Here is a 199,753-nt window from a genome sequence, read left to right as displayed (position 1 = left end):
TAAACTCAATATTTGGACTGATTCCCAGGCTGCTAACCACAATCCAAATCAATGTTTAATTCAATTCTAATCTTATTAATAACTTCAAAACTGAAGGCAACCTATTTCAGGCAATGACATTTCACTTCTCCCCTCTCACTTCTCCCCCTTTACATTTCACTGCCATCCCTTCAAAACCCCCTCCTTATAATTCCTCCCGATTGGAATGTGGTTTGCGTTGATCAGGATTTGGTTTTTTTCAATGCGTTTGATTTTGTCTAATGCCACAATGAAGGATTTGTGCACTCGTATAAAATGACTTTCCGGGAAAATTTCGTGCATGGCTTTGATCGAACCTTTGATGACGATCTTCCCTTTTCCGGTGTGGATAATGGCGTAATCTTTTAAACCCTGGATATGTGTTACTTCATTGAAATCCAGTAAAATTCGCTGCACGCCGCTTTTCACCAACACGCTGCCTAGTTTTTGCTCGGCCGGGTTGTGCTCGATTTTTGCGTTTTGATCCTTTAATGCCAGAAAATCCTGAACTTTTTCCAATGCATGTAAAAACCGTTCATACGAAATGGGTTTCAATAAAAAATCGATCACACCCAGCTCAAAACCTTCGAATGCATAATCGCGGTATGCGGTGGTAAAAACGGTGACCGGCGGCTGGGATAATGCTTTCAGAAATTCAATGCCATTCATTTCGGGCATTTCGATGTCCAGAAATAGTACGTCCACGTCAGAGTTTCGCAAATGCACCAGCGCCTCTGCCGCCTTCCCGAACTGCATAACGGTGCGGGTTATACCTGACTGTCTCAGGTAACCTTCCAGAATCTCCCGGGCGAGTGGTTCGTCATCAATTAGAGCGCATTGGATCATACGTGTTTTTCCCGAACTTAATTGACTACCCGATTGAAAGTATAGCTCAGGTAATCGGTTCCTTTAATCAGATTTTTGTTGCTGTCGAGCATAAATAACACATTATCATCTCCTTTCAGCAAAAATACCGAATGTTCGGGCTTATCCGGGTTTAGCTGGACGAGGACCGCATCGGGGTTATCCGGCATCCCTTTCAAAAGCACACATTTCCCTTCAGCTGGCTTGTTGCGAAACAAAGAACCTTCCCATTTGTAGGCAGTGAGCTGCCGGGTGGCGGGATCCTGGTAAAAGGTGAATGCCCATTTGAGTTTTTCACAGCTACTTTCCACGGGCATTTTCAGTTCTTTCGCCATTTCCTGGCAGGGAACCCGGCCATGAAAAACACCCCAGACATTTGGGCCTTCCTCCACTGGAATGCGGGTCGTGGTTTTTGACGGGATATTCAGAAGATTTTCTGACTGTGCATACACATTTCCGAAAGTGATGGTCAGCATCATCACCATTAATTTTCTCATAGCTCTCATAGTTTGTTCATCGTATAGCTGAAACCTGCGTTGCCGATCATGAAGTTACCTTTCAGATCAAGTAAATGGAGCACATTTTCATCCAGTTTCAAGAAGGATATCGTGCCCGGCCTGGAATCCGGGATCAGTTGGTAAACATGCGATCCCGCGCGCTGGGAGGTACTTTTGGTGGCAGTCCATTTTCCCTTCAATTCTTTGGCAAAACCACCGTTCATAAATCCTTCAGTGCCCGGCTTCGTCATGCCGTACGTGTAGCTCAGCTCAAACCGTGTCGGAGACTGGTTCCGGGGATCTTTGTAAAGCGAAAGGCGCCACTTGATCATTTCGCAGTCGAAGTCCTTTGGTATATCAAGATAATGCCTGGCAACCGGGTCGCAAGGACTGGCAGAAACGAAAATCATTGGATCCGGAGAAGAGCTGGTTGCCATCACGGATGCAAAAGCCAACGTGATCAGTACTAAAAATCGGGTATGTTTCATGGCTGACAGATTTAAACTGGTTGTAATTGGATCTCCATAAATACTTTAAAGCTTTCATTGGAATCGTCGATCTGCAATAAATGGCGTGCGGGATAAAGCAATTCCAGACGTTTCCGAAGGTTTTCCAGGCCAATCCCGCCTTTGCCTTCCACTGTCAGGCCAGCCGATTTGTTGTTTTCAACCGTAACTTCCAGTGAAGACGGACTTACGTTGATTTTCCCATGCAGCCAACCGTTTTCCGCTTTTTTGCTGAGACCATGTTTAAATGCATTTTCAACCAGAGGTAAAATTAGCAGCGGGGCAATTTCTTTCCCGTCCGGGTCGCCATTTACCTGCAACGAAATGTCCGCATCGTGATCGTACCGGATTTTTTCGAGGGCGATGTAATTGTGCAGGTAGCTGATCTCCTTGCCGAGCGCCACTTTCGGATCGTCGCTATCGTAAAGCATGTATTCCATCATTTCCGAAAGTTTCAGAACAACGTCCGGCGCCAGGTCGGATTTCTTTAATGTCAATGCATACAGGTTGTTAAGGATGTTAAATAAAAAATGCGGATTCACCTGCGACCTCAGAAAATTGACTTCTGCATTCAGTTTTTCAACCAGTATTTTCTGAAAAATCCGCTGTTGCTCGTACCAGTCGATACTCAGTTTCAGGGCTAACATTAGTGCCAGATACCACATCGTACTGAAAAAATTGTATGACAACGTCTCGATCCAGTCCGTATTCCGCATAGGCCCGATCACGTAACCATAGAGATAGTAGTCAAACAGAGATTGTATGATCAGGTAGACGAGAATGGAAATCAGTACCAGGCTGAAATAGTTTGAATATTGCTTTTTGAGTAAATAACGTGGTAAAAAATAATGCATATTCAGGTAAGCAATTACGATCAGAAGCACCACCCGGCCTGTCACACAGATCGCAAAATAGTTGAGGCTTGCCTTCCGGATCAGGTAGCGTTTTTCGTAAAGGAAAAATCCGGTGATGAGGACCCAGTAGGCTGCATGTACTAGTGCATATTTAAGGACTACCGGCCGGTTTGAAAAAGGAAACTTTACTTGTCTGTCGAGGAAGCTCATATCATTTTCCGGCTGGTTTTTCTTGCAGTAAATGAATGTAAAAGAAGCCATTAAATGAAATTATATCGACCAACAGCTGGAAAAGTAGATGTCGGGCGAGGCGTTCATCTTTCACGAATGCGATTCGTCGATGAATGGGGTTTTTTGTCGACGGTCGGATATGCGATCTTTTATCCCAGCATGTTATCTTTTATTATTGTAAATCAAATCGCTGATAGGTAGGTAAGGTCTTGGAAAAGAACAATATAGAAACTAAAATGGCGTCCACGGAAAAGTGGCTGAGCATCTTTTTGCTGTTCTTGTGTCTTGCATTTAATCTGAAGTCAAGACTGGAAAACCGCAACCTGACAGAGCTGATACATGCGGAAAACAGCTTTGCGAAAAAAGCTTTTGAAACCAGCATTAAAACGGCGTTTCTGGAAAATCTGGACAGCAGCGGCGTTTTGTTCAATAATGCAAAACCGGTTAATGGAATTTTAGCATATACACAGACACCCGATCGCAGAGAGGAATTATTGAGCTGGTATCCCACTATGGCTCATGTTTCCTCTGCCGGGGACTTGGGTTTCACCTCCGGGCCATACCAGTTCTTTGCGGAGCGTGGCAAAGAGCCGGTTGGTTCGGGGTACTTTTTTTCGATCTGGAAAAGGAATGCAGCCGGCAAATTTAAAGTGATCCTGGACGCCGGTGTGCCTGGCTTGAAAGACCACGCAAATGCGTTTGAGCGAAGCCCCAGGCCGGACAGTACGGATTACGATTTTTTGCCAATGACTTATTCACCAAATACAAAAAAAGAAGAACCGTGGGAATCCGAGAAGACTTTCACGGAACTGGCGAAAACCGATCCTGATAAAGCTTATGATGCATTCCTGGCCGAAAACTCGCTGCTTTTATGGAACGATCGGCAGGCCGGTTTGTCTAAAAGTACCAATCTCGCGACCCTTGCGGCTGAAAAAATAGGATCTTGCGGGTTTGCGATCACCGACCGGGGAATGTCGCAAAGTGCTGACCTGGCTTATTGTTATGGCGAGGTAACGCTTGGAAAAGGAACGAATGCGAGACGTGGTTTTTTTGTGCGAGTCTGGCATTTTCAGGAAGCCGGCTGGAAAATTGTTACCGAAGAAATCAGTCTTACCCAAAGAAGAAATCCCTCCCACTAAGAAAAGTATACAGGCTACCGTTAGTGTCGTTTAGCCTTTACTTCAACATACAGCATTGCCCGGTCCGTAAATCCAGGCAATGCACGAAACCGGCGTGTATTACAAACCAAATCCATATAGCATGAAAAATATCTATTCATTATTGTGCGCGCTGCTGCTGCCCGCGATGTGCGCGCTCGCCCAGGAACGTACGGTGACCGGAACGATTACGGCGAAAGAAGACGGCACTGCGCTGGCCGGTGTGAACATCAAGATCCGCGGGGCGAATGCGGGAACGCAAACCAATTCGGAAGGATTATTTACACTCAAAATTCCGGGTGACAGTACCGTTTTGATCGTGAGCTACATTGGCTTCGAAACGCAGGAGGTGCCGGTTGGAAGCCGCACATCGTTCACGATTGCATTGTCAGCTGATACGCGTCAGCTTGGAGAAGTGGTAGTAACCGCATTGGGGATCAGGCGGGAGGAAAAATCGATCGGGTATTCGGCGCAGAAAATTAGCGGGGAGGAACTCAGCAGCGTTCGTGAAACCAACCTGGTGAATTCGCTTTCGGGTAAGCTGGCCGGGGTACAGGTGGCAGGCAACTCGGGTGCGATGGGAGGTTCGGCGAAAATCAACATTCGCGGGATCAATTCGCTTTTTGGTAACAATAATCCACTTTTTGTCGTCGATGGAATGCCGATGGAAAACCGGAATACCAACTCGCGCGATCAGCAGCGCGGGGCCGGCGGATATGATTACGGAAATTCCATTCAGGATCTTAATCCCAATGATGTCGAGAATGTTACGGTGCTCAAAGGTGCCGCAGCGACCGCATTATACGGAAGCCGCGGGGCGAATGGTGTGATCGTGGTCACCACCAAAAAAGGAAGCAAGGCAAAGAAACCAAACCTTACTTACTCATTTGGTTATAATGTGGATAAGGTTTATAAACTACCTGAATATCAGAACAAATACGGTGGCGGCAGACGCTTCGACAAGCTGTATTACAACGAAAATCCGGAGGCTTTTCCCGAAGACCGCAAGGGAAGTTACGACGACAATGACGGGAAAGGCAGGTATGATCTGCTCCCACAATATTCGAACGACGAATCGTGGGGGCCGAAGTTTGAAGGACAGCTTTACCGGCCATACTGGAGCTGGGATAAAGACCATGAAAATCCGGATTTTGGAAAGGTAGTACCCTGGGTGGCGCAGCCTGACAACATCAAAAGCTTTTTCCAAACCGGCGGGACGTTCAACCACAATGTGTCGCTGGATGGTGCCTATGATAAAGGTTCTTACAGGATCTCATATTCCAATCTCGATCAGAAATACATCTTGCCAAACTCAAAATACAACCGTCATAATGCGAGCATCAATGCTAGTTTTGAGGCTATAAAAAACCTCACCATTTCCGGCGCAGCCAACTTTTCGACCCATTCTGCAAAAGGAAGGCCGGGTACGGGATATGCCGACGACGGTTCCAATGTTATGGTGCAGTTTACGCAGTGGGGACAGCGCCAGGTCGATTTCAACAAACTAAAAGAATATCAGCTGGCCGACGGTACGCAGCTTACCTGGAACCGCATTGCGTGGGACGACCCGACGCCATTGTATTCCAATAATCCGTATTGGGTAAGACACAAAAACTATCAGAATGATGGCCGCACACGTGTTTTTGGAAACCTGGCTGCCAATTACAAGCTCCGTAACGGACTGAGCGCGGAAGTGAAATTTATGACCGATACCTATTTTGAAAACCAGGAAGAGCGCGTCGCGATCGGCTCTCAGATCACGCCGCTCTACTGGTTGAGTAAGTACAGTCATTTGGAAAATAATTTTCAGGGTTTGATTTCTTATAACAAATCGTTCGGCAACTTTTCTTTGAATGCAAACCTCGGTGCGAACCAGATGACGCGCACTTCCGGTAATCTTGTTTCCAAAACCATAGATGGTCTGAGTTCGGATGTTTTTAGTCTGGAAGCCTCGGTGGGACGTCCGGATATCACCGATTATAAAAGTAAAAAGCAGATCAATTCCGTTTTTGCGAGCTCGTCGCTCGGGTATAAAGACATGCTTTTCCTCGACCTCGGAGCACGGAACGACTGGTCTTCGACCTTGCCGGTGAAAAACAATTCTTATTTCTACCCGTCCGCATCACTTTCGTGGGTAGCATCTGGACTGGTCGATGCCGACTGGCTTAACTTCTTGAAATTCAGGGCTGCATTGGCGCAGGTTGGAAATGATACCGATCCCTATAACATCATGCTGGCCTACGAACTTAGCCAGCCTTTCGGCTCCGATTCCAAGCTTTCTTACCCCAACACATTACCGAATGCGAACCTGAAACCGGAGCTGACCTCGGAATATGAATTCGGGACGGAATTTAAGATTTTGAACAATCGGGTGGGAATAAATTTGTCTTACTACAATCGTCAGACGAAAAATCAGATCATTCCATTGAGCCAGTCTGCGGCTACCGGTGCTACTTTCAAATACATCAATGCAGGTTTGGTTGAGAATAAGGGCCTGGAAATCAGTTTAAATGCACGTCCGGTTGCGACTGAGAATTTCAGCTGGGACGTAACGCTGAACTGGGCGAAGAATAAGAACAGGATTATCCGGCTGATGCCGGATCAAAAGGTCATGCTGCTCACTGCCGCATCTTTTGCCGTGCAGCTGGAAGCCCGTGAAGGTGAATCGTTCGGCTCGATTGTGGGCTATGATTTTCAGTACGATAGTCAGGGCAGGAAGCTAGTCAACGAAAACGGGATCTACATGCGCACCGAGGAGCAGAAAGTGCTGGGGTCTGTATTGCCTTCATTTACAGGTGGTTTGATTAATGCATTCCGGTACAAAGGATTTACACTTTCGGCATTAATCGATTTCCAGAAAGGAGGCAGCTTCTTCTCAACTACCCAAATGTTTGGCCACGAGACAGGTATCCTGAAAGAAACAGCCGAGGGTGATGTTCGCGAAAAAGGCGTTATAGCTGAGGGAGTGAAAGAAGACGGAACGCCGAATGACGTAGTGATCCCGGCGCGGACGCATTTCAGCAGCAATGGGAACGGAGGTTATAATATCAACTCACTGGATGTCATCGACGCGAGTTTCATCTATTTACGGGAAATTAATTTTGGATATAACCTTCCCGCGGGTGTTGTTGAAAAAACGCCTTTCAGCCGGGTAAGACTTGCGTTCATAGGTAGGAATTTGTGGTTGATGAAGTCGAATTCGCAACACGTCGATCCCACCGCCATTACCAATTCGATTACAAACTGGCAGGGACTCGAAGGTGGCGCATTGCCCTCGATCCGGTCGATGGGTGTGAATGTAACTTTTGGATTTTAATCAATCAGACAGCTATGAAAGTTTTTAAAAATATTACGTCGACATTGTTCCTTCTCTCCGTGCTCGCCTGCACGGATGGTTTTGAAGAAATGAACAAAAACCCGAACGGCGCAGAATTCGCGACTGCGGCCCAGCTATTTACGAATGCACAATACAATTTCTCGTACAATATCGCCGATGAATGGAACAATGGGAGATTTGGGATGTATTATGCCCAGTACTGGTCTTCTACGTATTACTCCGAGGAAAGCCGCTACCAGATTCGCGAAAATATCAATCAGATCATGTGGGATACTTTTTACGCGGATGTGCTGAGTGAACTGAAGGAATCGCAAAGACTGGAACTACTGGAAAAGGAGGAAGGGTTCGAAAACCGGATCGCCATTTCCGAGATCATGAAAGCATATACCTATCATTTCCTGACGGACATTTACGGGGGCCCGATTCCGTACTCGGAATCGCTGGACGCGGAGGACGTAACCCCGAAATACGATTCGGGCGAGGAGGTTTATGCCGGATTGCTGACAACGCTGGAAGAGCAGATCAAAATTTTAGACCCGGCGAAACCGGGTCATCTAACCGGGGACATCGTGTTCCAGGGCAATGTTGCGAATTGGAAAAAGTTCGCTAACGCACTTCGGTTACGGATTGCTTTGAGGATGATCGATGCAAAACCGGCAGAGGCGTTGGCTGCCATCAAGAAATCGCTGGACCCGGCCAATGGCGGCATCATCAGCACGCAGGATCAAAGTGCTGCATTGACCTGGCTTCCCGCGACCCCGAACAACAATCCAATGAATGAGAGCTTCAAGATCCGTGTGGACTTTTCGATGTCGAAAACGTTCGTGGATTATCTGAAACAGTATGATGATCCGAGGTTACCGGTTTTTGCGCAACCTTTGTTAAATACAAATACATATGTGGGAGAAGTGTACGGGTTGGAAAACGGGAACGGAAGCTCAAATGGCAACCGGACGCTGGTGAGTCTGCCGGGTAACTATGCTATTGGCGCTCAGGCACCTACGATCTGGCTTGATTTGGCGGAGGTGAAATTTATGCTGGCCGAAATCGTCGCCCGCGGTTTAAATGTTGGTTTGACAGCAACGGCCGAGCAGTATTACAAAGAAGGTATCACCGCCAATATGCATTACGCCGGAGTAACCGATGCTGCAATCGCTGCTTACCTGAAAAAAGTCCCGTACAATGCGGCGAAATGGAAAGATAGCATCGGCTCTCAGAAATGGATCGCGATGTATACTCAGGGGATGCAGGGCTGGCTCGAACGTTTGCGCCTCGATTTTAAAGATCCGATCTCGGGCAAGGCCATTTTCGTTGCCCCGGCCGACGGCTCGCTCGATGCCGATGTGACGGATGTATCGACGAGAATGAGTTACCCGCTCACCGAGGCTTCGCTGAACGGCGCACATTACCGAACCGCTTTGGAGAAACTGGGTGGCGGAAATAGTAAGGCTGTAAAGAATTGGTGGGATAAGTTTTGAAAAAAAATCAATTGCCTGAGGCTTTAGCCCTAGGACAAATTGATTGGAAAAAGGGAGGCATTTTAAAATGTTTTCCTTTTTTCTAATTTCGGCCCCATGAAGAAACTATACACACTGAAATCAGCTTTAAAATCAAATACGTCGGGTCTTAAATGTGACGCATTTGCAGCCCCCGCAACCTTGAAGGAAATAAAACAGCACAAGGATCTGTTTCATTTTGATTTTCTTCGGTTACAGTCAGATTACATCATTTATAAGTTATGCGTTGACGGCCAAAGGGATAAACTTAAAGGTTTAGTCGGATTCCGGCCGACTCCCGGAATTCTGGAGTGTGCGAATATGGAGGCAGCCCATTCAAATAAGCGTGGAAATCCTCTATATAGTGGTGCCGGCAAAGCGCTTATTGCTTTATGCTGCAAGGTTTCATTTGATTTAGGCTTGGAAGGATATATTTATTTTGATGCTAAAAACAGGCTAATTCCCTACTATGAAAGATTCGGTGCCAAATTAATTTTCGGATTAAGAATGGTAATTGAACCTGATGCAGCAGAAGCATTGATTGATTTATACTTTTAAAATCACTAATTTTAGTATTATGGAAACAGCGATCAAAAAAAAATATTCCCTCAGCACTTCTTCTCATAATCCTTCTGAGGAAGAAGAAGTTGGGCCGTTAATGATTTGGAATGGTACACGATCCAATGAGGAGGTTGCTAAGATGAGCGAATGGGTTTCAAAAAGAAGCAGGGAAATTGCTGCGGGAAAAGCCAGCATGAAATAAGCCAAAACCTGACAGGAGACTACCACCCCCTAGTTCAAATTCAGCCCCACAGCCAGCCCCACGTACGGTTTTCCCTGATAGATCCAGAGCTGTTTGTTTTCATCCAGAAGATGATCGATGCCCCCAATCAGACCGAATGTGAATTTTTCCAGACCCATGATAACGGCGATGCCTTTTGACCATACCAAACCGTCATACTCGATGTTGATTCCATTGTTCGTCACCCAGGAGTTCATCGGTGTCAGACCAAAACCAGTCATAAATCCCCCAGACAATCCGTAATGCTTCACCTTTTCATGAATGCGGCCGATCGGATCTTTTTCAAATGATAATCGGTATAGATCCGTTCGATAGCCCAGATAGACGTCACCGTTCAAATGATTGCTGAATTGCTTCGGAAAGCTGGATGTTGATGGCCGGAATTTGATCGGGATCGTCATGATGTCGACGTCGAATCCCTTTTGCAATATTTGGTTGCGCCAAGGTTTTCGACCGATGCTGTTTTCGAAAGGTGTCGTTTGGTTAACGTCGATGGTTTTATCGGAGCATGCTGCCATCCCTTTTTCAAAGAATAGATCACAATGGAATCCTCCGTGTTCTCCACATACACAATTTGCTTTTGTCCTTTTACCTTGGTGTGATAAACACCATCTGCAAAGTTATATTTTGGGCTATCTTTCAGGCTTTTGCAGCCGACTAACGTTAAAATAAGCAGTAATAAAAAACCAGTAGATCTGAATGTCATTGTATCGGATTATGTAGTTTAGCCGGCTTTTAACGCCGGAAATGGTAATATAATAGCTCCTCAGGATATTTTATATAAGTATATTTGATAGCATCATTAGCCTAAAACATCATGCCCGGAATTCAATCTATTTCTGAAAAACCAGAAAATCCCACTGCTGCCGAATTTGCAGCAAAAATGGAAACCTACCGGTCACCAGCCGAGGCCATGAAACTGATGCGTTATTTCAAAACGGGCGAGGGGGAGTATGGGGAAGGCGATGTTTTTATGGGTGTGCGAATGGGCCAGATCTTTGCGCTGGCCAAAGCCTACATCAACATGCCGGTGGAAGAAATCGACAAGTTGCTGGATAACCCGATCCATGAAATACGGACGGGTGCATTGAGTATCATTAATCAGCAGGCGAGATTGAAAAAAACGCCCATGAGCCAGAGAAAGGTACTTTATGATCTTTACCTCCGGCGCACGGACCGCATTAATAACTGGGACCTGGTGGATATTTGTGCACCGTATGTCGTGGGCGGATATTTGTATTTGTCCGGTGAGCCGAGGAATGTTCTTTTTGATCTGGCCAAATCCGAAGATGTCTGGGAAAGACGAACTGCCATCGTTGCGACGGGCTACTTTATCAGGCAGGGGGACATTGCCGATACATTTAAAATCGCGGAATCGCTGCTGGAGGACAAACACGATCTGATCCATAAAGCGACCGGCTGGATGTTGCGCAGCGCGGGACAGATCAACCGCCCGCTGCTGCAGAACTTCCTGGAAAAATATGCCGCTACCATGCCCAGGACCATGCTTCGCTATTCAATCGAGCATTTTGACAAGCCATTGAAAAGCTATTATATGGGCCTGAAACAAGCTAAGTAACGTTGCTATTTGGCAGGGGTAATGATGATATTCTGATATTCTACCGGGCCGTGGTCACCCTGGATGTACAAGGGGCCAGGCTCACCTTCATTACTATCAAGAGCGCCACCGGTGATGCCCGGGATCTCCTGATTGCTGATCACCGTTTTGCCGTTTGCAACGAGTGTCAACATCCTGCCTACCAGGGTAATGTCAAATGTATTCCACTCACCGGGCTCTTTCGCCACCATTTCACTTGGGGTAATAAAACCGTAAACAGCGCCCATTTGATCGAGTGAAGGTTCCATTCCTTTGCTGTCGGTTACCTGCACTTCGTAACGGCCGCGAAGGTACACGCCGCTGTTACTGCCTTTCGGTATGCGGAATTCGATATGTAGTTTAAAATCACCGAACTTCTGGTCGGTAATGAGGTTTGCACCCGATTTTGGACTGCGGAGAATGCCGTTTTCGGCAACCCATTGATTGGTAGGAGATCCCATGGGATGCCAGCCTTTTATTTCGTTGCCTCCTGTCAATTTAATAGGCGTGCCCCAGGCAGGCAGAGTCGTTTTGCGCAATGCCGGTGCACGGACGCCTTTCCAGCTATGGGTTTTTCCTTCCGGGGTGGTGAGCGTACCTGAGATGGATTCGCCGGAAAGTGTTCCCTCGACGGTCAGGTCCTTGTCACCTCTTTCCCATTGTTTTGGAATGGCAAAACTGAATTTTCCATCTTTAAATTTTACTTCGGAGATCGGTCGCGCACTTCCCGAAAAGCCTGTAAACTGGCCCACCAATGTGCTGGTGCCCGAATGTCTTACTTCCAGCCACGAAGGCAGCGGCTTGCCATCAGCGTCAACCGTAATGTCCCAGCGGCCTTCTATCGGAGATGCTGCTGGTTTTGAGGGATTTGCCTGGATTTGAATGGAAGTAAAAGCCATTAACAAACTCAGGGCTGGTAAAAATGCTCGCCGTAGAATCTGGCGAAGATTGGTTTGGAGTCTAGTATTCATCGTTTTTTTATATTGAAGGGTCAATTTAGAGATAAAAATTAAAATAATCCCGAGATCAAAGAACCGGGTTAATTTAAAGTGATATCCGGCAATTCCTGTGTTTCTATTTACGCGGTGAGGATGACTTTTACAAAATAATGAACCCACAAAGTGATTCTGAGCCGAATGGAGCATTTATTCGGCTCAGAATTCATTGGAATTTAATGGGCAAGTCCCTTTTTAGGTACGTGGTTCTCCGTGGTACTGCCAGTTATGGCTGAATATGGGCTAATTGTTAAGTCCGCGGCCCGTTTTATGCTGTAATTCATCAATCCGTTTCGACGCTTCCGCTTTCGTGAGGTTGGCATCAAATTCAACGCCTGCTTCATCTGAAAGCGTTTTTAGATAGGATTGCTGCGCACCTGTCATTGGTTCCTCACCTGTGGTCCATTCATCCGGGTCTTTGATCGCATTCGTACCTTGTGGGATTACTTTGCTGTCGTTCGTCGGATTCTCCGTTTCTTCCGGCAATATGTTATCGTTCTCAGTCATCGTTTGTTGATTTGTTTTAAAAGACCAGGTAAAAAAACTGAGCCAGTAGGTTATTTTATCACCCGTGGTCAATCGCATATCTCGATTCTTAAACGATAAGCTGTATACGACCAGCGAATATTGTATGGTTTTTTGTTTACAAAATACTATGGTAACCTAATTTGCGATAGCTTTCAAACTGATCTTCGGTGAAGAATTGGTCGGATGTGGGTTGTTGCGGGAATTTTGGGTTTTGCATTTGATATTCCCGGATGTCGGCAGGTTCGTCGCCGGTGAGCGCGGTTTTAATGTAAATCAGTTTCCCGGGTTTCGCCGTTCCCGGATACCGGATCGTGCCTTCTACAACATGGGTTTTTCCCATCAATGTTTTAGCATCCTTTTCGGTGATGTCGTCGGTATCGATTTCTATTTCTACCCCGAAATCGATGCGGCAGCGGCGGACTGCATTGGCCAGCCCCTCGCATAGTGAACCGGAATCTTCTTCTGCATCGCCCACGATGATGAGACTGCAGCGTCGCCGGACCAGTTCGTAAATGCCCATATTATCAAAATGGCCGCCATCGGAAAGGCTCACATAGTTAGAATTGACGGTCGATTTGCCGATCAGGTCATAGGTAATGTAGCCGATACCCAGCTTCGGTTCGGGATCTTTCCAGCAATCGGTGCGCGGATTGCCGATCCACCAGCCCAGTTTTACATTAAAGACACTCAACAGGAACGCAGTAGCAGCCGAGGAGTGATAACCCATGTTCGGATTAACCGCCGCACCCGAAATCGCCATGGCTGTACCCAGTGTAGGGCCGCCTGCAAAGTCTTTCGTCGGTCGGTAACCGTAATTATATACGCCGTCTTTGGAGTAGGCAGCCGAGCGGGTAGCGCTGAAGTCGAACCCGCAGAAAAGGGGCGTGAACAAAAATGACTCCGCTTTACGGTCTTGCCGGTCCAGTTCGGAAACGATCGTTGCATTCAATGCGGTGTTAATGAGCGGGTAGGGACCGTAGTAATTGTTGTCTACGGATAAATCCTGCATTTTAATATCATCATTGTTGTCGAAACCAGTGAAATTGTTGGCCGTTTTAATGCGGTCTGTCCTTCTTCTGGTTGCTCCGAGATAAGCCCGGATCAAACGGTTACGGTAAAAATGGTGGAGTGTAAATTCGTTTACGCCGGCCCGCCAGCTTAGTAATAACGTCAGAGCGCCGACTACGGTCATATTCAGAATACCTCCCAGAAGCTCGGCCTGGGGCAGCGATTCGATGGTATCGATCGCTTTTTTCAGAATTGTATTGGATTCGGTTCCCCGGGTCAGACTGTCGAAAATACCGGTGATAATGGACCAGACATCCAGCCTTTTGAAAAAATCGAGGGTATACGAACCGACGAGTAAAAAGCCGATCATAAAAAGATAGGGAGCAGCCCGGATAAAAACTTCTTTCACACTGAATCCGGTTTTGTCTTTATTCTCGCCGGACGATGTGGACGTAAATGCCATCCGCACGCCGGCTCCCACAATCGCCGCCCAGCCGCCCAGCATACCTGCCAGCGTTTTGAGATCTTGCTCATTAATGACTTTCACGACTTTTGGCAAAATAAAAACACAAACCGTAATGACAACCCACAACAAAATCATGCGGTGGACAATGGCGCCCATTCGTCCCCACCATTCCCGGCGCTCGTCCGGGAAGTAGATTCCCATAATGAACATCCGGATCACGACACAGAGTGAAATGACTTCCAATACCAGTGGGATACCGATCACAAAAACGAGGATCTTCGTGTCGGCAAACTCACTCGCCTGACGGATCCATTGCGTAGAAGAAACTCCTCTGTAAAAACCCGGCAGGTCGGCAAGGTGAATTCCTTCGATGATTTTCCAAACCAGGGAAAGTAGCAAAAATGCAGCCGCAATGGCGATAGCAGAAGAAATCACAATTGAAATGTGCACTTTCCAGTTCTTTTTGAAGCGTTTATGCTTTTGATAATTTCCCCAGTAGGCGATGAGCAGAATCCCGCCCATGCCGACGATTGCTGGTAAAATAAATACTTTCAGCTTGTGCGGGAAGGTTTGTTCGTTGCCAGTAATGAAAAACAGCCAGGCGCTGACAAGAAATGCAGTAACAAAAGCCCAGCCGACCAGGAACGAGGCAAACCGGTTGTCGCGACCATATCGCAGCAAGCTTTTCGGAGATACATCCTGGTCGAATGTATGCATGCCGAGCCCGGCCAGGACAGAGCCGGAGGCGAGAATGAGTGTACTGCCGATTCCAAGTACCCAGTTGTTATATAAATCGGTGACTGCAAAATATTTCCAAAGCAGGTACACATTTTCGATCAATGCGAGTAAGGTGCAAAGCAAAAGCAACAGAATGCTTTGATTAATGAGCGTGTTCCGGATCCAGGTTACTCCGATCGTCCAGGAATCTGTGGACATGATACTGGCATTGGGTGCCAGGTAATTGCTGTACATCCGTAGCCAGCGCAACGGGCGTACCTCATCCGCCATCGGGTCAGTGGACTTTTTACTATCGAGCCGGTCTGTTACTTTCGAAATGGAGCCCGAGCGTTTGATCCAGGACAGAAACCAGGAGCCAATGTACCCGCCACCTGAAACCGTCGATAAGTAATCGATGTGTTGTAAAATACCATTTTCAGCCAGCTTTTGAAGTACACCGAGGTTAAATGTGGCGGACCTGATCCCCCCGCCGGAAAAAGCCAGTCCGGTAAGTTTCATTTCCTGTGCGAGCAGCAGCGGGTCTTTGGTGCCGCTTTCAGGAATGTTGGCGTCTTCATGATCCATGAGGTCGAAGTCACCTTTGTTGTTCGGGCCGTCGGATTTAAGCAGGCTGATGGTTTTTTGAACAAATCCCGAGGGATCTTTTCTTCGCTCTTTCCGGCTGCGGTCAATGTGAATCAGCTCCTTGGTAAATGCGGTTTCGAACGATACCGGATTGTCTTGTTCCACCCATTTCAAAAGCTCCTGGTCGTTTGTCAGGAGTTCATTTATGAATTCGGATTTCGGCTTGGCGGTGTAGGTATCTTGCCACCAGGTTTCTTCATTTAGGTATGGTTCTTCCCACCAGGTTTTAAGTATGGTATTTTCTTCCGTATCCAGCAATGCAACGTCCTTTCCTTTGGCATAAATCTGAAACAGCCTTTGATTATAGGCATCTTCTTTGCCGCCGCCAAGTGCCAGTATCACCTGGAATGGAACGTAATGGAGGATGTCGACGAGTGTCACCCGTTCCGCCGGATTTTCGTACAAAATCACCCTGAAACTTCTTCGCCACTGATCTGGCGTCATCAGCAAAGGTGCGTCGTCCCTATTTTCGAGGGCTTTTGAACCGGCCGAAATATTGGTATCCAGCCATTCAAGCAATCGTTTGCCCGAATCGAAAAAAGATTCCACCAATCGGGTTTCGACATTTTCTACGGTGTTACTGTAAAAAATAATCTCCTTCATCCGTTTGATCCGCCTTTTGATCAGATCTTTCGAAGCCTCTGTTTCTGAAGCTGCCGCATCGGTTTTGGCAGCAATATTGACATACCTGATCTCGATTTCCGGAATTGTGGCCCGGACGGAGATCACATACTCATTTCGTGAATTGTTGTCGTAAGGAATGTCCTGATCCTTACAAATATCCTGTAAAAGTGTAAGGTAAGAGACGGCTTGCGAGGTGAGGTCGGTTACGATGTCCATGAGAGGGGATCGGGCTTGTAAGATTTGGGTTTAGTTAAAAAGGCGTGGGTTATCTGATGGGGATGCAGGTGAAGTAAGTTAGAGAGAAATGCGTCCGATTCAATTTAGAGGGATTTTTATTGATTTAACGGTCAGGCTGTTACGCAGTTCTCGTCTTCAATCCGACTAACTAATACCGAAAATGGAATATTGACAATTCCAGCAATTAACAGTACATTTAAAGGTATCACCTGTACCTGTCAACTGTTCATTATATGCCCCACATCAAGCTTGAAGACGGAGTGCCCGGAATTTTGGGGCCGATGCTGTTTAGTCCGCAGACGGCCGGGCCGATGAATTTGCTGGCGAATGCATTAATGCAAACCGACGAAGGCATGAGCCGCGGGGAGCGGGAACTGATAGCCACATACGTTTCGTCTCTGAACGACTGCTTTTTTTGCCAAACCATTCACGGGGCAATCGCCAGTGCCTACCTGGAAGACGAGGATTGGTCTTTTATAAAAAGTGTGAAGAGTGATTATGCCGCGACTGGTCTTTCGGAAAAAATGAAAGCATTGCTTTCCATTGCCGGAAGTGTGCAAAAAGGCGGGAAGAATGTGACGACGAAACAAATTGAGAGGGCAAAAACAAACGGCGCCGACGACCGCGACATTCATGATACCGTGCTGATTGCGGCTGCATTCTGCATGTTCAATCGCTACGTAGATGGGCTGGCTACCACCGCGCCGACCGACCCGGACATTTACCGCAACCGGGCGAAAAAAGTGATTGCAAACGGTTACAGCGCCACCGTAATCAACGGTACGTATTAGCAAAAAGCGGCGCGAAGAAACCTTCGCGCCAGAATATCAGTGTCGCTGTGTTGGAAAATTAATCATCCACCCGATCCCGTATTTGTCCCAAAAGCTGCCGAAATAATCTCCCCAAAACGCATCCTCCATTGGCATTTCGATTTTTCCGCCTTCGGATAATCCATTGAAAAGACGGTCGGCTTCCTCGCGGCTTTCAGTAAAAATGGAAATGTAGGAGTAGTTCCCGGACGTCAGCGTGTGGCCCATGGAAGGTACAATGTCCGAGCCCATCAGGAGGTCTTCGCCGATCGGAAGTGATACGTGCATCACCCGGTTTTTCTCAGCGTCAGGAACTTGCTCGGCACCAGGCATATCGCCCATTTTGCTGAGCATCAGGAATTCTCCTCCGAAAACAGATTTGTAGAAGTTAAAGGCTTCTTCCGCGGTTCCGTCGAAATTGAGGTAGGAATTTAATTTGGGCATGGCGGTTGTTGTTAAGGTTCAATAATTTGTTACATAAATGAATATTCAAAATTAACAGAGTGTGCGACATGGTATCGTCCCCAAAAAAGACATTTGCGGGGGGCGTTCAGGACATTTATTCCAGGATTTTCAGGAAGTGATCTTCTTTCTAATCAATATGTTCGAATCAAAACCATATATTTCTACTTTCAAAACGCCACAACCTGAAACTCAAAATGATCGCAGCAAACTTACCTTGGATCGAGTCCCCGTTTTTTGAAGAAATTGTTAAAACAAAAAACCTGACCGCGGAGCAGGAACGATATGTACGGGAATATCATGAAAATGGTTTTGTCGTCATTTCCGGGATGTTGCCGGAGTCGCTGATTGACCAAACCCGGAAGGATGCGGACGAAAAAGCATTCAACCCGGATTTTCCGATTAAAACCCAGCGTGACGACAGAAGAATACAGGATTTCTGGAAAGTGTCGGACGCATGCAAGCAGTTAACAAGTCACCCCGAATTGCTCAAAACGCTGGAACTGTTGTATGGCCGGGAAGTGATCCCGTTTCAGACACTCAATTTCAAATTCGGTTCGCAGCAGCGTGCGCATTCGGATACGATCCATTTCAGCTCGCTTCCGGCCCGGTTCATGTGCGGGGTGTGGGTAGCGCTGGAAGATATCACGGAAGAGAATGGGCCGGTATTTTATTATCCCGGATCGCATCGTTTGCCTGAATACGATTTTTCACAGATTCGTACGGACGCAGCAACTTCTTCATATAGTGATTACGCTCAATATGAGGATTTTATAGAAAAGATTGTGGCGGCCAACAAGTTTGAGAAAAAGAAATTTCTCGCTAAAAAGGGCGATTTGCTGATCTGGTCATCTAATATCATACACGGTGGCTCGCTGGTAACAAGAGAAGGTGCGACGAGGTGGTCTCAGGTCACACATTACTTCTTCAAAGACTGCTACTACTACACGCCAATGCTCTCGAACATGGTTACTAAAGATCTGTTTTTGAGACGGAATCTTGAAAACATAAGAACGGGGGAACGGGTGGAGCAAAGTTACAATGGACAAAAGCTTCAGTATCTGGCGACAGAAAAGGATATCTATTCATTGCTTCCAAAAAAGCTGAGCCTTGTTTCTCAGGTGAAAGCGATAGCCAAATCTTTGCTGCGTAAATAAAATCGACATTTTTCCCTTCACTAATTTCAATGCGCATTCAGCGAAGTTGAGATTAGTGAAATTTTAGGAGAAGAAACGCTGATCGCCTGGCACATGCCGGCAGTTAAAACTCGAACCATAAGATGGAAAACTCGAAACTTACAGGATATGCTCCGGTAAACGGGCTGAACATGTACTATGAAATTCATGGAGAAGGAGAAATCCCATTGGTGCTGATACACGGCGGCGGCTCTACGATTGAAACCAGTTTCGGCGAATTTCTGCCATTGTTATCTCCCCACATGAAGGTAATTGCGGTGGAAATGCAGGCCCACGGACGTACCAGCGACCGCGACGCGCCTGAATCGTACAAGCAGGACGCCGCCGATGTGGCCGCGCTTATGAAATATCTTAACATTGAGAAAGCGAACATCCTGGGTTTCAGCGACGGAGGCTGCACCACCATGCAAATCGCGATGAGCTACCCGGCTATTCTCAGCAAAATCGTAGTCGTTTCTTCTAATTATAAAAACGAAGGAATGATACCCGAGTTTGCCGGTTTTATGAAAAATGCCAGTCTGGAAAATATGCCTGAACCTTTGAAAGTGGCTTATAACAACGTTGCGCCGGATAAAAGTAAGCTGATAGTCATGTTTAACAAAGACCGTGACCGCAGGCTGGGATACCAGGATTGGGAGGATGCCGATCTGAAATCCATTAAAACACCGGCCTTGCTGATGGTCGCCGACAAGGATGTGGTGACGGTGGAGCACGTCGTAAAAATGTCACATTTGATACCGAATGCGCAATTGACCGTGTTACCTGGGACGCACGGCTCGTTTATTGGTGAGATATGTACTGCGAAAAAGGGGAGTAGATTGCCGGAAATGGCGGCGGTGCTCGTGAGGGAGTTTTTGTGGGAGATGTGAAATCCGGGCCGCCGGTGCGGTGAAATGTGCTTTGCCCTGGGCTGCGCCTCGTTTGTTGGGCCCGATGTATTCCTCAGTGTGGTGTTACTTTTATATCAATCCGTATCGATTAGTAGAATCAAAAAACGTATATTGACATAAAAACCTCCCTGCATATGAAGTACAAAGCCTCCTGGGATAACCTCACTAAAATCATCACCGTAGGAGTTACCGTTTTGTTCCTCGGTATTTTCGGCAGCCTGTTCGTTACAGACGGAAAACCGGATGCGGGCTCGAGTGTCGTGATCGCGGTAATCCTGTTTGTCACGTATTTCGTTTCGTATATTTTCAGACCGGTTGGTTATGCTGTCAGCGATGGTAAACTGATTATTCAAAGGCCATTTAATGAGGTAGTGATTGAAAAAAGTAAGATCAGAAGTGTTGAAATACTGGACGATGAAAAGCTGAAATGGACGTTCCGGACCTTTGGTGTGGGCGGTTTGTTTGGCTATTATGGTAAATTTTACAACTCGAAAATCGGGCATATGACCTGGTACGCTACCCGAAGAAACAAAGCCGTGCTGGTGAAAACAGTTAATAATAAAAATATCATCCTGACACCCGACGAAGCAGCGGATTTTGTACGACAGTTCGATACTCCCCGGACCTGACATTCAGGTTACGGTACTTCTATAAACGCGGATCATTTAATATCTTTGTTTTTCTAGTTGCTACAATGATATGGAAGTAAGTCAGACAGTCCACCTTGCGGACGATGATGAGGATGACAGAATGCTTATAAGGGATGCTTTGGAGGAAGCAAATCCGGACCTGAAGGTGGTCGAAGCAGAAGATGGGAGGGAACTGGTGGAAAATATCAGAAATTCCGATGATCTGTCTGACACGGTTGTGCTTGTTGACATGAACATGCCCCGAATGAATGGGATTGAGGCTTTGAAGGAGATCAGGTCTGAGCCGGAACTTTCCGAACTACCTACGGTCATGATGTCCACTTCGAGCAATCCGGATCTCAGAAAGAAGGCGCTGGCTGCCGGCGCTAATGAGTTTATCGTAAAGCCAAACACATTCTCAGCGCTCCTCGATATTGCCAGAAGTATCGTTAATCGCTTTCTGGGTCGAAAATAATTTCATTTACGGAAAAAGATAAATTAGGATCAGATCCCTGGTTTATGAATGTTGCACCAATACTTTGTATTTCAAAGTACTTTTCATAAATTTGATTTTGTCAAAAGATTTAGAGAAGCCTACGTTTCACACGAACAGACACTATCTGATGCTGACATTATCCTGTTCGATATGGTTGTTTACAGGTGTGGGATTGCATTTGTTTTAATATTGGAAAAAAGAAAAGTACATTTTCACCGAGTATGAAATGGTTTGTAAGTGAAGGTTCTGTTGTGCGGGAGATCTGGGGGAAAGCAGATACGATTCTCTTCATTTTTGCCGGTGCTTCCGCGGAGTTCGCGGTTAATAAAGCAGTCGATTGGCTGTATTTTACAGGTAAGCTGCCCGCTGATCCGTTGGGCCGGCTATTTTCAACGGTCGGTTACGCTCGAAAAATCGTATTTGCCGAGTATGACGACGCGATGAATGCGATTGACCAGATTACGGCCATACACAAGCAAGTCGAAAACAAACGGGGAGCTCAAATCCCCGACTGGGCATACCGCGATGTGTTATTCATGCTCATCGATTATTCGATCCGATCTTTTGAATTATTGGAAAGGAAACTAACTACAGAAGAAAAGTCGGAGATGTTTCACGTTTTCAATCAGGTCGGTTTGCGAATGGGCATTGCCGGTTTACCGGAATCTCTGGCCGAATGGGAGAGAATGCGGGAGGAGCATCTTTCGGAAAATTTGACAAAAAGTAACTTCTCCGTTGATTTATACAAACAATACAAAAAACATCTCGGCCCGGGAAGGTATCATTTGCTCATGCAAGTACAGGCGCAACTCGCGCCGGGACAGGTGAATACGCTACTTAACTTAGGCAGGGGGCTGGCAATGGACTTCATTCTCCCGGTGTATAAGTTCATGCGAATAGTCGGGTTACATCATTTGTTGCGAAACTTGATCTTGCCGGGAAAATATAAATCTGAGATTTTAGGCCTGGATGAACGGCAAGCTATTTAGTCAGAAGTTTTCCCGAAAAGAACGGTAGCATCTTCTGCTCGATGCGCTCTCCGATGCGGTTGAGGTGGTCACCCTGATATTCTTCGTACGTATGCTCAATTTTATAATTTTCGAGCAGTTCATGAAGGGTTTTGATATTTGATGCAATCGGTTGGTCTTTGTCGCCGGCGTCAAATGCAATTCCTTTCAGCTTTTTAAGATTGGGAATATATTGATCAATCGTCGCCATGCCTGAATTAGCCGCCCATTTCGTTTCTGTCATTTTTTGAAACTGCCCGTTTTCGACGATTTGATCTGTGTAAAAAGGCGGTTTCGTCGGGTTGGGCGACCAGGCTGCTGCCGACGCGAGTGCGGCTTTTGTCCCAAAATCGGCCTTATTGAAATCAGCCGGATCTTTGATCGCTTCTATTTTTGCCAAAGATTCCGGTGATCTGTTTCCGCCGGGAGCCATGCAACATGGGCTCAATGCGTAAAGACTGGAAAAAACATCCGGGTACCGTTCGCCAATGCGCATCGTTCCATAACCACCCATTGAATGACCCGCAAGTCCGCGACTGGTTGGTTTTGCAATCGTGCGATATTGTTTGTCGATGTAGCTGACGAGTTCCTTCGCCACATATTCTTCCCAGTTTCCAACGGTTATGGAATTGGAATAAAAGCTTCCGCCACTTCGCGTATAGGCATTAGGCGTCACAATGATCATCTCATTGACTTTGCCAGCCGCAAATACTTTGTCGACGATCACCGGCATATTGATCCAATGCTTCACCAGTCCATACCATTGCGCATCGGTATCGGTGAAACCGTGCAGCAAATAGATAACCGGATAGCGGCGCTTTGAATCCTTTTTATAGCTGGGAGGTAGATAAATGGAAACTTCAGGATCGGCAGAATTTCCTTCCAAATTACCTTCAAGACATTTCCCATGGACTTTAATGCGCTCGACGGAGCCAAGGAGTTTTTCCTGAGCGGAGGCTAGAGTCGCCCCGAAAATGGAAAAGATGAGCGTAAATAGGAGTAGTTGTTTTTTCATTCTGTTGAATGGCTGACGTTTTTATAATAAAGATCTCATATCAGAAGCTCTACCGTCTTAGCAAATAAAATGCCGATTCCTGAAAACTGATGAACGATTTCGATTGTGCATTATCAATCCATCCTCTTTCCAAATGGCTTGCATCCACTAACGCGGAAGTCTGCATTTTCCCGTAAACTTCGCACACATCCTGCAAAGTTTTTAATTCGTTTTCGTTGAAACTGGATGCGTCGAATGCGTTTGCAGTGGAAATGACTTCCCCATAATTTCCGTTGCCAACTTCAATCTGCTCAATGGATAGTTTGGCATCGTCACAAAGCTTTACATATAATTTCTGGTATTGGGACGGTACCGGACCAAACTGGATTGCACGGTAAGAAATGCCTGAAATCGCATATCCGGTTCGTGAATACGAGAGAAAATCGGCATAGAAAAGCAACTTGTTCAACTTCGTTTTATAAAGCCCTTTAACCTTTGAATCAAAAAAAGCGATCATATTGGAAATCTTTTCCATATCCGGCCGCCGGTACCCATTAAATGCTGACGGTGCCTGATTCTCGAAGATCTGATCCAGAAATAGCAGATCCCAGATATGTTTCACATTTTCCGCAATGATCTGTTCTGCTTTCAAAACCAGCTTTTTTACTTCTTTTTCAGTCAAAATATGTGAGCTGGCTTGCACCTGACGGATAAATGCCGCCGGATCTTTCACCGACAAAATTAACCGTCCATTAGAAACTGACGGAATCTCGCCAGACTCGTACAGCCGGTACGCATTCGTGCCAAGCCCGAGTATCTCCGACATTTTATTCGCCGAGACATCATACATCTGCCTGATCTGCCTGATCTCCTCCGGAAAAGGAATCCGGTATTTCTCGCGGTATTGGTTGTGAACCTGGGAAATACCAAGCTCATCAAGCTCGTCGGTAGTGAATTTCTCCCCGGAATCCTCGCATAGGTAATAATGCCAATAATATTCAAACTTCTCTTTTCGGAATGTCAGGCTTGACAACTCGCAATGTAAGCTTGCCTCTTTTCCTGTAATCGGGCTCTTCATGGCAGTTTAATTAAATGGGTAAAACATGGGATGTTCCGCGATGTGAAATGAAATGCATGTCACACTCAGATTTAAGTGACCAAGAGATATCTTGATATAGATTTCGTGGCCATTATGCCGATATCCAAAAACCCACAGACTTGCAATCCCATAAAGAACATCATCAATTGGTCCCGCGACATAGTTCGCAACAGTTAGCGACTCAATAATTTGTCGCCGTTTGAGCGTAGATACTTCAAGGTTTACAAGTGTGTCGACATTTTTCGTACTCGTTCTCGATATGAACCTGATATCAAAGATGTTATACTTAACATAGAACTCAGCAAGAAACCGCTCCACTTCTAATCGTGATGCCAAAGCTAGGAAATAGTTTAATTAGCTGCATAAAAATTTTACAAACTCAACTTTTTCGTTGAATTATAATGCAAATTAAACCATCTAAAATTAGCGTAAGCACCTAGGAAAGCCACAGTTTTCAAACGGTGGAAAGGAATGATTTTAAGGTAAGACCGACTTTATTCCGTAACCAAAAGTCGCTGCGGGAAATCCATGCCGTTCAGTTGAATCCTGTAAGTTCCGGGTTCCAGACGGTGTTCAATGGGTGTACCGAGGGAAAACATCAGCTGGTTTGGATCAGCACTTTTACAGATGTTCAGGCAGGCGCCATCCGCACTGATCCGGGTGGCTATTCCGGTGGCAACATTGGTGAATACCAGACCGGTTATGGTGTGATTAGAATATAGGTTTTCGACCGGAAAACTCATTTCCAGCCGTTTTGATTTTTTAGAAAAAGTCAAGTCTTTATTGCTTTCAAGTGCTTTTAGCGGACCGCTGGCAACGATTTTTAGTTGGTATATCGTTGTCGTTTCCGCGTCTCCGATCCGCAGGGTCAGTCCATCGGGCGGAGTGGTGTTACACGAACAGTAGGCAGAAAGATCGATCGTGTTGTCGGGCAATATGCCATCGATTACCCGCGCCCCGTTACTCAATTCCAGCACCGGTTTCAGGCCGCCATCTAAAACGGCGGGCAGCTTGACAGTTATGCGCGAATTGGGCGCATCGAATATGACGTTTTCTGAGGGAATGCCCGCAAATGAGATCTTTTGAATGGAAGGTCCATCGTAAACCGGTTCCGTCGATTTTTGACAGGCGATTTGGAGGAACAGGAATGCCAGAAGGGAGGATAGGATTGCTTTCATTTTGATGTCACTTTAAAATTGCGAAAATGCCGTTATATAGGTTCAAGCCTTGCGCCACTCCATGCCGTTCAGCTCATCTAATACCAGCCATTGAGCGGCCCATTGCAGCTGTATGCCAATAAGTTGCCTGAACACTTTTTCTAACCATTCGGGGATTTCGGTATTTGAATAGTTGCAGTATTGGCAAGGAATTCCGGCATTCAGCCGCAGAGCGGCTCCCTGTTTCTAGCAAAAATAACCTACTGGGAATTATGGCCCCGGTGGGGCCTCCTGTTGCTAGAAAATGATCAATATTGATTATAAAGTGGCCCCAGCGAGCCTCTTAATCACTTGTCGGGTTTCAGGAGGCTCCGTAGGAGCCCAATCTTCGGTTAGTCGCCCTTTTTCTATAAACAGGAAGCTCCGCCGGAGCTGTTTTCAGTTTCCCGATGTACCCAAATATCTTCGGTTAGTCGCACTTTTCAAGAAACAGTAAGCTCCGCCGTAGCTGTTTTCTGTTTCCTTAAAGTGACCCAAACCTTATTTGACCCATGTCGTTTACCACGCCAACATCTCCCATTCAGCCGCAGAGCGCTCCCTGTTTCTAGCAAAAAATAACCTATTGGGAATTATGGCCCGAGCGGGGCCCCCTGTTTCTAGAAAATGATCAATATTGAGATTATAAAGTGGGCCCCAGCGGGGCCTCCTGATTATTTGTCGGCTTTCAGGAGGCTCCGATGGAGCCCAATCTTCGGTTAGTCGCACTTTTCTATAAACAGGAAGCTCCGCCGGAGCTGTTTTCAGTTTCCCGATGTACCCAAATATCTTCGGTTAGTCGCACTTTTCAAGAAACAGGGAGCTCCGCCGGAGCTTACTGTTTCCTTAAAGTGTGCCAAACCTCATTTGCCCCATGTCGTTTACCACGCCAACATCTCCCATTCAGCCGCAGAGCGCTCCCTGTTTCTAGCAAAAAATAACCTATTGGGAATTATGGCCCGAGCGGGGCCCCCTGTTTCTAGAAAATGATCAATATTGAGATTATAAAGTGGGCCCCAGCGGGGCCTCCTGATTATTTGTCGGCTTTCAGGAGGCTCCGATGGAGCCCAATCTTCGGTTAGTCGCCCTTTTTCTATAAACAAACAGCTCCGCCGGAGCTGTTTTCAGTTTCCCGATGTACCCAAATATCTTCGGTTAGTCGCACTTTTCAAGAAACAGGAAGCTCCGCCGGAGCTATTTTCTGTTTCCTTAAAGTGTCCCAAACCTTATTTGCCCCACGTCGTTTACCACGCCAACATCTCCCATTCGGCCGCAGAGCGGCTCTCTGTTTTTGGCAAAAAGACAGCTTTACTAGATGATGGCCTCAGAGCGGGTGTTCTGTTTGTCGCTAAATCTTGAACCTTAGTAACTAAACCGCTGCCCGGCCGGCAACTCGGATACGTGTCGGATTTTGCCATGTCGGAAATCGCGGTATAAGTCTTTGATTTCTTCTTCGCGATCTGCAATGAACGGACCGTATGATACGATCGGGTCATTTTGAGGTAGTCCGGCGTAAAGTATCACGCGTCCGCCCGATGAGCCAGCCGAGAGAATAAGATCACTTTCCACGTCTTCCGTATGCTTGTCCAGCCAGCCAATCTGCCCGTCATTCAACACCTGCCGATCTTCACCCACTTCTACGGTGCCTTCAATTACATACAAAAATGCATTGTATGCCGCGTGTAGCTTTTGTGTCGTTTTTGCGCCGGGCCGCAATTGAATGTCAGCGATCACAACCGGTGTATGGTTTTGAACCGGCGAGGTTGCTCCGGCAAATGTGCCGCTATAAACCCTGATTTCCAGCCCATTATCGTAGACTCTGGGTACATTCGCAAATGCGAGGTCCTGAACCCTCGGCGTTGTCCATCTATCTTTTTTAGGCAGATTGAGCCACATTTGTAGCAGCCGCATTTTAGACTCGCGATCAATCGTCTCCGTATGCACGATTCCGCTTCCGGCCGTCATCATCTGAAAATCACCCGCTTTCATCATGTGCGCCGAGTCGCCCACTTCACCTTCCAGTAAAAGAGAAACGGTTTCAAAGCCGGCATGAGGATGGGGACCTCCGACAGGGTCGCCGCCTTTTTTATCCAAAAAATCATCCATGAGGATAATGAAAGGATCACTGTTCACAAAGTCGTTCATCACCACGGCGCGGGCAATGTGGTCCGGCCCCAGAAATCCCTGTTCGCCACGAGGTGTTTTTATGTTAACCAGTTTTCGGTTCAACGTTTGATTTTCCATAACTGAAGGTTCCTTTTTGTTTGATATTACGATCTGCATATTGTTGGCAAACCGTACTACGTAAACAAAATAATGGCTCTGACAGTCCAAATGAAGTGCTATACATTTGGTTAGTGTAGCAGCAATATTTAAACTGAATACTGGCCAATCTTCAACAAACTGCCTAATTCGGATACTGAGTCAGATTTGGCATGATCGACAATTCTGTTGTGGGGACGGGCCAGTACTCGTGCGTGCCTTTTACAAAACCTTTCTTTTTGAGCTTTTCCTCTTGCAACCCCCAACGCGCCAGGTCATAAAAGCGGTGGCCTTCGTAAAGCAGCTCAACCCGGCGCTCATCGCGGATGATGTTTCTGAGCGCGGCCTGTGCGGTCTCTGTAACCGGCGCGATTTTCGCACGTTTGCGGATCATATTCAATGGAACCAGGGCCTCTGCCGATTTGCCGGATTCATTCAGGGCTTCTGCATAATTGAGCAACACTTCCCCGTAACGGATTACCGGATAGTTCACATCGAAAGCATCGACCTGCGCCATATCTTTTCCTTCCGGTAAAAATTTGCGGACCGAAGCATTGTTAAAATATTCCGTCCGCATCGGCACTGAAGGAAAAGGTTTTGCACCCTTACCGTCCGTATCGATCATATCTGCCGGAGTTGCACCTACGATCAGGACTGATTTACGCCGGATATCGCCAGGTTTAAAAAGCGTTTTCGATTCTTCGCTCGGAGTGTACCAGTTGGCCCAGCCAATGTTCGGGCTCCACATCGCGGCAATGGAATTTTCAGTCAGATCTGTCCAATAACCGGGTGCGAAAGAAACTGCCTGGAACTCGAAAAGTGCTTCCGGGCTGTTTTCATTTTTCCCATTGAACAAGGAAATAAAATCCTCCGCAAGCTGATAACGCCCCAGATCAACGACTTGTTTGCTCGTAGTGGCAGCCAGTTCCCATTTGTTTTGATATAAATAAATGCGGCCCAGAAATCCTATTGCGGCACCTTTGGTCACGTGTCCGACCGGATTGCTGTCTGCGACGGGCAGGTCCGGAATAGCGGCATTCAGGTCGTCTTCGATCTGTTTGTAAACAGCCGCTTTGTCGGTTCTGGCAAGCTGCACATATTCGTCTCTTGTGAGCACTTTCGTAAATAATGGAATATCGCCGAATGTGATCGTCAGATTCCAGTAGTACAACGCCCGCAGGAATTTCGCCTCGGCCGCATATTGCTTTTTCAACTGTTCGTCCATTGGTACCGCTCCGATTCTTTCCAGGAAAGTGTTCGCACGGGCCACGGCCTTATACGCGTCGAACCAGCGGGCGCGTGAAAAGGGATTGTCAGGAACCCACCTGAAATCGCTCGCATTCTTGAAATGGAAACCATAATCTCCCGTGTCTCCTGTTTTTTCATCAATATCATCAGAAGGACAGCTGCCTAAAACAAACACCGATTCACGGTAGACGCCTTTTTGACTGATGCCGTCATACACCGCTGTCAGCGCCTGCAATGCATCCACTTCGTCCTTGAAGAAGTTGCTCTCGGCCACACCGTTTCTGTATTCTTTTGTCAGGAAATCTTCGCTGCATCCCAATAAGAAGCATGCGGATAATATGGGAAGTAAATGTCTGTATTTCATTTTTGTTAAAATTTTTTGACCTAAAAATCAAGTTTTAAACCTGCTGAAATAGTCCGTGGCTGTGGATAAATATCATTGTAGATCCCGGCAGCGGCACTTTTGTTATCGTCCAGACCAACTTCCGGATCGATCCCTTTAAACTTGGTGAGCACAAATGCGTTTTGTACAGATATATAAACCCGGGCGCCTGAAAGTCGGATCTTCTTGAATGCTTCAGACCTTATGTTATAGCCCAGCTGCACGTTCCGCAGGCGCATGTAAGATCCGTTTTCGATCAGGTGAGTCGCTACCTGCGTATTCAGGTTAGGGTCGCTGAGGATCGGGCGGGGAATATCGTTGCTTGTTCCGGGGCCGCTCCACGCATTCACTGCGGTTACGCTTTTGTTCAAAGACCGGCCGGAAGCTTCCGTTGTCGTGCGGTTGAGGTTCATGATATCATTGCCGGCGAGACCAAAAAACTGCATACTGAAATCGAAATCTCCGAAAGTAAGCTCTCCGCCAAATCCGTAAGTAAATTTCGGCGTAGGGTTTCCAATGATCGTTTTATCACTATTATTAATCCTTCCATCGCCATTTAGATCCCGGTATTTGAAATCGCCCGGCGCAGTGTTGATATTTTGAAATGGAGATCCAATGGAGCCGTCGGCAGAATTGGCTGCATTTACCTCCTCCTGAGTCTGGTAAAGTCCGTCGGAGATGAGCCCGTAAAACACGCCAAGCGGCTGTCCTTCCCGGATCAATGTAATTCCTCCCGAACCCGAATAATCCAGCGGGTAGATATCGGCGCTGCCACCGAGTGATTTAACGATATTATTAAAGGTGGTTAAATTTCCAAAAACACTGTATTTCACCTTCGCGCCGCCACCACGATATCCTGCATTGAATTCAAAACCTTTGCTCGTCAGATTTCCTGCGTTCTGCACGATTTCCTTCAAGCCCGACACACCCGGAAGATTCTGGGTAAGCAGCATATTCGTGCGGGTACGGTTGAAATATTCGGCAGATAACGTCAGGCTATTGTTTAGCAAGCCGCCTTCCAATGCCACATTATATTCCGTAACCGTTTCCCATTGAATGTTCGGATTAGCCAGGTCGCTCAGCGCTGCCCCGAGTGTGGAGTTACCCGATTGGTTTCCAAAAGCATAATTGGATCCCGTCACAATGCGCGCCAGATACATAAAGTTACCGATCGCATCGGAACCTACCTGTCCCCAGCCCGTACGAAGCTTTAAATCTGTGAGGAAGTTGTTTTTTGGAAAAAATGTTTCCTCCGAAACCCGCCAGCCTGCGGATACGGCCGGGAATACCCCAAACTTCCTGTTGGTACCGAACTTGGAAGAACCGTCGCGGCGGACTGTGGCCGTAAGCAGATACTTATCAGCAAAATCATAATTGAACCGACCAAAAACGGAAGCTAACGACTCTTCTCCAAAGTTGGTTTCGGTGTTCAAAGCGGTCGCACCCTGGCTGTTGATTTCCTTGAATGGAGCTCACCGAGCAGGAGTTGCTCGACGAATGGGGCCGCGAATTTCTGGCTGAAAGCCGCCGGCGGACTGATCTTATCCGTTTTGATAAATTCACAAAAGGTACCTGGTGGGATAAGAAACCCGATGCGGATGACCACACCAACATCATGCCGATCGGACAGTCTGTTCTGCTGGTTTCGCCTCAGCTTGTCCAAAATCCCGGATATTAAACACAGTATTTTCTATTCCTAACCCTTTTTAGATATTTAAGTGAACTTGATAAAAGCAACCAGTAAGTAAAACATGGAAAAATCAAGAAGAAGGTTTATACGATCTGCCTCGGCGGTCGCGGCAGGCGCGAGTCTGAGTTCCCTAATCCCCTCGGTTGTATCTGCCTTTCCCAACCTTTCACCGGCCGCAGACGTGATTCGTGTCGGGGCGATCGGGGTTAATGGAATGGGATGGTCGGACCTTACCGCCATTTTAAAAAATCCCGGCGTTGAATGCGTGGCGCTTTGCGATGTGGATAAAAATGTCCTGGATAAGCGCGTCAAAGAACTCGACGCGAAAGGAATGAAAGTCAAAACTTACTCGGATTACCGCCAGTTACTGGCCGACAAATCCATAGACGCGGTCATTATCGGAGCTCCCGATCATTGGCATTGCCTGATGATGGTGGAAGCATGTCAGGCAGGAAAAGATGTGTATGTCGAAAAACCGATCGGCAATTCGATCGCTGAATGCCGTAGCATGGTAGCCGCCCAAAAACAGTCGGGCCGGGTGGTGCAGGTAGGGCAGTGGCAGAGAAGCCAGAAACATTTCCGCGATGCCATCGCGTTTGTGCATTCCGGCAAGTTGGGTAAAATGCGGCTTGTGAAAGTTTGGTCTTACTTCGCCTGGGTAAACCCGATCGTAAAACTTCCGGATGCCAATCCGCCCGCCGGTGTGGATTACGATATGTGGCTTGGACCGGCTCAAAAACGACCATTTAATCCAAACCGTTTTCATTTCAATTTCCGTTGGTTTTGGGATTATGCAGGCGGACTGATGACCGACTGGGGCGTGCATTTGCTGGATTATGCATTACTCGGCATGAAGGCTGATACGCCCAAAAGTGTGATGGCGGCCGGAGGCAAATTTGCTTCCCCGGATTCAGGAGCCGAAACGCCCGATACCCTCACAACGGTATACGAATTCGAAGACTTCAACATTCAATGGGAACATGCGATGGGAATTGATGACGGACCTTACGGAAGACAACATGGCATTGCATTTATTGGTACCAACGGCACGCTGGTCGTGGACCGCGACGGGTGGGAAGTGATTCCGGAAGGCAAGAGAATGGAGGCGGTGGCATTGCAGACGAAACAGGATAATGGACTGGATCTTCACGCCAAAAACTTTATAGAAGTAGTCAGGTCACGAAAGTTGGAAGATTTGAATGCACCCGTTAAAGTTGGCGCGGACATCGCCATCTTCGCACAAATGGGAAACATCGCTTACCGGACGGGCAAAAAATTGAATTGGGACAAAGAGAAAGGAAAGTTCGACGACAGCGAGGCTAATAAGCTCATTACCAAGGAATACTTTAATGGATACAAGCTGCCGGTCGTCTAATCTGTCGGCCGGACGGAAGTCTGATGAAACTTCTTTCTGTAAGCCAGCGGGGGCATGTGACTGAACTTGGTGAATTGCCTGTAAAAGAACGGGAGACTTTCGTAGCCGCAGGCATAGCTGATCTGGGCCACCTGCATATCGGTCTCGATCAGCAGCTTGCAGGCCATATTGACCCTGTATTCGTTGAGAAAAGTAAAAAACGGCTTGTGAATGATCCTGCTGAAGAACCGGGAAAAGGATTCTTCGTTCATATGGACGAGGCTGGCGATGGTGTTCAGGGTGATCTTCTTGTCATAATGTTTTCGGACGTAATTATAGACAAGGTTGATCCGCTGGTTGTCTTCGTAGTTGATGGGGTAAATAAAACCTTGTTCACAAAGCAGCTGTTTTTCCTCGGCCTCCGCGAGGAGATCGAGTATTTCCAGCAGCTGCATCAGTTTTTTGAAGGGGGACAGATCGAGCAACCGGAGCATCATTTCCTGTATCTGGTTTGATACCGGTTGTTTAAAACGGGTACCCTGGCTCGCCAGCTGCAACAACCGGCGGATATGGTTAAATTCCGGATTCGCCACCCAGCCTGCGCCCAGGAACTGTTCCTGCCATTGGATCACGATGGCACGTGCGACCTTGTGATCGTTATAATTGTTTTTCCAGCAATGGGGGAGGTTGGGGCCCAGTAATACCAGGTCGCCTTCGCCAAAGTTTTCAATGTTATTGCCAACATACCGGACCCCCTGGCTATTCAGAATTAAGGTCAGCTCAAACTCGGGATGATAATGCCACGGAGCATCAAATTCATCAACTTCATGAAGAAATACCTTGAATGAATTTTCAGGCAATGGTCTGACTTGTTCAAAATGGGCTTTCATGGTGAATTTATTTACCAATAACTTATTATGGCATAATGTACTCGAAAAGAATGAAATATAACACAAAATAGGTTACTAATTGATCAACTTAGGCAATTTACTGCGACGTATTTCAGCAGATATTTACACTGTTTTAACTGCATTAGATAATCCAATTATAGAATAATGAACGTACAAGCCAATGATCTGTCGCGGTATCACGAAATGATATCCGATCTTTTTAAACAACCTGCTACGGCACAGGAATGGGACCAGTACAAACTTTCTGAGCAACAGGTCCGCTTCTTTAATGAAAACGGCTACCTTTCCAACATCAAACTCCTGGAACCGTGGCAGGTGGATATCCTCAACGAGGAGCTGGCCGTGAGTACGGAGCCAGGATATCCGGGACACGAACTTTTTTATGAGTTTCATTCCAACGAATCTGCCGATCCCAATGCGGTATTATTACACGCGCTGGGTGCCTGGCGGGTTACCAGGGGCTTTCATGATGTATTATGGAACCCGGCATTTGTGATGGCAGCGAGCCAGTTGCTGGGCAACAGCCCCATCCGGTTCTGGCATGACCAGCTGTTTTGCAAGCCTGCCAAACATGGCGGCGTGGTGGCCTGGCACCAGGATTATTCGTACTGGACGCGCACGGTGGATATGGCACATCTTACCTGCTGGACAGGGCTGGACGATGCAAGTGTAGAAAACGGCTGCCTGTATTACGTACCGGGAAGCCATAACTGGGGGCTGCTTGAAAAGCCTGAAATTGCTGGTGAGATGGACGGCCTGATGGATTTCCTGACCGAAGAGCAGAAAGCGGAATTTAAGCCGGTACCGATAGAAATGAAACGGGGATATGCGACATTCCATCATCCGCTCATGGTGCATGGCTCCTATGAAAACAGATCCGAGCGATCCAGGAGAGCTTTTGTGCTGAACGTCTTCAAAGACGGGACCATATCGGATACCAATGACGAATTACTGGCGGGAGTGCCGGTCATTGCCAAAGGAGAAAAGATGCAGGGCCGGTTTTTTCCCTTATTGTATTCCGGCGATCACTAAAATCTAACATTCAAAAAAAGCTGTCCTATGTTTATACATTGTAAAGCGGCCGTGGCAGATGGCCTTGGAAATTTCAACATTGAAGAAATTGAAATCCAGGAACCGGACGACGATGAAGTGATCGTAAAAATGAAAGCGGCCGGGCTGTGCCATACCGACTTTGATTCATTAAGCTGGGGGAAGCCGATTGTGATGGGGCACGAGGGCGCCGGGATCGTTCATAAAACCGGGAAGGATGTAACTGGCGTTGCCGCCGGCGATCACGTGATCATGAACTGGGCCACTCCCTGCGGCCATTGTTTTCAGTGCCTGGAAGGGAATGAACATATCTGCGAGATCAATTCTCCGGTAGTTGCAGGAGGAAACGGATACACGCCCGGACATGCCCATCTCGCAGGTACCACCTGGAACGGTCAGCCGATCGAACGCTCATTTAATCTGGGCACCTTGTCTGAATATGTCCTGGTAAAAGCCCTGGCTGTTGTCAAAAATCCTTCCGCGAGTATGTCCTTTCCGGCTGCGAGTATCATCAGCTGCGGGGTCATGACGGGATATGGTTCGGTGGTAAATGCAGCAAAGGTAAAACCCGGTTCCTCTGTTGCCGTATTGGGTACAGGAGGTGTAGGGCTCAATGTGATTCAGGGTGCAAAAGTTGCGGGAGCATCGGTGATCATCGCAGTTGACGTGAATCCGCAAAGGCTGGAAGCAGCAGTAGCTTTCGGAGCGACCCATACAATTCTGGCAGATAGAGAGGACAAAGGCCTCATGCGGGCTGCAAAACGTGTAAAAGCACTTTGCAATGGCAGGGGCGCGGACTACGCTTTTGAGTGTACCGCCATTCCGGAGCTGGGTGCGGCGCCGCTGGCCATGGTGCGGAATGCAGGCACTGCGGTACAGGTAAGCGGTATCGAGCAGGAAATTACCATCGATATGAATCTTTTTGAATGGGATAAGATCTACATCAACCCATTATACGGAAAATGCCGCCCGCAAATTGATTTTCCCCAAATCGTTGCACACTATGAAAACGGTGCAATGCTGCTCGAAGAAATGGTAACCCGGACTTACCCGCTTTCCGGGCTGGGGCAAGCCTTTGATGATTTGTTAAACGGCAGAAATGCCAAAGGAGTGATTGTTTTTGAATAATCTATTTGTATGTCCCGATTCAGAACCGCAGAGATTTCCGACCCCAGATTTGAAAAAGACCATTTAAGGTTCATCACAGTAAAAAGCCCGCATTTGAAAGGGAGGGGCGATATTTGCGTGTTTGCTCCGCCCGATCTCGGGGATGCACAATCGGTGCCCGTCATTATTTTGCTGCATGGGGTATATGGAAGCGCCTGGTCCTGGGCTTATGGTACGGGCGTCCATATCCGCGCTATGGGAATGATTAAAGGCGGAGAGATCCCACCCGTGATCATCGCCATGCCTTCCGATGGGCTTTGGGGAGACGGTTCGGCGTATCTTCCTCACCACCAATGTGATTTTGAGAAATGGATCGCTGAGGATGTGTGTGATGTGCTGGCGGAAAAAATCGTAGGGGTGGATAACGACTCACCGTTTTTTCTGGGTGGCTTGTCGATGGGTGGTTTCGGTGCACTCCGGATCGGGGCCAAATACGGGAATCGTTTCAGCGGCATTGCGGCACATTCTTCCATTACCAGGCTGGAACAAATGGAGCTGTTCGTGGTAGAAAGCCTGGACAACTACCGCCAGGAAGATCAGGTCGATGAAGATGTGCTGAGCACATTTATCCGGTATCGTGAGAACCTGCCACCTATACGTTTCGACTGCGGCACCTCCGATCAGTTGATCGAACATAACCGGGCCCTGCACCGGGAAATGGAAAAGTTTGGTATCCCGCATGAGTATGCTGAGCATTCGGGCGGACACGAATGGAGCTACTGGGAAAAGCATGTGATCGAGAGTATCCGGTTTTTTGTCGCGCAGCTTCCGGCTTAATAGTGAGTTATCCCGCTCCGAATGCGAGAACGAGTCTGAGGAATATCCAACTCACCCATACTGCTGAAAAACTCGTGTTGACCTGCATAACCGAGTAATTTTTCAGCTTTCTCCACACTGATCACCGAATCCTCTGTAACATATTTCAAAGCTTGCTTGCTTAGCCTTCCCCCAACACCAAGGTAGGATCCAACAAAAACAAAAAACGCAACGATCGGCATCGGAATGAAAACAAATGCCTTACTCCCTGATTTTTGCTTCAAAATTTCGCCAAATACACTCTTTAAATCATAGGTGATTTTATCAGCCACATTAAAAATATGCGTCCCCGGGGCTGACTGGGCGAAACATTTCACAACCATTTCACTAAGATTTCCTATGTGCGTCATACTGGCTCTTGAACTTAGCTTGCGGGGTAAAATCATCTTTCCGTTTCTAACTAATCCAAGGATTCGGGGAAGCAACACCCGGTCACCGCGACCGTAAACAGCCCTGGGCCTTAAAATGTACACAGAATTAATCCCGGATGCTCGAACCACCTCTTCGGCCAGCAACTTGCTCTGCCCATATAAAGAAAGGTGGTTATTCATGTGAGCATCCTGTTCAAATTTCACTGTTCCGTCAGCAAAATCATAAACGGATGCCGACGATATGAAAATCAGTAAGTTACAATGGCGAACAGCACGTAAAAGATTTTCGGTTGCCTTTACATTGTGATTGTCGAATTGTTCTTTGGAGGCCTTGTCGTCGGCCAAGCCTGCACAGTGAATGCAAACATCACAATCTTGATCGGGAATGTCTGCGCTCAAATCCTGTTGAAAATATGTTACATTAATATACGGGTCAAATTTATTGGTAAATGACCTTCCGGTTGCCCAAATTTCACTGCGCCCGTCAGCTGCTAGCATTTCAACAAGATTGCCTCCAATAAATCCGGATGCTCCTGTAACGAGAATCTTCATCGGTTTTCAGCAGTCAATTGTTGCACCAGCTGCTTCCGATCTATTTTTGCTTGTCTGCCGGAATGCGGTATGGGCCTAAAAATGATCCTGTCGGGCAGTGCTTCTTTATCAATGGAATATTTGCCAGTAATGAGCTGCTTCATAACCATAGTTTCATTTAGCTTTTCTTCGCCATCGATCACGAGAATAATGTCTTCATCGGCCTTTTCATCATTATAAATCCCGACCATAACAGCCTCTTTGACCCCATCTATCTTATGTATCGTAGGCTCGTAAAGACCTGGGTAAATGTTGAAGTTGCCCCGAATCATCATGTATTTTTTTCGACCCAAAAGGATAAGCCGCCCAAGATCGTCGATTTTGCCTATATCACCGGTAAAATGAAGATCCTGTGTCTTTTCCATCTGCCAGTAATGCGAATAAATCTGATCCGATTGGATACAAATTTCACCGTCGTCTGCAATGGATAACTGTACGTTTGGTAATGGCTTGCCTACCAAATCACCCTCCGTCGTATCTGCCAGCTTCCGGCGCCCGTCCTGGATGGTAACCAGCAAATTCTCGGTCATGCCATACATGCAGGTAATTTTCAATGTATCAGATAAATGGACGAGTTTCGACAGAAATGGATTATATATCGGTGCAGAGCCTAGATAAATATTTCTGACACAATCCGGAAATTTAGACGCCTTTTGATTCAGGTAATTAATGATGGGTATAAAATCGCTGGGCGGACCAAACAAAGTAGTGATATTCCGCTCAATGATAAAGCGAATTTTTGACGCAGGATCCATTTTATTGTCCCACAGGTAAACCTTAATCCCGGCATTGATTCCCAAAAGTGCATAATGTGGCAAATGCGTCGCCAGTATCTCATCCTTGTTGTCAAGAAGTAATTTTGTCAGATGTTTAATGCTGTTGGACAAGCCAGAATAGTGGTGAACAACTCCTTTCGGCTCACTTAACGTTCCACTCGTATATGTAATCAAAAAATCACTTTTTTCCTCGATAGGTGTAAAATCTGGGGTAGGGGCTTGTCCTTTGATCAATCGGGCAACCTTCTTATGTTTTTGAAACAATGGCAGCCAGGTACCTGTGGTAAATAGCTGACAGTTTTTGATTCTCGGAAAGGACGGAACCGTTTTATTCAGTCTCAGCACTGCAAATTTGAGCACGGGATGCTCATTCAGCAGGATCAGCTTGCTATCGACAAATGCGTGATCGGGAGCGAATTGTTTTAATTTCTGCAAATAATTTTCACGACCCATTTCAGGATCTATGATGGAAATGATCGTTCCTACCATCATGTTGGCATACATCACCTGCAAAAACTCAATCCCCGGCTTTACGGCCATCACCACTTTATCACCTTTGTTCACGCCGCTGTCGTGTAATGCGGTTGCCAGCGAATAAGCAGAGTTCAGCAATAATCCGGCTGTGATCGACTTGCCTCCCTCATACAGTATAATGTCGGACTCAATGCGATTCCTTAATGCTTCTACAAAATAATTGGTATAATGTGTCATATTACCATTCCACTAATTGAACTGATAAACTTACTCCCGCTCCAAGACCCAGAAGCATTAATTTATCGCCTTTCGTTAATTTTCCTGCCTCAATGGCTTCATTTAACGCCAGTGGAATGGTTGCGGCAGCCGTGTTTCCATATTTGCCAAATGTATTAACAAACCTGGACGCCGGAATACCACTATATCTTGCGATCTGATCGGTGGTGGTCGAAGAAATCTGATGAGATACCACGCAATCTATATCGCCACGCCTCCAACCTGACTCATTCAGACATTCATTCACGAATTTCGGGCCCTCATCTTCAAATATCTTCTTTAATCCTCTGGAATCACTTTGGAAATAATATTTATCATAGTCACGGTAAGCCATTGAACCGCCGCCTTCCACCGTGCAAAGCTGCCAGTATTCACCCCAGGACCTGAATTTTTGATACACAATTTCACTGCCGTTTTTACCCAATAGCATGGCAGCCCCTGCATCTCCCAGGCTATATCCGGAAATACACTTTCTTAATTCCTCACTGGTCTGTGGCGAGTAATTGACTACCTCACCCAGTTTTTCCCCGCAAACGACCAGGATATTTTCGTACATACCTGCCTCTATAAACGCAGACGAAACTTGAATGGCAGACACAAAACTGTTGCAGGCATTTTTGATGTCCATAACCGGGCACGTGAGTCCAAGTTTGCCTTGAATAATGTTGGCTGTCGCAGGCTCAATAAGGTCGGAGGAGGCTGCGGCAAAGATCAAAAGATCAATCACAGTATCTCTGTTTGCATTAATAACCGACTGTGCGGCCTGGCTGGCCAGGTCACTCACCTGCATATCATCCGAAGCAATCCTGCGGGTACGGCTCCCGAAAAGCTTTTCTAAAAAACCCTGATCTATTTTTTTGCCTTCGAACCTGATCTTGTCCTCAATTTGCTGGTTATATACCACATTTTCAGGTAAATAGGCCGACACATATTTGATTGATGCCTTTTTCATGGCTTCACATTTAAGACCCAATTCCATAAAGGTTTTGTCAGCCAGTTAAAGCCGTTGAAACCTTTTACAAACTCAACAGTCGCCCCCAGTGCGTGTTCCACAAATTTGATGTTATAATTTTTCAATGCTTCCCGATAATATAACTTCGGATCGCTCACACCGATCTGCTCAAAAAATGTCTTTTGTACGTAAAGAGTGCGCATGAAGTAGACATTCAGCATGACCATAATGCTATATGAGCTGGCCTTAAAAAAACCGGCGTTTTGCGTAAACTTTTTTAGCCAGGTCTCCGTGTAAAAAATATGTCTGCCTTCCTCAATGTGATGCAGTTCCGACGATTTCCGCATCACGGAATATACCTTTTCGTCCTTTCTGATGTGTTTTGCATAGATATCGGCCATTAATTCAATGGACAATACAGACATAAAAACCAGTGAGGACGGAAGCCATTTGACTGTGAAATTTCCAAGAAATTGATGCAGCCGGGTTGGCATTACCGGCTTTCGGTCGAGTTTGCGGATCGCCATTCCAAACATCTCCTGATGCCTGAATTCTTCTATGATTTCCCGGATTAAAAAGCGGTATTCAACGGAATCCGGATTTAAAGTCAGGAGGTGACGGTTGAAAAAATAACAGGCAAGAGTTTCGGACCAGGCATAAGAATACATGACCTGCACCACTTCCAGCTTGCCTATTTCAATTTGCTGTGCTCTGGAAAGCGTGTTCCACAAGGTATGTCCTTCAAGGGAAACCAGCTTTTCAGGCATAAACAACGTGTCCTGATCCGGCTCGTCCTCCCAAGGAATATAGGTTTCCGGCAGTAAAGGTTTCTCTTTGCTAAGTTGAATCATGCGCTCAACATGCCCTTCAAAGGTGACAGAATCCATCTCGTTCATGTTTATCAGTTTATTCACCCGCTTTTTATGATTAACCTTAATGCGGGGGCCATTATCAATTTCATTCATGTTCTAACTTACAATCAAACTACACTTGTTTAAAATTGAATTTCAGACAATCGCAGCCCGGTCAATAATTTATTACTAAAATGAACCAACATCCATTGATGAAGTCCCATATTCCGCAAAATGTTTTGGAAGGGACAGGTTTTAGAAGTGCTTTTTAAGAAAATCTGCTTTTTGCTTTTTCTAAACTTACCGTTTCACGACCTCGCCCCGTACCTTCTGCTTCACCCGTCGAACGGAAATTTCCAAACACTTACATTAGTTAATTCCAAGGTGGTCTTTTTTTTGAGACCATTAACAGGCTGTAATTCCAGAGTTTTTTGGCGATAAAAACAAAAAGTCCCCTCAACTTTTGCGTTGAAGGGACTTTGTACCCAGAGCCGAACAAGTGTCGAACCGATTCCCAGATGACTATTTTAACCAGTTGTAAATTAGCCAGTTGTAATTAGAGTGTATACGGATGATAGTAAATGATTGGAGTACGCTAATACCGTGGTTAAAATGAAAAATGATTTAGCGAACATTCAAATGTCCGGTATCGGACATTAACCTAGAAGTATAGTAAATCTAAATATCACTCAATCAATGTGTTGTTATCCCTTTGCATTTCTGGCTCGACATTTTAATCAGCAAAAGTAGAAGTTTTAAAAACAAATTGCCGGCCTAAAAAAGCCCGCCGCGACTACTGGTGGGAAGTGCTGGGATTTTCAAACCCAGATATATCAGGCGAACACATGAAGCCAGCCAATGGGACAATGGCCATTCTTCTCATCCTTTATCCGGTATTGATATGCTAAAAAATTATCTAAAAATCGCGTTCAGGAACCTTACTAAAAATAGAGGTTATTCGGCCATAAACATTGGTGGCCTGGGTCTGGGGATGGCTGTGGCAATGCTGATCGGGTTGTGGATTCACGATGAATTTGCTTTCGACAGGTACCACAAGAATTATGATCGCATTGCCAAGGTCATGCAGAAAGGTGCTTTTAATAATGAGATCTTTTACGGCGAGTACATGCCTGCGCCGATGGGAAAAGAGCTTGGTTTAAAGTTTGCGGACGATTTTGAATACGTCATCATGTCGTCCTGGAACAGTGAGCATATCCTGGCTTACGGCGACAGGAAATTTACCAGAAAGGGCAATTACCTGAGCGCCGAAGCACCTCACATGTTTTCTCTGAACATGAAACAAGGCACACGAGCCGGGCTTAAAGATCAGAATTCCATTATGTTGTCAGCGTCTGTTGCGCAGGCATTGTTCGGGACAGAGAATCCGATGGACAAGATCGTGAAGCTGGATAATCGCATGAACCTCAGGGTTACAGGTGTTTACGAGGATCTTCCTAATAACACCGAGTTCAGGGATCTTTCATTTATCGCGCCATGGAGTTTGTATGTTGCGACGCAAAATTGGGTAAAAACGGCCGTTGAAAACGATGAATGGAATAACAATTCGTGGCAGACACTGGTACAGATCAGTCCCAACTCAAACGTTGAAACGGTTTCAGAAAAGATCCGGAATTTAAAGCTGGAACATGCTCCCGAGGCAGCATTTTATAAACCCGAGATCTTCCTCCAACCCATGCAAAAATGGCATTTGTATAGTGGCTGGGACAAAGCCGGGAACCTCGACGGACGGATCCAGTACGTGTGGCTGTTTGGCATCATCGGAGTCTTTGTGCTGCTTCTCGCGTCCATTAACTTCATGAACCTGAGTACGGCCCGCTCGGAGAAACGTGCCAAGGAAGTAGGCATTCGCAAAGCGGTCGGATCGTACCGCACGCAGCTCATCAACCAGTTTTTTACAGAATCACTGATGGTTGTGGCCCTGGCTTTCGTGCTTTCCATATTGCTGGTCATCGTCATTTTGCCTTTTTTCAATGAGGTAGCAGACAAAAAAATAGCTTTTCCGTTCGATAATGCCTGGTTTTGGTTGTCAGGGGTTGCATTTACGCTGATAACCGGCATTTTCTCCGGGATATATCCTGCCATTTACCTCTCGTCTTTTCAGCCCGTAAAAGTTTTGAAAGGAATCATCAATGTAGGCCGTTATGCCGCAGTTCCACGCAAGGTGCTTGTCGTGTTGCAATTCACCGTTTCGGTTACCCTTATCATTGGGACCATTATTGTTTTCAAGCAAATCCAGCATGCCAAAAACCGGCCTATTGGTTATGATCGTAGCGGGCTGATTACCGTTAACATGAATACGCCCGAACTGTATGGGCATTACAATGCATTAAGAAGTGATTTGCTCAAAACCGGCGCGGTAGTAAATATGTCCACTTCGTCAACGCCGACAACGGATATGAACTCTTCCAATGGCGGATTTGACTGGGAAGGAAAGGATCCGAATTTCAAGGAAAACTTCGGAACGATTGCAGTGAGCCATGATTTTGGTAAAACCGTCGGCTGGGAATTTATTGAGGGACGCGATTTGTCGAGAGAATTTGCCACGGACTCATCGGGAATGGTGCTTAATGAAAAGGCTGTGAAATACATGGGCCTGAAACATCCCTCTGAAATCGTCGGTAAGATCATGAAGTGGCAGGGGAAGCCATTTACCGTGGTAGGCGTAATTAAGGATATGGTAATGGGTTCGCCCTTTGAGCCGGTTTATCCTACGGTATTCATGCTCGACTACAACTGGGCCAATGTCATTAACATCAAGCTGAACCCGCACCAATCGGCCACCAGTTCACTGGCAAAAGTCGGGACCGTTTTCAGGAACTTCAACCCCGGAAGCCCTTTTGATTATAAGTTCACCGATCAGCAATATGCACTCAAATTTGCAACGGAAGAACGCATTGCCAGGCTTGCAGCCGCATTTGCAATCCTGGCTGTTTTAATCAGTTGCCTCGGATTATTCGGGTTAGCTTCCTTTACGGCTGAGCAGCGCACCAAGGAAATAGGGGTCCGGAAAGTATTGGGAGCGTCCGTGGCAAATCTCTGGGCATTACTCTCTGGCGATTTTGTGAAACTGGTGATTTTATCCTGCGTGATTTCGGCACCTGTTGCCTATTATTTCCTGAGTGCCTGGCTTTTAAAATACGAATACCGTACCGAAATGTCGTGGTGGGTTTTCGCCGCTGCGGCATCGGGTGCAATGCTGATTACCATGCTTACTGTGAGTTACCAGGCAATTAAGGCAGCGCTGCTGGACCCTGTGAAGAGTTTAAAAAGTGAGTAATTAATTGTATACGGATGATAGTAATTGATTGGAGTACGCTAATTCCGTGGTTAAAATGAAAAATGGTCAGTCTCTTCGTTAATTGCATACGTTATGTAGCATAGCAACTATGGAAGTTGAAATAGATTGCTTAACTAATCGATATTGCTTCATAGTCCGCAATAACGGTACGGTTTGTTGAAAATCATTTTGGAAACTTATATTTACGGATCGATCAACGGCATTACCACGTCCCAAGAAATAAATGTTACTCCATGAATGAGCAGGCTATTGAAGAAATTGAAAGTTCAGAAGGGTCAAAATACCATGTACCGAACCTGGAAAGGGCTTTGCAGCTGCTGGAACTCCTTGTTCAGTTTCCAACGGGCCTGGGCATCACGGAGATCAGTAACAAATTACAATTTCCTAAAAATAGTACGTTCCGGATCGCGACTACCCTGCTCAATTTCGGTTACCTCAACCGGGACGAAAGTTCTAAGGCATTTACTGTTTCCGGGAAATTACTTTCGCTTGGATACGCTGCCGTAAGTGATCAGAATTTGGTTGAAAAATCGCTCGACATATTAAGGGAATTGAGGGATGAAGTGAAAGAAACCGTTTTGATGGGCGTGCTGCTCAACCGGGAAGGCATTGTTTTGGAACAGATACCCGGACTGCACTCTTTCAAATTCTGGGTGGATATCGGCACCCGGTTCTGGATGCATACTGCTGCTCCGAGCAAAGCAATGATGGCTTTCTTGCCGGAGGCTACCCGAAACCAGATCTGCGCAGAGCTCGAATTTCGAAGGTTCACCAACCGCACGATTGTTACGCTGGCGGATTTCAACAATGTGCTGGACGTCGTAAAAGAAAAAGGTTTCTCCATTGATCTGGGCGAGGAAGTAGACGGAATGCATTGCGTCGGCGCCCCGGTTTTCGACAGAAATGGCTACCCGATTGCAGCAATCTGGATCACGGGCCCTGCCGACCGTTTACCTGCCGACTCCTTTGAACACACAGGTAATGTGATAAAGGAACATGCCCAACGAATCTCTCAAAGGCTCGGTTACTACGTAGCCTGATACACCTAGGACTACACAACGCATCATTATAATAATCAGGCGCATGCCCGTTACACCCGGCAAGCGTCTGATTATTTTTTTGGAAATCTCAACTGTTGAACGTTCAGGGGTTTTCTGGACCCGAGATCATCGATCAAGGATCTATTCGTGTTATATTTTTATTTTTTGATAAAAAAATTCAATACTCCTCTTGTCTTCTACTCTTACTGTTCTATATTTGGAATAGAAAACTAAATTTAGAATTGTATGAGGAAATTTCTTCAACTTTTTTTCCTGATCCTATCTGCAGGTCTGGTTGCAATTTCGGCTAAACAGGCACTTGCATCTTCAACGGAAGTTGCATTGCAGGTTGTTAAAGGTCAGGTCCTGGATGCGGAGACCAGCGATCCGCTGCCAGGCGTAAATGTTATTATCGAGGGCAGCACACAAGGCACAAGTACCAATGCTGACGGAAACTACGAGATCAGTGTACCCGATGGTAACGCCGTCTTGGTTTTCAGTTTTGTAGGTTACGAAAAACAGCAAGCCTCCGTAGGAAACCGGACGGTGATCGACATCAAGCTTGCAGTGGATAGGAAATCGCTGAATGAAGTAATCGTAGTTGGTTATGGTATTCAGAAAAAATCCGATCTGACGGGCTCGGTTGCGTTGGTGAGCAATGATGAGATCAAACAATTGCCGGTCGCCACATTGCAGGAAGGCCTCCAGGGCCGGGTAGCGGGCGTGCAGGTTTCGCAGGTAAGCGGAGCCCCGGGCGCCAATCTAACTGTAAGAATTCGCGGCAGCAATTCCATTCAATATGGCAATGATCCATTATATGTGATCGACGGTTTTCCGATCAATACCGGTTCCAGTACCGGTAATGTGGGTGCCGGAAGTAATTTTGGACAAAACCAGGGAACCAGTCCGCTGGCATTTATTAATCCGGATGACATCGAGTCGATGACGGTTTTGAAAGATGCGTCAGCCACGGCGATCTACGGAGCGAGGGGTGCCAATGGCGTAGTGATTGTGACAACCAAAAAAGGCAAGGCCGGAAAAACGCAGATCAACTACGATATGTATTACGGGGCTCAGCAGGTCCTTCGCAAGCTGCCAATGCTCAATGCGCCGGATTGGGCACGGTTGGACAGGGAATTCTGGGCCGTATTCCGAAAAGGAAGCTTGATTTCCCGGGCCTATACACCCGAGCAGATCGCCCAAATGGACGAAGGAACAGACTGGCAGGATGCCATCTTCCGCACCGCACCGATCCAGAACCATAACCTTTCCATCAGTGGAGGAAATGAGAAAACCCGGTTTTCGTTGTCAGGTAACTACTTTGACCAGCAGGGTATTGTGATCAATTCCAGGTTCAGGAAAGGCTCGTTGTCGCTGAATTTAGAGCACAATGCAAGCGAGCGGTTTAAGATAGGTACCTCCATTATCGCGAGTTACATTCAGGACAATGCAATTCCACATACCAACACCAGTCAGGACGAACCCAGTGTAATTTACGCCGCTCTTGCAATGGTACCCACGCTCCCGGTGCGCAATCCGGACGGTACCTATTCGTCGCAGGACAAAGTCTGGACTACCACAGGCATTTACGCAACACCCAGCACACAAAACCCCGTAGAAGTGGCAGAAAGAATGAAGTACCGGAAAACCAATAACCGGATACTGAGCAACTTTTATGCGCAATACAACCTGGCCAAAGGCCTTACAGCCAAGGTGACCCTGGGTGCGGATATTTCCAATGTCCGGCTCAACACATTTATCCCGTCGGATTTTGTGATTTCAAGAGGTACGGGTGGGGAGGCCTCCATGGGAACGAATCAGATTTTGAACTGGGTCAATGAAAATACCCTGAATTACACCACTTCATTGGGCGAAGACCATCATTTCAGCGCACTTGCCGGGTTTACCGTGCAGCGCGAAAAAGCGGAAAGTTTCTCCACTTCTTCCCAGGGCTTCTTTACCAACATTACCGGTTACGACAACATTGGTCTGGGTTCCGCACCGCAATTTCCATCTTCCAATACTTCACGCTGGTCGCTCGTATCTTTTCTGGGGAGAGTCAATTACGATTATCAGAGCAAGTACCTGGTCACCGCTTCGGCGCGTTACGACGGTTCCAGCCGCTTTGGGAGCAACCACCGTTTTGGATTTTTTCCTTCCATGGCACTCGCCTGGCGGGTTAGTCAGGAGGATTTCCTGAAAGACAACAACTGGATTACCGACCTGAAATTACGGACCAGCTACGGCCGTACCGGTAACCAGGACATCCCGTTATACCGCAATGTGCAGACGTATGGACAGACCAGTCAGTACAATTTCGGAAGCAGTTTCGTGACGAGCATTGCGCCCGGCTCCATCGTGAACCAGGACATGAAATGGGAAAGTACGGATCAGGTGGACGCAGGGATTGATATCAGCCTTTTTGGAAACCGTCTGACCATTGTAGCAGATTATTACTATAAGGTAACCAAAGACTTACTTTTTAACGTGGCCATTCCAAGGCAGGGTGGCTTTACATCTGCTTTGATGAACATCGGAAGCGTACGGAACAAAGGACTGGAACTGGGGGCCAGCTGGAAAGTGCTTGACAAAGCCGTTAAATGGGATCTGTCCGGAAACATTTCCTTCAACCGCAACAAAGTCCTGCGTCTGGCCGACGCCGACCGGTTTTTCGGCCCGGTGGTGAGCAGCTACTTACTTAGGAATAACGGCGGTGCAGCCACCATTGTCAAAAAGGGTGAACCGCTCGGGGTTTTCTGGGGAAATATATTCGACGGTCTCTGGCAAACACAGGAAGATTACAACGCAGGCCACATGGCTAAAAACCTGAACTCAGGCCCGGGCTTTGAAAATTACCGCGACGTAGATGGAAACGGCGTTTTTGAAGAAGGCCTGGACGAAACCGTTGTAGGCGATCCAAATCCGGATTATGAATTCGGAGTAAACAGCCTTTTGACTTACAAAGGATTGGAGCTGAGCCTGTTTGTGAACGGCGTACAAGGAAATGACATTCTAAACCTGAACCTGATCGACCTTACCACGCAGGTAAATGGTAAAAACGGATTGGATGTTTACAGAAATGCGTGGACCGGGCCGGGAACCAGCAATACCATCGCCAAAATCGATCGCCCCGACGGCAGGAATGGCGGGTTTCCGAACCGGGTAAGTTCCAACTACATTGAAGACGGTTCCTTTGTGAGTCTGCGCAATGTGACCCTGGCCTACAACATTCCGCTGGCAAAGCTTAAAGCGTTCAACAAGTTGCGCGTTTATGTTGCCGGTGAAAACCTGGTGATGCTCACTAAATATTCCGGGTTCAGTCCGATACGTGGCATTGACCTCAATAACTACCCGCTTGCCAGGACTTACCGCGTCGGTCTTCAGCTTGGTTTTTAATACCCATATTCTTTTAAAATACTACGATCATGAAACGTTTGAAACATATACTGATCTTTTCAATAGCTATTTCGGGTTGCTTTTTCTCCTGTGAAAGTTTTCTCGACGAGCAGCCTTATTCTGAGATTAGCAGTGAAAATTTTTATAAGACACCGGCCGATGCCCAGGCCGGGATCAATGCCATTTATTCCAATCTGGGGGGCTATTACAGCAATAATGTCTGGTATGTCGGGGATGTATCTACCGAAACGGCAAACCGGGGCGAGCTGACGGGCGGGCTGGATGTGCTGGAATTTGTACCGACCGATCCTACCTTCCGCGATGTCTGGACAGTGATGTACCGGGGGATTAACTTTTCCAATGCCGCATTGAAATCCATCCCGGCCATTACCATGGACGAGGCATTAAAAAACCAGTATCTGGGGGAAGCCAAGTTTCTGAGGGCATTGTATTATTTCAATCTCGTCCGTTCGTTCGGGGATGTGCCGCTCATTACGGAACCTACGGTGGATGAATCCAATAACCTGCTTCCACGCACTTCAAAGGATGAGATTTACCAACTGATCGAAAAAGACCTGACTGAGGCAGAGGCTGTTTTACCAAAAAACTATGCAGCCGCCCAGACAGGCAGAGCTACAAAGGGAGCCGCACAGGCGCTGCTGGCAAAAGTATACTTAACCCGTCAGAACTGGCAAAAAGCACGCGAAACGGCGCAGCTTGTGATCAGCAGCGCTACTTACAGCCTGCTGCCCGATTTCAAAAGTGTTTTTGAGGTAACCAAAGAAAATAGTGCCGAACATATCTTCTCCGTTCAATTTAAAAGCGGAAATGTGCAGGGTGTGACCAGTGTGAATTCTTCTTCTTTCGCTTCCCGCAATCCGAATATCCTGCTCAACGGTGCGATCTCGGGATCGGCTGTGGCGGCTGAGCGAGGTTTTTACAGTTCCGTACCCGATCATTACCGCAAAAGAATTACCATGGTGGATTCATTCCCCAGCATCTATTACCCCGAAATCACCGCCAAAGGCAAGGCGCAGGCCGGGCCGGCCATTATGAAGTACTGGGATCCGAATTTCGGGAAGGCAACCGGCGGCGATGCAAACTGGATCGTGCTCCGGTACGCGGATGTGCTGCTCATTTTTGCCGAAGCAGAAAACGAGCTGAATGGACCCACGGCAGCAGCTTATGTAGCAATCAACAAAGTAAGGCAGCGCGCCCGGGATGCCAATGCAAACGGAACTCCCGAGCCGGCCGAACTGGCCGCTTTGCCGGACCTGGCCGGACTAACGAAAGCCACTTTCAAAGCGGCGGTGCTCGATGAGCGGAGAATGGAACTGGCCTTTGAAGGAGAGCGGCGCTGGGACCTGCTCAGGACGGGTACTTACATGGAGGTGCTCAAAAATAGTGGTAAAAACGCGGAGGAGCGGCATTTGCTTTTCCCGATACCTTTTCTTGAAATCCAGGCCAATCCTGCATTGACCCAGAATCCGGGTTATCCCCAATAGTCTGTTTTTTAAAAAAATATATACCGAAGCAATTATTACACTAGAAAAAAACGCAAATGGAATTAAGATTGAATGGAAAAGTTGCACTGGTAACGGGCGCGTCAACAGGTTACGGCGTGGGAATAGCGGAAGCGCTGGTCCGGGCGGGTGCGAAAGTTTATATCACGGCACGTTCGGGAGAAAAATTAAAGGCAGTCGGTGCGCAGATCGGCGCCGTGCCCATCGTCGCCGACGTGACTAAAAAGGAAGATTGGGACCGCGTTTTCGCACAGATCAAGGATGCTGAAAACAGGCTGGACATCTTAGTAAACAATGCAGGCGGGGGAGGAGAAATCCTCGAAATTGCCGACCAGCGTGACGAAATAGTCGAAGAAGTGATTGCACTCAACCTCACCGGTGCCATTTTCGGCTGCATGCGGGCTGCAGCAATCATGCGTGCGCAGAGCAGCGGTACCATTATCAATATTTCGTCCATTTGCTCGGTGCAGGCCTGGGGAGGATGGGGCGTTTATGGCGCAGCAAAAGCAGGATTGGATCAGCTGACCAAACATTTGTATGTTGAAATGCGGCCGTTTGGCGTGCGGGTAACTTCCCTCGTGCCTTCCTGGGGCGCTACCGATTTCAATACTGCCGCGAAGCTGGACGCTTTTTCCGAAGACATCGCGTCAAAATCCATTCAACCGATCGAAATCGGCAACATTGTAGTGGATGTATGTACATTACCCGCGCATCTTGTGATCCCTGAACTTCGCCTTTTGCCGCTGGTGCAGGAAATCCAGGCTTACTAGTTTTTTATGAAAGCATACGATCTGATTGTGGTGGGTGGAGGCAGCGGAGGAATTGGTGCCGCACTGGCTGCTGGGCGTCTGGGCTTGCGGGTGCTCCTGCTGGAAAAGCAGAATTACCTGGGCGGGAATGCGGCCCAAAGCGGCGTGTCCGTCTGGGAAATGGGCGTAGGCGGGACCGGTATTCCGTTTGACATTTATAAAAGGCTGAAACAAAAAGATAAGGCAGTCGGCATTTATAGTTTCGCAAAACACCGGAAATGGCAGCTGCAAAGCGGTGAAAGCCCATTACATCCTGGTGCCGAGTTGTTACTGGACCCTTCTAAAAAATACCGGGATACCCTGCTCAGGCACGGCTCAGAAACCGGCATTTTGAACGAAGCTTTTGTAAGAGAATATTGGCACGGTGTTCCATTTGAACCCGCCATTTACCAGCAGGTTGTAGAAGAAATGCTGCTCGAAACCGGGAATGTTACTGTTCTGAAAAATACCGCATTCCAAGCCGTCGAAAGCAGCAATGGTGTGGTAGCATCGGTTACGCTCAGCAATGGGGAAACGGTTTCGGCACCTTTGTTTATCGATGCCACGGATTCCGGTCATTTGTGCAGGTACCTTGGCTGTGAAACCATGTTCGGGCAGGAAGCAAACGATGTTTTTAACGAACCCGGCGCGCCGGAAAATGCCAGTTCAAGGATTAATGGCGTTTCGCTGATCTACCGGATCGGGCTTAGAGAAAAAGATGAGGCAAATAGTTTGGATCAGGAATTGGAAAGTAACGTGCCTTGCTGGTGGGCGGAAAGTTATCCGGTAGCAAGCATTGTTCAGTATCCAAATGGTGATCTGAATGTAAATATGTTGCCGACCATGGAAGGTGTGGATTTTGTGCAGTATGCTGATTATCAGGCATCTTATGAAGAATGCAAGCGACGGGTTCTCGCCCATTTTCGGCATCTAAAATCAACCTATGCCCCTTATGCTGATTACAAACTGTTGTGGATGGCGCCTGCATTGGGCGTCCGGGAAGGGCATCGGGTAGTAACGCAGCAGATTTTAACAGAGCAAGATATCCGGGGTGGCCTTGTCCAACAACTTGGTGAGCCAATCGTAACCATTGCCGACCACGCGCTGGATACCCACGGAAAAAGTACCGGACGTGCGGGCTGTGCGGAGCTGGATATGCCTTACGGGGTTCCCTATCCCTGCCTTGTCCCGAAAGGTTTTTCGAACTTACTAATTGCCTCCCGGGCGGCAGGTTTCAGTTCGCTGGCGGCATCGAGTTGCCGGCTTTCGCGGACGATGATGCAACTTGGGCAGGCGGCCGGAACAGCGGCTTACATTGCTTTGCGGGATTCCGTCGATTTCCCGAATGTAGGTTATGCGGATCTGAGCGCTTCGCTGGTTGCCCACCACGTGCAGCTGGAATATCCTGCTCCGGCAGAATTGGAAGCTTATCTTGAAATGGAGTAAAAAAAGTATCGCATGATGAGTACCATTGATATTACGGTCATCCTGGTTTATATGCTTGCCCTGCTCGGTTTGGGTTTGTGGGTGAGCTTTACCAATCAGCAAAAGAAGAGCAGCGACTTGTTTTTAGCCGGAAGGTCGCTGAACTGGCCGACGATCGGGTTATCGATTTTTGGTACCAACATTAGTCCGCTTAACATTATCAGCGCCTGCGGATTAAGCTATTCTTATGGGATGATCGCCTGCAATTTCCAGTGGTTTGCATGGCTGTACCTGATCCTTCTGAGTGTCGTTTTTTTGCCTTATTATTTAAAACACGACATCCAGACCATGCCTCAATTTATGCTGCGGCGTTACAACGAATCGTGCCGGAAAGCGCTTTCCTGGATTGTATTTTTGCAAATTTCCATTGGCGCGGGTTCGGTCGTGTATGCGGGGTCCATGCTGGTTAGCAAGCTGGTTTCACTGCCCGTCTGGCAATGCGTGATCATGCTTACGCTCTTTTCGGTAAGCTTTACCATTACCGGCGGTTTAAAAGCCGTCGCATTAACCGACTCATTTCAGTCCATTGTTATGATCCTGGTTTGCAGCGTCATCGGTTTTCTGGCGTTAACCCAGATCAAGGATTGGAGTGTTTTCGAAACGGCGCTCCATGCCAATTACTGGAAACTGCTCCGGCCGTCTGATGACCCGGATTATCCCTGGCAGGCGATCATTGTCGGGTATCCCATTATGTCGATCTGGTACTGGTGCGCCAATCAGAATATTGTTCAGACGACCTTGGGAAGCAAAAGTTTAAATGAGGGCAGAAAAGGCGTATTGTTTTTGAGTTATCTGAAACTCCTTGTGCCGTTGCTGTTTATACTTCCCGGCATTATCGCCAGGGTAGTGATGCCCGACCTGGAAAAGCCCGACGATGCTTTTCTGATGATGATTTACAAATACCTGCCACACGGACTGATCGGACTTGCCATCGCCGTTTTGATTGCGGCGCTGGTAGGGACGGTTACGGCGATGTTCAATTCCGGCAGCGCGGTTTTTACATTGGATATCCTTCCCAATTTCCGCAGATCGTCTGCGCCGCCTTCCATTGGCATGAGCCGGTGGGTGATTGCCGGGCTGGCTGGCTTGTCCATGCTCATTGCAGTAGGATTGGACCGGGTCGAAGGTTTTAATTTATTCGAAAAAATCAATGCGATCTTCTCATTCCTGTGCCCCTCGCTGGTAGCGGTGTTTATCTGGGGTGTTTTCTGGAAAAGGATCTCTTCGAAAGCCGCATTCTATACATTGATCATTGGTAACATTCCCTGCGTGATTATCAGCATCTTATACCTGTCGCAATATCCCAGCAAAGGATTTTACCCGAATTTTTTCCTGATCTCCTTTTATCTCTTTGTAGCAATGAGCGTGCTGCTGATCGGATTCTCCTATCTGTTTCCGGATACCGACGGGGCGGAGCGTCCTGTTTTCAGCCGGAAAGAATATAAGGCGCACGAACTCTCACCTTCGTTGCGATGGGGCTGGTCGGTGCTGGCGGTGATCATGGTGAGCCTGTATATTTATTTCAATTGACTGTTCCTAAATCCTGAAAATATGAATAAGTGCTTTTATATTATGCTGTTTGGGTTTCTCCTGTTTCTTAATGCGATAATCTGCGCACAAACGACCTGGTACATTGCCCCGTCCGGAAATGACCAGAACCCCGGAACACTTGCGAAACCATTTAAAACGGTTGGAAAAGCATTGGAAGTTTTAAAGTCACAGCCAAAAAGTGCTCCGGCAGTTTACCGGATTGTATTAAGAGGTGGATCTTATCCGATAGCAAGTCCGATCAAAGTAGACGAGTCGCTGAAACTGGATCCCGAGAGCAGCCTTTTGATTGAAGCTTACAAAGGAGAAGAACCCATTTTATCAGGCAATAAAAAAATAGAAAGCAGCTGGCAAAAAGCAGGCGATAATCTCTGGAAAACAATGGTGTCAGATGATTTTACCCAGCTTTTTATCAATAAAAAAAGAGCTGTCAGAGGACGGTATCCCAATGATGGAAAATGGCTGGAACCGGATTCGGTACTCCTGAAATCCAACCGGCTTGTATTTGCAGGAAAGATCCCGGAAGATTTTGGAAAAATCAAAACCGCCGAGTTGCACATCACGGGTGTCTGGCATTATGTGCGCCAATCTATCAAGGAATTTAATATTAAAACCCAGTCGGTGCTCACCAATCAATATCCCGGTCCGGAATGCAGTTCCACCATGATCAACACCCGCGACCGTGCGCATTTTGAAAACGCATTGCGTTTCGTGGATGCGGAAAATGAATGGTTTCTCGACAAACAAACAAAGGAGCTTTTCCTTTTCAGTAAGACCAATCCTGCCACAAAGCGAATCGAATACCCAGTAGCTGAGCAGCTTGTGCAGGTTACCGGAAAGCGGGGAGCAACAATGGGCATCATCTTTATTCAGGGTATCACATTTACAGGAACGCGATGGGAAATGGGCGTAGCCGAGCGGAAAGGGATACAGGCAGGTTTTTGGGGTACCGAAAAAGGCAAGCCGGTATACGCACCAGACGCAGCGCTGATGCTGGAATGGACGCATAATAGTATTATCAGCGACTGTAAGTTTGTAGGATTGGGCGAAGGCGCGATTACGCTTGGGTTGGGCTGCTTTCAGAACCAAATCGTCGAAAACCGGTTTGAAGATGTGGGGAGTAATGTGATACAGGTCGGGTACCGGGCCAGTTATGTGGGCGAGGGGCACCCGCTGCACAAGGATTTTACTGATCCGCAGGAGGTATCGCATCATAACCTGATCCGCAATAACCATTTGAGAAACTTCTCCACTACCGACAAAGGCTCGGTGGGCATTTGGGTCGGTTATTCTCACCATAATCAGATCGACCATAACCTGATCGAGGATTTTCCCTACTCGGGAATGAGCGTAGGCTGGTACTGGAGTGACGAGACCAATATGGTCAGCACCAACTGCCATAGCAATATCATTGAATGGAATGAAGTAAGGAACGGGATGAAGTATTTGTCCGACGGCTCGGGTATTTATCTGGTTGGAAGTCAGCCCGGTACCAAGGTGAATGATAACTGGGTTTATGAGATCGGCGGGGGATATCTGCAGGCAAACGGGATCTACATCGACGAAGGCGGGGCTAAGATGGAACTTGCCCGCAACTACATTCATGATCTGCGGAATTCCGACAAAAGTACTTCATCCATTCACCTGCATAAGAACAATGTAGCCAGTATGCAGATCCACGATAATGGCGGGGATGCGCATTTCAAAATAGAGGTAAATCCTACCAATCCGCACAGCAAGCGCATTCATGTAAGCCCGGTCAAACCTGAAAATCCTGCATTGTTCGGTTTGCAAAGTAAATCAGGAACTGCGGAACCGATTAAAACGATCAAACAAAAATGACAAGAAGCGAAACGATACAACGGTTCCGGGATAATCCCAGGGTTCCGGTGCTCATTGTGGGTGCGGGCATCAATGGGGCTGGACTTTTCCGTGAACTGGCGCTCAACGGGATCGACGCATTGCTGATTGACAAATCGGACATTGCGGCCGGGGCGAGTTCTGCACCTTCGAGGATGATCCATGGCGGGCTTAGGTATCTGGAAAACAGGGAAGTACGACTGGTGAAAGAAAGTTTGAAAGAGCGCAACCTGTTATTGAAAAACGCGCCGCATTACGTGAAGCCGCTGCCGACCGTTATCCCGATTTTCCAATGGTTTTCGGGGTTGTTGAATGCGATACCGGTGTTTTTGGGATTCAAAGGGAAATCGGTGAACCGGGGCGGATTCCTGGTGAAAATCGGGTTGAGCGCCTATGATTTCTACACCCGAAAACAGCGCGTCATGCCAACGCACCGTTTTCAGGATAAAAAAACCGCACTGCAATTCAGGCCGGCACTGAACCCCGCCATCGTCTGTACCGCCATGTATTACGATGCTTGGATCTCTTATCCCGAGCGCCTTTGCCTTGAATTGTGCCAGGATGCATTGGCTTCCAATGCAGGTTCGGGGCTACTGAATTATTGTTCACTGGCGGGGAGCAATGCGGAAACTGGCGAGGTTTATTTGAAAAGTGAACTTACCGGCGGCACTTTAACCATTCGGCCGGATGTCGTCGTCAATGCAACCGGCGCGTGGATCGATTTTACGAATGCATCTTTACAAGCCAAAAGCACTTTTATCGGCGGCACGAAGGGTTCTCATTTGATGATCAACAATGCGGAGCTCATGAAGGCGACGCAGGGACAAATGTTGTATTACGAAAATTCGGAGGGCCGGATCTGCATCCTTTTTCCTTTGCATGGAAATGTGCTGGTGGGTTCGACAGATATTAAAATAACCAACCCCGAGGAGGCCGTGTGCACGGACGCAGAAGTAGCTTATATGCTCGAATCGATCCGGCAGGTTTTTCCCGACATTAAAATAGACCCTTCGGAGATCGTTTTCCGGTTTTCGGGCGTGCGGCCTTTGCCTCACAGCGGCGCTGATATTACGGCGCAGATCAGCCGGGACCATAGTCTTCCTATCTTACCCGCCACGGAGCGGCAGAAATTTCCGGTATATTCTATGATCGGAGGCAAATGGACCACTTTTCGTGCTTTTGCATCGCATACAACGGAAGAGATCGCGAAGTTTTTGAACCTGGAAACAAAAGCTTCTTCGGAAGATGAAGTCATCGGCGGAGGCAGGGACTTTCCGGCTCAGCCTGAGGAAAGGGAGAAATGGATCAGAGAACGGCTACGGCCTGCATTGTCGGCTGGCCGCCTGGAACAATTGCTGGAACGATACGGAACAAATGCCGATCATGTCATCTCTTATCTTCTTCAACCGGATAACAAGCCTTTGAGAAATCACCCGCAATACAGTACTGGTGAAATGCAATACCTTATTGAAAATGAGTTTGTTGAGCACCTGGACGACCTTGTTTTACGGCGTACTTCATTGGGTTTACGGGGCGAATTGTCCCGGGCTTTGCTTCAAGAATTGGGTGAAATATTAATGCAATCAAAACCCGGACTGGCTGGAAATCCAGACGGCGAAATCGAAAGAACCTTAGGGATTTTAAATAAAAAACACGGAGTTAACCTTTAATCAAATGATGTTTTTATCATCCAAAGTACGGCTGAACCGGATGTTCAATGCGTCCGGCAAATGCCTCGACGTGGCTGTTGATCACGGGGTATTCAACGAATACGGCTTTTTAGACGGTCTCGAAAATATGGACGAGGTCATCGGCCAGCTGGTAGAGGCAGGGCCAGATGCCATTCAAACCAACTACGGACAAAGTGACATTTTGCAGCGTATCCCTGGGAAAAGCAAACCGGCGCTTGTGATGCGGGTGGATGTAGGTAACCCTTACAATGCGCAAACGCATAAAGTCATGTTCAGTGCATTGCAAAATGAGGAAGAACCGATCCTGGAAGCGTTGCGCATGGATGCATCCTGCATTGTCGTGAACCTGCTGTTATTGCCAGGCGAACCCGATTTGCTCAGGCTGAGCATCAAAAATATCAGCCGTCTTCGCGGGGTATGTGAAAAATACGGGATGCCGATGATGATCGAGCCGTTGGTAATGAAGGGAAATGATGCGCGGGGAGGTTATCAGGTAGACGGAAATAAAAGCCTGATCGTGCCCCTGGTAAGGCAGGCAAGGGAGCTAGGCGCCGATATCATCAAAGCAGACCCGACCGACCATGTGGAGGATTACCATGAAGTAATCGCCGCGGCGCGCTGCCCGGTACTGGTCCGCGGGGGTGGAAAATCGGACTTGCCCGAGCTTTTTCGCAAGAGTCATGGCCTGCTGCAACAAGGTGCAATGGGGCTGGTATATGGAAGAAATGTGTACCAGCATCCCAATCCGGCACAAATCGTCAAAGCCTTTATGGCCATGATCCATGAGGACGCGACGCCGGAACAGGCATTGGCTATTTATCAAAATGAAAATTAACGTGTCGCATGGATTTGACTGCAGATTATGAAACAGTCCCAATGCTGATCGGCGGTAAGTGGATCAGCAAAACGGATGGCAGTTTCGGTAACGTATATAACCCATCGACAGGCGAGATCATTGCCCGGACGCCTATGGGAACGGCGCTGGATCTTGACCAGGCCGTGCAGGCAGCGAGTGCCGCATTTCCGGCCTGGTCGCAATTGCCTGCGCCAAAAAGAGCGGATGTGCTGTTCCGGTACCGGTATCTTCTTGAAAAAGAAATGGAAGCCATTGCCCGACTGATCACCATTGAAAACGGCAAGACGATTGAAGAGGCGCGCGGAGACATCCGGAGGGGATTTGAAGTCGTGGAATTTGCCTGTGGCATTGCACAGTTGCTGAAAGGCGAGAACCTTAGTCAGCTGGCATCGCAGATCGATGGGATCACCATGCGAGAACCGCTCGGGGTTTGCGCCGGCATCAGTCCGTTTAATTTTCCGGCGATGGTACCCATGTGGATGTTCCCGCTCGCGATTGCCTGCGGCAATACATTTATCTTGAAACCCAGCGAAAAAGTACCGCTCACAGCCGTGCGGCTGGCCGAAATGTTCCAGGAAGCAGGACTTCCCGACGGCGTTTTTAATATCGTTCACGGAGGAAAAGAGGTAGTCGATGCAATTTGCACACATCCCGGTATTTCGGCGATCAGCTTTGTAGGTTCTTCACATATAGCCAAATACGTGTACAGTCTGGGTACTGCGCACGGAAAACGGGTGCAGGCAGGTGGCGGTGCAAAAAATGTGCAGCTGGTTATGCCCGACGCAGACCCGGAATCTGCAATCAGGGCGATCACCGGGGCCGCTTTCGGATGTGCCGGACAGCGTTGTATGGCCGGATCGCTGTTAATGGGGATCGGCGAGATCGCGGTACCGTTGAAAGAGCGACTTTCCATTGTGATGAATTCGCTGAAAATGGGCGATACATCTGCCAGTGATAATATTGATATGGGACCGGTAATCGACGATTTGGCCCAGAATAGAATATTAAAATGCATTGACCAGGCCATTGAAAAAGGCGTGGGTGTGGTTTGCGACGGACGTAACAATATCCCGGAGAAAGGTTTTTTCGTAGGCCCCACATTGATCGAGCAAGTTTTGCCAGAAATGCCGGTTTTTCAGGAGGAAATATTCGGCCCCGTTTTGTCGATGCTTTCGCCAAAAAGTCTGGAAGAAGCGATTGACTGGCTGAACCGGCTTCCGTTTGGAAATGGCGCGACGATTTACACCACAAATGGAGCGGCTGCCCGACAATTTAGTCAGGGTGTCAAATGTGGAATGATCGGGGTGAATGTGGGCGTACCTGCTCCTATGGCACTTTTCCCATTTTCGGGATGGAATGATTCGTTTTACGGCGACCTGCATCTTCAGGGAACGGAAGGTGTGATGTTTTTTACCCGTCAAAAAGTGGTGCTCTCCCGCTGGGATAACAACTATCAACGCTCACAGGGATGGTAGCAGCAACATTTCATGAATTCAATGCACCTGCTTCGGTGGTGACCGGGGCGGGTGTTATCACCCAGCTCGCCGTTTACGCGCAGCGGTTTCACGCAAAGAAAGTTCTCTTGGTAACAGATGCTTATCTGGTCCGTACAGGCCTTATTGCCAATGTTTCGGAAGCGTTAAGTGCCGAAAATATTGAGTCGTTCATTTTTAGCGGCGTGCAGCCGGATCCGACTGTCCGCAATGTTGAAGCAGGCCTGCGCATTTTCCGCGACAGCCAAGCCGACCTGATCGTTGCAATCGGCGGAGGAAGCCCCATTGACGCGTCCAAGGCAATTGCTGTTCTGGCCAATAATGATGCGCCGCTCAGCGAGTATGCGGGTTATCACAAGATCCCAAATACCGGGGTGCCGCTGATCGTCATACCAACCACAGCCGGAACAGGCAGCGAGGCGACCAAGGTAGCGGTGATCACAGACGAGGAGCGACATGTGAAAATGATGATCCTGGACCGGCACCTCATGCCGACAATCGCCCTGATCGACTTTGAACTTACCCTGTCCATGCCGCCGGCACTCACTGCCTATGTGGGTGTGGATACGCTGACGCACGGGATCGAAGCCTATGTTTCCCGCAAGGCAAATAGAATGACCGATCCGATTGCATTGTCTTGCATTGGCTTGGTGAGCAGGCATTTGGTTTCAGCCTGGGAAAATCCGGGTGACCGGGAAGCCCGGGAGGGAATGTCTGTTGCAGCCTGCCAGGGCGGAATGGCTTTTACCAACAGCAGCGTTTGCCTGGTCCATGGCATGAGCCGGCCGCTGGGTGCACTGTTCCATCTGGCACATGGATTGTCGAACGCGGTTTTGCTGCCAGCCGTAACGCGCTTCTCATTACCGGGTTCGCTATCGAGATATGCCAATGTTTCGCGCACAATGGGTCTCGCAGATAGTAAGGATTCCGACCAAAACGCTGCTGAAAAGTTGATAGCTGGTCTGGAAAGCTTAAATGAAAAGTTGAAAATTCCGCGACTCAGGCACTGTCTTGAAATGGACGAAAAGGAATTTTGGAATGTCTTGGATAAAATGGCCAAGGACGCGCTGGCTTCGGGTAGTCCTCAGAATAACCCGGTTGTTCCTTCTCATGATGAGATTGTAAAACTGTATCGCGAGGCCTGGTAAAAATCCCGGATCTTGCATTAAACTGACTTTGACCAATGGGCAAGTACCTGCTAGGACTAGACAGCGGCAACACGATCTGCAAAGCGACGATTTTTGACACCGAGGGAAATGTGGTCGCAACCAGTTCCGCCAGAATACCTTCGTACCATCCTGCCCAGGGACATCACGAGAGAAATCTAACGGAACTTTGGGAGTATGCCGCAAAAACAATCCGTAATGTAATTGCCAAAGCAGATATTTGGCCGGGAGAAATTGCGGCTGTCGGGATTTGCGGTCACGGAAACGGACTGTACCTTTTGGATAAACAGAAAAAAGTGCTGCGCGGAATCCAATCTGTTGATACGCGTGCCGCCGGAATTTGCGCGGAATGGGAGGCGGCCGGGCTAGCGGACAAAGTATACCCGTACACCCGTCAAAAGCTTTGGCCTGCTCAGACCAATTCCTTGCTGGCATGGCTTAAAAAAGAGGAACCAGTTACCTACGAAAAAATAGGTACCGTATTTCTCTCAAAAGACTATCTCAATTTCTGCCTCACCGGCGAAATTGCCTCCGATTACTCGGATATGAGCGCAACTAATTTGTTGGATATCGAGAGAAAAAACTATAATCCTGCATTGCTGGATATGTATGGTCTCGGGGATCTGCTCCCCGATTTGCCCATGCTCAAAAAAAGCTACGAAGTGATAGGAAAGGTCACCGCGAATGCAGCCATTGAAACCGGCCTCATGCCGGGTACGAAAGTGGTAGCCGGGATGATCGATGTTTGTGCCAACCTGATTGGAAGCGGTATTTGCAGCCCGGGACAAATTGGTGTGATTGCGGGAACTTGGAGTGTGAATGCGACGCTCACTGACAAGCCTTTGGTAAATAATGATCTGGCTATGAGTGCATTGTTTGCAAGTCCACAATACCATATCAGCATTGAAGCGGATGCCAGTTCCATGACAAACCTGGAATGGTTTGTCGACCAGTTTTGCCCGACAGAAAAGCGGCGTGCGAAGAAGGCTGGCATTTCAGTGTTCCAGATTTGCGATCAGATGGTAGCTGCGCAGGTACCCAGGCAGGATGCGCCGTTTTATTTGCCGTACCTATATGGAGGTAATATCCATAAGAATGCCAAGGGCGGTTTTTTTGGGCTCTCTGGCTGGCATACGAAGGCTGATATGTTATGGTCACTGTACGAAGGAATTGTTTTCGGGCATAAATATCACATAGAAAAGCTGCAGAACGCGGGCATTCAGAATCGTAGTGTGAGGCTGACCGGCGGAGCATCGGGGAGCGGGATCTTCGGACAACTCTTTGCCGATGTTTTGGGTATGGAGGTAGAAATATGCAGTTGCAGAGAGACAGGTACCTGGGGCGCCGCTTTTAGTACAGGCATTGGTGCAGGGCTTTATAGTAGCTTTCAGGAATTAACACCGGACATAAAAGTCGTTTTCGAGCCGAATTTGCAAAATCAGGCATTATATCAGCTGCGGTATGAACTTTACAAGGTACTTGCAACAACGATTCCGGAGGCGATCAAAAAAGGATGGCACAAGTCATTCTAATTTCTGAATAAGTGAACTTTGAATCAGATGAAAAACATATTTTTCTTAGTACTCATCACTTTTACCGCCTTTGGCCAGCAAAAAACAAGCCTGGTTATTAATCGAGAGGCGATCAAAATCGATTCATTGTTGTGGGATCTTGGCCAGCTGAGCAAGGCGCCGGAAGTGGAGTGGCTGGATAAAAAAAGTCCGGTCCATACCTTGCTTTACAAAAGTGTTGCTTACGATGGCCACCCGACTCAGGTGTTTGCTTATTATTCTAACCCGAATTTGTTGAACGGAATAACCAACCGTAAAAATAAATTTCCGGGCATAGTACTGATCCACGGAGGCGGAGGAAAGGCTTTTAAAGAATGGGTGGAAAAATGGGCATCAGAAGGTTATGCGGCTATAGCGATGGATTTGTCGGGAAACGGTGCGGATGGTAAAAAACTGGCGCAGCCCGGGCCGGACCAGTCCCAGGAACAAAAATTCGATAAAATGGGAAAGTCGAACCCGAAAGATATGTGGAGCTATCACGCGGTTGCAGCATCTATTCAGGCACATTCGCTGCTGCTTAATTTTCCCGAAGTCGACCAGGCTAAAACGGGTGTGACCGGCATCAGCTGGGGCGGTTACCTGACTTGCATTGTTGCTTCGCTCGACAATCGTTTCAAAGCCGCAGTGCCGGTTTACGGATGTGGATATTATGACGAATCGGATGTATTCAAAGTGCCGCTTAACCATCTTTCGGAGGATGTCCGGCATAAATGGATGCGCTATTTCGATCCGTCTGTATACCTGCCGTTTGCGAGTCCGCAGTTTTGTTTTGTCAACGGGAACAAGGATAAATTTTACAATGTGGTTACTTACAGTAAAACGTACAATTTGGTAGCTAAAAATAAGCGTCAGGTCCTTTTACTGCCCGAGATGAAACATAGCCATGAATGGGGCTGGGAACCACATGAGATCAGGTATTTTATGGAAAATATTCTGGAAAATAAGGCGCCGCTGACCATGGTAACCGACATGCCGAAAGGAACTGATGAAGTCAAGGCATCGTACCAGGGACCCGTTTCTTTGTGGTATGCAGATTTTTATTATTCAAATGACACGACTTCGACCAATGAGGAAAGAGTCTGGCTGAAAAAAAAGGTAAAGATTGACCCGGAAACGCGCACATTATCGACTGATATGCGGACAGAAAACTTTAAGTACGGTTTTTTTTATACCAAAGATCACCGGAATATTTCCGCATCAAGCGAGTTTATTTTCAACTGAAAAATTTCATCTGCCTTCGTGATTTCCGGCACTTTGTTTTAAAATACTCCCTGTTCACTGGACAGCCAACAACATGGAACCATGCGCTGCTGATCATCAATGCAGATAAGCTTTACTTCTTTGTAGATGTGACGCTGTTATTGATGGCATCAAGACCTGTAACGTGGTCTCCGACGTGGTACAGATTCGCTGCGGAATCGTAAATTTTCTCGATAGCCTTCAACCTGGCGCCCGGATCTCTTTCATTCCAAACCTGGCTGAGATTATTTTCCATCATTATGGCTGCTTCCTCGCTCATGTTTTTTTGATTTTTATGGTTAAAAATGTAAAAAGCAACATCCTGAATGGATCAAGATGTTGCTTTCCAATTGTCACTGATTTTCTTGTACGGGAGTCGCTAGAAGCTGCAATTCCCAGGCAAGCGATACTCCGCTTCCTCCGCCATGTTCCAATAGTACACCGGATAATGGACGTGCTGTTTCCATCCGGGCCCAGTTACGTTGCCATTCAGCAGCAACGGCCATCCAGTTAATCGGCACCACTCCGGCCTGAACCATTCGGCGCACAGCCATATCGTGTGCTTCTGCTGTGACGCTTCCACAAGCATCTGTAACCACAAATACATCGTAGCCTTCGCTAAGTGCCTGGATCGCTGGCATAGCAACGCACACCTCTGTCCACAAGCCGCACATAATCAGCTGTTTGCGGCCGCTTTCTTTTACAATATCGGTAACATTAGGGTCCTGCCAGGTATTGATAAAAGTACGGTTGATCGGTTTTTGTTCAGGGAAAACATCCTGGATCTGTTTGATGATGTAGCCGCCGCGTTCTTCAATAACCGTAGTCAGAATGGTGGGTACATTAAACACTTTTGCTGCCTTAGAAAGACCCGTAACATTGTTAATAATGATGGTAGGCTCGTGGCTGTTCAGGTTGGTGAACTGGTAAGGCTGGTGATCGATTAAGACGAGAATGCTGTCCTCAGGACGAAGAAGGGCTTCAAGGCCTGTTTTTACATTTTGCATGGAACTTTGTTTATGTTTTATAAAGGCAAAGTTCCGATACCGCGTAGAAGCAAAAGATGATGTAAGTCGAAAAAAAAGGTAGACTAATGTCTACTGATGGCTAATCTCCTGTTGAAGCTGACTGGATTTTACTGTTGTAAAAGCTGACGTCTGACGCGGCTTAGCGTATCTTTTGTGATACCCAGGTATGACGCGATGATGTGCTGCGGAAATCGTTGTTGTAGTTCGGGATAACAGTCGATAAATTCAGTATAGCGTTTTTGCGCAGTAGAACTTATGGTTGAGGTCAGCCTGCGTTGATTGGCAATATTATTTTTTTCGTCAAGCTGCTGTATCATATCACGAAATGCAGGTATCGTTTTTATCAGCTCTAAGGTGTTAGCTCTGTTAATCAAAAGCATTTCGGTATCCTCCCAGGCATCGATATTGTAAATGCTTGCAGTGAGCATAACCCAGCTTTCGCGGTCTCCCATCCACCAGTCTTCAACTCCTAACCTGACCATATATTCAGTGCCTTTATCATCCACCGAATATTGTCGCATTGCTCCTTTTACTATAAATGCAAAGTTTTTGCACTGGTCGCCAGCTTGTAGGAAATATTGCCTCTTTCGTAACTTGGCTGGAATCAATGCTTTTTCAAGCAAAACCTTATCATCTTCTGAAACCGGCTCAGAACTAAATTTTTCCAGATAGTTAAAAAAAGCCTCGTACATCGTAAAAAGTATTTCAATACGACAAAATAGATACAATGTTACGATATAATCAAATCTTGAAAACGGGACATAGCGGTAGGTTTCCTCAATTTTGTTATAAGAACCGTTGATTCTGTTAGATCTGCTTTTTGAAGGTTGCACAACTTTGCAATACAAAAAAACAGAACAGAATGAAAATTGTAATAACCGGTTCGCTAGGAAATATTGGTAAACCCTTAGCAGAAGAATTAATCCGTAAAAAACATGACCTGACCATCATAAGCAGTAAATCGGCGCGGCGCGAGGCCATTGAAGCTCTGGGTGCAAAAGCAGCCATTGGTACTATACAAGATCCTGATTTTTTGACAGCTACTTTCAAAGAAGCCGACATTGTTTATCTGATGGAAGCTTGGGAAGGTATCGGCAACATCTTTGACAAAGACGCAGATTTCGTTGCTCCTCGCAAGCTGCGATCATTCAAACCTATGGAGGCGACCAGAAAGAGCCGTGGGTGTCTCCCCTGGACATTGCGGCAGTCATTGCAGAAGAAATGGAAAAACCTTTTGAGGGAAGGTCAGTTCATTATCTGGCAAGTGACGAAGTTTCTCCCAATGAAATTGCAACAGTGTTAGGGGAAGCCATTGGTATGCCCAATTTGAAATGGCAGGCGATCCCGCGTGAACAGATGCTGCAACAAATGCTGGATGCAGGTATGAATAAATGGATCGCAAATGGCCTGGTTGAAATGCAGGCTGCGCAACAAAACGGAAGTCTTTACGAAGATTATTATCGCAACAAACCGGCTCTCGGTAAAGTAAAGCTGGCTGATTTTGCAAAAGAATTTGCATTGACTTATCACAATAAATCTAATCAATCATGAAAAAAGTACTGATTACCGGAGCTAACAAAGGTGTTGGCTTTGAAACCGCACGCCAACTTCTCCTGCAAGGATATTATGTATATCTTGGAAGCCGCAGTTTAGAGAATGGCTTGGAAGCAGTCGAAAAGTTGAAAGCAGAAGGCCTTGATAACGTTGAAGCCATACCTTTGGATGTAACAGATGCAGCCTCAGTGCGGGCCGCGCGTGCCACAATTGGTGAGAAAACCCAGGCACTGGATGCTTTGATCAACAACGCAGGGATTAATGGCGGGATGCCGCAATCATCTCTGGAAGCGGATGTCGATCAATACAAAAAGGTTTTTGACACTAATCTGTATGGAGTAGTCCGGGTAACGCAGGCATTTATTGACCTGCTGCGCAAGGCGCCAGAGCCCCGTATTGTGAATGTGTCATCGAGTGGATGCTCTTTGACGCTGCACAGTGACCCATCCTGGAAATATTACGATCACAAAGCTGCGGTGTACACTTCCTCCAAAGCTGCAATGAATATGTACACCATTGATCTGGCCTACCAGTTGCGGGATACGCCATTCAAAGTCAATGCAGTTTGCCCAGGCTTTGTGGCTACTGACTTTAACGGCCACCGGGGAACCGGAACAGTTCAGCAGGGAGGAGCGCGTGTTGCCAAGTACGCAATGATCGATAGCGATGGCCCGACCGGGCAGTTTTTTAGCGAAGAATATAATCCTCAAACAGGTGTAACGCCTTGGTAAGGCATATTTGGTTAAAGTTCAATATCTTTAAGTTATGAAAACAGAAGCTCCTGCTTTGTACAAATTTGAATCATTAACCGACTTTCATCGGGTGTTCGGGCTTCCAAAGCCGTTGCACCCGATGGTAAGTTTTATTGACATCAAAGACATGACGATTAGTCCCGGGGCCTTGCCGCCCTCGATGGTTATGCCTTTTTACAAAATTGCCTATAAGATGAACCTGTGCGGGAAAGCCAAATACGGGCAAAGCTTTTATGACTTTGGTGAAGGCGGCCTGGTATTTACTGCGCCGGGTCAAATTTTTGAAAGCCCGAACGGCACTGCAAGCTCTGGCTACCTGCTTCTTGTTCACCCTGACTTTCTACTTTCTTACCCGCTGGCGGGTACAATCAAGCAATATGGTTTTTTTACCTACGCTGCCAACGAGGCTTTACATCTTTCGGACAAGGAACGCACTGCTATTTTTGCTGTATTCAATATCATCCAGGAAGAGCTTGATGGCAGGATCGATCGTTTCAGTCAGGATGTACTGATTTCCCAGATTGAGCTGCTGCTTAATTATAGCAACCGGTTTTACGGGCGCCAGTTTATTACCAGAAAAGCAGCCAATAATCACCTGCTGCAAATAATAGAGGAAATCTTAGACGACTATTTTAAAAACGGAGCCGCCGCTGAAACCGGCGTTCCAACCGTTCAAATGCTTGCCGACAAACTGAGCATGTCGGCCAGCTACCTTAGCGATATGCTGCGCTCGTTGACAGGGGAAAATGCCCAGCACCATATTCAGGAAAAACTTGTGGAGAAAGCGAAGGAAAGACTTTCAACTTCCAATTTGTCCGTTTCTGAAATCGCCTATGAACTGGGATTTGAGTACCCTCAGTCTTTCAGCCGCCTGTTCAAAACAAAAACAAACCTCTCTCCACTTGCTTTCAGGCAATCTTTTAATTGATTTCTAAATTTTATTGACTGGTCCAGGCTTTTCGTAGTGAAAGTTGACGCTTTGAAGGGTTTTTAATAATAGTAGTCTTTGGTACTTATCTCAGTCATGGAAAGATCATTGTCGAAGTGTTAAGATCGGGATAGCATTCAACAAATTCAGCATAACGCGTTTCAGCAGTGAAACTTATGTTGGTATCTAAAAAGGGCGACCATTTCCCAATTGGTAAAAAGCGATTTTAACGGATGTTTTTTCTGATTCTGCTTAATGATTGTTGTGTAATTCCCAGGTAGGAAGCGATATGAGAAAGAGGTATACGATTGACAAAAAAAGCAGTAGCCGTACTGGAAGATAATTTATGAAGCATGTTAGCCAGCCTCTATCTTACCACAGTAGCATCCAGTTCTATATTCAGCGTGTCGTTCAGGGCAACGACTTGCAGCAGCGTAACGGCCTGTTTCATTTCATGCTTTGCCACGAATTCACGAAATAGGTCAAAACAGTTATTTATAAAATCTTCAAAGTAATGCGCCAAGCAATCTTTAAAGAAATCTATTATCTGAACAGGCGTTTTGTACATGCGAAAGAGAGAAATACTGAGTCGAACACAAATGTTGGGATACTACGGCAGGAATTTGTTTCCGAATCATCGTTGTTGTATCCAAACCGCGGGATAGAAAGTCTAGTCACTTCCTGCTCCTGTGTCGGTATTTGTGATCACCTGTGTTCTGTGAACCATCCCCCAATCTATCATTAAATCAATCACATTTGCAATGTCTTTTCCAGACTTTGTTAACCTGTACTCAATCAGCACGGGTGTCTGATTGTACACCTTGCGCTCGACAATGCTGATCATTTCAAGCTCCTTCAATTCCTTTGACAACATGTTGATAGCGAAATTATCTCCCGGGTTTAGCAGATACTAATAAAAAAACAGCCCGAATGTAAAAAGCGTATATAGCAGACCGACTTGTTACGGTCGGCTATATACGCTACTTGTTTAGTCTTCGATAGTTAGAAAATAGCAAGCCCCAGTGTAGCCTGGAAAAGGTTGCTCTTTTTACCAAATTGTGAAGCGGTTGTAGTATTAGCGAACTGAATCTTCATAATGTCAGTGAAGTTACCTTCATAACGCACATCCAGACTCAATCTGCCAAGGTCAAGGGCAACGCCCGCCTGATAACCGAATGCTAACCGGTTTTTGAATTCAGCTCCTGAATTTCCACCTGTTACGTCATCAAATGAATCACCGATTTTACCATTTTTATTTAATCTGAGCGATGCCATCGGACCCACATTGACGCGGAAGAATTTAGCAATGCGCACCCCGAACAGAACGGGGACATCGAAGTTTGAAAAACGAACATCCACTTTTCCATCGTTCAGCACACCGTCCTCATATACATTGAACTTTCCGCCTTTTTGGGACAACAAAAGCTCTGGCTGGAAATAAAATGTTTTACCAAAGCGGAAGAAAACACCACCTGCGAACCCAAGTGAACGGTTATCGTTGTCCTTGAAATCAAATGCATTACCGCCTGGTGAGAGGCTTAGATCGTTGCTGCCATTGATATTGGATAAGTTAGCGCCTGCTTTAATCCCGAATCGGAAAGCCGGGTCGTACTGGGCATTGCGGCGTAGCTGATTGTGAGCATACACAGGGCAATCATCATGTTTTTCATGTGGATATTGGTTTTAAGTTAATTGTAATTGATAAAAATTTTTAAGGAACGGTGCGAATGGAGCAATTTATCTTATCGGTTCTTAGACCCGAAAGGAGTGCGCTTGATGAGGTAATCCAATGTACTTACATATGAATCTATCTGGCTGCCAAAAGAGCTTCTGGACTTATTGTAATAGGTGCTGCCCTGGTCAGTATAGATATCCAGTGAAACCTTTGTGGCGTAATTGGTGGTGGTGGTTGCGTTATTACTTGTTATGGCCGTTCCGGACGCTAGTTGATGATTATGGCGACGCTGGTTAATTTCAATCACATTTTTCAAATGCTCCAATTCATCCATAATGTTGACGGTGCCATCAATGCGGGTGCTTTTTCCCAAAGCATACCGCATAATGTTGGCCAGCATCAGGATTGAATCCGCAGTTTCTTTATCGAGCTTGATCACCTTTCCATAAATAAAGCTCAATGAGTTAAACAGGAAATGAGGGTTAATCTGGTGCTTTAAGGCTTTCAGTTCCGCTTCTGTCTTATCCTTTTCAAGCATAATGCGCTCTCTGTCTTTGTGGACCCATTCAATTAATAGTGCTACTGAAAAACTTGCAATCAGGACAAATACGTAAGACATGATCAACACCCATCTCATACTATCTTCGGGCAAAGCAGCCGGGGAAGCAGCAGCCATGTCGCGCGCTCGTTCTGCTCTCTCTATCAAAAAGGAAATGTAATCATACGCAAACTTGGCTAGAAAGAACAGTAGCCCGATAATCACAGCGTTGCGAAAAGTACGTTGCTTTCGCATTACCGGGAGTATTAATCCAAAGATCAGAATGTAATGCGTAATGACAGACTCAATTACGAATATCAGGGTGTTGAAAAAAAAGCCCGTCCGGCCAGCAAAAACGCGTGAAGTCTGCGCCGGATTTGTCACGTATGAAAGCAAAAGAAACGAACAGTAAATCACCAAAGAGAATAAGGCTAATAGCGCTAATCGCTTGTAACTTGCTCTTAAAAAGTTTAAAGTCGCTTTTAGCATTGTACTGTCTTTGAGCTTATTTAATCATCCCGAAAGATGTGTTACTTTCCTCTTTCCTAAGAGGTGATACAAAAGTAGGTCAGCAGTCAACGGTGAAAAAATATATTATTTGAACAGGTGTTTTGTAGATGCCAACAGCGAAAACATCTATGGGATTTCGATGACGAATGCTTTTAATTCGGCCATCTTGCCATCCTGAAAACGCCAGACATCGCAATAGGAGTAGTCAATTTTTTTCCCACTTTCGTCCTTCATGCTGATCTTTCCAATAGCTGTAACAAAATCACCTTCGGCGATCAAATGTTCAACGTCGAATTCTGGCGGTTCCACATATGCTATTTTCATATATGCCCGAACGGCATCCTTTCCCTGCAATGTCTGCTCACCGACAAATTCATACTTTAAATCTTCGGTGCAGAAAGACAGAAATCCTTCATTATCTCCTTCTGCCACAGCAGCATTTGCTTTTGATAATATGGCCTTGTTATCTGAATTCATAATGAAATAGAGTTTATATAAAACTTGTTACGACGCTTTTAAATTGGCAGTGTTTCCATAAATTCAAGTATACCGGCCCCGATCAGTTCCGAGTGTGTCTCAAGAGCGAAGTGACCAGTTTCGTAAAATTTCAAAGTCGCATCGGGTAAATCCTTCTTATATGCCTCCGCTCCGGCTGGCAAAAAATATGGATCTCTGTTTCCTCAAACTAACAACAATTTTGGCTGGTATTCCCGGAAGTATTGATGAAATCTTGGATACAGCGCAACATTGGTCCTGTAATCTTTGACCAAATCCAGCTGGATCTCAATATTGCCCGGTCTGTCCAGGAAGTGTTGATCAAGCGAAGCAGATCAGTAATCTGAGTCAGAAACGACAGTTCCGCTTAAAGAAGCCAAGTCAGCCGACAAGCGTGGCAACCTTAAACTATAACCCCATTTTTAACCCAACCGATGCGTAAGGGGAAACAGAGAAGTAGTAGTCATTATTAGAGGCAAACATCCCTTTTAAAGTCCGGTCGCTGTAAGAGGCAGGGCGATACAGATTCAGCCCGACCATAGCAGACATCGACAGACCCGTTTTACCCAATATGATTTCCGGACGAAGCCCCGTCACAATATATTGGTGAGAGAATATCACATCGCGGCCGTCTTTTTCAAGCAACGCCATTTGCCCGTTCATTTCAAAAGCGAGCGCCAGCTTAACCTGCTTACTGAATCCATAAGTCGCCGAAACATCCAGCCCATCAATCAGCTCGGCTTTGAGGTTGAAGTTGCCCTCGCGTTTCCAGTTCAGGTAAACGGCAGGAAATAGCATTGGGTAGCCTAACGAGCTGTTTACGGCTAATCCACCCCCAATGGCCAGGTTGGGTTTCAAGTGGCGGATAAAGACAACACCTGCACTGCCAAGCACATTTTTAAACCTTATTTTGGACAGGTTCGCAGACGGGGTAAATACGCCCACACCCACACTGGCCCGCATAGACCATCTGTCATTCAGTGGCCGCAAATGGTAAATGCCTACTTGAAGATTCATGATTTTTGAAACCATTTCGTCCTCGAAGCTTTTGTTGTTTAGCGATGCATATGCCCCGCTAAGGCCAACTCCCCAGACGGTGGGGCGGTTATTTTCATTCATTTTCGAGGAGAGCGGCATATTAAATGCTCCCTGATAAATGATGGCCGAACCTGTGCCATCACCGATCCTTTCCTTCGGTTTATCGCCGTTGGGAAGAAACCAATAGCCCGAATTTCCAATGAATTCTGTTTTGAAAGTTGCTTGCTGCGCTTCTGCTTTTTTAGATAATAGTGCTACTAATAATGTAGCCACTAATAATGCTCGTTTCATGGTTTTGACCTTGTATTGACGTTTACATTCGTTTTGATTTCCTCAAAAGAACGGTGAATCGTCCAACACAAAAATCGATAAACCATGGAGTTTAGAATCGGCAGGTTAAAATGCAGCCGCAGGGGAATTGAATTATTCAAGGACCCCATCCATCCATTTCAAAAAGTCTGGAACCCGGACGCGGCTTACCAGCACTTCGTGTGGACAAGGGGGTGAAAAAGTAAGTTGCAAACGGGTATTGAAGTACTTTGCAACATTTTCAATGGCTTTTACATTGCCGATGCAATTGCGGGAAACCCTGAAAAACAAACCATTATCGAGTTGCTGTTCCAATTGGTCCAATGTGTAGTTGATGATATGCCGTTTATTGTCGAACGTGTGCAGGAAAACCACGCCGTCTTCGCTGTAAAAGTGGGCGATGTCCTGGGTTTCTATATAATGGTAATTTTCACCTTTGGATATCAGGAAGCGGTTTTTAAGCTTGGTAAATAGGATTTGCTCAAAATCTTTTGAAACAGGTTTATAGGAATTGTTATGGAAGATGTTTTCAAATTTAACGAGTGCCAAATCTAATTCTTTCTCGTCGAAAGGCTTTAAAAGATAATCTATGCTGTTAAACTTAAAGGCTTTAATCGCATGCTCGTCGTAAGCAGTGGTAAAAATAACGGGTGTGGAAACTTCAACATGATTGAATATTTCGAAGCAGTTTCCATCAGCAAGCCGAATGTCCATCAGTATTAAATCGACGGTGTTGGATTTCAGGAATGCAATGGTATCAATGACCGTTTTGGTCCGCTTTTCAAATTGGTAATGAGGGCGTAATTGCGTCATCATGCGTTTTAATTCTTCATACGCAAACCGCTCATCTTCAACTATCAGGTAATTCATGGCTCTATGTAGGGGATTTTGACAATAAATAGACTGCCCGTGTGCTGGACGGCCACTTTTTTGGCATACAATTCATATTGCTTGGAAAGGTATTTCAACCCGATCCCACCTTTGTCCGTATCGCTTGTAGGTTGTATGCTGTTTTCAACGGTAATGTATTCACTGCCAATGGTCAGGCGTATATCCAATGGCGATTCTTCCGTAGCAATATTATGCTTGAATGCATTCTCTAAAAGCAGCTGCAAGGTGAGCGGAATGATTTTACTTTCCTGACGAGAAGCTGTTTTTTCTAAGGTAAAATTGAAAGAGTCCTCAAACCGCATCCGCATCAGAAAAAGGTATGAATCCAATGCGTCCAGTTCTTCGGCAACGGTTACCTGAGGTTGGCGGTTGAGTGAAAGTACATACCGGTATGTTTTTGAAAGTGCCTTCGTGAATTTATTCGCATTTTCGGGATTGATATAAATTAATGACGAAAGAACATTTAATGAATTGAAAAGGAAATGCGGATTGATTTGGGACTTCAATGTTTCATGCTCAAATAACAGCGCTTCACGTTGTGCCTTTTCTGAATCAGCAATCGCTTTTTGCTCAGACTGAAAATAATGGATCAGTTCGAAAACAAGCAGAATAGGGGTGTTGGTAAGCATTGCCAATGCAAATTTTGTAAGGAAAGAAGGCATTCCTTCCTGCGGAACAAGCAATATATTGTAGATCAGGAAATTGAATACCGACAGCAGTATAAAGCAAATGGCGATCAGTCCTGTAAGCTCGGCAATGATCCGGTAAATGATATTTTTTGGGTAGGGTAAATGCTTATTTAGGACGAGCAACAACTGGTAGTCGGCCACACACATTGCGAAGACCACGATGTAATGGGCTGATAATTGAATATGAAAGTTTTTCCATAAATCATCTTCCATCACAATGTTGCTCAAAAGCATTTGGCACAATGCATAGAGTAGCGAGGAGAAGAAAAAGATTAGCGAACGCTTTACATTAGCTCTATCTGTGTGAACCATGATTGAAGGTTGGGCGATTAAGGCTAAAAAGTAGCGTTTTGTCGCCGGATTCATAGCAAATTATCCCTATATTCTGATGGAGTTCACTATTTGAAGCATGAATTGAATTTTCAGTTAAACGATTGCCTAAACTCTAAGGGCGACATTTCGGTTTTATTTATCGTTTACCGCTTTTCGGGTAATAAACTGTCTTTCGTAAAAGCGGTTGCTATATTGTAGCAACAGGTCAATTTGTGCTGTTATAAATGAACAAGATCACCTCTTTTCGAAGTATCGGCCTGTTATCGATGATGGGAATTCGTACTCAACTAGTAAAGAATAAACCATCACGTAAAATCAGGCGGGCCTTGGTTTAGGGTTAAACTACACTCGATCCAGAAGACCATTATGTAAAAAACGACTAGTCTGCACGTAATCTTTCAATTGGATATGCGGTGGCTGCACGGTAAACCTTTGAACCGATGATCATGCAGCAACAGATTACAACGGTCAGAAATGTTCCTATATATGGAGCAGGCCCAGCATCAGGATGATATTTGAAGATAAACTGGAAAATAAACTTGCTGGTAAACAGGTAACCGAGAATCGAACCAACCACAAATGCAATCAACAGGATATGCACGAATCGCCGATTAACTGCCGCAATTATTTGCAGCACCGAAGCACCAAGAACTTTCCTCATGCCAATTTCCTTACTGCGTTTATCGATGTTCAATGAAATTTGTGCAAACAAACCTGACGCTGAGAGGAGTAGTGTAACAATGGCTAGAAAAAATGCAATTGATTTAAAACCTTGCGTCATGCGGAGTTCTTTTTCAATTAAGTCTGATTGCAGGAAGCCCCGGTAAGGTAGGTTGGGAGCCACATTATGCCATTCTGTTTGTAAGAATGCCGCAACTTGCGGTAATTTATCTTTGCTTGTGCGCACCACCATATACTTATATTCATCGGGCTTTGCCATTCGCAACACGCATGGCGGTACCAGATCATGTAAGCCATATTCCTTATAGTCGCTCACAACGCCAACAATCGTATATTTTGTGCTGTCCAGGGTAATTTGCTGGCCCAGTGGCTGACTCAATCCCGACTGTTGCACAAAGGTCTGATTAACTAGTACCGAGGCATCTACATCGGCTTCACCGTCATGGAATTGACGGCCCTGAACCAAAGCTATTCCCATGGTATTAAGATAATCCTGACCACCGACACGTGCGACTTGTGTTTGCAGTTCACCACTCCGTGTTTTTGCTGTCAATGTGTACGTTCCATCTCCAATTTGCTGGGCAGATCCACCTACACTTTTAATCTCAGGATTAGATTGAACCGCCTGGCTTAGAACGCTATACTGCTGTGGGTCGTTGATTTCTACCACCGCTACTTCATTGATCGCATAACCAAAATCAGCTTTCTGTTGAAATTCTGCATTCTGGGTCATAACGACGCCAACTACCAGGGCAAAACAGGATAAACTAAATTGTGCAAGGAGCAGGAAGCGCGTAAAACGGTTCGAGGACCCAAGGGATGTTTTTCCTTTGAGAATACGGACTGGCTGGAACGAACTAACATACAGTGCCGGATATAAACCAGAACAGATAGCGCTGACAGCTGGAACCAGTATCAAAAACAGCCAAAAGCCATAATCTTTTGTCAGGTCCGGCGAAAGATCGATGCCGGTGAATCCAATCAGCGCCGGTGTTAATAAATTAACAAATAACAAACCCAACAAAGACGCAAGAAGGCATAGAATAATGTTCTCAGTTAGAAATTGCCCGATTAATTCGCTTCTCAGGCCTCCGATTACTTTGCGAACACCTATTTCCTTTAACCGGCCGCTGGCAAAAGCTATAGAAACATTTGTAAAATTAAAGCAAGTGATCATTAAGATAAAGATGGACATGATTGCAGGAACAATTACAAGAACGCCGCGGGGATTGGAATTTAGCTGACTTCCATGTACGTATCCTGACATGTCAATATCCGAGCTGATCGCCAACTCAGAAAATGGTTGAAGGGAAAAGCTTTTCAGCCGCCAGTGGGTGTGCTTACTATTATGAAGCGTCACGTAGGGCATTAGATTAGCCGTGATAAGACGAGCAGCTTGCGCATCTATTTCAATGATTCAAAAAACTTTCGATCTGCTGACATTATTGAAACAAAATACCCATTTACTGACGCCTAACTTTCATCTTGTATTTTTGTGCACTCACAAGCACAAAAAAAGCCCCTCAACTTGCGTTGAAGGGCTTTTTGTACCCGCAACGGAACAAATGTCGAACCGGTTGCTCGATGATTTGCAGAAAATCTATGAGCTAAGTTGCTGATAGTAAGTGATATCATATTGGAGCTTTTTTCGTGCGGGAGGCATGTTGACTGTAGAATCGAAGTTTTATTCTTGGACATTGTTTTTTGAGACAACTGCCGACGTCGTTAAAAGTTATCTGTTGAATTTATACAAAACCTGCACCCTGGCACCCCACAAAAGATCTTTGTTGGAAAATTCTGTTTTACGTAATTGAGGACTAACGTAAGGACTTACCCTAAACAGGAACCTGTTTGAGCGATGCTCCAGACCCAGGTATATTGTAATATCGTTAAAAGGCTTTCCGGCTAATTTTGCATTGTATTCTCCTTTATCAAAGGATTGACTGTCTCTCTTATAATTGAAATGGATGTCTTTTAGGGAGTAAACGGAAAGATCGGTTCCTATTCCGAAACGTAGGGCCCAATTCGGACGTATTTCATAATGATACGCAATTGCTAATGGAATTTGAACGAACTGGTAATTTTGTTCAATATTTAATAAATCAGCATTTTGAGCTACGTAGGGCGCATATAGAGTCCGAAAATCCTGGCCGGTATTTTGACCAAACTGCTCGGCAGTGTCATAACTCTTGCCGGTGATTTCTGTCCAGCGGGCGCCGGTTTGAAAACTCCATTTAGGGGTGATCCGCAGCTCCCCAAGAAGTGAGCCTTCCACCTGTCTGTTACCTGCGCCAAGGCTTGCACCCACATAATAATCCATCCGTTTAAGAACCGACTTCATTGATTCTGAGTAATATTTGGGTTTGTCTTTGCTAACAGAAGGTAATTTCTCCGGCGTCTTTAAAACCGGTAGTATTAACTCCGTAAATGAAAGATGAATGTTGCCAATACGGCTATATATTATTGTCTTACCAGCTTTGGGAAAATCGTCTTGATTTGTGTACGCTGCCTTGTAAGCCGGATTACTGTAGTTACCAGTTATTTCGGAAGATCCTTCCTTAACTACGGCATTGTCTGATCTGCTGGTATTTGATTCTGCGCCAGAAGCATTATTCTGAGCAATGGATTTGGCAACCGTACCACCCGTTGTATCCGGTACCATGCCGGATGAATTTGCTGGTCTGTAGTTTGAATTGTTTAATAATTCATCCGTAAGCGGATTATTAATTGGCTGCTGAATTTCGTTTTGAGTACTCTGCCTGGTGTAAAGCAATTCCTGAGAATTTTGAGCTGCAATGGTTTTTTCAATAAATCTGTCAATGTATATGGTGTCGACACGTAGACTTGTTTTTTGAGTAGAATTTAGTTCAATAGAAGTGATTCTGCTTTTTAAAGAATCCAGAGAGGATAAGAGTTTTTTATTGGTTAGATTTTGGACGTAATTGAAGCTTACAGAGCCGACTAATAAAGAAGCGGCCAACCCGTAAATCAAGATTTTGGTCCATGAAAACTGGGGCGTAATATTACCTTTCGAAGAGACATAATTATATATCCGATCGACTTCTTCATCGCTTGGCTCCAGACCCAATAGCTTTTTCCGGAATTCATCGTCAAATTGTTCAGTTTTCATTAAATCCCTTATTAGGCCAGTTATAAAGTTGGTACAAGTGCGGAAAGTTTAGTTTTATCATCGTCTGCAGCTTTCGTCTGGCATCTCTCAGGTTAGATTTTGATGTTCCTTCCTGGATAACAAGCATGCCAGCTATTTCTTTATGTGAATATCCATCAATTACAAACAGTGTGAAAACCATTCTATAAGCCGGTGGCAGGCGTTGAACCATTATCAATATTTCTTGGGCAGATATTTCGCTTAAAATGTCATCACTCCAGTCCGCAACTTCCAGATCATCCAGACTAAGCTGCCCCTGCCATTTAAGATTCTTCCGGTAATAGTCAATAGCCGTATTAATAGCAATTGTTCGAAACCATGCTTTGAAAGGTTGAGCGTTATCGTAGCTGTGTAAATGATTAAACACTTTTAAAAAGCAGTCATTGACAATTTCTTCCGCTTCCTCAAAGTTGGCTGCATATCGAAGCGAAATGCTTTTGGCATATCCTGCAAATTGCCGGATTAGACATCGTTGTGCCTGGGCATTGCCATCCTTACAGGCATCCAAAATGCTTGACAGATCTTTTTCATCAAATAGAGCTTTCCTTCTAAATAGCAATGGTAATCAGATTAGACATCATCTTCTCCTTACGGAAGGTAACATGAAAAGGTGGGGTGTGATTCTATATTTTTTGAGGGATGAAATATTTTCAGCATTCACCCCACCATTTTTCCGGACAACCCGTAATGGCTTTTGAAAACAGTAGTGCAGTCGAAACCAAACCTCATCTTAACGACAACTAGACTCTTACCAAGCGTATAGTTGATACCGTTTGCTTGTGTCTTACCTTCTTTTTTCAGAGGATCTACAAATTCATGAACCGTCTCGTATCTGAGAGGGGCGATTGCTTGTGAGGTAAAATGTAAGTAAAAGAATGCAAGGTATATCACATTCATAAAATAAGCATTAATGGAAGATTTTGAACAACACATAAATAATCTCTTTTGAAAACATTATGAAAAAAACAAGTCAATTAAAACCCCTTAGGTCAAGAAAAAGGCACGTCTTATTTGCGGTAATGATGTTCTGTCCAGTATTCCTTTTTGCACAAGCAAAATATACAATTAGTGGTGTAGTTAAGGATGTTGGCAATGGCGAAACACTCTTGGGCGCAACTGTCCTTTTAAAAGGTACTTCCATTGGAAGCACGACCAATGAATATGGTTTTTATTCTATCACAGCACCCGAAGGTAACTATACCTTAACCACCTCCTATTTAGGATTTACAGCGTCCGAAAGGGCAATAGACCTTCGCGCCAATCAAAAGCTCAACATTGAGCTCAAAGGGGATGACGCTCAATTAGATGAAGTAGTCATCACAGCTGATGAAGCAAAGCAAGTAGACATTGGGACACCACAAATGAGTGTGGCTAGACTCTCAACTAAGGATATCAAACAGATACCTGTAGTTTTGGGCGAGGTAGATTTAATCAAGTCCATTCAATTGCTGCCAGGTGTTACCAATGCCGGAGAAGGCGCATCGGGCTTCAATGTACGCGGTGGTGCAGAAGACCAAAACCTGATTCTTTTAGATGAAGCAATTATTTACAACGCCTCCCATTTGTTTGGCTTCTTCTCAGTATTTAACGCTGATGCCATTAAGGATGTCAAACTTTACAAGGGAGGCATTCCTGCACGTTTTGGAGGGCGAGCTTCTTCGGTACTGGATATACGTCAAAAAGACGGGAATAGTAAAGAATTTGAACTCACTGGCGGTATTGGGGCTATTTCCAGTCGTTTGGCGGCCGAGGGGCCCATGTTTAAAGACAAAGGTTCGTTTCTGATTGCTGGTCGAGCTTCTTATGTAAATATATTTTTAGCCTTGGCCAAGGAGAGCAGTAGGGCCGGATTTTATGATCTGAATCTGAAAACAAATTATGAAATTGATGAGAAGAATAAACTATATCTATCGGGTTATTTAGGGAATGATAACTTTAACCTGGCAGGATTGTTCACTAATTCATATGGAAACCTGTCAGGAAACCTGCGATGGAATCATATTTTCAGTAACAAGTTATTCTCCAATGTGTCCCTAATATACGGTCGATATAATTACAACCTGGAAATTCCCATTGAAGGAATTGATTGGACCTCAGATATAAGCAATTATAATGTGCGCTATGACTTTGGGTATTATGCAAGCGATAAATTGAAGTTTGATTTTGGAGTAAATGGCATTTATTACAACTTTAATCCAGGCAGACTCAACCCGTTAAATGCAACGTCGGGTGTTAATCCAGAGAAATTAGACGACAAATTTGCTTTTGAAGCTGGGGTATATGCAAGTTTAGAACATAAAATTTCCAGAAAACTCACCGCTGAATATGGGATGCGTTTGAGTTACTTTAATCGACTTGGAAAGCAGACCTTAAACAATTACACCAATAATTTACCGGTAATTTACAACAAAGAGCTAGGCATTTATGAGCGCGCCGAACCCATTTCAAGTACCAGTTACGGTCAGGGAAAAAGCATAGCTACATTTAACAATTTAGAGCCTCGGTTTGCGCTTTCATATCAGCTTAACGAGAACTCTTCTTTTAAAGCAAGTTATAACCGAGTTGCTCAATACCTGCACCTAATTTCTAACACCACATCAGCCACGCCAGTAGATGTTTGGGCACCTAGCGGAAAGTTTATCAAGCCGCAAATGGCAGACCAATATGCTGTGGGCTATTTCAGAAATTTAAACGAAAATATGTTTTCGGTCGAAACCGAAGCCTATTACAAAACCATCGACAACAGGATAGATTATATCAACGGTGCGGAACTTATAGCACAAAACACCATTGAAACCGAAATTTTAACCGGTGAAGCCCGAGCTTATGGATTAGAGTTTCTATTGCGGAAAAACCAAGGCGATTTTACAGGATGGGTGGCGTACACGTTGTCAAAATCGCAGCAACGCACACCAGGAGGAGCAGCTGGCGGAGCAGGTATTAACAACGGGAAATGGTATAACTCTAACTGGGACAGAACCCACGACTTTGAGCTTACCGGAAGCTACAAACTCAACGAAAAATGGCGATTTGGGGCAAACATGGTATTTCAGACAGGGCGACCTGTTACCTATCCCAACGGACAGTTTATATATAACGGCTTATCCGTGGCGACTTATTCCGAAAGGAATGCAGACCGATTGCCGGCCTACCACAGACTAGACCTTTCTGCAACCTTAACACCTCGAAAAAATAAAGATAGAAAATGGCAAGGAGAATGGGTATTTGGAATATACAACGCTTATAACCGAAGCAATGCGGCCTCTATTTCTTTTGGTCAAAATCACCAGACAGGTGTATCTGAAGCCACTCGTACTTCCATATTTGGCATTGTCCCATCAGTAACATACAATTTTAATTTTTAAAACAATGAAAAACATAAATATATACGGAATATTAGTGGCACTCCTTCTATTAATAGGGCTTTTAAACTCTTGTACCGATGTCATAGATGTTAATGTCCCAAATGGCGGTGCACGATTGGTGGTTGATGCGTCTATTAAGTGGCAAAAAGGTACTACGGGAAAAACACAAACCATTCATCTAAGACAATCAACTGCTTTTTTTGACAAGAATCCAGATGTCCCTGTTACGGGTGCTTCGGTAACAGTAACCAAAGAGAACGACAGATCGATATTTGTGTTTGCCGACCAGCATAATGGTAGTTACACTGCAACCGATTTTGTTCCGGAATTAAACGCATCGTACACTTTGAAAATCCTTTATAACGGCAACTCCTACACAGCAACCGAGACCTTAATTGCAGCACCTGTTATTAATCGGGTTGAGCAGGCCATTGAAGGTTCTGATGGTGACGAAGAAATTGTGCTTCAGGTATTTTTTGACGATCCCGGAGCTGTTAAAAATTATTATTTAGGCGAATTCACTCCGTCTAATCCACCACTACCGTCTCTTGCAGTTATTAGAGATGAATTTACCGATGGTAATGAAAATTATATAGAGAACGATAATGAAAACAATGTTGCCGGAGTAACAGTAGGAATTAATGTGTATGGTATTTCAAAACGATATTATGACTATTTAAACATATTGATTCAGCAATCCGGAAGTGATGAAGGCGGGCCTTTTCCAACTATCCCTGTACCTTTAAAAGGAAACTGTACTAATGTCAATAATTCCAACGAAGAAGTACTGGGATATTTTAGACTGGGTGAATTTGATACTACATCATATAAGATTAACTAGCAGGCATCCCGAACTGCACTTATTTTTCTAATCATTTTCCGCAGCGCAACCATTTTGGCTACAATAATCTCCACATCCGCTACATGCGCCAGCCTCACGCCGCAGAAATTTGTCTTCCGAAAAATAACAAACGAGACAAATGACAAAGACGATTTTTATTACCGGTGCTTCAACAGGCATCGGAAGGGCTACGGCCAAATTGTTTGCGGCCAAAGGCTGGAAGGTGATCGCAACCATGCGCAAGCCTGAAAATGAAACAGAACTGAATGTGCTGGATAACGTAACCGTGCTGCCGCTCGACGTGAATAGCCTGACGCAGATCCGGCAAACCACGCAGCAGGCGCTGGCTTTGGGCGATATTGATGTGGTATTTAACAATGCGGGTTATGGATTGTTCGGCGCATTGGAAGCGATGACCGACGAGCAGCTGGTACAGCAAATGGAAACAAACTTTTTCGGTGTCGTGCGGGTGACGCAGGCCTTTATTCCGTATTTCCGCGAGCGGAAAGCGGGACTTTTTATCACCACCGGCTCATCGGCCGGACTAATGGCTTTCCCGGTAAGCTCGATGTACGATGCCAGTAAATTTGCGCTGGAAGGCTGGGCGGAAAGCTTGTCTTATGAGCTGAATGAGTTTGGGATTGGCATTAAAACCATTGAACCCGGATTGGTGGCGACGGAAATCGGTGCGAAGTCGGTGTTTGCCATGCACCCGGCTTATGAAAGTTTGACCAACAAATTCACGACGATGCTGGCGCCTGACAAAGCCGCGACGACTTCCGAACAAATTGCCGAAGTGGTGTATGGCGCGGCTACCGATGGTACCGACACTTTAAGATACGTGTGTGGCGACGACGCCAAACAACTTTACGCCCAGCGCCTGGCTGCGGGCGACGAGGCTTTTCGGGATGGGATCAAACAAATGTTAGCCGCTGTTTAAAATCAAACGGTCTGCCGGCGCAGACTGGAACGATTTGCGCCGGCAGACCATTATGTGATTATGAAAAGGGAACATCTCAAACCGCGCGTATACCGCTCCATTGCGGAAATGCAGCGTGCATTCGGCCTGCCGCAACCTTCGCACCCGCTGATCAGCCTGCTCGATTTCAACAAGGTGCGGATCACGGCCGAAATGCTGGCCGATACTTTTGCCATGGATTTTTATAACATTACCTACAACGAATCGGCGGGCTGCCGGATGCGGTACGGGCAAACAACCTACGACTTTCAGGAAGGCGGGCTGTTCTTTTCCTCGCCGGGCCAGCCGCTGACGGGCATTCAAGTCAACGACGCGACGCTGGGTTTTACATTACTTGTTCATCCTGATTTTCTCAGAAACTATCCGCTCGACACTAAAATTAAGCATTATGGCTTTTTCTCTTATTCGGTGACCGAATCGCTGCATTTGTCGGCCAAAGAAAAGTCGATCATCGAGGGCATTGCCAGCAACATTGGCGACGAGCTCGAAACGGCGATCGACGACCTGAGCCAGGATGTGCTGATTTCGCAGCTGGAGCTGATGCTGAATTACAGTCAGCGGTTTTACAAACGCCAGTTTATTACCCGTAAGACGATTAATAATGCATTGCTGGAAAACCTGAACCAATTGCTGAACAATTATTTCGACGATGAAACTGCCCTGCTCAAAGGGCTGCCGAGCGTCCAGTACCTGTCGGACGAGCTGCACGTTTCGCCCCGCTACCTGGGCGACATGCTCCGCGCACTGACCGGCCAGAATACGCAGCAGCACATCCACAACAAGCTTATCGAAAGAGCAAAAGAAGTGCTGACATTCAGTGATCTGACAGTAGGGGAAATCGCCTACCAGCTCGGTTTCGAGCATCCGCAGTCTTTTAGTAAGTTATTTAAATCAAAGACAAACTTTTCCCCCCTCGAATTCAGGGCGAGCTTCAATTGACCCTGACCAGTCATGATTATTAGTACCTATATCACGGCAATTTAATTCTGAAATTATCGTGCAAAAGAGTCCTGAAGCTTATATCGGCGATCTGATTTCAGGCATATAAGGTATGTATTAAAACGAACGTCTTCGCGAACAAGCAGAATGTCCATTTCCGATGCATCTACCATCGTGCTCATAAATCAAAAGAAAGAATTAATAATGTTTTCAACTTTCGTTTTATGTTATTTAATTTGAGTTATTGCTTTCGCGATAACAATAACATTCTGATCGCGGGGGTAAGACATTCTCATCCAGACACCTTTTGAACGATACCAGCAACACATCTTATCAGGTTTCGCACGAGGTGTTGTGGGACAGGTTCCGGGCGGGCGACAAGCAGGCCTTTGGACAACTCGCACTCCATTACTACCAACTGCTATACAATTACGGCCTCAGGCTCAATACTGATGAGGATTTTATTTCTGACTGCATTCAGGAGCTGTTTCTCGAACTTTGGGAGCGGCGCGCTTTCCTGTCAAAAACTGATTTTGTAAAAACGTACCTGCTCCGGGCCCTGCGCAATAAAATCTTCAAAGAAAGCATTCGCCTGAAACGCTTCAAGGAGCCACTGGACGTGCCTTTTGCGGCAGAATCGGATGTTTCAATAGAATCTTACATTGTTTTAAAAGAAGAAGAAACAGCTCAGATCAGGCATTTGAATGCGGTTTTGGATACGCTTCCCAGGCGTCAGCAGGAAATCGTTTACCTGCGTTTTTACCAAAATCTTGAATTTGACGAAATCGCCCGGATCATGGGATTGGCGCGACAGAGCGTGGCCAATCTGCTTCACCGTACACTCAAAAAAATCAAGGATAGTTGGGTAGTCGCCCTGTTTGTGCCTGTTTTCTTATATTTTTTGAACAGGTAATACCTTGTAAACCAGTCAATTATTTTTCAATGTAATTATTTCAAAAAATAATTGAATCGTTGTGGGTATGTAGTGCAGCAAAACGGACTATAGGTTGACTCTAATCGTACAGACGCATTGGGTCATCCAAAAATTTGTCTATTAAAGCAGTTAACAGGCTGCTGCGCCCATGCACAATTACAACGATTATACTATTGAAGATTTAGCCAGGGACGATTATTTCCGGACCTCCATGCTTCATCCCGACAGGGAATCAACCGCATTCTGGCAAGCGTGGATTGCGGCCCGTCCGGACTATCGCGATCGTTACGAAAAGGCGCGTATTATTGTCCTTGCGCTCGACCAGCGTTATAATGCCCAGCTTCCAAAAGAGGAAGTAGCGCACAGGGTCGGACAGATCATTGGCAGGCTGGACGAAATCGGCTCGGCGCCTGCAACCAAAAAGCCTTTCCTTTTCCATTACTGGTGGCGGGTCGCGGCGGTTTTCGTTGCCTCCTTGGGCTTCCTTTTATGGAATTTTCAGGATTCGTCAAAACCACAACTCAGCCAAACTGTTCCCGAGCAAGCTACTCAGGTGTCGAATGCACTTGTTGCCCGGAAAAATGATACGCAGCATAGTCAGACGCTCATTCTCAGTGACAGTAGCATTGTAACCCTTTTTCCGGGAAGTACGCTGCAATTTCCGGAAACATTCGCCGGCGAAAGTCGGAAGGTAACCCTAAGCGGCGATGCTTTTTTTGAGGTATCCCATGGTGCCAAGCCATTCCTGGTGTATGCGGGCGAAACCGTCACGCAAGTATGGGGGACGCGTTTCCGGGTCACAGCATTTCCGAAAGACGATCTTGTTAAAGTCAGCGTAAAGAGCGGGAAGGTATCTGTTCATAAGTCAAGCGAATTTGAGCTTCCGGCGAGTTCAGCGAGTAAGCCCGCGCCCGGTATCATGCTCACCATGCATCAGCAAGCAGTTTTTGACAGAAATGACCTGCTACTAGAAAAATCCCAACTCAAAGACCTGGAAATCATTGCGCAGGATACCGATTCATCCGAGCAGGTTTTTGTAGATACGCCTGTGGCCGAGGTATTCAACAAGCTTGAAAATCTGTACGGAATTGAGATTGCATTCGACGAACACACGTTTGCCAACTGCCGGATCATCACATCATTCCGCGGAGAAACACTCACCGAAAGAATCAACAGCATCTGCGAAGCGATCGACGCGCATTACGAACCGTCGAATGGCGGGATTGTGATTGCGGGAAGCGGATGCCGTTGAGGGACAGCATAAATCTAAAAAACCTGCCTATGACCTAAACCTCTTCCACAAAAAAAGACTGATGGTGTTTGAGCCACCACCAGTCTGCTCCCGTCAACATTTGTACCCTCGTACGCATGCCAATCTTCCAGGAAGATGAACGGGATTACTTTGCCTTCAACCCTAATCAAGTCTATGACAAAACGATCAAAATTATGAAAAAACAAAGACAAGCGCTTTGGCTGGCACGTACAATTATGAAAATATCAATACATCAGCTTTTGTTGGTTTTTCTGTTTGCAGGAGTGAGCCTCGCCCGGCCTGCTGATGCGCAGGATGCATTGAACCAGAAAATATCCATTCGCGCAGAAAATGAAGGATTACGTGACGTCCTCAACCAGATCCAGAAGCTGGCGGATGTGCACTTTACCTATACCTCAAACCTGATTTCGCCCGATCAGAAGGTGACCGTGACTGCGCACCAGCAAGCATTGTCCAGCGTACTCGACGAGATGCTGCTTAAAGCCGGAATCCGGTACAAGTTGCAGGGAAAACAGATCATCCTGCAAAAGGTAGTCAATCAATCCAGCCGCGAAAGCGAAGAGCAGAATAATCTGCCGGAAAGCAATGCTCGTCAGGAAAGAAATATCCGGGGAACTGTCAAAGATGATCGCGGTGAAGTGCTTCCGGGCGTGAGCGTAATGCTGAAAGGCTCGCAACGCGGTACACTTACCAATACCGATGGCGCCTTCGAAATCAGCGTGCCCGACGAGAACGCGACGCTAATACTCTCCTACGTGGGCTACGTCAATAAGGAAATTCTCGTCGGAGACCAGACGACTTTTAACATTGTTTTGGAATCGGATATTAAAATGCTGGACGCGGTAGTGGTTACTGCGCTGGGGTTTAAAGAATCTGCCGATAAGCTCGGTTCTACGAGCTCGAAAATCACGGATAAGAGCATTGCAGCGTCCGGAGAAACGAGTCTGTTGAATAAAATGGCGGGTAAAGCTTCCGGCGTTTTCATTGGCAGGTCTTCCGGCAGCGATCCGGGCGGCGGCTCTTTTGTGCAGATCAGGGGTGCGAGTACCTTGTCGGGTTCGTCGCAGCCGCTGTATATTGTCGATGGTGTGCCTATTAACAGCTCGGTTCATGGTGGTACCAACATTCGCGGCGTTGTGCAGCAATCGCGCGTGAATGACATTAATCCCGACGATATCGCTTCCATTCAGGTTTTAAAAGGGGCTTCGGCGGCGGCGCTCTGGGGGTCGCGGGCTGCGAATGGGGTGATCGTGATCACGACCAAAAATGGCTCATTTAATGACAAAATGCGGATTTCATTCAAATCCAGCTATTCAATGGATGAAATCAACCGCTACCACCAGAGGCAAACTGCATTTGGCCAGGGTGACCAGGGCAAATTCAATCCTGCTTCGGGAAATGCCTGGGGCGACAAGATCGAAGCCAGGGCAGGCGGTGCGGACGAGGTGAATACGGCGGGTGAGTTTTTTGAAGGTTACCAGACTGGAAAAAAATACTACCCCATTATCAAGAAGAATTCGCGGGATGTTTTTGCCGATGATCAGTTCAATTCGATTTTCAGAAACGGATATGCTGTCGACAACAGCCTAAGTCTGAGTGGTGGCGGGGCAAACTCCAACTACCTGTTCAGCCTGAGCGATGTGTACCAGAAAGGTGTTTTCAGACAAAACAGCGATTACAGAAGGAGCACGATCAGGCTGAATATTGAAAGCAAGCTTAGTGAGATCATCAAACTTTCCACGCATGCATCTTATGCGATGATCCGGTCCGAGCGCGTGCAGCGGTCCAACAATACGGCTGGTATGCTGCTGGGTTATTACCGGATGACGCCCGATTTTGACATCACCGATTACAAAGGCAACTATTATAGCGGCCCCAATGCAGCGCCGGTTGTAAACAGACAGCGCTCGTACCGAAATTATTTGGGAAATAGCTCCAACCCGGTATATAACAATCCATTGTGGACGATGATCGAGCAGAAAAATCCGAATTCGGTGAACCGTTTTATCGGTAGCGCAGAGCTGACCATTACGCCAATAAAAGGATTGGATATCATCAACCGGTTTGGTATTGACAACTCTTCGGATGTGCGCCAGACGTATTTTCCTGTCAATTCCGCGCAGGCGGAAGCAGTGAATTTGAATGGGCGGTATGGTGAGGTGAATATTCTTGAAAATCAGCTCAATTACGATCTGATCGGTAGGTATAGCCACCAGTTTAACCCCAATTTTTCAGCAAACCTGATCGCCGGATTCAATTTAAACGACAGGAAATATGCTGACCTGGGTGGTGAAATGTCCGATTTTTTGATCGCTGACGGACCCTGGAATTTTTCCAATGCACTGACGGTCAACAAAAATCCTAATAACAGCAAAACCAATGTCCGCAGCGCGCGGGCATATTCGGTACTTGGCTTGTCGGTTTACGATGCATTGTTCTTCAATTTCTCTTTCGCCGGTGAAGCCGCGTCGACTTTTGGAGAAGCTTCTGATAACACTTTTTACTATCCTTCCGGCGATGTCGCCTGGCAATTCTCGAAGCTGAAACTGTTTGAGAAGGCCAACTGGCTGACTTTCGGGAAGCTGAGGGCATCTTATGGCGTGGTAGGTGTGCAGCCTGCGCCTTACCGCACACAGACTTTGTTCGTGCCCGGTAACTCGCTTTACGGAAACGGATCTTACCTGCAAAGCGCCAATTTCGGGAACGATCAACTGCGGCCGGAAAGGAAAACGGAATATGAAGTGGGTGCCGATCTGCGGTTTCTAGGGAACAGGCTCAGAACCGAGATTACCTATTACCAAAACAAAACACGGGACTTACTGCTGTCCGTGCCGGTACCTAACTCGACTGGTTTTTCAAGCGCATATCAGAATGCCGGAACGATGCAGAACAAGGGCGTGGATTTTGATCTGAACTATGATGTTTTCAGAAAAAAAGACCTGACACTTTCGCTCAATTTTAACCTCAACAGAAACCGCAGTCTGGTGACTGATCTTGCCGGCGCGACGGCCGTGCAGGTGGGCGGTATCAGCGGTTATATGACGATCAATGCGCTGGAAGGTCAGCCGGTGGGCGTATTTATGGGCGGACAATATGCCCGAGACGATCAGGGTAACAAGATTTTTGATGCAAACGGTTTTCCTACCGTCAATGCAGCCAATGCGAAAATAGGAGATCCGAACCCGGACTGGCGGGGCGGATTTGGAGCAAATCTTTCCTATAAGTCTTTCTCACTCGGATTGCTGTTTGAAACCTTCCAGGGTGGCGACTTTTTCGAAGGGACAAGAGGCGTGATGTACTCGCACGGAACGCACGAAGACGTAGGGAAAGAGGTGACTGTGACCAAAGACCTGAAAAATTTCAAAGGCACAGTGATCCCCGCCGGAACTACTGTGAGAGGCAATGTTGCCGACCTGGGAGCAGGGGAAGTGCTGCTGGATGAATCGTATTACACGACTTTGGGCGGTGGTTTCAGCGGCTTGAAAGAACAGTTCGTCGTCGACGGAAGCTGGACCAGGCTGCGGGAGCTTTCGCTGGGTTACACTTTGCAATCCGAAGCTTTCAGAAAGGCGACGAAGTTGCGGTCTGTTGAGTTCAGACTGTCGGGTCGCAACCTTTTTCTGTGGACGGGCGTGCGCGGGATAGATCCGGATTCCAATCATACACAGGTTTCGCTGGGAAGAGGTCTGGATTACTTTGATAACCCCGGCACCAGATCCTACCTGTTTTCTTTACTCATTAACTATTAATTAGTTATCCTCATGAAAAGACTATTTCATTTTGCTATAACGTCCATTTTTGTCTTCGCGACCTCGTGTTCCAATTTTGTAAAGGACATGAATGTGGACCCGAATAATGTGACCGATGCGCCGGCGGATATGATGCTCACAGGTGCGCAGGTGGCGTCCGTTAACTTCAATGGGTCACGGATCGCGATCATTTCCAATATGTGGTCGGGTTATATGACAGGGATCCAAAGGCAGTACCTGAATTATCAGAACTACCAGTACACGGCGGTGGAAACCGACGATGCCTGGACCTACATTTATAACCAAACCTACATTCAACTCGAAAAGGCGATCGGCAAATACAGGGAGGCGGACAACCAGCGCGGAATCGGCATTGCAAGAGTGGTTCAGGCTTATGTAACGGGCTCGGGGGCAGCGCTTTATGGTGATATCCCATTCTCGCAGTTTGGCAATCCGCAGCAATTTCCCAATCCGGTTTTCGATCCGCAGGCGAGTGTGTATGCGGGTGTTCAAAAGCTGCTCGATGAAGGAATTGTGGCCCTGGAATCGGGAAAGGGTGCGGTGACAAACAAGGCCGACATTTTCTTTAATGGCGATGCGGCCAAATGGATCGCAGTAGCGCGTACATTGAAAGCGAGGCTTTATATGGAAACCAGGGAGTACGATAAAGCTTACAATGAAGCATTGAAAGGCATTGCAAGTCCTTCCGGTTCTTTGCTGAGCCCGCACACGGCAACGGCCGGCACGCGCAACCGTTATTACCTGCATAATGTGGAAGAACGTGCGGGAGATGTGAGCGCCAGAAATGCCTATCTGACCACTATTCTTGATTCAGCTTCGAAAACGTACCGGGGTAACGCGAAAACGGATGAGAATGCGCGGTTTAATTATTACTATGTCAATCTGGGTACCAAAGGCATTACCGGCGAAATCGAACCAAACTATCTTTCCGTAGCCCGCGGCGACTCATTGAATGGGGTTATTGCAATGAATGCGTCTTCGCCGATGGTTACTTACGAAGAAAACCTGCTGACGCTGGCGGAGGCCGCAGCCAGAAAGCCTGACTTTACTTTGGCATTAACGCACCTGAACAAGTTTCGGGAGTTTATGAGGTCGGGCGGCTACATTGACTCTACTTACCGGTCAAGATACAGTCTTAAATATGACGCTTATGCAGACGCCGATTTTGCTGCCGGCGGAATGGCAAATCCAACCAATCTTGACAAAACGAAGGCGCTTTTGGAAGAGATACTGGAAGAACGGTACGTCACTTTTTTTGTCCGGCTGATCGGTTTCAATGATATCAGAAGAACGCGCAAAGAGGGAATCGGCATCAAGCTCACGCCTTCCACAGGCAACCGGCTGCCTGAAAGGTTCTTTTACGGACAAAATGAGATCAACTCAAATGCAAGCACCCCTAATCCTTTGCCTGACCTTTTTGAGCCTACGGCGGTCAATAAGTAAATCAATCCATTGATAGCGAGTAGTAAAGACCAAATAATGATGCACAAACAACGACAATATCCTTTGATACCAATGTTCCGATGTTATTTAGCAGCTATTCTTTTCTTGTTGATTTGCGGAAGCTCGGCTAGCGGCGAAACCATAATCCGCAAAGCCAAAGCTACGCTGACGCCGGTTGAAATGAACAAGGAGGATACGCTGAAATTTACCCTCCGGAATGGCGAAATCCGGACAATGGTATTGAAGGAAATTTCGTCGGATATCATTATTACTAACCTGGGAAAACTCAGGGAAGACCAGCCAGGAGGCGCCACGCTTTACCATTTTACCTGTCAGGTGCTTATGGACGGGCATCTGATGAAAATGGAACGTTATGTCGGGTCTCAGGAAAGTTTTTATGAGCCTTATGTGATCAACGGAATGCGGATATGGTTTGATGGGGTAAATTCGATCGGGCAGATTATCAAGGATGAGCACGGGGGGAAAAGCAGCGAATCGGTGCCGCACAAACACGCGCGTTTTGCGGTGACTGACATGACCATCCGCATTGCGCCATCGAAACTTTACCCGATGTTTCCCAGCAGCGAAAATTTTCTGCGCATCTCAAACAGCTACAACGGCGACGATTGCTGGATGGGCGCCTACAATGGGTTTGAACTGCACGGCGGCCTGGATCTGAACAATCCTGCTGGTACTCCACATTTCACGCCATTTCCAATCGATGATCATTACTTCCTTTTCAGTCTTGGAAAGGGCGATAACAACAACCGGTGGCGGGGCATTCATACCTGGGAAAACGGCGATCTATGGAGCATTCAGAATCACCACATGCTCAACCTGCGCATTCCGGAACATACGCCTATTGGCGCAGGCGTGTATTATTCCGACGGGTCGGGTGTGCATGTAGGGAATAACAACCACTCACATTTTGTATTTCGGGTCAAAACAAAGGAGGAGGAAACCGAGATTTTGCTCGATCCGTGGATTCTGTTTTGGCAGATTTTTGAAGATAACCGTGAGCGGGCCGGTGAAACCAAGGCGATCATCGGTCCGCTGCGTCCGGGGAAGACAGGGGTTAGGGTTTCCTTTACTGGTGAAAAATCAAGGAACGAATACAAAAGCGCTGGTCGCGAACTGCTGTACTACTGGACATTCGGCGACGGCGGCATTGCTATTGAGAAAAATCCAAACCACGTTTTTGTAAACCCGGGCATTTATCCGGTGACGCTTTTGGTCGACGACGGCGTTACCCGCAGCAGCTTTACGCAGCATATCACGATTGATGGCCCGAATGGAAATGCTGCGTCAAAACTAGCCTCCGCATTGGCATTGGTTTGCAGTGAAGAACCTTCGTTTCGGATCCGACCGGTGCATGTGATGGACGTTTATGCATTGGAGAGAAAGTTTATTCCAAATTCACTTCATTTTCTTGCAAGGCAAACGAGGCCGCAGCCTAATGCAAAAATGGTCGCGTTGGTGAATATTGGCAAAGGTGTATTCGGGAAAGTCAATGCGCCAAAAGTGGAATATCTAAGCGGGAAAGCCTGGCTGGATCTGCAAACGGAAGGGCAGGGCAATGCGCAAAATTTGAAGGTTTCTGTTAATGCAAGCGGTCTGCGTACCGGCGTTTACAGCGCGCGTATACGCGTGGAGGTTCCGGGCAGCGTGAATGCAGTGCAATATATAATGGTAAACCTGACGATCCCGACTTATCCTCCGGCGCACAATGAAACCGGAAACCTGAAACGCGAGATCGTCGACAATGCGGACGTGCGTGAAAACCGGTTTTACAGCACGCCTTACTTCTGGGTTGCGCCGCAGTTCAAAAGGTGGAAGGAAAAAGGAGTCGGTGATATATATCTGACCAATGGCGGCCGGGCTGCGGAAGGCGAATTTGTGAGGTTTAGGCCCGATCTGGCGGCAGGTACTTACGAGCTGTTGTTTTCAGAGCAAACCCCTTTTGACCCGCAACTCCGCGCAACGGCCAATGGAAAGAAGTACCCGGTCGATAGGAAACTGAATGCGGTGCCGAGGTTCAAAGTGAAGGTTTATTCAAAAAAAGGCGAGCAGGAAATCTGGGTAAAGCCAACAGAGTCCCTCTCCATCGGAAAATTTGATTTCCTGGAAGGAATGGACGGTTATGTTGATATTGTCAGCGAAGGATCGGAAGGACAGGTGCTGGTTGATGCAATGATTTTTAAGAAAGTACAGGATTAGATTAAACCTTATATTGATTGACATGAAAAAATATTTGATTTATATAGCTGCCCTGATTTTTATGTGCAGCAATGCAGGTTTTTCTCAAAAACAAAAAACACAATCCGCCGACGTGATTATCTACGGAGGAACTTCTGCGGCGATAACTGCTGCGGTGCAGGTTAGCAAGTCTGGAAAAACAGTGCTGGTCGTTTCACCCGACAATCACTTGGGCGGCCTTTCTGCAAGTGGTCTGGGTTTTACAGATACAGGTGACAAGTCGGTGATCGGCGGTTTGGCCAGGGAGTTTTACCACCGGTTATACCTGCATTACGACAAACCCGAGGCTTGGAAATGGCAGAAAAAGGAGGAGTATGGCAACAAAGGTCAGGGGACACCTGCAATGGACGGAACTGAGCATACGATGTGGATCTTTGAACCGCACGCGGCGGAGCAGGTTTTTGAGGATTTTGTTAAAGAAAATAACATTCAGATTTACCTCGACGAGTGGCTCGACCGGCAAAATGGTGTGGAGAAAAAAGATGGCAAAATAGTTGCGATCAAAACACTTTCAGGCAAAACTTCAAAGGCAAAATGTTTATTGATGCCACCTATGAAGGTGATTTGATGGCTGCCGCCGGTGTTACATACCACGTTGGACGCGTGGCAAATAGTGTTTACAATGAAAAATGGAATGGTGTACAGGCAGGCGTTTTTCACCACAAACATCATTTCCAGAAGAATATTAGTCCATATAAGGCGGAGGGCGACCCGAAAAGCGGCCTGCTGCCTTATGTAAGTGATGAAAAGATAGCGGAAAATGGCTCTGGGGATAATAAAATACAGGCTTACTGTTTCCGGATGTGTCTTTCTGCGAATCCCGATAACCGCATTCCATTCGCCAAACCGGAAGGCTATGATCCTGCCAACTATGCATTGCTGGGCAGGGTTTACAAGGCAGGCTGGACAGAGACATTTGATAAATACGACCCGATTCCAAACAAAAAAACAGATACCAACAACCACGGTACATTCAGCACCGATTTCATCGGTCAGAACTATGATTACCCGGAAGCCACTTACGAAAGGAGAAGGGAGATCATCAGGGCGCATGAATTGTATCAGAAGGGTCTGATGTATTTCTTGACCAATGACCCGCAAGTTCCAGCAGATGTCCGCAAAGAGATGAGCAAGTGGGGGTTACCCAAGGATGAATTCAAAGATAATGGCGGCTGTCCGCACCAGATCTACGTGCGTGAAGCCAGAAGAATGATCGGCGAAAGTGTAATGACCGAAAACCACACGCTTGGCCTGGAACCGGTTAGCCAACCGATTGGAATGGGTTCTTATGCGTTAGATTCGCACCATGCACAGCGTTATGTTAAAGAAGATGGATTTGTGCAGAATGAAGGTGATATCGGTGTGCATCCCAAGAAGCCTTACAGTATTTCCTATACTTCTATCATTCCCAAAAGGGCAGAGTGCCAAAACCTGTTGGTTCCAGTTTGCCTTTCCAGCTCGCACATTGCTTACGGATCCATTCGAATGGAGCCTGTTTTCATGATTTTAGGAGAGAGTGCAGCTTCCGCTGCGGTGCAGGCGATTGACGCCTTTTAACGAAAAAAGCCCCTCAACTTGCGTTGAAGGGCTTCCGTACCCAGAGCCGGAGTCGAACCGGCACGAGTGTAACCTCATTGGTGTTTGAGACCAACGCGTCTACCGATTCCGCCATCTGGGCATTCTCTTACTTGTTGGGAGTGCAAAAGTAGACAGAAAAAGAGATTAAGCAAGTTTCCGGCGAAAAAATACCTACAAAATTATTCGTACCGCAATGCTTCGATCGGATCCAGGCGGGATGCTTTGATTGCCGGGTAAATGCCGGATATCACCCCCACAAATACGCAAACCGCAATTCCCATTGCCATCCAAAGCCATGGAACAACAAATGTGGCCTCGCTGCTGATCGAATTGGAAATGACATTACCAATGATAATTCCGAGGAAAAGTCCGCCGATCCCACCCAAAATGCATACGACAATGGCTTCGATCAAAAACTGAAAACGAATGACCCTCGGAGTGGCGCCGAGCGATTTCCGGATGCCGATTTCTCGAGTACGTTCAGTCACAGACACCAGCATGATGTTCATTAATGCAATGGATGCACCTAAAAGAGTGATGATCCCGATTCCAAATCCGCCGATACGCAGGTAACTCGACACCTCTTCGAAATCTTTGGCCATGGCATCAGCCCGGTCAATTTCAAACGAATCTTCCTTTCCCAATGGATCGGCGCGGATGCGCCGCATGATGCCGCGGGCTTCTTCAACAATCATATCGCCGTCCGTAACGTTCGGTGCCGAGGCGGTAACGCTGTATGCGAGCGACCGGTTTGCCGCCAATGCACGGCCACTTTCGATCGGGACAACGATGATCCGGTCCGCGTCGTTATCGCCACCCAATGACCCTTTCTTTTGCAAAACGCCGATTACTTTATACCGACTGCCCATGAATGTGATTTCCTTGTTGATGGGGCTGACGCGCACGAAAAGTTTTCGCGCCACTTCCTGGCCCAGTACTGCCACGTTCAGGGAATTTTCCAGATCGTTTTTATCGATATTTCGTCCCTCGTCAATTTTATAGCCTTTTATTACTAAAAACTGTTCGTCCGTCGCCACCACACTGCAGTTCGGATTGGTTTTGGTGGATTGGTAGTTGACCTGCACTGCGCCGGCGATGTCGGTGGAGAGCGAAGAGATCGCCGTGTATGAAGCTTTGAATTTATCGGAGAATAAACGGGCCTGCCGGTAACTAATCGTCGGGTAAGTTTTACTTCGTCGTCCCCGGCTGAAAAAGTCGTCTTCGTAACGGTTCCTAACGGTAAATGTGTTGGCCCCGAGGTCGGCGAAACTGCTGTTTACGGAGCTTTGGATACCCTCGATGGCAGTCAGGATTCCGACGAGGGAGGTGATGCCGATGGCGATGATCAATCCGGTGAGAACGGTTCTTAAAAGATTGCTCTGGATCGATCGCAAACCTTCGTCTATATTTTCGCGTATGTTCATTGTGAATTATAGCTTAGGCACCATATTTTGTAAAATGTCGTTATCCTTTTCTATATTTAATATTTACATTTTGTAAAACTGCGCATGAAACCTGAAAGAATCAAACCAGTGATACGTCTGATTGTCCCGCTTATCATTTTTTTAACAATCTCGTTTAAAAGTGTTTCAAACCGGCTTTTGATCCCCATGGATGAGAGCCAGAAGAACCATTTGAAGGCTTATGGGATTTCTTTCTGGATTCTGAAAAATTATGAAATGGAAATGGACTGGCTGCTCAATTACCGGGGAGGAAGTTTTATGGTAGCGTATAATCAGCAGTTCGCAACGGAGATGACGGTGCGTGGTGTGAGTTTTGAGGTGATCTCCGAAGGTCAGGCCGGACAGATACTGAGCCAGATTAGTGCGCCGGACGTGAATATGGATGCGGTTAAATTGCAAAAAGCTCCTAAAATCGCGGTTTACTCACCTAAATCGAAATTGCCGTGGGATGATGCGGTTACCCTGGTTTTGACCTATGCCGAAATACCGTATGATGTCATTTACGATGATGAAGTGTTGAATACCAAGCTTCCCGAGTATGACTGGCTGCATCTGCATCACGAGGATTTCACGGGCCAGTTTGGTAAATTTTTTCAATACAAAGATTATCCCTGGTACCGCGAGCAAAAGCGCGAAGCAGAAGAAACCGCCGCGAAATATCAGTTTGGAAACGTGCCTCAAATGAAGCTGGCGGTCGCCAAACGGATTTCGGAATTTGTAAGTGGTGGCGGCTATATGTTTGCGATGTGTAATGCGACGGATACGTTCGATATCACACTTGCGGCCGATGGTCTCGACATTGTGGAAGCCATGTACGATGGTACACCCGCCGACCCGACTGCAAATGGCAAACTGAATTTCGATAACACATTTGCATTCAAAGACTTCAAAACCATTCCATATCCGTACGAAATCGAGTTTTCCGACATTGATAATCAGCCCGATGAACGTGGACTGATCGAGTCGAATGATTTCTTTTCGTTATTTCAATTTTCAGCGAAATGGGATCCGGTCCCGAGTATGCTGACTCAGAATCACCAGACGTTGATCAAAGGCTTTTTGGGACAGACTACTGCATTTAAAAACCGCGTAATTAAGCCTGAGGTAATTGTTTTGGCTGAAAATAAATCTGCAAAAGAGGCGCGTTACATTCACAGCACGCACGGAAAAGGTTTTTTTACATTCTATGGCGGGCACGATCCGGAAGATTACCAGCACCGGGTTGGCGAGGAGCCGACCGATCTCAACCTGCACCCAAACTCGGCAGGTTACCGGCTGATCCTGAACAATATTCTTTTCCCGGCAGCCAAGAAAAAGAAACTTAAAACCTAGCGAGCTTCTCCTTCTATAATACCTTGTTCCAAATCACACAAACCGTGCGTTAACGCACGGTTTTTTGTTTTTCAATTCAGTATAAAATCTTGTTTATCAGTCAATTATGTATTGGCACGAAAATGTAATTACAAGTTGCAGATTAGCCATGAAACAGTACCATAACCTCCTTTTAAAGTAATGGATCGGGAAATTGCACCGGATTACGTGAACACTACCAGAAATCGACGATGGCTGATGATCGTGGCCATCGTCGTCGCACTGGGCATCCTGGTATTCTTCTTCAGAAAATCGCTCGTCAGTTCACTGGCAAGTGATCGGATCCGCACCGGAACCGTGGGGACGGGCGATGTTGAGAATACCTTAACTGCATCCGGTGAGATTATCCCGGCTTATGAGCAGATCTTTACCAGCCCGATCCGTGCGAGCATTAAACGCATTCTCATCACGCCGGGAACCCGCGTTCAACCTGGTCAGGCGATCATCGAGCTGGATAAATCGCTGACACTCATTGAATTTGAACGGTATCAGGATCAATTGGAATTGAAGAAAAACGGCATTGACCAATTGCGGATGAAACTGGATAAGAATTTGTACGATGCCGAGATCAGTGATAAGATCAAGTCTTTGAATATCAATAAATTAAAAGCGGATTTTGAAGATGCGAAACGTTTGCAGAAAGTTGGCGGCGGAACGGCCGAGGACATTACCCGGGCGGAAAATGCATTAAAAGTGGCTGAATTAGAGAAACAGCAGCTTGAAAACGATCTTAAATACAATCGCGAATCGATGGGTGCGAGCCTGAAAGAAACGCAGTTGGGCGCGCAGATCGAAGGTAAAAATCTGCAGGAATTACAACATAAGTTAAGAATGGCGGATATCGTCGCCGACCGGAAAGGAGTTTTGACCTGGGTCAATGAGAACATCGGATCTTCGGTAAATGAAGGTGAGATGCTGGCAAAAGTGGCGGATCTCGGAAGTTTCCGTGTGGAAGGCAGTTGCTCCGACGTATATGCAGATCAGGTTAAAGCCGGACTTTCGGTGATTGTGAAAATAAATGAAGCCGAGCTGCGCGGGATGATTACCCAGGTTAAACCGGCAGTGAAAGACGGAGTGATCGGTTTTGTCGTGCAATTGGATAATGCGAACAACGAATCGCTGAGGCCCAATATGAAAGTGGAAGTATATGTGGTAACCAGCAAAAGTACCCGCACAATGCGGGTCCCGAACGGGCCGGCATTCACCGGGAAACGCAAACAATTTGTGTACGTATTGGAAAATGGAACGGCATACCGACGAGAAGTTGAAACCGGACTTTCCAATTTTGATTTTGTCGAGATCAAAAGCGGTTTAAAGCCAGGTGAGAAGGTTATTTTGACCAATATGAATGATTACGAGCACCTTGAAGAGATTTCAATCAACTAAATGCGATGAGAAAACTCTTCATTCTGATCTTTTCTTTTATTCTGACTTCCGCCGCTTTTGGGCAGGTCCGCCCGCTTTCATTGCAAGAAGTAGTGCAGCTTTCCCGCGAAAATTCCATCGCGTCGAAACAGGCAGCAACGCAGAAAAAGACGAATTTTTGGCAATACCGTTCATTTTTGGCCGACTACAAACCGCAGTTGAGTTTAACCGGAACATTACCCGGATTTACAAGGTCTTACATTGAGGTCGTGCAACCTGACGGTACCGTTTCATTTCAGCCGGTTTCCAACAATAATTCGCTTATAAACCTGTCGCTGAGCCAGGGAATTGCGCTCACGGGCGGGACGATTTATGTTCAGCAGCAATTGCAGCGGTTTGACGATTTCGCCCGTGACAATACCCGATATAATGGCATTCCGTTCGAAATTGGCATAAATCAGCCATTGTCGCGGTTCAATACATTGAAATGGGATAAGAAAATTCAGCCGTTGAAGTACCAGGAAGGGAATCAGCAGTTTGTACAGTCTTTGGAACAAGTTGCGCTGGACGCCACCGGTTTTTATTTTGAATTGCTCGTTGCGCAGGTAAATCTGCAGATCGCGGAAAAAAACCGGAGCAATAATGACACACTTTACAAAATAGCCCAACACAAACTGGAACTTGGAAAAATTTCGCAAAACGATCTTCTGCAACTTCAGATGGGATTACTGACTGCGCAGAAGGATCTTGCGTCGGCGCAACAGGCTGCGGCGGTGGCCTCTCTGAAACTAAAATTATATATGGGAACGCGCGACGAACGCGAACTGGAACTGGAAATTCCATTGGAGGCGGATGAATTTAAAATCAATACACAAACTGCATTGGATGAGGCTTTTGCAAACCGTTCCGCATCCATTGGTTTTCGCAGGAAACTGCTTGAAGCCGAGCGGGATGTGCAGTTTGCAAAAAAAGAAACGGGTTTAAATGCTTCATTGAATGCGAGATTTGGCCTTTCCAACCAGGGCAATAATCCGGGAGAAATATATGTAAATGCACAGGACCGTGAATTTGTGGAACTGCAGTTTGTATTGCCGATCATGACCTGGGGGCGGAATAAAGCGCGGACTGAAGTGGCGAAAGCAAACCAGGAATTTGCCCAGCAGTCTGTGGAGCAGGACAAACTTACTTTTGAGCAGGAGATTTTTACGCAGGTTACCCTTTTACAAATGCTGCAAAAACAAGTAAAACTCACTAAACTGGCCGATAACATCGCTGCGGATCGCTATCAGATCGCAAAAGAAAGGTTTATCCTGAGCGACCTGAGCGTAACCGATCTTGGCATCGCAACCCAGGAAAAAGACATCGCCCGCCGCGACTATATTTTAGCATTAAGAGATTACTGGCAATCGTATTACAGTCTAAGATTGCTGACATTATATGATTTTGAGCGTAAGCAGAAGATTAGCTATTAGCCGTTGGCCGTTAGCTTTCGGCAGTCAGGATAGATATTCACTCATTCAGTCAAAATTAAATTCACTCATTCATTCATTCATTCAAAATTAAAATCCGCCATGATAAAATTACAAAACGTCGAAAAAGTATATCGCACGAGTTCTATTGAAACGCTTGCTTTGAACAACATTAATCTGGATGTGAAAAAAGGGGAGTTCGTTTCCATTATGGGGCCTTCCGGGTGCGGGAAAAGTACATTGCTGAATATTATGGGCCTTTTGGACGCACCTTCCAAAGGTTATATCGAAATTGACGGGAGTAAAGTAGAGCGTTATCAGGACAAAGAATTGGCGCATTTGAGAAATCAAAAACTCGGTTTTATTTTTCAAAGCTTCCACCTGATCAATGATCTTTCGGTGATCGATAATGTGGAAATCCCGCTTTTGTACCGCAATAGTTCCGGAAAAGAACGCCGGGAGCTGGCTCAGGAGGCATTGGAAAAAGTGGGTTTGAGCAATCGGATGAAGCATTTTCCCAAACAATTATCAGGTGGTCAGAAACAACGGGTAGCGATAGCCCGGGCAATTGTAGGCAAACCAGAGATCATCCTCGCCGATGAGCCAACCGGTAACCTCGACAGCGCCATGGGTAACGAAATATTGAGCATTCTCCAAAAACTAAACGACGACGGCGCCACCATCGTAATGGTAACCCACGACGACGCCATGGCGAAAAAAACGCACAGATTGATCCGGCTGTTTGATGGGACGCAGGTGCTTTAAATTGTGAGATGTAAAAAGTGAAATGTAAGATGTGAGATGTGAGATGTGAGATGAATGTGAGAAGTTAGATCCGGGCTGCCGGGCGGTGAAATGGGAGAAAGGTAGTGCATCTTCGATCTAATTACCATTCAAGTCAGCTCAAACCATAATTTCAACCCGTCACATTTTACATTTCACCGCCCGGCGGCCCGAATCCCTCATTTCACCCCTCATCCACATCTCACCTCTCACATTTTACATCATCTCCTAAATCCCCACTTCTCCCATTTCCCATTTCACATCTCACATTTCACATTTCACATCTCACATCCATGATAACAAACTATATAAAAATCGCCTGGAAGGTTTTGCTGCGGCATCCTTTCTATACATTCATTACCTTGTTCGGTATCAGTCTGACTTTGACCGTCTTAATGGTCGTGACTTCGTTTCTGGATCATTTGTTCGGGACGCATTATCCGGAAGTGAACCGTGATCGCAGCCTTTACATTGGTACAGTTCTTCAGCAGGATTCCACGAGGACTTCTACATCATCCGGCCCGGCTACATTTGGGTTTTTGACCAAACATGCCAAATCTCTCAAATCGGCTGAACGTGTTACGATCCTGTCGAATTTCAGTTTTTCCAATACCTATGTAAATGGTAAAAAGATCAAGCTGAATACCAAATACACGGATGCTGATTTTTGGTATGTTACTGGTTTTCAGTTCCTGGAAGGAAAGCCATATAATGAGTCAAATATTAAAAACGGCGACCACGTTGCAGTGATCACGGATGCATTGCGCGACCAGTATTTTGAGAAAGATGCGGGTTCTGTGGTTGGTAAAAATATTGAAATCGAGAATATCCACTATCGTGTGATCGGGGTGGTAAAAGGCAGCCCGCCAACCCGGGTTTATACGTATTCAGACGTTTATTTTCCATATACCGCACCTAAAAGCAATTATGAAAGCAAGGGAATGCGTGGACGCTACACGGCAATCATTTTAGCAAAAAGCGCAGCTGATTTTCCGGAGATCCAGGCTGAATTTAACAATCATATCTCGTCGATCTCAAAAGAAGAAATTCAGGATGGACAGAAATTTTCCATTCTGATCGTACGTGCGGACAAGTATTTTGATCACTTTCTGAACACATTTGCCAGGGACGAAACGCAAATCATATTGTTCTATTCGGTGGTTGTACTGGTACTGGTGATGTTCATGGGTTTGCCGGCCATTAATCTGGTCAATGTGAATGTGAGCCGGATTTTGGAACGTGCCTCGGAGATTGGGGTGAGAAAGGCATTTGGTGCGCCGTCAAAGGCATTACTCTGGCAATTTATCATTGAGAACGTCTTTATTACGTTCATCGGCGGCGCGTTCGCACTCATACTATCCTACCTGGTTATCAAAATGATCAATTCGAGCGGCTGGATTGCCTATGCGGATCTGACGATCAACTTTTCTGTATTTGTAATCAGCATCGGCGTCTGCCTGTTATTCGGCCTGCTTTCCGGCGTTCTCCCGGCATTCAGGATGTCGAAACTAAAAATCGTAGACGCGTTGAAAGGGTAGTAGAAAACTTCGGCTGTCGGCGATCAAATTCAATCAATCACTCATTCAAAATCATTATGCTCCGTCATCTCTTCAAATTAATCTGGAATAAAAAGGGGACGCAATCTCTGCTCATTATTGAGATCTGGGCGTCGTTTATGGTGCTTTTCGGTGTACTTTCGCTCATCACCTACAATGGCAGGAATTACCTGCTGCCGATCGGGTTTGAGTATGAGCGGGTCTGGAATCTGGATCTCGCTGCTAATCAGGATACGGTGGAAGTCGCGGCCAAACTGAAACGTGCATTGCAGCGCGTAAAATCTTATAAAGAAGTGGAATCGGCGGCCAGAACGAGTAGTAATACGCCATTTTCGGCAAACCAAATCGGTAATTCGGTTACTTATAAAAAGGTAAAGGTGGGTGGTGATTTTTATTATACGGGCGCGGATTTTGGTAAAACTCTTGATATGCCGGTGATCGCAGGCAGATGGTACAAAGAAGGTGACCGCGTCGCCAAATTCATTCCCATTGTGATTAATAGAAAGATGCAGGACCAATTGTTCCTGGACGAATCCCCATTAAATAAAGTGATTAAGATTGATGATAAAAGTTCTTATAAAGTAATGGGGGTGGTGGAAAGATTTAAGGCAAAAGGTGATTTCATGTCCGATACGCCTGCACTTTTCGAGATGATCGCAACTGATGATAACGGGAATTCCAATATCCTTATCAAAACGAAGCAGGGTACAGATGCAAATTTCGAAGCCAGGCTGGTACGAGACCTGGCAACCATGCTGCCCGGCTGGGGTATCGAGGTTAGTTACCTGAGAGAATCGCGGGTAAACAGGCATAATCTGACCCTGTTTCCGGTCATTATCTTCCTCGTTATCAGTAGTTTTCTTCTGACGAATGTGGCACTCGGATTATTTGGAATATTAAACCTGAACATCGCGCGACGCAAAAATGAGATCGGTTTGAGACGGGCAATGGGGGCGACAGAAGGTAAAGTTACTTTGCAGTTTTTGGGTGAGATCTGGGTTTTAGCGACATTTAGTTTGATTTTAGGGCTGATTTTCGCTGTGCAATTTCCGCTTTTGAAGGTATTCGATATGGACAGCGCAGTTTACATCATGGCAATTTTGGCCTCCATTGTGGTTATTTATATCATTGTTACACTATGTGCCTGGTTTCCAAGCCGCCAAGCCTCCCGCATCCATCCGGCGGTGGCGTTGCATGAGGAGTGATTTTATGGTGGATGTGGGATGTGAGATGTGAGATGTGAGATGTGAGATGTGAGATGTGGGCCGCCGGGCGGTGAGATGTGAGATCCGGGCCGCCGGGCGGTGAGATGTGACGGAGTGACCGGGTTGCCGGTGCGATGATTGAATGATTTAATGACTGATTTTGAGTAAGTTACGTAGAAAGAAGTTTTTTTGGCTAAAAGCTAAAAGCTAAAAGCTAAAAGCTAAAAGCTAAAAGCTAAAAGCTAAAAGCTAAAAGCTAAAAGCTAAGTAAAATAAATTATGCTCCTCATAGTAGACGACGATTTAGCGATACGTACCTCACTGATTTTTCTTTTGAAAAAGGAAGGATTTAGTGTGAAAGGGGTGGGTTCGCCGGAAGAGACATTTGATGTTTTGAAATCGGTAACGCCCGAATTGATTTTACTGGATCTTAATTTTTCGATTGAAACGTCGGGCGAGGAAGGAATGCAGCTGCTGAAAAGGATTAAGAAGTTTAATGCAGCTATTCCGGTTATTCTGATCACCGGCTGGGGTACGATTGACCTCGCTGTAAATGGAATGAAAGATGGGGCGACTGATTTTATTACAAAACCCTGGCAGAATGATTATCTGATTCAATCTGTGCGGACGATTTTGAATCTTTCGCAGCAAACCCCGCAGTCGGCAAACCGTAAAAAACTGGAACAACAATACCATTTCGAAAACATTGTCGGGCAGGATCCGAAGCTGCTGGAAATCCTGGAAACGGTCGGCAGGGTAGCATCTACCGACGCGCCGGTACTGATCACCGGCGAGAGTGGTACCGGCAAAGAACTCATCGCGGAAGCAATCCATTCAAACAGCAAACGCAAAGGCCGGCCGTTTGTGAAAGTGAATTTGGGCGGTATTTCGTCCACGTTGTTTGAAAGTGAACTATTTGGCCACGTCCGGGGTGCATTTACGGATGCTAAGTCGGATCGGATTGGGCGGTTTGAAATGGCGCACAAAGGATCTATTTTTTTGGACGAGATCGGCGAACTGGATCTTTCAAGTCAGGTGAAATTGCTGCGGGTTTTACAGGAAAGGACTTTCGAGCCGCTCGGGAGCAGTAAAAGCCGGACTGTGGATGTCCGGGTGATTTGCGCAACCAATCGCAATCTGGAAGAAATGGTGGCACAAGGTACATTCCGGGAAGATCTTTATTACCGCATCAATCTGATCACCGTGAAGCTGCCCGCATTACGCGAGCGGCCCGATGATATTCCGCTGCTTTCCGAATTTTTTGTTAATAACCTCAAAACCATTTATCAGCGGCCAAATCTTCAATTGAATGCATCTGCGTATAAGTGGCTGCGGACATTGCCTTTGCAGGGAAACATTCGCCAGCTCAAAAACCTGGTCGAGCGAACAGTACTTTTGTCGGCAAACGATACGCTCGAAATCGCTGACTTTCAAAAGAATATGAGCACAAGCACTTCGGCAATGTCTCAAAAGGGCATTCCGGAGGTGGGCAGCATTACGCTCGAAGAAATGGAGTATCAAATGATCGCCAAAGCAATGCAGTTTCATCAGAACAAAGTAAGTAAAGTGGCACGATCGCTGGGCATTACACGGTTTGCGCTTTACCGCCGGCTAGAAAAGTATGGGATCTCGTACGATTTGGAGGAAGTATGAAGCTGTCGACCAAGGCTAAATATGTGCTGTATATCCTGGTGTTGCATTTGGTGCTGATCCTTCTCGTTTACAAAATTCTGTTTCAGGACAAGCTGCTATTTATTGCTTCTGAGGTGTTTTTGTTGCTTTCTGCCATTGCTTCCATTCAATTGTATCGAAATTTTATGCAACCTATCCAATTTGTGAGATCCGGAATTGAAGCCATTAAAGACAAGGATTTTTCGATCAAGTTCGTACCAACCGGCAAAGGTGAAGTTGATTCTTTGATCGAGGTCTATAACCTGATGATCGACCAGTTACGGGAGGAACGGACAAAGCTGCACGAGCAACATTATTTTTTGGAAAAGCTGATCGAGGCATCGCCCATTTCCATTATTATCCTCGATTTCGACGACCGGATCGAATCGCTGAATTTAAAAGCAAAAGAGCAATTCAAAAGTGCAGGAGAAGCTTTTGAGGGGAAAAAATTGTCGGAAACAGACTTGCCTGTTTTGCAGGAGCTGGCCGATATGACGGATGGTGATTCGCGGGTTGTGAAAACCAATGGCATTGTGACATTCAAAATCCAGCGTTCGCATTTCATGGATCAGGGTTTCCGCAGGTCGTTTTTAATGATCGAGGAGCTGACAAACGAAATCCTGGAATCGGAAAAAAATGCATATGGAAAAGTAATTCGTATGATGGCCCACGAGGTAAACAATACGCTCGGCGCAACCGATTCGATTTTGCAGACCACCAGCCAGGTTCTTTTGGGACAGGATTTTGAAGAGATCAGGGAGGCGTTGGATGTGGCTTCTGAACGAAATCGCCGCCTGACCGGCTTTATGCGGAACTTCGCCGACGTCGTGCGACTGCCGGTACCTGCGCTCACCAATACGGATGTGGGCAAGCTGCTCCGCGATGTTGCGGTGTTTATGACGCCGGCAGCTGCGAGTAAAGGCGCAACCCTTATCGCGATTTTACCAGACAAAGAATTGTATCAAAATCTGGATATGGGGCAAATGGAACAGGTTTTAGTGAATGTGGTTAAAAATGCCATTGAAGCGTGTGAAGCAGGAAATGAAATTAGAATGGAAATCCACGATAGTCACATTATCATAAAAAACAATGGAAAGCCGATTGATGCTGAGGTGAGTAGCAGGCTTTTTAATCCGTTTTTCAGTACAAAACGGGATGGGCAGGGAATTGGACTTACATTAACGAGAGAGATCCTGATCAATCACGGATTTGCTTTTTCGTTACAGACAGATCAGCAGGGTTGGACGGTTTTTACCATTGAAATGGGAAGCTGATAGTTGGGTCAAAGCTTGCGTACCCGGATCACAAAGGCATTTGCCGGGTTTAGTTCCATGAGCTGTTTGATATCGCTTTCCGCTAATCCTTTTTGTTTTAATGCAGGAAGTAATTTGTCAGAAATTGTTGTGTAACCTCTGAATTTTCCTCCATCGGGTTCACCGGGTTGGTACCAGCCGGCATCATGTGAAATCAGTATTTGGTTTAAAAAGCCTTTTGATTTCAGAAAAAGGATGGTTTCCGCATTTTTATCGATACTATCTTCACTAATGCCGTCCAGACTTACCCAGCAGCCACTTTTAGCAGTCACGGCCATTTCTTCCGGCGTTCCGTTTGCGTGAACCCACACGAAAGCTTTGGGATCAACCTTCATTTTTTTAAGTATCTCAATTTCCTGTTGCGCAGGAAGTGCCGGTCCGGTGTGAGAGCAAATGGTCAGGCCGGTTTTCAAATGCGTTAATGCAGCAGCAGTGATTAATTTTTTATGAAGTTCAGAAAGTGGCCCGGGATTCACACCTGTTTTGATAAAACCTGGTTTAATGGCGGTACCTTCAATCCCGTTTTGGAATTCACCTACCCATCTTTCGGCTAATTGTTCGGCCGTTTCCGTAAATGCCCATTTGGGAAGATATTTGTTATCGGAAGCACCATAGTAGCCGGTATTCGTGATCATATTCAGACCCGACTTATCCGAGAGTTTTTGGAGTAATAGTACATCACGTCCGATAAAGGCCGGCGTACATTCCATCACCGTTTGAATCCCCCGTGACTTGATCTCCATTAAATAGGGTAGTACTTTCCGGATCACTTCCTCGTGATTCCAACGATCGGACGTGATTTTATCAGCACCAATAAAATCCACCAGAACATGTTCATGAATCAGCGATCGGCCAAGGTCCGAGGTAGCAATTTTGCCTTTTACGGAGTAGGTGAAATTTGCAGGTTGCTGGTTTGAAATGGAGAGAAATGGCGCTAATGCACAGATTTGGAGGAATTCACGTCTGGGGAAATTGTGGGAAATCATATTCTAAGGTAGCTCTGAGCTTTTAAGTTCTTTCTCTAACGAACCAGAAACCTCGGACTTATGTGTATGTCTCCAGAACTGAAATAGTGCCTCATTATCAAGCATCATTTGTTTCAAACGCTCTTGGGGAGATTTCGCTAGCCACAATTGCAATTGAATCTGTTTGATATAATCAGCTGTATCAGTCATGATTTAAGCAAGTTAAATGTATGTAGCTTTAATAAATAAATCCATTGCTTTATGTAAACCCAATCTAAGTTACTGATTCCAGACAAGTTTTTAATATCCTCCATTTGAATTGCAGATTGCAAATCTTGTATCCAAATTAATTTAGAAAGGAGCAGATCCTCTGGTGTCACCACGTATACGGTTTTACTGCGTCGAGAATCGCATTTTCATTACAATAATACCCTTCTTTGAAATTATCGATAAAGGTTTTTACGTCTTCTGTTCGCAGATTTACTATAAAATCAAAATCTCTTGTCGCTCTCGGAACAATGTACAAACTCATTGCAACACTTCCTGACAACATGTAGGAGATACCGCATTTGTCTAAAACGTCTGTTATTTTGTTGAAAAACTGAATCATCTAATCAAGCGCTAAAACACTTATTTGCATTTAAAGAGCTATATAAAACGTACTCGATAGATATGAATATGATTGCCCGGGGTAATCGTTACTCAATAATAATAAAAGGATTTGGGCTGAATGAGATTACAAAAATGATCAATGCAAAGATGCCCAGAATAATGCGTGGGGTGTCGAGGGGCTCATTTTCTTCGGTTTCCGGATGATGGATCCCGAGGAAGCGGCCGAGAATGAATACGAAAGGCAAAAACCCGGTCGAACCTTCCCATTCGGGTCGGATGTATGAAACGGCAAACTGTCCGACCACAATAATCAGACTGATCATCAACGCCGTGGAAGGAATATCACTCACTCTTTTAAAGCAGATGTAAAGAAAGTAAATGTACATAGCCAGATAAAAGAGGCGCTCGTAGAAAACCGCGTCGGTACCTGATGCGAACGAGTCGGTGCGGAAAAGGCCTAATCCCGCATAAAAGGCGAAAATTCCGAACAGAATAGGGGCAATGAAGTTAAACTTCTTTTTGCCGATCAATCCATAAAGTATATGCCCGCCATCCAGCTGACCGATTGGAATGAGGTTTAAAGAGGTAAAAAACAAAGCCAGGTAGCCCGCGAAAATGTACGGATAATGGATCATTTCGTATGCATGCGGCAGTCTGGCTGGATCCGCAATGTAGGTTTTAAATAACCAAAACAGGATATTGTCTCCCAATGCAAGATTTCCGGTTGCCTCCTCATACACGTATTGCGCATAATCCAGCCCGTACCTTGCGTACTCCGGATGAACCGAGAAAATATATTCCGGCGGCGGCAAATGCGTAAATCCATACCAAAGCACAACCAAAGCAGCAATGAAACCGGCGAGCGGTCCGGCAATGCCGATATCGAAGAATTTCAGTCGCGACGTTACAACTGATTTAATGCGGATAAATGCCCCCATCGTCCCGATGCTTTGCGAAATCCCAAACCACAATGGAATGTAATAGGGTAGGGTCACTTTCACCTTGTGATACTTCGCGACGAAATAATGACCGAATTCGTGAATGGTCAGAATGGCGAGAAATGGGATGGAGAAATGAAATCCCTGCAAAAATTCCGGCCATCCCATCGGTTTGGCCAGTTCGGGAACCTGTTTTTCCACCTCACCGCCGGCAAGAAAAAGGACAAAATCGTAAATGAAAGAAAAGATATTGCCATACATCCATTCGGCACCGGCCATGGTCGTGGTAATGATTGTAACCACAAACAAAACCGTCTGAATGATGTACGTGCGTGTATTAGACTGCATAGTCTTTGAGATATTCCAGTATGGTAGTTGGCTTTTGTACGTGTATCGTATCGATTCCTATTTTGGCCGCACCCTGAATGTTGTCATAATTATCGTCCAGGAACAACGTTTCTTCTGCTTTCAGATCAGCTGCTTCAAGTACTTGCTCGTAAATGCGCACGTCCGGCTTCATTAACCCCATTTCGTACGATAGAAAGACTTTTTCAAATAAATCATCCAGCTTGTCAACACCAGTCGAAGCTTTCAGGATTTTATTTACCTGTGTAATGTGGATGGAGCTTGTATTGCTGAGGAGAAACAGCCGGTAATTTTTAGCGAGGTTTCTTAGTAATTCAACACGTTCCGGGGGCAGGTCAAGAAGTAAGCTATTCCAGGCGGTGTCGATGGCTTCGTCTGTCAGATCTGAGTAATCGAGCATTTCGCGGATCAGATTTCTGAATCCGGCCTCATCGAGCGTACCCGTTTCGAATTGCCGGAAAAGATCATTTTCTTTAAAAATCGTCAGAATTTCACTTTGTTCTCTTCCACTCAGTTCGGAGAATGATTTAGAAGCGACTGGGACGTCGATGTTCAGGATCACATCGCCCAGATCGAATATAATGTTCTTAATCTTTTCGTTTTTCATGAAAGGCAATTAGCTGCTAGCGATTAGCTGTTAGCTCTATTTATGTGTAATTCAGGATTCAATCACTACACCCATGGCGCAGAACTTTTCGATACGCTGGTCAATGCGGTCTTGCTCGGTAATGGCTGTCAACTCCGTGATATTTTCCAGAATAACCCTTTTGAGTTCTTCGGCCATCCAGTTGTGATCCAAATGCGCGCCACCCAGCGGTTCGGAAATGATGCCGTCGATCAGCTTGTTTTTCTTCATATCCTTGGCTGTAATCTTCATGGCCTCGGCAGCCTGTTCTTTAAAATCCCAGCTTCTCCAAAGGATCGCAGAACAGTTTTCAGGGGAAATAACGGAGTACCAGGTATTTTCCAGCATTAAAACCCTGTCGCCAATGGCGATCCCCAAAGCTCCGCCTGACGCACCTTCCCCAATCACAATGCAGATCACAGGCACTTTCAGCATGAACATTTCTTTCAGATTTCGTGCGATTGCTTCGCCCTGCCCACGTTCCTCCGCCTCCATACCCGGAAATGCGCCCGGTGTATCAATGAGGGTAACGATAGGTTTATTGAATTTTTCGGCCAGCTTCATCAATCGCAAAGCCTTGCGGTAACCCTCGGGATTTGGCATACCAAAATTCCGGTGCTGTCTTTGCTTTGTATTCCGGCCTTTTTGTTGCCCGATGAGCATAAACGACTGCCCGCCTACATTGGCAAGACCGCCAATAATAGCCGGATCGTCCCGCACCTGACGATCTCCGTGCAATTCAATAAACTCGTCACAGATCAGTTCGATGTAATCTAATGTGTAGGGACGGTCGGGGTGGCGTGAAAGCTGTACACGCTGCCAGCGTGTAAGGTTTTCAAAGATTTCTTTTCGAAGATTTGTTATATTGTTTTCCAACAATGAAATGGCGTCCGAAAAATCCACATTGTTTTCTTTCGCCAATGTTTTCATTTCTTCGAGCTTACGTTCGAGCTCGGACATAGGTTTCTCAAAATCCAGGTATGTTCTCATATTCAGGTACGTAGTTGGGTGGCTAAATGGGCTTTACAGTTCGTAAACATGCCCGCGTAATGGTATCTCTACCGATTTGTAGCCATTATCTAAAATTTTACTTCGGAAATCAGCCATACTTTGCTGTTCTCCATGGACCAGAAAAACGCCTTTCAGCTGCTCGGGGTCCTGTGTTTTTACAAAGTTCAACAGATCATTCTGGTCTCCGTGCCCGCTAAATACGTCAATTTTTTCAATATTAGCCAAGACAGGCAACTGCTTTCCCCGTATCGAAATCGTGTCCTGCCCATTCAGCAGGCGCCATCCCAGCGTACCTTCCGAAGCATAGCCGATCATCAGGATTGTTGCATACGGATTGCCGATATTAGCTTCCACATGCTGCTCCACACGACCCCCCTGGACCATACCCGACGACGAAATGATAATGCAGGGTTCATTGTAATTGGACACCGCGCGGCTCGCATCAGAACTTTCAAGGTAAATCAGATTTTCAAAGTCAAAAAGCATTTCGTTGTCTTCGTGAAAACTTCGTGCCTCCTTGTTCAGCAGCCGGATATGACGCTGGTAAACCTTTGTACTGCTATGAGCGAGCGGACTATCCGAAAATACTTTTATAACCGGAAATGACCGGTTCAGGTACAGTTGGTTCAGTGTATAAAGCAACGCTTGAGTGCGTCCCACGCTGAACGAAGGAATGATAAGCCGGCCGGGAATGTCAATGCAGGTGCGTTTGATCACATCTGCCAATGCCTCTACCGGCGCTCCCTGATCTTCATGCAGGCGATTTCCGTAGGTCGACTCGCAAATCAGGTAATCGACCTGTGGTATTTCCTGAGGATCAGTAAGTAATGGGTAATTTTTGCGGCCAATATCTCCAGAAAAACAAAGTTTTTTCTTTTGGCCATTTTCGTAAACCTCAACCACAATGTGAGCCGCACCGAGCAAATGGCCGGCAGGATAAAACACAATGGTAATGTTGTCGGCAATGCGGTAACGCTGTCCGAAAGCGACGGGAACAAAGTTTTCAATGGCCTCGATTACATGTTTTTCAACAAAATAATCCATCGGAACTTCTTTCGCTTTTCTTCCCCGTTTTTTATTGGAAGAACTGTTTCGGGCATTCAGGCGCTTTTGGTGCAGGTTAGCTGCATCTTTCAGCAGCAGGTTAGTCAATGCGAGAGTCGGTTCGGTACACACAACCCGGCCTTCAAATCCCTCTTTATATAAATTGGGAATGTTGCCGGAATGGTCAATATGGGCGTGTGTGAGAAGTACCGTGTTAATTAAGCTAGGTTCAAAAGGAAAGACACTTTTTTGTTCTTCGTATCTGGTTTTCCTGCCAATCTCATCTAAGTCAAAATCAGAGCCACAATCGATCAGAATTCGGTAATCGTCTGATTCCAGCAGAAACATACTACCTGTAACTTGCTGTGCAGCTCCCCAAAATGTCAATTTCATATATTAAAAATGGGGTGAAAGCTATATTGAGGGTCCTTTTACTCTGGAAACTCAATATTATTCTTGTGTGCAATCGTTATAACTCGGCAATCATTTGTCTAATATCTGACAAAAGTACCAAAAAACAGTCTGAGATTTGGGCATAACTTACTAGTTTAGATTTTGGCATACACCGGTTTCCCCGTCTTTTGAAGACTCCTGACGTTTATGAAAATAATCCTTCTTGCCTTTTTAACTGTTATTTATTCCACGGGTTTTACACAAACGATTGATAGCGTCGCGCTTAACAATTTACGTGATGCTGTCCTGGAACTTCAAAACAGTGAATTAATGCGGAGTGGCTCACTGGCACTGAGTGTAAAATCGGTGAAAGAAAAAAGCAGCATCTTCGGATTGAACCCGGAGCGATCGCTGCCTTCCGCCTCCACACTGAAACTCGTTTCTACGGCCACTGTACTTTCTGTTTTCGGAGGAGATTTTCGTTTTCAAACTTTCCTGGAACATGATGGAGCCATTAAAGGCGATACCTTAATCGGCAACCTGTACATCCGCGGAACGGGAGATCCGTCGCTGGGAAGTGACCGGTTCACAGGCTATCTCAAATCAACCGAATTGCTCAACCGCTGGACTGCCGCAGTAAAAAAAGCGGGTATCAAACACATCCGCGGAAAGGTTTTACCTGATGCTTCTTTTTTCGATAACAGCACTGTCGCGAGCACCTGGATCTGGGGCGATATCGGAAATTATTACGGTGCCGGTGTACAGGGACTTAATTTCAATGAAAATCTGTACAGAATTAAATTCAAACCCGGCGCCGACGTAGGCGATCCTGTCGCATTCCTGGGAATAGAGCCGGATATTCCATACCTAACCTTTGTAAATCAGGTAACTACGGGAGAACGCGGTTCGGGTGACAAAACCATTGTATATAGCAGCCCGCTCGGAAGTAGTGTGGTCCTGACAGGAACAGTACCCGCCGGGCAAGCAACTTTTACGGTAAAAGGTTCCATTCCCGACGCAGCTTATTACACCGCGTTTGCATTAAAAAGAAACCTGATTAATGCAGCCATTCTAGTCCAGGAGCAGCTTTTGCCGGCAAATACCATTGTCTCGCAAACGTCGAACGCAAAGAAGGTATTGGATGAATATAAATCGCCGCCTTTGCGTGAATTGTGCCAGCAAACCAACTTCTGGAGCATTAACCTTTTCGCCGATGCATTTTTCAAACAAGCTGGAAAACGTCTTTCCGGCAAGTCGGATTATGATGCGGCTGCGCTGGCTATTACCTCATACTGGTCTGGAAAAGGTGCGGATCTCAGAGGTTTTTATATTAAAGACGGCAGCGGTTTGTCACCTTCCGCATCCATTACCGCAAACAGTTTAACGGATATTCTCAACCTCGCGAATAAGGATGCCAGTTTCAGCGATTTTTACAAAAGCATTGCGGTAATGGGGCAGAATGGAACCGTACGCAACCTTGGAAAAGGTACCCGTGCTGCGGGGAATATTCATGTAAAAAGTGGCTCTATTGAAGGTACGCGGGCATTCGCTGGATATGTGACTTCCAAATCAGGCGCATTGCTAAGCTTTACCATGATTGCAAATAAGTATTTGCCCGGAAGCCAGCGCGTCGTTTCCGACGAGCTGGTCAGGCTGATGACTTTGATTGCGCGGTTATAATAAATGGGCATGTAGAGTTACGACAACGCGTCTACTCTGCTATTTTTTCAATAATGAAATTGTGGTTCGTGTAAATGCAGAGATCGGCAGCAACCGTCAAACCTTCCCGTACCATTTCCTCGGCGGACAGGTGACCCGCATGCTTTTTCAATGCCTGGGCCGCAGATAATGCATAGTTACCACCCGATCCGATTGCCGCGATACCGTTTTCAGGTTCAAGAACATCACCCGTTCCGGAAATGACCAGTATTTCATCTTTACTCGCAGTGATCATCATCGCTTCAAGTTTTCGCAGGTAACGATCTGTTCTCCAATCTTTTGCAAGCTCAATGGCGGCGCGTTTCATATTTCCACCGTATGCATTCAGCTTTTCTTCGAATTTCTCGATCAGCGTAAAAGCGTCGGCTGTGGAGCCCGCAAATCCGGCCAGGATTTTGCCGCCCATTAAAACACGGATCTTTCTGACATTTCCTTTGGCAACCGTATTTCCCATCGTCGCCTGACCGTCTGCACCCAACGAAACGGTGCCATTATGAAGTACGCCAAGTACGGTGGTCGCGTGTATTTTTTCCATTGATTCTCTTTTAATTTGGTAAAATGGCTGTAAAACAAAAGTGCCAGGTCGCGAAACCTGACACTTTGTACATGAATGCAATTTTTGAAGTTAGACAAGCATGCTCATCGGTTCTTCCAGTAACTTTTTAACTGTCAAAAGGAATTGAGCTCCCAATGCGCCATCCACCACGCGGTGATCTGCCGAAAGTGTCACTTTCATGATGTTGGTCGGGTAAACCGTTCCATCTTCCTTGAAAGCCGCTACTTTCTTGATCGCCCCAATCGCGAGGATACACGAATCCGGCGGGTTAATGATCGCGGTGAATTCATCCACGCCAAACATGCCAAGGTTTGAAATCGAGAATGTGTTTCCTTCCCAGTCTTTTGGCTGCAATTTTTTATCCTTCGCTTTTCCGGCAAGGTCTTTCACCTCACCTGAAATCGTCGAAAGAGTTTTCTTATCAGCATCGCGGATCACAGGTACCAGCAAACCTTCGTCTACTGCCACTGCCACACCGATGTTGACGTAGTTGTATTTTCTGATCTTATCACCCAGCCAGGCTGAATTCACAGCCGGATGTTGTTTCAATGCAACCGCACATGCTTTGATCACCATGTCGTTGAATGAGATTTTGGCCGGACTTACTTCATTCAGCTGCGGACGCAATGCCATGGCTTTGTCCATCACAATTTCCATGGTTACATAGAAATGCGGCGCGGTAAACAAGCTTTCGCTCAGGCGGCGCGCAATGGTTTTGCGCATTTGGGAGATTGGCGTATCCGTAAAGTCTCCCGACGCTGGTGCGGCAGAGGCTGGCGCTGCTGGGGCAGTTGCAGCTTCGGCTTTCGCAACAGGTGCGGGTGCGGCGGCAGCAGGTTGTGCAGCAGCTTTGAACTCATCCACATCACGTTTAATAATTCTTCCATTATCGCCGCTTCCTTCAACCTGGCTCAGGTTAATGCCTTTTTCATCGGCCAGGCGTTTCGCCAGCGGAGAAGCTTTCACGCGATCTCCTGAGTCGGCAACCGAAACGGTTTTCTCTGCACCATTAGAGGATGCGGCTGGTGCGGCACCTTCTTTCGCAGCGGGGGCGCTTTCCGTTTCCGCCACTTCCTCGCCATTTTCTCTCGCAAGTAATGCATCCACATTTGCACCTTCTTCTCCGATCACGGCGATAATTCCGTCTACTGGAACGGATTCACCTTCTTTAATGCCAACATAAAGCAAAGTTCCGTCTTCGTATGCTTCAAGCTCCATCGTGGCTTTGTCGGTTTCGACTTCCGCCAGTATATCTCCTGATTTTACTTTATCTCCCACTTTTTTCTGCCACGAAACCAAAGTCCCTTCCTCCATCGTATCGCTCATCTTCGGCATTCGCACCACCGTCGCATTAATTTTTTCGGTAGAAGCAGCTGGTTTTTTGGCAGGTTCAGGTGTTACAGTTTCGACTGCCGGCGCTGACGTTTCGGATTTCGGCTCCTCTACTGCAGGCGCAGCTTCCGGCGCGCCGTTTGAAGTAGCTCCGTTTCCACTACCTTCTTCCAAAAGAGATTTATAATCTTCACCTTGTGCGCCAACAATAGCCATAATGCCATTAATAGGAACCGCATCACCCTTATTTACACCGACATATAGAAGTGTTCCGTCGTAATAAGATTCCAGGTCCATCGTCGCTTTATCGGTTTCGACTTCCGCAATGATTTCACCGGATTTTATTGTATCACCAACTTTTTTGTGCCATTCTGCGATAACACCTTCTTCCATGGTGTCGCTCATTTTGGGCATACGAATTACTTCTGCCATATCGCTTGTTAAGGTATTTTAGTTTCTTGGTCTGAAAATTAGATTAAAGTCAAAATTACAACAAAAGGGTTATTTTGTACCCGCTTTTGTCAGAATTCTGCACCTCTACGCTTTTTTAATTGATCTTCAAAACAGCCATAAATGCTTCCTGCGGGATTTCCACATTCCCTACCTGACGCATTCTTTTCTTTCCTTTCTTCTGCTTTTCAAGTAGTTTCCGTTTACGGGAAATATCACCACCGTAGCATTTCGCCAAAACGTCTTTCCGCATCGCCTTCACCGTTTCCCGGGCAATAATCTTCTGGCCGATAGCCGCCTGGATCGCGATCTCGAACATTTGGCGAGGGATCAGTTCACGCAGCTTTTCGCACAGTTTTTTGCCCCATTCGTAGGATTTAGAGCGGTGTACGATCGCCGAAAGCGCATCCACCGGTTCGCCGTTCAGCATCACGTCCAGCTTCACCATGTCGGATTCCTGATAACCCGCCAGTTCGTAATCCAGCGAGGCGTACCCTCTCGAAATGGTTTTAAGTCTGTCAAAAAAGTCAAAAACGACTTCTGCGAGCGGCATTTGGAATTGCAGTTCTACACGCTCGGCAGTAAGGTAAACCTGGTTTTTAAGAATTCCACGTTTGTCCATACACAAATTCAGGATCGGGCCGATGTAGTCCGATTTCGTGATGATCTGCGCATTAATATAAGGTTCTTCAATGGTTTTGATAAAGTTTGGCTCCGGCATTTCCGACGGTGCGCTGATGTTCATCAAGGTATCTCTGGTATTCAATACTCGGAATTGCACCGAAGGTACCGTGGTGATTACGGTCATGTCAAACTCGCGTTCCAGCCTTTCCTGAACAATCTCCATGTGGAGCATTCCCAGGAAACCGCAGCGGAAACCAAAGCCCAGCGCAGCCGATGTTTCAGGTTCCCAAACGAGCGCCGCATCGTTCAATTGCAGCTTTTCCATCGCCTCCCGAAGTTCTTCAAACTCGCTCGTGTCAACTGGATATATCCCCGCAAAAACCATCGGTTTGACTTCTGAAAATCCTTTGATGCCTTCACTTGCCGGACGGTCGATATGAGTGAATGTATCACCTACCTTTACTTCCTTCGCAACTTTGATACCAGAGATCAGATACCCTACATCGCCGCATTCCACCACTTGTTTGGGGATTTGCGCCAGCCCGAGCGTGCCGATTTCGTCCGCAATGTATTCTTTGCCCGTCGCCATGAACTTCACGCGATCGCCTTTTCGGATCGTCCCGTTCTTCACGCGGAAAATAACTTCGATACCGCGGTAGGAGTTAAATACAGAATCAAAAATAAGTGCCTGCAATGGAGCTTTCGGATCGCCAACCGGCGCCGGGATACGTTCAATAATCGCAGTCAGAATTGCCTCAATACCAATTCCTTCTTTTCCGCTGGCCGGGATAATGTCTTCTCTGTTACAATCCAGCAGATCCACCATTTCATCCTTGATCTCCTCGGGCATGGCGCCGGGAAGGTCAATTTTGTTCAAAACAGGAATGATTACCAGATCGTGGTTGATTGCGAGGTAAAGATTTGAAATGGTCTGTGCCTCAGTACCTTGTGATGCATCAACCAAAAGTAATGCACCTTCACAAGCCGCAATGGAACGCGACACTTCATATGAAAAGTCAACGTGGCCGGGAGTATCGATCAGATTCAGAATGTATTCTTCTCCTTGATATATATAGTTCATCTGGATCGCATGACTCTTGATCGTGATGCCTCGCTCGCGTTCCAGATCCATATTATCCAGGAGTTGTGCCTGCATTTCACGCTTGGTCACTGTATTTGTGAATTCCAGCAAACGATCTGCTAATGTGCTCTTCCCGTGATCAATATGGGCAATAATGCAAAAATTACGGATTTTCTTCATGAAGTAGTTACCAATCAAATGCCTTGACGGATTAGTTCAGGTCAAAGCAACCACAAAATTACGAGGGTAATTAATATTTCAACAGGTTTTCAGCGGGAAGTTCAAACTAAAAGGATTTTGCTACTTTAAAACGAAGATTGAAATTTTTACACAAAATATTTAATCAAATGATTAAATATTTTGTGTAGTCTGAAATTCTCACTTACATTTGTCCCATTATTGTATTCTGGAATGGCGAAGCAAAAAAAGGCAGAACTGGATCTGACGACCGAGGAGAAAATTAAGGAAGCGGCGATTGTGGTATTCACTAAAAAAGGATACGGAAACGCGCGGACGAGGGACATTGCGGAGGAAGCGGGGATCAATCTGGCTTTGCTGAACTATTACTTTCGCAGCAAGGAAAAGCTTTTCGAAATTGTGATGGCCGAGCGCGTAGGCAAGCTTTTCAGCGTTCTCGGGCCGCTTTTGTATGACGAAACAACAAGTTTGGACGAAAAGCTGGACAGGATCGTGGACAATTACATTACCATGTTACTGGAACACCCCGAGCTGCCCATTTTCGTTTTGAGCGAAATCAGGAACAGTCCGGAGCAACTGGCAAACCGGCTGAACGCACGTCAGCATTTAACTGAATCGGTGTTTATCAAGCAGTTGGCTGAAAAAAGAAGCGACATTAGTCCCATTCATTTTTTAATGAGTTTGCTGGGAATGACGCTTTTTCCATTCATTGGAAAACCTGTTTTACAGCCGCTCACCGGTGGAGAAGATCATTATAAAGCGATGATGGAAGAACGCAAGAAGCTGATCCCCAAATGGATTAAATTGATTTTGGAAGAAGGATAAAATTTTTTGACTATACATTAATCAAATGATTAAATAAAACGAATAAATAAAATGATTAAACTGTTAAAAATTGGCGCTCTGCTTTTCTGTCTCTGCCTGATCTGCCAGCAGTTGCAGGCGCAGGAGAATGCGATAACTATCGAGGAAGCTTACAAGCTCGCCCGCCAAAACTATCCGATGATCCGACAACGCGACCTGATCGCCAAAACGCTGGATTACTCAGTCTCGAATGCCGCAAAAGGGTATTTACCTCAGATCAGCGTGCTCGGACAGGCTACGTATCAGTCGGCTGTAACGGAATTTAAACTGCCGGTTTCCTTGCCAGGAGTGGAGTTTCCGAGCATTTCAAAAGATCAGTATAAGGTATATGCGGATGTGAGTCAGACGATTTATGACGGTGGCCTGGTCCGGACGCAGGTTAAATCACACGAAATGAATGCGGGCATCGAGGGGCAAAAGCTGGAAGTGGAGCTTTATAAAATCAATGAGCGTGTCAACCAGATCTTTTTCGGGGTATTGATGATCGATGAGCAAATCAAGCAAAACCAGCTGCTAAAAAACGATATTCAGTTGGGGATCAGTAAGATACAGGCTCTCATTGCGAATGGAACTGCATTTAAAAGCAATGCGAATTCATTAAAAGCTGAGTTACTGAAAGCAGATCAGAGAATGATCGACCTGCAAGCCAGTAGACAAGCATACGTAGATATGCTCGCGCTGATGACGAACCAGCCACTCAGTGACTCGGTCATTTTTCAAAAACCTCAACCCGTAACAATTCCCGTTGAAATCAGCAGACCGGAATTGAAACTTTACGCCTTTCAAAATCAGGGACTTGACATTCAGGATCAGTTGATTAATGTAAAAAACCGTCCAAAGTTTAATTTCTTCTTTCAGGGAGGTTTCGGCAGACCGGCACTCAATATCCTGAGTAATAGTTTTGATCCTTATTATCTCACCGGAGTTCGTCTGAGTTGGTCATTATCAACCTTTTATACCGCAAAAAACGACCGCGGGCTGATCAAAAATAGCCGGGATGGCATTCAGCTACAAAGGGATACATTCCTATACAATACCAACCTGACATTAAAGCAGCAAAATGCGGAGACAACGCGATTTCAACAACTCCTGGCGACGGATAATGAGATCATCGAATTGAGAGAAAGCGTAAAAACGACTTCGGCAGCCCAGCTCGAAAACGGGATTATCAATACCAATGATTTTTTGCGTGAAGTCAATGCGGAAGATCAGGCGCGGCAAAGCAAAATCCTGCATGAGATCCAGCTTTTAGTGTCGGGATACAATTTGGTGAACACGATGGGAAAAGCAATTGAATAATACTTCTAAGTTTTAAATAATGACTTGTAAATCAGATATCTAATGAAAACATACGCATACCTTTTACTTATTACATCCCTGCTTTCCGCCTGCAATGGAAAGGAAATCGAGTACGACGCGTCGGGCACATTCGAAGCCGTTGAAACGATCGTTTCGTCGGAAGCCTCGGGCCGCATTATGCAACTGAACCTGGAAGAAGGTCAGGAACTGGATGCCGGGCAAATGGTCGGTTACATCGACACGATGCAGTTTTTCCTGAAAAAGAAGCAGCTGGAAGCACAGATTAAAGCGACGGGAAGCAAGCTGCCGGACATTGCCGCGCAAACCAATGTGTACAAGCAGCAAGTCGCCGTTTCGAACGTAAGGCTGGACAATCTGTTACACGAAAAAAACCGCATTCAAAACCTGCTGAAAGCCGACGCGGCCACGCCAAAACAGCTGGATGACATCAATGCGCAGATCGAAGAACTGCAAAAGCAACTGGAAGTAATCAGCAAACAGGATGCAGCGCAAACGTCGGTATTAAGAACGCAAACTTCGGGTCTTCGGGCTGATGTTCAGCCACTTGTTGTTCAGATCGAGCAGATCAACGACCAGCTTGCCAAATCAAAAATCATCAACGAAGTCAAAGGAACGGTACTGAGTAAGTACGCGGAGACGAACGAAATTACCGCCGCCGGAAAGCCAATCTATAAGGTAGCCGACCTCTCGACCATTATCCTGCGGGCTTACATTACGGGCGACCAGCTTTCCGGTGTGAAGGTGAATCAGCAGGTTAATGTATTGGTAGACAGCACCGAAGGCAGCTACAAACAATTGCCTGGAACGATTGAATGGATCAGTAACAAGGCGGAATTCACCCCAAAAACGATCCAGACCAAAGACGAACGCGCCAACCTGGTATATGCAGTCAAAATCCGCGTGAAGAATAACGGTTTCCTGAAAATCGGTATGTATGGCGAAGTAATCCTGCACTAATGGAAGCAGTCAGTGTAAAAAGTATCACAAAAACGTACGGCAAGGAAAAAACGCTTGCTGTTGACAATGTGTCGTTTAGCGTTGAAAAAGGGGAGTTGTTTGGGCTGATTGGTCCGGATGGTGCGGGTAAAACCAGCATTTTCAGGATACTTACCACGCTGCTGCTGGCGGACCAGGGAAGTTCGTCGGTGGATGGGTTTGATGTGGTGAAAGATTTTAAGGAAATCAGAAATACGGTGGGATACATGCCCGGCCGGTTTTCATTGTACCAGGATCTTACGATCGAGGAAAACCTCCATTTTTTCGCCACCATTTTCGGTACGACCATTGAAGCAAATTACCATCTGATCGAGGATATTTATGTTCAGATTGAGCCATTTAAAAAACGCCGGGCGGGAAAGTTATCGGGCGGAATGAAGCAAAAACTGGCATTATGCTGCGCGCTGATCCACAAACCGACCACGCTTTTTCTGGACGAACCTACCACGGGAGTCGATCCGGTTTCGAGAAAGGAATTCTGGGAAATGCTGCGCAGGTTGAAAGAACAGAACATCACGATCATCGTCTCGACACCCTATATGGATGAAGCTTCCAAATGCGATCGCATCGCATTGATACAGAATGGGAAAATCTTATCCATCGACACGCCTGAAAACATCATCCACGCCTATCCTGACCAATTATATGCGATTAAGGCGAATGAAATGTACCTGCTTTTAAAGTCGCTTGAATGCTATCCCGACCGGCTGAACAGTTATGCTTTTGGAGAATATGCGCATCTCACATTCAAAGATTATGGTGCTGATTTGACAAAATTAAAAGGTTATCTCCGCGAAAAAGGATTGTCGGGGGTTGAGCTAAATGCCATTGAAGCGACGATTGAAGATTCATTTATCAAACTCTTGAACTGATATGGTAAGTGAGGAAAAAGTGATCGTTTGCGACAAGTTGACCAAGCGTTTCGGTGATTTTATCGCGACGAATGAAATCACATTTGAAGTGAACAAAGGCGAAATTTTTGGCTTTTTGGGAGCAAATGGTGCCGGTAAAACCACAGCGATGCGGATGCTCTGCGGACTCTCGTCGCCGACTTCGGGAAATGCTACCATCGCGGGATTTGATGTGTACCGCCAAACGGAAGATATTAAACGGAATATCGGCTACATGAGCCAGAAATTTTCGCTTTATGAAAATCTTACGGTTCTCGAAAATATCGAGTTCTTCGGGGGCATTTATGGTTTGAGCGACCAGCAGCTTAAAACAAAAACGGCTGAACTGGTGGATCGACTGGGATTAAAATCCGAGGCGAAAAAACTGGTAGGATCGCTGCCGCTGGGCTGGAAACAAAAGTTATCGTTTTCCGTGGCGGTTTTGCACGAGCCTAAAATCGTGTTTCTCGACGAACCTACCGGCGGCGTTGATCCGGTCACGCGGCGACAATTCTGGGATATGATCTATGAAGCTGCGGAACGTGGGATCACCGTTTTCGTGACCACACATTATATGGATGAGGCCGAATATTGCAATCGCATTTCGATCATGGTCGATGGTAAAATGGAGGTTTTGGACACGCCTGCAAATCTGAAAAATACCTTCAACGTGGGTTCTATGGATGAAGTATTTTATCAACTCGCCCGGGGCGCAAAAAGAGCGGATTAGCCATGAAACAATTTATCGCATTTGTCAGAAAAGAATTTTACCACGTTCTGCGCGATCGCCGGACGCTGCTGATCTTGTTCGGAATGCCCATCGTCCAGATCTTACTATTCGGATTTGCATTAACCAATGAGGTCAAAGATTCCAAGATCCTGGTGGTGGATTATGCGAAAGATCATGCTTCGGGGCAGCTTATCGCAAAGATCGGGGCGAGCCGGTATTTCAAAATCCAGAAAGCTTCTTTGACGCGTCAGGAGATTTTATCGACATTTCAACAAGGCGAAATCAAGGCTGTAGTTGTGTTTCCTGGGAATTTTAATGAGAATTTACTTCATGCGAATAAAGCTCAGATTCAGGTCATTACAGACGCGACCGACATCAATACGGCGAATATGGTCACCAACTACCTGTCCAGCATCATTCTCGATTATCAGAATCAAATGAATGAAAACCTAGCGATTCCATATCAGATCATCCCGGAAACGCGGATGCTTTACAACCCGCAGCTGAAAGGTGCGCATGGTTTCGTACCGGGCGTGATGGCGCTGGTATTAATGCTCGTTTCGGTGATGATGACGGCCATTTCCATTGTGCGCGAAAAAGAAATGGGTACGATGGAAATCTTGCTGGTTTCGCCATTCAAGCCCGTTTTAGTCATTTTTGCGAAAGCAATTCCGTACCTGATCTTGTCGCTGATCAACGTGGTGGCAATCCTTTTACTCAGCGTTTTCGTACTGGACCTACCGGTGAAAGGAAGTGTTTTGCTGCTGTTTGCGGAAAGTACATTATTCATCATTACCTGTCTCACGCTCGGTATATTTATCTCCATTAAGACAGATTCTCAGCAAGTTGCGATGCTGATCTCATTGATGGGCATGTTGCTGCCGACGATGATGTTCAGCGGTTTTCTGTTCCCGATCGAGAACATGCCGGTACCGTTGCAGGTCATTTCCAATCTCATTCCCTCCAAATGGTTTTACATCATCGTTAAGTCGATCATGATCAAAGGATTAGGCATTGCGGCACTCTGGAAAGAGACATTGATCCTGCTCGGAATGACCGCATTTTTATTAGTGATCAGTTTAAAAAGCTTTAAAATCCGTCTGCAATGAGAACGTTGAAATTTTTATTACGCAAAGAATTCAGACAGATTTTCCGGGACAAGGCGATCGTGGCGCTGATCTTTTTCATGCCCTGCATTCAACTGATCATTATGCCGCTGGCTGCGGATTATGAAGTCCGGAATGTGAACCTGGCGGTGGTGGATCATGACAAATCGTCTTACTCTCAGAAACTGATCTCCAAAGTAATCGCGTCGGGATATTTTCGTTTGCAGGGTTACAACGCATCTTTTAAAGAAGCTTTTGCATTGATCGAGTCGGATAAAGCCGATCTCATCCTGGAAATCCCTCAAGATTTTGAGCGTAATCTGATCCGGGAAGACAAGCAGAAATTGTTTGTGGCCGTGAATGCGATCAATGGGACAAAAGCGAACCTGGGCGGATCTTACCTGGGGACGATTATCGCGGCTTTTAATGCCGATATTCGTTTGCAACTCATCCAGCAGCCGCGTTTCAGCGCGTTTCCCGTGATCGATATTGTAGCAAATAACTGGTTCAACCCGGTTTTAAACTACAAAGTTTTCATCGTTCCCGGCATACTGGCGATATTGGTAACGATGGTCGGCGGCTTCCTCACGGCGCTGAATATTGTGAAGGAAAAGGAGGTTGGTACCATTGAGCAGATCAATGTGACACCCATTAAAAAGCACATATTCATACTTGGCAAGCTGATCCCGTTTTGGGTTTTGGCGAATATCATTTTCACGATCGGACTGTTGCTGGCGAGGTTAATTTATGGCATTACGCCGGTTGGGAGCCTTTTTACCCTCTATATTTTCATTTCGGTATACCTGCTCACCGTTTTGGGTTTCGGACTTTTAGTATCCACATTTTGCGACACGCAGCAGCAGGCGATGTTCATCATGTTCTTTTTTATGATGATTTTCATTCTTCTGGGCGGCTTATTTACATCGATCGACAGTATGCCGCAATGGGCAAAATTGCTCACGCGCCTCAATCCTGTCCGGTATATGATTGAAGTAATGCGGATGGTGATATTGAAAGGGAGTAGTTTGAAAGACGTGTTGCCGCAACTGGGCGTGGTCTCGCTGATGGCTGTTATTTTAAATGGCTGGGCGATTTTGAACTATAAAAAAACCAACTAATCCAGCGAAACCATTGCTTTAATCACTCCATTCGCAGGGTCCAGCCAGCTTTCAAACTGGTCTTTCACCTGGCTGAATGCGACACGGTGTGTAATGTATGTTTTTGGGTCGATCAAACCTTTTTTCATGCATTGGGTAACATGTTCAAAATCAGCTCTTGTCGCATTTCGGCTGCTCATTAACGTTGCTTCGCGTTTGTGAAATTCAGGGTGGCTGAAACTGATATCGCCTTTTTGTAAACCAATCAGCACATACCTGCCACTGTGCGCGAGGTAGCTGAATGCGGTATTAATGGCACGCAAGCTACCGGTCGCATCGATGATTTTTGTCGGCATATCTCCGCCGGTGATTTCACTCAATTTCTCGATAACCGTTTCAGTCAACGCATTGATTGTATACTCCACACCCAGGTTTTCACTACAAAATTCCAAACGTGAATCATTGATATCCAAGGCAATAACTTTCCCACCGGCTATTCTGGCAAATTCCATTGCTCCCAGCCCGATCGGGCCGGCGCCTACTACCAGTACAAATTCATCTTTCTGGATATCCGCCTGACGCACACCGTGCGCGCCGATCGCAAGTGGTTCTACCAAAGCAAGTTCGTCGAAGCTGAGCCCGTCGCCGTGAACGAGCGAGTAGGAGGGGACGGAGAGGTATTCAACCATGCCACCGTCGATATGCACGCCGGAAACTTTCAAAGTCGTGCAGCAATTCGTTTTTCCATTGCGGCAGGCTACGCATTTTCCACAATTAAAGTAGGGAATGAATGTAACCGCCTCGCCGACTGAAAATTCAGCATGATCTGTTTCCACGATTTCGCCTGCCAGTTCATGACCCAGTATTCTTGGGTAATTGAAAAAAGGTTGTGTTCCTTCAAATGCATGCAGATCGGTGCCGCAAATGCCTATTCTCTTGATTTTAAGAATGGTATTGCCTTCCCGTGAGACTGGTTTTTCAGCCTTTTGATACGAAAATTCACCCGGGGTAGTACAAACTAAAATGTCCATTGTTTATGAATTTGCAAGTGCGCGATCCAGATGAACGTAGCCGCCGTCGACGTAGATAAGCTGGCCGGTGGTGTGGCTGGAACGTTGGGACAAAAGGAAAACCGTCATGTTCGCAATTTCTTCGGCTGTCGTCATTCTTTGTTCAAATGGAATGTTCGCCACGATAGCTTCCAGCTTTTCCTTTGGATTTGGGAGCGTTTCGATCCATTTTTCATACAATGGCGTCCAGCATTCCGCAACGATCACCGAATTGACACGAATGCCGTATTTCAGCAATTCCACCGCCCATTCCCTTGTCAAACCATTGCGGCCCCCGTTTGCAGCGGCATAGGCAGAAGTGCCACCCTGGCCAGTCTCAGCCGTTTTTGAAGCGATATTCACAATGGAACCTTTTGAAACTTTCAATGCAGGCAATGCATAATGCGCCATTAAATAGTAATGCACGACATTTTTGTGAAGCGAGGCCATAAAACCTTCGAAACTCCCATGTTCCAGCCCAACGCCATCGTTCACTCCGGCATTGTTTACGAGCCCGTCGATGCGGCCATATTTCTCCAAAACCGCCGCGACTGCCTTTTCTGAATCTTCTGGTTTTGTCAATTCAGCAACAACCTGAAAAGATTCTAAACCTCTGGAAGCCAGGTTATCCACTACTTTCTGATTGTCTTCCTGGTTCCGTCCGACGATCACCGGAATGGCTCCTTCTCCGGCCAAAACCTGCACAATTCCCTCGCCAATGCCTTTCGCACCGCCGGTAACGATTACGACCTTATTTTGAAGCTGTAAATCCATTTGAATTAATTTAAAAATAGAATTGAAATAACTTTTGACCGATCAATGCGAAGTGCCCAGTTTCACATTCGTGATCGAACTGTTTTTAATCGCGAAATACAAGACAACCAAAAAGCAAACCGCCGGAACGATATAGGCGGTTTGAATGGACGAAACATCCGAAACCTGCCCCATGATCACCGGGAAAATCGCGCCGCCGACAATGGACATAATGACCAGCGAGGAACCAATTTTTGTTTTCTCACCAAGTCCGCGGATACTGAGCGCAAAAATGGTCGGGAACATGATAGACATAAAAAATTGAACGCCAACCAATGCATAGACCGAAACCATGCCGGATGTGAGCACTGCGATAATAAGCAAAACGACATTGATCACACTGTAAATGGCCAGCAGACGCGGCGGGGCCACAAAACGCATGAGATACGTACCAATAAACCGGCCGATCATGAAACTCAGAAATGCCCCGGATAACAAATAGGCGGCGGTACGCTCCTCAATTCCAGCGACTTTGTCGGAAAACCGTATGAAAAAACTGCTGATGCAAACCTGCGCGCCGACGTAAAAAAACTGCGCAACGGTACCCAGGATCAGGTTCTTTTCTCCCCATATCGAGCCCTGGATTTTATCGGGCGTATCCACGCGGGGCGTTTCTTCGTCTTTAATCTCGGGCAATGGCGTACGCATGAACATAATGGCCACAAAAAGTACGACCAAACCGATGGCGATAAATGGCATTTGAACGGAGGATGCCTCCGCATTTAAATAGGTGTCAAGCTGTTCGCCCGACATGGCAAATTGCTCCTGATCGGATAGCGTTTTTCCGGAAAGGATGAACGTGCCGCCCATTAATGGCGCGAGAAATGCTGCTAACCCATTGAACGACTGCGCAAAATTGAGTCGCTGGGTCGCCGAATCAGGGTCGCCCAAAACAGTGATATATGGATTTGCAGCGGTTTCAAGCATCGTGAGCCCACTGGCGATCACGAATAATGCGAAAAGGAAAAAGGCAAAATTGCGGGTTTCAGCTGCTGGGTAAAACAGGAATGCGCCAAATGCAAATAGCAACAAACCGAATGTGATCCCGGCTTTATATCCATATTTTTTCATGAATAGCCCGGCCGGCAATGCGATCAGAAAATAGGCGATATAAGAAGCAGAATCGATCAGAGCAGACTGAAAATCACTGAGTTGGCAAGCTTTTTTTAAATGCGGGATCAGGATCGGGTTGAGGTTCAGGGCAAAGCCCCAGAGAAAAAATAAGGAGGTGATAAGAATAACAGCCAGTCGCGTCTTACGATCGGTCATAAAATTGAGGATTAATGATTCAGGTACGGATGTAAAGTAAAACAAAACATCCCAAAGGATTTACTTCTTTGCGGATAAGAATCATGGCAGTTCATTCATGTTTGCGACAATTCAAATGCTGCTGCACCTCCTCCCGTTTTCTCCTGGAAACATCGATTTTGGAACCGTCGGAGAGGATGATGCAATCCTGATTCGCGGTAAAACGCTCCATATGTTCCAGATTTACGAGGTGCGATTTGTGCGTACGGATGAAGTGGAAAGGGACGAGCAACTCCTCGAAGTGTTTGAGTGTTTTGCTGGCAACGAATGGCTTTCCACCCTTGTGGTAAATCAATGTGTAATTCCGGTCGGCTTCCAGATGTATAATCTCATTGGTCATAAAAAAGAAAATGCCTTCCGAAGACGCGACGGCCAGGCGGGACTGGGGAGCATCTTTTTTTTCGACGTGGAAAACCAGGTTATCATAAAGAAGCATCTTCTGGCGCCGGGTCCTTTGTCTGGTACTGAGCCGGTTAATGGCTTCCAGCAACTCCTCCGGATCAATGGGTTTGATCAGATAATCCAATGCGCTGAACCGGATCGCCTGGATCGCGTACTGATTGAATGCGGTTGTGAAAATGGTTTCAAAACGCGGGTTGCGTAATGTCAGAAGAAGATCAAAACCATTGCGGACAGGCATTTCTATATCCAGAAAAACAATGGCCGGTCTGTATTTGTGTAAAATACCAAGTGCTTCCTCAACACCGGAAGCGTGCCTTATTTCTTTGATTTCTGGAACCAGTGTTACAAGATAATGCTCGAGAATAGTCCGGGCTTTTGGTTCATCGTCTACAATCAGAACTTTCATACGGGAAGGATAGTGTTGTGCCGAGTAACACAGGTGGCTAAACGGATGTTTGCCACAAAATAGAATAAGTAAGCCTGCCCACAGCTTTCAATGTGCAAAAGGTATTTTTACTTATCAAAGGGACGCGCGGACAGCCCAAACATTTCACCTCTCACCTCTCACATCTCACCATTATTCCCCATATCAAAGGAGACGGTAGTTAATCAATGCGCTTCCTGGCGGTAGTCGATCGGGTTTTTCTGAAAGCTGTAGATCAGGTAAAACAAAGCAGGAAGGATAAATACGCTTCCAAGAAGTAAAGCCATCCCGAGCGTTTCTATTGTTTTTTCCTGTCCGCTATGTTCCATCAGCGACAAGTATCCGCCGCCTTTCAGGATCACAATATTGGGAAAATGACGGTAAGTCGTTGTCAGTAAGATCATTGTCACCTGGAATCCGGCCAGGGGACGTAGTAATGCGAGTTTTCCCTGATATAATAAATTCCACATCCAGACGAGTGAAAGCGTTGCCGATACAATGGCAATGCGCCCCACCCAGTTTCCGAAAACCCATTCGAACAAAGGGATTTTTTCTAAAAAAGAAGCTGCGAAAACGAGTATCCCGCACAACACGGCTGCGATGTTGAAAAACTGGGCTTTATGCGCAAAACGCAGCCGGTCCCCGTCATTATCTGTTTCACCTATGAGATATACCGACGCAAGAAAACCACAAATCGCCACCGTAAACAATCCCACCGCCACCGAAAACCAGCTCAGCCAGCTGAAAATGTAAGCTGAAAGAAAGGTATTTGCGGCAGTATCAATATGTCCCGAAACGGCGCTACCCGCGATGATTCCCAGAAAAAGAGGCGTGATAAAGCTCGAAATTGCAAAGATGGTATTGTAAATGTGCTGCATATCATCCACCACCGCGTCGTAATGCCGGAATGTAAATGCAGTTCCCCGGGCGATAATACCTAAAAGCATCACTGTCAATGGAATATGCAGGTAAACAGACATGGTTGAATAAATCACCGGAAAGCCTACAAACAAGATCACAATGGCAATGATCAGCCACATATGGTTTGCCTCCCAAATCGGCCCGATCGCCGTATATAAGGTTTTGCGAGTAACCTCCTTGTTTTTCCGGGAAGTGAAAAGTTCAATAATACCGGCACCATAATCCGCCCCACCCAGAAGCAGGTAGAAAAGAATGGACGCCCAGAGAAATGCGATGACGATATAGAGCATTTTTAGTTATCATAAAGCCTCCCAACCATCTTAATCTGTCGGTAAAGCATGAAAATTACGATGAATGCGAGGGAAACGTAAACGGCTGTGAATAAGTAAAATGAATATGCAATTCCCGGCATGGGGGTTACCGCGTCGGCGGTCCGCATGATTCCGTAAATGATCCAGGGTTGGCGGCCTACTTCGGTTACCGTCCAGCCGGCTTCTACGGCGATGAAGCCCAGAGGCGTCGCAATCGCGAACATTTTGAGTAGCCAGTTACTTTGAAGCCAGCTTCTCTTTTTCCACAATGCAAGAAAATAAAGTAAGGAAATGGCCATCATCAGCATGCCTGCACCGACCATAATTTGAAATGCGTAATGCACGATCCCAACCGGCGGGTGGTTTTCTTCCGGGATCCGGTCCAGGCCGGTAACTTCACTTTCGAAATCACCGTGAGCGAGAAAACTGAGGAAGCCGGGAAGTTTGATGGCATAATCGACTCTTTTGCTTTTTTCATCGGGAATGCCGCCGAGGATCAGTCCCGCCGATTTCTCCGTCTTAAAATGTGCTTCCATTGCGGCTAGTTTGGCGGGCTGCCGGATGGCGACATCTTTTGCCGAAATGTCTCCGCTCAACGGTTGGAGAATGGCAGCTACGCACCCGAAAATGGCGGCAATGGTGAATGATTTGGTATGAAAAAGTACGTTCTGACCTTTCAGGATCATAAATGCATGCACACCCGCGACTGCAAAACCCGTAGAGACAAATGCAGCGATCGTCATATGCAGCGCCTGTGAAAACCAGGCTTTGTTGAACATGGCCTGAATGGGATCAATGTTGAGGTATTGACCATTAATAAAATCGAATCCGGCCGGACTGTTCATCCATGCGTTTGCAGCCACGACCAAAATCCCGGAAGCCAGCCCGCTGACCCCCACAATCACCCCGGTGAACCAGTGAAACCATTTGTTGAATTTGTCCCAGCCATATAAAAAGAAGCCGAGCGCGATCGCTTCAATAAAAAATGCCGTTCCTTCCAGAGAGAACGGCATTCCGAAAATAGGCCCGGCGTGTTTCATAAATTCCGGCCATAAGAGTCCCAACTCGAAGGACAGGACCGTACCGGAAACGGCGCCGGTGGCAAAAAATATCGCTACTCCTTTACTCCATGCTTTGGTGACGTTTTTATAAACAAGCTGGTCGGTTTTAAGCCAGTAATAATGCGCAACTGCCATAAAAAATGGCATCACCATTCCAATGCAAGAGAATATGATGTGAAATCCCAGGGAGAGAGCCATCTGGGAGCGGGCTGCGATGAAGTCATTCATTTCGAAATTCTATTTGCAGAACATCGCTGTTACTATTGTAACAACGGCAGAAATTGCATTTCAAAACTACTCAAGGATCATCACAAGACACATTAAAATCAGGGAAAAGACTAGCTGCTGACATTATTTTTTTCAGCCAAACGACGCTTTACAACATCGGCCGGGTATTTCAACGCAAGCTCTCTGATTTCGTATGTAAATTCCTTGAAAGTTTCTTCCCAAACTTCCTTTTCGCCTGGCTCATATTCGTAAAACCCATGCGAATTGAGGATGCCTTTTCCACCTTCGCGGACCACTTTGTCGATCAATTCGGGTACTTCTGTGCTATTATTCAGTGTAGGCAGCAGATTTTTCATCACCGTATGGTAAGCCGGAACGCCCGTCAGGTCCATCCAGCGGAAAACCCCCACGAATGTCATAAAATAACCCGCATTATTTCTGCACGACCGGTCCACATCCTCAATGGTCGCATACCCGTTTTCCACCAGACTGATCGCCTCCCGGTACATCGCATACATCAGTCGGTTGGTGATAAATCCGGCAATGTCTTTCCGGACCAAAATCGGTTCTTTGCCCCACCAATGCGAAAGTCCATACACAAATTCTGCTTTTTCAATGTCCGTGTCGTCGCCGCAGATGATTTCCAGGAACCGCGTGGTATGCGCAGGTTCAGTCCAGTGCAGTCCCAGAAAACGTTCCGGATGATTTGTTAATTTTTGAAGCTGACTAATCGGAATGGCGGAAGTATTGCTGGAAAGGATCGCATCGGCGGCGATCACGGCTTCCACTTTTTTATAAACCGAAGCCTTAATGTCGATATTCTCAATGGTGCATTCATTCACCAGCTTGCAGGGATAAAGCACATCGTAATCTTCGGTGATGATCAGATTTTTGAGGTAAAATTCGGGTTCGTTTTCGATGATTCCATTTTGCCAGGCATTCAACAAATGTTCCCGGATCCGTTTTTCCGCAGTCAGCAAATCCACACTAACCGGCGCAATGGCAGCGACCGGATGACCTGCGATCAGCAGACAGGTTACAATACTGCAGCCCATTAAACCTAAACCGACTATTCCGACTGGAATTTCTCTTGGATCCATTAACACATTTTTAAATTGTTACACATTGCATAGAAAGATATCGCCGAAATCAACCTACTACAAAAAAAGCCCCGAAATCGGCGATTCCGGGGCTTTCATATGTATGCTTACAACTTATCTTGACCAGCTATCTACTTCTGCTTCCACTTCTTCACGGGTTTTTCCAACCCTTTTCTGAATTTTTCCCAGAAGCTCATCTTCTTTTCCTTCTTCGTATAGCAAATCATCGTCAGTCAGATCAGCATATTGTTGCTTGAATTTACCTTTCAGTTCATTCCAGTTTCCTTTTACTTGTTGTGAGAACGCACTCATGATTTCTACTATTTAAATTAAAAAATATGCTTGTTAGCATTGAATTGATTTTTGTAGTTCAAGAATTGTTCCAGGGGTGATAGAAGGGGTAAAATGTGAGATGTGAGATGGTTTTTTATAGCTTTTGTGTATTTTTTTTCCGGCAGTGTCCAATTTTTTACTGGGAAAATCAACTATTGATCAGTTTGTCGAGCCGGACGATGCCTTGTACCATCGCGCGGACCGAGTGATAGTTTACTTTCCAGGAGTGGCTCATGTGTTTCCAGATCGGTTCGCCCTGGCGCGTGAGCAATGGAAGCCATTCACCTACCTCATGGTGGATCATTTTATCAAAAACAAAACGATGCGTGGCGTCATAGGCTTTCAGGTATTTTTCATCGCCATAAACCCGGTAGGCGTCGAGCATCCCGATGATCACCTCCGCTTGCTGCCAGAATTCCTTTTCCCGGTCATATACTTCGCCGGCATGTGAACCTTCCACATACACACCGCCGAACTCCCAATCGATGCCATTTTCAACGGCATGGTCGTACGAAGCCAGCAATTGCTCCTGATAGGCGTCATATGAAATGCCTGCGATGTCCAGCGCATGCATGAGCAGCCACGCAAACTCCACATTATGGCCATAACTCGTATTATCCTCGGCAGCGCTTTTCATACCATCCTCCGAAAACCGGTCCCAGCCCCAGATAATGTCAAATTTGATCTGCGGCGCCACCGTCCAGTCGGCCCAGAACTGCGGGATGCCCGTTTTGTATTGGGGGTGCATGATCTTATTAAGTAGCAACTGAATGATTTCCAGAAGCTTGCGTTTGTGTACCTGTTGCTGGCTGGCTTCATACAAAGTCGTGAAAGCCTCCATTAAATGCATATGCGCATCCAGGGTTTTACGGTCGCCACCAGCGGGGCCATTGCCTTTCAACTCCCAGTTACGATGAAACATTTCAAAATAACCTCCATAATAAGTGTCTGCTCCATGTTTTTGAAGTAAATCAAAAACCTTCTCCGCATATTCCAATCCGCGCGGATCGCCGGTCGCCAGGGTATATTCAGCCAGACTATACATCGCAAAACTGTGACCGTAAATGATCTTTTCATCGATTTTTACATTGCCTTTCCGGTCCATTAACCAATAAAAACCGCCATGTTCTGCATCCCACATTTTGTTGATCAAAAAATCGACGCCATGTTTTGCGATTTCGACATATCGGCCTTCCCCGTAACCTGCACGATGGGCGGAGGAAAAAGTGAAAACCGTTCTGGTTTGGGCAATGAGCGATTTTTCATCTTCACCCGAATCATTTCCTGCATTGTCGAAATGGGTGATAAAACCGCCGTATTCCTTATCCACACAACGATTTTCCCAAAATGGGAGAAGTTCTGTTGTTAAATGCTGATGAATTTCCTGACGATAACTTTTAAGCTGATCTACGTTCATACGAAGTTTTATTTATGCGATTTGACGGTTTTTTCGGTGCCGAAGCTTGTTACATTATTACATCAAAGCTCCGGTTATTGACTATCGGATCGGGATTTTTATTGGGATAAATGTTCGTGTCCGCAATTTTTGTTTTTTAGTTAAGACGATCGGCCAAAATAACTACTTGGACGAATGGATTGACCCGACTAACATTTGCAAATGCTGGATCATACTTCGTAATTCGCAAAGAATTCTTTTAATCCGAAACAATATGAGCAATCCTGAAATCGTCGAGATCCTTGAATTAACCGCCAAGCTGCTCGAACTGCACGGTGCCGATCCCTTTAAGATCAAGGGTTATTCTGTCGCGGCATTTTATCTCGACAAATACAAAGAAGGTGAGCTGCAAAACATGTCGGAGCAGGAACTCGTAAAGTTGCAGGGAGTAGGGAAGAGTACCGCGGTCAAAATTAGTCAGATTGCAAAAACGGGCACATTTCCGGAGTTGGAAGAGCTGATCAGCAATACGCCGCTGGGAGTGATGGAAATGTTCAATATCAAAGGGATCGGGCCGAAGAAAATAGCTGTTTTGTGGCGTGAGCTGGGAATTGATAACCTGCACGAGCTGGAACTGGCATGTCTGAATGGAACCGTTTCCAAACTGAAAGGTTTCGGCGGCGCAATCCAGCAAAAGATCCTCGATTCGCTCGCATTTCTTAAAGATCAGGCGGGGAAATTAAGAATGGATAAAGCTGAGGCGGTGGCAAATGCGATCATTAAAGAGCTGCAAGCCAGTTTTGAGCAGGTATATGCAGCCGGGGATATCCGCAGAAAAGCCGAGATCGTCGATAACATCAAAATTGTGGTAGCCACAGATTCGCCGGCGCTTTTGCAAAATACCATTGGTGAAATTGAATATCTGGTACAAAACGAAAAACAATCGTCGCCATTTGTGTGGCGGGGAAATGTGCAGGATGTGGCGGTTTCCATTGAGATTGTCGCTGTAAGTCCGGAACGTACTGTGAATGAGTTGTTTCTGGAAACGGCCGATGTGGAGCATTTGGGTTATCCAACTTCAAATGGCAGCACGATCTGGCGGCAAGCCTACTACGAAAATGCGGATAGCGAGGCTGCGATCTATGAAAAAGCCGGACTTCCCTATATCGTTCCCGAAATGCGGGAAGGTGCAGGCGAATTTGCCTGGGCTGAGACTCACACCGCCGACCAGCTGGTTACCTGGGAAGATCTGAAAGGGATTTTGCATAATCACAGTACATACTCTGACGGTCAGCATACTCTGGAGCAAATGGCGGTTCATTGCAAAAAGCTGGGTTTTGAATATCTGGGGATTGCAGATCACTCACAAACAGCCGTTTACGCGCAGGGCTTAACGATCGAAGAAGTAATTAAGCAACACGAGGAAATCGCAAAACTGAATGCACGGTTCGCAACCGAAAACCCGGAAAAATCATTTAAAATATTAAAAGGCATCGAATCCGACATCCTCGGCGACGGCTCACTCGACTACCCGACAGAAATCCTTGCCTCTTTCGATTACATCGTCGCGTCGGTCCACAGTAACCTCACGATGTCACTGGAAAAAGCCACGGCGAGATTGTTAAAAGCAATCGAAAACCCATATACAACCATTCTCGGTCATCCAACCGGGCGTCTTTTACTGTCCCGCGAAGGCTACCCGATCGACCATAAGGTGATCATCGACGCCTGCGCCGAGCACAAAGTAGTAATCGAGATCAACGCCTCCCCCTGGCGCCTCGACCTCGATTGGCGCTGGATTTCGTATTGCATGGAAAAAGGGGTGTTACTTAGCATTAACCCCGACGCCCACGCGATGGAAGGATATATGGATATGCATTACGGTGTTGCGAATGCCAGAAAAGGCGGACTTACGACGGACATGACGTTTAATGCGTTTTCGCTGGAGAGGATGGAGGAGTATTTGAAGGGGAAACAGGGGAAATAATTCGAAACAGATATTTTACAGAAAACCCTGGCAGAATCAATTCTGCCAGGGTTTTCTGTTTGGAGCCCAGACTATCTGTTCACAACCAATTTCTGCGAATACACTTCCTGCTTTCGTTTCAGCGTGATGATGTAGACGCCCGCCGGTAATGCAGATACGTCGATCTTTTCGCCGTTCCATTTTTTTGCCAAAACGCGTGATCCCGGCTTGCTGTAAATTTCAAGGTCGAAGCTTTCCCCTTCTGCTCGGTCATTCCTTTCGGGAAAACGGATGTCAATTTCCTGACTCGCCGGATTGGGAGATATTCTTAATTCCGGGACCTTTTTGTGGTTCTTTTTAACCCTGACCGAAAATGGAAGTTGATGTGCCAGGCCGGATTTGACAATACTAGCCTGTTCTTGTCGAGCGCCGACTTCCTGGCCCCAAAGGACCGTCGATGAAAACGATAATAGGATAACTAACACCTTCATCATTAAGCCGTGAACAGGTGACTCACGATCCGTTATTTTGTTGGAATTTTTCATGGATCTACTTGGTATATGTGTATTTGAAAGTCGTTGCGACATTATTGACAAACTGTCCAATCTCTGCCCCAGTGAAATGAAACTCGCAAATAACAGGCAGCTCATCGGCCAGTATTTTTTTGACAACTCCATTTTCCAGTGCTTTAAGCGTGAACGGAACGGGGCATACTAAATGGTTCCTTTGATAAATCAAAACCGTAAGTTCATAAGTACCTTCCTCGGGATGGTTAAAAAATGCAATATCGGGCCCTAGATCACCTTGTGTATCCTGAACATAGCGCGTTGCATCATCATATGTGAATACATTTCCCGACGGAGTCTTAATGATCATATCAAAGTCGTCGTTCGTGGGCTCTTCCAAGGTAAAAGCAAGGTCTGATTTTATTGCCTCTTCTTCATCTGGTTCTTCCGGGGCTGGCTCTTCTTGGGTTTTAAAACTCGCCTGGGTCCACTGCGACGGGCAGCCTGAGATGGTGCTTAGGTTGTTGACTTTCCAGTCGTATTGGGTGTCGAATTTTGCCTGATTGTAAATGATCCCAGTGCCCGACATTGTCAAATTACTAAACGAGCTAATCATATTTCCCTCTTCGGATACCCTGACCTGATGTTGCGTGTTGAGTGCAACCCCAGGACCAGGCTGCCAGGAAAATGTAACAGAGCTTCCATTCTGCAAAGGCAAAGCATTGTTGCCATTTGGTTGCAGCCCCACCGGCGCGGGAGGCCGGATGCCATAGGTCAGCGAGGAGGCAGGCCCCCAAAACATTTCTTCATCTGTATTCTTATACCCGGCACTGACTTCGAAAATGTACTTGCCCGGGTCGGCGCTGCTTGCATTCAAGACCGGTCCCGTAAACAAATCTGTAGTGACACTATTAGCGATTTCGCCTCCACCTGGCGTTTTGATCTTGAAGCGGTAATGGGTAGCCTGATCCACTTTTTGCCAACTGAACTTCACTTCTTTGTCCGCATCAAAACATACTAGCCCGGAAGCATCTAACTCCGGCTTAGGCGACAAATCCATGTCCGCAACAAAGCTCCGCCATTCACTTTCACCTGTTTCGATCTCGGTAATAAATGGGTCGACGGGTTCCTTCATGGGCTTAAACCGCCATTTGATTTCTTCAAGATGCGCTATACCCGGTACATTGCTGAGAAGGAATGGGAATTCAGGCAAATCTTTCTTTGACGATTTATGGTATGGCTCCTGGTATTCAAAGTAGTATCCGTCTGCATTATCTTCTTTGCTGGCTGTCAATGTGAAGGCCGGGCCGAGCAGAGGTTTATGTTCCTGATTTGTGGGCGAGTTTCCGGGAATGATCTTCGGTAGAGTCGTCACAAAGTCGATCGGCTCAATCCAGGGACTGTACGTATTCGGAAAGGCTTCTTTTTCAGCCGTTGTCAACGGCAGTACGATACTGTTAAGCAGTACACGTGCTCCATTCGGAGAGCCCAATTTCTGTCGCCCAGCAATGCTCCACTGGTATTTTTTTTCTTTGGAAAGTGCCAGTATCGTCTCTTCCAAATGCTCGGATGCTTCCTCATCGTATTCCGAATCATACTCAAGTGGATGTGTCACTCCATTTTCAATATCAGTGATGGCAAAGTCGTAGCCAGCTGCATTCCTTACGCCACCCCATTTAAATTCGTTTGACCAGGCCGGTACCTCGTCGTCAGGCAACGGGTAAACTGCCACGGCGGCGTCCACTTTTTCAGTCTCAAATTCTTCGGTAATTGTCCATTTTAGAGTATGGCTCAACAGCTCACAAAAAAGCGGGTCGGGAGATGTCGCGCAGCCTTCATGCAAATCGCCAGCTTTACTCAAACGCGACCGGATGAAATAATGCTTTCCACCTTCCAGGTTGACAGTGCCCAACATCATTCCTGCGTCTTCGGAAGACGTTGCGTTATTAGTAAACTGATAAACCGGGGCCACGTCTGAGTTGAATTTCGAGCTCTCACTTATTTCAAAAAGATGCTCACTCTCCATTGCGTATTCTTTCTGGTATCCTACTTTAAGCTTCCATGGATAGACCAGCTGGTTATTTTTGGGAAAATGTTCCAAAGTTGAAGCATAATCGGGCATATTGAAGGCTGCCGCCCACGCATCACGAAACGCTATATGTTGCTTGGACTTTTCGTCAAATGCCGGATACAAGGTTTTAAGCGCTTTCATGGTAGCCAGTCGGAAGTCATCCAGACTTTCGGCAACCGATGCTTCCTTATACGCAGCCCAAAAAGTTTTCAGAACGATATCCTTGTCAACCTGAAATATGACATAAGGCTCGCTATCTGCCTCTCCGTTGAAATAGCCCCCCGGATTCTCAGTTCCATCCGGGCCGTCGCTTCCGTGGATCAGCAGGTCATACACTTTATTCACAACCCCTGCATTACTGAGCGGATTAGCATCATCCCAATTAACGCCGTGGTATACCACTGGCTGGCCTCGTAGTTGGGGATTTTCGAAGTCTATGAGATACGCATCATTGGGCATTTCTTCATATAATGTCCTGATTTGGTTAGCTGAGGGATCTTGCTGCTGTATTTCATAATCTTTCTTAATTTCCAAGGCGAAAATGTGAGAGAGAGAAGTCGAAATAGCTTTCCAATCACTGCTCGGCGTCACCTGTATCTGGTCATATTTGTTAAACGTATCAACTCCGTGAAAATAATTACGGCTGACTTGGTCCCGACAGGCGGACAAACTGTCATAAGTATAAGGGATATGAGCCGAAGGGTTTGTGCTGCCCAATGTAAATACGAACGGAAAACTTTCCTGTTCTGTAAACAAATTACTGGTTATGAACTGCCCCTTTCCGTTCATGCCGTCGAGGCCGAGCTTGCTCATAAACCAATCCCTGGCGACCTGGGTGAAATGGTGTACACTTACCATGATTTTTGATTTGGATAAATCGGCATCTTCTGAGTAGATCTGCGCATTTCCATAAGACGTGCCATATCCCGTTGCCGTGTTTTTGAAATACGTTCCTACCGGATTATAGTTGGAGCAATCATAAAGCACATTCATCTTTTGACTTAACGGATGCGGAAACAACGTTCCCTCTTGCGCATTGAAATTGACGGGGCCATTAAGCAGACTTTCCGCTGTGACCTTTACACAGTTTTTGTTATAGAAAGTGCCCTCGACACCCACAGCACTCCATGCAGCTTCCAGTTGCTTGTAAGCATGTGTGCCCTTTACATACCCAAGATCGGTTGCGGCAGCAAGGGTCGCCATCCTTAAATCGGGATATTCAGCGTTCAGAGACAGTTTTCGGATAAAAGCATTAAAAAAAATCCGTAACGCGAGCTTATAGGATTCAGATTTATTCCCCGGAACAAGTTGCAGAACAGTGTAGGGAGCATTGGCAGGATTGTCATCTACATGGCCAGACTTACCTTCTACTAATGGCACGAACGCACAGGTTACGATATGGCCGTTGTCATGAACATTATAGTCCTCGGCAAGCCAATTCTCTTTATAATATTGTCCCTTGTATGTATTTGGCCGAAAACGGATTTTTGGATTATTAACCCAAACCTGTGGATCGCCTGGATTCTCCCAAAATAGATTCCAGTTCGGATTCTCAAATTTTGTGGGACTTAGCCAGTTACTGAAACCAAGGGCGATAATATTAGCGATTCCTTCCTCCATTTGTAGCCGCGTAGCACTGGCTTGCGATAGATCATACCCGAGTGAGTTTTCAACCATGCCATGAAAAAATTCGTGACCCATTATGGATCTGGTAATTTCGATTGTGCCGGTCTTGTACTTGAAAAAAGTGGCAAGATTGAGGTCGTGATCGTAATAGGTCTTCCCAACAGTAGGCTTTATTACGCAAGTTATCGGCACATTTCCGGCCTGATCAAACCCATTCCATCCAATTCCATCTTGATCAGTCAGCATTTCATGGGAAAACTTTGTGAACTCTTGGGCAGTCTTTAATGCTGTTATCCCATATTCCGATGAAACGGGATTAGCAAATCCCGGAGCGTTTACATTTAAATATTTAAGTTTATTGAATGGCCCTTTAAAATTGAGGTTATTCGGGCTATATGGAATGACTGCCGCAAGCGCGTAAATATTATTACTTTTTGGCTCCTCGCTGATGATGTGCACCGGTGCATAAAGTCCTTTTGCCGGATCTTTCGGAGAACACAAGGCAATAGCCGTGGTATAGTAAGATCCAAAAAGCTGAATAGGTTTCGCAGCATTGAATTCCGTCTCAATAAATGGCAAATACGCAGTTGCATACACGTTCTGAATTCCATGGTAAGTAGTGGGCGTATTCTGGATCAGATATGGCTGCGAGTTATACAATACGCCCAGAATACTTCCACTGGTGGCCGGGACCGCAGGATTATAAGTCTTTGACTCATAAAAAGGCTGCGCAATGCAATCGGTTGAAAACCATTGCGGTACTAACCAATTTCCGACAAAAAACAAAAGCAAAACAACAACCCTCCGGACGAGGGCTCGACTAGATGCAATCATAAATGAATGGAGGTAAAAGTGTGAAATAAGACGATTGTTTAGATGGCCAACTTCGGCCGGTACAATCTTACGAGAAGCGTAAATGAGATGAGGATCTGAATGAATAAACGGTTGATCGAATGACCGAAAGGTTCAGCAGAGTAAAAGCAGATTTGTTGTGTAAAAAAGCAAACGTGAAGGCTCCAAATTACCGGGGGCTCATTCTTCGGACGCCGATTAATCAAGCTAATCGTCAGGTTAATTTGGAAAGTCTATGTTTGTTTCCATCAAATCAAAAACACACGAACAATGACGATCATGAAGAAACAACTACTACTTTTCGCCACCTTCTTCATTCAACAAGGTTTGTTTGCGCAGGGAGTTGGGATTAATACGACGACGCCGCATGCAAGTGCCGCGCTTGATATCCGAAGTCCAAATGGTTTGAATAAAGGTGTAATGTTACCAAATGTCGATTTGCAATCTTTATCTGATAAGACAACAATTCCTAGTCCAGCCGTGGGTTTGCTTATCTGGAACTCAAATTCGAGCCTCACCGGAGGGATTGGCGTTTATCAATGGAATGGTGCAGCAGTTGGAACTTGGAAGAATATAAGTAATCAGTTTAGCATACCTTTTACCAGCGCATTATCAATTAACGCAACGCATTTTCAGATTGAGAACTACAGTAACTCGTCGGCTTCCACAGCTATCAAGGCTTATTCGGGAGGTCCAGGAACAGGAGTTAGTACATTTAGTTCAACCGGCTTGGCGCTCGATGTCTCGGGAGGTGTTAAAATTGCAGGTAATGGGCAGTCTCCGGGTGTGGGGAAAGTGTTGACGAGTGATGCGAATGGGAATGCGACTTGGGAGGGGGCAGTGGCATTTAAGGCGAGTGGAGTAAAAGGTTCCGGAAGTGAAAAGGTTGCACTTGGGGTTGATAGCAAAATACCATTCAATATCGAAGATTATGACTTAGGTGGTAATTACACGGACGCAAACAGTTCGCCGCACAGCACATTCACGGCACCAGTTACTGGAATCTATCATTTTGATGTAACCGTAGGATTTACAGTTCCTAACGACATAAACGTCGATTCTAGATTAGCATTAAAAACGATTCGCAATGGATCGACCACGACAATAGCCCAAAGCTATTATCTAACAGGCGCCAGTTTGGATGGGAAGCATGATATTTCAATTGATGTTTTACTCCAACAGAATGACCAAGTTTTTGCAACAGTAACGCAATACTCTGTTGATTACCTAAGCCTCTACAAAGAAGAACATTTATCTCATTTCAATGGGCGCCTAATTATGAAGCAGTAATATCATGGATAGCTAAATCTTATATATTTTAAAATTAACTTCATACTACATCTATGCTTGGAAAATACATCTTTATGGGCCTGTCTTTGGCCAGCCTATATTCCTACACTTCAAACGCCCAATTCACCTCGGGCAACAGCTTCTTCATTTCCGGAACCGAGGTATCGATAAACGGCCTTGTGATCAGGCCGACAGCAAATGCCGAGCTGGTAGGTACGGAAATCACTTTGTCAAATGAAGCCATTGCTGGTTCGCCTACGAATAGCATTAACCGGGTTTATACTTTAAACAAACCCATTAACATTCTTGGGAATGTTGGGATTAAATATTTGCCTTCTGAATTGAATGGCAATACGGAAGCCATGCTGGAACTGGCTTATTTTAATGAAACAGAACGATACGTAACTACTGGTCAGAGTGTGCAGGATCCTGCTACCCATTTTGTTACCAAAAACTTCAACCTGGCTACAATGAAGGACATGCTGAAAATCACAGCTGTAAACGGAACCAGCACGTTGCCAGTCAATCTGGTCAGTTTTGCGGCGAAAAAAATGGAGAACCAGGCCTACCTCACTTGGAGCACCGCGTCGGAAGTGAACAGTGATTACTTCGAGATTCTACGCAGCCGCGACGGAAGAGAATGGAGCCCCATTGGAAATGTGGTCTCGAACGGAGAAAGCAAATCGCTCAAAAATTACAACTATACAGATGTAAATCCATTATCCGGAGACAATTTGTACCGGCTGAAAATGGTCGACCGTGACGCGACGTATGCATTCAGCAGAATCGTGAACCTGAAATTTGAAGGCGAAACGACAAACGTTTACCCTAATCCGGTAATCGGCAAACTGTCGATGGAACGGAAGGATTGGTCCAAAATACGGGATGTGAAAATATACAATGCGGCGGGACAGTTGATCCCAGTTTCTAAAACTTCCCAGAATGCGAATCCGCTGGTCAGGGAATACAACTTCGAAGGTTTGCCATCTGGGATTTACATTATAAAAACGACAAACCAGAACGGGGAGGTTGTAACGGACAAAATTTCAAAGCAATAAAGGACAGGGTTTTTCAATTGCAATGTGTGTGTTAGGTAATCCTGGTCCCAAGTTTGGGATCAGGATTTTTTATTGCTCATGTCTGACCTTAATGCTGTAAAACAAATGTCAGCGCCAGTATTCTTGGAATGCCGGCTTCTTGATTTTCATCAAAGAATTCAAAAATATCCTCAATGCGAAACCCATGTTTTCTCGCTGCTTCTACAAAATCGGAAATATGGTGCGTAAAACATGGAACTATGGTTTGTCCTTCCTCCGTATCGAACCGGGCTTTCGAACCCGAATACTGTTTGAATGGATGCAATTCTCCCAAATAGATCATACCACCTGGTTCGAGCTTTCGGCTGGCCTCACTGAAAATAAAATCCAGGTTTTCAATGTGTTCCAGAACCAGGCTGAATGTGACCAGATCAAACGTTTCATCCGTAAAACTCCATTCCTGATTAATGTCCGCCTGGAAAAACTCGGCATTCCAGCCCTGCAATTTTTCTTTCGCCTTCGCCAGCATTTCTTCCGAAAGGTCCGCCGCTGTGAGATGCTCGGTTTTGGTGATCAGGTATAACGAATTTTTCCCGGTACCACAGCCGATTTCCAGTACATTCGAAAAGTTTTTATCCGCCAGCACCTGACGCAATGCCTTCGCTTCCAGATCCCGGGTTTTATTCACATTCGTATCATATTGCTCCGACCATTTGTCGTAAGCCTGTCTTGTTGTTATCGTACTCATCTTACAAAACGCGTATTTCAGTATTTGTTTCAAAAATTTCTTGTGGCAAATATGCAGTAATTCCCGCTTTCAACGCATCGATCAGCCTGGTTTTCATCTGTTCTCGGTTCACGATCAGGCACACTTCCCGCGCCGGCTCCGGAAACCTAAAATGCCGGATATGCTTTTTTTGTTCCTCCGAAAGCTCCATAACCGCCATTTCAGGAAGAATGGTAATCCCCCCGTTTTTTTCTACCATCCGTATCAACGTTTCAATGCTTCCTGAACGGTAGCTAAAACTGCTGCCAAACTGGCTGTTCCGGCTGAGCTCGCACAACCGCTGGATCTGCGTCCGAAAACAGTGCCCTTCTTCAAGCAACCAAAGTTCATTCGGTTCAATATCCGTGGGTAAAATATACTGTTTGGCATAAAGTCCGGTATTCTCGGACACAAATGCATAAAATCGTTCCTTGTACAATGGGATCTCCCGCAGGCTGCTTTCCTCCGAGAGTGAGGCAATAATGCCCACATCCAGATTGCCAAGTTTGAGTTCTGTAATAATCCGCTCGGTAATCATCTCCGAAACATGCAGCCTGATGTCCGGATAATTGGTAATAAATGGATTTACAACGTGCGGCAGCAGGTATGGAGCAATCGTGGGAATGATACCAACCCGCAATTCGCCGGACAGATCGCCATTAAAATGCTTGGCAATTTCATTCATTCGCGAAGCCTCGGAAAGAATGACTTTTGCCTGATCAATGATATCCCGGCCAATGCTCGTCGGGACGATCGGCTGTTTTGTACGGTCAAAAATTTTAACGGCCAGTTCTTCTTCCAACTTTCTGATCATCATCGAAAGCGTAGGCTGGGTTACATGGCAATGTTCCGCCGCGTGGACAAAATGGCGGTAGTTATCGACGGCGACGATATACTCCAGTTGTTGCATATTCATGAGGAACGCTTCATAGATTTCATTATGCAAATAAACACCTTTTGTCGACGAGGTGGGTTGTTTGTCGACTGATCCCGTTCTCCGCTTTTTGTTCTTTTCTGCCTGGTCTAAGTTCGCATCTTAATTCAATCAAAAATTAGTCATGAAAAAAGTTGTATTCTTATTCCTGGTGGCGTTCGCTACCCATTCCAACGCGACTGTCCGAACCGTAAACAACCGGGCCGATGGCGGCGCACAATTTAATAATCTCCAAACGGCCATTGATCAATCCCAGAACGGAGACACGCTATATATTCACGGCTCTCAGGATTCGTATGGAAATGTATCCATTGCCGAAAAGGCGCTCACGCTGATCGGGCCGGGTTTTTATCCCTCAAAAGACAATCCGCTCACGGCGGAAGTCGGTAACATCACATTCGTAAACAACATGGAGGTCGCTGGGGATAATAATGGAAGTGAGATCCATGGGTTGATTATAAACAGTTTGTTATTGCCGGGTTTTGTGAATAACAGTGGCTTCCGAATTATCCGTAACTCGCTCAATTATATTCATATGAGTTCGGCAAATAAGGGTACCAAATACTCTAATATGCTTATCGAAGGCAATTTTGTCCACGGGGGAATTGCAGGAAACAGCGGCAATGACGGCTATTTTGACATAACAATTCAGAACAACGTTTTCGGTGGTGGAGCTTTTATTGGCAGTCTTGTTAATTGCAACAACGTGATTGTGAACCATAACGTGTTTTACAGCGGTAGCAAAACTATCGCATTCAACGCGAGCTGCCGGAATTTGCTGGTGAGTAACAACATCTTTTCAAAAAGGTCATTTGGTAACAACGATATCATTTTTTCTACATTCTCAAACAACCTTACTTTCGACTGCAACGGCACGAACGAACCGTGGGCGGCGGGAAACAATGTGAATAATGGAGGTAATGTCGCGAATGAAAATCCGCAAATGGCTTCGCAGTCGGATATTACCGCAGGTAAAGCAGATTTTAACCTGGATTTTTCAATCGCCTCCGGCCCGGCAGATAACAAAGGCAGCGACGGCAAAGATATCGGTTTGTTGTTTGATGCTGTGGGAAGCTTGAACTGGGCTGTCGGCCGCAGCGCACGGTTGCCGATCGTGGTCAATATGACGATCAGCAATCCGACCGTTTCACCAGGACAAAGTTTGAATGTGCAGGTTTCAGCAAGGAAAAATAACTGACACATTCAGATATGAAGACAATTTTATACATGCTGCTTGGGCTCCTGTATCTGGGAGCTCAGGCGCAGAATATCGACCGTGCAGAATATTTCGTAGATGCGGATCCGGGTGTTGGAAAGGCTACGAATGTACCGGTTGGCAGTGCCGGCGAATTGGTTAATCTGAATTTCACGATGCCAACCAATTCATTAGCAAACGGTTTTCACAACCTGTATTTCCGCGTAAGATATGAGACCGGGATCTGGGGGCTTTACGAAAAGCGGATGTTTTACGTCGCAGCAGCTCCCGCGGACGCGGAGAATGTGACAGCAGCAGAGTATTTCATTGATGCCGATCCAGGCGTGGGAAAAGGGGTTTCTTTAACAACTGCTTCGGGTGGGAATGTGCAGTTTTCGGGTGTAATTTCCTTGAATGAGCTTCCAGCGGGCTTTCACAACCTGTATATCCGGGTTAAAAGTGGGGGACGATGGGGATTTTATGAAAAGCGAATGTTTTACATTTCTGCACCCGGGATGGACGTTACGAATATTGCTTCGGCCGAATATTTCATCGACTCAGATCCCGGATTAGGCAATGCATCGCCGCTGGCCCTGACTTCGGGCGGGCCTCAGATCACACAAACGTTTTCCATTCAGGTTCCGGTGGGCACGACCGACGGGAAGCATTATTTATTCATCCGTACCAAAAATGCGGCCGGAAAATGGAGCTTGTACGAGCGCGCTGAATTTACCGTGGACGGATCGTTGCCAGTAACAGGCATGGAGCTGACTGCCAGAAGCTTACCGGATCAAACTGCTTTACTAAAATGGTTTACTTACACAGAAATCAATAATAGTCATTTCGATGTGGAACGAAGCAAAAATGGCCTGCAATTCGAGAAGATCGGTGAGGTTGAAGGAAATGGAACGACCAGCGAAACCATGTATTATCAGTTTACCGACTCAAATCCTTTGCCGGGAATGAATTATTACCGGCTGAAACAAGTGGATTTGGACGGTACCGAATCGCCTTCACGCATTGTGTATGTCTTATTTTCGGATACTGACAAAGAAACCGTTCTGTTTCCAAACCCGGCCTCAGACTATGTAAATGTAAGCTACGAAGGCAATGAGGCAGAGGTTTTGATCTCCATTTACAACAGTAACGGGCAATGTTTGAAAACGGACGTTTACAAAACAGCTGAAACAATCCAGGTTGATCTACATACATTTTCACCCGGCATTTACCACGTAATGCTGACTGACGGGATCCGGAAAAGTATACTGAGGTTTGTGAAACGGTGATTACCTCCATTTTTTCATTTGCTGAGAATTAACCAACGACTGCATTTGTTCCCATAGGCCCATGAACTCGATAGTGAATTTTGTGCCCAGCCAGTGGAAGATGATCAAACCCGTAGCCTGTGGATTTTTGTGCTTTGTAATGTCAGTGAATGGACAGACAATAATTACATTAAATCACTATTAAATTTTATTTGACACACATTTTTGGCTGGATTTTTTAGTAGTTACGTTTACATTTAGTTTTTAATCAAAACGTCGCACTTTAATCCAAAGAAGATGAAAAACCTGAAAGCATTGATACTGCTCGCATTGCTGACTGTTTCTGCGTCCGCATTTTCACAAACGGCAACTCCGGCAAAAGCCACTACCAAAACAACGGTAGCCACCAAGCAAACCGGGAAAGACAAAACGTCGATCACCGTGAAAACCAAAGCCGACGGAACACCGGATAAACGGTATGCGGAGAATAAAAAACTGAAAGCCGATGGAACGCCGGATAAGCGTTATGCTGAAAACAAAAACCTGAAAAAAGACGGAACGCCGGACAAACGGTACAAAACCAATAAAACAGAAGCGGATAAGGCGGCGAAGAAACCGAACTAAGCGTAAGAATTTTCTGAGAATAATTAGGGTAAGCGCCCGACTGGTTGTCATTTCAATGAACAGCCCAAGTCGGGCGCTTATTTTATTCACAATCAGATCAGTGCAATGAACGCAGCCATCGCGGATCACCAAACAGTTTTAAGCCGGGACAGGGAATCCGAATTCGAAAGGGTTTTTAAGTCGCATTTTAAAGGACTTCATGCATATGCCTGCACCATTTTGCGGGACGATATCATGGCCGAAGAAATGGTGCAGAATGTGTTTTGCAGGTTATGGGAAAAGACAGACCACATTGAAATCCGGGAATCTGTGAGCGGGTACCTCTACCGTTCGGTCTATCACGAAAGTCTGAATTACCTCAAACACCTGAAAGTCAAAGAAGCTTATCACACGTACGCCATCAATCACATGGAACACAGTAACAACACTTCGCACGGGCTCGAACTTTCCGAGTTGGAAAGCAGGCTGGAAAATGCATTAAAGGAATTGCCGGAAAAATGCCGCACGATATTTCAAATGAGCCGGTTTGAGGAATTGAAATATCAGGAGATCGCGGACCGGCTGCAGTTGCCGGTGAAGACAGTTGAAAATCAAATGGGCAAGGCTTTGCGGCTTCTAAGAATCAAACTGGTCGATTTTCTGCCAGCATCCTTTCTTCTATTTTTCCTCATCTAATCAGTCATGAAACAAGAACTAAATTATCATATGGACGATCTGCTCGTAAAATCCCTGCTGGACGAGGCAACTCTGGCAGAGCAGATCGAGATCAATCAGTGGCTTTCGGATAGTGACGATAATCAGCGCTATTTTGAGCATTTTGAAATGATCTGGAAACAAAGCAGGCGGCTGGAAGCGCGGACAAAAGTGGACGAGAATGCAGCCTGGGAGCGATTCAAGACACGGACGCAAACGACTAAGGAAGAGCCCAAAGTGCTTCCATTATATCCAAAACGACCACTCAGCATCCTGCGCATCGCAGCAATGCTTACGCTGACTGTCTGCGCCGGTTGGCTGGCTGTCATGTTGTTTTACAATCAGAAAAACCCGGAACAAATGGTAGTCCGCTCGGGCACACGAACTTTGATTGATACTTTACCCGACGGCTCCGTAGTTACTTTGAACAAGAAATCGACTCTTTCATATCCCGCAAATTTTACGGGGGATACACGACGAGTGGCACTCACAGGAGAAGCATTTTTTGAGGTAACACCCAACAAAGAAAAACCATTTATCATTTCTGTAAACGACGTGACTGTGAAAGTGGTTGGGACGTCGTTTAATGTAAAAGAAAACCCAAAAAAGACGGAGGTAATCGTAGAAACCGGGTTGGTAGAGGTGGCTAAAAGTCAGCGGATGGTAAAAGTCCGGCCGATGGAAAAAGTGACAGTGAGCAAATCAGGTGCCGCGTTTACGAAAGAAGAAACGAGAGAGGAATTTCACAAATACTACCGGACGGGCAGACTGATCTGCGATTACACACCACTATGGCGCCTGACGGAAATTTTGAGTGAGTCTTTCGACGCGGATATCGTCATCAAAAACGACAGCATCAGAACGATGACGATCAATACGACTTTTGAGCAAAAGTCATTAGATAGCATTTTGTCGGTGATCAGTGCGACATTGGGTGTGGAGGTTCAACATAACGGAAAGCAAATCATTTTGAAATAGCACTTATCTTTCGGAATGATTTTGACCTTTAACTTACTCAAGAGGCTGAGACTCTCTGCATTACTGATTGTGATCCCTTATTTTGGTGTCGCTCAAAACCTTCTGAACAAACCGGTTACCATTTCTGTGAAAGGGCAACCGGTTTTTCAGGTTTTGAAAATGATCGAAGAGCAGGGGAAATTCTATTTCTCGTACAACAGTAACCTTGTTCCCGGGGATAGTCTGGTCACGGTCCAGGCAACGGGGAAGACGGTTGCCAATGTGCTCGACCAGCTTTTCAAGATGAAATATCAATTCAAGGAAAAAGGCGATTACGTGATCATTCTGCCGGCTGAAAAGGAAAGAACGGTCCATATCGACGGTTACGTGGAAGATCTGGAAACCCGCGCCCCCGTTGACTATGCCAGTATTTATTCAAGAAAACTGCTGATCTCCACACTTTCCGAGGATAATGGTCATTTCAGGCTCCGAATCAAAGACCGGGCTTTTCCGATCAACATTACCATCAGCAAGGTAGGATACAGTGACACGACAATTGTTATTGCTACTCAGGAAAACACGCATATCCGGGTAAGCCTCGCTCAAAAAGCAGTTGACCTCGATCCGCTGATCGTCCGGTATTCAGAAGGGGAAGCGAGTTGGCTTGGAAGGTTGTTTTTATCGGCAAAATTGCGGGCTCAAAGTCGGAACATAAGTAAATTCTTTGTTTCGCTACCGTATCAGGCCTCGTTAACACCGGGTTTAGGAACGCATGGAAGAATGAGTTCGCAGGTAGTCAATAAGGTTTCGCTCAATCTTTTGGGAGGGTATACTGCCGGGGTGAGCGGCGTGGAGGTTGCCGGCGGTTTCAACATTTCCAAGCAGGATGTTCGTTATGCGCAGATCGCGGGCGTATTCAACCTGGTTTCCGGACACGTAAAAGGAGTGCAAGTGGCTGGTTTTCTGAACCAGATCCTCGATTCGCTGCATGGCGTGCAAGTTTCGGGTTTCAGCGGTTCAGTTAAAAAACAGGTAAGTGGCGTTCAGGTCAGCGGGTTTATTAATCAGGCTAAAAGCGCCTTGGCAGGCGGACAAATTTCCGGGGCAATCGGGTTGATCACCGAAAATGGGAAGGGAATTCAGGTTTCGGGGGCATACAATCAGGTGTCGGGAGAGTTTGACGGAATCCAGGTTGCCGGAGCAGCAAATGTGGTTAAAGGTAAGTCGCGCGGCATTCAGGTATCTTCTGCATTAAATTTCGCTGGTCAGGGCTTTCATGGATTGCAAGTCGGCTCTGCCAATTATGCGAAACATTTGAAGGGAGTACAATTGGGAATTGTGAATGTAGCAGATAGTTCGGCAGGAGTGAGTTTCGGACTGTTTAATTTTATCAAGAAAAGCACGTCCAACATTTCCATTTACGCGAGCGAAATTGTCCCATTTAATATCGCATTGAAAATGGGGACGCATAAGTTTTACAGCATCCTGAACGCAGGAGCCTCGACTGCAGCAGATAAAAAAGCATATGTATTCGGTGCGGGCATCGGCCGGGAATTTTTTCCATTCAAAAAAGCGGGTTTCTTCACCGAACTTTCGAGCCAAAACATTTTCCAGGGGAGTTGGGAAAATGTCCCATATCTGTTTTCTTTCCAGACCGCCGCTACCTACAAGCTGAACAAACGGTTCTTACTCTTCGCCGGACCTTCTTTTTCGGTTTATCAAAATGAAGTGAAAGAAAAAAAGCCGGGCTACAAAACATTCCCACCAAAAGGTTATCCCGGATTCGATTTCAGCGACAAGCTTATGTCCTGGTTTGGCTGGCAGGCCGGGATTAGCTGGCGTTATGGGAGGTTGTGAAAATTTGAATCTTAGTTTGTAAGGATATGTAGCAGATTTGGCATATTATTTCTTAGCCATTGGGGAATTTCATTTTCGCTTTTATAGCTTACTTGTTGTTCGTCGATCGTCAAAATATGAACATAACAAGGGCCACCATTATCTAGTACAATTAAGCGGTTTATAAGTGCCAGGTTTTTATCTAACATCGCAATGTTTCCGAAGAAATTGTCATAGACATTTAGCGGAGGGACATGGTGACCGTTTTGAGAAACTCTCGTTGCCACTCTTTGAAGGGATAAAGCGACATTTTCAAGAGCTAAATAGATCATAACAATTTTATAGCCATTTTCTCTAAAACGTCGTATCACAGACCAGGAGTTTTCATTTGTAAAATGGCCTTCATACGCATAACTTTTTTGAAGTTTCATCGAAAGATCAACTTGTTCCAGGAAGATCAATTCAAGTTCCGAAGCAGCTTTTTCCTTCGCATACTTTAGAACTTTGCACTCTTGGTAGTATTTATTTAGAAGCTGGTAGTAGATCTTGTCTCCGTCGAAAACCGGCAAACTAAGACCAGCTGGAAGGAGGCCTAAGGCATTGGAGGATTTCCCGGCTCCATTTGGGCCGGTTATAACATATAACTCAGGCATAATGGAATTGACGCAATCCATGTCTATTCCGAACCTGATTAATTTCCGTTGAGTTTAATGATCTTACTTCAATGATTGTCTGATTATCCGCGCCTAGTTTCATTAGCTTCATAGAACCGTCAGAGTATTCGTTAATAAATCCATCCGGCGCGATTTCGTTGTCCACTAACATAAATGGATAACCTTTTTCGAAAGTCTCCAATCTGAGCCTTTTCACACTTTCGTTCAGCCTTATTTCTTCTTCTGTCCTCATCATTGTTTTTGATAACAAATGGTCAAGTCAAATTTAACCAACTTAAAACTTTAAAAAAATTAAATTCTTCCCCCAAAAATTAGGGTAACCTCCTCTCACGTTGTCGATACTTTGCATTCAGCAAGGAGACCGGATTGAAGGCCTGCAATTGGAGCTTCTGGAATACTGGATGCATTTATTTCAAATCTTTTAAATGCATTGTCATGAGAAATCACATTTTTAGCCAAGTTAAAACAGCCGTAATTTTTACAATTTTCTCACTTCTGTCACTTGCCACGTTTGCGCAAGACGACAGCACCGCCAGAATTCATATCGGGTTTGTATATCCAATCAGTTCCAATGGCCAAAAAGCTGCAAGCTATACCAACCAATTTTCGTTTCACGCCGTCGCCGGATTATCCAAGGCAGAAACTGGTTTTACATTATCAGGAGTTTCGAGTTTGATTAAGGAAAATGCAAAAGGTGCGCAAATCACAGGTGCCGCCAACATTATTGGAGGCTCCGCGAGTGGAACCCAGATTGCCGGGGCGATTAATGTGATCGGGAACAATGCGTCAGGTGCACAGGTGGCCGGTTTTGCCAACATTATCAAAAATGAGGCAAAGGGTGCGCAAATCGCTGGCTTCATGAATCTTACGGGTGCAGTGAATTCCGGTCAGGTTGCCGGTTTTACCAATATTGCAACAAAACACGGCAATGGGTTTCAATTAGCAGGTTTTTTAAATAAAGCACAAAACGTGAATTCGCAGATTTCGGGATTCGCCAATGTGGCCAAAAAAGTGAAAGGGGTGCAACTGGCGGGTTTCATCAACATCGCCGACAGCAGCGATTACCCGATTGCGCTTTTTAACTTCATCAAAAACGGGGAGAAATCAATCAGTTTGTCGGTTGACGAAACGGTGACCACGATGGCTTCATTTCGCTCGGGAGGCCGGGTTTTGTATGGGATTGCCGGGGTAGGTTATAATCTCAAAGACAACGACGAACCGTTGTATGGTGTTGAGGCCGGGTTAGGGGCGCATATTCCGGTGGCTGATCCGTTTCGCATCAACCTGGAAGCGGTCAGTCAGACTCTGACAGACTTTAAAGGTGGAAGTTATTTCAAAAATTCACTGCGCATTTTGCCTGCATATAAGATCGGTCAGCGGTTTGAGGTGTTCGCCGGACCCACGTTTAACTATATCAGTTACGAACGGGAAGACAGCTATGACTTCATCAAGAAATTCATCTGGAAAAATACCGGAACCAAGGATTTTCAGGGTGTTTATGTCGGGTTCAATGCAGGTTTACAGATCATTCTTTAATGGAGAACGTCAAATTGCGGCTGGCTCTTGCCGGTTGGCGTTCAGTAGCGGATCTTATCTATCTGATCTTCAATAACCTGTGGGCATATCGCAAGAAAGTGATCGTGCAAAATCTCGCTGAGTGCTTTCCTGTAATTTCTGAAAATGAAATTAAACTCTTGTCCAAAAAATATTTCAGGCACCTGGCTGATCTGATCGTTGAACCTTTTCTGATCGGTCAGTTGAAATCCGGAAACTTCAACAAGCTCGTCAGTTATGATAACATGGAGCTGGTCCATCGGTTGATTGCCGATAAGAAGGATATCGTTTTGATGGCGTCGCATTATGGTAATTGGGAATATTTGCTTGCACTTCCATTAGTAGCCAAATGTGATGTACTGGCTGCATATTCCCCATTGACGAACCGTTTTTTGGATAAAAAGCTGCTGAAAATGCGTAGCCGGTTCGGGATAAAACTTGTTCCTAAGTCGGATTGGTACCGCACGGTACTGAAATGGGATCACAAAGCTCCCGCTATTTTCATCACCATTGCCGATCAGCGACCTGCAGGCCCGGTAAAAAACCATCTTGAATTTATGAATATGAAGACGTTTGTTCAGCCGGGTGCCGCACGCATTGCAATCAGCAGGAATTGCGCTGTGGTGTACCTGGACGTACAAAAAAAGGCGCGAAACAGGTACCGTTTTAGCTTTAAACTACTCGCCGAAAATCCGGAGAATATGGACGAAAATCAGATTATGCGACAGTATTATCAATCACTAGAAAGCACTATAAAGCGGCAACCTGAGCTTTGGCTATGGTCTCATAATCGCTGGAAGTGTATTTTAGAAAGAAAAAAATATGTTAAAATCGGGAAACTGGCTCAAAATTCAGCAAAGGGTTGCTTTTTTACACAGTTTTCCGATTTTTTATGAAATTGTAATTTTCTCATAGTCAGTACTTTGTTGACTATGATCCTCATGGGACTGCTATTTTAGCGTGATGCAGCCAAACCAATTGTTTACTAAAACAAAGCATTATGAGAAAATTAGCATTTTTGGGTGTGTTTTTAATCGCCGGGATGGTTGCGGGATGTAATGATGACGATGACACAACAGACCCAACTCCCGTGCTGCCTGAGCTGAAAGTAAGTACAACACTTTCAGGGGCAAACGAAGTACCGGCTAATCCATCAACGGCGACAGGTTCAGTAGGTGGTACCTTGGATCAGGAAAGCAGAGTGTTGAGGATCAACATCATGTACAGCGATTCTACATCCGGAGATTCCACCGCCGCAGATTCGGCATTTACTCCGACTGCCTGGCACATTCACAAAGGTTCTGCAGATTCGACAGGAGCCGTTGTGATCGATTTTGGAACAACTTTTACCTCACCCTTTGCATTTACAGACACTTTGACAGAAGCACAAGTCGCCGATCTGAAATCGGGCTCGTATTATGTTGACATCCATTCGAAAAAATACCCGAATGGAGAGATCAGAGGTCAGCTGAAAGCTGAGGAGTAAGATAGTTTAGTGCATTTACTCAACGCAAAAGAGCGGCTCCGAATGGAAGCCGCTCTTTTGCTATATGGCTGATCATAAATGATTTGTATTAAAAAAGCTCGCGGGCTTTTTCCAATGCACTTTCCAGCCCGGTCGAATCGGATCCGCCGGCAGTTGCAAAAAATGGCTGACCGCCGCCGCCGCCACGGATTTCTTTGGCAAGTTCTTTCACGATCTTTCCTGCATTCAAACCGGTTTCCTGAACGATATTCTCGGCAATGAACACCGAAAGCTGTGGTTTGCCGGCGATTTCAGTGCCGAATACGGCAATCAGATTTTCGACCTGGTCGCGCAGCTCGTATGACAGTTGTTTCAATGACTCGGCCGAGGGTACATCCACTTGTTTCACAATCAGGTTGAATGTGCTGTGTTCTTCCAGATCCTCGATTAAAGATGCTTTAAGTGCCTGGATCTTCTCGTTCTCCAGTGCCGCGATCTTTTTCTGTAATGAAGTTTTTTCGTCAATCAGGTTTTCAACGGCTTTGATCAGATCGGTTGGGTTTTTTAGTAAATCCTTGATCTTGTTCAAAGTTTCTTCCTGTTCGCGCATGAGTAGCAGCGCCTTTTCGCCGGTAACCGCTTCCACGCGGCGCACGCCGGCAGAAACCGAACCCTCGGAAATGAATTTGAAAACACCGATTTTGCCGGTAGACGGAACGTGTGTCCCGCCACAAAGTTCGAATGAAAAAGTAGGGTCGAATATGATCAGGCGAACAAAGTCGCCATATTTTTCCCCGAAAGTCGCAGTTGCTCCCTGATCCAGCGCCTGCTGAATAGGTACATTTCTCCGCTCGTCCAGCAGGATGTCTTCCCGAATTTTTTCATTAACCCGGTCTTCGATTTTTTTCAATTCCTCCTCCGATACTTTGGCGAAATGTGAAAAGTCGAACCGGAGTACCTCGTCATTCAGATAAGAACCTTTTTGCCCGATATGCGTACCCAGAACCTCACGCATCGAAGACAACATTAAATGCGTCGCCGAGTGATTGGACTTGATTTTTTCGCGTCGCGCAATGTCGATCTTCGCAGTAATTATGCCCGCATTCTGCAATGCATCGTCGAGGTTTTTATCTTTTGAAATATGTACAAAAAGATCATTTTCTTTCTTGGTATCGACAATGGAAACGGTCTTTCCTTCCTCATTCAGTACCAAAACGCCGGTATCTCCAACTTGTCCGCCCATTTCAGCATAAAATGGAGTGCGGTCCAATACAATGTGATATTCGTCGCCGGTTTTCGTTTTAACCTTGCGGTACTTTGTAATGTGGCTGTGCGTTTCTTCGAAATCGTATCCTAGAAACTCAACGCCATCAGCCTCACGAAGTTCGATCCAGTCGGTCGCTTCTTTGGCCGCATCCTGCCGTGAGCGTTTTTTCTGCTCGGCCAATGCGTCCTGAAAACCAACTTCATCGATCTGAAACCCTTTTTCTCTCGCGATCAATGCGGTAAGGTCCACGGGGAAACCAAATGTGTCGCTCAATTCAAAGACTTCATCTCCGGCGATGGTATTCAATGCTTTTTCTTTCATGAAAGCGGTGATTACGTCAAGCCGTTTTAAACCAGATTCCAATGTCCGCAAAAAGCTCTTTTCTTCTTCCAAGATTACCTTTGCGACAAACTCTTCCTGCGATTTCAGTTCGGGGAAAACGTCTTTGAACTGCTCCGAAAGCACAGATACCAGTTTGTAGAAAAATGGCTCCTGAAAACCCAGGTAGGAATATCCATAACGTACTGCACGGCGCAAAATGCGGCGGATCACATAACCAGCCTTGTTGTTGGAAGGAAGCTGGCCGTCAGTAATCGCAAATGCAACTGCCCGGATGTGGTCGGAAATGACGCGCATCGCGATGTCAGCAAACGGCTCATTACTGTCCCCATATTTTTTGCCGGATAATGTCTCCAAAACCTGAATGGTATTCTGGAAAACGTCCGTATCGTAATTTGAAATCTTCGCCTGAACCGCCATGCAAAGCCGCTCGAAACCCATACCGGTATCCACATGCGTGGCCGGCAACGGGTTTAGCGATCCGTCTGCCTTGCGTTCAAACTGCATGAATACCAGGTTCCAGATCTCAACCACCTGCGGGTGATCATTATTCACAAGCGATTTTCCTGAAACTTCCGCCACATCGGCAACCGGGCGCAAATCAATATGGATCTCAGAACAAGGTCCGCATGGGCCGGTATCGCCCATTTCCCAGAAATTGTCCTTTTTGTTACCAAGAATAATCCGGTCTTCACCGACAATTGGTTTCCATAAATCCCACGCTTCCTGATCAAACGGCACGCCATCTTTCACGTCACCTTCAAAAACAGACACATATAACCTGTCTTTTGGAAGTTTATATACTTCCGTCAAAAGCTCCCACGCCCACGAAATGGCTTCTTTTTTAAAATAATCACCGAAAGACCAGTTTCCGAGCATTTCGAACATGGTATGGTGGTAAGTATCAAAACCAACATCCTCCAAGTCATTGTGTTTTCCCGAAACCCGCAAACATTTCTGCGTATCCGCAATCCGGCGCGATGGGGGAGTGCCATTACCCAGAAAGAAATCCTTAAACTGGGCCATACCCGAGTTGTTGAACATCAGGGTAGGGTCGTTTTTAGCGACTAGTGGTGCCGACGGGACGATTAAATGTTCTTTACTGCGGAAAAAATCAAGAAAAGCCTGACGTATTTGATGCGAGGTCATTGCGTAAATTTTGGGTACTGTGTCTTGTGGAAATAGCGGCAAAAGTACGCGATCTTTTCTTTTGCAACAATTCAGGCGTCCCGGCATTTAAAAAACTTTCGGATCGATTTCGTCGCTTTCACAATGTGATCATTGACGGTGCCGGTTGAAATCCCATATTTGGACGCGACATAGCTGTGACTCTGGCCTTCCACTTTGCAGGAAATGAAAATGCGCTTTCTTTTCAATGGCAGCCGCTCAATGGCCTGAACCAGTAATGCATTAAATTCTTCAATGGTAAGCTGATTGGTCGGGTGTTCGTCACTTGTGGAGCGTCGGTACCTGATTTCCAAAAGCGTATTATTCTCTCTGGCCAAACGGTTCAGCGCATCGATCGCCACGTTTTTAGAAATTGCAGAAATGTAGCCTTCCAGGGATTTTACATCTTTTAATCGAAGCCGATACTCCCAGATCCGGAGGAAAACATCCTGCGTCAGGTCGGCTGCCAGGTCCGTGCACCTGGTGATTTTGAGCACTTTGGCATATACCCGGTCGTGCTGTTTTCTATATAGCTGACCAAACGCATTCACACTGCCCTCGGAAATTTGTTTGATCAGTTGTTCCCTGTTGTAGTCCGGTTGGTTTTGCAAATCCGATCAGTGTGATAGTGTGATTTGCAAAATAAGTCCTCGGCAGAGAACAATCAGGTTCGGCCCCGTGACGCGCGATTGTCCGGTGGAAATGATTGATCTATCGGCACATTTTGTTTGGATGAAAAAAAATGTGCGGGTTAGAAAACAGGAATTTTACCTGTGTAAACCGGCGTATCTCCATGCATGATCTTGATAATATAGACTCCGGGTGGAAGATCCGTTGCGTTTAGTTTGAGTGTTTCGTTCTGTTTTAGGTCAAATGCTTTTTTCTGCATTCCCGATATATTAAACAGAAATACTTTGAGGATTCCGTTTTGGTCTTGTACGGAGGAGTGTGCCCGGACCTCATACACATTCAATTTGTTTTGATGAATATTTACCCGGATCCCGGCGCATGGATTTTCTGCAAATGCAATCCTGGAAAACTCGAATTTCCCATCGATATCGACTTGTTTCAATCGATAGTAATTATGTAACTGAGCTAATGTGTCTGTAAAGCTATATTGTTGCCCGGTTGCAATGTTACCAATTGCACGCTGGCGGCCGATTTCTTTAAACCGCTTCCCATCCTCGCTTCTTTCCAGCGAAAAGTAATCTGCGTGGATTTCCTCGCTCGTTTCCCATTCGAGCAACACATTGCATTCCTGACTTTTGGCCTGAAAACTTTTCAATTTTACCGGGAGCGGAATCGTGGTAACGGAGCTGAAATAAGCGAAAACAGCAGCAGTCACTGCGATTTCCTGAACTGTAAATTCAGACATTTCAACAGCTTGTCGGGCGTCGGTATACCTTCTGAGGACAGGGTACGGATCTTCCTTTTTAAATCCGTAAGGGTACAGGTTTGAGGAATCCTGAATGGCAAAGCTGGACGGCCTGTTCATTAAAAGTGAAGCAGCGGGCCCAAAAACAGGAACACCGGGAACGGGGTTGGGAAACTTTCCGGGAACAGTAGACCAGTGTAATGGATATTTAGGAACATTCTTCCCGATACCTGTAATAAAACTTTGTGATAACGGATTGTTACCGAGCGGGATATCAATCTGTATTTTGGCAAGGTTCAGCAGCTCAGGTTTACCAAGAAGATGGCTGAACATGATGTAATCGAAGGCGTAACTTTGGGCCATTCCAAAACTCCCGTAACCAATGTATCCTTTAAAATGATGATAAGCTCCATGATACGCATGTGTCTGCATGGTCCGGTTGAAATAATTAACCAAAACCTCAGATTCCAGCTTGCTTTTAAATTCTGAAACGAAAGCCACATTCGTCGGAAAAGTGGTCGTAGAATAAGCCCAAATTGACTTTACCGTATGCTGCTGCCAGCTCATTGTCGCATGGAATTGGTGGGGGATCTGGGCGTAAAATGTTTGAAAAGCTTCATTATAAACCACGTCGCCGGTCGATTTATAGAGCTCTGCTGCGGCCCAGGCCCGGTTATCGCGGTCTTCGGGATCGGGATAAGGTCCGGCGGAAATGCCAGGAACATTCACCGGAGCAGAGGCAGTTTGATGAGCGTTCAGAAACTGCCAGGCCAGCTTTGCCTGAGCGAGACAGGAATTCGCGTAGACCGGGAAGTACGGTTTAAAATTCCGGTAAGCCATCGCCATCGCCGCGGCAAACAATGCGGTCGATTGGGTTGTTTTTTCCGAAACAAATAAGGTACTATTTTCTTCTCCCGGGAGTCCGGGTGACCATGTTGCAGGCGTTACCCGAAAATAAACGCCACCATCGGGAGCCTGCATTTGTTTCAGCCAATCGGTTTCGTATTTCAGCTCGTCGAGGAGATCAGGTATGTTGTTGTTGCTTTCAGGAATGTTGAGATGATTGTCAGGGAATTTCAAAGGATATATTTCAAATGCAGTAAAAAGGGTGAACAATGCACTTGCCGCGGTGGGAACATACCGGCCGTAGTCACCTGCGTCGAGCCAGCCTTTTTGCATCGGTATTGTCGTTCCGGGCGGATAATCGGTCGGGCTGGACAACGGCGACGCATTGTGGGAGCTGTGAATTTCGGCAGTGACCGCAGGCAGGCCGCTTCTCGTCCATATGCCTGCATTTGATTCACCTAAATCACCTGACCGCTGAAAAAACAATGCTCTCGCAGCATGGTAATAGGTTTCATCGTACACATCTGCACCTATTTTAAAATCATGTGACCGGCCAAAACCGGGTACATATATATAGTATGTCCCGGGTGTCGTGAAACTCGAAAAATCCAGCTCGAAAACCATCTCGCCGCTAAATGAAGAGTCACTTTTGAGATATCCCGCGACACCGCTGAATGCGACTTCCGCGGATGCATTCACAATCTGAAATGCAGGCGGATTTACCTGATTAATAGGCATAAACCAGGCGTCGCCAAGAAAGTTGCCAAGTTTTCCAAGTTTAGGACTATCAGGCAGATAACCGACCTGGTTCACTTTCACATTGTCGTAGATCACGAGATCCGAGAATGTGAAAGTAGTTTCAACGGACGTTGCATTTCCCGCCAGATCACTGAACGCACCGGTTTTCAGTTGGTAAGAATCTCCATTTTTAAATGGTTTATCAAAAATCAGGAAAAGCTCGAATGCGATTTTCGGCGCGCCCGAAATTTGCTCCAAACCGGTAACATGCGAATGTCTCCCGATTTTGGAGGGAGTTACGGAGTTCTGGTAATCAGGGTCATCCTGGCTATGTAATGTGTACTTGGCCGGAACGTAACATCCGGTTGTGTCGAATCGCTCGCTGATGCGAAGTTTTAACACATTCTTCGAAACCGGGCTGAGCGTAATTTCGGGAGGCTTCTGGTCAACGACTTTCCTGTCGCCTACACCCGGTAAAACGGGCCCATATTCCTTGTCTTTTGAGGCCGGGTCCTCGGCTTCGCCTTTGGGGAGAACCTTGTTCTGAGGCATTGCAGGATGCGCGAGCAGCGAGCTGGCCAGGAGTAATTTGAGTATCCGAAGCATAACAGTGGTTTTAGTATGTCTTTATGCCTAGACTCCCATCGGTTCTGAACTATATGCTATTATTCACTAAAAAATTTATATTAATTGTTGCACATGCATTTCGCAAAATCCTGCATGCGGAATTTATCTGTCACGATTATTAGTGAGTATAAACCGCATTATGCATTCTTTTTTCTATGAAAAGCTTAACAAAGAATTAACAACAGGATGTTGCAATCGTGCTTGATTCGGGTGAGGCTGAAAATTTAATGCGCTAAAAAATGAAACCGTTTTCAGAGTTATCGGCAGAGGAGTTGGCGATGGAAAACCTCTTCATTCGATGGGTGCGATTCCCGGACGATCCTCCCATACGCTCGTTTTGGGAAAACTGGATATTGAAGTATCCGTCCAGAAAAGACACGGTGGATAAAGCCCGAGAACTTGTACTGATCGCATCTGAATGGAAGCTGGACTCACTGTCTAACCAGGAGGTAAATTCAATATGGGGCAGGATTCGCAGCACCTTGGAGATCAGGGGCGACCGCGAAACGAACACTACTGCACGAACTGACGGCAATTTCACAATCAGAGGTATAATCCTGCTGATTATGTCCGTTACTTTTCTCTTTTTTATCTTCTATTTTCTCTTCTCAAACCTTTGAGATCCGAGGTCATAAACGTTATTTCTGACCAATTTCCCTTAAACTAATTCTTGTTTTATCTTGGTATAGTCCAAAATACTTCTCTACATCGTCGTTTGTGCAGCAAATATTGTATCAGTATTTGTTAATATTTTATAAACAAATTATTTGATCCGGCAAACAATGGCAACGTTCCCGACAACGATTGCATAAATAAATGCGCCTGATTATTTCCGATTCTCTCGCCGAATCTATATTCTGAGTTCCGGTTGAAAATTGTACTATCTGTACAAATAGTAGACTTATTGGAATTATTCTATCCCAGCCCTTTTCTAAATCAGTGCATTTATTCACCCCAAACAATATTAATGACGGAAAGTAACCGCGCAGTCACTTATTTAATTATTCCATGAAAAAATAGCAATATTTTTGTAAGGGTGGTCGCATATTATCTCGTCAAGCATTTTACAATCCAAAATTTTTACTAGTAACTAAACGAAGTCGTATGAAAAAAAACTTTACTACTGTCGGCCAGCGCTTCATGCGATGGGCCATGATCGGTGTAATTTGTACCAGTGTGGGCATGCCGGGTAATGCCGCTGCTGGCAGGGATGAATTAGCCGTATCCGTAACGATTGACAAGTCCGTGACGGGGAAAATTACTGCGGTGGAAGATAATATGCCCATTCCAGGCGTTTCGGTTGTCCTGAAAGGAAGCCGGAGTGGTACCAATACCGATGTGGATGGAAATTTCAAAATTGATGTGCCTGATGATGGGGGCATTCTCGTGTTTTCTGCGGTTGGTTTTGTAACGCAGGAAGTGAATGTTGGATCGAGAAGTGTTATCGATATTGCACTTACCAGTGATCTCAAAACCCTGGGCGAAGTGGTGGTTGTAGGGTATGGTACGCAGAAAAAGAGCCAGACGACCGGCGCAATCTCTTCTGTGGGCTCTAAGGAGATCAACGAGATGCCGATTACCAACCTTGGCCAGGCTTTGCAAGGCCGCGCCGCTGGTGTGGACGTAACCCAGGCAGGTTCGAAACCGGGTAGTGTGCCCAAGATCCTGATCCGGGGCAGAAGGTCATTTAATGCAGGTAATGATCCCTTGTATGTGGTTGACGGAATTCCATTGTCGGCCGGGTATGAAGACATGAACCCCAATGACATTCAATCCATGGAAGTGCTGAAAGATGCTACGGCGACGGCTATTTATGGTGCGAGAGGTGCCAACGGGGTAATTATCGTGAGTACCAAAAGGGGCGCAGTGAAAGGAAAAACCACCGTGAGCTACGACGGTTATGTGGGTGCATCCAAAGCATTGGATAAAATCGAATTGTTTAACGGATCTGAGTTTGCAGAATTCGTTCGCGAGGCATACCGGGCAACGGGTGGCTACAAAAACGCTGCCGGCCAGGACGTTCCAACGGGTACGGTTGACGCCGCCGCTGATGCGAAAGTGGCGGTGCTTGGTGGTGACCCCAATGTTGCGAAGGGAATCGCAAACGGCACCAACACCGACTGGCAGGACCTGATCCTGAAAAACGGGATTATGACAAACCATTCGTTGGGTGTACAGGGTGGTAATGACAAAACCCAGTTCTACGTTTCGGGGGGTTATTTCAAAGACAAAGGTATTGTGGAAGGGCTGGATTTTACGCGTATGTCGCTCCGTGCCAACATTGACCACAACATCAACAGCTGGCTGAAAGTGGGGCTTTCATCGTACTCGATGTATAGTATCAAAAATGGCGAAAGCTTGAACACATACGGGATGACGATCAACCAAAATCCGCTGGCCGCACCTTACGACGATGCTGGAAACCTGATCTTTTCCCCAACCAATGATGCCTTGCTGACCAACCCGCTGGCGGAAATCGTTCCGGGTGCTCAGATCGACCAGATCAGACGTTACCGCATTTTTAACAGTCTTTTCACTGAATTTAAAATTTTGGAAGGTTTGAAATACCGCATTAACTTCGGTCCCGACCTTACGATTCAGAGAGGTGGCCGGTTTATAGGGGCTAGGACCAATGCCAGGAAATTCGGGGATGCGCAAGCTGCCAGTGCAAGTGGTTTCGGGTTCAATTATACACTTGAAAACATTTTGAACTACAACAAAACCTTTGCAGGAAAACATAACCTGAACGTCACATTGCTTCACTCCATCCAGAGAGATGATTTTGAAGGTTATTCAACCAACGTACAAGGTGTTCCTGCTGAGACGCAATCGTTTTATAATTTAGGTGCAGCCACTTCCATCCTGGGTGTGGGAAGTACGTTGACGGAATGGACGATCAACTCGTACATGGGTCGCATCAACTACGATTTCAATGATAAATATCTTTTGACATTGACAATCCGTCGTGATGGTTCGAGCCGGTTTGGGGAAAACAGCAAGTATGGTAACTTTCCGGGTATAGCGGTGGGCTGGAACCTGAGCAATGAGCCATTTATGAAATCAGTTACCTGGCTGGATCTGTTGAAAGTGCGTGTAGGATGGGGCAAAGTGGGTAACCAGGGGGTTTCACCGTATCAAACACAGGGATTACTGGGTAGAACGGCATATGCCTGGGGAGCAACTCCTGCTTACGGATACCGTCCGAATACCATCGGTAACCCCGATCTGAGGTGGGAATCTTCTTCAACTTCCAACATTGGTCTAGATTTTAGTTTCCTGAGCGGAAGGATCCAGGGTTCTCTTGAATTTTATGAAACGCATACCAACGACCTGCTGCTTTCCGATCAGCTTCCTGGCTCTACCGGTTTCAGCGCAGTGACACGTAATGTCGGCGAAACACGTAACCGAGGTGTCGAGCTTGGCTTTTCCACCATCAACGTGAGCGCTGCATCAAGCTTCAAATGGACTACGGATTTCCAGTTTACCAAAAACACGGAAGCGATCCTGTCGCTGTATAATGGTAAAGTGGATGACGTCGGAAACGGCTGGTTTATCGGTCGTCCATTAAGTACGGTTTATAATTACCGGAAAATCGGTATATGGCAGACCAATGAAGCGGATGCTGCAAAATCTTTCGCTTCGGAAGTGGGACAGATCAAGATCAAGGATATCAATGGAGATGGCAAGATCAATGCGGACGACCGTGAGATCATCGGCTCCGATGTGCCTGATTTCAGCGGAGGTATCACCAACCGTTTTACTTTCAAAGGCTTTGACCTTTCATTCTTCTTTTACGCTCGCGTGGGAGCTCTGATCCGCAGTACTTTCCATAATGATAACAATGCTTTGGCGGGACGTTATCAGCAGATCAAAGTGGATTACTGGACGCCCAACAATCCTACCAACGAATTCCCAAGGCCAAAAAGTAACCAGGAATTCCCGGTTTACGGAAGTACGCTTACCTATTTCGACGGAACGTTCGTGAAGCTTCGTAACATCAACGTAGGATATACTTTCACACCGACAATGGCGAAAAAAATGGGTATGGAATCACTGAGACTGTATTCAAGCATTCAGCAGCCATTTATCTGGTCGGAGTACCGTACCAAATACAATGGTGTGGACCCGGAGTCGACAGGCCTGGCGGCAGGTGGCACCGGAATTACCCCTGCAACGATGGTGATCACCGTGGGTTTGAATGTTAAATTCTAAAAAGCCTATTTAAAAAGCTTTAAAACATTGATGAAAATGAAGATTGGAAAAATGAATATACGAATAGTAGCAATGGGTTTAATGGCCCTGATGCTGGCAGGTCAATCCTGTAAAGACACGCTGGATGAAGAGATCATTTCGGGCATCGGCAACGATTATATCAATACGCCTAAGGGTTTTGAAGATGCGGTGAAATCGGCATATTCTTCACTCCGGTTCTATTACGGAACCCAGCAGGGACTTACGATGAGCGAGTTCGGAACGGACATTTACGCAACCGGGGCGGATGGTGGTTACAAAGGTTTTCACTTTTACGACGGTCAATTAAATCCGACGGTTGATTATCTGGCCACTACCTGGGACGAACTTTACAAAGGCATTAACACTGCCAATGCGGTAATTGAACGTGCCCCGAAAGTGGAAGGAGTGGCCGATGCCACCAAAAAGCTGCGGATAGCGGAAGCAAAGTTTGTACGCGCCCATTTGTACTACATTCTGCATCAGCAATATGGTGGCGTGGACCTTCGCATGACAGAAACGCTGATCCCTACCAAGGAAACAAAAAGAGCTACCGATGCTGAAATGTATACGGCGATCATCAAAGATCTGAATGAAGCCATTGCAGATCTGGAACCAAAAGCACAATCGGCTGACTATGGCCGGGCAACCAAACCGGCTGCCGAAACGCTTCTCGCCAAAGTTTATCTTGCCAAAGCGTACTCGAGTGCAAAAGCTGCCGACGATTTTACAAAAGCCGCTGCATTATGTACCAACGTGACCACGCTTTATGGTTACAAGCTGCTGGATGATTTCGCAAGTGTTTTTGATGAAAACAACCAGACCAACAGTGAAGTCGTTTTCGCCATTCAGTACACAGCCGATCCGTTGACCAATGCATTAGGAAACAGCCTTCACCTGTATTTTGGTATGCAGTATGATGTGCAGCCGGGTATGAAACGGGATGTGTTTTACGGTCGCCCGTTTAAAAGACTCAGACCTACTGATTATCTGTTGAATACGGTTTTCAAAGACCGCGTAAATGATTCGCGTTACAAGAAATCGTTCCGTGACACCTGGAAGTCAAATAACCCGGGCACCTACAATGCGGCATCTTTCGATGACTCGAAAGCAAAAGTGACGTTCGCTGCCGGGGATACTGCGATTTTCATTCCCGGATATGAAATGACTGCCGCTGAGCGTGCCAAAAAACCATATCAGGTGCTCGTTCCAAGCCGTTATTCCGAGGCGCTTTTCCCGACATTGCAAAAATTCTTTGACACAAAACGCCCTGACCTTACTTATGAACCAGGTAGCCGCGATTACTTTGCATTCCGTTTGGCGGATGTGTACCTGATGCTTGCCGAAGCATTGGTACAAACAGGCAAAACCGCGGACGCTGCCACTGCATTGAATGTGGTGCGTTACAGAGCAGGCTGGCCTGGGAAAAAAGATGCGATGTTGCTACCTGCGGCGAGTGTAAACATGGAGGCGGTGATGGAGGAACGTGCCCGCGAACTGGCTGGCGAGCAAACCCGCTGGCTGGATCTGAAACGGTGGGGACTTTTGGTTGAACGCGTGAAAAAATACAACCCGCAAGCTGCCAATATCCAAGCGTTTCACGCATTACGTCCAATTCCTCAGACGCAGATCGACCGGAGTGCAAAAACCACGGATGGTAAGTCTGTTTTTCCACAAAATCCTGGGTATTAGATGGTTTGAATGCGGTATTAACAAATAATCTTAAGAAAAGCAGGAAAGTCTCTGATTCAGGGACTTTCTTATTTTAGGACCATATCAGAATAGATAAAAATTTAATATAATCCGTAATCACATGAATTCGAATAAGTTAAGCGACCGCAGGGATTTTCTCAAAACATTGTCACTCTCGGCGGCAGCATTGGGCCTTCCTGCATTGCTCGCTGAAAATGCCTGGGCGGAATCGCTCATGAAAAAAGGAGATATCAAAATAGGCTATTCCTCCATTACCTGGGGCGGAAAAGACGAGCAGGCAATTACCGAGCTGGCCGGTTTGGGATATAAAGGCATTCAACTCCGCGCCAATACATTTGGGCCGTACCGGAATAAGGTTTCGGAACTGAAAGATGCATTAACGAAAAACAACCTTACCCTTGCCATGTTTTCGAGTGGAAACGTGGAGATCGATCCCGCTAAATTCGAGAGTACAGTTGATACGCATGTTGCTCATGCCAGTTTTGTAAAGGCATTGGGAGGCAGTGCATTGCAGCTCACAAACAGTCTCCGTCCAAAAGACCGGAAGCCGAATACGGAAGAATTGAAAAAACTGGCGCAGGTCATGAATGAGATCGGAAAGCAGACGGCCGACCTGGGCGTGCAGGCGACTTACCATAATCACATGAACCAACTGGGGGAAACGCCCGAGGAGGTGGATGTGATCGTACAGGAAATGGACCCGCGTTATATCAAACTACTGCTCGACATTGCACATTACAAACAAGGCGGGGGCGAACCGCACGAGGCGATCGTGAAATACAAAAGTATTCTTCACGCACTGCATTTAAAGGATACAAAACCAGCGGACAACAAAAATGGCTATAAGTTCGTGGAGCTGGGTCAGGGTAGGGTGGATGTACCCGCGGTTTTTAAGGCTTTGGACAAAATTAAATTCAAAGGCTGGGCGGTGATCGAACTGGACGGAGTGCCTGATGCAGAAAAATCGCCGCTGGTCTGTGCGGAGATTAATAAAAAGTATATTACTGAGAGTTTGAAGTATCCGATTTAGAGGACTTCGATGTTGCCTCTAATTCTCCATAAGGAGACTTTTAATTGCGTTAGTTAGAACAAGTCTCCCTTCGGGAGATTTAGAGGGCATTTTCCGGATACCAACTTTCCCTCTGGGAGATTTAGAGGGCCTACTTTGTAAGGGTACTTCCTTAAAAAAATCGTTATACGAGATAACGGATAAACACATTTTAGTTTTCAAATGAAAAAATACAGATTTACGCTTCTAAGCCTTTTTTTAATGGCGACCCTTACTCAGGTTTATGGGCAAAAATCCAAAGATGGGTGGCAGGATTTATTCAATGGAAAAGACCTGAGTGGTTGGAAACAGCTGAATGGAAAGGCTAAATATGAGGTGAAAGACGGCGCGATTGTCGGTACTTCGGTGATGGGAACTCCTAATTCTTTCCTGACAACGGAGAAAAACTATGGGGATTTTATTTTTGAATGTGATGTAAAAGTCGATAATAAACTCAATTCAGGCATTCAGATCCGCAGCCTTTCTACGCCTGAGTATCAGAATGGACGCGTACATGGGTATCAGGTGGAGATCGATCCGAGTGATCGCGCCTATTCAGCCGGTTTGTACGACGAGGCACGGCGTGGCTGGCTCTATCCGCTCGACCTGAATCCCGAAGGCAAAAAAGCATTTATGAAGGATGAGTGGAATAAATATCGTATTGAAGCAATCGGAACCTCGATCCGCACTTTTTTAAATGGAAAACCCATTGCCCACGTAATCGACGACATGACGCCAAGCGGTTTTATCTGTCTGCAGGTTCATGCCATCGGTAACAAAGACCTGGAAGGGACGCAGGTTAGCTGGAAAAATGTGCGTATCAAAACATCAAATCTCAAACCGAGTCCGCCTGCGAATATTTCGATCGTAAACTTGATCCCTAATGCGCTCGATAATGCTGAAAAGGCGCAGGGATGGTCACTTTTATTTGATGGTAAATCGGTGGATCAGTGGCGTTCCTACGGCGGGACTGAATTTCCTGCGAAACGCTGGGCACATAACGACGGTACCATTACCATTTCCAAATCGGACGGCTCTGAGACTGGAAATGACATTGTTACCAAAAAACTTTTCGGACCTGCATTTGAATTCGAATTTGATTTTAAACTCACGGAAGGGGCAAATAGCGGAGTGAAGTATTTTGTTGATCAGAAATTTAATTCAAAAGGAAAATCGGGGATCGGTTGTGAATACCAGGTGCTCGATGATGAAAAGCACCCGGATGCTAAACTTGGGAAAAACGGCAACCGTACCATTGCTTCTTTTTATGACGTAATACCTGCGGACAGACCTAAAAATTCAATGAAGAAAATCGGAGAATGGAACCAGGGACGCATTGTGGTTCAGAAAGACGGCACTGTTCAGCATTTCCTGAATGGATATAAAGTGGTGGAATACGTGCGTGGATCACCGCAATTCAAGGAGTTTGTGGCCGAGTCAAAATTTAAGGGTTTTGAAGGTTTTGGCATGTCGCAGAGCGGGAATTTGCTTTTGCAGGACCATGGCGATAACGTCTCTTTCCGCAGTTTGAAAGTCCGGGAAATCAAATAGTCCGTATCGTTTAAAAAAGGCAGAAAAATACAGTAGATAATCGGCAAACCATTATTTACAACTGATTGCCGATAAAAGTCAGGGAATTACATTCAAAATTTAACTTAAGAAAATTATCCGATCATGACCAGTAGAAGGGAATTTTTGAAAAATACAGCATTGGCCTCAGCAGGAGTTGCAATAGGTTCTAATGCATTCAGCGCTGCCAGTTACAAACGTATTATTGGTGCAAACGACCGCGTGCGTGTAGGCATCATCGGTTTTTCCGATCGTTTCAGAAGTTCGCTGGCTCCCAGTTTTTCGGACCATGCAAAAGAATTGAATTTCGAATTTATGGGCGTTTCCGATCTTTGGAACCGTCGCCGTGATGAAGCTGCTGCATTTATGAAAGGGAAACCGTATGCCGCGACTGAATTTGCCCAGGCTCGTAATAATGAAGAACTTCTTGGGCGCAAGGATGTGGATGCTGTGATCATCAGTACTGCTGATTTTCAACATGCATTGCATTGTGCCGAGGCGGTGAAATCCGGTCGGGATGTATATGTTGAAAAACCGTTTGCTGAAACACTGGAAGATGCGAAAGTGGCATTGAAAGCGGTAGAAGCTTCGAAACAAATTGTTCAGGTAGGTTCTCAAAGAAGAAGCGCGCCGAATTACTGGGCGGCTTATGAATACATCAAATCCGGTAAATTCGGGGACATTACCACGGTTGAAATGACCTGGAATGTAAACCAACCTGGCCGGTGGAGACGTAAAGAACTTGTTTCTCAGATCAGAAAAGAAGATACGGATTGGGACCGCTTTTTGTTGAACCGTCCGAAAGTAGCATGGAACCCACGTTTTTACCTTGAATTCCGTTTATTTTATCCTTATTCATCGGGTATTCCGGGACAATGGATGGCCCACCAGATTGATACGGTGCACTGGTTTTCAGGGTTGGAAGCTCCAAGAAATGTCGTAGCAAATGGTGGTGTTTACACCTGGAAAGACGGTCGTACTAATGTAGATACATTCAGCGCAGCCTTTGAATATGGCCCTTTTGACGATAAAAGCAAGGGTTTCCAGGTGATCTATTCCTCGCGTTTCAATAATGAGGCGGGCGGCGTGAAGGAATACTATTATTCCAACGGCGGAATGATCAACCTCGATACGAACAAGATCACACCAGAAGGTGGTTTGCAGGCAAAAGATGCGAAATCCATGGGTCTGCAGGCAAATCTGCTTCCTGAAATGGCATTGAAGACGGGCGATAAAATTGCGACGGACGCGAACACCGGAGCTGATCCGATGACGTCGCTTCACATGCGAAACTGGATGGAATGTATCCGCAGCCGCAAGGAATCCAATGCGCCGGCACGGGTTGGTTTTAACCATTCAGTGGCGAATATCATGGCTACCCAAGCTTTGCATACCGGCAAAAGAGTGAGCTGGGATCACAAAAAGAAAGAGATCGTTTTGAGTTAATGTTTAAAATTCAAAGATTTATAAACTGACGGACTGACGTGAATTTTAAAAATACCAATAAAATAATTGCAACACTTTCGCTGGCAGCGATGGCGACGATCGTGCATGCGCAGAAAGTTGATCTGGTCAGGAATGACAAGGAAAGTAAGGTTGAAGTCAAAATTGATGGCAAACCATTTACATCTTACTTCTATCCCGGTGAAAAGGTTTTGAAAAAGGCAGTACTGTACCCCATTCAAACCGGTCGGGGAACGGTGATTACCCGGGGCTGGCCATTGGATCCGCGTCCGGGCGAGCGCGTCGACCATCCGCACCACGTGGGTATCTGGCTGAATTATGAGGACGTCAATGGAAACGACTACTGGAACAATTCAGATGCAGTGGATCATGCGAAACGCGCATATGGGACGATCATCCATACCGGCATTACTTCCGTAAAAAGTGGAAAAGAAAGAGGAGAGCTGAAAGTAACTGCCGACTGGGTGGACAAAAGCGGGACGCTGACCCTGAAAGAAACGACCACGTATGTTTTCAGTGGTAAAGGCGATACGCGCATTATCGATCGTTCCACAACTTTGACGGCCGTATTGGAGGAGGTGGCAATGCCTGATATAAAAGATGGGATGTATGCAATACGGGTGGCTCGCGAGCTGGAACTTCCTTCAAACAAACCGGAAATTTTCACAGATGCCGCTGGCATCGCAACGAAAGTACCGGTAATGAACAATGAAGGAATCTCCGGAAATTATCGAAACAGCAACGGCATCGAAGGTGAGGCTGTTTGGGGAAAACGGGCTATCTGGTGCAACCTGACTGGCAAAATGAAGGATGAAAATATCAGTGTGGCGATTATAGACCATCCTAAAAATGTAGGTTATCCTGCTTATTGGCATGCAAGAGGTTACGGCTTATTTGCTGTGAACCCGCTGGGAATGAAAGCGTTAAGTGACGGGAAAGAAACACTGAATTTCAAATTGAAAAAAGGTGAATCCACCACATTCCGGTACCGTATGGTGATCGCGTCCGAGCATTTGAAAGACGCTGCATTAAACGAAATGGCAGCCGCCTACGCGAAGACGAACTATTAATAAATAGAAAAACCATTAGTTAAATAGCCCCGGCCTCGCCGGGGCTATTTTTTTATATTGAGGCTTGCCGAAACGCACGCTTTAACAAATGGATATAAAGAGGTATGACGTAGTTCAATTGAACCGTACTAAGTACAAATTTTTTAGCGCGGGAGGTCAAGGTAAAATTGAAATCTGGGTCATCTTCACTTTCATGGGAGGTGATTCTTATAACTTGGGATTTGGAGTTTGGGACGCCAATGCCGAGCAGATGGACGACCTAATTCAAATAAGAAATGGCGACATGAACCAAATTCTAGCAACTGTTGCATATACCGTTTTTGATTTTTTACAGGATAATCCAAAAGCATACATCTTCGCAACGGGAAGTTCAGCAGCCAGAACAAGAAAATATCAAATGGGTATCGGCCAAAATCTTGAATACCTTCTTAATCGTTATCATATTTTTGGCTTAAAAGCGGATCGTGATTTAGGACAGAATTTTATTGGCGAATATCCAGATTGGGAAGGAGAATGGATTGAGTTTCAAATGGGCGGAAGGTATGATGCCTTTTTGATGTATCTGAAATAATCTGTATTTTCAAACATTAATAAACCAAATGATATGCGAACAAGAGCATTAAAGGGACAGTCGATCAAAGTGTCTTCGGATATTGACCAAACCAAAGAAGAAAAAATTGACGCATTTTTTTCAAGAAAGATGGAAAAAATGAAATCAATTCTTGAAAGGTACCCCATTCCTGCTGAGTTATTAAAACGAAACTCTCAGCAAAATAACCTTCATTAGTTCTTTGTCCCGGCGAATGCCAGCTGAATACATAGTAAGTCGCCGGAGTATTTCCCGTATTTTCATTGCATATGATTGGAAGCCTGACAAATCACCGAGCCGGCACTTACGATTTTCATTTGGCCGTTTACCAAGGCTTCCACAATTCCTTTCCTTCTTTTATAATCAGTATTTCTTCTTCCGGATGTTTATGAGGTGGGTGTGACGCTTCACCGCTATTTAAAGTTGTGATGTGACATTCCAGATAATTTAGTTTATTCATAAAGTGAATGGTTAATCATTCCTATCGAAATGGCAAGGGAAACTTACATAGCAATTTTACGGGGTATCAATGTCAGTGGGAGCAATATGCTCAAAATGCCGGTTTTACAGAAGCTGTTGGGAGATGCCGGCTTTGAAGACGTTAAAACGTATATCCAGAGCGGTAATGTGATTTTTAATTACAAAGCATCCGAAACCGAAAAGCTCGCCAGATTGATCGAAAAGGAATTGAATGATCAGCTTAAAATGACGGTACCTGTTATCGTTCTCGATTTGGAAACAGTCAGAAAGGTTTTTGAACATAATCCTTTTCTGAAATCCCGAAATGAGGAAAATGCCAATTTGCACGTGACCTTTCTTTCTGATAGTCCTGACCTGGAAAAAGTAAGTAAGATCGAAACAGAGAAATATTTACCCGACGAATTCATTTTTTCCGGAAACGCGATCTACTTGTTTTGTCCGGATGGCTATGGGAAAACGAAACTGAACAATAATTTTTTTGAAAATAAACTTAAACAGAAGGCGACGACCCGAAATTGGAAAACAGTCACAGAGCTTGTAAGGTTGGGTGAAGAAGTCGCTAAAAATGCCTGAAACTTTGATAATGGGCGAAGAAATTGTATTCTTGACATTTAATCATATTACTCATCATCTCGGATAGGATATCTTTACCTAATCATGAAAGACAAATCAAGACGCAAGTTTTTACAAAATGCAGGTCTGGCGACTATTGCCGCAGTTTCGCCCCTCGCCGCCGAACCGGAAAAAACAAAGGAGCTATTCATCCATCACGTTTATTTCTACCTTAAAAATCCAAATAACGCCCAGGAGGAAGCCAAGTTACTCGAGGGGTTGCACAAGCTGGCAAAAGTTCCCACGATCCAGTACGTTCACATCGGTAAGCCCGCTGAGACAAACCGTTCGGTGATTGTTCGGGACTACACGTTTTCCTGGATGTGCTTTTTTAAAAATATTATAGAAGAAGAGATTTATCAGACACACCCGATCCACCTCGATTTCATCAAGGAATACTCACATTTGTGGGAGAAGGTGATTGTTTATGATTCGGTGGGGCCGAAGAAAGTAGCATAGAAGACTTCGGCGATCGGCTTTCGGCAAACGGTTCTGCTGTCAAAAATGCGATCGACCGCTGACCGCCGAAAGCCGACTGCCCAAAGCCGACTTATTTTCAGTTAAACGCTAATCCAGCATCCACTTTTCCATGTGCATGAAGTCAATTTTCAGATCCTTTTTAGCAATTCCACTTCATATCCTGATTGCAGCTTTTGCGACAAATTCTTTTGGCCAAAATGTCTCTACCGATATTCGTCTTAATCAAATCGGTTTTTACCCGAAAGCTCAAAAATTAGCTGTCGTCGTCGGGGAAAAACATTTGGCATTTGAAATAAAGGCCGTAGGCTCTGGTAAAAGTGTTCTGAAAGGACAGCTCAGTGAGCCGAGAACGAGCCAGCATTCCGGAAAAATAAGCCGGCTAGCGGATTTTACAAAAATCACGAAACCAGGTAAGTATGTGGTGGAGGTTCCCGGACTTGGCAAATCCTATCCTTTTGAAATAAAGGAAAAGGTGCACCGCGAGGTAGCAGGAGCGGCATTGAAGGGATTTTACTATCAACGCGTTTCCATTGACATTCCCGAAAAATTTGCAGGTAAATGGGCCAGGCCAGCGGGACATCCTGACAATAAAGTGCTCATTCACGCTTCTGCCGTATCCGAAGGTCGTGCCGAGAATGCGGTAATTAATTCGCCAAAAGGCTGGTACGACGCCGGTGATTACAACAAGTACATCGTAAATTCCGGAATTACGATGGGTACGCTGCTTTCTTTGTATGAAGATTTTCCAGCATATTTTGAGGATTTCAATGTCGACATTCCGGAAAGTAACAATGGTGTTCCCGACCTTTTGGATGAGGTAATCTATAACTTACGCTGGATGCTCACGATGCAGGATCCGAGTGACGGTGGTGTTTATCACAAGCTGACAAATCCCAGGTTTGACGGAATGATCATGCCCGATGCTGCCAAGAACCCGCGTTATGTCGTGCAGAAAAATACGATCGCAACCCTGGATTTTGTCGCAGTTACCGCACAGGCGGGCCGGATTTTGAAGGGTTTTGAAAACAAATTCCCTGGTCTGGCCGACTCATGCGTAACGGCGGCGGTAAAGGGTTGGGAGTGGGCGAAGAAGAATCCAACGATCTTTTATAACCAGGACGAATTGAATAAAAAGTTTGACCCGGACATTGTAACGGGCGCATATGGCGATAGAAGTGCTGCCGATGAATGGGTTTGGGCTGCTGCTGAAATGTATGCATTGACAAGAAAAGCGGATTATTTGAACGGAATTGCGCTGGAAACTGATAAGCCGATGCCGCTACCAACTTGGAGCCAGGTGAGGGCGTTGGGCTATTATACATTGATCCGGTTTAGTGACGAGTTAAAATTAGCGAGTAATATCGCGGATCCGCTAAAAGCAAGCGTGGTAAAATTCGCGGATGACCTGCTTGTCGACCTGCCAAAACAGCCTTATCATACCGTAATGGGTAAAAACGCGAAGGATTATGCCTGGGGCAGCAGCTCGGTGGCAGCTAACCAGGGAATTGCGCTCATTTATGCATATAGCATCAAAAAGAATCAGGCTTACATGCAGGCGGCACTTGGAAACCTGGATTATCTGCTTGGAAGAAATGCAACTGGATTCTGTTTTTTAACAGGTTTTGGGTCAAAAAGAGTGATGCATCCGCACCATAGGCTTTCGATCGCTGATGAAATTGCCGATCCCATTCCCGGCCTTTTATCTGGCGGACCTAATCCCGGGCAACAGGATAAATGCACTACATACACCAGCAAATTCGCCGACGAGTCGTTCACTGACGACGATTGCTCGTACGCTTCCAACGAAATAGCCATCAACTGGAACGCCCCTATGGTCTATCTGGCTGCGGCGATTGAAAATTTGTTGCGGTAGAGAGACTTACCAGGTTTCAAAACCTGGTAAGTCTAATCTCCCAAAACCTGGCAAGTCTTATTTACTTCCCTTTCACCGGAACGGTCGGCGGCGTTTCGTTATAGCCTTTTTTACCGGTCATATTTTCTTCCTCAGATTCCTCGATCGCCTCTCTTTTTACCACCTTCGACGGTTTTTCACTATCATCCTGGTGTCTGGTTTTGTCTTTCGGTCCGGAAGGAGACGGGGTGTTTCCCTCGATATTTTCCGTCTGATTTTGTTTGCTTGTGTTCATATATATGGTGTTTTTAAAGAGTGAACAATTCTCGTTCCTGAGGGAAATCACGTTCAATTTCCACACTTTTACATGCATTTGAATGTGTGTAAACGGGATAGATTTTCCATTTTCCTGCCTTTGTTTGGTTAATCTTTCATCAGAAATAACATAGCAACCATCATCATGAGCATTTTTGAATCTTTCACTCAAATCAGGACCTTACTGAAAACCATCGATATCAATGCAGTAGCCAGGCTCTCAAAAAAGGTGGATTTGAACAAAATGATGGGTGTTGTCTCCAAAATGAGCGAGGAAGATCTTGGGAAGATGTTAAAGTTTATGGAGGCAGGTTCCGGAAAGAAAAAGGCACCCCCGATGGTAAATGGGGACTTTTACGAATTGACAGGGACATTATCTCCGGAAGATAAGCTGATCCAGATGAAGGTGCGGGAATTCATGGAGACGGAAATTAAACCGATCGCCAATCACTATTGGAACAATGCACAATTTCCGATGCATATTATCCCGCTTATGGCCAGGCTGGATATTTGCGGACTTACTTATAAAGGATACGGCTGCGCTGGCCGCTCCGCCTTGCTGGAAGGGTTTATAGCAATGGAAATGGCCCGGATCGATTCATCGGTTTCAACGTTTTTCGGTGTTCACAGCGGACTTGCAATGGGGTCGATTTACATGTGCGGCTCCGAGGAGCAAAAGCAATACTGGCTACCGATTATGCAAAAAATGAAAATCATCGGCGCGTTTGGTCTCACGGAGCCGGAAGTTGGATCGGGTGCCGCCGGTGGACTTACGACGACCTGCAAACGTATCGGGGATGAATGGGTGATCAATGGACAGAAGAAATGGATCGGGAATGCGACTTTCTCGGATATAACTATTATCTGGGCGAGGGATCTGTCTGATAATCAGGTAAAAGGATTTATTGTGAAAAAAGGAAATCCGGGTTTTAAGGCTGAGAAAATGCAGGACAAAATGGCTTTGCGAACCGTTCAAAACGCATTGATCACACTCACAGATTGCATAGTACCAGAATCGGACAGGTTGCAGAACGCCAATTCATTTAAAGATACAGCCAATGTGCTGCGCATGACCCGCGCCGGGGTTGCATGGCAGGCAGTTGGCTGTGGGCGGGGGGCTTATGAACTCGCTTTGAAATACACCATGGAAAGAAAGCAGTTTGGCAGACCGATCGCCGGTTTTCAGCTTGTGCAGGATTTACTGGTAACGATGTTGGGCGACCTTACTGCCATGCAAACGATGGTTTACAGGTTGTCGCAATTGCAGGATAGCGGCGTACTCACCGACGAACATGCCTCATTAGCCAAGGTTTTTTGTACACTGAGAATGCGCTCCATTGTGGATCACGCGCGGGAGCTTTTTGGAGGAAATGGGATTTTACTGGAATACGACATTGCCCGGTTTGTTGCCGACGCCGAGGCCATTTACTCGTACGAGGGAACAAAGGAAATCAATTCGCTGATCGTAGGCCGGGCGATTACCGGTGAAAGCGCATTTGTCTAAATCGTTTTTTACAGCGTTCCCGCCTTCATTTTAATAAGTGTGGTTTCCAGAGATCCGGACGTTCGGCCCATGGCTTTTTCTTCTTCCACTGCTTTTGTCTGCCATTCGATAGCCTCGTCGCGGCGGTCCAGCTTGTACAGAAGATGAGCGTATGTATCCTTATAGCGCGGGTTGCCGTTAATTTTACTGTCATTCACGTTCCGAACTAGCTTAGAGCTCCAATCGATGGCTAATTTCGACCAGCTTAATGCTTTCTCTAGATCCGTTTTAGTGGCAGCCATTTCATAAAAATGCCACGCGCGGTTGTTCAGTTCAATGTGGTAGAACTGGGAAGGTGACTGTACCCCGAAGCTGCGTACGGTAACGCCATTTTTGGGAATGGGATCTTTCGGCATCATCTTCACAACTTCGAGACTGTCTATCTTTTTGAGAAAATCGATCGAAACATTCATGTAATTTCTTTCAATGAATTCCGAGGCCGTGGCCAGGTATTTCGTCGTATCCCTCACCGCATAATAGTAATTGAGCATCATCTTTACCGATTCGACGACGCCTTTTGCGCGATCTGCTCCGTAGGTACCCATTGTGAAACCTGAGACCGCCTGCGCCAGTGATTCATTTCGTTTCATGACAGCATTTCTCATGGATGCATTGATAATGCCGTTGTTGATCGAAATCGCTTCCGCCAACGGAACGGACTGATACATACTGTCTATGAGTCTAGGTTTGGTGAGCGAGCGAATGCGTTTGTATGCTTTGCTGTCCAGCGATGGGCCTTGCTGGTAGATAAATCGAATGGTGTTGAAGTTATTTAAAGAATCGTCCGGTAGCCCATCCACGTATTCATCCAGCACATTATCCAGAGAAAGCTGTGATTCGCGCAGTTTTCCAAGATATTCTTTCAGGAACGCAGCTGATTTTTCCCCGGCTTTGTACTCTTTTATGTACTCATTTACATGTTTGGAACCGACGCGACTTAATGCGAGCCCGGCCTGATCCAGGTAGAGCTTCGAATAACTGGTCGATCCATTGTAACGGGCCAGGATATTACCCGACGGATCGATAAACAAAGAAATGAGAGAACTGTTGACCTCGAACCGCTTTTGGAGGTCTGCGCCATTTTCCGTGTCTACATTGCAACGGACCGAAACAAAGTGTTTATCGAATTTTTCTTTCAGGATCGGGCTGCTAAAACCTTGTGTAGCAACCTCATTGCATTGATCGCATTTGCTGTTTTCGAGGTGTATAAAGACGATTTTGTTTTCCTCTTTTGCTTTTTTTGAAAGCTCCGTCCAGCTCGTTTTACTATCCACAAAAGTGATTTGAGCAAAACTGCAGAGTGAAAAAATGCAAAGGCAGATTGATAATAATGTTTTCATAGCCAGGTATCGTCGATTGCTTCAAAAATAGATGAATTTTTGTAACCATATGTTTCGATTTTATTAATAAATTTTACTTCCAACTTTCGGAATAAAACCGGTGTCATTCTGGCTGATACGTTCCTGATCCATACTACTATGAAAAAATCGCTACCTCTCATTTTGCTTCTCGCATTAATGCTTTCCTGCAAGGATAAAAGCCCCGGCTCGTCTCTTGAACTCTGCGGCGTAAAAGATCCCGTTAATAATTTGAACTGGCTGAAAGCTCTCGTGGATGAGGCAAAAACAAAAGATCCTTCCTATACCACAATTGTCGCGGTTACCGTAAAAGGAGAGACGCTGATCAATTATTATGTCAGTATCATGTCCTGCATTGGATGTATTTCGTATCATTGCGATGGTACCCGATTCGATATGAGCGTTCTCAGTCAGGAGGAAAGCAAACAATACCAGGAAGATATTTGGGGAGAAAAAGGAAGGAGAGTCGTTCTCTGGCCGCAGAAATAACGTTATTTTAGCTTGATTTAAAATTCAGGATAGTAACGTTTCTTCCATTAAACTACATGACGGACCAGCCCCAGGTTACAATACGGGAAGTTACCATTGCCGACCGTGATACCGCTTACAGAATGATCTGCGGATTAGAAGATTTGTTGCTTAACCGCGAAGGTTTTGATTTTGTATTTGATAAAAACATAGAAAACCCGAATATCCGCTACTTCCTTGGCGAGCTTTCCGGCAAGCCGGTGGGGATGGTCAGCTGCCACATTCAACCTCTGCTACATCACGCGGCGCTCGTCTCCGAAATCCAGGAAATGTATGTGGAGCCGGAATTTCGTTCATTGAAAATTGGAAAAGCATTGATTGCGCGTGTTGTGGATTTTGCAAAGAGCGCGGGCGCGATTCAAATGGAGGTTACTTCGCGAAATATCCGCGAGCATGCGCACCGGTTTTATCAGCGTGAAGGATTTGAGAAATCGCACGTGAAGCTTGTGAGGTATTTTAGGGACGAAAAATAAAAAAACCTCCGGATCATCGACCCGGAGATTTCCAAAAAATTACCCTAAACCTTCAACTGCCATTTAAAACCTTCTGCGATCGCGTGCCCAGTGGTCGCCCCGGCGGTCGCTCATTCTGCGGGTATCCGCCATTAATCTTTGCAGGTCTTCCCGAAGGATTCTCGCTTCACGGGGAGAAACACGTCCGCGGTGGCTGAATTTTCTTTCGCGATCCTCAATTCGTTCATATTGAGCCATTAATGCATTCGCTTCCCGGGAAGTGAGTGTCCCGCGCTGCACACCGGTCGCAATTTGCTGGCGGGCCTCCCTTTGCATCCTGTTGATGTCGGTCATCGGTCCGCGACGGTAGTCGTCACGGTTTTCGTAGCGGTCACGGTCATCGTGACGTGGACCGTACTGAGCGGATGCTGATGTAAATCCTACTGCAACTACCACGGCGGCGAACAATATCTTTTTCATGACTACTAAATGTTTAAAAGTTAAGTTTTTGTTGAAATTCATGGATTAGAGGGTGTTTTCTGAGCCAGGTTTAATTGGCGATTGTTAAGGATTGTTAAGGAGGTAAAAACAAAAAAGGCAGATAAAAACGCGGGTTTCTATCTGCCTTTTAATCAGCTGATAAGCTATCAAAAAAAGCTTTTGGGGGAAATTATAAAGTGTAAACCGGAAGCGTTTTTCTAATCTCTTCCTGGGCTTCCGCCAGAACTTCCTCTACTTTCCTGCCCGCCGGTTCAATGCCCGGGAGAATTGTCCAGGTGAGTTTGGCGAACGATTTCAATGGGAAAATGCCTTTGGGATTAAATGCCCCGGTACCATCGATTGCAACCGGAACGATAAGCGCGTCGGGTGCGCGTTTTAATAACGTAGCCACTCCGCCGGTGACAAATGGCTTCATAATGCCGCTCGCCGTACGCGTGCCTTCCGGGAAAATAAGAGCTGAGGATTTTTCATCCTGGATCAGCTTACCCAGTCTCGCGATTTCGGCGATCGCCTGCTTACCGTCTTTCCGGTCGATGATCGCAGCGCCGCTTTTACGTAAATTATATGAAATGCTTGGAACGCCTTTTTTAAGCTCGACTTTGGAAACGAAACGGGGACGGTACTTTCGCAGGAACCAGTATACCGGTGAAATATCGAATGTACTCTGGTGGTTCGCGACGAAAATGATCGGCCGGTTATGGGGGATTTGGAATTGCTTTCTGAGTGTAATTTCAGCTCCGGTGAGGTACAATCCGTAGGTCAGTGAGAAATTGAGATAGTCGACCACCTTGCGGTGCGCATTTTTACCAAACACATTATATGCAATGACCTGGGCAAGATGAAAGAAGAGAAGTGTAAGTCCGAAATGGATCAGGTAGAGGGTACTTAAAACGTAATCGAGTATTTTTTTCATCCCTGTTTTTTCTGCAAAAATAGTGTAAAACTGATTTGTTTTATTCTTATTTATGAGATTCAAAATGACAATTATCAGCTAAAACTTACATATAATTGGCTTTCTTTGTAAAATAGATTTTTGAGTTTAAAACGAAGTAAAAATGGATACCGCACTCTCTGCAGAACGGCTAGAAGTGATGCAGCACATCGGAAAAGATCTGGGTGGGCTGATGGCCGAATACTTAAAACCAATAGATGAAAATTGGCAACCGTCTGATTTTTTGCCGGATCCGAGAGATGATAATTTTGCGAGTGAAGTCAAATTATTGCAAGAAAGTTGCCGCGACCTGCCTTACGATTACATCGCCGTTTTGATCGGTGACACCATTACCGAGGAAGCATTGCCGACGTATGAATCGTGGTTAATGGATGTGATCGGGGTCAATCAGGTAGGTGAGCCGGAATCCGGTTGGGTGAAATGGGTACGTGCCTGGACAGCCGAAGAAAACCGTCACGGCGACCTTCTCAACAAGTATTTATATCTGTCGGGTCGCGTGAACATGCGTGCGATGGAAGTTTCGACACAGTATCTCATCGCCGATGGTTTCGATATCGGCACAGACCGAGATCCTTACCGCAACTTTATTTACACCTCTTTTCAGGAGCTGGCAACCAATGTTTCTCACAGACGGACTGCCACGCTGGCTAAAAAATTCGGGAACCCGCATTTATCGAAAATATGCGGCGTGATCGCTTCCGACGAAATGCGTCATGCAAAAGCATATAAAACATTCGTGAGCCGCATACTTGAAGTTGACGCGTCACAATTACTTCTGGCATTGGAAGATATGATGCGTAAAAAAATTGTGATGCCTGCGCATTTTATGCGTGAATCGGGTGTGAAAATGGGGGATACATTCTCACATTTTTCGGATGCAGCCCAACGCCTGGGTGTTTATACTACCAACGATTACATCGAAATTTTAGACTCTTTGTTAGTGGAATGGGAAATAGGCTCCATTCGCGATGTGAATGAAAAGGCGGAAAAAGCGCGCGATTATCTGATGGCGCTGCCTTCCAGGCTGAGAAGAATTGCAGATCGTACGAAAATACCCGATCTGAATTACGAATTCAGCTGGATCAGTTAGGTTTTTTTTGATAAAAAATAATGAAAACGTTCTCTCAAAAAGAGGACGTTTTTTACTTAAAAAGCATTACCGAGCCTTTTTTGTGGATTACCTTTCCTTTCACCGAGGTACCTTCCACTTCCCAGACATACGTCCCCATCACGGGTAATCCGCCTTTAAAATACCCATCCCAACCTTGATTAAGCTGATTGGTGTAAAAAACAAGCTCGCCCCATCGGTTGTAGATCTTAAAATACGTGATCGACTCAATGCCATGGATTAAAGGAACAAGTACTTCATTTTGCCCATCGCCATTTGGAGTAAATGCGGTTGGGATGTTGATACTTTCCTGCCTTTTTATAGCCAGGTTCACCTGCCCGGTACCTTTGCAACCCAGCTCCGATGTTACCTCGACGGTATAAGACTGGTTATCCTGCAAAACGGCGATTGGCGTAGGACTGTTTGGATTATTTAATCCAATGGACGGTGACCACAAGAAAAATGCATCAGATCCACTTTGGATTTGCGGCGAAGTAACGGCGAGTTGAAAAGGTACATTGTATTCGATCACAGCGTCTGGTGTGACGTTCACCTGTACTTTTGGTGCGACAATAACTTTAACTGTATCGGTTTGGGAACAAAATCCTCGCGAAGCTGTGACCACATATTGCATGGATGTCGGGGGAGCTGCAATCGGGTTTTGAGCGTTTGCGTCGCTCAGGCCAGTCTGGGGTTGCCAGGAAAACGATTGCGCATTGCTGGTTGTAGAGAGTGTAATGGATTCTTCCGTGCAAATGGTCGTGTCGGCCACAGTTTGGACGGTAATGTCGCTGTTGAACTGGACGTTAACCGTTTTCGCAGTCGTGCAATTGTTGCCATCCTTTACGAAAACCCTGTAAGTAGCGGGGGAGATTTTGAAAACGTTTTCTGTCTGATAGTTGACGGAATCAATGGAATACTGATAAGGTGGAATTCCGAGAGAGCCCGTCACGGTGAGCGTACCATCCGTGCCCGTATCACAAGTGCCTGATATCAGGGAAGTTGTCAGATCCAGACTGCTGATCACAGCTTGTTTCCGATTAAAGAGCGAGTTTCCGCATTTCAGATTTGTAACTTTTAATCCCACATTTTTACTGCCGCCGCTATTCCAGCTTACCACGTATGGCCCCATGCCGGAACCTGAAATCACCGTTGCGCCATCCCATTCCCACTCGAAAGTATAGCCTGTACCAGGTGCAGGGATAATGCCCGTATAGGTAATGGTGATATCTTTTGGAAATCCGCAGCTTGGATTTGGGGAGATGGAAAACTCTGCATAGGAATTGATGCTGGCCGTGTAACAGATGTCCCGGGATGTACTATCGACCTCCGCCTGATTGAAATACTTGTTATTAAATCCCAAATAGGCAAAGTTGGCGACACCCGATTCGCAGGAAACAGATGAGTCGTCCCTGAAAATATAAATGGGTACGCCAGCTTTTCCGACGTACCTTCCATCAGCGTCATTGTACGAAGCAAATAATGTGTTGCCGACGTACACATCCATGATCCCGGTTTGTCCGTTTCGCGTGAATGTCAGCAGATAATAAGTTGATTTATTGAAAAATGGGCATGCCCCTGCGATTCCATATGGGTAAAAATCAATGCAGCGGTCTGTTGAGCCGTTTTTGTCTTTAAAATAAATCCCCTGGTCGGAGCCGCCGTTTGAAAAATCAATAATTCTCGCCCAGGTTTTTCCCCAGTCGGCAATTTTGATGTACATCTGAATGGTGTAAGTTTCCGTGATCGCACCTTCTGTATTTGGGTACATAAGTCCATAATTCAGACTATTCTGATAAACCGTTCTTTGGACGCCGCATGGAAGCATGTCCTGAACGAATTTGCCTGGAATGTCACCCGCCTCGCAAACTCCCAATGCTTTCGCCTGACTCAAAGGGTTTCCGCATTCGGGCTGGGCTACGGCCAGGTCATCATAAAAACGATAGGTATGCTTGACTGTCTGACCAAACGCGGCAATCAAAAAGGAGGGAAGAAAAACAATGGTAAGGAAAACTTTAAATCTCATAGACCAGCCACAATCATTCCAAAAACGTGAGCAAAAACGGAAATAAAATTACGTCAATTACAATGAAATAGATGCAGGATCTGAATTTTTTTGATTTTAGCTATCCAAATAAAAGTGCACTGCCGCCAGATAGTAACGTACTATATGGCGGCAGTGCGGAGCATGGTTTTTTACCCAATGTGAGAATTTACGGATTAACGCGCATCAGGGAGCCTGTTCTGATCATCAGGTTCTTGCGGGTTTTAAGATCATCCCGAAGTGATTTTTTGAACGGATCAACTGTTTTTGTTGCCGCAGTTCGCATTGAGGTAGGTGCAGGAATTCCCATTACATCCAATGCTTTTCGGAACAATGTTTCGTTCTCATCGGCAAAAGGCTTGTAGGGAACATTCGTATCTTCCACAATATAGTCCGGCGTCATGCCCTTCACCGTCCCGTAATCCGACTCGCCATTGGCATTGGCTGTTTGTCCCAACATCACATAGGCACCCCATTTCCAGCGGTTTTCGTCATCGTCGATCAGCGATCCGAACAGATTTTTACCTGCTGTATTTTCTCCGATGGTGATCACTTCCATATAAGGCTCCAAACCGTTAATGACCAGTTCACTTGCCGAAGCCGTTGAATTTGAGGTTAATACAAAAACCCGGTTCAGGTTGTTGCCGATGTTGTTTGCCTCGGTCTGGAAGTTATAATTCAATGCATTTGCTCCCTGGTTTTTCTGCCAGTAAGCAATGTATTTGTCGTTCCATTGTTCGGTATAAAAAATCTTGGAAGAAGAAATATTCCTGCCAATCAGCGAAGCCAGCGTTTCCGCCGAGCTAATGTACCCACCCGAGTTAAACCGCAAATCCAGCACAAGTTCATTCACACCTTTGCTTTTGAAATCAGCAAATATCTGACGGAGCTCATTGTCGTACTTTTCATCGTCGGCGCTCGTTCCGGGCACGAATTGGGTATAAACGAGGTAGCCGATCGTCTTCCCGTATGCCGGTTTGGAGATCACTGTTGAAAATGCGACCGGGTCTTCGGAAACTTCCGCTTTTGTGATGGAGACGGTTTGGCTTGCCGCAGCGATTGCGCCGCCATTGAGTGTACCTAATGTAAAAGTTGTGGTTTCGCTACCTCCGAGCAGGGATTGATAATTGGCGGATGTGAGCTGAGTACCGTTTACTTTGAGCAGAAAATCACCCCGTTTCAAACCAGCTTTATCCGCCGGGCTACCTTTTACAACATAGTTCAGGAAGATGCCGATGTTGGAATTACCGTTATCAATGAAAGAAAGCGAATAACTGATCCCAAAAATTTTGCTGATGCCATTAAACTCATTTTCTAATGCGTCAATGTCATCTGTGACAGCCGAGAAACGGTCAACCGTCTGGCGTTGATAAACCAGCTTTTCGAAATAATCATATGGGTCACTTGTTGCGTCAAGACTTGTTTCTTCCGGCATTTCCTTGTACCAGAAATACCCGTCATTCATAATCTCGTATAACCAGGCATTTACGGCCTTGTAATCAGAAGCAGTCGTAGAATCAAGTGTAGTATCAACATCCGGAGCGACGTCCTTCTCCTTGCACCCCGTAACACACGCCGCAAGAATTAGTACAAAAACGAAGTGTAACTTTTTGAAATGTAACATATTAGTCAGTTTATAAAATACAGGTAAACTGATGCGTCATAGCGTTTTTTAGTTAGAATGTTGTTTAACGAATTATATTGTTAATACGTATGTCGGCGGTGGATTGTGGCGGACGCAGAAAAATATCTGAGTAAACGCCAAACAGGGTGGGAAAACAAAATGTGTTTAAATTTTGCGTTACTTATTTAGATACAAAGCGTCTAAAAGATATGTTGATCAATCAGATAATTACAATTGACCAGGAAATATTAAATGGTCAACCCGTATTTAGCGGAACTCGCGTCCCGATCGAGTCTCTGTTTGATCACCTCGAAGCTGGGGTATCTATTGACGAGTTTTTGGATGACTTTCCAACTGTTTCGAAAGAGCAGGCAATAGCATTACTTGAAGCTGCGAGTAAGTTGCTATCATCCAAAAATATCAAGCAGCTCTATGAAGCTTTTGCATGACGAAAATTTACCAAAAAGGCTTAAAGAGGATTTCCCTGATCATGAAGTATGCACGGTCAGGGAAATGGGTTGGAATGGGAAGAAAGAATCTGATCAAATCCCCGTCAATCCCCGGAAGAAGTTCCTGGCGATGATAGCGTATTCGAGTGGATTGGCTTTTGCGGGATCTTGTTCTGCTTCGAGGACGATCCAGCCGTTGTAGTCACTGTTTTTTATGATTTCGAAAAGCGATGGGAAATCAATGCAGCCTTCGGAGTCGCCCGGAACGGTGAAAACGCCATTTTTTACAGCTGTCAAAAAACTCAATCTTTCGTCATGAACGCGTTGCAGCATATTCGGGCGCACATCTTTCAGGTGAATGTGCGCAGTACGTCCGATGTATTTGTTCAATGCGGTCACGGGATTTTCGCCGGCGAAATGAAAATGTCCGCAATCATAATTCAGGAAAACGTTTTCGGGATCAGTCTCATTCAAAAGCCGGTCCGTTTCCTCGATTGTCTGTACGCAAGTCCCCATATGATGGTGAAATGCCAGTTTCATTCCCTGGTCACGTGCAATTTTCCCAAGCTCATTCAGCCCGAATGTGAAACTGTTCCATTCATCTTTTGTATTCAGCATTCCTTTTCCCTCAAAGACGGGAACGTCCATTTGCCCCTGACAACTATTTCCTGTCTCACCGCCACCTATCACTTTGGCGCCCATGGTTTCCAGGAAATCAAGCAACTCGGTAAAGTTTTTTCTGTTTTCGTCAAAACTTTTTGTCGTTAACTCATAACTGTTCCATTGATTGCAAATCTGCAGACCGCGCAATTCCAACGCTTTCCTGAGCACGTTCGTATCACGCGGAAATTTGTTTCCTACTTCGCAGCCCGTGAATCCAGCCAGCGCCATTTCACTGATACATTGCTCAAACGTATTTTCCCCGCCCAGTTCCGGCATATCATCATTCGTCCAGTTGATAGGGGCAATGCCAAGTTGTATGTTTTCGAAATTCATTGTTTTTGTAAGATGTGAGGTGTGAGAAGTGAGATGTGAGATGTGAGAAGTGAGAGGTTAGATGTGAGATGTGAGAGGTGAGAGGTGAGAGGTGAGAGGTGAGAGGTAAGATGTGAAGGGTAAGATGTGAGATGTGCTTGAAGTGAGATGTGGGATGCCATTTCACACTTCACATTTTACATTTCACATTTCCATTCTTTACATTTCACATCTTACATTTCACTTCTTTTCACATTTCCCTTTTTTACATTTCACCCTTCACATCTCACATTTCACATCTCACATTTCACACCTAAATAAATATCCGTTGCGTTTTCTTGTTCTCGGTATAGGTTTCAAATGCTTTTTGTACGCCGGGAGAGGTCGAAACTTCGGCAACCGGAACCTCCCACCAGGCATTATAGCCTTTTACAGTGCGGTACAGGCTTGTTTCAATGTAAATGACCGTCAGGCGATCGTTGGTTTTGGATTGTGCCAATGCAGCTTCCAATGATTTTCCATCGGTCGCTTTGATCACGATCGCGCCCAAACTTTCCGCATTCTTGGCAAGATCTACGGGCAGGAAACTACCGGCAAGTTGTCCCGAAGTTTCGTCACGATACTTGTACATGGTGCCGAAACGCTCGCCTCCAATGCTTTCTGAAAGTCCGCCGATACTGGCGTATCCGTTATTATTCAGCAATAAAATCGTGAATTTGACTCCTTCCTGAATGGCGGTTACGATCTCGTGGTTGTTCATTAAATAACCCCCATCACCACAAATGACATAGATTTCACGGCTTGGATCGGCCATTTTTGCGCCCAGCCCGGCGGCGATTTCGTAACCCATGCAGGAGTAACCGTATTCCAGATGGAAGTTCTTGGGATCGGTGGCGCGCCATAATTTGTGCAGATCGCCCGGCGCACTTCCCGACGCATTGATCATCACATCACGATCTTCCATGAATGTATTCAGCGTCCCGATCACCACCGCCTGATCAATGGGGGCGACCGTACTGTTTCCGTCGGCATAAATCTGGGTTACCTCATCGTCCCAGGCTTTGTTCATATCCGCAACACGCTGACGGTAAGACTGCTCCACTTCGTGATTTCCCAGTAATGCAGAAAGCTCTTCCAAAACCGCTTTCGCGTCGCCGATCACAGGTAATGCAGCTTGTTTGAAAGCGTCGAACTCATTGATATTGATATTAATAAACTTAACGTCCGGATTTTTGAAAATGGATTTGGACGCGGTCGTAAAGTCACTGTAACGTGTTCCGATGCCGATCACGACGTCGGCTTCGTTGGTAATTTCAATGGCATATTTGGTACCGGTAGCTCCCAGTCCGCCAATGCTATATGGTGTATCGTAACGTACCGCGCCTTTTCCCGCAAACGTTTCTCCCACGGGAATGCCAGTTTTAGCTGCAAAATCATGTAATACCTCAGTAGCACCACTGTAAATAGCACCGCCGCCCGCCACGATTACCGGATTTTTGGCATTTTTGATCCATTCGGCTGCTTTTTTTAATGTATCCAGATCGGGCCTCGGCCTTCCCACATGCCAGACTTTCTTTTGAAACATTTCCTCTGGAAAATCGTAGGCGTGCGTTTGCACATCCTGAGGCATGGATAAAGTTACTGCGCCCATTTCGGCTTGCGAGGTCAGCACGCGCATGACTTCGGGGAGTGAGTAAATCAGCTGCTCGGGGCGATTAATGCGGTCCCAGTATTTTGAAACAGGTTTAAAACAATCATTCACCGAAATGTCCTGGGTCGAAGAACTCTCCAGTTGCTGCAGAACCGGATTAGGCTCACGGGTAGCAAAAATGTCGCCTGGTAATAGTAAAACGGGTAACCGGTTAATGGTCGCCAATGCAGCTCCGGTGATCATATTCGTAGCACCCGGACCAATGGAAGTGGTGCAAACAAATGCGCCCAGCCGGTTTTTCAATTTGGCATAAGCAACGGCCGTATGTACCATCGACTGCTCATTCCGACTCTGATAATACCTGAAATCGAGATTTTCCTGCAAAGCCTGGCCCAAGCCAGCCACATTACCGTGACCAAATATGCCAAAACAGCCGCCAAAATAAGGTTCTTCAATACCATCCCGTTCGATGTACTGATTTTTCAAATAGGTTATGGTAGCCTGCGCTACGGTAAGTCGTCTGGTCATAGTTTCATTTAATTAAATTCCAATGCTTTGCCTGTGCAGCCGAACAAGTCAAACTTTTTAAGCATAAAATTTTTGTATTCTTCCATAAAAATCTTCCCGGGTGTGGTCGGCGCAAATTCATCCGGCTTGTTGCGAAAAAACTCACGGTTAACCATGGTCCAGAGTAGTCTGGTATCGGTGGCAATATTGATTTTGCAGATACCGAGTGGGATCGCTTTCTTGATTTCTTCCTCCTGAACTCCTTTTGCGTCAGTTTTTAGCTTTCCTCCCGCTGCGTTAATCCGTTCCACCACTTCGGGAATTACATTGGAACCGCCGTGAAGTACCAGCGGGAATCCAGGCAACCGTTGTTGAATTTCTTCCAGAATGTGGAATTGCAAGCCCTGTCCGCCGGAAAATTTATATGCGCCGTGACTGGTACCGACCGCGATCGCGAGACTATCACAATCCGTAGCTTTTACAAAATCTTCAACTTGTTGCGGATTGGTATAAAACGAATGCGCCGCGTCGACGGTAAGATCATCTTCCACGCCAGCCAAAACGCCCAGTTCAGCTTCCACGCTAATATTTTTCTCATGCGCCCGCCTCACGACTTCCTGCGTACGAGACACATTTTTCTCAAATGGTTCGTGCGACGCATCAATCATCACGGAAGTATAACCGCCTTTTTCAATGGCGTCAAAAATGTGTTCTTCATACCCATGGTCCATGTGGATGGCAAAGGTTACTTTGGGATAAATCCGCGAAGCCGCACCGATCATCGACAAAAGCATGTCGGGATTGGCATAATCGCGTGCAAAAGGTGTTGTCTGTACAATAAAAGGCGCATTTGCCTCTTGCGCCGCTGCAAAAAGACCATGTATTTCTTCCATAAAAAAAACATTCACCGCCGGAATCGCATAGCGGGAGTAGCATTGCCGGAAGAGTTTTTTGGTTGTTAGAAGCATTTTTTTGGCTTTTAGCTGTTAGCCTTTAGCTATTAGCTATTTTATTTTTTATAAAGTTTTCTAACTATCACTTGAACCTTTTTGGTCAATACAGAAATATTCCTAAAAGCTAAAAGCTAAAAGCTAAAAGCTAAAAGCTAAAAGCTAAAAGCTAAAAGCTAAAAGCTAAAAGCTACCAAAACACTGTATACAATGCCGCCAGTACCCCGCAGATCATGATTGACCCGATGACGAAACTTTTGCCTGGGCGGAACATGGAACTCTCGATTTCCAGACCTTTTGGATTGTGTTTGCTTTTTGGATCAGCTAGGGTCATTACTACGATTACGGCGCAAAGGATCAGGAAAATGATGCCCATTCGATCCAGAAATGGGATTTCCGGGGCGAGAAATTTTCCTGCTGTGGATAATGGGATTGTCAATAATGCGGCGGTAAGTGCTGCGGCTGACGTGGTTCTTTTCCAAAACATACCGAGAATGAAAATCGCGAATACACCCGGGGTAATGAAGCTGCTGTATTCCTGGATAAATTGGTAGGCCTGATCGAGCGCCCGAAGCTGCGGCGCGATCAAAACGCCGATTCCCATGGCCACATAAATCGTGTAGCGACCCATTCTCACAAGTTGTTTTTCACTTGCGTTCGGGGCAATGTATTGTTTGTAAATATCCAGTGTAAAAATGGTGGATATACTATTTGCTTTACCCGCCAGCGAAGCTACGATTGCCGCTGTAAGTGCCGCAAATGCCATTCCTTTCAAACCAGCTGGAAGTAAATTTAGTAAAACGGGGTAGGCATGATCCGGCTTTACGACGCCGGCACCATCGAGCATTTCTTGCTGGAACATGCCATTTTGATACAAAACATAAGCCGCGATGCCTGGAATGACCACAATGATCGGGATCAGTAACTTTAATAATGCGGCAAACAAAATTCCCTTCCGGGCGGTTTTTAGGTCGGCTCCCAGACTGCGCTGAATGATGTATTGATTGCAACCAAAGTAAGCCAGATTGTTGATCCACATTGCTCCGATAATTACTGACAAACCGGGAAGATCCTTGTAAAATGGATTTTCTTTTGGTAAGATCATGTGAAAATGCGAGTCGGCTTCATTTTTGAGCAGGCTTAATGCATTAAAGATACCCGGCTTGTTGAAATGTTGGGAAACCAGATCTAATGCAAGATAGGTAGTGGCCAAACCTCCCAGAACCAGCACGATTACCTGAACGACATCGGTATAGCCGATCACCTTCATGCCGCCAATGGTGATGACTACGGCGAAAATTCCCAGACCAATAATTCCGTAGTTGAAATTGAGGCCGGCAGTAACTTCCAAAGCCAACGCGCCCAGATATAAAATGGAGGTCAGGTTCACAAAAACATATAATAGCAGCCAAAAAACCGCCATAATCGTTGCGACCGTCGGGCTATACCTTTCCCGCAGAAACTGGGGCATGGTGTAAATTTTGTTTTTGAGATACACCGGGAGGATAAAAACCGCGACGACGATCAGCGAAGCTGCCGCCATCCATTCATAAGAAGAAATCGCAAGTCCGATCGCAAAACCCGAGCCCGACATGCCGATAAAATGCTCTGCCGAAATGTTGGACGCAATAATGGAAGCTCCGATTGCCCAGAATGTGAGCGAACCCTCGGCCAGAAAGTAGTCGGTAGAGCTTACTTCTTTCGAACTTTTCTTTTTGTAAATCCAGTATCCGTAAGCTGAAACGCCTATCAGGTAAATAAAGAAAACGACATAATCCAGCGATTGCAAACCGGTATTGGACATTCGGATGGGGGGTTAGGGTGGGGTGTGGGGCCTAGTTTGGTTTTAGTAGTTCGTTATTGTCATTTGTAGTCAGGTATTGTCATTTATAGTCATATGTTGTCACGTATTCCGGAATGTTCTTTCAATTTTCAAACTTATAAACTTTTTTAACTTATCTGCTGTGAGATCTCTAAGACAGTCCTGACTGGGCTCTACAGAAAATTACAATAAATGACTACTAATGACGAAAAATGACAGATCCTAACTACAATACAAATGTGCCGTTTATGGCTAAACCGCCGCATACTGCAAAATCTCTTCCATTTTTACGCTTCTTCCTTCCGTTAAAGACTTCATTGCCGCGATGCCTATAGCAGTGGCCATTAGTCCGTCATGTGCATCTACCGGCGACGGGGTATCATTTTTTACACAATCAATGAAGGATTTAAGACAAACGCGATAAGCCGTTTCATACCTTTCCAAGAAGAAATGCAATGGTAGCGAGCTGTGTCCGCCATTGACATCAAAATGGATCAGCGTATCGGGGGTATTGTTTTCTGCTTTTGCCATACCTTTTGATCCAAAAATTTCAAGCCGCTGATCGTACCCGTACACTGCTTTTCGGCTGTTGTCGATCACACCAATCGCACCATTTTCGAATGTGAGCACGATCACGGCTGTATCTATATCCCCAAATTCTTTGATCTCCGGATGGATCAGGGCATCTCCTTTTACGAAAACCTCTTTTACCTCACTACCAACAATGTAGCGCGCCATATCAAAGTCGTGAATGGACATATCCAGGAAGATCCCGCCTGAAATTTTAAGATATTCAACCGGCGGCGGTGCCGGGTCGCGGCTTGTAATACGGAGAATATGCGGGTCTCCGATTTTGTTTGCTTCCACCAATGTCCTGACATTGTTGAAGTTCGCATCGAATCTTCTGTTAAATCCCAGCATTAATTTCACCTGATTGTCATTCACTGCTTTTTCGGCAGCCAGAATAGCTTCCAGGGTCACATCGAGCGGTTTTTCACAAAAAACATGTTTCTTCCGATTGGCGGCGGCCACGGTGTAGGGAACGTGAAACGGGGTAGGAGAGCAAATGATTACCGCTTCCACCTCGGGGTGATTAATCACATCGTAGGCGTCCGTAGTAACATTTGCTACTCCCAGGTTATGTGCAAAAGCATGTGATGCCGGCGACAGGTCTGAGGCGATAATCACCTCCGCGTCGGGCATGTGATGTACCAGGTTACTCAAATGGATCTGACCAATCCGTCCAAGCCCAATCACGCCGGTTTTTAGTTTCGTTGTCATTGTTAGTTGAATGTTGCTTTTTGGCTGTTGGCTAAAAGCTATTAGCTGTTAGCTATTAGCTTTTAGCCTTTATTTAAAATTATTTATTCAGATATCTATACTTTAACTGCACAACAACAAAGCTAAAGGCTAACAGCTAACAGCTAACAGCTAATAGCTTTTAGCTTCTCAAAACTTCCTGTTCCATTCCTTCAACCACCGCTCGATCACCACTTTTGTTTGCGTGAAGAATTCTACGGCGTGTTTGCCTTGGCCGTGCAGATCGCCGTAAAAACTTTCTTTCCAGCCTGAGAATGGGAATTGTGCGACTGGTGCAGCTACGCCGATGTTGATACCGATGTTCCCTGCCTCTGCTTCGTGGCGGAACTTGCGGGCGTTGAGGCCGCTACTTGTGAATATGCAAGCCATGTTTCCATATTTGCCGGAGTTGATAAACCGGATTGCCTCGTCGATGGTGTTGATGTGTACGAGACTGAGTACGGGGCCAAAGATCTCAGTAGTAGCAAGTTCGCCGTCCAGTGGAATGTCTTCAATGATGGTTGGCTGGATGAAATTGCCTTTTTCAAATCCGCTAACCGTCGTATTTCTTCCGTCAACGAGTACCCGCCCGCCTTCACTGATGCCTTTTTCGATCAGGGAGTGCACGCGATTTTTACTTTCTGCGGTGATTACCGGCCCCATTAATACGTCGCTATCGAGTCCAAAGCCGGTTTTTCGGGTTTTTGCCGATTCAACCAGACTCTCGGTGATGTCTTTGTGCTCGCCAACTGTGATGATCGTCGAGGCGGCCAGGCAACGCTGGCCTGCGCAGCCGTAAACGCTGTCGATGACGATTTGGGAAGTCATGTCAATATCTGCATCCGGCAGTACGATTACGGGGTTTTTGGCCCCGCCTTGTGCCTGTACACGCTTTCCATTAGCAGCACCTTTGGAATAAACATACCTCGCTACATTCGAAGATCCTACAAAACTGATCGCTTTAATGACTGGATGTTCAAGGATAGAATCGACCACTTCCCGAGCACCCTGGACAAGGTTTAGAACTCCTTTCGGAAGATCAAGCTGATCCATGAGTCCCACAATTTTGGTCATGGTCAACGGCACTTTTTCCGACGGTTTGATAATGTAACTGTTGCCGCAAGCCAATGCATAAGGCAAAAACCAGAAGGTGATCATCCCCGGAAAGTTAAATGGCGCAATGCAGGCACAAACGCCCAGCGGCTGCCGGATCATGTACTCGTCAATTCCTTTTGCGATATCTTCCGAAAACTCTCCCTGGATCAATGCAGGCATGCCACACGCATTTTCCACATTTTCGATTGCCCGTACCATTTCGGCCTTTGCTTCCAGGAACGTTTTACCCGATTCCAGTACAATGGTTTTTGCAATGTCGTCCAGGTTATCTTCCAGAAGGGTTTTTAGTTTAAACAGATATTGAACCCGTTTCGAAACCGGCGTACTTCTCCATTCCTGAAAACCGGCATTGGCCGCAGAAGCTGCATCGTCAACATCCTGATGGTTTCCGAAAGGGACTAAGGCCAAAATCTCCTGATTGGCAGGGTTCAACACATTCTCAAAATGGCCGGAATGACTATCGACCCACTGTCCATTAATATAATTCTGTAATTTTTCCATTTCGTTTTTTTAATAGTTTAGACTTGGCAAGTCTTGAAGACGGGGACGCCTAGTCGGGGACGCCTAGACTTACCAAGTCTAGTTAATTACAACCCTCCGTAGCTTTTTACAAATGCCATTACTTCGTCATAAGTAGGCATGAAATTCGCGCATCCTTCGCGTGTCACAATGATCGCCCCGCACGCATTTCCCATCCGCACGCATTGATATAAGTCCCATTCATTTAATAAACCATAAGAAAACCCTGCGCAAAATGCATCGCCAGCGCCGAGTACATTTAAAACCTCCACCGGAAAACCCGGCACTTTCACTTCTTCTTTTCCCGGCTGGAAAATCGACGCACCTTCTTTTCCTCTTTTCACAACCAGTGTTTCTACACCCGAAGCAAGGATTTCCTGAATCGCATTTTCAATATTCCCACGGATTTCGGGTGCGGATATTTGCTGATGTTTAATGAGTAATTGTTCTTTATCGGTAAGGAACGTAGCCAAGATCTCTTCCTCCGTCCCGACAACGATATTGAAGCTGCTTAATGCGGCACGGATCGTCACGCCAAATGCACGCGGGTCAAACCACTGGTCAGCGCGGAAATCGATATCGAGTAGGCGGGTTACCTTGTTTTTCTTCGCCAGTTCGAGTGCAAAAAACATGGCCGTCCGGCTCGGATCTTTGCTGAATGCGGTCCCCGAAAATGCAGCGGCCTTAAATTCTTCAAATGGAATGGCCGAAACGTGATCGATGTTCAGGTTAATGTCCGCGCAGTTTTCACGGTAATAAACCAAAGGAAAACGGTCAGGAGGTTCAATGCCGAGTACTACTGCAGAACTTCTTGTGCCTTCAATGGTTGGTACCCAATCCGTAACAATACCTTCCTGATCCAAAAAATGTTTAATAAAATTCCCAACCTGATCATTCCCAATCCCTGTTAAAATCGCCGTTTCCAAACCCAATCTGCGACTGCCGGTAGCGATATTTAAAGGACAGCCACCTACAAATGCATTGAATGCTTCAATCTTCTCAAACGGGCTACCGACATTCGCAGAGTACAAATCAATGGAAGAGCGTCCGAGGGTAAGTAAGTCGTATTTTTTCATAGGGATTAGCTTTGAGCTGTTAGCTATTAGCCGTTAGCTCTTTGTCATTGCCTGAAATAGGTTGCCTTCAGAGAGCAAACTATCATGGGCGATTTAAAATTAAATTCGAAAAAAAGTACAAAACTGAAGATCCGTCAATAGCGGATTTTCAGCGACGAGCGGCCACCGCTGTGGTTCAAACGCGAAAAGGTAGCCCAGATCACTTCTGGTCAAACCAGTATTTTAGCTGTTTCCAAGCTTTGGGAAGTTTCACCTGAAAG

Annotated in this window: 164 protein-coding genes, 1 tRNA gene and 2 pseudogenes; 89 read left to right on the top strand and 78 right to left on the bottom strand. The window is 46.0% G+C overall.

Annotated elements, in window-relative coordinates:
* Positions 1 to 156 precede the first annotated feature (156 nt).
* The 4 genes from LZG72_RS22375 to LZG72_RS22360 are packed head-to-tail and all read right to left on the bottom strand — an operon-like array spanning position 157 to position 3,000.
* A complete protein-coding gene (locus LZG72_RS22375; protein ID WP_233877320.1) occupies positions 157 to 864 on the bottom strand; it encodes a LytTR family DNA-binding domain-containing protein in 708 nt (235 codons plus the stop codon).
* A 17-nt stretch (positions 865 to 881) separates the two neighbouring features.
* Positions 882 to 1,379, bottom strand: a complete 498-nt coding sequence (locus tag LZG72_RS22370) for a hypothetical protein (RefSeq protein WP_233877318.1) — start codon at positions 1,377 to 1,379, stop codon at positions 882 to 884.
* 5 nt (positions 1,380 to 1,384) lie between these two features.
* Complete coding sequence (locus LZG72_RS22365; RefSeq protein WP_233877316.1) at positions 1,385 to 1,867, bottom strand: copper resistance protein NlpE; 483 nt, start codon at positions 1,865 to 1,867, stop codon at positions 1,385 to 1,387.
* 11 nt (positions 1,868 to 1,878) lie between these two features.
* Positions 1,879 to 3,000, bottom strand: a complete 1,122-nt coding sequence (locus LZG72_RS22360) for a sensor histidine kinase (RefSeq protein ID WP_233877314.1) — start codon at positions 2,998 to 3,000, stop codon at positions 1,879 to 1,881.
* Between the two features lie 206 nt (positions 3,001 to 3,206).
* Here LZG72_RS22360 and LZG72_RS22355 point away from each other — a divergent pair, with 206 nt between their 5' ends.
* From LZG72_RS22355 to LZG72_RS22335, 5 genes are all read left to right on the top strand, one after another.
* Positions 3,207 to 4,109 carry a nuclear transport factor 2 family protein gene (locus tag LZG72_RS22355; protein ID WP_233877312.1) on the top strand — a complete coding sequence of 301 codons (903 nt, stop codon included), beginning with the start codon at positions 3,207 to 3,209 and terminating at the stop codon, positions 4,107 to 4,109.
* 121 nt (positions 4,110 to 4,230) lie between these two features.
* A complete protein-coding gene (locus tag LZG72_RS22350) occupies positions 4,231 to 7,443 on the top strand; it encodes a SusC/RagA family TonB-linked outer membrane protein (RefSeq protein ID WP_233877310.1) in 3,213 nt (1,070 codons plus the stop codon).
* Positions 7,444 to 7,457: 14 nt separating this feature from the next.
* Positions 7,458 to 8,942, top strand: coding sequence for a SusD/RagB family nutrient-binding outer membrane lipoprotein (locus tag LZG72_RS22345; RefSeq protein WP_233877308.1), 1,485 nt, complete (start codon positions 7,458 to 7,460; stop codon positions 8,940 to 8,942).
* Between the two features lie 96 nt (positions 8,943 to 9,038).
* Positions 9,039 to 9,518: a hypothetical protein gene (locus LZG72_RS22340; protein ID WP_233877307.1), complete on the top strand. Its 480-nt coding sequence runs from the start codon at positions 9,039 to 9,041 to the stop codon at positions 9,516 to 9,518.
* 19 nt (positions 9,519 to 9,537) lie between these two features.
* Complete coding sequence (locus LZG72_RS22335; RefSeq protein WP_233877305.1) at positions 9,538 to 9,723, top strand: hypothetical protein; 186 nt, start codon at positions 9,538 to 9,540, stop codon at positions 9,721 to 9,723.
* A 29-nt stretch (positions 9,724 to 9,752) separates the two neighbouring features.
* Here LZG72_RS22335 and LZG72_RS22330 read toward each other — a convergent pair whose 3' ends face one another.
* Positions 9,753 to 10,280, bottom strand: a complete 528-nt coding sequence (locus tag LZG72_RS22330; RefSeq protein WP_233877303.1) for a hypothetical protein — start codon at positions 10,278 to 10,280, stop codon at positions 9,753 to 9,755.
* A gap of 299 nt (positions 10,281 to 10,579) precedes the next feature.
* Here LZG72_RS22330 and LZG72_RS22325 point away from each other — a divergent pair, with 299 nt between their 5' ends.
* Entirely contained in the window at positions 10,580 to 11,341 is a 762-nt protein-coding gene (locus LZG72_RS22325) for a DNA alkylation repair protein (protein WP_233877301.1), read from the top strand.
* Positions 11,342 to 11,346: 5 nt separating this feature from the next.
* Here the strand turns inward: LZG72_RS22325 and LZG72_RS22320 are convergent, their stop codons facing one another.
* From LZG72_RS22320 to LZG72_RS22310, 3 genes are all read right to left on the bottom strand, one after another.
* The gene (locus tag LZG72_RS22320; protein ID WP_233877299.1) at positions 11,347 to 12,330 is read right to left on the bottom strand and encodes a DUF1080 domain-containing protein; all 984 of its coding nucleotides are present in this window, start codon (positions 12,328 to 12,330) and stop codon (positions 11,347 to 11,349) included.
* 267 nt (positions 12,331 to 12,597) lie between these two features.
* Complete coding sequence (locus LZG72_RS22315) at positions 12,598 to 12,939, bottom strand: DUF3072 domain-containing protein (protein ID WP_233877297.1); 342 nt, start codon at positions 12,937 to 12,939, stop codon at positions 12,598 to 12,600.
* A 58-nt stretch (positions 12,940 to 12,997) separates the two neighbouring features.
* Entirely contained in the window at positions 12,998 to 16,558 is a 3,561-nt protein-coding gene (locus tag LZG72_RS22310; protein ID WP_233877295.1) for a patatin-like phospholipase family protein, read from the bottom strand.
* Positions 16,559 to 16,812: 254 nt separating this feature from the next.
* On the opposite strand from LZG72_RS22310, the gene LZG72_RS22305 reads away from it, so the two are divergent.
* Positions 16,813 to 17,370, top strand: a complete 558-nt coding sequence (locus tag LZG72_RS22305) for a carboxymuconolactone decarboxylase family protein (RefSeq protein ID WP_233877293.1) — start codon at positions 16,813 to 16,815, stop codon at positions 17,368 to 17,370.
* A gap of 36 nt (positions 17,371 to 17,406) precedes the next feature.
* On the opposite strand, the gene LZG72_RS22300 is transcribed toward LZG72_RS22305, so the two are convergent.
* Positions 17,407 to 17,832: a VOC family protein gene (locus tag LZG72_RS22300; protein ID WP_233877291.1), complete on the bottom strand. Its 426-nt coding sequence runs from the start codon at positions 17,830 to 17,832 to the stop codon at positions 17,407 to 17,409.
* Between the two features lie 215 nt (positions 17,833 to 18,047).
* On the opposite strand from LZG72_RS22300, the gene LZG72_RS22295 reads away from it, so the two are divergent.
* From LZG72_RS22295 to LZG72_RS22275, 5 genes are all read left to right on the top strand, one after another.
* Positions 18,048 to 19,007 (top strand): phytanoyl-CoA dioxygenase family protein, encoded by a 960-nt coding sequence (locus tag LZG72_RS22295; RefSeq protein ID WP_233877288.1) that lies wholly within the window; start codon positions 18,048 to 18,050, stop codon positions 19,005 to 19,007.
* A gap of 122 nt (positions 19,008 to 19,129) precedes the next feature.
* A complete protein-coding gene (locus LZG72_RS22290; protein ID WP_233877286.1) occupies positions 19,130 to 19,915 on the top strand; it encodes an alpha/beta fold hydrolase in 786 nt (261 codons plus the stop codon).
* A 155-nt stretch (positions 19,916 to 20,070) separates the two neighbouring features.
* Complete coding sequence (locus tag LZG72_RS22285) at positions 20,071 to 20,565, top strand: PH domain-containing protein (RefSeq protein WP_233877284.1); 495 nt, start codon at positions 20,071 to 20,073, stop codon at positions 20,563 to 20,565.
* Positions 20,566 to 20,635: 70 nt separating this feature from the next.
* Positions 20,636 to 21,040 (top strand): response regulator, encoded by a 405-nt coding sequence (locus LZG72_RS22280; RefSeq protein ID WP_233877282.1) that lies wholly within the window; start codon positions 20,636 to 20,638, stop codon positions 21,038 to 21,040.
* 242 nt (positions 21,041 to 21,282) lie between these two features.
* The gene (locus LZG72_RS22275) at positions 21,283 to 22,050 is read left to right on the top strand and encodes an oxygenase MpaB family protein (protein ID WP_233877280.1); all 768 of its coding nucleotides are present in this window, start codon (positions 21,283 to 21,285) and stop codon (positions 22,048 to 22,050) included.
* Here the strand turns inward: LZG72_RS22275 and LZG72_RS22270 are convergent.
* The 7 genes from LZG72_RS22270 to LZG72_RS22240 all read right to left on the bottom strand — a co-directional run bounded on the left by LZG72_RS22270 (position 22,043) and on the right by LZG72_RS22240 (position 30,703).
* Complete coding sequence (locus LZG72_RS22270) at positions 22,043 to 23,083, bottom strand: alpha/beta hydrolase family protein (protein ID WP_233877278.1); 1,041 nt, start codon at positions 23,081 to 23,083, stop codon at positions 22,043 to 22,045. The two genes, LZG72_RS22275 and LZG72_RS22270, sit on opposite strands and share 8 nt — an antisense overlap.
* A gap of 49 nt (positions 23,084 to 23,132) precedes the next feature.
* A complete protein-coding gene (locus LZG72_RS22265) occupies positions 23,133 to 24,140 on the bottom strand; it encodes a type II toxin-antitoxin system antitoxin SocA domain-containing protein (protein WP_233877276.1) in 1,008 nt (335 codons plus the stop codon).
* A 6-nt stretch (positions 24,141 to 24,146) separates the two neighbouring features.
* Complete coding sequence (locus LZG72_RS22260) at positions 24,147 to 24,497, bottom strand: hypothetical protein (protein ID WP_233877274.1); 351 nt, start codon at positions 24,495 to 24,497, stop codon at positions 24,147 to 24,149.
* 158 nt (positions 24,498 to 24,655) lie between these two features.
* Positions 24,656 to 25,339: a hypothetical protein gene (locus LZG72_RS22255; RefSeq protein ID WP_233877272.1), complete on the bottom strand. Its 684-nt coding sequence runs from the start codon at positions 25,337 to 25,339 to the stop codon at positions 24,656 to 24,658.
* Between the two features lie 1,377 nt (positions 25,340 to 26,716).
* Positions 26,717 to 27,598 (bottom strand): pirin family protein, encoded by an 882-nt coding sequence (locus LZG72_RS22250; RefSeq protein WP_233877270.1) that lies wholly within the window; start codon positions 27,596 to 27,598, stop codon positions 26,717 to 26,719.
* A 163-nt stretch (positions 27,599 to 27,761) separates the two neighbouring features.
* On the bottom strand, positions 27,762 to 29,228 hold the full coding sequence (locus LZG72_RS22245; protein ID WP_233877268.1) for a RagB/SusD family nutrient uptake outer membrane protein: 1,467 nt from the start codon (positions 29,226 to 29,228) through the stop codon (positions 27,762 to 27,764).
* Positions 29,229 to 29,248: 20 nt separating this feature from the next.
* On the bottom strand, positions 29,249 to 30,703 hold the full coding sequence (locus tag LZG72_RS22240) for a SusC/RagA family TonB-linked outer membrane protein (RefSeq protein WP_310590568.1): 1,455 nt from the start codon (positions 30,701 to 30,703) through the stop codon (positions 29,249 to 29,251).
* Between the two features lie 8 nt (positions 30,704 to 30,711).
* Between LZG72_RS22240 and LZG72_RS22235 the strand changes: the two genes are divergently transcribed.
* Both LZG72_RS22235 and LZG72_RS22230 read left to right on the top strand, forming a co-directional pair.
* Positions 30,712 to 30,924 (top strand): RagB/SusD family nutrient uptake outer membrane protein, encoded by a 213-nt coding sequence (locus LZG72_RS22235; RefSeq protein WP_233877264.1) that lies wholly within the window; start codon positions 30,712 to 30,714, stop codon positions 30,922 to 30,924.
* A gap of 73 nt (positions 30,925 to 30,997) precedes the next feature.
* On the top strand, positions 30,998 to 32,311 hold the full coding sequence (locus LZG72_RS22230; RefSeq protein ID WP_233877262.1) for a Gfo/Idh/MocA family protein: 1,314 nt from the start codon (positions 30,998 to 31,000) through the stop codon (positions 32,309 to 32,311).
* Here the strand turns inward: LZG72_RS22230 and LZG72_RS22225 are convergent.
* The gene (locus tag LZG72_RS22225) at positions 32,308 to 33,180 is read right to left on the bottom strand and encodes an AraC family transcriptional regulator (RefSeq protein WP_233877260.1); all 873 of its coding nucleotides are present in this window, start codon (positions 33,178 to 33,180) and stop codon (positions 32,308 to 32,310) included. The two genes, LZG72_RS22230 and LZG72_RS22225, sit on opposite strands and share 4 nt — an antisense overlap.
* Positions 33,181 to 33,345: 165 nt before the next feature.
* On the opposite strand from LZG72_RS22225, the gene LZG72_RS22220 reads away from it, so the two are divergent.
* The 3 genes from LZG72_RS22220 to LZG72_RS22210 are packed head-to-tail and all read left to right on the top strand — an operon-like array spanning position 33,346 to position 36,195.
* Entirely contained in the window at positions 33,346 to 34,233 is an 888-nt protein-coding gene (locus LZG72_RS22220) for a phytanoyl-CoA dioxygenase family protein (protein ID WP_233877258.1), read from the top strand.
* A 27-nt stretch (positions 34,234 to 34,260) separates the two neighbouring features.
* Positions 34,261 to 35,379 carry a Zn-dependent alcohol dehydrogenase gene (locus LZG72_RS22215; RefSeq protein ID WP_233877256.1) on the top strand — a complete coding sequence of 373 codons (1,119 nt, stop codon included), beginning with the start codon at positions 34,261 to 34,263 and terminating at the stop codon, positions 35,377 to 35,379.
* 9 nt (positions 35,380 to 35,388) lie between these two features.
* A complete protein-coding gene (locus tag LZG72_RS22210) occupies positions 35,389 to 36,195 on the top strand; it encodes an alpha/beta hydrolase family protein (protein ID WP_233877254.1) in 807 nt (268 codons plus the stop codon).
* Here LZG72_RS22210 and LZG72_RS22205 read toward each other — a convergent pair.
* Genes LZG72_RS22205 through LZG72_RS22190 form a run of 4 tightly spaced genes read right to left on the bottom strand, consistent with a single transcriptional unit; the run spans position 36,192 to position 40,561 of the window.
* On the bottom strand, positions 36,192 to 37,157 hold the full coding sequence (locus LZG72_RS22205; RefSeq protein ID WP_255701094.1) for an NAD(P)-dependent oxidoreductase: 966 nt from the start codon (positions 37,155 to 37,157) through the stop codon (positions 36,192 to 36,194). The genes LZG72_RS22210 and LZG72_RS22205 overlap by 4 nt on opposite strands.
* The gene (locus tag LZG72_RS22200) at positions 37,154 to 38,683 is read right to left on the bottom strand and encodes a class I adenylate-forming enzyme family protein (protein WP_233877252.1); all 1,530 of its coding nucleotides are present in this window, start codon (positions 38,681 to 38,683) and stop codon (positions 37,154 to 37,156) included. Before LZG72_RS22200 ends, LZG72_RS22205 begins: the two co-directional genes overlap by 4 nt.
* Before the next feature lies 1 nt (position 38,684).
* Positions 38,685 to 39,674, bottom strand: a complete 990-nt coding sequence (locus LZG72_RS22195; RefSeq protein ID WP_233877250.1) for a 3-oxoacyl-ACP synthase III family protein — start codon at positions 39,672 to 39,674, stop codon at positions 38,685 to 38,687.
* Positions 39,671 to 40,561, bottom strand: a complete 891-nt coding sequence (locus LZG72_RS22190; protein ID WP_233877248.1) for a diiron oxygenase — start codon at positions 40,559 to 40,561, stop codon at positions 39,671 to 39,673. The genes LZG72_RS22195 and LZG72_RS22190 overlap by 4 nt, the downstream gene beginning before the upstream one ends.
* Positions 40,562 to 41,426: 865 nt before the next feature.
* On the opposite strand from LZG72_RS22190, the gene LZG72_RS22185 reads away from it, so the two are divergent.
* From LZG72_RS22185 to LZG72_RS22120, 14 genes are all read left to right on the top strand, one after another.
* Entirely contained in the window at positions 41,427 to 43,823 is a 2,397-nt protein-coding gene (locus LZG72_RS22185; RefSeq protein WP_233877246.1) for an ABC transporter permease, read from the top strand.
* Positions 43,824 to 44,077: 254 nt separating this feature from the next.
* Positions 44,078 to 44,884, top strand: coding sequence for an IclR family transcriptional regulator (locus LZG72_RS22180; protein ID WP_233877244.1), 807 nt, complete (start codon positions 44,078 to 44,080; stop codon positions 44,882 to 44,884).
* A gap of 246 nt (positions 44,885 to 45,130) precedes the next feature.
* The gene (locus LZG72_RS22175) at positions 45,131 to 48,280 is read left to right on the top strand and encodes a TonB-dependent receptor (RefSeq protein ID WP_233877242.1); all 3,150 of its coding nucleotides are present in this window, start codon (positions 45,131 to 45,133) and stop codon (positions 48,278 to 48,280) included.
* 29 nt (positions 48,281 to 48,309) lie between these two features.
* A complete protein-coding gene (locus LZG72_RS22170; protein ID WP_233877240.1) occupies positions 48,310 to 49,785 on the top strand; it encodes a RagB/SusD family nutrient uptake outer membrane protein in 1,476 nt (491 codons plus the stop codon).
* A 56-nt stretch (positions 49,786 to 49,841) separates the two neighbouring features.
* Positions 49,842 to 50,573, top strand: coding sequence for an SDR family oxidoreductase (locus LZG72_RS22165; protein WP_233877238.1), 732 nt, complete (start codon positions 49,842 to 49,844; stop codon positions 50,571 to 50,573).
* 6 nt (positions 50,574 to 50,579) lie between these two features.
* Positions 50,580 to 52,037: an FAD-dependent oxidoreductase gene (locus LZG72_RS22160; protein WP_233877236.1), complete on the top strand. Its 1,458-nt coding sequence runs from the start codon at positions 50,580 to 50,582 to the stop codon at positions 52,035 to 52,037.
* A 12-nt stretch (positions 52,038 to 52,049) separates the two neighbouring features.
* A complete protein-coding gene (locus LZG72_RS22155) occupies positions 52,050 to 53,606 on the top strand; it encodes an SLC5 family protein (protein WP_233877234.1) in 1,557 nt (518 codons plus the stop codon).
* Positions 53,607 to 53,627: 21 nt separating this feature from the next.
* On the top strand, positions 53,628 to 55,466 hold the full coding sequence (locus LZG72_RS22150) for a right-handed parallel beta-helix repeat-containing protein (RefSeq protein ID WP_233877232.1): 1,839 nt from the start codon (positions 53,628 to 53,630) through the stop codon (positions 55,464 to 55,466).
* On the top strand, positions 55,463 to 57,154 hold the full coding sequence (locus LZG72_RS22145; protein WP_233877230.1) for a glycerol-3-phosphate dehydrogenase/oxidase: 1,692 nt from the start codon (positions 55,463 to 55,465) through the stop codon (positions 57,152 to 57,154). Before LZG72_RS22150 ends, LZG72_RS22145 begins: the two co-directional genes overlap by 4 nt.
* Before the next feature lie 4 nt (positions 57,155 to 57,158).
* Positions 57,159 to 58,010: a class I fructose-bisphosphate aldolase gene (locus tag LZG72_RS22140; RefSeq protein WP_233877228.1), complete on the top strand. Its 852-nt coding sequence runs from the start codon at positions 57,159 to 57,161 to the stop codon at positions 58,008 to 58,010.
* Between the two features lie 8 nt (positions 58,011 to 58,018).
* Complete coding sequence (locus LZG72_RS22135; protein ID WP_233877225.1) at positions 58,019 to 59,506, top strand: CoA-acylating methylmalonate-semialdehyde dehydrogenase; 1,488 nt, start codon at positions 58,019 to 58,021, stop codon at positions 59,504 to 59,506.
* Positions 59,500 to 60,672: an iron-containing alcohol dehydrogenase gene (locus tag LZG72_RS22130; RefSeq protein ID WP_233877222.1), complete on the top strand. Its 1,173-nt coding sequence runs from the start codon at positions 59,500 to 59,502 to the stop codon at positions 60,670 to 60,672. The genes LZG72_RS22135 and LZG72_RS22130 overlap by 7 nt, the downstream gene beginning before the upstream one ends.
* 35 nt (positions 60,673 to 60,707) lie before the next feature.
* Complete coding sequence (locus LZG72_RS22125) at positions 60,708 to 62,222, top strand: FGGY-family carbohydrate kinase (RefSeq protein ID WP_233877220.1); 1,515 nt, start codon at positions 60,708 to 60,710, stop codon at positions 62,220 to 62,222.
* Positions 62,223 to 62,249: 27 nt separating this feature from the next.
* Positions 62,250 to 63,482 carry a S9 family peptidase gene (locus LZG72_RS22120; RefSeq protein ID WP_233877218.1) on the top strand — a complete coding sequence of 411 codons (1,233 nt, stop codon included), beginning with the start codon at positions 62,250 to 62,252 and terminating at the stop codon, positions 63,480 to 63,482.
* Positions 63,483 to 63,594: 112 nt separating this feature from the next.
* On the opposite strand, the gene LZG72_RS22115 is transcribed toward LZG72_RS22120, so the two are convergent.
* From LZG72_RS22115 to LZG72_RS22105, 3 genes are all read right to left on the bottom strand, one after another.
* Entirely contained in the window at positions 63,595 to 63,780 is a 186-nt protein-coding gene (locus LZG72_RS22115; RefSeq protein WP_233877216.1) for a hypothetical protein, read from the bottom strand.
* 73 nt (positions 63,781 to 63,853) lie between these two features.
* Positions 63,854 to 64,507, bottom strand: coding sequence for a hydrolase (locus tag LZG72_RS22110; RefSeq protein ID WP_233877214.1), 654 nt, complete (start codon positions 64,505 to 64,507; stop codon positions 63,854 to 63,856).
* A gap of 128 nt (positions 64,508 to 64,635) precedes the next feature.
* The gene (locus LZG72_RS22105; RefSeq protein WP_233877212.1) at positions 64,636 to 65,220 is read right to left on the bottom strand and encodes a Crp/Fnr family transcriptional regulator; all 585 of its coding nucleotides are present in this window, start codon (positions 65,218 to 65,220) and stop codon (positions 64,636 to 64,638) included.
* A 170-nt stretch (positions 65,221 to 65,390) separates the two neighbouring features.
* Between LZG72_RS22105 and LZG72_RS22100 the strand changes: the two genes are divergently transcribed.
* The 4 genes from LZG72_RS22100 to LZG72_RS22085 are packed head-to-tail and all read left to right on the top strand — an operon-like array spanning position 65,391 to position 67,762.
* A complete protein-coding gene (locus LZG72_RS22100) occupies positions 65,391 to 65,831 on the top strand; it encodes an SDR family oxidoreductase (RefSeq protein ID WP_233877211.1) in 441 nt (146 codons plus the stop codon).
* Positions 65,750 to 66,079, top strand: coding sequence for a hypothetical protein (locus LZG72_RS22095; RefSeq protein ID WP_233877330.1), 330 nt, complete (start codon positions 65,750 to 65,752; stop codon positions 66,077 to 66,079). Before LZG72_RS22100 ends, LZG72_RS22095 begins: the two co-directional genes overlap by 82 nt.
* Positions 66,076 to 66,813: an SDR family oxidoreductase gene (locus LZG72_RS22090; RefSeq protein WP_233877209.1), complete on the top strand. Its 738-nt coding sequence runs from the start codon at positions 66,076 to 66,078 to the stop codon at positions 66,811 to 66,813. The genes LZG72_RS22095 and LZG72_RS22090 overlap by 4 nt, the downstream gene beginning before the upstream one ends.
* A gap of 34 nt (positions 66,814 to 66,847) precedes the next feature.
* Complete coding sequence (locus LZG72_RS22085; RefSeq protein ID WP_233877207.1) at positions 66,848 to 67,762, top strand: AraC family transcriptional regulator; 915 nt, start codon at positions 66,848 to 66,850, stop codon at positions 67,760 to 67,762.
* 226 nt (positions 67,763 to 67,988) lie between these two features.
* Here the strand turns inward: LZG72_RS22085 and LZG72_RS22080 are convergent.
* From LZG72_RS22080 to LZG72_RS22025, 12 genes and pseudogenes are all read right to left on the bottom strand, one after another.
* Positions 67,989 to 68,075, bottom strand: a pseudogene (locus LZG72_RS22080) (Crp/Fnr family transcriptional regulator); the annotation flags it as partial.
* Between the two features lie 357 nt (positions 68,076 to 68,432).
* A complete protein-coding gene (locus LZG72_RS22075) occupies positions 68,433 to 68,636 on the bottom strand; it encodes a helix-turn-helix domain-containing protein (RefSeq protein WP_233877205.1) in 204 nt (67 codons plus the stop codon).
* Positions 68,637 to 68,764: 128 nt separating this feature from the next.
* Positions 68,765 to 69,409: a porin family protein gene (locus LZG72_RS22070; RefSeq protein WP_233877203.1), complete on the bottom strand. Its 645-nt coding sequence runs from the start codon at positions 69,407 to 69,409 to the stop codon at positions 68,765 to 68,767.
* A 95-nt stretch (positions 69,410 to 69,504) separates the two neighbouring features.
* Complete coding sequence (locus tag LZG72_RS22065) at positions 69,505 to 70,464, bottom strand: histidine kinase (RefSeq protein ID WP_233877201.1); 960 nt, start codon at positions 70,462 to 70,464, stop codon at positions 69,505 to 69,507.
* Between the two features lie 147 nt (positions 70,465 to 70,611).
* Positions 70,612 to 70,962: a nuclear transport factor 2 family protein gene (locus LZG72_RS22060; protein WP_233877199.1), complete on the bottom strand. Its 351-nt coding sequence runs from the start codon at positions 70,960 to 70,962 to the stop codon at positions 70,612 to 70,614.
* Positions 70,963 to 71,388: 426 nt separating this feature from the next.
* Positions 71,389 to 72,309 carry a DUF6268 family outer membrane beta-barrel protein gene (locus LZG72_RS22055; RefSeq protein WP_233877197.1) on the bottom strand — a complete coding sequence of 307 codons (921 nt, stop codon included), beginning with the start codon at positions 72,307 to 72,309 and terminating at the stop codon, positions 71,389 to 71,391.
* Between the two features lie 132 nt (positions 72,310 to 72,441).
* The gene (locus LZG72_RS22050; protein WP_233877195.1) at positions 72,442 to 73,197 is read right to left on the bottom strand and encodes a LytTR family DNA-binding domain-containing protein; all 756 of its coding nucleotides are present in this window, start codon (positions 73,195 to 73,197) and stop codon (positions 72,442 to 72,444) included.
* A complete protein-coding gene (locus LZG72_RS22045; protein WP_233877193.1) occupies positions 73,194 to 74,219 on the bottom strand; it encodes a sensor histidine kinase in 1,026 nt (341 codons plus the stop codon). Before LZG72_RS22045 ends, LZG72_RS22050 begins: the two co-directional genes overlap by 4 nt.
* 400 nt (positions 74,220 to 74,619) lie before the next feature.
* Positions 74,620 to 76,290 carry an FtsX-like permease family protein gene (locus tag LZG72_RS22040; protein ID WP_233877191.1) on the bottom strand — a complete coding sequence of 557 codons (1,671 nt, stop codon included), beginning with the start codon at positions 76,288 to 76,290 and terminating at the stop codon, positions 74,620 to 74,622.
* A 363-nt stretch (positions 76,291 to 76,653) separates the two neighbouring features.
* The gene (locus LZG72_RS22035; RefSeq protein ID WP_233877189.1) at positions 76,654 to 78,051 is read right to left on the bottom strand and encodes a hypothetical protein; all 1,398 of its coding nucleotides are present in this window, start codon (positions 78,049 to 78,051) and stop codon (positions 76,654 to 76,656) included.
* Positions 78,041 to 78,649, bottom strand: a complete 609-nt coding sequence (locus LZG72_RS22030; protein WP_233877187.1) for an RNA polymerase sigma factor — start codon at positions 78,647 to 78,649, stop codon at positions 78,041 to 78,043. The genes LZG72_RS22035 and LZG72_RS22030 overlap by 11 nt, the downstream gene beginning before the upstream one ends.
* A gap of 98 nt (positions 78,650 to 78,747) precedes the next feature.
* The gene (locus LZG72_RS22025) at positions 78,748 to 78,987 is read right to left on the bottom strand and encodes a hypothetical protein (protein ID WP_233877185.1); all 240 of its coding nucleotides are present in this window, start codon (positions 78,985 to 78,987) and stop codon (positions 78,748 to 78,750) included.
* A gap of 59 nt (positions 78,988 to 79,046) precedes the next feature.
* Here LZG72_RS22025 and LZG72_RS22020 point away from each other — a divergent pair, with 59 nt between their 5' ends.
* The 10 genes and pseudogenes from LZG72_RS22020 to LZG72_RS21975 all read left to right on the top strand — a co-directional run.
* A complete protein-coding gene (locus LZG72_RS22020; protein WP_233877183.1) occupies positions 79,047 to 81,455 on the top strand; it encodes a TonB-dependent receptor in 2,409 nt (802 codons plus the stop codon).
* A gap of 4 nt (positions 81,456 to 81,459) precedes the next feature.
* Positions 81,460 to 82,296: a DUF4249 family protein gene (locus tag LZG72_RS22015; RefSeq protein ID WP_233877181.1), complete on the top strand. Its 837-nt coding sequence runs from the start codon at positions 81,460 to 81,462 to the stop codon at positions 82,294 to 82,296.
* A 139-nt stretch (positions 82,297 to 82,435) separates the two neighbouring features.
* Complete coding sequence (locus LZG72_RS22010; protein ID WP_233877179.1) at positions 82,436 to 83,236, top strand: SDR family oxidoreductase; 801 nt, start codon at positions 82,436 to 82,438, stop codon at positions 83,234 to 83,236.
* 60 nt (positions 83,237 to 83,296) lie between these two features.
* Positions 83,297 to 84,214 carry an AraC family transcriptional regulator gene (locus tag LZG72_RS22005; RefSeq protein ID WP_233877177.1) on the top strand — a complete coding sequence of 306 codons (918 nt, stop codon included), beginning with the start codon at positions 83,297 to 83,299 and terminating at the stop codon, positions 84,212 to 84,214.
* 307 nt (positions 84,215 to 84,521) lie between these two features.
* Complete coding sequence (locus LZG72_RS22000; RefSeq protein WP_233877175.1) at positions 84,522 to 85,127, top strand: RNA polymerase sigma factor; 606 nt, start codon at positions 84,522 to 84,524, stop codon at positions 85,125 to 85,127.
* A 169-nt stretch (positions 85,128 to 85,296) separates the two neighbouring features.
* Positions 85,297 to 86,400: a FecR family protein gene (locus LZG72_RS21995; RefSeq protein WP_233877173.1), complete on the top strand. Its 1,104-nt coding sequence runs from the start codon at positions 85,297 to 85,299 to the stop codon at positions 86,398 to 86,400.
* 194 nt (positions 86,401 to 86,594) lie between these two features.
* Entirely contained in the window at positions 86,595 to 90,170 is a 3,576-nt protein-coding gene (locus LZG72_RS21990) for a SusC/RagA family TonB-linked outer membrane protein (protein WP_233877171.1), read from the top strand.
* Between the two features lie 12 nt (positions 90,171 to 90,182).
* Positions 90,183 to 91,634: a SusD/RagB family nutrient-binding outer membrane lipoprotein gene (locus LZG72_RS21985; protein ID WP_233877169.1), complete on the top strand. Its 1,452-nt coding sequence runs from the start codon at positions 90,183 to 90,185 to the stop codon at positions 91,632 to 91,634.
* A 72-nt stretch (positions 91,635 to 91,706) separates the two neighbouring features.
* Positions 91,707 to 93,851 carry a PKD domain-containing protein gene (locus tag LZG72_RS21980; RefSeq protein ID WP_233877167.1) on the top strand — a complete coding sequence of 715 codons (2,145 nt, stop codon included), beginning with the start codon at positions 91,707 to 91,709 and terminating at the stop codon, positions 93,849 to 93,851.
* A 61-nt stretch (positions 93,852 to 93,912) separates the two neighbouring features.
* A pseudogene (locus LZG72_RS21975) lies at positions 93,913 to 95,438 on the top strand (FAD-dependent oxidoreductase); the annotation flags it as partial.
* A 46-nt stretch (positions 95,439 to 95,484) separates the two neighbouring features.
* Here LZG72_RS21975 and LZG72_RS21970 read toward each other — a convergent pair.
* Positions 95,485 to 95,568, bottom strand: a tRNA-Leu gene (locus tag LZG72_RS21970).
* 79 nt (positions 95,569 to 95,647) lie between these two features.
* A complete protein-coding gene (locus tag LZG72_RS21965; RefSeq protein WP_233877165.1) occupies positions 95,648 to 96,892 on the bottom strand; it encodes an ABC transporter permease in 1,245 nt (414 codons plus the stop codon).
* Between the two features lie 84 nt (positions 96,893 to 96,976).
* Here LZG72_RS21965 and LZG72_RS21960 point away from each other — a divergent pair, with 84 nt between their 5' ends.
* From LZG72_RS21960 to LZG72_RS21925, 8 genes are all read left to right on the top strand, one after another.
* A complete protein-coding gene (locus LZG72_RS21960) occupies positions 96,977 to 98,263 on the top strand; it encodes an asparagine synthetase B (protein ID WP_233877163.1) in 1,287 nt (428 codons plus the stop codon).
* A 180-nt stretch (positions 98,264 to 98,443) separates the two neighbouring features.
* On the top strand, positions 98,444 to 99,688 hold the full coding sequence (locus tag LZG72_RS21955; protein ID WP_233877160.1) for an efflux RND transporter periplasmic adaptor subunit: 1,245 nt from the start codon (positions 98,444 to 98,446) through the stop codon (positions 99,686 to 99,688).
* Positions 99,689 to 99,693: 5 nt separating this feature from the next.
* Positions 99,694 to 101,139, top strand: coding sequence for a TolC family protein (locus tag LZG72_RS21950; protein ID WP_233877158.1), 1,446 nt, complete (start codon positions 99,694 to 99,696; stop codon positions 101,137 to 101,139).
* Between the two features lie 99 nt (positions 101,140 to 101,238).
* Positions 101,239 to 101,901: an ABC transporter ATP-binding protein gene (locus tag LZG72_RS21945; RefSeq protein ID WP_233877156.1), complete on the top strand. Its 663-nt coding sequence runs from the start codon at positions 101,239 to 101,241 to the stop codon at positions 101,899 to 101,901.
* A gap of 311 nt (positions 101,902 to 102,212) precedes the next feature.
* Positions 102,213 to 103,457, top strand: a complete 1,245-nt coding sequence (locus tag LZG72_RS21940; protein WP_233877154.1) for an ABC transporter permease — start codon at positions 102,213 to 102,215, stop codon at positions 103,455 to 103,457.
* A 56-nt stretch (positions 103,458 to 103,513) separates the two neighbouring features.
* Positions 103,514 to 104,680 carry an ABC transporter permease gene (locus LZG72_RS21935; protein WP_233877152.1) on the top strand — a complete coding sequence of 389 codons (1,167 nt, stop codon included), beginning with the start codon at positions 103,514 to 103,516 and terminating at the stop codon, positions 104,678 to 104,680.
* Positions 104,681 to 104,959: 279 nt separating this feature from the next.
* Entirely contained in the window at positions 104,960 to 106,333 is a 1,374-nt protein-coding gene (locus LZG72_RS21930) for a sigma-54 dependent transcriptional regulator (RefSeq protein ID WP_233877150.1), read from the top strand.
* A complete protein-coding gene (locus LZG72_RS21925; protein ID WP_233877148.1) occupies positions 106,330 to 107,625 on the top strand; it encodes a PAS domain-containing sensor histidine kinase in 1,296 nt (431 codons plus the stop codon). The genes LZG72_RS21930 and LZG72_RS21925 overlap by 4 nt, the downstream gene beginning before the upstream one ends.
* 8 nt (positions 107,626 to 107,633) lie before the next feature.
* Here LZG72_RS21925 and LZG72_RS21920 read toward each other — a convergent pair whose 3' ends face one another.
* The 6 genes from LZG72_RS21920 to LZG72_RS21895 all read right to left on the bottom strand — a co-directional run bounded on the left by LZG72_RS21920 (position 107,634) and on the right by LZG72_RS21895 (position 113,618).
* Positions 107,634 to 108,650, bottom strand: a complete 1,017-nt coding sequence (locus LZG72_RS21920) for a phosphotriesterase (RefSeq protein ID WP_233877146.1) — start codon at positions 108,648 to 108,650, stop codon at positions 107,634 to 107,636.
* A gap of 355 nt (positions 108,651 to 109,005) precedes the next feature.
* The gene (locus tag LZG72_RS21915; RefSeq protein WP_233877144.1) at positions 109,006 to 109,239 is read right to left on the bottom strand and encodes a hypothetical protein; all 234 of its coding nucleotides are present in this window, start codon (positions 109,237 to 109,239) and stop codon (positions 109,006 to 109,008) included.
* An 88-nt stretch (positions 109,240 to 109,327) separates the two neighbouring features.
* Complete coding sequence (locus LZG72_RS21910; protein ID WP_233877142.1) at positions 109,328 to 110,527, bottom strand: site-2 protease family protein; 1,200 nt, start codon at positions 110,525 to 110,527, stop codon at positions 109,328 to 109,330.
* Positions 110,517 to 111,152, bottom strand: a complete 636-nt coding sequence (locus LZG72_RS21905; protein ID WP_233877141.1) for an HAD family phosphatase — start codon at positions 111,150 to 111,152, stop codon at positions 110,517 to 110,519. The genes LZG72_RS21910 and LZG72_RS21905 overlap by 11 nt, the downstream gene beginning before the upstream one ends.
* Positions 111,153 to 111,203: 51 nt before the next feature.
* Positions 111,204 to 112,160, bottom strand: coding sequence for an acetyl-CoA carboxylase carboxyltransferase subunit alpha (locus LZG72_RS21900; RefSeq protein WP_233877139.1), 957 nt, complete (start codon positions 112,158 to 112,160; stop codon positions 111,204 to 111,206).
* 33 nt (positions 112,161 to 112,193) lie between these two features.
* A complete protein-coding gene (locus tag LZG72_RS21895; RefSeq protein ID WP_233877137.1) occupies positions 112,194 to 113,618 on the bottom strand; it encodes an MBL fold metallo-hydrolase RNA specificity domain-containing protein in 1,425 nt (474 codons plus the stop codon).
* Between the two features lie 207 nt (positions 113,619 to 113,825).
* Between LZG72_RS21895 and dacB the strand changes: the two genes are divergently transcribed.
* A complete protein-coding gene (dacB, locus tag LZG72_RS21890; protein WP_233877135.1) occupies positions 113,826 to 115,298 on the top strand; it encodes a D-alanyl-D-alanine carboxypeptidase/D-alanyl-D-alanine-endopeptidase in 1,473 nt (490 codons plus the stop codon).
* A gap of 31 nt (positions 115,299 to 115,329) precedes the next feature.
* On the opposite strand, the gene hslV is transcribed toward dacB, so the two are convergent.
* From hslV to lepA, 3 genes are all read right to left on the bottom strand, one after another.
* Positions 115,330 to 115,872, bottom strand: coding sequence for an ATP-dependent protease subunit HslV (gene hslV, locus LZG72_RS21885; RefSeq protein WP_233877133.1), 543 nt, complete (start codon positions 115,870 to 115,872; stop codon positions 115,330 to 115,332).
* Between the two features lie 90 nt (positions 115,873 to 115,962).
* The gene (locus LZG72_RS21880) at positions 115,963 to 117,657 is read right to left on the bottom strand and encodes a pyruvate dehydrogenase complex dihydrolipoamide acetyltransferase (RefSeq protein WP_233877131.1); all 1,695 of its coding nucleotides are present in this window, start codon (positions 117,655 to 117,657) and stop codon (positions 115,963 to 115,965) included.
* A gap of 115 nt (positions 117,658 to 117,772) precedes the next feature.
* Positions 117,773 to 119,560: a translation elongation factor 4 gene (gene lepA / locus LZG72_RS21875; protein ID WP_233877129.1), complete on the bottom strand. Its 1,788-nt coding sequence runs from the start codon at positions 119,558 to 119,560 to the stop codon at positions 117,773 to 117,775.
* Between the two features lie 231 nt (positions 119,561 to 119,791).
* Between lepA and LZG72_RS21870 the strand changes: the two genes are divergently transcribed.
* Genes LZG72_RS21870 through LZG72_RS21840 form a run of 7 tightly spaced genes read left to right on the top strand, consistent with a single transcriptional unit; the run spans position 119,792 to position 126,602 of the window.
* Entirely contained in the window at positions 119,792 to 120,403 is a 612-nt protein-coding gene (locus tag LZG72_RS21870) for a TetR/AcrR family transcriptional regulator (RefSeq protein WP_233877127.1), read from the top strand.
* A gap of 51 nt (positions 120,404 to 120,454) precedes the next feature.
* Positions 120,455 to 121,741: a TolC family protein gene (locus tag LZG72_RS21865; RefSeq protein WP_233877125.1), complete on the top strand. Its 1,287-nt coding sequence runs from the start codon at positions 120,455 to 120,457 to the stop codon at positions 121,739 to 121,741.
* Between the two features lie 42 nt (positions 121,742 to 121,783).
* Entirely contained in the window at positions 121,784 to 122,719 is a 936-nt protein-coding gene (locus tag LZG72_RS21860; RefSeq protein WP_233877123.1) for an HlyD family secretion protein, read from the top strand.
* Positions 122,719 to 123,630, top strand: coding sequence for an ABC transporter ATP-binding protein (locus tag LZG72_RS21855; protein ID WP_233877121.1), 912 nt, complete (start codon positions 122,719 to 122,721; stop codon positions 123,628 to 123,630). The genes LZG72_RS21860 and LZG72_RS21855 overlap by 1 nt, the downstream gene beginning before the upstream one ends.
* Position 123,631: 1 nt before the next feature.
* The gene (locus tag LZG72_RS21850) at positions 123,632 to 124,378 is read left to right on the top strand and encodes an ABC transporter ATP-binding protein (RefSeq protein ID WP_233877119.1); all 747 of its coding nucleotides are present in this window, start codon (positions 123,632 to 123,634) and stop codon (positions 124,376 to 124,378) included.
* A 2-nt stretch (positions 124,379 to 124,380) separates the two neighbouring features.
* Positions 124,381 to 125,487: an ABC transporter permease gene (locus LZG72_RS21845; RefSeq protein ID WP_233877117.1), complete on the top strand. Its 1,107-nt coding sequence runs from the start codon at positions 124,381 to 124,383 to the stop codon at positions 125,485 to 125,487.
* On the top strand, positions 125,484 to 126,602 hold the full coding sequence (locus LZG72_RS21840) for an ABC transporter permease (RefSeq protein ID WP_233877115.1): 1,119 nt from the start codon (positions 125,484 to 125,486) through the stop codon (positions 126,600 to 126,602). Before LZG72_RS21845 ends, LZG72_RS21840 begins: the two co-directional genes overlap by 4 nt.
* Here the strand turns inward: LZG72_RS21840 and LZG72_RS21835 are convergent.
* The 9 genes from LZG72_RS21835 to LZG72_RS21795 form a co-directional block, all read right to left on the bottom strand.
* On the bottom strand, positions 126,599 to 127,612 hold the full coding sequence (locus LZG72_RS21835; protein ID WP_233877113.1) for a zinc-binding alcohol dehydrogenase family protein: 1,014 nt from the start codon (positions 127,610 to 127,612) through the stop codon (positions 126,599 to 126,601). The two genes, LZG72_RS21840 and LZG72_RS21835, sit on opposite strands and share 4 nt — an antisense overlap.
* Positions 127,613 to 127,615: 3 nt before the next feature.
* A complete protein-coding gene (locus LZG72_RS21830; RefSeq protein WP_233877111.1) occupies positions 127,616 to 128,404 on the bottom strand; it encodes an SDR family oxidoreductase in 789 nt (262 codons plus the stop codon).
* 42 nt (positions 128,405 to 128,446) lie between these two features.
* Positions 128,447 to 129,712 (bottom strand): L-fucose:H+ symporter permease, encoded by a 1,266-nt coding sequence (gene fucP / locus LZG72_RS21825; protein ID WP_233877109.1) that lies wholly within the window; start codon positions 129,710 to 129,712, stop codon positions 128,447 to 128,449.
* A 91-nt stretch (positions 129,713 to 129,803) separates the two neighbouring features.
* Positions 129,804 to 130,559, bottom strand: a complete 756-nt coding sequence (locus LZG72_RS21820; RefSeq protein ID WP_233877107.1) for a LytTR family DNA-binding domain-containing protein — start codon at positions 130,557 to 130,559, stop codon at positions 129,804 to 129,806.
* 203 nt (positions 130,560 to 130,762) lie between these two features.
* A complete protein-coding gene (locus tag LZG72_RS21815; RefSeq protein WP_233877105.1) occupies positions 130,763 to 131,788 on the bottom strand; it encodes a cytochrome d ubiquinol oxidase subunit II in 1,026 nt (341 codons plus the stop codon).
* A gap of 2 nt (positions 131,789 to 131,790) precedes the next feature.
* Complete coding sequence (locus LZG72_RS21810; protein WP_233877104.1) at positions 131,791 to 133,098, bottom strand: cytochrome ubiquinol oxidase subunit I; 1,308 nt, start codon at positions 133,096 to 133,098, stop codon at positions 131,791 to 131,793.
* Between the two features lie 110 nt (positions 133,099 to 133,208).
* Positions 133,209 to 134,198: a 3-hydroxyacyl-CoA dehydrogenase family protein gene (locus tag LZG72_RS21805; RefSeq protein ID WP_233877102.1), complete on the bottom strand. Its 990-nt coding sequence runs from the start codon at positions 134,196 to 134,198 to the stop codon at positions 133,209 to 133,211.
* Between the two features lie 114 nt (positions 134,199 to 134,312).
* Positions 134,313 to 134,510 (bottom strand): CsbD family protein, encoded by a 198-nt coding sequence (locus LZG72_RS21800; protein ID WP_233877099.1) that lies wholly within the window; start codon positions 134,508 to 134,510, stop codon positions 134,313 to 134,315.
* 169 nt (positions 134,511 to 134,679) lie between these two features.
* Positions 134,680 to 135,948 carry an AGE family epimerase/isomerase gene (locus tag LZG72_RS21795; RefSeq protein WP_233877097.1) on the bottom strand — a complete coding sequence of 423 codons (1,269 nt, stop codon included), beginning with the start codon at positions 135,946 to 135,948 and terminating at the stop codon, positions 134,680 to 134,682.
* Positions 135,949 to 136,201: 253 nt separating this feature from the next.
* Between LZG72_RS21795 and LZG72_RS21790 the strand changes: the two genes are divergently transcribed.
* Positions 136,202 to 137,914, top strand: a complete 1,713-nt coding sequence (locus LZG72_RS21790; protein WP_233877095.1) for a DNA polymerase/3'-5' exonuclease PolX — start codon at positions 136,202 to 136,204, stop codon at positions 137,912 to 137,914.
* Positions 137,915 to 137,985: 71 nt separating this feature from the next.
* On the opposite strand, the gene LZG72_RS21785 is transcribed toward LZG72_RS21790, so the two are convergent.
* Positions 137,986 to 138,438, bottom strand: coding sequence for a T9SS type A sorting domain-containing protein (locus tag LZG72_RS21785; RefSeq protein WP_233877093.1), 453 nt, complete (start codon positions 138,436 to 138,438; stop codon positions 137,986 to 137,988).
* Positions 138,439 to 138,442: 4 nt separating this feature from the next.
* Complete coding sequence (locus LZG72_RS21780; protein ID WP_233877091.1) at positions 138,443 to 142,930, bottom strand: M4 family metallopeptidase; 4,488 nt, start codon at positions 142,928 to 142,930, stop codon at positions 138,443 to 138,445.
* Positions 142,931 to 143,227: 297 nt separating this feature from the next.
* On the opposite strand from LZG72_RS21780, the gene LZG72_RS21775 reads away from it, so the two are divergent.
* Together LZG72_RS21775 and LZG72_RS21770 are read left to right on the top strand one after the other, a co-directional pair.
* Positions 143,228 to 144,238: a complement C1q domain-containing protein gene (locus tag LZG72_RS21775; protein WP_233877089.1), complete on the top strand. Its 1,011-nt coding sequence runs from the start codon at positions 143,228 to 143,230 to the stop codon at positions 144,236 to 144,238.
* 53 nt (positions 144,239 to 144,291) lie between these two features.
* Complete coding sequence (locus LZG72_RS21770; RefSeq protein WP_233877087.1) at positions 144,292 to 145,296, top strand: T9SS type A sorting domain-containing protein; 1,005 nt, start codon at positions 144,292 to 144,294, stop codon at positions 145,294 to 145,296.
* Positions 145,297 to 145,384: 88 nt separating this feature from the next.
* Here LZG72_RS21770 and LZG72_RS21765 read toward each other — a convergent pair whose 3' ends face one another.
* Positions 145,385 to 146,023 (bottom strand): class I SAM-dependent methyltransferase, encoded by a 639-nt coding sequence (locus LZG72_RS21765; protein WP_233877085.1) that lies wholly within the window; start codon positions 146,021 to 146,023, stop codon positions 145,385 to 145,387.
* Position 146,024: 1 nt separating this feature from the next.
* Positions 146,025 to 146,987 (bottom strand): hydrogen peroxide-inducible genes activator, encoded by a 963-nt coding sequence (locus LZG72_RS21760; protein ID WP_233877083.1) that lies wholly within the window; start codon positions 146,985 to 146,987, stop codon positions 146,025 to 146,027.
* A gap of 112 nt (positions 146,988 to 147,099) precedes the next feature.
* On the opposite strand from LZG72_RS21760, the gene LZG72_RS21755 reads away from it, so the two are divergent.
* From LZG72_RS21755 to LZG72_RS21730, 6 genes are all read left to right on the top strand, one after another.
* Positions 147,100 to 148,173 (top strand): hypothetical protein, encoded by a 1,074-nt coding sequence (locus LZG72_RS21755; protein WP_233877081.1) that lies wholly within the window; start codon positions 147,100 to 147,102, stop codon positions 148,171 to 148,173.
* A gap of 11 nt (positions 148,174 to 148,184) precedes the next feature.
* Positions 148,185 to 149,456 (top strand): T9SS type A sorting domain-containing protein, encoded by a 1,272-nt coding sequence (locus LZG72_RS21750; protein ID WP_233877080.1) that lies wholly within the window; start codon positions 148,185 to 148,187, stop codon positions 149,454 to 149,456.
* A gap of 276 nt (positions 149,457 to 149,732) precedes the next feature.
* A complete protein-coding gene (locus LZG72_RS21745; protein ID WP_233877078.1) occupies positions 149,733 to 150,059 on the top strand; it encodes a hypothetical protein in 327 nt (108 codons plus the stop codon).
* Positions 150,060 to 150,164: 105 nt separating this feature from the next.
* The gene (locus LZG72_RS21740; RefSeq protein ID WP_233877076.1) at positions 150,165 to 150,734 is read left to right on the top strand and encodes an RNA polymerase sigma-70 factor; all 570 of its coding nucleotides are present in this window, start codon (positions 150,165 to 150,167) and stop codon (positions 150,732 to 150,734) included.
* Positions 150,735 to 150,740: 6 nt separating this feature from the next.
* Entirely contained in the window at positions 150,741 to 151,730 is a 990-nt protein-coding gene (locus tag LZG72_RS21735; RefSeq protein ID WP_233877074.1) for a FecR family protein, read from the top strand.
* A 15-nt stretch (positions 151,731 to 151,745) separates the two neighbouring features.
* Positions 151,746 to 153,566, top strand: coding sequence for an STN and carboxypeptidase regulatory-like domain-containing protein (locus tag LZG72_RS21730; protein ID WP_233877072.1), 1,821 nt, complete (start codon positions 151,746 to 151,748; stop codon positions 153,564 to 153,566).
* A gap of 11 nt (positions 153,567 to 153,577) precedes the next feature.
* On the opposite strand, the gene LZG72_RS21725 is transcribed toward LZG72_RS21730, so the two are convergent.
* Together LZG72_RS21725 and LZG72_RS21720 are read right to left on the bottom strand one after the other, a co-directional pair.
* Positions 153,578 to 154,198: a zeta toxin family protein gene (locus tag LZG72_RS21725; RefSeq protein WP_233877070.1), complete on the bottom strand. Its 621-nt coding sequence runs from the start codon at positions 154,196 to 154,198 to the stop codon at positions 153,578 to 153,580.
* The gene (locus tag LZG72_RS21720; RefSeq protein ID WP_233877068.1) at positions 154,191 to 154,454 is read right to left on the bottom strand and encodes a hypothetical protein; all 264 of its coding nucleotides are present in this window, start codon (positions 154,452 to 154,454) and stop codon (positions 154,191 to 154,193) included. Before LZG72_RS21720 ends, LZG72_RS21725 begins: the two co-directional genes overlap by 8 nt.
* Before the next feature lie 200 nt (positions 154,455 to 154,654).
* Between LZG72_RS21720 and LZG72_RS21715 the strand changes: the two genes are divergently transcribed.
* From LZG72_RS21715 to LZG72_RS21705, 3 genes are all read left to right on the top strand, one after another.
* The gene (locus LZG72_RS21715) at positions 154,655 to 155,755 is read left to right on the top strand and encodes a hypothetical protein (RefSeq protein WP_233877066.1); all 1,101 of its coding nucleotides are present in this window, start codon (positions 154,655 to 154,657) and stop codon (positions 155,753 to 155,755) included.
* On the top strand, positions 155,755 to 156,669 hold the full coding sequence (locus LZG72_RS21710) for a lysophospholipid acyltransferase family protein (RefSeq protein ID WP_233877064.1): 915 nt from the start codon (positions 155,755 to 155,757) through the stop codon (positions 156,667 to 156,669). The genes LZG72_RS21715 and LZG72_RS21710 overlap by 1 nt, the downstream gene beginning before the upstream one ends.
* 104 nt (positions 156,670 to 156,773) lie before the next feature.
* Positions 156,774 to 157,259, top strand: a complete 486-nt coding sequence (locus tag LZG72_RS21705) for a CHRD domain-containing protein (protein WP_233877062.1) — start codon at positions 156,774 to 156,776, stop codon at positions 157,257 to 157,259.
* Positions 157,260 to 157,347: 88 nt separating this feature from the next.
* Here LZG72_RS21705 and alaS read toward each other — a convergent pair whose 3' ends face one another.
* The 3 genes from alaS to LZG72_RS21690 all read right to left on the bottom strand — a co-directional run bounded on the left by alaS (position 157,348) and on the right by LZG72_RS21690 (position 163,576).
* On the bottom strand, positions 157,348 to 159,993 hold the full coding sequence (alaS, locus tag LZG72_RS21700; RefSeq protein WP_233877060.1) for an alanine--tRNA ligase: 2,646 nt from the start codon (positions 159,991 to 159,993) through the stop codon (positions 157,348 to 157,350).
* Positions 159,994 to 160,064: 71 nt separating this feature from the next.
* On the bottom strand, positions 160,065 to 160,622 hold the full coding sequence (locus LZG72_RS21695; protein WP_233877058.1) for an RNA polymerase sigma factor: 558 nt from the start codon (positions 160,620 to 160,622) through the stop codon (positions 160,065 to 160,067).
* Positions 160,623 to 160,762: 140 nt separating this feature from the next.
* Positions 160,763 to 163,576 (bottom strand): glycoside hydrolase family 9 protein, encoded by a 2,814-nt coding sequence (locus tag LZG72_RS21690; protein WP_233877056.1) that lies wholly within the window; start codon positions 163,574 to 163,576, stop codon positions 160,763 to 160,765.
* A 260-nt stretch (positions 163,577 to 163,836) separates the two neighbouring features.
* Between LZG72_RS21690 and LZG72_RS21685 the strand changes: the two genes are divergently transcribed.
* The 11 genes from LZG72_RS21685 to LZG72_RS21635 all read left to right on the top strand — a co-directional run bounded on the left by LZG72_RS21685 (position 163,837) and on the right by LZG72_RS21635 (position 178,725).
* Positions 163,837 to 164,217, top strand: coding sequence for a hypothetical protein (locus LZG72_RS21685; protein WP_233877054.1), 381 nt, complete (start codon positions 163,837 to 163,839; stop codon positions 164,215 to 164,217).
* A gap of 562 nt (positions 164,218 to 164,779) precedes the next feature.
* Entirely contained in the window at positions 164,780 to 167,809 is a 3,030-nt protein-coding gene (locus LZG72_RS21680) for a TonB-dependent receptor (RefSeq protein ID WP_233877326.1), read from the top strand.
* A gap of 51 nt (positions 167,810 to 167,860) precedes the next feature.
* Complete coding sequence (locus tag LZG72_RS21675; RefSeq protein WP_233877052.1) at positions 167,861 to 169,519, top strand: RagB/SusD family nutrient uptake outer membrane protein; 1,659 nt, start codon at positions 167,861 to 167,863, stop codon at positions 169,517 to 169,519.
* 121 nt (positions 169,520 to 169,640) lie between these two features.
* On the top strand, positions 169,641 to 170,570 hold the full coding sequence (locus tag LZG72_RS21670) for a sugar phosphate isomerase/epimerase (protein ID WP_233877051.1): 930 nt from the start codon (positions 169,641 to 169,643) through the stop codon (positions 170,568 to 170,570).
* A gap of 240 nt (positions 170,571 to 170,810) precedes the next feature.
* On the top strand, positions 170,811 to 172,139 hold the full coding sequence (locus tag LZG72_RS21665) for a DUF1080 domain-containing protein (RefSeq protein WP_233877324.1): 1,329 nt from the start codon (positions 170,811 to 170,813) through the stop codon (positions 172,137 to 172,139).
* Between the two features lie 123 nt (positions 172,140 to 172,262).
* A complete protein-coding gene (locus LZG72_RS21660; protein WP_233877049.1) occupies positions 172,263 to 173,603 on the top strand; it encodes a Gfo/Idh/MocA family protein in 1,341 nt (446 codons plus the stop codon).
* Between the two features lie 89 nt (positions 173,604 to 173,692).
* A complete protein-coding gene (locus LZG72_RS21655; RefSeq protein ID WP_233877322.1) occupies positions 173,693 to 174,691 on the top strand; it encodes a PmoA family protein in 999 nt (332 codons plus the stop codon).
* A gap of 88 nt (positions 174,692 to 174,779) precedes the next feature.
* Positions 174,780 to 175,262, top strand: coding sequence for a DUF6934 family protein (locus LZG72_RS21650; RefSeq protein ID WP_233877047.1), 483 nt, complete (start codon positions 174,780 to 174,782; stop codon positions 175,260 to 175,262).
* A gap of 507 nt (positions 175,263 to 175,769) precedes the next feature.
* Positions 175,770 to 176,333, top strand: a complete 564-nt coding sequence (locus LZG72_RS21645; RefSeq protein WP_233877045.1) for a DUF1697 domain-containing protein — start codon at positions 175,770 to 175,772, stop codon at positions 176,331 to 176,333.
* Between the two features lie 84 nt (positions 176,334 to 176,417).
* Positions 176,418 to 176,831, top strand: coding sequence for a Dabb family protein (locus LZG72_RS21640; RefSeq protein ID WP_233877044.1), 414 nt, complete (start codon positions 176,418 to 176,420; stop codon positions 176,829 to 176,831).
* Positions 176,832 to 176,967: 136 nt separating this feature from the next.
* Complete coding sequence (locus LZG72_RS21635) at positions 176,968 to 178,725, top strand: glycoside hydrolase family 9 protein (RefSeq protein ID WP_233877042.1); 1,758 nt, start codon at positions 176,968 to 176,970, stop codon at positions 178,723 to 178,725.
* Between the two features lie 61 nt (positions 178,726 to 178,786).
* Here the strand turns inward: LZG72_RS21635 and LZG72_RS21630 are convergent, their stop codons facing one another.
* Entirely contained in the window at positions 178,787 to 178,999 is a 213-nt protein-coding gene (locus LZG72_RS21630) for a hypothetical protein (protein WP_233877040.1), read from the bottom strand.
* Between the two features lie 165 nt (positions 179,000 to 179,164).
* On the opposite strand from LZG72_RS21630, the gene LZG72_RS21625 reads away from it, so the two are divergent.
* A complete protein-coding gene (locus LZG72_RS21625) occupies positions 179,165 to 180,523 on the top strand; it encodes an acyl-CoA dehydrogenase family protein (RefSeq protein ID WP_233877038.1) in 1,359 nt (452 codons plus the stop codon).
* Positions 180,524 to 180,531: 8 nt separating this feature from the next.
* Here LZG72_RS21625 and LZG72_RS21620 read toward each other — a convergent pair whose 3' ends face one another.
* Positions 180,532 to 181,902: a DUF255 domain-containing protein gene (locus LZG72_RS21620; protein ID WP_233877036.1), complete on the bottom strand. Its 1,371-nt coding sequence runs from the start codon at positions 181,900 to 181,902 to the stop codon at positions 180,532 to 180,534.
* A 138-nt stretch (positions 181,903 to 182,040) separates the two neighbouring features.
* Here LZG72_RS21620 and LZG72_RS21615 point away from each other — a divergent pair, with 138 nt between their 5' ends.
* Together LZG72_RS21615 and LZG72_RS21610 are read left to right on the top strand one after the other, a co-directional pair.
* Complete coding sequence (locus LZG72_RS21615) at positions 182,041 to 182,409, top strand: hypothetical protein (RefSeq protein WP_233877034.1); 369 nt, start codon at positions 182,041 to 182,043, stop codon at positions 182,407 to 182,409.
* Between the two features lie 56 nt (positions 182,410 to 182,465).
* Positions 182,466 to 182,921: a GNAT family N-acetyltransferase gene (locus LZG72_RS21610; protein WP_233877032.1), complete on the top strand. Its 456-nt coding sequence runs from the start codon at positions 182,466 to 182,468 to the stop codon at positions 182,919 to 182,921.
* 63 nt (positions 182,922 to 182,984) lie between these two features.
* Here LZG72_RS21610 and LZG72_RS21605 read toward each other — a convergent pair whose 3' ends face one another.
* Complete coding sequence (locus LZG72_RS21605; RefSeq protein WP_233877030.1) at positions 182,985 to 183,380, bottom strand: hypothetical protein; 396 nt, start codon at positions 183,378 to 183,380, stop codon at positions 182,985 to 182,987.
* 190 nt (positions 183,381 to 183,570) lie between these two features.
* Positions 183,571 to 184,314 (bottom strand): 1-acyl-sn-glycerol-3-phosphate acyltransferase, encoded by a 744-nt coding sequence (locus tag LZG72_RS21600; RefSeq protein ID WP_233877028.1) that lies wholly within the window; start codon positions 184,312 to 184,314, stop codon positions 183,571 to 183,573.
* Positions 184,315 to 184,456: 142 nt separating this feature from the next.
* Between LZG72_RS21600 and LZG72_RS21595 the strand changes: the two genes are divergently transcribed.
* A complete protein-coding gene (locus tag LZG72_RS21595; RefSeq protein ID WP_233877026.1) occupies positions 184,457 to 185,443 on the top strand; it encodes an acyl-ACP desaturase in 987 nt (328 codons plus the stop codon).
* Positions 185,444 to 185,495: 52 nt separating this feature from the next.
* On the opposite strand, the gene LZG72_RS21590 is transcribed toward LZG72_RS21595, so the two are convergent.
* Together LZG72_RS21590 and LZG72_RS21585 are read right to left on the bottom strand one after the other, a co-directional pair.
* Entirely contained in the window at positions 185,496 to 187,487 is a 1,992-nt protein-coding gene (locus tag LZG72_RS21590; protein WP_233877024.1) for a gliding motility-associated C-terminal domain-containing protein, read from the bottom strand.
* Between the two features lie 187 nt (positions 187,488 to 187,674).
* Entirely contained in the window at positions 187,675 to 189,129 is a 1,455-nt protein-coding gene (locus tag LZG72_RS21585; protein WP_233877022.1) for a S41 family peptidase, read from the bottom strand.
* 209 nt (positions 189,130 to 189,338) lie between these two features.
* On the opposite strand from LZG72_RS21585, the gene LZG72_RS21580 reads away from it, so the two are divergent.
* A complete protein-coding gene (locus LZG72_RS21580; RefSeq protein WP_233877020.1) occupies positions 189,339 to 189,578 on the top strand; it encodes a DUF433 domain-containing protein in 240 nt (79 codons plus the stop codon).
* A 93-nt stretch (positions 189,579 to 189,671) separates the two neighbouring features.
* Here the strand turns inward: LZG72_RS21580 and iolE are convergent, their stop codons facing one another.
* The 7 genes from iolE to iolC form a co-directional block, all read right to left on the bottom strand.
* Entirely contained in the window at positions 189,672 to 190,574 is a 903-nt protein-coding gene (iolE, locus tag LZG72_RS21575) for a myo-inosose-2 dehydratase (protein ID WP_233877018.1), read from the bottom strand.
* Between the two features lie 292 nt (positions 190,575 to 190,866).
* A complete protein-coding gene (gene iolD / locus LZG72_RS21570; RefSeq protein WP_233877016.1) occupies positions 190,867 to 192,732 on the bottom strand; it encodes a 3D-(3,5/4)-trihydroxycyclohexane-1,2-dione acylhydrolase (decyclizing) in 1,866 nt (621 codons plus the stop codon).
* 8 nt (positions 192,733 to 192,740) lie between these two features.
* Entirely contained in the window at positions 192,741 to 193,679 is a 939-nt protein-coding gene (locus LZG72_RS21565; protein WP_233877015.1) for a class II fructose-bisphosphate aldolase, read from the bottom strand.
* 172 nt (positions 193,680 to 193,851) lie between these two features.
* Positions 193,852 to 195,465 (bottom strand): sodium/sugar symporter, encoded by a 1,614-nt coding sequence (locus LZG72_RS21560; protein WP_233877013.1) that lies wholly within the window; start codon positions 195,463 to 195,465, stop codon positions 193,852 to 193,854.
* A gap of 270 nt (positions 195,466 to 195,735) precedes the next feature.
* Complete coding sequence (gene iolG / locus LZG72_RS21555; protein ID WP_233877011.1) at positions 195,736 to 196,764, bottom strand: inositol 2-dehydrogenase; 1,029 nt, start codon at positions 196,762 to 196,764, stop codon at positions 195,736 to 195,738.
* Between the two features lie 168 nt (positions 196,765 to 196,932).
* Positions 196,933 to 198,399, bottom strand: coding sequence for a CoA-acylating methylmalonate-semialdehyde dehydrogenase (locus LZG72_RS21550; RefSeq protein ID WP_233877009.1), 1,467 nt, complete (start codon positions 198,397 to 198,399; stop codon positions 196,933 to 196,935).
* 86 nt (positions 198,400 to 198,485) lie between these two features.
* Positions 198,486 to 199,493, bottom strand: a complete 1,008-nt coding sequence (iolC, locus tag LZG72_RS21545) for a 5-dehydro-2-deoxygluconokinase (RefSeq protein WP_233877007.1) — start codon at positions 199,491 to 199,493, stop codon at positions 198,486 to 198,488.
* Positions 199,494 to 199,753 lie beyond the last annotated feature (260 nt).

It is taken from the genome of Dyadobacter sp. CY323 (assembly GCF_021390245.1).
GTDB lineage: Bacteria > Bacteroidota > Bacteroidia > Cytophagales > Spirosomataceae > Dyadobacter.
This window is presented reverse-complemented; position numbering and strand designations above follow the sequence as displayed.

Excerpts from the sequence above, each read along its gene's own strand:
- LZG72_RS22375 (WP_233877320.1), bottom strand. The coding sequence starts at position 864 with ATGATCCAATGCGCTCTAATTGATGACGAACCACTCGCCCGGGAGATT.
- LZG72_RS22370 (WP_233877318.1), bottom strand. The coding sequence starts at position 1,379 with ATGAGAAAATTAATGGTGATGATGCTGACCATCACTTTCGGAAATGTG.
- LZG72_RS22365 (WP_233877316.1), bottom strand. The coding sequence starts at position 1,867 with ATGAAACATACCCGATTTTTAGTACTGATCACGTTGGCTTTTGCATCC.
- LZG72_RS22360 (WP_233877314.1), bottom strand. The coding sequence starts at position 3,000 with ATGGCTTCTTTTACATTCATTTACTGCAAGAAAAACCAGCCGGAAAAT.
- LZG72_RS22355 (WP_233877312.1), top strand. The coding sequence starts at position 3,207 with ATGGCGTCCACGGAAAAGTGGCTGAGCATCTTTTTGCTGTTCTTGTGT.
- LZG72_RS22350 (WP_233877310.1), top strand. The coding sequence starts at position 4,231 with ATGAAAAATATCTATTCATTATTGTGCGCGCTGCTGCTGCCCGCGATG.
- LZG72_RS22345 (WP_233877308.1), top strand. The coding sequence starts at position 7,458 with ATGAAAGTTTTTAAAAATATTACGTCGACATTGTTCCTTCTCTCCGTG.
- LZG72_RS22340 (WP_233877307.1), top strand. The coding sequence starts at position 9,039 with ATGAAGAAACTATACACACTGAAATCAGCTTTAAAATCAAATACGTCG.
- LZG72_RS22335 (WP_233877305.1), top strand. The coding sequence starts at position 9,538 with ATGGAAACAGCGATCAAAAAAAAATATTCCCTCAGCACTTCTTCTCAT.
- LZG72_RS22330 (WP_233877303.1), bottom strand. The coding sequence starts at position 10,280 with ATGGCAGCATGCTCCGATAAAACCATCGACGTTAACCAAACGACACCT.
- LZG72_RS22325 (WP_233877301.1), top strand. The coding sequence starts at position 10,580 with ATGCCCGGAATTCAATCTATTTCTGAAAAACCAGAAAATCCCACTGCT.
- LZG72_RS22320 (WP_233877299.1), bottom strand. The coding sequence starts at position 12,330 with ATGAATACTAGACTCCAAACCAATCTTCGCCAGATTCTACGGCGAGCA.
- LZG72_RS22315 (WP_233877297.1), bottom strand. The coding sequence starts at position 12,939 with ATGCGATTGACCACGGGTGATAAAATAACCTACTGGCTCAGTTTTTTT.
- LZG72_RS22310 (WP_233877295.1), bottom strand. The coding sequence starts at position 16,558 with ATGGACATCGTAACCGACCTCACCTCGCAAGCCGTCTCTTACCTTACA.
- LZG72_RS22305 (WP_233877293.1), top strand. The coding sequence starts at position 16,813 with ATGCCCCACATCAAGCTTGAAGACGGAGTGCCCGGAATTTTGGGGCCG.
- LZG72_RS22300 (WP_233877291.1), bottom strand. The coding sequence starts at position 17,832 with ATGCCCAAATTAAATTCCTACCTCAATTTCGACGGAACCGCGGAAGAA.
- LZG72_RS22295 (WP_233877288.1), top strand. The coding sequence starts at position 18,048 with ATGATCGCAGCAAACTTACCTTGGATCGAGTCCCCGTTTTTTGAAGAA.
- LZG72_RS22290 (WP_233877286.1), top strand. The coding sequence starts at position 19,130 with ATGGAAAACTCGAAACTTACAGGATATGCTCCGGTAAACGGGCTGAAC.
- LZG72_RS22285 (WP_233877284.1), top strand. The coding sequence starts at position 20,071 with ATGAAGTACAAAGCCTCCTGGGATAACCTCACTAAAATCATCACCGTA.
- LZG72_RS22280 (WP_233877282.1), top strand. The coding sequence starts at position 20,636 with ATGGAAGTAAGTCAGACAGTCCACCTTGCGGACGATGATGAGGATGAC.
- LZG72_RS22275 (WP_233877280.1), top strand. The coding sequence starts at position 21,283 with ATGAAATGGTTTGTAAGTGAAGGTTCTGTTGTGCGGGAGATCTGGGGG.
- LZG72_RS22270 (WP_233877278.1), bottom strand. The coding sequence starts at position 23,083 with ATGAAAAAACAACTACTCCTATTTACGCTCATCTTTTCCATTTTCGGG.
- LZG72_RS22265 (WP_233877276.1), bottom strand. The coding sequence starts at position 24,140 with ATGAAGAGCCCGATTACAGGAAAAGAGGCAAGCTTACATTGCGAGTTG.
- LZG72_RS22255 (WP_233877272.1), bottom strand. The coding sequence starts at position 25,339 with ATGAAAGCAATCCTATCCTCCCTTCTGGCATTCCTGTTCCTCCAAATC.
- LZG72_RS22250 (WP_233877270.1), bottom strand. The coding sequence starts at position 27,598 with ATGGAAAATCAAACGTTGAACCGAAAACTGGTTAACATAAAAACACCT.
- LZG72_RS22245 (WP_233877268.1), bottom strand. The coding sequence starts at position 29,228 with ATGAAATACAGACATTTACTTCCCATATTATCCGCATGCTTCTTATTG.
- LZG72_RS22235 (WP_233877264.1), top strand. The coding sequence starts at position 30,712 with ATGGAGCTCACCGAGCAGGAGTTGCTCGACGAATGGGGCCGCGAATTT.
- LZG72_RS22230 (WP_233877262.1), top strand. The coding sequence starts at position 30,998 with ATGGAAAAATCAAGAAGAAGGTTTATACGATCTGCCTCGGCGGTCGCG.
- LZG72_RS22225 (WP_233877260.1), bottom strand. The coding sequence starts at position 33,180 with ATGAAAGCCCATTTTGAACAAGTCAGACCATTGCCTGAAAATTCATTC.
- LZG72_RS22220 (WP_233877258.1), top strand. The coding sequence starts at position 33,346 with ATGAACGTACAAGCCAATGATCTGTCGCGGTATCACGAAATGATATCC.
- LZG72_RS22215 (WP_233877256.1), top strand. The coding sequence starts at position 34,261 with ATGTTTATACATTGTAAAGCGGCCGTGGCAGATGGCCTTGGAAATTTC.
- LZG72_RS22210 (WP_233877254.1), top strand. The coding sequence starts at position 35,389 with ATGTCCCGATTCAGAACCGCAGAGATTTCCGACCCCAGATTTGAAAAA.
- LZG72_RS22205 (WP_255701094.1), bottom strand. The coding sequence starts at position 37,157 with ATGAAGATTCTCGTTACAGGAGCATCCGGATTTATTGGAGGCAATCTT.
- LZG72_RS22200 (WP_233877252.1), bottom strand. The coding sequence starts at position 38,683 with ATGACACATTATACCAATTATTTTGTAGAAGCATTAAGGAATCGCATT.
- LZG72_RS22195 (WP_233877250.1), bottom strand. The coding sequence starts at position 39,674 with ATGAAAAAGGCATCAATCAAATATGTGTCGGCCTATTTACCTGAAAAT.
- LZG72_RS22190 (WP_233877248.1), bottom strand. The coding sequence starts at position 40,561 with ATGGATTCTGTCACCTTTGAAGGGCATGTTGAGCGCATGATTCAACTT.
- LZG72_RS22185 (WP_233877246.1), top strand. The coding sequence starts at position 41,427 with ATGCTAAAAAATTATCTAAAAATCGCGTTCAGGAACCTTACTAAAAAT.
- LZG72_RS22180 (WP_233877244.1), top strand. The coding sequence starts at position 44,078 with ATGAATGAGCAGGCTATTGAAGAAATTGAAAGTTCAGAAGGGTCAAAA.
- LZG72_RS22175 (WP_233877242.1), top strand. The coding sequence starts at position 45,131 with ATGAGGAAATTTCTTCAACTTTTTTTCCTGATCCTATCTGCAGGTCTG.
- LZG72_RS22170 (WP_233877240.1), top strand. The coding sequence starts at position 48,310 with ATGAAACGTTTGAAACATATACTGATCTTTTCAATAGCTATTTCGGGT.
- LZG72_RS22165 (WP_233877238.1), top strand. The coding sequence starts at position 49,842 with ATGGAATTAAGATTGAATGGAAAAGTTGCACTGGTAACGGGCGCGTCA.
- LZG72_RS22160 (WP_233877236.1), top strand. The coding sequence starts at position 50,580 with ATGAAAGCATACGATCTGATTGTGGTGGGTGGAGGCAGCGGAGGAATT.
- LZG72_RS22155 (WP_233877234.1), top strand. The coding sequence starts at position 52,050 with ATGATGAGTACCATTGATATTACGGTCATCCTGGTTTATATGCTTGCC.
- LZG72_RS22150 (WP_233877232.1), top strand. The coding sequence starts at position 53,628 with ATGAATAAGTGCTTTTATATTATGCTGTTTGGGTTTCTCCTGTTTCTT.
- LZG72_RS22145 (WP_233877230.1), top strand. The coding sequence starts at position 55,463 with ATGACAAGAAGCGAAACGATACAACGGTTCCGGGATAATCCCAGGGTT.
- LZG72_RS22140 (WP_233877228.1), top strand. The coding sequence starts at position 57,159 with ATGATGTTTTTATCATCCAAAGTACGGCTGAACCGGATGTTCAATGCG.
- LZG72_RS22135 (WP_233877225.1), top strand. The coding sequence starts at position 58,019 with ATGGATTTGACTGCAGATTATGAAACAGTCCCAATGCTGATCGGCGGT.
- LZG72_RS22130 (WP_233877222.1), top strand. The coding sequence starts at position 59,500 with ATGGTAGCAGCAACATTTCATGAATTCAATGCACCTGCTTCGGTGGTG.
- LZG72_RS22125 (WP_233877220.1), top strand. The coding sequence starts at position 60,708 with ATGGGCAAGTACCTGCTAGGACTAGACAGCGGCAACACGATCTGCAAA.
- LZG72_RS22120 (WP_233877218.1), top strand. The coding sequence starts at position 62,250 with ATGAAAAACATATTTTTCTTAGTACTCATCACTTTTACCGCCTTTGGC.
- LZG72_RS22115 (WP_233877216.1), bottom strand. The coding sequence starts at position 63,780 with ATGAGCGAGGAAGCAGCCATAATGATGGAAAATAATCTCAGCCAGGTT.
- LZG72_RS22110 (WP_233877214.1), bottom strand. The coding sequence starts at position 64,507 with ATGCAAAATGTAAAAACAGGCCTTGAAGCCCTTCTTCGTCCTGAGGAC.
- LZG72_RS22105 (WP_233877212.1), bottom strand. The coding sequence starts at position 65,220 with ATGTACGAGGCTTTTTTTAACTATCTGGAAAAATTTAGTTCTGAGCCG.
- LZG72_RS22100 (WP_233877211.1), top strand. The coding sequence starts at position 65,391 with ATGAAAATTGTAATAACCGGTTCGCTAGGAAATATTGGTAAACCCTTA.
- LZG72_RS22095 (WP_233877330.1), top strand. The coding sequence starts at position 65,750 with ATGGAAAAACCTTTTGAGGGAAGGTCAGTTCATTATCTGGCAAGTGAC.
- LZG72_RS22090 (WP_233877209.1), top strand. The coding sequence starts at position 66,076 with ATGAAAAAAGTACTGATTACCGGAGCTAACAAAGGTGTTGGCTTTGAA.
- LZG72_RS22085 (WP_233877207.1), top strand. The coding sequence starts at position 66,848 with ATGAAAACAGAAGCTCCTGCTTTGTACAAATTTGAATCATTAACCGAC.
- LZG72_RS22075 (WP_233877205.1), bottom strand. The coding sequence starts at position 68,636 with ATGTTGTCAAAGGAATTGAAGGAGCTTGAAATGATCAGCATTGTCGAG.
- LZG72_RS22065 (WP_233877201.1), bottom strand. The coding sequence starts at position 70,464 with ATGCTAAAAGCGACTTTAAACTTTTTAAGAGCAAGTTACAAGCGATTA.
- LZG72_RS22060 (WP_233877199.1), bottom strand. The coding sequence starts at position 70,962 with ATGAATTCAGATAACAAGGCCATATTATCAAAAGCAAATGCTGCTGTG.
- LZG72_RS22055 (WP_233877197.1), bottom strand. The coding sequence starts at position 72,309 with ATGAAACGAGCATTATTAGTGGCTACATTATTAGTAGCACTATTATCT.
- LZG72_RS22050 (WP_233877195.1), bottom strand. The coding sequence starts at position 73,197 with ATGAATTACCTGATAGTTGAAGATGAGCGGTTTGCGTATGAAGAATTA.
- LZG72_RS22045 (WP_233877193.1), bottom strand. The coding sequence starts at position 74,219 with ATGGTTCACACAGATAGAGCTAATGTAAAGCGTTCGCTAATCTTTTTC.
- LZG72_RS22040 (WP_233877191.1), bottom strand. The coding sequence starts at position 76,290 with ATGCCCTACGTGACGCTTCATAATAGTAAGCACACCCACTGGCGGCTG.
- LZG72_RS22035 (WP_233877189.1), bottom strand. The coding sequence starts at position 78,051 with ATGAAAACTGAACAATTTGACGATGAATTCCGGAAAAAGCTATTGGGT.
- LZG72_RS22025 (WP_233877185.1), bottom strand. The coding sequence starts at position 78,987 with ATGAATGTGATATACCTTGCATTCTTTTACTTACATTTTACCTCACAA.
- LZG72_RS22020 (WP_233877183.1), top strand. The coding sequence starts at position 79,047 with ATGAAAAAAACAAGTCAATTAAAACCCCTTAGGTCAAGAAAAAGGCAC.
- LZG72_RS22015 (WP_233877181.1), top strand. The coding sequence starts at position 81,460 with ATGAAAAACATAAATATATACGGAATATTAGTGGCACTCCTTCTATTA.
- LZG72_RS22010 (WP_233877179.1), top strand. The coding sequence starts at position 82,436 with ATGACAAAGACGATTTTTATTACCGGTGCTTCAACAGGCATCGGAAGG.
- LZG72_RS22005 (WP_233877177.1), top strand. The coding sequence starts at position 83,297 with ATGAAAAGGGAACATCTCAAACCGCGCGTATACCGCTCCATTGCGGAA.
- LZG72_RS21995 (WP_233877173.1), top strand. The coding sequence starts at position 85,297 with ATGCACAATTACAACGATTATACTATTGAAGATTTAGCCAGGGACGAT.
- LZG72_RS21990 (WP_233877171.1), top strand. The coding sequence starts at position 86,595 with ATGAAAAAACAAAGACAAGCGCTTTGGCTGGCACGTACAATTATGAAA.
- LZG72_RS21985 (WP_233877169.1), top strand. The coding sequence starts at position 90,183 with ATGAAAAGACTATTTCATTTTGCTATAACGTCCATTTTTGTCTTCGCG.
- LZG72_RS21980 (WP_233877167.1), top strand. The coding sequence starts at position 91,707 with ATGTTCCGATGTTATTTAGCAGCTATTCTTTTCTTGTTGATTTGCGGA.
- LZG72_RS21965 (WP_233877165.1), bottom strand. The coding sequence starts at position 96,892 with ATGAACATACGCGAAAATATAGACGAAGGTTTGCGATCGATCCAGAGC.
- LZG72_RS21960 (WP_233877163.1), top strand. The coding sequence starts at position 96,977 with ATGAAACCTGAAAGAATCAAACCAGTGATACGTCTGATTGTCCCGCTT.
- LZG72_RS21955 (WP_233877160.1), top strand. The coding sequence starts at position 98,444 with ATGGATCGGGAAATTGCACCGGATTACGTGAACACTACCAGAAATCGA.
- LZG72_RS21950 (WP_233877158.1), top strand. The coding sequence starts at position 99,694 with ATGAGAAAACTCTTCATTCTGATCTTTTCTTTTATTCTGACTTCCGCC.
- LZG72_RS21945 (WP_233877156.1), top strand. The coding sequence starts at position 101,239 with ATGATAAAATTACAAAACGTCGAAAAAGTATATCGCACGAGTTCTATT.
- LZG72_RS21940 (WP_233877154.1), top strand. The coding sequence starts at position 102,213 with ATGATAACAAACTATATAAAAATCGCCTGGAAGGTTTTGCTGCGGCAT.
- LZG72_RS21935 (WP_233877152.1), top strand. The coding sequence starts at position 103,514 with ATGCTCCGTCATCTCTTCAAATTAATCTGGAATAAAAAGGGGACGCAA.
- LZG72_RS21930 (WP_233877150.1), top strand. The coding sequence starts at position 104,960 with ATGCTCCTCATAGTAGACGACGATTTAGCGATACGTACCTCACTGATT.
- LZG72_RS21925 (WP_233877148.1), top strand. The coding sequence starts at position 106,330 with ATGAAGCTGTCGACCAAGGCTAAATATGTGCTGTATATCCTGGTGTTG.
- LZG72_RS21920 (WP_233877146.1), bottom strand. The coding sequence starts at position 108,650 with ATGATTTCCCACAATTTCCCCAGACGTGAATTCCTCCAAATCTGTGCA.
- LZG72_RS21915 (WP_233877144.1), bottom strand. The coding sequence starts at position 109,239 with ATGATTCAGTTTTTCAACAAAATAACAGACGTTTTAGACAAATGCGGT.
- LZG72_RS21910 (WP_233877142.1), bottom strand. The coding sequence starts at position 110,527 with ATGCAGTCTAATACACGCACGTACATCATTCAGACGGTTTTGTTTGTG.
- LZG72_RS21905 (WP_233877141.1), bottom strand. The coding sequence starts at position 111,152 with ATGAAAAACGAAAAGATTAAGAACATTATATTCGATCTGGGCGATGTG.
- LZG72_RS21900 (WP_233877139.1), bottom strand. The coding sequence starts at position 112,160 with ATGAGAACATACCTGGATTTTGAGAAACCTATGTCCGAGCTCGAACGT.
- LZG72_RS21895 (WP_233877137.1), bottom strand. The coding sequence starts at position 113,618 with ATGAAATTGACATTTTGGGGAGCTGCACAGCAAGTTACAGGTAGTATG.
- dacB (WP_233877135.1), top strand. The coding sequence starts at position 113,826 with ATGAAAATAATCCTTCTTGCCTTTTTAACTGTTATTTATTCCACGGGT.
- hslV (WP_233877133.1), bottom strand. The coding sequence starts at position 115,872 with ATGGAAAAAATACACGCGACCACCGTACTTGGCGTACTTCATAATGGC.
- LZG72_RS21880 (WP_233877131.1), bottom strand. The coding sequence starts at position 117,657 with ATGGCAGAAGTAATTCGTATGCCCAAAATGAGCGACACCATGGAAGAA.
- lepA (WP_233877129.1), bottom strand. The coding sequence starts at position 119,560 with ATGAAGAAAATCCGTAATTTTTGCATTATTGCCCATATTGATCACGGG.
- LZG72_RS21870 (WP_233877127.1), top strand. The coding sequence starts at position 119,792 with ATGGCGAAGCAAAAAAAGGCAGAACTGGATCTGACGACCGAGGAGAAA.
- LZG72_RS21865 (WP_233877125.1), top strand. The coding sequence starts at position 120,455 with ATGATTAAACTGTTAAAAATTGGCGCTCTGCTTTTCTGTCTCTGCCTG.
- LZG72_RS21860 (WP_233877123.1), top strand. The coding sequence starts at position 121,784 with ATGAAAACATACGCATACCTTTTACTTATTACATCCCTGCTTTCCGCC.
- LZG72_RS21855 (WP_233877121.1), top strand. The coding sequence starts at position 122,719 with ATGGAAGCAGTCAGTGTAAAAAGTATCACAAAAACGTACGGCAAGGAA.
- LZG72_RS21850 (WP_233877119.1), top strand. The coding sequence starts at position 123,632 with ATGGTAAGTGAGGAAAAAGTGATCGTTTGCGACAAGTTGACCAAGCGT.
- LZG72_RS21845 (WP_233877117.1), top strand. The coding sequence starts at position 124,381 with ATGAAACAATTTATCGCATTTGTCAGAAAAGAATTTTACCACGTTCTG.
- LZG72_RS21840 (WP_233877115.1), top strand. The coding sequence starts at position 125,484 with ATGAGAACGTTGAAATTTTTATTACGCAAAGAATTCAGACAGATTTTC.
- LZG72_RS21835 (WP_233877113.1), bottom strand. The coding sequence starts at position 127,612 with ATGGACATTTTAGTTTGTACTACCCCGGGTGAATTTTCGTATCAAAAG.
- LZG72_RS21830 (WP_233877111.1), bottom strand. The coding sequence starts at position 128,404 with ATGGATTTACAGCTTCAAAATAAGGTCGTAATCGTTACCGGCGGTGCG.
- fucP (WP_233877109.1), bottom strand. The coding sequence starts at position 129,712 with ATGACCGATCGTAAGACGCGACTGGCTGTTATTCTTATCACCTCCTTA.
- LZG72_RS21820 (WP_233877107.1), bottom strand. The coding sequence starts at position 130,559 with ATGAAAGTTCTGATTGTAGACGATGAACCAAAAGCCCGGACTATTCTC.
- LZG72_RS21815 (WP_233877105.1), bottom strand. The coding sequence starts at position 131,788 with ATGCTCTATATCGTCATCGCATTTCTCTGGGCGTCCATTCTTTTCTAC.
- LZG72_RS21810 (WP_233877104.1), bottom strand. The coding sequence starts at position 133,098 with ATGAATGACTTCATCGCAGCCCGCTCCCAGATGGCTCTCTCCCTGGGA.
- LZG72_RS21805 (WP_233877102.1), bottom strand. The coding sequence starts at position 134,198 with ATGGATCCAAGAGAAATTCCAGTCGGAATAGTCGGTTTAGGTTTAATG.
- LZG72_RS21800 (WP_233877099.1), bottom strand. The coding sequence starts at position 134,510 with ATGAGTGCGTTCTCACAACAAGTAAAAGGAAACTGGAATGAACTGAAA.
- LZG72_RS21795 (WP_233877097.1), bottom strand. The coding sequence starts at position 135,948 with ATGAACGTAGATCAGCTTAAAAGTTATCGTCAGGAAATTCATCAGCAT.
- LZG72_RS21790 (WP_233877095.1), top strand. The coding sequence starts at position 136,202 with ATGAGCAATCCTGAAATCGTCGAGATCCTTGAATTAACCGCCAAGCTG.
- LZG72_RS21785 (WP_233877093.1), bottom strand. The coding sequence starts at position 138,438 with ATGAAAAATTCCAACAAAATAACGGATCGTGAGTCACCTGTTCACGGC.
- LZG72_RS21780 (WP_233877091.1), bottom strand. The coding sequence starts at position 142,930 with ATGATTGCATCTAGTCGAGCCCTCGTCCGGAGGGTTGTTGTTTTGCTT.
- LZG72_RS21775 (WP_233877089.1), top strand. The coding sequence starts at position 143,228 with ATGAAGAAACAACTACTACTTTTCGCCACCTTCTTCATTCAACAAGGT.
- LZG72_RS21770 (WP_233877087.1), top strand. The coding sequence starts at position 144,292 with ATGCTTGGAAAATACATCTTTATGGGCCTGTCTTTGGCCAGCCTATAT.
- LZG72_RS21765 (WP_233877085.1), bottom strand. The coding sequence starts at position 146,023 with ATGAGTACGATAACAACAAGACAGGCTTACGACAAATGGTCGGAGCAA.
- LZG72_RS21755 (WP_233877081.1), top strand. The coding sequence starts at position 147,100 with ATGAAAAAAGTTGTATTCTTATTCCTGGTGGCGTTCGCTACCCATTCC.
- LZG72_RS21750 (WP_233877080.1), top strand. The coding sequence starts at position 148,185 with ATGAAGACAATTTTATACATGCTGCTTGGGCTCCTGTATCTGGGAGCT.
- LZG72_RS21745 (WP_233877078.1), top strand. The coding sequence starts at position 149,733 with ATGAAAAACCTGAAAGCATTGATACTGCTCGCATTGCTGACTGTTTCT.
- LZG72_RS21740 (WP_233877076.1), top strand. The coding sequence starts at position 150,165 with ATGAACGCAGCCATCGCGGATCACCAAACAGTTTTAAGCCGGGACAGG.
- LZG72_RS21735 (WP_233877074.1), top strand. The coding sequence starts at position 150,741 with ATGAAACAAGAACTAAATTATCATATGGACGATCTGCTCGTAAAATCC.
- LZG72_RS21730 (WP_233877072.1), top strand. The coding sequence starts at position 151,746 with ATGATTTTGACCTTTAACTTACTCAAGAGGCTGAGACTCTCTGCATTA.
- LZG72_RS21725 (WP_233877070.1), bottom strand. The coding sequence starts at position 154,198 with ATGCCTGAGTTATATGTTATAACCGGCCCAAATGGAGCCGGGAAATCC.
- LZG72_RS21720 (WP_233877068.1), bottom strand. The coding sequence starts at position 154,454 with ATGATGAGGACAGAAGAAGAAATAAGGCTGAACGAAAGTGTGAAAAGG.
- LZG72_RS21715 (WP_233877066.1), top strand. The coding sequence starts at position 154,655 with ATGAGAAATCACATTTTTAGCCAAGTTAAAACAGCCGTAATTTTTACA.
- LZG72_RS21710 (WP_233877064.1), top strand. The coding sequence starts at position 155,755 with ATGGAGAACGTCAAATTGCGGCTGGCTCTTGCCGGTTGGCGTTCAGTA.
- LZG72_RS21705 (WP_233877062.1), top strand. The coding sequence starts at position 156,774 with ATGAGAAAATTAGCATTTTTGGGTGTGTTTTTAATCGCCGGGATGGTT.
- alaS (WP_233877060.1), bottom strand. The coding sequence starts at position 159,993 with ATGACCTCGCATCAAATACGTCAGGCTTTTCTTGATTTTTTCCGCAGT.
- LZG72_RS21690 (WP_233877056.1), bottom strand. The coding sequence starts at position 163,576 with ATGCTTCGGATACTCAAATTACTCCTGGCCAGCTCGCTGCTCGCGCAT.
- LZG72_RS21685 (WP_233877054.1), top strand. The coding sequence starts at position 163,837 with ATGAAACCGTTTTCAGAGTTATCGGCAGAGGAGTTGGCGATGGAAAAC.
- LZG72_RS21680 (WP_233877326.1), top strand. The coding sequence starts at position 164,780 with ATGCCGGGTAATGCCGCTGCTGGCAGGGATGAATTAGCCGTATCCGTA.
- LZG72_RS21675 (WP_233877052.1), top strand. The coding sequence starts at position 167,861 with ATGAATATACGAATAGTAGCAATGGGTTTAATGGCCCTGATGCTGGCA.
- LZG72_RS21670 (WP_233877051.1), top strand. The coding sequence starts at position 169,641 with ATGAATTCGAATAAGTTAAGCGACCGCAGGGATTTTCTCAAAACATTG.
- LZG72_RS21665 (WP_233877324.1), top strand. The coding sequence starts at position 170,811 with ATGGCGACCCTTACTCAGGTTTATGGGCAAAAATCCAAAGATGGGTGG.
- LZG72_RS21660 (WP_233877049.1), top strand. The coding sequence starts at position 172,263 with ATGACCAGTAGAAGGGAATTTTTGAAAAATACAGCATTGGCCTCAGCA.
- LZG72_RS21655 (WP_233877322.1), top strand. The coding sequence starts at position 173,693 with ATGGCGACGATCGTGCATGCGCAGAAAGTTGATCTGGTCAGGAATGAC.
- LZG72_RS21650 (WP_233877047.1), top strand. The coding sequence starts at position 174,780 with ATGGATATAAAGAGGTATGACGTAGTTCAATTGAACCGTACTAAGTAC.
- LZG72_RS21645 (WP_233877045.1), top strand. The coding sequence starts at position 175,770 with ATGGCAAGGGAAACTTACATAGCAATTTTACGGGGTATCAATGTCAGT.
- LZG72_RS21640 (WP_233877044.1), top strand. The coding sequence starts at position 176,418 with ATGAAAGACAAATCAAGACGCAAGTTTTTACAAAATGCAGGTCTGGCG.
- LZG72_RS21635 (WP_233877042.1), top strand. The coding sequence starts at position 176,968 with ATGAAGTCAATTTTCAGATCCTTTTTAGCAATTCCACTTCATATCCTG.
- LZG72_RS21630 (WP_233877040.1), bottom strand. The coding sequence starts at position 178,999 with ATGAACACAAGCAAACAAAATCAGACGGAAAATATCGAGGGAAACACC.
- LZG72_RS21625 (WP_233877038.1), top strand. The coding sequence starts at position 179,165 with ATGAGCATTTTTGAATCTTTCACTCAAATCAGGACCTTACTGAAAACC.
- LZG72_RS21620 (WP_233877036.1), bottom strand. The coding sequence starts at position 181,902 with ATGAAAACATTATTATCAATCTGCCTTTGCATTTTTTCACTCTGCAGT.
- LZG72_RS21615 (WP_233877034.1), top strand. The coding sequence starts at position 182,041 with ATGAAAAAATCGCTACCTCTCATTTTGCTTCTCGCATTAATGCTTTCC.
- LZG72_RS21610 (WP_233877032.1), top strand. The coding sequence starts at position 182,466 with ATGACGGACCAGCCCCAGGTTACAATACGGGAAGTTACCATTGCCGAC.
- LZG72_RS21605 (WP_233877030.1), bottom strand. The coding sequence starts at position 183,380 with ATGAAAAAGATATTGTTCGCCGCCGTGGTAGTTGCAGTAGGATTTACA.
- LZG72_RS21600 (WP_233877028.1), bottom strand. The coding sequence starts at position 184,314 with ATGAAAAAAATACTCGATTACGTTTTAAGTACCCTCTACCTGATCCAT.
- LZG72_RS21595 (WP_233877026.1), top strand. The coding sequence starts at position 184,457 with ATGGATACCGCACTCTCTGCAGAACGGCTAGAAGTGATGCAGCACATC.
- LZG72_RS21590 (WP_233877024.1), bottom strand. The coding sequence starts at position 187,487 with ATGAGATTTAAAGTTTTCCTTACCATTGTTTTTCTTCCCTCCTTTTTG.
- LZG72_RS21585 (WP_233877022.1), bottom strand. The coding sequence starts at position 189,129 with ATGTTACATTTCAAAAAGTTACACTTCGTTTTTGTACTAATTCTTGCG.
- LZG72_RS21580 (WP_233877020.1), top strand. The coding sequence starts at position 189,339 with ATGTTGATCAATCAGATAATTACAATTGACCAGGAAATATTAAATGGT.
- iolE (WP_233877018.1), bottom strand. The coding sequence starts at position 190,574 with ATGAATTTCGAAAACATACAACTTGGCATTGCCCCTATCAACTGGACG.
- iolD (WP_233877016.1), bottom strand. The coding sequence starts at position 192,732 with ATGACCAGACGACTTACCGTAGCGCAGGCTACCATAACCTATTTGAAA.
- LZG72_RS21565 (WP_233877015.1), bottom strand. The coding sequence starts at position 193,679 with ATGCTTCTAACAACCAAAAAACTCTTCCGGCAATGCTACTCCCGCTAT.
- LZG72_RS21560 (WP_233877013.1), bottom strand. The coding sequence starts at position 195,465 with ATGTCCAATACCGGTTTGCAATCGCTGGATTATGTCGTTTTCTTTATT.
- iolG (WP_233877011.1), bottom strand. The coding sequence starts at position 196,764 with ATGACAACGAAACTAAAAACCGGCGTGATTGGGCTTGGACGGATTGGT.
- LZG72_RS21550 (WP_233877009.1), bottom strand. The coding sequence starts at position 198,399 with ATGGAAAAATTACAGAATTATATTAATGGACAGTGGGTCGATAGTCAT.
- iolC (WP_233877007.1), bottom strand. The coding sequence starts at position 199,493 with ATGAAAAAATACGACTTACTTACCCTCGGACGCTCTTCCATTGATTTG.